Below are 230,686 nucleotides of genomic sequence, written 5' to 3' on the forward strand. Positions count from 1 at the left end.
TTATTTTCGGAGCCTTAAATAAAGGAATAGGTTGGGGATTTGCTCCAATATCATTAGCATTTTCAATCTTTATTTATTTTATAGAAATATTGGTGGCATTTATACAGGCGTTTATTTTCACTAATTTAACCGCTGTGTTTATCGGCCAGGCTATGGAGGGTTCTCATGATTTTCACAATGAAGAACATATTGACCCGGTTATGGTTTAAGTTTTTAAAAAGAGTTTTTTTTAAACAGTATAAAATACAATTATGGATTTAGTTACAATTTTGAGTACAACACCATGGGCAAATGCCGGTGGAGCTATTGGCGCAGGTCTTGCGGCAGTGGGAGCTGGTATTGGTATCGGGCAAGTTGGTAAAGGTGCAGTTGAAGCAATTGCCCGCCAGCCGGAAGCAGTTAACGATATCAGGTCTAACATGATTCTTGCAGCAGCCCTTATTGAAGGTGTTGCGTTGTTTGGAGTTATTGCCGGTATCCTGGCCATGTTTGTGTAAACGAACCAGGCTGCATTCGAAGCACAGGGCGGGGAATGCAGCTTTATTTTTATTTTAATAATTAATTATATATGGATTTACTTACTCCTTCATTTGGGCTTATCATCTGGACGCTTATCGCTTTCCTGGTTGTATTTTTCATTTTAAAAAAATATGCCTGGAAGCCTATCTTAAATTCTCTTGGCGAAAGAGAAAAGAATATTTCGGATGCCATTTTATCTACTGAAAAAATTAAGAAAGAAATGGAATCTCTGAAAAGTGAAAATGAAATTTTGCTCAGCAAAGCACGGGAGGAAAGGTCTATTATGATGCGTGAGGCTAAAGAAACCCGTGATAAAATTATCAGCGACGCTAAAGAACAGGCAAGGCTGGAGATGAATAAAATTATTGCCGATGCGCAAGCTGTCATTCATCAGCAAAAAATGGCTTCTATAACAGACCTTAAAAACCAGGTGGGTAATTTGGTAATTGAGGTAAGTGAAAAAGTTCTTCGCAGGGAGTTAAGTAATAAAGAAGAACAGGAAAAATATATAAATCAACTTGCAGCAAAAGTTGAGCTGAATTAATATTTTGCAGCAATGCAAATGAAAAATAAAGATTGACAATGCAGAACCCACGGTTAGCAGAAAGATACGCAAAAAGCCTTATAGACCTGTCACTGGAACTTCAGCAATTAGACGCTGTTCACCAGGACATGGATTTGCTCCATTCGATATGTAAACAAAGCCGCGAATTCGTTCTATTGCTTAACAGTCCAATTATTAGTGCAGATAAGAAACATAAAATTATCAATTCGATAACCGACGGAAAAATTTCAAAAATTACGCAAACATTTATACAACTACTGTGCAGCAAAAACAGGGAATCTAACCTTCCCGGGATCGTTACTTCATTTATTGAGCTGTTTAATATAATTAAAGGCATACACAAAGTAAAACTTACTACTGCTACTCCTGTTTCGGAAGCAATAAAAAATTCTTTTGTTGAAAAAATTAAGGCTTCAACAAACATAGAAATTATTGAAATAGAAACAAAGGTGAATGAAAATCTTATAGGTGGCTTTACATTAGAAATGGATGGAAAACTTATTGATGCCAGCATTCAAAGAGACCTCAATGATGTAAAAAAACAGTTTGCCAACAATGACTACATTCATAAATTAAGATAAAATCCAAAATAAATTCCCCGGTTATGATCTTAGTAAATTCCTTCTCAGTAGATTTTATCTACTGAGAAGGAATAGAATTTAACTCCACCTGTTTTTTTATCTTTTGCAAAATCTTTTTTCCGTTATAGGTTCCCTCTAACAATATTTCATTCTGTAAAATTTTTGCTGGTAATGAAATTTTACTGTCTGACGGAATTAATCGAAGCTGCCATAGTTTATTCCCCGGGGAAGCGTGAATAATCATCTTTTCATTGGTATTTTTATCAGTACCTGCATCAATAAAATTTGTGTCGGCCACATGCGAAAGAATCGAATAAGTTTTATCATTTTTCCATGCCTCATTCCATTGTATTGGCCCGCTTGAAGTTTCAACATACACAACATTCAGCGTATCTCTCGAAGGTATTTCGTTACCATTTTGGTCAACGGCTATATTGCCCGGCAAATGCACTTCATAGACAGCGTAAATATTTTTAATTGAATATTTCGATTGGGCGCATGCGTATAAACTAACCGTTAGTAAAGAATAAGAAAGTAAATATTTTATATTAATCATTCTGTATAATTAAATATTTTCGGCAATATAATATCTAAAATAAAAAGAGGCTGCTGGGAAATAAGCAGCCTCTTTTTTTAATAAAACGTACTTATAGTTTTAAAAGTTTGTTCGTATAAATTTTTCCATCCACGGTAGTACGCAATATGTAAACGCCCGATGCCATATTCAACTTTGAAACATCTACATTGAGGAAATTAGTACTGCCAACTTCCTTGAAATAAACCCTGGCACCGCTTTCATCCATTAGCTCAACTTTTATGCTTCGCTGAGGAATTTTAGCAAGATGAATATTTATTATATCGCGGAACGGATTATTACCCACCCAAAGATGCTGGGTAACATTTAAATTTTTTATAAGAACAGTAGAACTGTAGGTAAACTTACCATCTATGTCTGCCATTTTTAAACGATAATAATTATATTCATCAATTTGCCTGTCCGTATAATTATAATTCCTTCCGGAAGAACTATTGCCGGCAGCATTTACCTTTCCTATAGTGGTGAAATTTGTTCCATTGCCGGACTTCTCAATATCGAAATATTTAGAGCCATGTTCTGAACTTGTTTTCCAGTTTAAAAGAATGGCCTGGTTACTAAGATTTCCATTGAATGTAAGCAAAGTAACAGGTAACACTACTCCCGGATTTACAAGGAAAAATTGAGAGAGGCCGGTAAATGATGCGGTAAACAAATAACCATTTGCATAAGTAACATAGGTGGTAGAGCCTATAATTGTATTGGCTGCTGTTGCTGCTCCAATAGTGGCTGCATCAGTTTTAGCAATTTGTACTGTGGCAGGATCAAAACCCGCAAGTTCGGCTATTGTAAAGTATAAGCCGATAGTGTAGGACGCACCTGAATTTGTAGTTGGTGAAATAGTAAATACTTTTTCCGATCTCATACCTCCATAAAATGGTTGCCATGTATTACCCGTTCCGGTTAATACTGAACTCACGCAACCCAAATTAGCCGATGCGGTGGTAATACTATTTAATATATAGTTACCATTATAAAAATAAAAAGGGCCGTTACTGCCAATGTATTCAGAACGGGAACCGGAAGTATCAATTAAATTCCCGAATACCGTAACACCTAATTGTATTTGGGGCTTGGTACCGAAGCCGAAATAATTAACATTTGTAAATGACGAACTGCAATTAACACTATCCTGCCACAAAAGATTTCCCTGCAATGCCGTGCTTCCATCATTATAGCCAATAGTTTTATCAGCAAAGTCAGTGGTATCTCCTGTTCCATTATCATAACAAACCTCAATAGCTATATTACTAATACCATCCCAAATAAAGGGTACATCAAGTGTAAATGTATTATACCCATTTACTGTTGAATAGGAAGCGAGCGTTTTTACAGTTGATGTAGAAATAATATTCACAGCAGTATCATCAACAAGGTTTGAAACCGAGGTAGTTCCCATTTTAATCTGGAGATTTTGATAAGGGCGAATACTTGCTTTTGTCATATTAAATGCAACACTTGTAATAGTCCCCGCCGTAATACCTGCTGCATTTAATTCGCTGGCCCTGTATAACATTTGATTTCGTTTGCTGGGTAATTTTGCATCAAATGGCTCCCCTCCTGATCCATTGGTTAAATAATAAGCTGATGTTCCTATGGTAAAGACATTTGATGCACCATTAGCTACCGGTGCAAAATCATTATCAGTAATATAGAAAGTATATGTTTTACTACTGGGCGCTGCCACTGCATTTGTTGTTCCACTTACCACATAATTTAAGGTAAACGACTCTCTGCTTTCTACTTCAGCGTCATCATAAATGCGAAGGGTTATAAACTGGGGTGTTGACGATCCGCTGGCAAAAGTTAATGTACTGGAAGGAGATGTAAAATCTCCATTAGTAGTAAAATCATAATCGACTCCCCGGGTGGCAGTACCACCAACAGCAATGCCGAGTGTTACAGTTGCATTACCTGTTGGGGGTAAATCAATATTCATACTTAGTGTATAGTCTTTATAATTACGACAGCCGCTGGTAGCCGCTGTTGTTTCAACCTGGTCATTAAGAGGCGCTGCAAACCTGATGTATGGAGTAGTAAAAGGTATATTAGCCGTCCATAAGCCACGGCCATGAGTAGCTGCAGCAACTGTACCATCACTTTTTCGATACTTCAGCATATCGGTGCGTACAATTGGGAAGCTGGGATCCTGCGTCCAAACTGTTGAAGATCCATTAATAGATGATGTTTCATATACTCCCATTTCTGTTGCAATGATAGCTTTGGTATTATCATCAGGATAAAAAATTGCCCAGCGCACGGGTATATCTGGAAAATTGCCAGTGATATTTGTCCATCCTCCGCTTCCTCCGCCACTTGTGCTAGCCCAGATATGATTAACAGCTCCATAGTTGGAATAAGTGGCTATCAGATTATTATCATCTGTACCAACAGCTACACATGAAACGTTGGTGCTGGGCATGCCAACACCGGTTACATCAGTAGCGTTAGGAGAAGAAGCATTTGCGTCGTCCACTTTCACTATTTTACCGCTTGATGTTCCAAAAAATACACGGTTGGAAGTATAAGGAGAAATAGAAACATTTCTTACTGCACCGGAAAAAGCGCTAATGGTTATGGGTGTAAATGTGTTTCCCGTCTGCGGGTTTTCCCATCTTATATATTGGTTGCTACCTCCGCCGGCATACAATTTATTATTTACATTATCATAATCTGTTGGATTTATAAATTGTCCAATAGAATTTGAATAATTTACAGAACTCCATGTGTTTCCTCCATCAGTACTTCGTTTATACTGATTATATACATAAGAACCAAATTGGTACTGCGGTTCATCCTGGTCAATTTGCACAAAAGCCCCATCACCTCCCGTAACTTCTGTCGCACCCCCAAGTCCGGCATTTGTTAATTGATCTACTCCATTATCCTGTGCACCGGCAAGAAAATAATTCGTTGATGTAGGATGCATAGCACATGAATAATACTGTTTTAGCCGTAACCCCACGTTCCTGTCGGTAAATGTTCCCCCGCCATCTGATGAATAAAAAATACCTCCATCACTTCCTACCAATACCTGGTTACCATTCCAAACAGCGGTTTGTTGATCAGCATGAATGTAAGTCAGAGAAGAGCCAACCCATGTGGAGATTTGTGTCCATGTAGCTCCACCATCAGTTGACCTATAACAATTTAAGCCACCGGCAATAACATTTTGATCATTTGCCGGGTCAACTGCTAAAGCCATATTATACCACGCCTGGCCACTGCTCAGGTCATTATTACCACCTGCCGCGGGTGGAGAAGTACTTGTTGCTGTCCAGTTATCCCCTCCATCAGTTGATTTATAAATTTGAGGGGTCTGGTATGATGAGTTAGCATTTAAAACATATAAAGTATTACCGTTCACTGCTAATTCGCAACTGTATTGAACGTTTGGAAACACGGTAGTAGCAGATGTCCATGTGCTTGCAGTTACTGTTGATGGATTGTCTGTAAAGCGATAGCCTGCATTAGCGCCATTTCGATAGCCACAAACGATATGCATTCTGCCGGTATTGCTTAGTTCCATATCTGTAACACTGGTATTCAACCCGGTCGGAGTAATATTTGTCCAAGTACTTCCTCCATCTGTAGAGCGTTGAATTCCTTTACTATTTCCTATGGTAGATAGATAAATGTTGCCCGCGGCATCGCATACAATTTTTGAAGCATTCCAAAAACCCGTAGTACTTGACAGCAGATTCCATGTAACACCATGATCCACACTTTTCCAAACACCTCCTCCCCTCACTGCATCAGCATTAGCCGTCTTTTCTCCTGTACCAAAATACATAGTATCTTTTGTTCCAAGCGGATCCTGGCAAATGCTGCCAATTGCTAAATTTCCAAAAAAATCATTCACTGGTACCCATGAAGCAGGTGAAGCAGATATATTTGTTGTTTTCCAAATACCACCATCAATACCACCCGCCCATACCGTATGATTAGTTGCGTCCGAAAGATCTACCCAAATTGCTCTCATACGGCCACTGGTAACCCCATTACCTGCACGGGTATTTCCATCACTTGGTCCTACCACATCTGAATTGGGGCCACGTTCGGTCCAGGTAAGCGCAGAAACGCTGATTGGTGTATTGGGACTAAATTTTTTTTTGGTCAATAAGTTTTCATACGCCTTAACCAGCCTGTCTTTCGGAATATATCCTAATGAAACATCCTTCGTTAGTTCGAATTCCATTTTCTGGGCTTCGGCTATTCCATCTTCCCTGGCTTCGTCTTCCTCTTCGTGAATTTTTATAGGATACGCATTGATTCTTTTAGCAGTTATCTTTTTTAAAGATTTAATATGAGCCGAATTAAATATTAAGAAAAAGCAGGCTACCACCGAAACTAAAACTAATATAAGTTTTCTCATGGGTTAATTTTGAAAATTAAATGTAAGATTTTTATATATAAAACCTATTGAATAATCTATGTTTTACGTTGAAACGACTATTTTGAAATATAAATTATGCTGAAAAAAATTATTAAAAAAATCACTAAAAAAAAGAGGATTTTGAGGTAAGCATTTTTGTTACTCCACTTATCTTACTCTACCTTTGCACCTCGAAAAAAAATTTATTTTATGGTGGATATTAAACCAGATGAAATATCGGCGATTCTCAGAAGCCAGCTTACCAACTTTAATGTTGAAGCAAACCTAGAAGAGGTAGGAACAGTATTGCAAATTGGTGATGGAATTGCACGTGTTTACGGATTGAATAACGTAAGTTCCGGCGAGCTGGTTGAATTTGAAAACGGTATTAAAGCGATTGCTTTAAACCTGGAAGAAGACAATGTGGGTGTGGTACTTATGGGCGATAGCGGCGATATTAAAGAAGGCGGCACGGTAAGACGTACCGGCAAAATTGCTTCCATAAAAGTTGGAGATGGCCTGGCGGGACGTGTTATCAATACCCTGGGGGAACCAATAGATGGCAAAGGACCAATTAGTGGCAACCTCTATGAAATGCCACTGGAACGTAAGGCACCTGGTGTAATTTTTCGCGAACCTGTAAAGCAGCCATTACAAACAGGCATTAAGGCTATTGATGCAATGATACCTATCGGCCGTGGCCAAAGAGAATTGGTAATTGGCGACAGGCAAACAGGTAAGAGTGCCATTTGCATCGATACGATTATTAATCAAAAAGAATTTTATAAAGCGGGTAATCCGGTTTACTGTATATATGTTGCTATTGGGCAAAAGGCTTCTACAATTGCCAACGTGATGAAAGTACTGGAAGATAATGGTGCAATGGAATACACTACAATTGTGGCTGCTTCTGCATCAGATCCAGCACCTCAACAATTTTATGCACCTTTTGCCGGGGCAGCTATTGGTGAGTTTTTCCGCGATACCGGCCGTTCTGCATTAATAATTTATGATGATTTAAGTAAACAGGCTGTGGCCTATCGTGAAGTATCTCTTTTATTAAGAAGACCTCCCGGACGTGAAGCTTATCCCGGGGATGTATTTTACTTACATAGTCGTCTTTTAGAGAGAGCCGCAAAAATTATTTCTAAAAATGAGATTGCTCAAAAGATGAACGATCTTCCTGAAAATATCAGGCACCTGGTAAAAGGAGGTGGCTCTTTAACTGCTTTACCTATTATCGAAACACAAGCTGGTGACGTTTCGGCTTATATTCCTACCAACGTTATTTCGATTACCGACGGACAAATATTCCTGGAAGGTAACTTGTTTAATGCAGGCATTCGTCCAGCGATTAACGTAGGGATTTCAGTGAGTCGTGTGGGTGGTAATGCCCAAATTAAATCAATGAAAAAAGTAGCAGGTACTTTAAAATTGGACCAGGCACTTTACCGTGAAATGGAAGCATTTTCAAAGTTTGGAGGTGACCTTGACGCTGCTACAAAATCAGTATTGGATAAAGGAGCAAGAAATGTTGAAGTCTTGAAACAACCCCAGTTTACTCCTTATTCAGTTGAAAAACAAGTTGCCATAATTTATTTAGGTACTAATGGATTAATGAGCAGTGTGCCGGTAAAAAATATCCATGAATTTGAAGAACAGTTTTTACTGGAAATGGAAAATAAACTCCCGGAAGTGTTGGCCGAATTTAAAAAAGGCAATTTACCAGAAGATGGAATTAAAAAAATGACGGAGCTGGCCAGGGAAATTATGCACCAGTTTAAACAATAACATTCAAATTACTTTTATTTAATAAGGGAGATTTTTTTCTCCCTTTTTTATTTGCTGGTCGTCTGGGTTAATACTTAAGGTTTAAATACATATTTGTAAATTTGTTTTATAAATAGTAAGTAATGCCTTTAGGGATAATATTCATTTCTATTTTATTTATGGTGGTGGGTATGATAGTCCAGCAGAGGCTTAAAAGTAAATTCTCAACTTATAGTAAAATACCTACCGGCAGCGGGCTAAGTGGAAAAGAAGTTGCAGAAAAGATGCTGCATGATAATGGAATTTTTGATGTAACAGTTACCTCGGTACCCGGCTTCTTAAGTGATCATTATGATCCAACAAAAAAAACTGTAAACCTTAGCCCTGATGTATATGAAGGCAGAAACATTTCTGCTGCCGCAGTTGCCGCCCATGAATGCGGACATGCGGTTCAACATGCAACTGCCTACTCAATGCTTACACTCAGAAGCATGCTCGTGCCTGTGGTACAAATAAGCAGTAACCTGGCACAATGGATTATTTTAATAGGGCTGGGTCTCTTTAGTTTCGGTGGTGGTAATCAAACAGTGCTACTAATAGGAATTATCTTATTTGCTGCGTCTACGCTATTTTCAGTCATTACTTTACCGGTAGAATTTGATGCCTCTGCCAGGGCGCTCAAGTGGCTGGGAGCATCACACATAACTGCATCGCAGGAATATGAAAAAGCCAGGGATGCTTTAAAATGGGCGGCACTCACTTACGTGGTTGCAGCACTGGCTTCTATTGCAATGCTCGTCCAGTATATTTTAATTTACCAGGGAAGAAATAGGAATTAGAATTAAAAATAAAATACCCATATTATACATGTATAAATCTTACTGCTACCTTACCCTTTTTTGTTGTATAGCTTTCAACAGCTTTTCCCAATCTAAATCAATCCCCTATTCTGATAAACACATTTCTTATGAAGGGAGAATTCCTTTCGCAAGTGATGCAGCTGCATTAACATGGCCCGGCACATCCGTTAGAATAAATTTTAAAGGAACGGGAATTTCAGGAACGTTTAAAGACCAGGATACAGCCAACTATTACAATGTAATTATCGACAACGATAGTATTTATAAAATTCAATTTGATACTGCTAAAAAAACAGTTGTTATTGCTTCGGGGCTTTCTTATGGCAAACATTCCCTTCAATTGTTCAAACGGACAGAATGGGATAAAGGCAAAACTTTTTTCTATGGTTTTGAATTTAACGGAAAAAATAAAATCTTAAAGCCAACGAAACTTCCCAAAAGAAAAATTGAATTTTTTGGAAATTCCATCACCTGTGGATATGCTATAATTGATAATATGCATGACTCACCTAACGGTTATTTTGAAAACAATTATGACGCTTACGCTGCTATAACTGCCCGGCATTACCAAGCTCAGTATCATTGTACTTCCAAAAGTGGCATTGGTATCATGGTAAGCTGGTTTCCGTTAATAATGCCTGAAATGTATAACAGGCTTGATCCCACAGATTCAACCAGCAAATGGGATTTTTCAAAATACATTCCTGATGTTGTTGTCATTAATTTATTGCAAAACGATTCCTGGATTGTGAACATGCCCGACAATCAACAATTTAAAAACAGGTTTGGAACAAAAGCGCCCGACAGCAGTTTTATAATAAATGCTTATGAAAATTTTGTTCAAAAAATAAGAGCGACTTACCCGAAAGCACAAATTATTTGCATGCTGGGCAATATGGATATCACCCGGAAAGGATCCCCATGGCCCGGCTATGTTCAACAAGCAGTTGAGCAGTTAAATGATAAAAAAATATTTACATACTTTTCTCCCTATAAAGAAACACCTGGGCATCCGAAAGTTAAAGAACAGCAAATGCTTGCTGATGGCTTAATCCAGTTCATCGATCAACATATTAAATGGTAAATATTTATTTCAATGGAAATGAAAGCTTATTTAATAGAAATTTTTGAATATAACAGTTCAACGAATAAAAAGCTGTTAGAAAAAATTGAGCTTCTGCCTGACCGTGAAGAAAGCATAAAACTTTTCAGCCATTTAATTAATTGCCAATATAAATGGTTCGCAAGAATTCTTAAAACTCCGGGTTATGAAAAGATGGATTGGTGGATACCGGTGTATGACTTTAATAAACTTGAAGAGGAATGGAATAACAGTGTACAGAACTGGTTCGATTATCTCAACACAAAGACTGAAGACCAACTTGCAGCAGAAACTAATTTTATTGGCTACGACGGCTCACTATGGGCCGCTACGCCCAAAGACATTGCTTTACAATTAAACTATCATTCCATACATCACAGGGCGCAAATACAAACCCTTATTCGTCAACAGGGGGTTGAACCGGACTTTGTAGATTATATCGGAACAAAATACAGACGGCTTGGATGAGCCCTTAATTTACTCTTTCCATAAGTAAGACACAACCGATTTTTCAATTGCATGTACAATAAAATCGTCAAAAGTGTTTGACGTTCTTGATGACCATTTCTTTAAATTTTTAACGACGGTGCCTCTTAATATTTTTATTATTGCAAAGGCCAATACAATAATTCCGAGGGCCAGTCTCTACTAAAGAATTTCCAAAATACATCCTGTTCCATGAATTCATAACGCTATTTATTTACGAGTGTACCCCGCAGATTTGCAGGCGGTAAGTGAAAAAATTATTGAGGCAAAAGCCTTGCCAGTATTATGCGGTAATTATCTTACCAGAAGCTTTAATGTATGCACTTTTATTTTTAAATTCCTCATTTTTTACTATTTTATAACATTCTGTTTCAATCCAGGTTTTTGTTTTTCACTTGCAAGCCTCACAACATTATTTATTTTTAAATCTTTTATACTGAATATTTCTATATTTATATGACGGCTTGATAATGGACCTCACCTTTCCAATCACCTGTTTATTTATAAAACAATTACAATGAATTCACGCAGAAAATTTTTACAAAACTCCACCGCCCTTCTTGGCGGTAGCATGTTGGTATCAGCAATCGACAACAACGCTTTTGCTATTTTTAAAAATCGTATAGCTCCCAGCGATCAATTAAACATTGGCGCCATAGGCGTTAATGGCATGGGTTGGGCCGATGTTACGGCAGCTTTAAAAATTCCGGGAGTAAATCTTGTAGCCATTTGCGACATAGATAAAAATGTAATCGAAAGGAGATTGAAAGATCTTACTAAAATGGGTAAAGATGCATCAAAGGTAAAAACTTATGGAGATTATCGCCAGCTCCTCGATAATAAAGACGTAGACACAGTTGTAATAGGCACTCCCGATCACTGGCATGCAATGATAATGATGCATGCATGCGAAGCAGGCAAAGATGTATATTGCGAAAAACCTGTTGGCAACTCCATTGGAGAATGCCGCGCTATGGTGGCCGCACAACAACGATACAGCAAAGCCGTTCAATGCGGGCAATGGCAGCGCAGTCAGCAACATTTTAAAGATGCTGTAGATTATGTACAAAGCGGTGTGTTAGGAAATATAAGAACCGTAAAGGTCTGGTGTTACCAGGGATGGATGAAGCCAGGCCCGGTTGTTCCGGATACAGCACCACCTAACGGTGTAGACTATACGATGTGGCTGGGGCCGGCGCCAATAAGACCTTTTAACGCAAGCCGTTTTCATTTTAATTTTCGCTGGTTCTGGGATTATGCGGGCGGATTAATGACCGATTGGGGTGTGCACTTATTAGATTACGGATTGCTCGGAATGAAGTCACCTACGCCTAAATCTGTTTCTGCATTAGGCGGACGCTTCGCTTACCCGGAGTTATATGAAGAAACGCCCGATACGCTCACCACCTTATATGAATTTGATGGTTTCAACATGGTATGGGATTCGGCAATGGGCATTGATAACGGCTCTTATAACCGCGATCATGGTATTGCTTACATTGGTAACAACGGCACGTTGATTCTAAACCGTGGTGGCTGGGAAGTGATAGAAGAAAAAGGAAGTAAGAATAAAGTGAACAAGCCCTTTGCACCTTCTACAGATAACGGGGTTGATAAGCATTGGGTCAATTTTGTTGACGTTGTTAAGTCAAGAAAATTCAACGAGTTGCATTGCCCTATACAGGCTGGCGCTCATGTGGCTACCGTTGCACAGATGGGAAACATCGCTTACCGCAGTGGTAAAAAATTAGAATGGGATGCCGCTAAAGAACAGTTTACGGATGCCGCGGTAAATAAAGAATATTTCATGAAGGAATATCATAACGGTTATAAATTGCCTAAGGCGTAATTAAGAAAAGAGCAATCCAACGATCGTGGAAATGATAAATACATCTCAAGGAATTGCCAACTCACTGTTCTCTATCATAATTTAGCGAAGAGGTTTTGACGTAACGTAGGGAGGGCTTCGCAAATGCTATAAATCGTGAAAACCATTAAACAATCCTTTACTGTCCGGTAAAATATCTTTCCCATTGTTTGGAAACTGTATTATTAAACAACTATCGTGAAATCCTGACTCAGAATGGATTTCAAATAAGCAGTGAGCCATGATTTTTTTACTCATAGCTATTTTATGAGTTTGATTTATTCCAAAATCAATACCTTGGCGAAAATTTTGTTGAAGACGTTAATATTAATTAATGTTAAAAACACTCTTATTTATTAATTCAAAATCTTTAAACGTGAAAATTAATTTTAGTTTAATTGCGATGGTAACAGCGATGGTATGCGTTACGGGTTGTACAAGTACGAAAAAGTTTAATGCGCTGTATGCAAACTATAACAAATTGCAAGACAGGAACAGCGAACTCACCAGGGAAGGTGAGGAATGTAAAAGCAATTTAGACAGGGCTACTGTTCAAATTTCGGGGCTCCGGGATCAGCTAAATGCAGAACGTGAACATGTAAAATCGCTGCAGTCGGCTTTAGACAAATGCCTTACCTCCGCCAGCCAGGGTAATGTAAATGTTTCGAAATTGGTGGATGAAATCAATTCTTCCAATAAGTATATACAGGAACTGATTGCGTCAAAAAACAAAAGTGATTCATTGAACATGGTGCTTACCAATAACCTTACAAGGTCGTTAAGCAAAGACGAAATGCAGGATGTGGATGTGCAGGTTTTGAAAGGCGTGGTATATATTTCTCTTTCAGATAATATGCTCTACAAATCCGGCAGCTATGAAATTTCAGACAAGGCAGGAGCTACGTTAGCAAAAATAGCAAAAATTATTACCGACTATAAAGATTACGACGTATTGATAGAAGGCAATACAGATAATGTACCTATCTCAAAGCCTAACATTCGGAACAACTGGGATCTTAGCGCACTCAGGGCCTCTTCGGTAGTGCAGGCACTGCAAAATAATTATGGTGTAGATCCGCAACGCCTTACAGCCGGCGGCCGTGGCGAATACAATCCGGTTGACAGCAATGATACACCGGAAGGCAAAACAAGGAACAGGCGTACGCAAATCATCATTACACCCAAGCTTAACCAGTTTATGGATTTAATCGGTAAAGGCGCATCAACAGATTCTACTGGTACTCACTAATAAGTGTAAATATTGTGTATGAGTTTTCTATATACTCGTGAAGGATAGAATCGATAAAAAATTAATAAGCGAATTGTAAGTCTCGCTGCAGGGTTGCCAGTCTTCGAAAGATTGGCAACCTTTTTTCATTTACGAAATATTACAACGCCAGCAACCTTGTTTCGCCGCTTTTCAAAACATGCTCCTTCCCTTTCCATACAAAAACACCGTTCGTTCCTTTGGGAATAGAAACAACTGCCTCTAACTTCCCGCGTTGATTGAGATTATAGCTCACTTTAATTTCTCCGTTAGGATGTGGCATAAATCCAGATACTTTTTTGAGTTCGCCAAGGTGTGGTTCTATTTTTATTTTAGTAAAGCCCGGTGCATCGGTATCAATACCTAACACCGTTCTGAAGAATTCAATGTTAGGACTGGCACCCCACGCATGGCAATCGGAACGTGCCGCATTTATATCACTTATCTCTGCCCATGTTGTAAGGCCCATTGCAAGATTATCTTTCCAAATTTGCAAACGGTTTAAATATAAATCTCCAAATCCTGTTTTCCGCAAAGCCTGGTTTACGTAGTATTGAAAATAAATAGTCGCCTGCGTTAACGAAGTATCGGTAATCATTTTTTTTGCCAACTGTTTTGCCTGTTCGCCTTTAATCGTATTCGTTAATATTGCCAGCGTATTCGTATGCTGCGAGAAATAATTTTTTTCTTTTGTATCAGCAAATAATTGCTTCGTGTTATCCCAATATTTTCGTTTAACCGTTTCCGTAAGTATTGCCGCCCTCTTTTTATATTCATTGGCAGATACCTTCATACCCAAACTATCCTCAAGCCTTGCAGCCACCTCGTAGGCCCAAAGCAATTGCAGATCAAGCGCCGCCGAACTTCCGTCTGATCCAAGCGGCGGCATGCCGCTTTGCCAACCTTTGCCGTTCGCCCAGTCAGTGAATTCCCAGTAAGGTGCATTTTTTAAACTTCCATCTGGCTGCTGGTACTTGCTAAAAAATTGTAACACCTGCCTTTCGCCTGGTAAAAATTGTTTCACAAACGAAGGATCATTTCTGTACATGTAATAATCATTCAACATTCCGATCCACCACAAAGAAAACGTTGGTATCTCCTGTGCATTGGCAGTTGGAAAGCGGCTCAGCGTAATGCCTTCAGCCATTCTCGAATAATCGATTTGAGTAATGGCGTTGCGCATTAGCTGGTCATCGCCTGTATTGTATAACGACACCATCGCCTGTATACGTGTATCTCCAACATATTGCAATTGCTCATAGTATGGGCAATCCATATAAGTCTCCACTGCATCCAATCGTGCTGTTCGCCATCCTGTTTCAAATATTTTTTCAAGTGTATCATTATTCGACGTAAACTTTGCTTTTAATTCAAATGGATAGCCGGTAAAAATTCCATAGAGATCGTCAATGATTAAAGGTTCATCCTTGGTTTTTACTTCAAGTTGCATATAACGATAAGTTCGCCATGCCAGCGATGTAAATGTGTGATCATATCCATCTGCAATGAATTCATCTTTTACTCCCACAAATCTTTTGCCTTCAACTTCGTTACGGTTACCCTTTTTATTCTGTGCTTTCCAATCTTTGTTACTGCCCTCATCTATATATAACGCTTCGGCATAGCCCAGGGTAATACCTGCATCTTTTCCTTTGCTAAATTGTAAAACAGGATAAGCATTCGTAAGAACGCCATTGTCCAGCAAAATTTTTACACTTGTGTTTGCGGGTACAGTAAATGAACTTTTAGCTGAAGGAAATGAAGTTGGCAAGTTAATCCCTGTAACTGAACGTGCTTTTTGCAAACGTTGGGTTGTTAACTCAACCTGCGGAATCGATCTTGGGATTAGCATCCAGCTCAGGTCAGATTGAAAAACACCCTTGGGTAATCCAATTACAATTTGTTTTGCCTGCGTCCACGCCTCGTCGTTATATTGATTGTTTTCCCATACACCGGGATATTTTGCATAATCAATTTTTTCTCCCGGTCCGGCTACATAATAACTATAAATTAAATCTGGCTGTAAAGGGCCATAGCTGCTATCTTTTATACACTTCCATGAAGAATTGGTATTCACTACTTTTTCTTCTTCGGTATCTCCCTGTAATATAAAACCCGTACGGAAAGATATTTGATGTTCGGGTTTGTAATCACCATAGTTCCATACAACCGCCGATATAACGTTATCGCCTACCTGTAAATATCCGGCAATATCAACTGTTTCATAATTCCAATGATAAACATCAGCACGGGCTGACCCTAAAGAAACCATAGTGCCATTTACAAATAGTTTATACCGGTTATCAGCAGAAACATGTATCGAAAAGGAGGAAGGTTTTACAGTTAACACAAATGTTTTTCTGAAATGATACACACCATAATCTTTCGGTGATGTACCAGGAACCGTTATCCAATATGCATCCCATCTTTTAGTGAGAATGTCTTTTGAAATAGTTTGCGATAAACATTTTAAGCAGCCTGCCGCGAGAACGAAAAAAAGCAAGTTCCTTTTCATACCAACAATAAATTTATTAATGTGAATATAACTTAAAAAAATATTTATGGGACCATTGGTTTGCCGCAAAAATTATTTGAGCCCATATACAACAACCTGGTTTGAAAACGTGGCTAAATACACATGTCCGTTTGCAATAGTTGGAGAAGAAAATTTTGCATAATTACCAGGATAATCGTTTGTATTTAAAGAACTATTCCATAATTCTTTGGTTATGTCGTTTGCATCAAAAGCCCTTAATATCCCGGGGCATACTGATTGATTCGCATTGCCGCCGGAAGCATACGAAGCCCATACTATACCTGTTCCCTCTGCCGTTCCATTCGAGGAGACGGAGAGTAGTGCGCCGTTCCATCCCAGCGGACCTGGAACCGGAGAGGTAACAACGTTGGACACATCCAGCAAATTAGAAACGCGGTTGAAACGGTACGCTCGCAAATTATCTTTGTCAGACCATAAGTAGACCCATTCATTCTTTGCACCTTTATAATAAGAAGGCTGGCAATGTAAACCCGCGGTTGACAGTTTTATATTTTGCTGTACACTGTTAGCGGACGTAGAAAAACCACCCATCTTATCTTTATTCAACAAATAGATATTGCCGTCTTTTGCTCCAGTAAAATAATAATTGGAATTGGGGATAAGGAATGCGCCTAAAGATCCATAATCCAAATCAAAACTATCAAGCTTTGTATAATTCCAGGGTGTAAAATAGCTGCTGACTTTAAGGGTCGAAGCGGTGGGGGTAAGCTTTAATGCACTTTCTCCCCGGTTAGTTAAAACTGTCGGATCGTTGTTAGCACCTACGGTCCCATTTCCCACCACACAATAAAGATTACCCTTGTTATCCGCAGCCATGCCGGTTCCACTTTCCCATATGCCACCAGCAGATCCTCCTGGTGTAGTGTTATAGACAACCTGCTGATGAAGCGTGGCCGCATTATATCCTAATATCCATCCATGGTATGGCCCCCAGTCACAATGCGATGAATAGCTTATGTATACTATGCCGTTAAGCAGGGTTAGGCCCATGCGCTGATTCTGTTTCTGAGAATTGAAGATTACGTTATTAGTGGTTCCATTCGCATTATAGATGGCAGCTATTTTTACGGGACTACCGGGCATTTCACCTCCGTTCATAATATTTACAGCATGCAAATACTGAAAATAATTAATGCCGTCAGTACTCCTCGTAACAAAATACATAATGTTGGCAAGTGAATCAATAACAGGAGTACCCACTATACCTATGTTCCCACTGAAATCTTTATAGTTGCCGCCGCATGCGCCTGTCATATCAGCATTCTTAGGCGGCCGCATCCCGGCAGCAGTGTAATTCTTTTGCCAATACAAATCGCCGTTATCTCCATCATAAGCATATATTGTGTTGTTTACCGTTGCAATAAAAACAACATTACGTTTAGCCCCTGATAAAATAAGGTCAGCTACAATTAAAGGTTGCGCATATACCTGGTCATCAACATTAAGAGAAAAGAGTTTACCAAATTGTTGTTGATTCACGTTAGCCGTTGTTAAGGTTATTTCTTTATCGTTTAATCCGGACCTTGTATTATTGTTATGCTGCGTGAGAACAGATACATATTGGCTGCCGCCGGTATCCCGTACCGGAGAATCACTCTTCCAGCATGAAATTCCATAAAGAACTACAAACGGAAGTAATAATCTTTTGTTTAACATAAGCTTATACATCAATGGGCCCTAATACAATACCCAAATTTTTTATGCATCTGTTTAAGAAAATAAAAAATATTAGGTAGTAATTTAAGTAAACTTAATGAGAAATTATAATAGGTGCGAAATACATTATAATAAAATCATTTTCCATATTTCTTCAACAGTTTGTTGAACATAAAAACTTTTCTTAGCGGCTTCGCGTTTAAAGTTTATAATTGACCGGCACCTGGATACAGTTGTATCAGGGAAAATAGTTTCTATAATACTGGTGTTGATCAATAATTCGACATCATCTTTTTGCTTTACTTTGATGAACTGCGCCATGGATTACCATTTTTACATAATAGTGTGAAATGTTTTTATCATCGCCTAAACAAATGTACGTCTTTACAGCAACGAATAAACAGTTACATAAAATGGCCGGATGAAGGCTAACAGATATTCAAAAAAAATAAAAAAGATGGCTTAAAAAGGGCAGGCGTTACCGTTAGTAGATGAAAATACAGGATTGGATCATCAAATCCAATCCGCCATTTTTTTAAAAAAGCTGAAATTATCGAGGCCGTATTATTCGAATATGAAATTGTTGCAGTAAAAATTATTACAGGTATTTTGATACAGGTTAAAATCAAAATTAATAATGGATATTCGGATGGTATCTAAAACGAAATATCCCGAATAATCAAGCTGGCGAAGATATTTGAAGGTTTCCATACCATTGGTTGCTCCGGCCAGCCTTTCCCCGCATTTTAAAAGTATTTTAGGCTTATCGGCTTTTAGTGTATTAAGCTGAAACGAGCGTTGGGTGCGTCATTTAAAAAAATGTTAATCACTTATTAATCTTACAATTCATTTGTTCCTTTATGTACGGAAAATTTTACCCAACCATTTTATCAATTACTGCATCACATTCTAAAGCGGCATATTATTGGAACAATTGGAACAGCTTATAGAGGGTTGTGTTAATGGACACAGACAGTCGCAGAATCGCTTATATGCTATTCTTATGCCCAAAATGTTTGGAGTATGCCTTCGATATTCCAAAAACCGCGAAGAGGCTGAGGAAATTTTACAGGAAGGTTTTATAAGAGTTTTTGAATATATACATCAATATAATTTTTCAGGCTCTTTTGAAGGTTGGGTAAGGAAAATTATGGTTAACTGTGCTTTACAGAAATACAGGAGTAAAAGACAAATGCATGCTGTAATAAATATTGAAGATGCTACCGTCGAACCGGCAAGTAACGAAGAAATTTTATCGAAGTTAGGAACAAAGGAATTGCTTGAAATGGTGCAACAATTATCACCCGCGTACCGTATGGTTTTTAACCTGTATGTTTTTGAAGGGATGAAGCATCGTGAAATTGCCGAACACCTGGGCATTTCAGAAGGCACTTCAAAATCTAATCTATCAGATGCACGGGCATTTTTGCAGAAGGCAGTCCATAAAAGCATTCAATCAGCAAAACAAAACCTAAGTGAAGTATGAGTGAAGATTTACACAACATAGATGATTTATTCAGGAAGGCTTTGGAACAGAACCAGGAATTACCGGCTGCGTCGGTATGGGATAATATTGATAAAACCTTAGATAAAAAGAAGGTAGTTTCTATTTCCAAAAAATATAATAAACTAAAATGGGCAGCCGCAGTACTTCTTTTATTTTCCATTGGCATGGCGATGTACACGCTACATATCAGGCAACAAAATAAGGCGCTTGTACAACAAAATAAAGTAATTAGAAATACAGGCAAACAAAAAATAGATAATGAAATAACCAGTAAAGATTCCTCAACTGCAAGTACTACAAACCAGGCACCGCTCTTTCGTAACAAATTAGAAAATCATAAAAAGAATAATGATTCCACTTTTAAAAATACTAATATAGAGGTTACGGTCAATAGCGGTGTTGCAAATAAAACTGTTAATGAGCAGCAAAACCCAATTACTAAAAACCAGCATAAGACTGAACAACCTGAAACGGAAACTGAAGATGTAGTAATGAAAAATCAAATAGATCCCAGTCTAAAAAATTCCGCTGGTTTTAAAATGAAGGTTGAAAAAGAGATAAGTGATTCTCCAGATAATATAACTAATAAGGATACACGTAACTTACTATCCGATAAAAATAGTTTTGCCCAAACCGAAGTAAAAAATAATTCCGTTTATCATAATGTTACTAATAGACAAAAAAATATCGAAACACCAGAACTGGCGCCAGAGATAAAAAATGATTTTCCATTATCAACTCAAAAGCCAGAGACTGAAATCGATAAAATATTGCAACAGCAATCAATCGCATTAGAAAATAAAAAAATATCCTCTGCAAAGAGGAGTAAGATAAATTCTTCGGCCAGGTCTCCATTTTCAATAACCGGGTTCTTTTCACCTGATATTGTTTCAACGTCTTTGAAAGATGAACACCCGCGTTTCAGAGAAGAAGAAAGAAATGCAATAGAAAAAGATGAACAAATTAAATTCTCTTCCACTTTTGGTGTTCTGTTAGATTATACTATTGGTAAAAAATGGAAGCTTGAATCAGGCATTACTTATTCAACAAGAAAAACTGCTATACAACCCAAGACTATTTATGCCCGTCCTGATAATGATGGAAATATAAATTATCGGTTTAATTGCTCAGCCGGTTATTCTTATGTTACTGTAGAATCTTCCCCACCACCCACTTCTGGTGACAGCATAAATGCCCTTGCTTCAACCAATAACCTGCAATACATCGGGTTACCACTTTACGCTAAATATATTTTTACTACAGGAAGATTCAGCATACTTCCGGGTGCAGGCATTTCATTTAATTTTTTAACCAAAGGAAAAATTGAAACAACTATCGCAACTTCCACCGGTACAAAAAATCCATCAATCAACAATATCGAGGGTTTGAAACCAATGTACCTGAATGGTGCGGCTGGCATTAGGGTTCAATATAAATTAAATAAAACAATTTCTCTTTCTTTTGAACCGGCTTTCCGTTTTGCATTATCTCCTATTAATAAAGATGCTTCTGTAAAAACCAATTTAAATTCACTTGGATTAAGCACTGGCCTAGTGTTTAAATTATGATCGTCGTTTTAAAACATACTTGTTTACTAACGTAACAAAAATAAAATCTTTCCGTTCGATATTGACGCATGCATTTATTGGAATTAAAAGGTGTATTTGCTTAAATATTTTTTATCTTCAATTATAATGAATGCAGCCTATTTAATAAATCAGTTACAATTGCAGCCGCACCCTGAAGGTGGTTATTTTAAAGAAACATATCGCAGTAATGAAAGCATTCCTTATGAAGCCATACCAAAAAGATTTACAGGTGAACGAAATTTTTCAACCGCGATATATTATCTTTTAAGAAAAGACGACCGGTCAGTTTTCCATAAAATAAAAAGCGATGAATGCTGCACTTCTATGAAGGAGGAGCATTATTAATTCATATAATTGAAAATAATGGAAATTATTATTGCATTAAGTTAGGAAAAGATTTAGCCGCCGGCGAAACCTTCCAGTGTGTGGTTCAGGCAAATACATGGTTTGCCTCAGAACCCGCGCCAGGTAACATTTATACCCTGGCGGGCTGCACGGTTGCACCCGGTTTTGATTTTGCTGATTTTGAAACTGCAGATAAAGAATTCTTGTTATCATCTTTCCCTCAAAACGCCGAAATTATTAATCGCCTCTGCAAATAAGCATTACTCGCCCCACGCAGTAATCACAAGATTTCTTCTTCCTCCATAATTGCGATGCTCACATAAATAAATTCCTTGCCACATACCTAATGCAAGCCTTCCATTCGAAACGGGGATCGTTACGGAACTGCCCAGTAAGGCTGCTTTCAAATGTGCCGGCATATCGTCACTTCCTTCAGTATCGTGTATATAGTCAGGGTCATTTTCCGGAACGGCTTTATTAAAATACATTTCAAAATCTCTCCTCACCGTTGCGTCAGCATTTTCATTAATGCACAATGAAGCAGACGTGTGTTGAATAAACACATGGCAAACTCCTGCCCGGATTTCGTGTAACCCTTGCAGTGAGTTAATTACTTCTTTTGTTATAAGATGAAATCCTCTTTTCTTCTCCGGAAGTGTTATCGTTTGTTGGTGTATTTTCATCATGTCTTATTAAATAAATATTAAAAATTATATCGTGAGTACAAAAGCATTTGCAAATAAATTACTCAAAGTTAAAACTCCGCAAGTTTCGGGTTGTTATAAGTAAGTGGCATTTTTACTTTTGTGTAATAAAATAATATCGAATGAAAGGAACTGAAAACACCAATTTCAGCCGGATTGAAGAGGCTATTGGCTATATAAATAACAATTTCAAAACGCAACCGTCACTTGAAGAGATAGCGAAAAATATACACCTGAGCTCTTATCATTTCCAGCGACTTTTTACTGAATGGGCGGGCATAAGTCCAAAGAAATTTTTACAATACATAAGTGTTGAACATGCAAAAAATATGTTGAAAAAAAATCAATCCACCTTATCCGATGTAGCTTTTGAAACAGGCCTTTCCGGTACAGGACGACTGCATGATCTCTTCATCAATATTGAAGGGATGACACCGGGCGAATATAAAAATGGCGGTGAAAATCTTTGCATTAATTATAGTTATGCAGAAAGCCCTTTCGGAAATATTTTGGTTGCTTCCACTTTAAAAGGCATCTGTTATATGGCTTTTGCAGATGATGAACGAGAAGCACTGAAAGCTTTAGAAAAAAAATTTCCCCATGCCGTGTATAAACAAATGGTTGATCTTATTCAGCAAAATGCTTTGTACATTTTCACGCATGATTGGAAAAAACTGAATACTATAAAATTACATTTGAAAGGAACCTCCTTTCAAATAAAGGTTTGGGAAACGTTATTGAAAATTCCTATGGGGCAATTATCAACTTATGGTGAAATTGCAGAAAGTATACAGAGTCCCAACGCGTCACGGGCAGTAGGTTCTGCAATAGGCGATAATCCCGTTGCATTTTTAATTCCGTGTCACCGTGTTATCCAGTCGACAGGAAACTTTGGACAATATCATTGGGGAAGCAATCGCAAAACGGCAATGATAGGATGGGAAGCGGCCAAAGTTCTATGACTGAATAAGTCAACCAATTTAAAGTGAAGCCTCTATGATAACCAATTTAAAAAAATGGAAGGATGAACCTTTTCAATAACGATATAGCTGCCAATTTATTACCAGCTGATGGAATAGTAAATTATTATGGAAAAGTATTAAATCAGCAACAGTCGCACCATTATCTCGATAAATTGCTGAACACGATTGAGTGGAAAAATGATGAAGCGATAATTTTTGGCAGGCATATTATTACCAAACGAAAAGTGGCATGGTACGCTAATACAGGTTATGAATACACTTATTCCCACAGGACAAAAATTGCTTTGCCGTGGACCAAGGAATTACTTGAGTTAAAAAAATTAGTTGATGAGATTACCGGAACCTCTTTCAATTCATGCTTACTTAATTTATATCATAGCGGCGATGAAGGAATGGCGTGGCATAGTGATGATGAAAAGACGCTGGAAAAAGATTCGCCGATTGCCTCTTTAAGCTTTGGGGCAGAAAGAAGCTTTTCATTAAAACACAAACAAACCAAACAAACTATATCACTTCTGTTAGAAAATGGAAGTTTACTGGAGATGAAAGGAACCACTCAAAAATATTGGCTTCATTGTTTGCCCAAATCAAAAAAAGTAATTGAACCAAGAGTGAATCTCACTTTCAGGATCATGGAAAGTAAATAAACAATTGACTTAATTTAGCAACTTAATTAAATTAAGGATGCCGAGGCCCGTCGTAAACACACTTCCCAAACCAACACTCAAAGAAAAATTTGCCGCACTCGGTAACTTGCCGAGGTTTTTTAAACTCGTTTGGGAAACCAATCACTGGTACGCAATCCTGGACGCAATTTTGAGGTTAATTCGTTCAGCCATCCCCGTTAGTATTTTATATATTGGTAAGCTTATCATAGACGAAGTTATCTTGCTAAGCAAAGGCTTAGCCGCCGATCATACTTATCTATGGGAACTTGTTGCAGCGGAATTCGCACTCGCTATCATATCCGATGCATTGACCAGGGCAACTATTTTAGTCGATAGCCTGTTGGGCGACCTATTCTCAAATTACACTTCCATAAAAATTATGGAACATGCAGCAACACTTGATCTTGACCAATTTGAAGATTCTGCGTTTTATGATAAGCTGGAGCGTGCACGGCAGCAGACCGTTGGGCGTACAATTTTGTTATCGCAAATACTTACACAGGTCCAGGACATTATCACCATGGCTTTTCTAATGGTGGGATTAATGGCGTTCAATCCCTGGTTGATTCTACTATTACTCATAGCAATTGTACCGGCCTTTTTAGGAGAATCTTATTTTAACGATCGCAGTTATGCATTAACACGTGGGCAAACACCCGAACGTCGTGAACTTGATTATATGCGTTACCTGGGCGCAAGTGATGAAACTGCCAAAGAAGTAAAGCTGTTTAATCTTTCCGGCTTTTTAATTGATCGGTTTAAAACATTGAGCAATAAATTTTATGATGATAAGAAAAAGCTTTCTATTAAACGTGCATCGTGGGGAATTTTCTTTGCATTGCTTGGAAGCGGCGGATATTATACAGCCTATATTGTTATGATACTAAAAACGGTTGAAGGTGCACTTACTATTGGTACACTCACATTTCTTGCAGGATCATTCAGGCAACTGAGAAGCTTACTCGAAAATATTTTATCACGTTTCACTACCGTTTCGCAGGGCGCAATTTACCTGCGCGACTTTTTTGAATTTTTTGAGATAGAACCAAAAATAGCCATTGCAAAAAAGCCAGTTTCTTTTCCAAATCCGATTAAACAAGGCTTTACATTTGAAAACGTTGGGTTTCGCTATCATAACAGTGATAAATGGGCAAACCGTCATTTAAGTTTTACACTTCATGCCTGTGAAAAGCTTGCGCTCGTTGGAGAAAATGGTGCAGGCAAAACAACCCTTGTGAAATTGCTGGCACGTTTATACGATCCGACAGAGGGCCGCATACTGCTTGATGGCGTTGATTTGCGTGAGTATGACATTATGGACCTTCGCCGCAATACGGGCATTATTTTCCAAGATTTTCTTCGCTATCAAATGAGCTTTGCACAAAATATTGCAGTAGGTAATATTGATGAACAACACAATCGTCCGTTAATAGAACAATCTGCGGAAAAGAGTTTAGCAAATCTCCTTGCCAATAAATTAGCGGATCAATATGACCAGGCACTTGGCCGGCGCTTTAATAATGGCGTAGAGCTTAGCGGTGGCGAATGGCAAAAGATTGCGCTGGCCCGTGCTTATATGAAGGATGCGCAATTACTTATTCTTGATGAACCAACCAGCGCACTCGATGCACGGGCAGAGTACGAAGTCTTTTTGCGTTTTGCGGAACTCACGAAAGGGAAATCTGCCGTACTTATCTCACATCGATTCTCAACCGTACGTATGGCAGACCGTATACTGGTACTTGATAAAGGCGAACTGATTCAAATTGGCAGTCATGAAGAATTATTGCAACAGAAAGGACGATATGCTGAATTATTCCATTTGCAAGCGCAGGGATACAGGTAAAAAATTAGCTACGGGTATTCGTCACAGTTAGGTATAAATATATTTTCTTCCTTTTGAATAATCATTTAGAAATTCCACCAGTTTTTATCCGGATAGACTTCGTCTAAAATAACAGGTTCACCAATCATGGGCGTAGTTACTTTTAAATTGTTTGAAGCTGCTTCCTTTAAAACTCTTTGTACCGGCTCGTTCCAGGGATGCAGTGCCAGTGAAAATTTACTCCAGTGAACCGGTAATAATACCTTAGCGTTTAAATCCAACGCAGCCTGAACTGTTTGTTCCGGCATCATGTGTATTAAAGGCCACGCTGTATTATATTGACCTGATTCAAGAATGGCAACATCGAATGGTCCATATTTTTCGCCAATTTCTTTGAAGTGTTTATCATAACCCGAATCGCCACCAAGGTATAAATTATGAGAAGCAGTTTTCAAAATAAATGAAGACCATAGAGTTTTATAACGTTTTAAACCACGTCCTGAAAAATGCCTTGCCGGGGCAGCAGTTAAAGTCATTTCACCAGTTAATTTATTGGTTTGCCACCAATCCATTTCAGTAATAATATTTTCATGAAAGCCCCAATAGATAAGATGCGATGTAAGTCCCAAAGAACAATATATTTCTTTGACTTTTATTTTTAATTCTTTGATGGTTTTATAATCAAGGTGGTCATAATGATCGTGGGTAAGAATTAAAAAATCAATCTCCGGAAATTCATCAGTCGTATAAACATCACTCCCTTCAAAAGCCTTTACCATAAAAGAAACAGGAGAAGCATTGCCACTAAAAACAGGATCAACCAAAATATTTTTATTATTAATTCTTATAAAATAAGAAGAATGCCCAAACCATACAATTATCGGTTGGCTTGTTTCAATATTTTTCAAATCAGTTTTAACAGAAGGTAGTTTGGCAGCAGGTTTTACGTCAGGATTTTTTCTCAATGTTTTTTTTATCAGCTCATAGTAAGAAGTATCCCGCAACATCATTGGCGTTTCAGATAAATTTTCAAAACCTTCTTTTTTATAATTTGGGGATTGTTTAATTTTTTCGAGATGCCTGCCCGATGGGTTTTTGCCTGTGACCTTTAACGACATAATGTTTTAATAATTAATTAAACAGACGAATGAAGCTGTAAGATATTTTAAAACAGTAAGAAGATGCGGGATAAATAGCACACGAAAGATTAATTTTAGACTATTATTAAAATGATAAGAATAGAGAAATTTGATCAATTCAATTCTGAGATACTAATTTCCTGGATTAATACTGCAGAAACTCTTATGCAATTTGCCGAACCTTCATTCTTGTTCCCGCTTACAAAAGACCAATTAGATAAATCTCCAAGTGATAAAAACAGGTATGCATTGCAGGCTATAGAGTTAAACACTCAAACTATGATTGGATACGGAGAGATTTATCTCACAAAACAATCGGCTCATTTGGGAAGAATAATCATCGGCGAAGCAAAGGAAAGAGGCAAAGGTTATGGGCAAGCCATCGTTAAGTTTCTTTTAGATTATGCTTTTAAAAATTTACACCCCTCAAAAGTTGAGCTCACGTTTTTGAGTGGAATACTGTTGCGATAAACTGTTATAAAAAAATGGGGTTTGTTTTTAATCCGGAAAATAATTCAATAAGAATCGAAAATGGAAAAACATGGGTCGCTTTGAATATGATTTTAGAGAATAGTTACAATTCATCAATCAATATTTGATAATGACTTTATTTTTTATAAACCCCTACGGTAATTCTTCCAAAATAAAAATGCTTTTAACAAACAAAAGCTGCTTCAAAATTTTGAAACAGCTTTCAACTTTTTAACTGATACCTTAATTAAACTTAGCAGCAATGTATGCGGCAAGATTCTTATCACTCATTTTATTGGCAGTACTTTCCTGCGTAACCGTATTTTTAAACTGGGGTGTTTCTGCCATATAATGTATTAACTGTTCCTGTGAAGTGCCGGTACCGGTAAGGTGCACTTCTTCCGCGTTTTGCATGAAAGTGAGTATTTCTTTAAAAAATTTTTGCTGCAATGTTTTTTCCTCATTGTGTGCATTTTTTTCACTGGTATTAAATTCTGCTCCGGCATTTTCAACATGACCGATTATTGTAAAATCAGTTGTATCCGCGTTCTCTCTTCCTACAACAGTAGCATGATGCGTATCCATCCATACACCAAATTGTTTCTTGTTCTTTTGAGTCATAATATTAATTTTAAGTTGAGTAGCTAAAACCGTACCCGGAATAGATAAGGCACCCAGGATTTGTTGAGTTTAGTAAAACCTTTCTTATTACGCAGCACTAATTTGAAAAGTAAGTATAACCAACGAGCTAAATCTAAGTGAAGTATGTCAAATATTGAAGATGTATTTTAATAATCTTAACACTACGGATGCACGATAAGGTAAATTGCAAATCTTTTCAGGAGGTGCTTAAATAAAAAAATTTATAATCTTGATAAACTTCTAATGAAATCATCTTTGCGGCGGGTAGAAACTTCAATCTCAGTTCCGTCGTTTAATATTACTGAGCCACCCTTTCCCCTGTTATAGCTTTTAATAAAAGCAAGATTAATAAGGTGAGAATTATGCACGCGGAAAAAAGAATGGCCGCTTAACATCTCTTCAAATTCCTTTAGTGTTTTGGCAACTACCAGTTTCCGTTTATTCTTTAAATATATAGTGGTATAATTTATGTCGCTCTGGCATCTTATAATTTCAGCTATATCAATAAACTCGAAACCGCTTACCGTAGGCACAATTATTTTTTTCGGAGTATTGTTATTGCTTTGCGTATTCTGAAGAAGGATATCAATTTTTTGGGCAGTTATTTTTTGCGAACGCTCATTCACAAATTTCAATAACGCCACATTTAAATCTGCAGCATCAATTGGCTTTAACAGATAATCTATTGCACTGAATTTAATTGCCTGTATCGCAAACTTATCATAAGCCGTGGCAAATATAATTGCAAAGTCAATTTCAGGTATTGTTCTTAAAAGATCGAAGCCGGTCTTATCATTGATCTGTACGTCCAGGAAAATAAGATCGGGTTTTAATAATGTGATTTTTTCAATTCCTTCTTCCACTGTTAATGCTGTTCCGGTAATTTCAAGAAGGTTATTATGTGATGGAATCAACAATTTAGTGAGCCTGTCAATACAATGTTGTTCATCATCTATAATTAAGACTTTAATCATAAATTAGAAAGCTAGTTCTTCAGGTAATTTTATTTCTATTTTAGTACCCTGTTCAAGATTTGATGTCGTTATCGCTGCATTTGATTTTTTTATCTTATTTATAATATCAATTCTTGCTTTTGTAATTTTCATTCCAAAAGACTATTTTTAATAGCACTTCTTTTTCCGTTTCTGCATTTGAAGATTCCAGTATTCCAATACCATTATCTTCCACCACACAGTTAATCATGTTTCCTTCTTTATGAATAGATACCAATATTTTTCCGGCGCCTTGTTTCTTTGATATTCCGTGCCAGATACTGTTTTCAACAAATGGTTGTAATATTAATGGAGGAATTAAAGTATTCTCCCGGTCTATATCTTCATCAACTTTTATTTCATAACTGAATTTATTTTGCATACGCATGCTTTCCAGTTGCATGTATAATTCCAAGGCATTTAAATCATCAGCAAGCCGCACTTCTTTTTGTTCTGAGTTCTCCAGTATCATACGCATCAACTTTGCAAACTTAGTGGTATATAAAGTTGCCATTTCGGTATCATGCTTATCAATATAATCATTAATTGAATTGAGTGAATTATAAATAAAGTGAGGATTCATTTGCGCACGAAGTGCTTTCAGTTCCGTATAGGCAACTTGCGTATTAAATTCAGCTTCTTTCTTTTTTTCTAAAGTATCGTTTCTTCTTTTATATAAAATAATTCCTGCAACAGCCACTAACATTAATATAAATCCTATTGCCAGCGAAGCATTCTTAAGTATTTTTTGTCTGTTAATTTCAGCAGCGGCAAGCGCTTGCCTTTTATCATTGGCGGCATTAATCTCTGCTTCTTTTTTATCAAAATTATATTGCATTTCAAGGCGGGTAATGTCCTGCTTTTTTTTATCGCTCAACGTGCTGTCTTTTAAAACAACCGCCTGCTGATAGGTATAAAACGCATTAGCAAAATCTTTTTGTTCCTCATATGTTTTGCTCAAAGTTTCAAGCGCATTTGCCTGCCATGAGATATCGCCTAATTCTTTGGATAATTGCAATGAGCGATTACTAAAATCTTCGGCCTGTTTATATTTTTTTTGATGTAAATAAATTTCACCCAGCCCGTTTAATGCAGTGGCTTTTGCATTCATATTCCTGGTTTCCTCAGCAAGGCTTAAGCTTTTTTCAAAATTAGAAAGAGCCATTTCATAATTGTTATGCTTAATAAATATTTCTCCCAGGTTATTAAGAATAGCAGCACCTATTCTTTTGTTTCCTGTTTCATTTGCAATTAAAAGCGCCTTATTAAAATAAGCAAGGCCCAGTGGCAAACTATTCTGCTCAGTATAAATATCTCCTATATTAATAAAGGCATTCATTTCATCGGTTTTGCTTTTAACCTGTTGCGCAATTGATAAATATTTAGAATAATAATCCAAAGCCTTTTTATAGTTTTTAAGATCAGCATAAATATTTGCAATATTGTTATAGATGGTTGCATTAAAAAAATTATTGTTTATGGATTGCCCGGCTTTCAAGGCCTTAAGGTAATAATCCATTGCCCGGAATTTATCGGTTAATATATAATACACATAGCCCATTTGGCGAAACGAAAGTGCAATACCCTTTTGCCATTTTATTTGTTGTGAGAGTTCCATGGCTTCATCAGTATATTTCATTGATGAATCCGGATTGTTGTATATAAGAATATTGGCAATATTTAATAATGTTTTTACTCGGCTGGAATCGCCGCTTTTATTTTGAGTCAAAACATTCACCAGCGAATCGAAGTCCTTTGCATTTTGTGCATTGGCTATTTGGACCGATATGCTAAATGAAATAAGGAAAAAGATCTTAGTCATACAACAGCATTTTGTAAATGAAATAGAAATTGATTTTTATCTCACCGATAATAAAAGGTAAACATTCTGTACGGTTTTTCCTTCAACGGCTACGAAAAATAAATGAACGCAGTCAAAAAATAAATACGGATTGACACCGGTAGAACGGTGGATTAAATTTATATAGAAATCAATCATCGTTTATCAGCCGTCGATTACCGCACACATAATGCAAATTTATATTTATTAGCTGCGGTTTCAGAAGTTGGTTCCATTTTTTGCATGAATTGTATTTCCATATTTATCAAAAAACTAAAAGCATCCGCAAAGAAGAATATCAACAACTAAAATCAAAATTAATTTAATCATCAATAAAAATTATTGTATGAAAAAATCACAATTATTCATGATCATTATTATGATTATTTTTTTTGTCGGGCAAGCGAAAGCAGCTATCTGGCGGGTGAACAATAAATCAAACTATAATGGCTCCACTTTATACGGAGAAAATTTTGGTGGCTCTGCCGCCTATCCTGTTTTTGCACAAATTAACCAGGCAGTTGCTTTTGGAATTGTAAACAGTGGCGATACGCTTCATGTGGAAGGCTCTACAACTATTTATGATTTTTCAACCATTACAAAAAGACTGGCTATTATTGGAACAGGTTATTTGTTAACTGAAAACCAAAATACATCTAACACAACTTTAGAAACCAAACTAAGTAGAATAGTTTTTAATGCAGGTGCTGAATCCTCACAATTAGTTGGCGTGAGTGTGGTAAGTGGAGGAAATGTTGCAGATGCAACTGTATATGTAAATGTAAATGGCGTCACCGTTAAACGATGCAGAATTGATAACGGAATTGAATTTGGATCAGGCTTGGTGGACATTTATATTTTACAAAATTATTTTTCAAATACTATTGTTTCAAATGCTCTTTTTACGAATGGGAATGTATCTTTTATACCGCCCACAGAAATAACGTTCAATAATAATATCTGTCGTAAAACATTGGTATGGGGAACACCCGCAACAAACCCGACAACTTTTTGGCCAATATTACAATGCAATAACAATGTATTTGATGGCCCGGATAACCTAGCAACGACAAACCTTGCATTTTCCACAGGAGAATTTAAAAACAATATTCTTATGCCTGTAAATGCAAAAGTAAATATATCAGCTTCGGCAGGAGTAATTGCATACAATATAGGAACGCTTTCAACACAATTCGGTACCGCGGATAATAATGTTGTTGTTCCCGCAATAACTTCTCTATTTATTACTTCAACTTCTACAGATGGAGCATATCAAATTGCAAACGGAAGCCAGGCAAATAACACTGGTTCTGATGGTACAGACCGTGGTGCGTTTGGCGGAGCAGCAGTTATTAATCGTTATACACTTTCCGGTTTAGCAGCAATACCAGCTATTTATCAAATTACTACAACAGGCGCAACATCTACCAACTTACCGGTAACTATTAGTGCAAGAACGATAAAATAATTTTTTATGAAAAATTTTATACTGCTGCTGCTTTGCACTTGTGTAAGCATTGTTTCATTATCACAAAATGTTGTTCAGGGTGAATATTTTATTGACACCGATTTAGGCTTTGGAAATAATACACGGGTCAACTTTACACCTTCCCCGGATAATAGTTTTCCCGTTAACATAGATGTCAGCAGCTATCAGCCAGGTTATCACAAATTATATTTCCGTACAAAAGATAGCGATGGCAAATGGAGCATTACTTCAAGAAGGAATATCGAAATTCCTACATCAGATGCGAAAACTTCAATTGCAAATGGCGAATATTTTATTGATGCTGATCCGGGTTTTGGTTTGGGAACACCTATAATAATCACCTCGCCGGATTCAATTATACTTCAAAATTTTTCTGCTGTTACAACAGGTTTACCGGAAGGCTACCACAAATTATATGGGCGCTTTAAAGATAATTTAGGAAAGTGGAGCCTTACGTTAAGGCGGAATATAGAAGTGTATAAAAGCGATACCAACAAAGTTCTGAACGGAGAATATTTTTTCAAGACAGACGAGGGCTTTGGCAGTTGTGATGCTGTATCATTTGCTGCACCTGCTGCAGATGGATCATTTATAATTAATATTGGCCGTAATACTATCCCCTTAGGTGCAGATACATTATTTATAAGAGTGCGTGATGATATAGAAAACCGGTGGTCGCTTACGCATATCCTGAATAACGTTAATGCTGCATTACCACTTACATTGCTGAACCTAACTGCTACAAGACAAGATAACATTGCACAGATAAACTGGCAAACTACTAATGAAATAAACACTTCTTATTTTATTATACAAAGGAGCATAGACAAAGTAACTTTTGCACCAGTCGGAAAAGTAAATTCAACCAGCAACCCTCGCTTGCAAAATAATTATTCGTATCCTGATAATATAGCAAATTTAAAAGAGGGCAAAGTGTTTTATTGCCTGCAAATGGTGGACAATGACGGGCAGGTTACTTACAGTAAAATAGTTTACATAACTATAGATGCAAATGGTTTGCAAATCAACGTTCACCCAAATCCTGCGCATAATTATTTCATCATTAAAAACTATAGCCAGGCAGGTATTAATGCAACTTTGCTCGTAAGAGATATGTCAGGGCGGACACTCATTAACCAAAAATTCAGCAATGCATCGGAGCAAAGAATAAATATTTCGCAGTTATCCAAAGGCATGTATATCATCAATATTGTTACTAACGGCAACATGCAAACGCAAAAATTAATGGTGGAATAATTTATTATGAAATAAAAAATAAGTGAAGTGCTTCAAAAAATAAATGCGGATTGATAAAAAGTTTTGTCATAAATAGATTTTGACCCATCAAATTTTCTTAAACATTTTAAAACATACAAAATCATGAACGAACAACAAAGCAATGAATCGTCTCCAAAACCAGTGATTACCGGGAATATAGATGGAGCGCAACAAATTTCAATACCTGTAACAAACGCTTCTGGTGCTCAATCGCAGGCGGGGACCAATGTTTATATTGATGAGGTAAAATCATTCTTTTCAAAAAGTCTTTTACAAATTATTAAAAACATATTCTCCCAGCCTATAAAAGGAACACTCGGCATATTTACTAATTCAGGTGGCGAGGCATACCAGCAAGGGCTTATATTAATTGTAACCACTACAATATTTTACATCCTGGTGCCATACATTGTGGCAGGAAGCGAAATACGCTCTGCAATTGGCTTTGGTGCATTTTTTAAAATGGGGCTTAGTGCGGGTCTCATACTGGTGATCATATCGGTTCTCACATTTGTTGTAAAAGCAGTTTCAGGAAAACCAGATTTAAAAAAAGAATTACTTACCGGCGGAATTTGTGGTATTCCGTTAATGTTGATATTGTTAACTATAGCATTTTTTATGATGTTTAATAAAGATAGCATGAGCCTTTTAAATCCTGAATCACTTATACAACAGGGAGTAGTTTCCGGTATTATCTTATTATACCTGCTCCTCATGCTATTTAATATAGTTCAGCAATCTTTTAAAGCGTCAGGTACTAACGATGCACTTAGCTGGTACCTATCACCGTTAGTTATATGTATAGGATTTTATATTGGCTTTAAAATCGCGTCGTCTTTATTTATGCCATCAATGGGAGGTTATGGAAATGGCTTTGGTTATTAAAGATGTTTGCATTTACATACCATGCATTTTCATAAGTGCCGGAAAAATTTTCAGGTAAATTTCAAATGCCATGGGATTTTTTCCGTAAAGAGAATTTAACCTGCTATCGGCATTATAATATGTAAACTGGCTACCAGCAGAAATATTGGTTTGGCCAATATGAAGTAGATTATAATTAACGCCAAGTGTCAATGCATTCACGGGGAACAGTGCATCCGGGCCATAAACGTTTTCACCAAGAGATAATTCTTCAACAGATTTTTCTACGTACTCATATTTTGAATAAACGGCGAAGTTTTTTATTTTCCATGAAGCTTCCAGCAAAAAACTATTTTCACCACTGTGGCCTTTTATTTTATTTAAACCATAAACAGATGAAACATTAATCCATCCATCATTTTTTAATGGCAAACTATAAATTGCAGAAGCTGTTGTTCTATTAATATTTTCATCAGGGTGTAATTCTTCAGGGCTTTTTATAAAACCGCGAGAAACCTGCAGCGCCCAATTCTTAGAAGGATTGTACGATAATCTTCCACTATATGAATCGAACCTTGGCTTATCGAAATCGTAACGCCTATCGTTAGGCTCTCGTCCTGTAAATAAGGAGCCGTCAAGTTTTACATTACCAACTCTTACACCTAATGTTGCTACGCCAAAAGTAATGTGTGTAGCATCGCTCCAATGATGAGAAAGCGGAGCATCCGGATTATATAAAGCAGAAGGACGATGCATAAACGCAACGGGGCCTAATGCCGGCTCGCCGGGATAACCAACGTAAACAAATGCATCAGCTTTTTTCGAAAACGTATGAGAATAACTTACTGATAATTCTGAAAAAAGATCATGGGGATGTTGCCGGTCCATCAATGCTTTTCCCTTATATGTCTCTCCTGATTGAAATAATAACGGGTACCCGTACCCGCCAACAAGTAAAGGATCTAAAGAAAACATACTACTGAAATGAAAGAGGTTTTTTTCGCCAACTTTTCGTTGCCCCATAAACATAAACCAACTTGGGGCATCAAATTTATCGCCGCCTCTTGAACCTTTATGAGAAAAATCCTGGTTATTGTATCGAATAAAAAGGTTACCATGCAACATGTACATCCATTTGGCGGAATGAAACATATAGCCACTCATTGGGGATGCGTCCGGCAGCCAGCCGGTTCCTGAGCCATGCCGTTCCATAGGAAGATTTAACGAAAATGCATCACTCATATTATGCATGTTCATTGAATTACCAGATGATCCTTCTTTCTGCATGTCCATGTTCATATCATCCATATTATGGTGTGATGGTTTTGTTGTATCCATCTTCATGTTCATCATGTCCATCCCTTTCATATCATTACTCATCTTCATAGTATCATTTCCTTTATGCATATGCATCATCGCATGGTTCATTGCCCTGGCCGTATCTTTTTTTATTTCTTTTGAAGCAGGCATGGTATCCTTTTTCATGTTCATTCCTTTCATATCCATTTGGGCAAATGATGTGTTTGTGAGGCTTACCATTATAATAGCAGTAAAAATTATTTTTAATCTCATTCTCATTTCCTGAGTTTATTTATTTTTCAATTATATCTTTTTGACTTAATAATCCTATCAATCTTCAAACCAAGATTATACTTATAACTTTAATTTTCTAAGCCTGAGTGAATTTAATATTACTGATACTGAACTAAAACTCATAGCTACCGCGGCAATCATCGGCGATAACAAAATGCCAAAAAAGGGATACAAAATGCCTGCCGCTACAGGTACTCCCAAAGTATTATAAATAAAAGCAAACAATAAATTCTGATGAATATTTTTCATCACTCCTTTACTTAATTTTTTAGCTTTTACAATGCCGTGAAGATCTCCTTTAACCAAAGTAATTTCGGCGCTTTCAATAGCCGCATCAGAACCGGTACCCATTGCTATACCAATATCCGCCTGTGCCAATGCAGGAGAATCATTAATGCCATCCCCAGCCATTGCCACCTTTTTACCCGCATCCTGTAATCTTTTTATTTCTTTCATTTTATCTCCAGGCAAAACTTCAGCTTTGAAACCGGTTAAGCGTAATTCATCAGCAACTGCTTTGGCAGTTTGCTTATTATCGCCGGTAAGCATAAAAACGCTTATACCTTCTTCCAGCAAAATTGAAATGGCTTTTTTACTTGTATCTTTTATTTTGTCAGTGATGGTTACATAGCCTATTGCTGCTTCATCAATGGAAATATACGATACGGTTTTACCGGATTTTTGTTCTTCGCTTACTTTTTCTTCAAGCTGTTCAGGAATTACTGAATGAATTTCTTTCATTAATTTTTTATTGCCTGATGCTACTCTTTTACCATCGATAGTGCCCATTACACCTTTGCCTGCAATGGCTTTAAACTCTTTAACGTTAGAGAAAGATATGTTCTTGGCCTTGCCATATTTGACGATGGCGCCAGCTAAAGGATGCTCACTATATTTATTGAGCGAAGCAATTTTTTGCAACGCATTTTCGGCACTATATTCACCAACAGTGATTAGCTTTTCTACCGAAGGTTTTCCTTCAGTAATTGTTCCTGTTTTGTCAATTATTAACGTATCTATTTTATTCATCTTTTCAAGTGCTTCCGCATTTTTTATCAAAACACCTGACTGTGCCCCTTTTCCAACACCAACCATAACCGACATTGGTGTTGCTAAGCCTAACGCACACGGACAAGCGATAATTAAAACCGCAATTGAGTTTACAAATGCGTAAGTATATTTTGGTTCAGGACCATAAATTACCCATGCAATAAAAGTGATTACAGAAACCGCAACAACAACGGGCACAAAATACCGAGATATTTTATCGGTTAAATTTTGGATAGGCGCCTTAGAGCGGCTTGCGTCATTTACCATTTTAATAATGTGCGATAATAATGTTTCAGCACCAACTTTTTCCGCCACCATTATAAATGAACCCGATGTATTGATAGTCCCGGAAGTAATTTCATCATTCACATTTTTATCTACGGGAATAGGTTCCCCCGTAATCATCGATTCATCAATGCTGCTCTCTCCTTCAATTACTTTTCCATCAACAGGAATTTTTTCTCCGGGCTTTACACGAAGTTTATCGCCTTCTTTTATATCATCAATGGGAATAATTTTTTCTTCTCCGTTAATTATTAAGGTTGCTTCAGAAGGAACGAGTTTTAATAATTCCCTTATAGCACCGTTTGTACGGGTATGTGCTTTCGCTTCTAAAAGCTGGCCTAATAAAACCAAAGTAATGATAACGGTTGCCGCTTCAAAATAAACGAACACACTTCCATTCATCGTTTTAAATTGAGCAGGAAAAATACCGGGAAACAACATGGCAATAACGCTGAATAAAAAAGCAACACCTGTACCGGTACCAATGAGCGTAAACATGTTCAGGTTCCATGTTATAACGGAGCGCCATGCACGCTGAAAGAACATCCAGCCTGCGTAAGATATAACAGGAATGGCCAATGCAAACTGTACCCAATTCCATTTTTCCTGGCTCATTATCTTCATAAGAGGATTGTTGGAAACCATGTCGGACATGGCAATAATTAACACGGGAAAAGTAAATAACGCCGAAATCTTAAACTTCTTCAAAAGATCTTTGTATGTTTTATTTTCATCATCGTCCGCAGGTTCCTTAGGTACTAAATCCATTCCGCAAATGGGGCAGGAACCGGGTGCATTCCTGATAATTTCAGGGTGCATAGGACAGGTATATTGTTTCTTTCTTACAGAAACAGTATGCTCTTTTTCGAGGTTCATTCCACAAACAGGACAACTACCAGGCTTATCATAAGTCTTACTGCCTTCACAATGCATGGGACAATAATATATGCCGTCGCCATGATTGTGAATATGGTTTACAGCAAGAGGTTTAATTTTATTTTGCGTGTGTTGGTTACCGTTAGCTGAGCTATTTTTTTCTTCCAATTGGTATTTCGGGTAGTCTTTTAAAGCCGACTTTAATGCCGCCGTTGGAATATGTGTTTTCATCTCAATTATGGCTTCGCCACCGGGCAAATCAACCGAAACTTTCTCTACTCCATCGACTGCTGATAATAATTGCTGAACTTTTGCCTGGCAGCCGGAACAGCTCATTCCTGTAACGCTATATTTATGTGTCATTATTATTTATTGTTGACACAAAGTTAGATTAACTGAAAAGTGTTACTGTTACGGAATTTTGTAATACAATTATAACATTTACAGGTCTTCTAAACCTCTTCTTTTGATTTGTTTTAAAGATTTATAAAAACTAGGTGTAAGGCCTGTTTGTTTTTTGAATTGGTTTGATAAATAAGCTACACTGCTATATCCCAGGCGATCAGCGATTTCGGAAAGCGAAAGTTCATCATATTTTAAAAGTTCTTTCACCTTTTCAATTTTTTGGGCAATAAAATATTTTTCAATGGTTGTTCCTTCCACTTCAGAAAAAAGATTGCTTAAATAATTATAATCGTGATGAAGCTTTCTGCTGATATATTCTGAAAATGTAGTATTTATTTGTTCCTCGGAATAATGTACTAAATCAACAATGCTATTTTTTACTTTCTCTATGAGCCTGCTTTTTTTATCGTCAATTAATTCAAACCCGAATGATTGTAAAATTATATTGAGCTGATTTTTGTTTTCATCGTTTAGGTCCTCTTCAACTTCAACTTCTCCTAATTCTATATTTTTTGGATGAAGACCAAACTTAATAAGCTCATCTTTTACAACCATTTTGCAACGGCTGCATACCATATTTTTAATGTATAGCATCATCTATGCAAGATAATACACATTCCATTTTTTATGCCGGGAAAATATGTAAGCTAAGTCTACAGAAACTTTACTCGTTTTTGATTATTGGATTTAAGTCTTACAGCTTTATCTCCTCATCACTTTTGTCGTAAAAATGAAACTCAGTAAGATGATAATTACTATTAGATTTTATAGTAATCTGTTGCTTGTATTTCCATCTCCATCTCAAGCGTATGGAAGGAAAGCCTTTGGTAAGGTAAGCATGTAATATAGGATGCACTTCTATGGAAAGCCCGGTATGCTTTTGCATAATAAGATAGCTGAGATTCTTTTCAATCTCATCTTCTAATATAAGTGTGGAAGAAATTTTGCCAGTTCCATCGCAACTTGGGCATACTTCAGAAGTATTGATGTTCATCTCCGGCTTCATACGCTGCCGGGTTATTTGCATCAGACCAAATTTGCTGATAGGTAACACTGCATGCTTTGCCCTGTCGGCACGCATAAAAACTTCCATTTGATCAGCAAGTCTTTTCTTATTCTCCATCAACTTCATATCTATGAAGTCAACCACTATAATACCTCCAATATCACGAAGCCTTAATTGCCTTGCAATTTCAGCAGCCGCTTCAAGGTTTGTCTCAAAAGCATTTTGTTCCTGATTATTACTTACACTTTTATAACCGCTGTTTACATCAATTACATGAAGCGCTTCTGTATGTTCAATTATAAGATAGGCGCCGCTTGGAAGGTTTACCGTTTTTCCAAAAGCTGCTTTTACCTGTCGTGTTATTCCATAACTGTCAAACACAGGTGAACCATTATTGTGAAAAGAAAGTATTTCAGTTTTTTCAGGCGCTATCCTTTGTAAATATGTTTTTGTATCGTTGAAAATATTTTTATCATTCACAACAATTTTATTAAAATCTTCATTTAGTAAATCACGAAGTATGCTGTTTGTCTTTCCTTCTTCACTCATAATTTTACAGGGAGCAACTGCACCACTTAAGTTTTTTTGAATATTTTTCCAGGTAGTTATTAACGATATTAAATCTTCATGCAATTCTGACGTATGTTTCCCCTCAGCGGCTGTACGAACAATTACCCCAAAATTTTTAGGTTTAAACGCTTCTATTATTTTTTGTAGCCGTTTTCTTTCCTCAGATGAATGAATTTTACGTGATACTGCAATAATATCATTGAAGGGTGTAAGCACAACAAATCTTCCTGGCAGGGACAACTCACAGCTAAGGCGAGGCCCTTTAGCCGCAATAGGTTCTTTTAATATTTGTACAAGAATATGTGGCTTGCCATTTAGTACTTCAGAAATTTTGCCCGTCTTTATAATTTCCGGTTCTACACTAAATGAAGGAAAATCAAAGCCGGGTTCAGCTTTGTCATTAATAGCCATTCTTGTAAATTTCAGAATGGACCGAACATAAGGGCTAAGATCGGTATAATGGAGAAAGGCATCTTTTTCAAACCCGACATCAACAAAAGCGGCATTAAGGCCCGGGATTAATTTTTTTACTTTACCTAAATACAAATCACCCACTGCAAAACTTGCGTTTGCATTTTCATTGTGCAATTCTACAAGCTTCTTATCCTCAAGTAAGGCTATTTCTACTGCCTGTGGGGCAGCATTTATAATAAGTTCCTTATTCAACTCAAAATCTTTTAATTAATTTCTTAATTACACAGAGGGGGTATCAGGCAAAATCCGGGACGCAGGCCGGTGCGCAAAGTAAATGTACAGTTTTACTTCTTCTTATGACGATTTTTTCTTAAACGCTTTTTACGCTTATGAGTTGCGATTTTATGACGTTTTCTCTTTTTACCACAAGGCATAACTGAGTATTTTTAAATAATTTATAAATAAAGACAAATTAAAAGCACGTTGTTTTTAAACTGTCAACGTTGCAATATTGTATGCCCTACAATTAAGGACCTGTATTTAATGCTTTAATTCTTTCATCCACCTCTCTGCTAAATGCAGGATTGTTTACCAGTCGTTTACTTTGCTCGTACCACTTAACTGCATTTTTTTTATCACCTTCTCCTGCATAAGCATCTGCAAGCCACGATACAGCTTCAAGATTATTTGGGTCGAATGCCACAACTTTGTTAAGCCTTTCAACTGCTTTATCAAATTGACGGGAAATAACTGCCCCGATTCCTAAAACCATTTGAGCCTGCATGTTATTGGAATCTTTGTGAACTACTTCCAGTAACTGCTGTATACCTCTCATCGTCTGTTGTGGATCCCCAATCATCCCCTGGCCATAAACATAGCAGCTTCCGAGACCAACTTTTAAATCAGCATTTTCGGGATCAAGCTTTAAAGCCCTTTCAAATAGAGACGCAGCGGTCTCTGCTTCCCACGATTTCAGTGCCACACTGTCTTCCCTCCTCATGTTCTCTAAAATCAAACGGGCAGCAAAGGTGAGGTTTTTTTCCGAATTATCCAACTTGGCTGCTTCACTTAAGTAATAAGCGTATGGAGGAAATAATTTAACTGAATCTTTCCAGAAATCAGCGAGCTGGTATAATTGATTTTGAGACTGATTTTTTACGTCTCCCCTGCTGATACTATTTTCAATTTTAGAAATATGGATAAGTTGGGTCGGGGTTAATTGTTGCTTCTCTTTTGCAATAAATGCAGAGATATCAAAAACCGGTAAGGTTTGTTCTGGCTGCGGAAGATTAGGTTTAGTTGTAGTAGTTTTTCCGAAAAGAAAAAGTACCAACAAAAATGCCAGGCCTGCTGATGCAAGAATAATTCTTTTAATCAATGTAAATAAAGAGGAGATTTTTTTGTCCCCGCACAAAGGTACAATTATTGTGGATTGCGTTTTTGGTTACGCGCCTTTATCTCCTGTACAAATTCTTTTGCCGGCTTAAAGGCAGGAATATAATGTTCCGGTATCTCTACAGCAACATTTTTTTTAATATTCCTGCCGATTTTTGCAGCTCTCTTTTTGGTAATAAAACTGCCAAACCCTCTTATGTAAATATTCTCACCCTGGGCCAGCGATTCTTTTACTTCTTTAAATAAGGTTTCCAATGTTACCAAAACATCTACCTTGGGAATCCCCGTTTTTTCTGAAATTTGATTAATGATATCAGCTTTTCTCATTTTTGTTACGTTGAATTGGGTTAATGATTTAAATTCCAAACAAAAAAAAATTTTACCATAGGTTAGCACAAATGAATATATTTCTTTTAAAATCCATTTCGAATAATATTAAAGAAGCATCTTTATATGAATTATTCATTATAAATTCTTTACGCATTTAATATTTAATGAAAAATAAGAAATTTTTTTTTGAAATTTTAATAAAATGGAATAGAAATGAAAATAAAAGAGAAATGCCGTGGAAGGGGGAAAAAGATCCTTATAAAATTTGGATAAGTGAAATTATCCTGCAACAAACACGCGTACAACAAGGCTTAAATTATTATAACCGTTTTATTAAAAAATGGCCTACTGTTAACGATCTTGCAAATGCACCTGAACAAGAAATCTATAAACTATGGGAAGGATTAGGGTATTACAGTCGTTGTAGAAATTTAATTACCTCCGCCAAATATATTACCGATACGTTGAACGGGAAATTTCCTGAAAAATACGCAGACATTTTATCACTTAAAGGAATCGGGGATTATACCGCTGCAGCCATAGCGTCTTTTGCTTTTAACCAGCCGTATGCCGTGGTGGACGGAAATGTTTTTAGAGTGTTGGCGAGGGTTTTCGGAATAGAAACACCCGTGGATTCCACGGAAGGAAAAAAACTATTTAAAGAGCTGGCAAACGAACTGCTTGACAAAAACAATCCTGCAGAATATAACCAGGCTATTATGGACTTTGGAGCTGTTATTTGTAAGCCGGCCGTACCGCTTTGTGCCGAATGCCCATTCCACGAAAGATGTATCGCCTATCAAAAGAGAACTGTGGAAGTTTTACCGGTAAAAGAAAAAAAAATCAAGCAACGAACCCGCTTCTTTAATTACCTGTTGGTTGAGCAGGACGGCAACATTTACATAAACCAAAGAACTGATAAAGATATCTGGCAAAATTTATACGAGTTTATCCTGGTGGAAACCGGGAGTCTTGTTGCCGAGAAAGAATTTTTGCACTCTTCAGCCTTCACATCCTTACTTGGAAAGAATAATTTTAAGGTCAATAGAATCTCAAAAATATATATTCAAAAACTTACGCATCAAACTATTAACGGGAGGTTTATCCACATCAAAATAAAAAATTCAAAAGCCAACTTAAAAAAATACAAATTGATTCCCGTTAGGGATCTTAAAAACCTTGCTTTTCCCAAATTTATCGCATCATATTTGCAAGATTAAAATGTATCTTTAAATTTGTTTTCATTAAATCGTTAACTGAAGAAAATAAGATTTTTATGAGAGGAGTAAACAGAGTTGTGCTAATTGGCAACCTGGGAAAAGACCCTGAAATACAATACCTGGAGGGCAATATTCCTGTGGCAAAATTTCCATTGGCAACAACAGAAAATTATAAAGACAAGACAGGAAAATTAATTTCTCAAACTGAATGGCACAATGTTGTATTGTGGCGGGGCCTTGCAGAGCTTGCTCAAAAATACCTTCATAAAAGCAGCCTTGTTTATATTGAAGGACGCTTAAAAACGAGGCATTGGGAAGACCGGGATCATAATAAAAAAGTGGCCACTGAAATAATAGCAGATAACCTGATCATGCTGGATAAAAGGGCAGAAAGCGGACAACCGGGAGTAGAGGGAAGTCATGAGAATATACCGCCAAATGAAATACCACCAATTGAGGAGGGCTCCGAAAAGCTCCCTTTTTAAAAGGATGAATTTATATTCTCATCCGCATCTTTAATTAAAATTATTTATTTTGGATTATCATTCGTCTATTCCTTACTGTTATGCTTCGCTTAATTTTCTTGTAATAACTCCTGCTGCAACAACCATACTTTTTTTTATCGTTATCATTCTTTTTTTATTATCATTTTTAGTTGCCGGTTCTGAAGTAGCTTTTTTTTCGCTTACGGTAAAGGACATAAATATGCTCAAAACACGACAACAGCCATCATATAAAAGAATAGTGACGCTCTTGGAAAACCCGAAGACATTGCTTGCTTCAATGCTAATTGCAAACAGCCTGGTAAATATTGGAATTATACTAATATTAAATACATTAATGAACACCTGGATTGACAGCCTGCACCTCCAGTTTATACTTGAGTTTATAATTAAAGTGATCGTGGTAACTGCACTCCTGGTTATGTTTTGTGAAGTGCTGCCAAAGGTATGGGCAACACATCACAAAATATGGTTTGCTGCTACGTCTTCGCTGATTATAGAAATATTTCACAGCATTTTTTTTCGCGTAAGCGGACGCCTTGTAAAACTCAGCGATTCAATTGAAAAAGGCTTTCACCCAGGTTCTTCCCGCATGGATGATAAACAATTAGATTATGCTATTGATTTACTTCCTGAGCATGAAGCATCAAGAGAAGAAAAGCAAATTTTAAAAGGAATCAGGAAATTTGGTAATACAACGGTAAAGCAAACGATGCGTACACGGTTAGACGTTAGTGGTATAGAATACGACACCTCTTTCCACGATGTAAAAAATAAAGTGGAGGAAATGCATTACTCCCGCTTACCTGTTTATAAAAACAATCTTGATGAAATTGCAGGTATCCTGCACACTAAAGATTTATTACCACACCTTGATGAAGAAATATATGACTGGCATTCCCTGATGAGGCCCGTGTTTTATGTTCATGAACAAAAACTAATTGAAGATCTTTTACAGGATTTTAGAAATAAACGCATTCACTTTGCAGTGGTTGTGGATGAGTTTGGCGGCACATCTGGTATTGTAACCCTTGAAGATGTGATGGAAGAAATTATAGGCGATATACAAGATGAATTTGACGACGAACAAAGCGCTAATAAAAAATTAGATGACTATAACTATATATTTGAAGGGAAAACAATGATTAATGATGTGTGTAAAGCACTTCATATTCCCATAGATACTTTCGATAAAATCCGTGGAGACAGCGATTCTCTTGCAGGCCTTGTACTTGAAATTGCCGGCGAGTTTCCACAAATAAATGAAAATATTGTTGCAGGCGATTTTACATTTATACCCCTTGCAATAAATAAAAACCGTATTGAAAAAGTGAAACTCACATTGAAAAAAAATGAAAATGAACAAACTGCCTGATGTGAACAACAATCTCTCAATACCATCAATTTTATTTCTTCTCTCGTTCTTATTTTTTATTAGTTGTAATTCAACTTACACTTCGAAAAAACAGGGTTATTACAAAATCGATTTCCCCAAAAGGGAATATGTAAAATTTGATAAACAAGGGTTTCCCTATTCTTTCGAATACCCTGCTTATGCAGTAATAGAACAGGATTCAGATTATTCAAATCAAAAAGGAAATGATCCTTATTCAATAAATGTTGATTTCCCTGCTTTAAATGGAAAAATTTACATTACTTATAAAGTTATAGGCGAAACATCTGTTTACCAGGTAAAGAATGCGGGCGGAGGTTACAGGGATTCTATTGGCAAAAATATATTTCAAAACCTGGTTAATGACTGCTATAATCTTACTTATAAAAATGACGTGAAAGCCAATTCAATAGAAGATAGCATAATGCATACGCCTAATAACATTACCGGCATTTTTTTCCGTCTTTCCGGAAGCGTGGCTACGGCAAAACAATTTTTTTTAAGCGACACAACCCATAATTTTTTAAGAGGTGCTTTGTATTTTGATGCTACTCCTAATGAAGATTCCCTTCGACCCGTAAATGATTTTTTACAGGAAGATATGAAGCACATTATTAATACACTTCAATGGAAATAATTTGATTGTTGCATTGTTTGAATTGCCAAGAATCTAAACTAAATAACAATTAAACAATTTATCAATTGAACAATAACCCTTCCACATAGTATCTTTGCCGAATGATAAGTATTGACAATGTTTTAATAAGTGACCAGGTCGTTGAAGAACAATTTGTATGCGATCTTATTAAATGCAAAGGTGGATGCTGTGTAGATGGAGATGCAGGTGCGCCTCTTGAAAATAATGAACTGGAAGAACTAAATGCTGCTTACAAATTTGTTGCGCCTTATCTCACAAAAGAGTCTTTAAAAGAAGTTGAAAGGCAAGGTAAATACACCTTCGACAAAGAATTTGGCTGGGTGACTCCTACTATAAATTCCGGTATGTGTGTTTACGGAATTGTGGATGCTAAGGGCATTGTGAAATGCGGTATAGAGCAGGCTTATAACGATGGGAAAATAAGTTGGAAAAAACCAATTAGCTGTCACCTCTTTCCTTTAAGAATAAAAAAAAGCAAAAAAAATAAAACAGACCTGGTTAACTACGAGCCGCGTGAAGATCTCTGTCAGGCCGCATGCAGCCTGGGTAAAAAATTAAAAGTTCCTGTTTACATTTTTCTTAAAGATGCATTAATAAGAAAATATGGAAATGATTTTTATGAAGCTTTGTGCGCAACAGCAGAGCATTATGTAACTAAATAATAATTATAAAATCGACCAATCCTGATTTCTCATTTATGAAAAAAACTTTCCTGTTTTTATCCGTTACACTTCTTACTATTATTTCTTCCTGCTCAGTTAATAAAGCCAAAATAGACAATGATTTGAAAAAATATTTTGACTCTTCACATGTTGATGGATGCTTTTCTTTATTAGATAATGCATCTGGTGAAATAACGATTTATAACATGAAGCTAGATACGCAGAGGGCTTTACCAGCATCAACATTTAAAATTGTGAATTCTCTTATTGGGCTTGAAACTGGTAAAATTACAGATGAAAAAATGGTGATAAAATGGGATGGAATAAAAAGATGGAATGATGACTGGAATAAAGATCTTACAATGGAAGAAGCATTTAAAGTTTCAGCGGTTCCCTATTACCAGGAAGTTGCCCGAAGAATAGGAAGAGATACTATGCAACGTTGGATTGATTCGCTGCATTATGGGAATATGAATATTAGCGGACCGATAGATTCTTTTTGGCTAAATAATACTTTAAAAATTTCGCCTGACGAACAGCTTGGACTTGTTTACCAATTATATTTCGATAAACTTCCATTTACCAAACGTTCCCAACAAATTGTACGTGATGTAATGCTGCAGGAAAATGATACGCTTTATAAATTAAGCTATAAGACGGGTTGGGGATTTGATGAAAAAAATAATGCAATCGGCTGGGTGGTTGGCTGGATAGAAGAAAACCGGCATGTTTACTTTTTTGTAACACAGGTAAAATCTCCAGACCGAAACATCGATATGCCGACAGTGAGGATGAAAATCTTTAAAGGAATATTAAGTGAACTGGGATTTTTTAAAGGAGAAAAATAATGGCATTACCCCGGCATTCTCGAAATATATTTTTCCATTTGCTTCACCTGGTCAACAATTTGAGGCGTTGTCGGTTTTAAAGCCTTAACCTTTCTAAAATATTCTTTGGCAGCACGAAATTCACGTTTATTGATCATGATGGAAGAAAGCTGTAAATAAGCAGCAGCCTCATTTTCCTTATCAGGAAGCCCTGAGCGAATTGCCTGGCGAATGTAATTTTCTGCTTCGCGGATATTACCTTTTTGCATAGCCAGCATTCCCAACTGTAACTTGTTGGCACCTTCAGCTTCCTTCATAGGCATACCGAGACTTAAACTTTTTTTCATGTGTGCTTCGGCATTTTCGTAGTCCTCATTTACCATAGCAAGGTTGCCCTTTAAGGTAAAGTAAACAGAACGTACCGGCTTAATAAGTAAACCTGGAAACCATATGGAATCAATAACTTTTTGTGCACCTGCCATATCTCCACTCTCCATGTATCCTTGAATTAATCGCATAGGTCCGAAAAGAAAATGACCAACAATTAAAACCAATGCAATTAAATATAAAATAAAAGACGGCCAGAAACCTGTAAGAACATTGACGACAATAGCAAGCGCAAGAAAAAAAATCCCCAACGGCAATCTATATTTTATTATTACATTCAAAAACTTCATAAATATTATTTTTAATTATCTTCTTATATATTTAAATATTAATTTTTTGTAGGGGTGTATCAAACGGATTTAATGCATGGCAAAAACTGCATCTTTAAGGATAAGTAAATACTTTTTTAAAAGCAGGCAAATATAGTATTAATTCAATTTACAAAAAGCCTAACAGCCCTTCGCAAAAACATAACAGGAAAAAAGTCTTCGTTTTTTTCCAGAAATATTTAGTATAAAATTTTTAATAGTTGCTCTACATTAAAATATTTTTTTAAATACCAAGATAAAAGTGAATTGGGCAATGTATACTTAATGGTTGATGGTAAACGTAAAATTCGGTTTAAGGATAAAATTGACACCGGCACCAAGAGTTAAACTTCTTACATTGGGACTTGAATTTACTATTACCTTTCCGGCATTTATTATTACATCTGTATTTGCATCCGGTAATTTTCCACAGCTCCAGTTAGCGGGATTTTCCCATGAACTATCAACATTGCCAGTCCATGTATTTGAAAATTTAAGAACAACTGACTTGCAATGTCCACTATCAACGAGGCAACGATATTTATAACCATACCATTTAGACGGTACACTATCTAATACAAGATTAGAACTATTTATGCCATTGTAATTTATGGTATCTGTAATGTCTGCAAATCCGCTACCTGTATTTACCTGCCATTTATAAGATGAGCCTGATAGATCAGAAGTGATTACCGTACTCCCTCCCGGGCAAACTTCTCCAGCGGTAGTTGGGCATGCCAAAGTGGAAAATTGCGTTGCAGATGAATAATTTCCTGTATCAGCTACATCACAAATAGCTTGAACCCTGAACGAATAAACCGAGTCGCAAAATAACCCGGAAAGATTAATGAAATTAGTATCTGCCTGCAAAGTCATCCAGCTCGAATCGCCTATCGTTTTATATTGAACATTAAATTTATTAGCGCCATTGCCATCCCAATGCAGCGTTGCTATGTTGCTATAAATATCCGAAACTGCCAGGTTAGACGGAATAGCACATGGAACCCGATGTAACTGACCATACACCTGAAATTCCCATATTGAATAACCGTAACTAGTTCCGCTTGCAATTCCGTACACTCTTACATACCTGCCGCTTCCCTGGAGGGGTAAATAATTATCATGACTCACGTTCCCGGTTATATAATCTATTGTCGTCCAGTTCACGGCATCTCCGGAAACCTGGATTTTGAAATCTCTTGCCAACGCTGTTTCCCATTTTATTACAACCTCGCATAAATCATAAGTGGCACCAAGATCAACATAAATCCATTGTGGATCTGAGTAATTACTACCCCACCGGGTACACATGCTACTGTCACATGCCGCTGAAGCAGGCAAACCAGAAACCTGTGAAGAAGCAACAACAGGCTTATGCAAAGCAATATTCACGGAAGGACAGGTATCTGTCAATTTTCTTAAACCATAAACCATTAGTTTATTAGAAAAAGTAGCAAGGTACACTTTACCATTAGCTACGGTGGGACAATTAAATTTTGCATAGTTTCCAGGATCGTCTGTGGGAAATTGTTCAGAGTTCCACAATTCGTTTGTAACATTTGTCGCGCTAAAAGCCCTTAAAACGCCATGACGCACGACCTGATTCGCATTAGCCCCGTTTGCAGCCTGGTTTACCCATAAAATTGCTGTAGAATCTACCGACCCGTTTGATGATACTGAGGAAAAAGAACCATTCCCGCCTTGCGGACCCTGCACACAACTTATAATTGCATTTTTCACATCAAGCGTATCGGCCGTCCTGTCATAAGGAAATGCATATAAAGGAGCCTTCTCGCTCCATGAATAAACAAATTCTTTTTGTTCCCCTTTATAATAAGAAAGAGAAGAACGAAGAATCCAAACGTTGGTACCAAGCGTTATTGTTTGAGCTACATGATTAGCTGTTGAATCATATCCTCCCATATTGTTTCGATCCAATAGATAAAGATTTCCATCTTTAGACCCGGTTAAAACCCTATTGGTATTAGGAATAAGTAGCATGCCTGCAACTCCAAAATCTTTGTCGTATGCCTCCAGTGTTTTATAATTTTTGGGTGTAAAAAAAGTTTTTACCGTTAATGAGTCACCTGATGGTGTCAACTTTAATGCACTTTCAGACCGATTAACCAAATTGGAAGGATCATTATATGTTCCGACAGAACCATTTGATGTTGCTAGATAAACATTCCCCGAATCGTCGGCTGAAGGGGCCGCCCCACTCATCCATATTCCACCTTCATTGCCATTAGGCGTATCATTATATACAATTTTTTGTTGCAAAGAAGTTTTATCGTAGCCTAAAACCCATCCATGATAAGGGCCCCAGTCGCAATGGGAAGCCCATGTTATATAAACTATACCATTTAACAACAAAAGTCCCGCCCTTTGGTTTTGTTTTCGAGAATTGAAGGTGATAATTCCTCCGGAGTTGTCGGATCCGGTACCTGCCACTTGTGCTGTAATTAAAAGAGGGCTGTTAGGCCGTTCCAGGCCCGTGGTTAAATCCAACGCATGAAAGTACTGTTGAAATGTACTGTCGGGCCCGATCGTCACGCTTCTCGCAACCAAATAAATTGTATTGGTAACGGAGTCGATAACTGGGGTGCCTACAATTCCGATATTGCCACTAAAATCTTTGTAGTTACCACTACATGCGCCGGTCATATCTCCATTGTTTATTACTCTCGACCCCGATGGCGTCAAATTACTTTGCCAATAGGGAGAACTCACATTGGCAGAATCGGCATCAAATGCATACAAAGTATTATTAACGGTGGCTACTATTACAATATTTTTAGACCCCTTCCCGGATATATTTACGTTTGATACTACAAGAGGTTGGGCATAAATCTGGTCGTCCACATTACGGGAAAATATTTCACCAAAAGAATTTTTATTTACGTTCTTTTCATTTAAGACCGTTTCTTTATTATTCCATCCCGTTCTATATAAATCATTGTGCTGAGTAAGCACGGAAGTCTGGGAGTAAGCTGTAAGAACTCCTAATACAAAAATAAAATAAAAATGTAAGGGTAGGTGTTTATAAATAGTCATGGGAATCAAAGGGTAAAACTACTATAACGGCAAATATAATTCCATATTGCGACTTGTTACAATAAGTAAAAATAACTTAAGCAAAATGTGGTAAACTTTTTTGATATCGATTAAGACGATATCTGTAAAGCTTAAATCGGCTAAAACTTACAACCGGGGCGTCCAACTGAGGAAATGTTATTTAATATTACGTTTAATCTTTACTGTTATAATTTTAAATGAAAGATAACGACCTGTCATTAGTCAATATCTTATTTGAGAAAATAGCAGCGTTAATAATTTTTTTTTTGAGATAGCACCTATATTTTAAAAGGCTTTTTAAAGATTACCTGTGTAAAAAACTATACCAAAGGTCAAAAGCCCCAAAAGCAACAAGCATTACACCGAAAATTTTTTCGAGTATGTCATTCTTCATTTGTAAAGCCACCCTTGCTCCTATATAGGAAAAGGGAATTGAGCTTATCGATAACCATAAAACAATTGTCCAGTTAATATGGCCCAGGTACCAGTGAACAATTGTTCCAGGTACAGCCAGCCCCGCCGCGACCAGGAGGCTACATGCTAACGCTTGTTTAGTCGGTAATTTTAAGAATCTTATAAATAGAGGTCCAAATAAAACCCCGCCGCTATTTGCAAGAAGGCCGGATAAAAACCCAACTGAAATGGCTACTATTGAAATTTTCCAGGTAGGAACAACAATAGCTGCTACAACCGTTTCGGAAAAAGAAGAAAAGAATAAAAATGAAATTCCAAGCGCTAAAACAAATATTGCAGTTAAAATCATGAGTATACTTCCTCCAAGCCAATCGCTAAAATAAGAACCAATAATTGTTGCAGGTATGCCTATCAAAATAGAAAAGATTACTACTTTTCTATTAATTAAATTATTCTTACTGTAGGCAAAAGATGCAGATAAAGTAGTAGGAAGAGCAGCGGGCAAAGGAGATGCAAGCGCAGCAAAAGGGTTTACCTGGGCAAATATCTGTAATGCAGGTGTAGTAATGGCACTTCCTCCTTTACCCAATAAACCTGAAAGAAAGCCCACAACGGCACCGATTAATATTATTATACCGTCCTCTCTAAACCTTGCCAGCCACGAGAATAATCTTATAAGAAATATAGAATGAATTAAAAACATTATCCGAAAGCAAATATAATTAAACCAGAATAGACGAAAATTATGGTTGTATTAAATTTTATCTTTAGCGTTAATCAACTTGCATTTTTAAATAAAATATTGATGAAATGGAATATTGTGATGCCCCTTTGCCTTGTTTTCTTATTTTACAGCTGTAACAAAGCTGTGGATGACGCAAGCGCTATTAAAAAACTTCTTGAGAAAGAATCTGCAACATGGCGGTCCGGCGATGTTGCCGCGCATGCAGCTTGCTGGAAGATTGAACCCTATAGCAGAATTTTAGTCTCGACCACCGATGGAAATACTTTTGATGTACCACCCGAACAAATGGTTCATCCCTTACCAAATAGTTTAGGGAAAGGTGGTTCCTCAATTAATACTAATTACAAGATGAGCATTCATGGCGATAATGCATGGGTGAGCCATAATGAAGAATCTACGGCAAAAGACGGAAAAAAAAGTTATTCCTACGAAATAAGATTACTCGAAAAAACAGATGGACAATGGAAACTGGTAGGTCAATCAATTCATTTATATAATCCAAAATTAAAATGAATCTAGGGTATTGTTACCACAAAGAGTTAGTTTTTAAAAAGTCCATTCACAATCTGTCTTCCGAAGAAGTATCCGCAAATGGCTCCTATTAAACCTCCCGTTAAAAGCCATACATAATTGTTGTCAGCAGCAAAAAAAGCAATGCCGGCGCCAAATAATGAAAAGAAAATAATTGCTACTGCAATAACACGGTATTTTTTAATATCCTTTTTAATCTGTGGAACCGGGGGGTGTTCGGGATGTTTCTTTTTTTTAGTATGAGACATATTCTTGATAGTTCAATATTTTTTAAAATGAAAAGTAATTTAAAATTTATTGTTGGGAATAAATATAATATTATTTCGTATCCCTATATTATTGTTGATAACTATGAAGAAAGCTCAACAAAATAGTATATATCAATGTGATCCTATAACACTGAATGTTCGAGATGTACCGACACAATTACTCACAAAGATGAATGGTATTTGCTGTTTGCGTGCTAAACTGTATCTTATCTACTTTAGATGCGTTGTTATAGTACAATATTAATACGCCATAAGCGGTTTGAAAAGCATCCCACGTTACATCTTTTATTTGTGGCGTTCCTAACCATTTGAATAAACTATTTCTTGATGCCCCCAGCAAAGGAATGCTAAGTTTACCTTTAAAAGCGGGGCCTATTTCAATATAGTCACGGGTTGTATAAAAATAAATATCCTTGTCTTTATAAAAAACACCGGCGCCGCATTTGGCTGAAGTGCCTTCTTCTTCGAAGCTGGTGAAGCATGGCAGATTAAGTTTAATCTGCCCGACTGTAGAAGTCGGAAGTATAACCTGATTTACAATTCCATGCAGTATATCAATATCGAATGAAGGGCATTTTGGCGTTGTTTTTAATTGAGCCGATGCCATAACAGACAAAAGCAAGGAAGCAAGGCATACAATAATCGTTTTCATATTGATCGTTCTATTTAATGATATATTTAAAAAGGATCATCTTTATTAAGCAAAATCCTTGCTAAACTTTTATCGACATGCGAGAGTTGCTGTTTGCGCAATTGTTTGCTACTTCAAAACCCGTTTGTAAAATCGCATTTTCGGAAGCAGTTAGATTTTATAAATGTTACTATCATTAATTTCTGTCGCCTTCAATTTTGTAACAAATCTGTATTAACATTTAGTTGGTAATCTTACTGGCTAAAGTATCGTCTTAAAAATATTCAATAACAATTTAAAAAACAGAATCATGAAAAAAATTATAACATTATTATTTTTCGCAGGTTGTTTAACCGCTTCTTTTGCGCAGTCTGGCAGCCGCAGGCAAAATAATAATCGACCTAACGGCAACGGTTACCAGCAATCGCAAAATTCAGGAAACAATCACGATCAATATTCTCAAAATTCCCGTAGCGAAAATAACAATTACCAAAATAGTCAGAATAACCGAAGTAATGACTATGGTTATCAAAAAGACAGAGGCAATAGAAATGATAGATGGAGTGAAGGCCGGCACAATTATTCACGCCACAACCAAGGAAGGTATGAAGAACATTCCTATGGTAACAGGCATCGGAACCGGTTTTTTCATAACAGGTTTAACAGGCACGACAGAGATTAATAATGCAGCCGCCAGCTTAAACTAAAAGTTCGGTACATCACCAATAAGCCTGCATCATGCGGGTTTTATATTTTAAACCCAGGGAGTATATTTTACAAAAGATAAATTGAATATTTTCTCCTGGATAATTAAGTGAAACCTTTTTTAATTGATCTGATTAATGCGCACTTTAATATGCCTTATTTACAAGAGATTTTAAATCGCTCTTCCCAAATTTAAAACATACTATTCAAACCGGCATTTAGTAGAACTCTCACTTACTGAATTAAAGAAGGAATTATAGTATTTATTGAAATCCATGCCTGAAAATTTATTAGATTTGGATTGGAAATAAAGTGATACACCATTTATAATTCTTGAATAATGATTGCTTTCCTGAATATATTTTCAACCCTTTATGATGAACTTATTGGGTTCCTTGGCATTGGTTCGTTGATTGAAATGTATAAGTCGGGAAATTATAGTTCATTGCACACACTGCAAGGTATAGAAAGTGCGATTGGACCTGTAATTCCCTTTTTGCTCATCATTGAAATTATACGAGCCGCGTTTTATAGAAGATTCCGGGTAATTCACTATAAGGTGCAGTTCTTAACTTATGTGTTCAACAGTTTTATCGGGCGTTTTATTTCAATTGCTGCTGTGGCTTTTTGTATCGGTCTTTTCGAAAAATATTCCATCATTAAAACATCTTTCACCTGGTACTGGCTCATTTATGGCTATGTTGCATGGGAACTATCACACTTCGTTTATCATTATCTCGCCCATAAAGTGAGATTGCTATGGTGTTTACACTCTACACATCATGCGCCGCAAACGATGAATCTTTCTGTCACCTATGCCCATTTTTTTCTTGAAGCGCCTTATGCAGATGTTGTACGCACTTCAATCTGCATTTTACTGGGAGTAAATCCTGCGCTTTTATTTTTTATAATGTTTATCGATGGTACATGGGGCGCATTTATTCATGTGGGAGAAAATATTTTAAAGGATGGACATCTTGGATTTTTAAATCGACTGATCTTAACACCTTCCCATCATCGTGTTCACCATGCACGAAACCCTTATTACATGGACACTAATTTTTGTAACCTGCTAAACGTATGGGATAAAGTTTTTGGAACCTATGTAGATGAAAAAAAAGCAATTCCTATTGAATACGGCATCACCAGGAAAATGAATCCCAATAATTTTCCGGATGTATATTTTGGAGAATTTGCAGCCTTGTTTCGGGATATGAAAAATGCTCCGGGATTAAAAAATAAATTGATGTACCTGGTAATGCCTCCGGGCTGGAGCCATACCGGCGAACATAAAACTGCCGGAATAGTAAGAAAACAATTTTTAGAAAATCATGTTACAGAACAGGTTCCCATAACGTCAGAAGCATAAAATACAACCGGACTTTATATAACCAATAAAAAAACCCGCGTTACTGCGGATTTAATAATTTTAATTCCAGGGGTTGATTATTTCACAAGGATAAATTGGATACAGTTTTATTGGATTATTTTCTCTGGTATCAACTGGTTATTTACAAGTATTGGATAAAGAAAAAAAAGAAGTTGACTGATATCAGATTTTATGATTTTCTATTGGATAATTGGATAAAGACCTTTTCAATGGATTTGGATATTTTGATTAATGTTTCTTAACATCAATCAACTTCTGGTACAAAGATAGCTTCCATTTAACCCTGCACAAGAGCAGTATCGCTCAATTATTATCGTTCTGAATTTACTGTACAAATCGTATTAATACGTAAATGATAAATGAATAAATACCTTCCCTCTGTATAGTTTCCGCTTAATAAAAGGTGGTAGTCCGGCAGAATTTATCCTAAATATTCATTAAAGGAAGGTATTCAGATACTTGTACCTATAGATTAGTTCTTTTATTAGCTTACCTTGTATAAATGGAAACAGATAAAAGAGTGCAGTTTGTATGTTTTGAAACAACCCTTAATAAAGAGCAGTTTATTAAGCGATGGGAACAATACAGACATTCTTTAAATAGCAATATGGATGTCATTTTGCATCAATTCGAAAAAAATGGTGTGTTCAGTTATATTGCTCAACATCGTTTCGCATCCGGTGAATTAGAATTTAAATTTACTAATGAAGGAAGGAACTCCCGCATTGTGCAAGTGCCAATTAAAACAATGCTGGCAGGAGGTTATTCAATTTTAGAGGCAAATAGATTGCATAATGCAAACAGTAATGAAAGCAAGATTTTTGTTTTTCTAACTGACCCGAGGGCTGATCTTAATATTTACAAACAACTATTTGGGAAAGCTAATTTAAATATTTACCAGGCCTATTATCAAAATTGCAAGTATGCTTATATTTTAGAATATTATACAAAAACCAGAGATGGCGCCGCTCTACTGGAGCAATTGAAAAATTATGATACTGCTGATGTTGGAATTTATAAAGAGTATGCCCATATTAAAAACCCGGGTAACGAAAAAGAGAAAGAAATTTATGTGTGGCCAACAAATTAAAGGTCACGGCGCATTATAACTTCTCCAGGTCCCTGATAGATAAAAAATTAACCCCCTGGCATATTGGTTTTGAAAAGCAAACCGGTAACTTAGCAGGCAAAAATAATCCTTCTAAAGTGGCCAGTAATGCGCAACGGAAAGTTTCAATTTATATTGCATTCATTTATGAAATAATTCAGGCTTTGGAAAAATTCAATATTTTAGGAAATTTTATGCTGTTATTCCGAGATTTGTTTAACGGGTACAGCCTCGGCTACTAAATTTATTTCAACATACTAGCCCTTTTTTTAGAAAACTAAATATCAAAACCAGACAGTAATTTTACGGTCTTGCATGTTAACAAAATCTAATCTATGTTTGTTCTCGAAATAGAAAGTTCGCTTTACCTCTAGCTTTCTTCTTCTCTCAAACCCTCCAATCTTTAGAATTACCTACCTCTCCATTCTTTTTGAAATTCCTTAAAAGATTTACGCAGTCAACTGCTAAAACAATTTAAGAAACCTCAAAACCCAGGAAAATGAATAAAAATTCTACATTAGTAGGTAAGTATGTAATTATTCTTACCAGCTTAATCTTTCTTTCTTCTTTAACTAACGCTCAAATTACTCCAAAACTGAAATTTAAAAATCCGGTTTTAGTATCAGGTACTGCCGGGCAAATCGGGGCGACTTACAAATTTTCAAATGTTTTCAATAATATTGATGCATATATCAAAATTGAAAATATTGTAAATGGTGCAGTACTAAAAAACATTGACGAAAGCTCTTTGGGATATGCTGATGCCTGGCAGCCCACTGTTGGAGGGCCGGGCACCTACGGATCTTCTTATATTAAATGGGATGTAAAATTCGACAGCGCCGGCACTCCCCATACATTTTCAAAGCTCGACGCTTCGGCCATTGATGTTGATGGAGATAATGTAAGAGTAAGGGAGTTTATATCCGTAAATGGTCAATCAGACTACAGCATTCCAACGCAGATTCCTAGTTTGCTCACACTTAGTACAACCAAAGATATTGATAACACCCTGGGAACTGATGCAAATGATTCCAACTTAAATGCACTGGGCCCTGTTATCAACCGAAATGGAATTGATACATTATCTCAGGACGTAAGAATTAACTTCAACTTTACTAATAAATCTGAGTTTAAAATTTATACAGGTTCACAAGTGGATAATAACGGGAATACCGGAGCCATCGCCACAGACCGTTACCACTGTATTTATTTCGCAGATATCACAGGCATTTACGGAGTTCTGCCGGTTACTTACGAAAGTTTTAACGCCGTGCTTAATAATAATGCAGTTAAGTTAAACTGGACCACGAGTTCAGATATTAATAATGATCATTTCGAAATAGAAAAAAGTTTCGATCAGTCTGAATTTTCAACAACCGGATTTGTTTTGGGCTCACAATCTGACAATAATGGCGTAGCGCAGTACAGTTTTGAAGATAAGGACAAAGAAATTTTAACTCACACCATCGTATACTACAGGCTAAAACAGGTAGACATTAACGGCCATGTTAGTTACAGCGTTGTAAAGATGGTTCGTATTAATAATATAGCCGATCAAAAAATTACAGTGCAGGTTATGCCAAATCCTTATATGGATAAACTAAATGTAAATTTTGAAAGCAAGATTAGTGGCAATGCCGAAATAAGAATGATAAGTGCATCTGGAACCTTAGTTAAAAAAATACAATCCAGCATTAATAAAGGTAGCAATAGCCTTCAGTTCCAGGATTTATCTTCTCAAATTCCGGGAATGTATGTGATCGTTATAGCAGTAAATGGTCAATCCATAGGTATCCAAAAAGTTATAAAAAACTAATTCACTCATAATTTTTCCATTAAGCATTATCGAAAGAGACAGGTAACTGTCTCTTTTTTTATCTATTGATTTTCTCCTACCAACCCGTCGAAAAACAGTCTAAAGAATTCTGTTTGTTGTTTGAACATATTTTTACGGAAAAAATGGCGTACTATTTGATTAGCTGTAATTAATCATAACCAAAAAATTATAACCATGAAAAAAATCACCACCCTTTTATTAGTAAGTATAATGGCACTTACACAGGCCTGCAACAACAGCAGTGACAAAGACAGTGTAGATAAAGCCAATGACATAAACGATAAAAAAGACACAACCTCCATGTCGGATAGTAAAAAAGATACCGTTGCAAACGCTATGTCAGTTAACGATGATGTTGCTACATTCGCCGTTAAAGCTGCCAATGGCGGTATGATGGAAGTAGCGCTTGGTAAAATTGCCGCGCAAAAAGCCGGCAATAAAAAAATCAAAGACTTTGGCGAAATGATGGTTAAAGATCACAGTAAAGCCAATGATGAACTAAAACAACTTGCAGCGGATAAAAATATCACGTTACCTGCCGCCATAAGCGATGATAATCAAAAACATATTGATGATCTGAACAAAGAAAGCGGGAAAGATTTTGATAAAGATTATATAGATATGATGGTAAAAGATCACAAAGATGATATTGATCTTTTTGAAGACGCGGCTAAGAATTCAAAAGATTCTGCATTTAAAAGTTTTGCGGTTAAAACCTTGCCCACTTTATACAAACACCTGGGTGCTGCAAAAGCCATTCAAAAAAGCATGCCGTAGTTAAATAATCACATTGCTTTGACAGCCGGCCATGTTGTACATGGCCGGCTGTTTTTTTTACCTGCCACATTTTTTTCCTTTGTCTATCTAATACAAAATGTGGAACATTTTCCCATCACTATTATCTCTTTTTATAGTTCCAATTTTGTAAACATTCATTTACCTGTTCCTTTTGTCGGATAGGCAACATATCCACCACTTTTCGTTCGTCCTCCAATAACGTCATTCCGAAAGTTTTTACCCGCGTTGGCGGTAATATTTCCCGGCCATGCGGTAAATGGTTTTCCCTGGTAAATTTCAGTATTAATATCACAATCAATAATATTTAAACCAGGGCAGTTAACCCGTTTCGCCGGCCTTTTTTTATAGGTATTATTTTCAATTTTTTTATTCATATAATGTTTTCAAAGTAAGTATCGAATTATGATCACGCACCCTTACAGACGGCTTTTATTTAAAATTAAGGGCACATGTAAATGATTACAAAATAATTTTGCCGTAACTGATGAATCTCAAGCCTGCAAACATCCTGTTAAAACCATCTACTGTCAAGGATCCTGGCTGCAAATAGTACTGACGTCCAAAATAAAAAAGGGATGGTTAAAAAGGGATGGAAAATATTGCATTGCAATTGAGTCAAAGACCTGCCAATAACAGCATGCATAGTTTGGCGCTCCTGAAAAGTAAAAATCTTAACTTCATAGACGAAATACAGGCAACCTTAATTTTTTAAAAGCCGTTATAAATTTATATGCGGATTTACCATTTTCAATTATACGTAATATTGGCTTTGGTTTTTTGCTCCGGGTATTTTTTTGCAAACGCACAAACCTGTCCTCCTAATATTGATTTTGAAACCGGAACTTTTAATGGGTGGAAATGTTATATCGGCACTGCAGATACAGTTAATGGCACCAATGTTATTGATTTATCTGAAACAGCCGGGCCGGTTTTTGACCGTCAAACAATGTATACTGCGAATTCGGGCGAGGGCGTAGATCCATACGGTGGCTTCCCGGTAAATTGCCCTAACGGTAGTGGACACTCGATAAGGTTAGGCAATAATTCTGCCGGCACACAAGCCGAGGGAATATCTTATGAATTTACCATTCCTAAGGGACAGGATATTTACTCACTGATATACCATTATGCAGTAGTTTTCCAGGATCCCAATCATAAGGAATATCAACAGCCGCGATTGGTTATTGAAATTACCAACGTTACCGATAATAAACGAATAGATTGTTCGTCATTTACTTTTATTCCCTATGGCTCTATTTTACCGGGTTTTTTTGAATCACCCAATCCTGGCGGAGAAACACCTGTGTGGTGTAAAGGTTGGTCAGCGGTTTCCGTTAACCTTGATGGGAATGCAGGGAAAACTATTCGTCTTTTTTTTAAAACAGCAGATTGCACTTTTAAAAAACATTTTGGCTATGCCTATATTGATGTTAATTCAGAGTGTTCCAGCAATTTCGTAGGAAGCACGTATTGTAAAGATGATACGGCAGTAAATTTAACCGCGCCATTCGGGTATCAAAATTACACCTGGTATAATAACACATTTACCAAAGTGCTCGGCACGCAACAAACTATTACGTTTCAACCACCACCAGCCCCCGGTTCAACATTTGCTGTAACCGTGGTGCCATATAACGGTTATGGTTGTGTAGATACATTGTACGCAAGACTCGAAGACTCTTTATCTATAAAAGCATATGCGGGCAGAGATACACTATCCTGTAATCGCAATCCTGTACCAATTGGTGGTAACTCTAAGCCCGGCCTCGTATACACGTGGAGCCCGACTGAAGGCTTATCCGATCCACATAGTTCTAATCCATTGGCCGGTCCGGATGCAACTACCAGTTATATTCTTAAAACTAATCACGATGGTGGTGGTTGTATTAATTATGATACAGTGATAGTAACCGCATCCGTTATTGATAGTTCGTTACGCTTAACCGGCGATGCAATGTTTTGTTCCGATAGTGGCGACAGTGCTGTACTGCATGTTACACCCACAAAGAACATTCAATGGTATAATGAAAAAGGATTTCTAAATGGAGCAAACCGGCCAAATTATAGGGTCAGCGAAACAGGCTCCTATTATGCATTGCTCGTTAATAACGAAGGCTGCAGCTTAGCTACCAGGAACCAGGATGTTGTTATTGACAATCCTACACCCGGTATCAGTTACCCGGTGGAATATGCTGTAATAAATTTGCCATTCAATTTAAATGCAAGGAAATTTGGTAAAGAAGCTCTATGGAGTCCCGGTACATTTTTAAATACCCGGACAAGTTATTCGCCCGTTTTTAATGGACCATCTGAACAGTTATATACTATACAAATAAAAACCCTTGGCGGATGTATAACCGTGGATACGCAATTGGTAAAAACCGTTGAAAAAGCTGATATATTAGTGCCAACTGCATTTAGTCCTAACGGCGATGGGATAAACGATATTTTACGCCCCGTTTTATTTGGCATTAAACAACTTAATTATTTTAGAATATATAACAGGATCGGCCAGCAATTGTATGAAACAACAACCGCCCGATTGGGGTGGAACGGAACATTCAAAGGTATTCCTCAATTATCGCAGGTAATTGTTTGGATCGCCGAGGGCATTGGATCGGATAATAAAATTTACACACGAAAAGGAACAAGCTTGCTCATACGGTAAGATCATTCGGCAATTCTTCTGGTTAAGGAGAAAAACCAACAGCCCGAGATTTTATTTTTTACTCTACATTCCATCCACTCACAATAACCTTTGCACTTTGTTGTCCCAGATCCGCCGTATGACACAAAACAGAAACTGTTCGTTCTTCCCCGGGTAATAGTGTAAAATAATTTTGCTCCCAAAAAACGGGAACTACTGATTCATTGCTTCGAGCTTTTTTTAAATCCAGGTTTACCATAAAGGCAAGATGATCTGAAGGATTTTTCACTTTCACTTGCATTATAGTATTACCTTCTTTTACTGTAGTAGTATGAGTAGTTTCTAACTTTACATTGGGCAACTGTTCTAATAAACTGAGATTGGCATATTGCGATTGAGGAGTTACATACCATGTGCTCTTCTTTTCATCGAGGCTATCTTTTTGCGTTGAGAGCACATAAAAATTATCAGTCATCTCTTTGTGTCTTTTATCAAATAGGCGAAGATCAAGAAACCATGTTTTACTCACATCCATGTTATGAGGTAATGTAAATACCGGGCGTGTTTCCTGGCTTGCAAGATTTGCTATTGATAAAGTTTTCTGTAAAACTATTTTCATATTAAAATCGTACACATTTATTTCCCCGAAAAGTTCATTTGCTGGTTCGGCAGTATTATTTATTGCATCTATTTCCCGGGTTGCATAGTTAAAAGAAATATGCAAAGACTCATTTGCTTTTCTTGCACCATAAAATGCGCCGGTAGGCATCAGGTAATAATCGTATAATTGCCACCAAAGCTTCGGCCATGAAGCATTGTACATCCATTGGATTATCCCGGTAGCTTTAAACCGGTTCACTTCAAATGCTTCAAACATAGCCCGCATTCCTTCATAATTAAGGTATTGCGCTTTTCGCAAATAATCTTCCAAATCGTTCGCCTTACCCAATCTTTCCGCCATTGCGTTATTATATGCATCAAGGTTATGAAATTTTCCGCGTGCTGCGTGATATAGCCATGCACTCCCGATTGGCCAGAGAGAATCCTTTGGTATCATCTTCTTCAAACTTTCGAGTACAGGTATTTGTGGTCCCGGACCGGTTTCAGTATTAAAACCAAAAGCCCCACCCAACGACGTATCGGCATACCAGTAAAGAGGAGGAACATAATCGTAAGGCCCACGCATTTTCATTCCTGTAGGGCCTGTAATTTCACTGGTCCATTCTTTGGCTGATTGAGCATAAGGTCTTGTAGTATCTTCATTCTTTAAAATGTTGAGATATTTCAATTCCAATTCGGGCCTCGGCCATTTGTCGCTGCCATACAACCAAAGAAAAATACTCGGATGATTTCTTAACCACACAACCTGGTCGTTCCACGATTTTGCAGCCATATCAATTTGTTCGTCGGTCTTTATTCCACCATATTTATCATCGGGTGTTCCAAAAATTCCTTTCCATTCCCATTGACAGCTAAACCCTACCATTATTAAAATTCCGCGCTCATCACATAGATCATAGATGTGTTGATTTTGTCCCCAAAAACCTTCCATGCGAATAGCATTTAGATTCATGTGAACCGCATAATCAATTCCTGCTGTTTCATACGAAGGTGTCGCATTCAGCAACATCGGATCGGACCATCCGCCCCCTTTTATCAATATTTTTTTACCGTTAAGCCGATAAGCTCTGAATCCTTTATCGGTCATATAACCAGACACCGAACGGATACCGAATTTTATTTTTTTACGATCAGAAACCGAAGTATTTATTATATAATTTAAATCAAGCGTGTAAAGATTTGGTTTTCCCAAATCGTGCGTCCACCAAAGCTTTGGATGATCAATGCTTAATGCTGCATCCTCGGCAGGAGTAAGAATTATTTCTTTTGATTCGTGTGGCATCAAAGAAACAGGCTTTGAAATATGCATGTCCTTTGCAATGGATGTTTGTAAAATTCCATTAATGCTTTTACCGGAATGATTATGCAACATTACTTTAATTGTGATGTTTGCATGATCCAGGGTAGCAGTATCAATGTCAGTAACAACAAAAGGTTTTTCTATTGATACCGGCCCGGATCCTAACAAATGTACATCACGCCAGATGCCCATGTGATTATCCGCCGGTTCAGGGTTCCAGTCAACAAATCCAATATTTAATTCGCCCGGGCCTGCCTGCGTAACTTTTAGCGCAAGTACATTTTCACCATGTTTAATCAACGAACTTATATTAAAAATAAACTGCCGGAAACTCCCTTTTACTGTATCAGCCGAAGCAATCTTTTTCCCATTAAGCCACACATCGCCGCGGTAACTTATTCCATTAAAACGCAGGCAATAAACCTGGCCGTCATTTACTTTTTCAATTTTAAAAGTTCGCCGGTACCACCAAGATGCATCAAACAAACTGTCGGGCACTTTTTCAAGATTCCGGTTAAAAAAAATATTTTTAAAAAGGCCATCCGCCACCAAAGAACCCAATGTACTGTTGGGAACTTTTGCTGCATACCAGTTTTGTGGTTTAAATTTTATTGAAGATATTTCTTCTCCATTGGCTAAAACTTTCGAAGATGATTGGATTTGCCAATCGTTGTGTAATTCTTCATCTGTTACTTTACACTTACTATTTTGTGCATAGCTTGATGCGGGAATCAAAAAGATTATCAGCGCCGCCAACCGAACAAATTTGTCTATTATTTGCATGAAATAATTTTTATAGAACAAATAAAAATCTATTCTTATTGCCTTTCAGTTATACGAAATGATGATCTAAAACCAATTTAACCGGGCTTAAACAATCTATACAAATTACAAAAAAATAACCTGCAATTGATTTTAAAAAAATAAAATAATACTATAATATCAAAAGCGTACTGACATTAAAACAGATTAAAAAATAACATTTATTAATAACGGATTTTCATCTCTTTCTGCACAATTTATTTATTTGTTGAATCGTTGAATAATGTGCCAATTATCAACTAGCGGGCTGGCATACACGAAAAGCTTTTTACTTCTTTTTAAAATATAGTTGTTATAAAAAAGATTGCCTATAAAGTAGCCTCGACAGGAATCGAACCTGTATCTGGAGCTTCGGAAACTCTTATACTATCCGTTGTACGACGAGGCCAGTAATTTATTTAAAACGCTCGGTCAAAAAGATCTTCCATCAATATTTATTTGCCAAATTGTGCAAGGTTACTGCTAAATATTTTAACCGCAATAGCCAGCAAAATAACGCCAAAAAATTTTCTTACAACAATCAATCCATTTGGGCCAAGTGCCTTCTCAATCCATTTCAAAGATTTTAATACTACAAAGATCACTACGCAATTAATAAGTATGCCAATAAATATATTGATATCATGATAGTTTGCCTTTAGCGACATAATGGTTGTAAGTGTTCCTGAGCCTGCAATCAGCGGAAAAGCTATGGGTACCACACTTCCGCTTTTGGGATTATTGTCCGGTTTAAAAAATTCCATGCCCAACACCATTTCCAGTCCGATAATAAAAATTACAATACTTCCGGCAACCGCAAAAGATTGAATGTCTAATCCTAAAATGTTTAAAAGTTGCTGTCCAACGAATAAAAAAATAATCATCAATGCGCCAGAAGCCATGGTTGCCTGTGTGGAGCGGATGTGTCCTCCCATTTTATCTTTCAAAGAAATCAGCACCGGTATAGAACCTAATATATCAATTACGGCAAACAGCGTAAACGAAACGGTAACCAATTCTTTTTGTGATATGTTGCCGATGGCAGGCATCGTTTATTTTTTTGCAAATGTAGTGTAGATAAAAAACAAGTGGGAAAAACTCCACCCCAAAAATGATTATAATCTTATCTGCACTCCACCATTTACATTAAAACCCTTTGTAGTAAAACCTCTTGTTACAAAATATTTTTGATCCGTTATGTTTTGTAAATCGGCAAAAAGGCTGTACTTGTTATTGAATTTAAAACGGCCAAAAAAATCCAACGTATAATAAGCATTCAATTGATAAGGAGCAGCCATATATTGAGGTTCGTAGGCTGTACTTACGGTTTTTAGGTGAGTTGATAAATAAAGGCTTTTTGTAACGCTATAATTTAAAAAAAGATTTAAAATATTTTTTGGCCGCTTGTATAAATTGAAAAATGAGGTGTCTTTGCCGGGAAATTCTTTTGTGGTTATTTTCCCATCTACATATGTGTAATTAAGTGCAACAGAAAAAGCTTTGGTAAAATGAATGGTAGCTTCTGTTTCAATTCCATAATCATGCTGCACATCACCATTAATATACCTGCTGGCAAAAGTGGTTGGATCAGTATAAAACAGGAATATATCTTTTCCATTTCTTATAAAAGCGGTTGCCCTTGCGTTAATATTTCCGGTATAATATTGAACACCTGCTTCATAGCTCGTCGTTAGTTCAGGCTTCAAATCTTTATTTCCAAATTCTGAATATAACTGGTATAAAGAAGGCACACGATAACCCGAAGAAACGTTAGCATAAATTTTATAATGATTATTAATTACAAAAAATGGGTTGACTGAATAAGTAAGATTATTTCCGTAAATGTTATGTTGATTCCACCTTCCTCCAAAATCAAGATTGAATCCATTGGCTGATTTTAAAAATAAAGACGCATACCCACTGATTTGATTGGTATGAGCGCTGTCTCCGGATATTGGCAACGATGGAAAACCATAATCAGGCAGGTAAATATATAACTGGTCTGTTTTATTTTCCCTGTAATCCACGCCGGCAAGCAATTCGATATGTTTGGTCAAATTAAGATTTGCATATGCCTCTGCAAAATTAGACGTGCCGTTATATCTTCCATTTTGATAAGTCGAAAATCCACCAACGTCAGTCGAATCATCAATAAAATTTCTGTTGAAACGATTATAACTGTATTGCAACTTAATAAAGCCAGTTTTTATTTTATAATCAACAGAAGCTCCTGCAATTGTATTGCTATTATGATAGGTATAGTCTTTATCATCTGCGAAAGCACCTGCATCAATATCTGCGTGGTTATTATTGTATTTACCAAAAAGCCGCACTGACGTATTTTTAATTGGCTTAAAAGTATAATTAACTTGAATCACATCCTGGTTAAATCCATCCTTATCAAAATTCCGTTTCCCCGTCGAATCATAGGCAGACGAAAACCCTTTGCTATAGATTTTGTTGTAGGAAATAAAATACGTTTGACCCTTACTGTTAGTACCGCTTATTGAAAGGCCCCCTTTATAAGTATTATAACTTCCTGCAGAAAGATCCGTATTCAGGTTGAAAGGCTTTTTTTCTCCCTTTTTACTGATGATATTTATGACTCCGGCAACTGCATCTGAACCATATAAAGTAGATTGTGAGCCCTTTAAAATTTCTATTCTTTCAATATTATCCAAAGCAAAATTATTCAGGTCAAATTCATTCGATATTCCTGAAGCATCGTACAAGGGTACACCATCCAGCATAATTAATGTATTGGCAGAAGAAGCACCACGGGTATAAACTGTTTGATTGGTTCCTAAATTATTATCCGCGCCATTAATATTTAACCCGGGTTGTTGATTTAAAACTTCGCCAAGCGATTTGCCATAACTCTTTTGCAATTGATCTTGTGTAATAATGGTAACTACTTTTCCTGTTTCACTTACCTTTTGTGGAAACTTGTTAGCAGTTACAATTACCTCATCAAGTGTTTTAGATGTTGTGTCTTTTTGCGCATGCAGCTGATTGCTGAAAATTACAGCAGCCGCAATAAAAATTCCTTTTTTCATTTTGTAGAAAATTTTTTTGTGACTGCTTTCGAAATAAAAAAAGAAAGAAATATAAATGCCTTACAGCTTTTACACTCCATGCCTTTCACCCGAAAGCTTTGAATGATTTTAATTGAACTGGCAGGTCTTCTGGCTTACCTGGGTTTTGGACACCTTCCCATTCGCCAAACGCAAACAGTGGTTTGTAGATTCCAAAACGAATGCAAATCTTCTTGCATCAGGTTTACAGCTACGGGGATAGCTCCGGAATTTAACCGGATTCCCTATTAACCCCGATTTGAAATCGGGGACCAATTACAGCGGCAAATGTAGCTGCATGTTTTGAATTTCAAAAACTAATTTATTTATAAAAGGTATCCGGATAGGAATGCAGGTAATTATTTTTTATTGAAGTTAAATGATATACCAGCGTAATAATTTCTTTTGGGTGCTGCATTGTAATAGCGGCCTGCTGCGGCATTAATATCATTGCCAAGGCTGTATTTTGTATCAAAAAGATTATCAGCTCCTACAAAGATTTCAGCATTAATTTTTCTATTGAAATCTTTTTTGTAACCCAGTCTTGTCCCTAAAAGATTGTAAGAAGAGGCATAAGCTGAATTAGCATCATTGAGTGCGATCTTATCTACATAATTATAGGTAATATTAATATAACAGCCTGCTTTGGATGTTATGTCAAGCCCTGCCACCACCACGTTTGGCGCTGCACCCGGTAATTTATTTTTTGAAAAATCACTGTTCACCTGTTTAAAATTTCCGTAATGGAAATCATGCCACGCATAACTGCTCCATACTTTTGCTGAATTGATAAAATGATGCGGCGCATCAACCAGCTGATAAGAAGCATAAGTTTCTATACCATTCTGTTTAGTGGAGCCTGCGTTCACATAATAATAAACGCCATTGGTATCTATGCGCTGTACAATTGTATTTTTCAGATCAAAGAAAAATCCGCTGATATCGAAATATAGTTTGTTATGCAGCACTGTTCCTTTAATTCCGGCTTCATAATCTATTCCATCTTCCGGCTGGAGATTGGTTCCGAATAACCCATCGGAACGAAGTACCTCTGAAACAGTTGGTGGAGAGAATCCCCGAGCAACGCTTGCATACACCGATACATTTTTATTAATCTTTTTAAGAACCGCAATGTGTGGAGGAAGTTTGTTTTTGAAAACTTTTGTTTGCGTAGTTGATAGCCTGGAAGAAAGATGAATGAGCTGAAGAGATAATTTATTCAAACTTACTCCACCCGTAACCGTCCAGCCATGAGGTAGTTTTAAATCTGCCTGCGCAAAGACCATGTATTGCCAGATGTTTAAATTATCATCCGATTGTAATGAGTCAGCAACCCCGAGTTTATTGCCATAATCTCTCGTATTAAAAAAACCTTTCTGCGCTTCTGTTCCAAAGTTAAGTTGTAAGCTGGAGCCGCCTATTTGCTTTTTATATTCAAAGACGCTTCTGCCGCCAAAATGAGGTTCCTTCCTAAGTTCATAAACTCTTATGCCAGGGTTAGTGAAATCGGTATAAGAGCCATATAAAGAAGTTGTATTATGCCAGTGATCATTAAACCCGTACTCATTGCTGAACCCGGCAAGAAAGGTTTTTTGATAAATAGCAGCTTTGTTTTGTACAGCTCCGGGTTGCGAACCCGAACCAGGCCTTGCTTGTTTTGCATCAGCATTATATTGGGCCAGGGTTAACCCCCCGGGTGTTTGATAATAAAGATCACTATAAGACATATATGCATGCAAGGTTTGTTTATTATTTACTCTTAGCAAACTTTCCCATGAGGCAATGTCCCTGTGCATCTTTGCCTGCTGGCGATAGCCATTGCTTGTTTGATGAGAGTAATTGAAATTATTTTGATAATCTGAATTGCCTGTTTTTACATTGGCATTAATATTATTTGTATTAAAACTGCCGGTTGTGTAATCAAGTGAAATGCCTTTGTTCCATTTTGCAGGTAAGGTATGTATGAGCATAGCGCCGCCAATGCCCGCTCCATATAAACTACTTGCCGGTCCTTTGATTATTTCAATAGAATTAAAATTATAAAAGCTAAGTTGGTTTAAATAAGTATTTCCGCTTGGGTCTGTAAGAGGTATTTCATTCAGGTAGATCTTAACATCGCGTACGCCAAAAGGTGAGCGCAAAGAACTCCCGCGGATGTTAAGCCGGTAACTGCCCGGCGAACGTTCTTCCATACTAACACCGGGAGTAATATTTAAAGCGGGCAATATGCTCATGTTACCGAAGCGGTTTAATTGTGCCTGTCCGGTAACACTTATGGGAGCTGCCACATCAACCAGGCTGCGGTTTTGTTCATAAGCTTTTACTATTACCTCAGACAGGCTTTTTACAGAATCTACTGATCCAACTTGCGACAAACAAAATAGCGGAATGCAAAAGCTGGTGAATAGGGTAAATAAATTTTTCTTCATAAACATCGGCTACGATTAAGTCGTAAAGGTAGAATCTTTTCTTACTATCTACATTACCATCAAACATGCATGTCGTTAGGATGAATAACAAAACGCATATGTAACCATAGATATTTTTTATCTTCCCAAAATGAAACCAGCAAGGCAACTAACGCTTTTTGATTTTACCGTTATTATGGTAAGCTTAGTAATAGGGATGGGTATTTTCAGAACCCCGGTAAACGTTGCAAAAGCTGTCAGCAGCCCTTTTATTTTTTTCAGTGCTTGGATTGCAGGAGGCCTTATTGCTTTTTGCGGTGCACTCACTTACGCTGAGATTGGAAGCAGGCTTCCCGTTACAGGTGGTTACTATAAAGTTTTTGCCTATGCCTATCATCCTTCCATTGCCTTTGCTATAAACTGCATTATTCTTGTTTCTAATGCCGCCTCTCTTGCAGCAGTAGCGTTAGTTGGCGCTGAATATATTACAGGAGTTCTTCTTCCTCTTTCTCAAAATCCTCAATGGATGCAGGTTGCAGATAATGCACATCACATTCAAACTATACAAATTGCAATTGCAATTTCTGCTATTATTATTTTTTTTGGAGTGAATCTATTAGGATTGAAAATGAGTGCACGTACCCAAAATGTATTAACTGTTATTAAAGTAACGATGGTTATTTTATTAATTAGCCCGTTGTTTTTTGCAGCGGGCAATTCCGGGGCAGTTGCATTGCCAACCTCGCAACATACACCTCTGTTAACTGAATATGTAAAATCATTTGGAGTGGGCCTCGTGGCTGTAAGCTTTACCTACGGCGGCTATCAACAGACTATGAATTTTGGTGAGGAAATAAAAAATCCAAAGAAGACTTTTCCGAAAGGAATATTTTTAGGTATTGCAATTATTATTATTTTATACCTGATCATTAACTATGCTTATGTAAGGGTGATCGGTTTTGAAGAATTAAAAACCAGCAAGAATATTGCTGCAATAATGGCTTCAAAAGTATTTGGCGTAAACGCAGAACGTATTTTATCCGTCTTGCTTTTTTTAAGCGTATTGGGGTATGTAAACGTTTTACTGTTAAGTAATCCAAGAGTGATGGCTGCAATGAGTGAAGATAAAATTTTACCGCCTTCGTTTAAAAGAAGAAATATAAAAACAGAAGCACTTACCACTTCGCTGAGTATTTTTTCAGCCCTATGTATTTTAATAATTTTTTGGGCCAAACAGTTTGATACCATTTTAAGCTTTACCATTTTCCTGGATTGCTTCGGTATGGTTTTTTCAGCGGGAAGCATTTTTATTATTCGCAAAAAAACATCTCACCTTAATAACAGCGGCATTTTTATGATGAAGTTATACCCTCTTCTACCTATTATATTTATTGCAGCTTATACTTTTGTGGGAATAAGTATAGCCGCAGATTATAAAAATAATAATTACGCTGCGCTTACCGGCTTATCAGTATTGGCCGGTTTTATGGTAATTTATTTTATAGTAAAAGCTATTGCAAAAAAAGAAATCAAAGAATAACATAATGAACCTTTCGTATATTTTAAATGAATTAGGAGAAAATCGTGAAGACTATTTTAATGCGGTTGCACCGCCTATCATTCAAACCAGCAATTTTGCTTTTAAAAAAGTAGATGATTTAAGAAAGGCTTTTGAAGATGAAGCTTCTGCTTATTTATACAGGCGCGGTAATAATCCTACTTTAAAAATATTATCTCAAAAGCTTGCAGCTCTTGATGGTGCTGAAGATGGCCTGGTTTTTAACAGCGGTGCCGGCGCAATTTACGCGGCAGTTGTTGCCAATGTAAAAAGCGGGGATCATATTATATCTGTTGATAAGCCTTATTCGTGGGCACAAAAATTATTCAACGAAATTTTACCGCGTTTTAATGTTACCACAACTTATGTGGATGGAAGGGAAATTGAAAATTTTAAGAATGCTATTCAACCTAATACAACCGTTATATATTTAGAAACTCCCAATAGCTGGAGCTTTTATTTGCAAGATTTGAGAGAAGTTGCGAAGCTTGCCAAAGAAAAAAACATTTTAACCATCTGTGATAACAGCTATTGCTCTCCGTTATATCAAAGGCCTGTTGAATATGGGATCGACCTTGTATTGCAAAGCGCAACAAAATATATAAGTGGACACAGCGATGTAGTAGCCGGAGTGTTATGCGGAACTGCAAAAATGATGAACAAGATTTTTAATGCCGAATACATGAATATAGGAATAGGCACAACACCCTTTAATGCCTGGTTGCTCATTCGGGGTTTAAGAACGATTAAAATAAGGTTGGAAAAAATTTCTGAGACAACACCAAAAATTGTTAATTATTTAAAACTACATGAAAAAGTAGAGTCTGTCATCTTTCCTTTTGATAAAGATTTTCCTCAATCCAAATTAGCAAAAGAACAAATGCAAGGCGCTTGTGGATTATTTTCTTTTATCATTAGAGCGGAAAAAGTTGACGAGATTGAAAACTTTTGCCAGGGTTTAAAGCACATACTTATGGCCGTTAGTTGGGGAGGACATGAATCTTTAATTATTCCTGGCTGTGCTTCTATAAGTTCTAATGAGTTTAGTCCCGCTAACATGGCTCACAGAACAATGAGAATGTATGTGGGACTTGAAGAGGCGGAATATTTGATTGAGGATTTGGAAAGAGGATTTAAGACGATGGAATAGGCTATCACATTACAAGTTCAATTACAAGGCTTGCTTGAATAAAACAGGAAGAACAAATAATTATTCAATTCATTAAAGAGGTTTTACGCCCGATTTAATTAATCTTGCAATAACAAAATTGCCAAGGCTATGGCCTTCCGTTTCTCCTTTATCAATTGAATCCCTGAAATGAATTCCTCCATACAATCTTGAAATGGCTGCTTCTTTGGCTGCCTGCATAAATGAGGTAAAATTTCGTGGCTTCATGCCGAATAATTCTTCTGAATTATCAGAAAAAGAAAAATTATTGCCGAGTAAATATTCCAGCACGGTGGCAGCGGCAACTGATATTACGGCATGGCCGCTCGTATATTCGGGAAAGGGCGGAGTTTGCAACAATGGCTGCCATTTAGGATCGATATACCGGTTGATGTATGTTTCGGGCCTTATACGGTTACTTCGGTATTTTTCATCCCAGCAGCTAATGAAAGCGTCCATTAATGTAAGCGAAACAATTGTTTGTGCTTCTACATATTTATTAAAATCAAGTTTTCGCTTTTCAGCAGCGATGCTTACAATATTTACCCAGTGGCCACCCGGAGTAATTTTTTTAAAGCCAATCATCATGTGGCCTTCCGTGCTTACAGCGAAAGGATTACAATCCCAAAATGATGCAATAGCCAGTTGTTCTTTTGGAGGATTGATAGAAACATCATGCACCTCTTTAGCCAAAGAATAAAATGCAGTGCCGCTGTCTTTGCTAAAATTTGTTGGCCGAATAGGCTTAAACTGGTTGCAGGAGTCAATAAGCATAATAACGCGCAGCTCCGGACGGGCTTACAACATCATGTATCATAGCCATTGGTGGACGAGCAACGGATTTGCCGTACTCTTCAGTCAACATTTAACATAAAAAAAGACAAGACCAAACGTGGCCTTGCCTTTATCTTTAATACCTAAAAACTGGATATATTAAATTATTTATCCCAATACATTTTAGCGGTATAATTGTCAACGCACATGTTAGTAACGTTGGCATTATATTTTGCCCTGTTAACGGTTGGTACAGATGACGGATAAATAAAAAGCATATTAGAAATTTGAAGGATTACCAGTATCCCACCAAAGACGGGTTGCGATATCATCTTTTGCACCTGCGCCCATTTTTGAGACGGCATCTGCGACACCTGCAGCGTTACTTACTCTCTCATTATTTGGATAAGGCATCCGTTTAATCCATTGATCAGCCGGTATTACACCCCAATCGGGGCTACTATCATTTTTGGCAACATGGGGAATTTTTGGATAACCAGTTCTCCTGAAATCCACCCATGACTCCAGTGTATTGGTGAAATTATTAATCCATTTCTGAGTTATGATTTTCTCTAATTTCAGTTCATTATTGTCGGCATCATTCCAGGCAACTGTAACTGTAGAACGTGACGTAAAATTATTACGGTGGTCAACGGGATCCACATAATCTAGAGGTTTGCTTGTATTGTCCGCCAGGTAAGCATCCACGCCTCCGGCCCCCCAATCCGCAAACGATAACCTTACTCCATTTTCATAATTAGTTTTCGGATCGCCCGCGCCAGCCCAGCCTCTCAGCCCAGCCTCCGCCTTAAGAAATGCCACTTCTGCAGCAGTAAAATCTCGCCTGGTAGTGGTTGTTCCGCCATTTGGTGGATCATTGAAATTTGAATTAACTTTTGAGAAAGGAATATGGTCAGCTTTTGTATTAATATAAGCGCCATTGCGAATTCCTTTATATGGAAAGGCAGGGTGATCAACATACAAAGCCGCATCAGATACGGGTGCAAAATAAGACGAAACACGAGGATCTTTTAAACCTCCAAGAAAGGACTCCATCACTGCACTCATACGGGTGTCGTCCCATTGGTAACAAATCTGGGCCACCGGCATAATATTCCCCAATAAAGAATTTGTAAAATTATCGGAATTGGCGGTAATCAATCCGGCAGGATCACTTAATGCTTTTTCGCCCTGAGTCTTCGCCAGTACCGGGTCAACTTTAGACAAACGCATAGCTAATCTTAATCTAATAGAATTTACCAATTTCATCCATTCAGGAATGCTACCATGATAACTGGGATCAAACTTGGTAAAACCTTTATAGGTTGTATTTGCCGCAAAAGCTGTTTGAATAGAATCTAGCTGCTTAAAGAACAGGTTGTATAAGTCTGATTCTTTATCGTAATGAATGGTAGGGGCGGTGCTGCCATATTCGGAGTAGATAACAGGCCCATGAACGGCTGTTAATTTAGACATAGACAAAATCTTAATAAACTTGGCCCATGTAGCAAACAAAGGTAAGTTATTGGCCTCAGCCAATTGGATAACTTGCTTTGCCGGCGACATCACACTTCCATATTCTCGGCCCCAATAGGCGTTCCAGCGAATATAATAGGTAGTGTTATTAACATTCCCTACAAAATCGGTCCCTGTACTCATAAAACCCATCCAAGAATCTTGGCATAAATCTTCTTCAATCTGATGTCCATTGAGATTGAATAGCATACCCGAAATAGGAGACCCTACCAGGTTAAAATCCTGCTTTAGTAACGCGTCGGAAATTTGATTTGGATTCTGGTTAGTGCTAACAAAATCTTTGGTACAGGATCCAAAAATTGTGACGATGAATAATGCAAATATTATTTGTCTCATACTAATTGATTTTAAAAATTTAAAAAGTGAACTTCACATTAAATCCAATTGACCTTGTTGATGGCATGGAAAACACATCGTTGGACTGCATAGAATTGTTGGTGCTCATCGCCTGTTCAGGATCAAATGGCGCTTTTTTGTAAAAGAAGAATAAATTTCTTCCTATCAAGGAAACTGAAGCATCTTTGAAAACAGGATTTGCTTTTTGGGATCTGAATGTATAGCCGAAAACTAATTGGGCCAGTCGTACATTTGTCCGGGAAAACACATAAGGTTCCATAATTCTATTTCTGTCACCAACAGTCTGATAATAGGTATATGGATCTATAGATGTTACAGCAGTTGTGCCCATAATAGCGTTAATGGGAATAGAACCTTTATCCCTTGCATCGGCAGTTCTTTGACTTACACCATAAGAATCCAAAAATGCTTCTGTTTTGGAGAAAGCAACTCCTCCGAACTTTGAATCGACCAACACGCTGGCAAAGAAATTTTTATAAGTAAAATTGTTGTTCCACCCCAATAAAAAATTTGGATTAACATTGCCCACCTTTGTCTCATCTTGTGCTTTAGTTGGGAGTGCAGTGTTAGGATCTAATATAATTTGCCCGGCATTATTTCTGGCAAATTTATAAATCCATAAATCATTAAAAGAACCGCCAGCCATAATTCGAGAATCAAATCCTTCGTCCTGGCCACCGACTACATATTTAGGGTTGGAAGCGATGAGTTCCACAATCTTATTTTTATTTCTGGAGCCATTAAAGGCTGTGTTCCAAATCAAATTACTGTTTCTAACCACGTCAGCATCTACAGTAAATTCAAATCCATTGTTTACTATTTTTCCGGCATTTACATAATAAAAGGTATACCCAGAACCGGATGGGGCGCTTAAGGTAAGGAATTGGTTAGTGCTAACATCTTTATAAACTGTAAAGTTTAGGCCAATTCTCCCGTTGAGGAATCTTAAGTCCGTTCCATATTCACTAGCTACAATCTTTTCCGGCTTTAGGTTGGTAAAAGGTACCTGGGTATTTCTGTTAATAGTTCCACCACTACCAATCGAGTTTTGCGGGGCAACTACATTGAATGGTACTTCGTTGGCAGTTTGAGTAAGCGATGCCCTTACCTTAAAATATGAAATTACTTCTGGCAATTTCACCATTTGGCTAATGATAGCTGACAGTCCGGCTGAAGGGTACAAATACGATTGATTGCCGGTTAGTGCAAGGGTGGAAGCCCAGTCATTCCGAGCTGATACATCTAAAAATAAAAATTCTTTAAATCCAAATGTCAAGTCACCAAAAGCACCTTGTTTAAGGCTGCGATTAAGAGTTTTATTGAAGATCACATTTGAGGGCATGTTTGAGAAACTGAAGAAATTAGGATATCGCAAAGAAGTGGTTCCATTGCCGACATTCATGCCGTCATTAAAGTTATTTTTCTGGTAGCTTACGCCAGCCAGCCCCGTTAGGCTAAAATTCCCAAATGTATTGTCATAAGTTAAGATGCCGTCTGCATACAAAGCCTTATCCGTGTAACTTGTATAAGACCAGGTGCCGTTTGGGCTTACACTAACTGAATTTCCATCTGCTGCATAACGATTATCTAATATTACGTCATTGTAATCTATATTGCCTCTTACCTGAAAATTAAAGTTCTTAGCAATTTCATAAGAAATTTTTACATCCGCAATAACCCGATTGGAGGTTTGCAATTTGGAATCACTGTTTAGCTCCCAGAAAGGATTGTTTTGTTTTTCTTCTGTAGAATACCAGTTCATCTTCGGCATGTTTCTGGCAGTGTCAAATATGGAATAGTTTTGTTTATACTTGTTAAAATCCCGGTCCCTGGAAAACAAGTATAGACCCGTAAGCGGGTTATTATAATAACCGGCTCCCGGACGGTTATGAGATTTTTCCGAAGAAAACATAATATTCGAACTCACAACTATTTTATCGTTTAATAGCTTGGTAGATTGGTTAAACGAAAATTGATTTCTGCCATAAGTATTTGTTGGCATTACACCAGTTGATGAGGTATTTGCATAGGAGAAATAAGCGGTTGTTTTTTCTCCGCCACCTGAAATAGATACAGAATTGGTAGCAGTTACTCCTGTCCGGAAAAAGTCCTTAATATAACCTTTTTGATAATTGTCGGATTTAATATTGGCAATAGGTGACTTGGCATTAACCAGAGCAGTGCCGGGTGTACCTGATGGCGGCGGTGTCCAACTGTAGTCGCCACCTACTGAGCCATATTTATATTGAAAATCGGGAAGGCCAGATACCTGGTCGAAGACTGTGCTGGAATTAATGCTCACCGTTGCTTTCCCAGGTTTGCCCTTTTTTGTTGTAATAAGAATTACACCATTGGCGCCCTGGCTGCCGTAAAGAATGGAAGCACTGGCTCCTCTTAACACACTGATACTTTCAATATCTCCGGGATTAATGGCAGAAAGGCCATCACCGGCATCAGTTCCACCGTAAGAACCCGGCTGGGAACCTTTGTTATTAACCAATGGAACTCCATCAATCACATATAGTGCCTCACTGGTACCGGTTAAAGATTTGCTTCCTCTTAATACAGCTTTCGTAGATCCACCCGCGCCAGAGTTGCTGGTTGCAATATTAACGCCGGCGACTTTACCGCTGAGGGCGTTCATAAAATTGCTATTGGCGGCTTTTGTCAATTCATCACCCCCAACCTGTTGGGTAGCGTAAGTCAATGATTTTTTTTCTCTTTTGATACCCAAAGCGGTAACAACCACTTCACTCAAAGCTGTGGAAGTACTAGTCATCATAACGGAAACACTGTTATCCGTTGTGGCTACAGCAACTTCCTTTGGCTCAAATCCAATCGAAGAAATTTCTAAAACAATATTTCCCGCCGGCACAGATAATGTAAATTTCCCATCGGCACTGGTAAGGCCTTGGATTTTACTACCTTTTACTTTTACAGTAGCTGAGGGAACGCCCTTATTGGAAGCGTCAGTTACAAGCCCATTTAACTGGCGGGTTTGGGCTGACACAACATTAGCTATCAACATGAATAGCAGAAATACCTTAAATCTAGTCATAAGTTTTAAGTTTGGTTTTTGATTAATTAACGGTTTAACAAGCATATTTATGAAAATAAATTTATTAGTCTTTTGGTTTGATTATTTAGCCAGAATATAATTGCTAACTCCGCTATTTCATACAAACAGCAAAATGCATAAGCATAAAAAAAGTAAAATTTTTACGTTACTATTAATAAATATCTTTCTTTTGTCAAATTAAAATATTTTTACAATGTTCGGCTAATTAATAAAAAAATTGTTAAATTCTTCCTCATAATAGAATATTTTTTACTATCTCCATAGAATCTTTTATGAAATACTCCATTTTTAGACATCTTAAGGGCGAAAAATTATCCGGAACTGCTTATAAATTGCAGGGGCAAAGAAAAAATATTATATCGAAACTAAGCATCCATAAAGATTCAACAATTCCCGAATTATCAGGTTGTTTAAATATAAGCATTCCTAAAATGAATTATTTAATGATGGGTCTTGTAGAAGAAGGCCTGGTAATTGGAGGAGGACACACAACCGAAGGCGTTGGGCGTAAGGCAACTACCTATAAACTAAATCCGAATTGCTGCTATTTTTTAGGAATCGAAATAAAAAAATACAAAATAAATATTGGTTTAATGGGTTTTGACAAATCCATCATTGAATCTACCGGTAATATTCCATTCCCATTCCTTGATCCTCACGAATCATTAAACGCTATCATAAAAGAGATAAATGCTTTTTTAAACAACTCGCGTATCCCGAAAGATAAAATTATGGGTGTTGGATTAAGTATTGCCGGTAGAATAAATGTTAAGAAAGGTGAGATACTTACCCTTTACCATTTCGAAGATGCTCCCGTTAAGGTAATATTAGAAGAAGCAATTCAGCTTCCGGTATATATAGATAATGACAGCCGTACCATAGCCTATGGCGAATATTACTTTGGCAAAAGAATAAATGCGGGAAATGTTATTGTGGTAAATCTCGATTATGGTATAGGTTCGGGCATTTTAATTGATGGGAAACCTCTATACGGTGCATCCGGATATGCCGGAGAAATTGGACATATTCCGCTCTTTAATAACGAAAAAATTTGTCTGTGTGGTAAGAAGGGATGTCTGCAAACAGAAGCTTCCGGGTTTGCACTGATTGAATTTATTACAAATAAAATGAATGAAGGCAGCAATAGTCGCTTAAATGTTGTCATTAAGAAAAAGGGATTTCTTGAATTGGAAGATATTATCAAAGCTGTTCAACTTGGAGATAACCTGGCTATAGAAGGCATTTCGAGGATAGGACATAGCCTGGGAAAAGGCTTGTCGGTTGCCATAAATATGTTTAACCCTAATGTTATTATTATTGGTGGCACACTCTCGGCATTGGGAAATGCGCTTCTTTTACCCGTAGTTCAATCGTCCATTTTTCAACATTCATTAAGTATTGTAAATAACGATACTCAAATTATGGTTTCAAAACTGGGTGATAGTGCAGGCCTGGTGGGCTGCTGCTTGTTAGTACGGGACAAAACGCTTGGATTAATATAAACATATAACGACTTCTTAATTTTCATTATGAAAGCATTGCGAACAGAGATGTCCTCTCTTTTACAGACATATATTGGAGTGGTTGAAAGAGACGAGCCTTATTTTAAGTCGCCCTTTCATTATCACCCGGAACTGGAACTTGTGTATGTAAAACAAGGCCAGGGAAAAAGAATTATTGGAGACAAATTAGATACTTTTTCGCCGGGAGACATGGTGTTTATTGGTTCCAATCTGCCACATGTATGGCTAAATGATGAACCATATTATAAAGGGATTAATGACCTCAAAGCACAAGCAACTGTTGTTTATTTTAATAAAGAATTGTTTTCTAAAAACTTTTATGAATTAAGAGAAAGTAATCAAATTAATGATTTGTTTGAACGGGCGTCCCGCGGAATAAAAATTAGCGGGATTACGAAAAGCAAAATTGCGGTAAAGATGGAAAAGCTCGCACAAAAGAAAAATTTTGATAAAATAATCTGTCTTCTGGAATTAATCAATATAATGGCCACGTCAAAAGATATCGAATATATTACTAATGAAGGATACACCGGCACTACAGTGCGTTCCAAAACTGACAGGCTCTCGGAGGTATACAAATATATTACCACCAATTATCACAATGATATCTCTCTTGATGAAATATCAAAAATTGCGAATATTTCGGCTAACTCATTTTGCAGATTATTTAAGAAACGAACTAACAGGCATTTTGTAGAATATCTTAATGAAGTAAGAATCTCCAATGCCTGCAAGTTTTTATTGGAAACCAACCTTAATGTATCGGAAATTGCTTTTCAATGTGGTTATAAAACGTTATCTAATTTCAATAAGATATTTAAGAAGACGATTGCCCTCTCTCCAAATGAATACAGGCAAAACTGCAATAATATAAATTTGTACAATTAATTAAATAATCAACTCAATATTTTAACTGCCTTCCCTATGCAATCCTACAATCTTTAGTTCCTAATATCTAAAAAATAATACTAAACATGGTATCTTAGAATTAAAATCAAAGAGGCCAAGAATTTGACAGATAAATATCAAGCCTAAGCCGCAAAATTAAATTTAAGGAGTTTTGGTTATTATTTATCTTTCGCTATTTCTCAATACCTTCCAATTACTATTTTTGCCAGATGTATAGAAAACTAAAACTGCTAATATCATTTTGCTTATGCGGAATAATGGCCCAGGCTCAGCAAAAATGGAACCTCCAGAGATGCGTGCAATATGCTTTGGATAGTAATATTTCTATAAAGCAAAATGAAATACAGGCACAACTTGCAGGAATTACCTATAAGGAAAGCAAGCTTTCCCAAATACCAACTGTCAATTTCAGTAATAATGAAGGATACAGGTTTGGTAAATCGCAAAACCCTTCAACAGGTATTTTAGAAAATCGAAATTTTTTCCAGGTTGGATTGAATCTTCAATCAAGTGTTACCATCTTCAACTGGTATTCCAGGAAGAATACCATACTTGCTAATGAATGGTCTTTACAAGCTTCTAAAGCCGCTACCGATAAACTTAGAAACGATATTGCATTAACAGTGGCTAATTCTTACTTACAGGTATTGCTCGCCAGGCAACAAGAACAAATAGCAGACGTACAGGTAAAGCAATCCATCTCGCAACTGGATATTGTGAATAAGCAGGTTAATGCAGGGGCATTGCCGGAACTAAACGCAGTAGAATTACAAGCCCAGCTTGCTAATGACAGCGCTAATTTAATTTCTGCCAAAGGCAATGTTACCCAGGCTAAATATGTTTTAAAAGCAAACATGAACCTGGACGCTGCAACGCCTTTCGAAATTGAAGAACCAGCCGCAGACCAGATTCCTTTGGAACCGATTGCCGACCTGCAACCTGAAAACGTTTATGCTTTGGCGTTAGCAAACCAGCCCCAGCAAAAAGTGAATGATTACAATTTAAAAGCTGCGCAAAAAAATTCACTTGCCGCGAAAGCCGCCTTATATCCTTCTATTGGAGCTTATGGAGGCTTAAGCACTAATTATGGATATTTCAGATCGCCTACTTATACGCAAATTCCTAATGGCTATGCGCCAAGCGGGCTTGTTGTAAGCGACGGCAGCGGCGGTTTTATTGATGTGCAGAAACCATTATTTACTAATGGTGGTAAAAACGGGTACATTACTTCGGATCCTTTAGGCACCCAATTCAGTAATAATTTCGGGCAATCCATAGGCATCAGTCTTTCTGTTCCTATTTTCAATGGGTGGCAGTCAAAAGCAAATTATCAGCGGTCAAAACTTAATATTAAAACATTAGAATACCAGGTTCAGTTAGATAATCAGACATTAAAGCAGGATATCTTCCAAGCTTATAACGCTGCAATTGTTGCATTGGAAAAATTTAATTCATCGCTGGCACAGGTGGATGCAGCCCAAAAAAGTTATGACTTTGCTACCAAGAGATACAATATTGGTATGTTAAGTACACTTGAACTGGTAACAGATCAAAATAATTTATTCCGTGCAAAATTGCAATATGTGTCAAACCAGTTTGACTATATTTTTAAAATGAAAATCCTGGAATTTTATAAAGGCATGGGAGTGAAATTATAACTTTTATGAGGGTGCTCAGTAGTTGGCTAACGTTGCACATACACGATGAAATACACAGATTGATGAGAAGTACAATTTTTAAAAAAATAAAAACTGCAAAACCACCTTCACATGAAGGGGTTTAGAGGAGACTCAATATTATGAATAAGACTTTAAAATGGATAATCATTTCTCTGGTGGTTCTAATTGTTCTCCTGTTGGTTCTTAAGAAAACAGGAGTTATAGGAAAAGACCAGGGAATAAAAGTTACTGCAGAAAAAGCGGTAAAGCGTACCATTGTGGAAACAGTAAATGCGAGCGGAAAAATTTATCCCGAAATAGAAGTAAAGATGAGCCCCGATATTTCCGGAGAAATTGTAAAACTAAATGTTGCCGAAGGGGATAGTGTAAAAAAAGGGCAGGTTCTTGCGCAGATATATGGCGATATATATGCCACTCAAAGAGACCAGGCAGCTGCCATAGTAAACCAACAGCAGGCACAGCTTGCCAATACAACTGCAGCAATTGGGGCGATGCAGGCACAACTTGACCAGGCAAAAAAAACATACGATATGCAAAAGCAATTGTATGATGAAAAGGTTATTTCGGCAAATGAATTTAATACTGCAGACGCTGCATACAAATCGGCACTGGCAAATTTTAATGCAGCAAAGCAAGGCATTAATGCAAGTTCTGCAGGAGTGGCCAGCGCTAAAGCTGCGTTAGCAAAAGCTAACAAAGATATAAGCCTTGCCACTTTGGTTTCTCCTATGGACGGTGTTGTGGATTTATTAAATGTAAAAAAAGGAGAAAGAGTAGTCGGAAGTTCCATGATGGCGGGGACAGAAATGATGCGCATCGCAGATTTGAGTAAAATTGAAATAAGAGTTGATGTAGGAGAAAATGATATTCCTAAAGTTCATTTGGGAGATAGTGCTGTTATTGAAGTAGATGCTTACAACGACAGGAAATTTAACGGGATAGTAACCCAAATTGCCGCCAGTAATAATGGAGCTGCAACACAAACTGCCAGTTCCTCATCAAGCACCACAGATGTCACTAATTACAAAGTCTATATAAGATTATCACCTGATTCTTACAAAGATTTAATTGATCCTTCAAGACCAAAAAGTTTTCCCTTCAGGCCAGGAATGAGCGCCAGCGCCGATATACAAACAAAAACAAAAACAAATGTTCTATCTATTCCTATAAATGCAGTTACTACCCGTGAAAAAAATGATTCTACCGGTAACGGCAAAACGCAGATGGCAAGCAATACAAATGCTAACCCTGCGGATGTAGCAAATACTGATGCCGCCAGTAATGATTTAGACGAAGTAGTCTTTATTTTACAGCCCGATGGCACAGTGAAAAAGCAAATTGTGAAAACAGGAATCCAGGATATTAATAATATAGAAGTAACGGATGGATTAAAAGAAGGCGATGAAGTAATTACCGGACCTTACGATGTGGTTTCAAAAACATTAAAGCCGAATGATAAAGTGAAAGTAGTTCCTAAAAGTGAATTGTTTAATACAAAGAAATAGAGTAAAAATTGCTTGATAGTTGTATGGCTGAATGTTAGTTATGCAGGATAAAAATATGAACCAGGATTAAATAAATAATTCTTCCGCCTTTGCAATGCTTTCCGGTTTGCCTACATCAATAAATTTTGTATTGCTATGGTCAAATGCTCCAATGGCGTATGTTTTAGCAATTTCCAGGTAAACATCCACCATCGAAAATTTACCTTCCATTTTAATCATCGAAAATATTTTGGGCGAAATAACATGAATGCCGCTAAACGCTTTTGGATAAAACTTCGTGGCTTCGCGGCTTACTTTTTGTTCGCCTGTTTTTTCATTTCTCCATCCGCATAGGTTAGGCATTTCATCAAATAAAAAATAGCGGGAAGTATGTCTTGTGGTTACAGCCAATGTGGCAACAGGTTGTAAATTTTTATGCTCCTCAATCATTACTTTTAAATCCATATCAGTAAGCACATCTACATTCATTACAACAAAAGGCTCATCACTATCATTAAAAAACCATTCGGCTTTTTTTAATCCGCCACCGGTTTCAAGTACTTCATCGCTTTCATCAGAGATGGTTACTTTACTTCCGAAACCATTATTCTTTTCAAGTATTTCTTTTATCTGTTCAGGAAAATGATGAACATTTATAATAACATCTTTAATACCAAAACTTGCCAGGTATTCAATATTTCTTTGCAATAAAGTTTTACCATTTACTTTCACCAGCGCTTTAGGATGTTTATCAGTGAAAGGCTTCAGGCGTGTGCCAAGCCCGGCTGCCAGTATCATTGCTTTCATAGTAAGAGTTTTTAGAATCCTTTTTGCTCATGAATATTTTGTTCAATATGATGTAGATCTATTTTCACTTGAAATTTATTTCTAAGATGCCTGGTAAGCGCATCCGCTGCGTATACGCTTCTGTGTTGGCCACCAGTGCAACCAAAATTTATCATTAACGATGAAAAGCCACGGTTAATATAATCTTCCACTGCAATATCAACCAGGTTATAAACGCTGTTTAAAAAATCAGGCATTTTTGTTTGTTGCTCCAAAAAATCGATTACGGGTTTATCCCTTCCTGTTACCTGTTTAAATTCTTCGAAGCGGCCGGGATTCATTAAACCCCTGCAATCAAAAACAAAGCCACCGCCGTTATCACTTACGTCTTTAGGATATCCCGTTTTTAAATAAGAGAAACTATTGATTGTTACAATCAGCGGAGTTGCTTCATTTGCCTGCACCGGCCTGAATTTATCAACAATATCATCCTGAACAATTAATTGTAAAACCCTTTCAAATTCAGGCAAAGCAATACCCGTTTCTTTATTTTCTAAAAACCATTTCAAATTAGTGAGGGCAAGTGGTATGCTTATTAAAAAATGAGCTTTTCTTTCAAACAAGCCGCGGAACCCATATGCACCCAATACCTGCAAAAGCCGTATCAACACATACCCGTTATATTGGCTTATAAATCTTACCCGGTCCAATGACTTATTTAAAATTTTACTTACGCAATCCATGTAATATTCAAGCAACGAATTTTTCCAATCATCTGGCAGATTAGCCTTTGCCTGCCAGAGTAAAGAAGCAACATCGTATTGCAAAGCGCCTTTCATTCCGCCCTGGTAATCGATAAAGTGCACTTCGTCATTCTTAATAAATATATTCCGGCTTTGAAAATCGCGGAACATAAAATATTTATTTTTTACATGATCGAGATAAGTGCTCAACGCTTCAAAATCATCGATCAGCTTTTCCTTATCGTATGCAATTTTAAGCGGATCGAGAAAGTAATATTTAAAATACAAAAGATCGCTCATGATGGCCTGCCTGCCAAATTCTTTTGAAGTGATGCAAAAATTATAATTAATACTTTTATCTCCTTTAATCTGCAGCCACGCAAGTTCTTTCAGGCTTTTCTTGAAAAGATTGTACACATATTCGTTCAATCCATTTTCTTCGAGTTTATCTAGTAAAGAACTGTTTCCAAAATCTTCCTGCAAATACATCTGTTTATCGGGATGAACAACATAAATCTCCGGAAGAGGAGCTTTTATTTTTCTTAACCTGTTGGTGAATTCCAGGAAGGCAGTATTCTCCTTAATATTTTCATTATAGGTAGCGATGTAAGACTTATCATCAGTTATAATGCGGAAATAAATTCTGTCCCCTCCCGATTTGGGAAGCGTCTCAAAATTTTTTATTTCGCTAGAACTATAAGATTTGAAAAATGATTTGATATTCTCGGCTACAATCGGCATATAACATTTTAAAGGGGAGTAAAAATAGAATATTTATCGGAGGGTTTAAAATGGCATAAAAATTTGTGAAGTTAGCACTGGCTATCAATCTTACGATCCTAAAATACCCTTCGGCAGTCTAAACGTATTGCAACGCAAAAAGGCCTCGACATTTGGATCGATTGAAATCAAGTACGCTCACAACTGTGTTTATCCCTTGTAGTAATCAACTAGGAAAAAATAAAAGCCTTTGCATTGACTGCGAAGGCTTTCAAAGAAAATATTTTTTTCTCAAAACTTTCTTTCAACCTTGTTATCGATTGGCGGCACTGTTCTTAGGTAGGCGTAAATAGCGCTTAACTCTTCATCTGTCAAGCCCACATAAGGTTGCATGGGATTGCGTAAAGATGGCGGTCCGGTCGGCACTGTTCCAGATTTCACTGCGTCAATAAATTGTGCCTCCGTCCAGTTTCCAATCCCGGTGTTCTTATCAGGAGTAATGTTTAAACTGTAGATTTCTTTACCGTCCACATCATACATCTGGTTTCCGCCGCCAAAGAAGCCCGGCGATTTTTCCGGCTCATCATAATTATTTTTCGCGAAAGATTTCGAATGACAGCTATAGCACTCCATTTGATAAAGAGCAATGTATCTTCCCCACGCAATCTTATTCGTTGTGTCCGGGCCGGGAATAACGTGAGAGGGAAAATCGAATGGTTTTGCAGCGCCGATTGTTACTAAAAACTTGGTAAGAAATCCTGGCTTCGAAGCAGGCATGTGCTCCGGATTTGCTTTCAACCACGGATCATCAGACCGGAGAAATGAGATAATAGAATACAAATCTTCATCAGAAATATGTATGAGTTTCGGCATGTAAGGCGGAACATATTGCCCGTCTGGTTTTATACCCGTTCTTATAAAAGATATGAGATCGCCATCACTCCATTTGCCGATACCAATTGTTGTGTCGTGTGTAATGTTAGCGCTGTAGATCTTTCCAAACTGAGGCGCTTCAGTTAATTCACGTCCTGTGAATTCGTCCGTTTTCGGATTATAATGACAACTACGACAAAGCATAGACGCAAGCTTTCGTCCCTGCGTAACTCTCGCTGGTGTTGACTCTACTTTAATGTCAATCTTGTGCACGGCATATTTTGGAATGGATCTTTTTGAAATATAAAAAGCCATTCCGCCCACCGCCACGATGATAATTATAATGATAACCAGGAGCGCTTTAAAGAACTTTCTCATAGCAAAATGTTTTATTGTTTTTTGATTTTATAAAAATATTTTAAAAATATCAATATAAAAACAAAGTTTAATAAATGGCAACAGCCATAATAATTGTCTTTTAATTTTTTCAGTATTTACAATGCCGTTTAATAAACATGATGCTTCTCATCCAATCTCTTCTCTAATACATCTTTAGGCACATTGATTTGTTCACCAATCGGTTTGCCGTCACGGTAGGTAATCGCATTCAAGTAAGTTGCGCCAACAGGAAACTGAATTGGCTTGCCGTCAAACTTTGGAGAGAACTCATCAGGATTTGTGTTATCAAACGTGTAATAAATATCAAGGCCCTTTACTTCACTTGCAAGTGTTACACCAAAGTCACTGTTTTTAATACGTGCCGGTTCAAATATTACATTATACATACTCTTTGAATACTTAACATTAGCTGCGTCTAAACGGGGAAATTGTTTTTCCAATCTCGTTATGAAATTAGTCCAGTTCTTATTGGCTCTCGAACTCCAGTAAACTTCAGCCAGCGCTATCGCTCTTGGCCACGTCATGTATTCTGCATGCCTGAACGTTGGAACAGATTCTGTCCATAAATTTCCTTGTCCGCCTAAAATAAATTTTTCGTCTATGCTGTCCGGTACGGGTTCATAATTATATGAATCTGAAAGGCGGCATAAACCATAAGTTGGTGGTTCGCCAGAAGGTTCACCCTGGTACAAGTCAAGATAACAATAATCCCATGGCGTCATCACCACTTGATGATTCATCTTGGCTGCTGCAATACCACCACTCATACCACGCCAGCTCATAACGGTTGCATTCGGGGCTAATCCACCTTCTAAAATCTCATCCCAGCCAATTAATTTTTTCCCTTTCGATTCCACAATCTTCTCTACTCTTTTTACAAAATAACTCTGCAATTCATCTACATTTTTCAAATGTTCATCAGCCATGCGCTTTTGACATTTCGGGCATTCGTCCCAAAAACCTTTATACGCTTCATCACCCCCAATGTGTATATATGGATTTGGAAACAGCGTTGCTATTTCAGTAAAAATTTTATCCAACATGCTAAATGTTGAATCATTACCAATGCACAAAACATTATCATTTCGTTCATACCCTTTGCCACCGGCGTTAACAGAATACGGCAATTGCGTACAACTAAGATTTGGATAAGATGCAATTAGCGCAAGACTATGCGCAGGCACATCGATTTCAGGAAGGATAGTAATGAAACGATCCTGTGCATACTTAATAATTTCCTTCATGTCTTCCTGCGTGTAAAAGCCGCCATCCGTTGCGGGCTCACCAGCGAAAGCAGCCATAAAAGTTCCCCAGCGGCCTGTACGTTTCACACGCCATGCTCCTACTTTGGTAAGCTCGGGAAGACTTTTTATTTCGATGCGCCAGCCCTGGTCATCAGCAAGGTGCAGGTGCAAAGTATTGTATTTATAGCGTGCCATCTGGTCGATATATTCTTCAACTTCCTGTTTGGTGAAAAAGTGGCGACTGACATCCAACATTAACCCGCGCCATCCGAAACGCGGCACATCCTTTATATCAACGCAAGGCATGGTCCATTTTACATTTTGCACATCAGTTACACTTTCGATAGATGGAGGCAGTAATTGCAATACAGTTTGCAATCCATAAAAAAGTCCGGCAGGTTTATTGGCCGTTATCGTTATCATTGAAGATGTAACTTTTAGCGTATAGCCTTCACCGTGTAAAGAAGTATCTGCATATTTGTTTAATATTAAGCTGATCGCGTTTTTAGATTTTTTTGTTGAAAGATGATAACCAGTTGATGTGGCAATCTTATTAATAAACCATTGAATACTCTCTTTAACATCAGCGTCGGAAGAGGTTGATGTAACAGTAGTTGAATTGGTAAGTACAAAATGACCATCGTGAACCTGCATAGCCAATGGCTTTGGAATGATGGCAATGGAATCGGCTGCTTTTGCTTGTAAAGTGGTTAGTGATAAAAAAGCGATAAAATAGTTGATAATAATTAATGATCGATTAAGTAAGGTAATTTTTTTGCAAACAATCTTTTTCATTCAAGTGGATTTTGTTTTGTAAGAGACTAAGGTAAAACATCGCGATAACTTTCTAGAAATTTTATGCATTGATTTGACTCTTGTACTTGTCTTTGAGAGATTATTAAAATCCCTCTCCAAGTCGAAAAGAATCAATATCCTTTTTAAGGTCTCGTTCGATCAACAAATAAATAGTATGAAGAAGTCACTAATACACCAGTTCAGGCACTTCATTATAAACCGCCCTTTCATGAGGCCGTGCCTTTTTCAAAAAATCTTTATCCAGCGGTGTGGCAATCATATCGGCCGAGGCAACCTGGTAATTCGCGATATCTAAAATTTCCTGGTCTGTAAGATCATTATACAGCCAGGCTTCCGACAAATCCCCGGCAAGAATTGTAGGCATTCTTTCTTTACTGTTATGAATTTGCTTCATTAAAGAATTGGCCGTAGTTGTTACGATTGCAAAGGTGTTCGTTGTTATTTTAGATTCTGTATCAAACCAGGGTTGCCAAATTCCTGCGAGATAAAACTCTTCCTTATTACGCATGCTGATTACGTAAGGAAATTTTTCCGGCGTTTTTAAAAGCTTACCGCTTTTACCTACTACCGTTACATGCATCCATTCATAAAAAAAATTTACTGGGACCAAACATCTTCTTTTAAGTGCAGCGTCTTTATACATTTTGCTTAGCAATTCTTCACTGGTTGCATTCAATGTCGTGTAAGGCTTATTATATTTGCCGGTATCATCTTTATAGCCAAACCTGAATCGTTTTACGTCATCCCTGGTTTTTAAATACGGCGGTAAAAAGCCCCATTGCATTTTTACAATATCGGTTTCCGTTTTGCCATTTTGTGCTCTGATAACAGGATAGGTATTATAATCGAACCCTTTGTAAATAGCAAGTTCATCACTCAAAAATCCCATGCGCTCAGCCAGTTCCATCAGCTCCTGGAATTCTGTGTTTGAAATTTTTCTACCAGTTAGATAACACATATCTTATAGCTTTAATTCTAAATTATCATAGCAACAATTTCATAGAATTGCCTCTACGCTAATTTAAAATATATAATCAAAACAACTTCCCCTGTTCCCCCGGCCTCCAGAAAATATTGGTATCCAGTTCCCACCGGTCTTCATTCATTCCATACAACTTGCCATATTTTTTATATTGCTGACGAACCATTTCTGCAATGCTTCCTTCGCCACGCATACGAACACCCCAGCGGGTATCATTCACCTGGCCATTATGACTATCTTCGATTAAATGCCACACTTTATCTGCACGATCAGGAAAATTTTTATACAGCCAGTCATGAAATAATAACTTAATCGCGCCATTCAAGCGGATAAAAGTATAAGCGGTAAATGTAGCACCTGCATCGCGGGCTTCTTTCATTATCCTTTGCATTTCATGTTCATTCAATCCGGGTATCATTGGTCCCATCATAACGCCCATGCGTACACCGGCGTTGCTTAACTCTTCAATTACTTTTAACCGTTGCGTTGCAGTCGTTGTTCGCGGCTCCATCACTCTTCGCAGTTCATCATTGAATGATGTAATTGAAACCATAGCAGTTACTAAATTCTTTTTAGCCATTTCCTGTAATACATCTTTATCTTTTATAATCCACGAATTCTTGGTGAGTATGCCAATCGGCTGGTTGAACTCATTGCAAACTTCGAGTAGCCCTCGCGTTAGCCTGTACTTTTGTTCAGCAGGCTGGTAGCAATCAGTATTTCCGCTTAGCATAATCGGGGTTGGTTCATATTTTTTATTCATTAAAAATTTGCGAAGCATTTCAGCAGCGTTCATTTTTACAATGATCTTTCTTTCAAAATCAAGTCCTGCGCTGTAGCCCCAGTATTCATGCACATTGCGGGCATAGCAATAAATACATCCGTGCTCGCAACCGGCATAAGGATTCATGCTGTACATCATACCGAGGTCGGGGCTTTCTACTTTGTTTACAATACTTTTTACCTGTTGCTCTAAATATTGGGTGCCTGCATTGGCCACCTCCCAATCATCAATACCTTCTATATGTTCTTTAGTTTGCTGGTTTTTTAAAAATTTATTTTTAGTATTGAATTGAGCACCACGTCCGGCTAAGTATTGGTCGCTTTCTTCTTTTTGCTGAGCAGCAACTTTAAAATGGTCCTGCTGTAATTGATCAGACATGATAAAAATTTTTGTGAATTATAAATGATAAAAATTCAATCGTACATTTTTTAAAATAAAGATCCTATAGCATGCATCGATGCATTAAATACATAACCATACATTATTTGTTACGTAAATAATTCGCCTTGTTTGGTTATAACGGGTAAGTTCATAAATTCAAAACGCTGTACAATCTGGTATGCCTTTTCTCCAACCTTTCGCTTAATCAGCAACATGCCATCAGCAATAAAACGACCAGTGAAATGCTTATGGCTGTACTCCAGCCATCCCTTATCATATTGCCATGGCAATAATTTTCTTGCAATAGTTATATGTGGGTCATCAAAAAAATGCGGTTTATTTTCTTTGTTTAACGTCATCAGGCGTTGTGCAGGCTTTAATTCCTTTATTAAGTTTTGTACCTGTTGCTTACTTTCTATATTAATGAATATCGTATGGCTGGGGAAACTGCCGAAATTTTTTAATTCAGCTTTAAACGGCGTATAGCCCATTCCGATAGTTTTTAAACGGCTTACCAGCCTTTCTTCCATCATTTCAAATTGAACAAAATTTACCAGTGTAATATGCGTCTTACCCCACAAAGCATTTTCAGCCTTATACTTTTCATGAAAATCTTTTTTTATCTGTATAATTTTATTGCGCAATTCTTCGTGCGGATTTAAGATCAGCAGGTATTCGTTATAGTTATACCCGGGAATCTGTATTAATGATTTTGTATCCATAGGTGACAATTTTTAAAAATTATTAATTAACTAAATCCTCAACAAACGGCGGCAATGCAAACACAATAATTGGCTTCGGCGCATCGTACCCGTCTCTTCTTTTTAGTAACAGCAATTCATTTACCAGGAATGACTCATGAAATGATTTATGTGCATATTGTGTTAATGCTTTAAAAAAAATTTCTTCAGAAAGATTACTGGCGACACTTACATGCGGCTTTGGGGTTAGCAGCATTGGAGGACATGAACTGGCATTTATGTATGCGTTTACAACACTTAATTCCTTTGCCAATTGACGCAATGGCGCTTCATTTTGAATACGGAGGTAAATTGTATTAGGAGGAAAGCCACCATAATTATTTAACATAACTACAAAGCTTTTTTGCTTACTGCAAATTCTTTGCATCCAACGTATAATGGTATTTTCCATGCCTTCTTTTGCAACAAACCTGGCAACAATAATATAAGGCTTCGTGGAGATAGCCCCTTTTTCTTTGTAATCATCATAAAACATTTGTTTTTCAGCCATCAGTTTTTCATTTACTTCCTTCCCTGGATTTATTACGAGTAGATATTCATAACATTCGTGGGAGGAGTCATTAAGATAATTTTTGGTTTTCATGATAATTAAATTTTTCTGTCACTAATTTTAGTATAAATTTACTAAATAATTTAGTAACCTACCAAAATATTTATATGGATAGTGATAAAATTTTTTCTTCTAAATATAACGGCAGTAAAGGGATGACCCAGTTTGATATTCACTCCGCAAATGCAACAGGGTTTGGTGCCGCAGCTGATGATTATATGGAGAGAGGCATTGATCTTAACGAGGAACTGGTCCGCAACAAGCCCGCAACTTTTTTTATGAGAGTGAGCAGCGATGCTATGAAAGAAGCGGGAATTTATAAAGGCGATGTAGCCATTGTTGACCGCTCAATAAAAGCAACTAACGGTAAAGTAATTATTGCCATTTTAAATGGTGATATGCTGATCAGGCGTTTTGAAAAGACAAAAGACAGTATCAGGTTGCTGACTGACTCCAATAAATTATCCCCGATACAGATTGATAATACCTGTGAAGATTTTGCAATCTGGGGAGTGGTAACATATGTGATTCATACACCATAGATGCAGTTACCTCAAACCCTCTCTGAAGGAAAGGGAATATCATTAGAGCGCAAATTTAGATGTATAGTAAATCCTACTTTGGCAATATTATCTTTTACAAAAAAAGGGAGACATGAAAGCAATTGTTGATTGCAATAGTTTTTATTGTTCATGCGAAAGGGTTTTTCGGCCTGACCTGAAAAACAAGCCCGTGGTTGTTTTAAGCAACAATGATGGCTGTATTATTTCGCGAAGTGACGAGGCAAAACTTTTAGGAGTTGAAATGACAGGTCCTTATTTTAAAGCAAAGAATTTAATTGAACAGCATAATGTAGCAACGTTTTCGTCTAATTACAATTTATATGGCGATATGAGCAGGCGGGTAATGGATACTTTGAAAATACTGGTGGGCGAAAATAATGTGGAAGTATATTCTGTTGATGAATCATTTTTAGATGTAAGTATGATTGAAGAAAATTCTCTCGATAGTTATGCTTTGCAGATGAGGGAAATTGTTGAGCAATGGACAGGTGTTTCAGTTTCTGTAGGAATTGCTCCAACTAAAACGCTTGCAAAAATTGCCAATCATCTTGCAAAAAAAAATAAGGCCGCAACAAAATGTGTAGCAACAATTATTAAAGAAGATAATATAAGAGAAATATTAAAAAAAACAAGTGTAAGTGGAATATGGGGTGTAGGAAGAGCCTATGCCGATAAGCTTATTAACTGGGGAATTACTACCGCATGGGATCTTTGCAATATGCCTGAAGAATGGATTTATAAACATTTGGGCGGAGTAGTGGGAGCAAGGCTTGTAAAAGAATTAAAAGGAATACCCTGCATTGAAATGAAAGATGAATTGAAAGTAAAAAAAATGATAGCTACTACCCGCATGTTTGGTAAAAATGTTACTGATCTAAATGATATTAAGGAAGCCATTGCTACCTATACTGCAAGAGCCGGCGAAAAATTAAGAAGGCAAAAATGTGTTGCTTCTGTATTGAGTGTTTTTATTGTAGCGAAAGAAGAAAGCCATTCTGCCAATTTTAGTCGTGGCGCTACTTTGAGTACACATACCATTTTACCTGCTGCTACATCTGTCACCAATGAATTGATTGCACCTGCTATGCGGCTGGCAGAACAAATTTTTAAGCCAGGCGGGGAATATAAAAAAGCCGGTGTAATGTTAAGCGGCATTGTTCCCGACACATCTGTTCAGAGTAATTTATTTGAACCTATAACGGAGAACAACAAACGCATTTTAATGGATGCTCTTGATAATCTCAACTTCAGCATGAGAGATGACATCGTGAAATTTGCTTCCTCAGGCCTTACGCGTGACTGGAAAATGAGAAAAGAATTCCGCTCGCCAAGATATACGTCAAGATGGAATGAATTAAGAGAAGTAGTATAGCCTCTGAGACCACGTATCACGTATAAAAATGCAAATACGTATAACTAACGCCAATGCCTACCTGTAATTCCCAATACTTTTTAATTGTTCTTTTTAGATAGGGCTATTTCCGCAGCCTTAACAATGTCCAGCGTGTCCAGCCCATATTTTTTGAGAAGATCTGCTGGTTTCCCGCTTTCTCCAAATGTGTCTTTCGTGCCAATATATTCAATAGGTACAGGGAAGTTTCTAACTGAAACATGAGCTACGGCATCTCCCATTCCACCTAAAATATTGTGCTCTTCAGCAGTAACCGCACATTTTGTTTTTTGTATTGATTGAATAATTGCCGCTTCGTCTAATGGTTTAATGGTATGAAGGTTTATCAATTCTACACTGATGCCTTTTTCTTCCAGAATTTTTGCAGCTTCAACCGCTTTCCATACAAGATGGCCACATGCAAAAATGGTGATATCATTTCCTTCCGCAAGAACCTGTGCTTTGCCTATTTCAAAATGCTGGCCTTCCTCTGTAAAGTTCGGCCATTTTGGCCTTCCGAATCTTAAATAAACGGGGCCTTCATAGTCAGCAATGGCGAGCGTTGCCGCTTTAGTTTGATTAAAATCACAAGGCACAACAACTGTCATTCCGGGTAGCATGCGCATCAATCCAATGTCTTCCAGTATCTGGTGCGTAGCGCCATCTTCGCCTAAAGTAAGTCCTGCATGTGAGGCGCAGATTTTTACATTTTTATTTGAATAGGCGATCGATTGTCTTATCTGGTCGTACACTCTTCCCGTAGAAAAATTGGCAAAGGTTGTTGTATAGGGAATTTTTCCTCCAATGGTTAAACCCGCTGCAATGCCCATCATATTTGCCTCTGCAATGCCGCATTGAAAATATCTTTCGGGAAAATCTTTTATAAAAGGATGCAGCTTTAATGAACCCGCAAGATCGGCCGTGAGCACCACTACGTTTTCATTTTTCTTACCAAGTTCATAAATGCCTTCGCCAAAACCACCGCGGGTTTCTTTTTCATTTTTTGCGACTATATCTTTAATCATAAACTATACTTCTTTTTTAGTATTGAGGAAAAGCAATGGCTGCAAATTAGCAATAAGCTGTTAAGGATAAAAATAATAATGGAGAGAAAGAGATTTAATTCATTTGAAAATTTGGATTATTATGAAGTTGTTCATCGGCTTTTAATTTCAATTCCCATTTCCATGCTGAAGACATCATTTCATCCAAAGAATATTTTGGATTCCAGTTTAATTTTTCTTTTGCCAGAGAATTGTTTGCATAAATAGCCATAATATCACCGGGCCTTCTCGGGCCAATGGCATAATTTAATTTCACGCCACTTACTTTTTCAAATGAATGGATGGCTTCCAGCACGGTTACGCCGTTCCCGGTTCCAAGGTTAAATATTTCGCAAGGCGATGAATTTTTTTTATTTATTAAATATTGTAGAGCCAGTGTATGAGCATGAGCTATATCGCAAACATGAATATAATCTCTTACACAAGAGCCATCTCTTGTTTCATAATCATCACCATGTACTATAAGTTGCTTTAATTTCCCAATAGCGGTTTGGGTAATTGCAGGAACCAGGTTTTGTGGTTTGCCAACCGGTAATTCGCCAATAAGCGCGGAAGGATGTGCTCCCACCGGGTTAAAATATCTTAATAAAATGCTACTTGTTTCACTAGAACGGGTTACTTCTTTTACGATTTCTTCACCCATTTGTTTGGTAGCGCCATAAGGCGATTCTGCCGGCTTCAACGGCGATCGCTCTGTTACGGGAATTTCATCAGGACTTCCATAAACGGTACATGAAGAAGAAAAAATGAAATTAGAAATATTGAACTCTTTGGCACATTTTAAAACATTGATAAGAGAAGTCAAATTATTTTCAAAATATAATAATGGGTTTTCAACAGATTCTCCCACGGCTTTATAAGCAGCAAAATGTATGATACCTTCTATATCGGTATTCTCTTGAAAAACAGCATAGGTATCATCAAAATTGCAGAGATCTACTTTGTAGTTTTTTACCGCTTTGCCGGTAATATCTTTTATCCCCTGCAGCAATGCCGTGGTTGATCTTGAATTATTATCAATACAAACAGGATCGAAATTATTTTCTATTAAATCAAGTATGGTGTGGGCGCCGATATACCCGCATCCACCTGTTACTAATATTTTCTTCATACTACAAAGAAAGGAAAAACATCAATAGGCCGCTATTAAGAAATAAATTATCACCCTATAAAATGTATAATATAATAAATGCATCCTGCAACAAGAGCACTTACAGGAATGGTTAGTATCCATGCCCAGATGAGGTTGAACGTGACACCCCACCTTACTGCAGAAAGGCGTTTTGTAGCACCCACTCCTACTATGGAACCGGTGAGTGTGTGAGTGGTACTAACGGGAATTCCAAAAACTATGGTTAAAAAAATGGTAATTGCACCCGCGGTTTCTGCGCATACTCCTTCCAGCGGATTTACTTTGGTAATGCGTGTTCCCATTGTTTTGACAATACGCCATCCGCCAGACATGGTGCCAAGAGCAATGGCAGAATAACAGGCAAGAGGTAACCAACCTGGCATTGCCATGTCATGTACCGACATAGTATTTCCATGCACAGTTTTATGGTAAAACCAGATTGCAGTGAGGATTAAACCCATGGTTTTTTGAGAGTCGCCTCCCCCGTGTGCCAGGCTTAATGCGCCCGACGAAACTAATTGCAGTCGCTTAAACCATTTTTCTGCTTTAGCCGGCCTGGAGTTTCGGGCAAGGTTAACCGTTATAAGCGTCATTAAAAATCCAAATATGAGACCAATAATGGGGGAAAGCACCATAAAAATAACAGCAATAAAAATAGGATGTGTGTTTACGCCATGTAGGCCGCCGGCGGCGATGGCTGCACCGGCAAGGCCGCCAATAAGTGTATGTGACGAACTGGATGGAATACCATAATACCAGGTTAAAAGATTCCAGCTTATAGCGGCGATGGTTGCTGATAGCAGCACTTTAAAACTGATAACATTTTCTGAAATAATATTGGCAATAGTACCGGCAACTTTATGTTCTTTAAAAACAAAGAAAGCTATAAAATTAAAAGCCGCCGCCCATAAAACAGCCTGGAATGGCGTGAGTACTTTAGTTGAAACAATGGTGGCTATTGAATTGGCAGCATCGTGAAAGCCATTTATAAAATCGAAAATAAGCGCAAGTATAACAATGATAATAAGAAAGGCGAGCATATAAAACTTTTAAGATGGATACTTATTCCGTAATCTTATTACGCATATTTAATTATAATTGATTCAATCACGTTAGCGGCGTCTTCGCATTTATCTGTTACAATTTCCATTATCTGGTAAATCTCTCTTTTCTTAATTACTTCTTTAGCGTCCGGTTCGGTTTCAAAAAGTTTTTCAATGCTCATGTCAAAAATATCATCGGCCTGGTTTTCAATGCTGTTTATTAAAACCATGGCGTCCGTAATTTTCCTCAGGTTTTTCATATCTCTTAATTCAGCAACCGCTTTTTGTACTTCATTGCAGCTGCTTAAAATAAGTTCGGCCATTTTTTGAAATCCACTATCATCAGGGTTTACTTTATAAAAATTAATTTTTTTTGCTGAGGCATAAATGTAATCGCAAATATCGTCGAGAGAGGTAGCGAGGTAGTGGATATCTTCGCGGTCGAAAGGTGTTATAAAATTTCTTCCCAGTTCTGTAAATATCCGGTGCGTATAATCGTCATTTACATGTTCAAGGTCTTCAATTTCCTTTATGAGGATTGCTCTTTTATCAAAATCTTTTTCATGCACCACGTCTTTAAGCCTGGCTCCCATTATGGAAACAGTTTCTCCAACATTTTCAAAAAGTTGAAAAAATATTTTATCCTTCGGTAAAAAGAATTTTAAAATAGAGTTTAAAGCCATGTAAATAAATTTTCGCAAAAATATACTATCGGATTTTAATCAAAAGATTTCTTCGCTTTTTAAAATAATAAACTGAAAATGGCTTAAATATTGGAAACTAATACTTTATTTTTTTATTATTTTCAATCTGCTTAAAAATGGGCTTTTTATTGTAGATGGCTTAAACTTTTTAGAAATGAACAAACCCAGAGATGTTCGTCGCTGGTTAATGTTAACCCTAAGGTAATAATGGCTTAACAATTTGGTAACATAACAAAGATTCCTTTGCACAAAAATTACAGAATACTATGTTTACTAAAAAAATTTTATTTCTAACTGTATTATCGGCCAGCGTACTATTTAGCAATAATATAAAGGCGCAGTTTGTTTCAAACTCTGACTCCGCCTTCAATGCGGGGCGACCTAATTCCGGCAAATTATGGGGTTATATGTTTGGTGATTATTATGTAAAAGCACAAGCAGACTCACTAAACCGGGGCAGCGGTAGCCAGTACTCAGGTGTACCTAAAAACAGGAATGCCTTCCAGATCAGGAGACTTTATCTCGGTTACAACTATAACATTACCAAAAAATTTGCCGCCGAAGTATTACTTGAAGCGGCGCCAGGCGAAGCACTAACAGATAATAAACTCGCATTTTATGTAAAACTTGCAAACCTTCGCATTAAAGATCTTTGGAAAGGAACTGACCTGATCCTTGGCCAGGTGTCAACTCCCGGTTTCTCCATGTCTTCCGAACCAATATGGGGTTATCGCTCTGTTGAAAAGACCATCATCGATGTTCGTGGAACACCATCTTATGATTTGGGAGCTTCATTACAAGGGAAGTTTGACCCTAAGAAGGGTAATTTTGGTTACGATTTAATGGTAGGCAACGGAACTGGTGCTAAACCGGAGGGAGACAACTACAAATGGCTATACGGCGATATTTGGGGGAAATTCCTTGATAAAAAACTCTATGTAAATTTATACGTGGATTATAACGGTATGTCCCCGGTTGCCGGTATGAAGCATTCAAGAAGCATGATTAAAGGTTTTGTGGCCTATACTGTACCAACATTTACAATTGGAGTAGAAGCATATAACAATCATTTGAAAAACGACAACCAGGCTACAGAAATCTCTACCGGTAATGTAGATGTTTTGTCTGTGGATGCTTCCGGTCTTTCAATATTCGTGAGAGGGACACTGGTTAAGGATAAATTAAATTTCTTCGCTCGCACCGACTTTTTCAACCCCGACAATAAAATTGATAACAATAGGTATAACAAATACGTAGGAAATACGGGCGGATATAGCGACCCTTCAACTAAAGAAAATTTTATAACAGCGGGCCTTGATTTTACACCTATGAAAAATGTTCATCTTATGCCAAATCTTTGGCTAAATCATTACAAGAACCAAGGCTTTGCAACAAAATACGACGTAAGCGATGTTGTTGCTCGCCTTACTTTTTATTATGTATTTGGTAAATAGTCAGCTTTTATAAATAAGAAATTTCTACTAATATTAAATTAACAATCATGAAAATAATAACAACAATTAAAAATGTTTTTTTTGCCGCCTTGTTATTAGGCGTAACCGGAAGTATAACGCCGGGCTGTAATGGTAACTCCGGAAAAGAAAGCGGAAGTGATTCTACATCCACAGCATCATCAGGCACTAACGATGACAAGACACTGTTAGGAGCCGGAAGCACATTTGTATATCCTTTATTCTCCAAACAATTTTCGGAATATAATAAGCTTACTGGTTTAAAAATTAATTACCAGTCAATCGGGTCAGGCGGAGGTATTTTGCAATTGACCAATAAAACAGTTGACTTTGGCGATTCAGATGCTCCGTTAACTGAAGAACAAGCTCAGAAAATGGGCGTACCTGTATTACACATTCCTATGTGTTCAGGAGCAGTTGTTATAAGTTATAATTTACCGGAAGTAAAAGATACTTTGAAAATAAGCCCTGAAGTGCTTGCAGAAATTTATCTTGGTAAAATTACCAAATGGAATGATGCAAAAATTGCAGCAATTAACGCGGGTGTAAAATTACCAGCTACTCCAATTGTAATAGCACATCGTTCTGACGGAAGTGGTACCACAAACATTTTTACTGATTATTTATGTAAAGTAAACGACGAGTGGAAAACAAAAGTTGGTAAAGGCACATCAGTAAACTGGCCACAAGGAATTGGTGGAAAAGGTAATGAAGGTGTTGCAGGCCTTATTAAACAAACACCCGGCGGAATAGGTTACATTGAATTGGCTTATGCAGTTCAAAATAAAATGGCTTATGCCAAAGTTCAGAACAAATCAGGTAATTATATTACTCCAAACATAGCCTCAACGAGCGCCGCAAGTAACGTGCAGTTACCTGCAGATTCAAAAATATTTTTGGGTAATACAGATGCTGCCGACGGTTATCCTATCAGCGGATTTACCTGGGCATTAATTTACCAGGAACAAAATTACAATAACCGTTCACAGGAAAGAGCTCAAAACGTGGTAAAATTATTATGGTGGACTATTCATGATGGCCAGCAGTTTTGCCAGGGCTTAAATTATGCACCTTTATCCCCAGCCGCTGTTACCGTTGCCGAAAATATTTTAAAATCAGCTACTTTTAACGCGAAACCATTAATGTAAAAATTCATTTTATAATATTGTTTTGAAATTATCATTTACAAAATCAGGGAGTTCCCGCAGTAATTCATTGCTGCGGGAAATTTCGTCTATAACCCATATGATGAATGTGTGGAAGAACGTTAAAATAAAACGTGCCTTCCACCAGATACGCATGGAAAAGTTTTTTAAAACTTCTCTTGTGCTTATCGCATTAAGTATTCTCATCCTCGTAATCTCATTTTTACTTACGCTTGTCGTTCAATCGATGCCGTCAATAAAAGCATTAGGCTTTGGCTTTTTGGTGGGTAAAACATGGGATCCTGTGGCAAATGTTTATGGCACTTACCCGTTCCTGTTGGGCACTTTGTTAACTTCATTTTTAGCTTTATTAATATCAATACCTTTTTCATTTGCCATTGCTATTTTTTTAGGCGAATATTTCCCACGTGGATGGTTCTCTGAATTTTTAAAAAATTCAATAGAACTTATCGCAGCGGTTCCTTCTGTTATTTATGGCTTTTGGGGGTTATTTGTATTGGTACCGTTAGTAAGGAGCTTAGAAATAAAACTGGGAGTAACGCCTTATGGAATCGGCATCTTTACTTCTTCTGTTATTTTAGCCATCATGATTATTCCTTATGCCGCTTCGTTGGGCAGGGAAATGATTCGCATGGTTCCTTCCTCATTAAAAGAAGCGGCTTATTCCCTGGGTGCAACAAGGTATGAGGTAATTCGTGCCGTAATTTTACCTTATGCCAAATCGGGTTTAATGGCCGGTGTTCTTTTATCCCTTGGACGAGCACTGGGAGAAACGATGGCCGTAACTATGGTGATAGGTAACACGAGTCTAATACCTAAAAGCATCTTCGATCCCGGCAATACAATGGCAAGCGTAATAGCCAATGAATTTACCGAAGCGGCCAGCAGCCTTTATCTTTCTTCATTAATTGAACTCGGTTTAGTTTTATTTCTCGTAACGGTGGTCATTAATTTAATTGGTAAAAGAATTATTAAAAGATTTACAACAGAATAAAATATGAAGCCTCATATTAAATACAGGTTAGGTAAAAGCAAATTTTTTAAAGCGATAGTAATTCTGCTTTCCACACTTTGTACCGTGCCGCTGTTTCTAATACTTTTTTATATTTTGAGAGAAGGGATAACAAGAATCAACTGGCACTTTCTTGTAAACCTTCCGAAGCCTGTTGGTGAGGCCGGTGGCGGAATCGCCAATGCTTTAGTAGGTAGTTTACTTATAGTATTTTTTGCTGCGTTAATGGCCATTCCGGTGGGCGTAATGGGCGGTATTTATTTAAGCGAAAATAAAAAAAGCCGGTTAGCAAATCTTACCCGCCTTGCTGTAGATGTTTTGCAAGGCACTCCTTCCATAGTAGTTGGTATTGTAATTTATTTCTGGATCGTAAAACCTTTGAGTACATTTTCAGCATTGTCGGGAAGTGTGGCGCTGGCAATTATGATGCTTCCAATAGTTGTTAGATCAACCGAAGAAACATTAAAGCTTTTACCCGCTTCATTAAAAGAGGCCGGGCTTGCATTAGGGTTGCCCTATCAAAGGGTGATTTTAAGAATCGTTTTGCCCTGCGGGTTTAGCGGTGTTATCTCAGGAATTATTTTAGCAGTTGCGAGGATTGCCGGCGAAACAGCACCGTTATTATTTACGGCTTTTGGAAATCCATTTTTTTCCACCAACATTTTTAAGCCCATGCAAAGCCTTCCGTTATTAATTTTTAATTATGCAACCAGCCCTTATGACGAATGGCATGATCTTGCATGGGGTGCTGCACTTATTTTACTTTTGTGGGTATTATTATTGAATATTATTACTAAGATTACAACAAGACGATGGAAAATACAATTTTAAAATCAGTGGATTTTGACGCATACTTCGGGGAAAATCATGTTGTAAAAAAAGTAAATATTGAAATTCCAAAAAACAATGTAGTTGCGGTAATGGGCCCGTCCGGCTGTGGCAAAACAACTTTTCTCCGGTGCATTAACCGGATGCACGAATTGATAGAAGGTGCTTCTACCAAAGGAAAGATGTTATTGAATAATGAAGATGTTTACGAAATGCATCCAATATTTGTTCGGCATAAAATAGGAATGGTTTTTCAACGGCCCAACCCTTTTCCTAATTTAAGCATTTATGATAACGTTATTGCCGGCTATAAGCTAAATGGAATGAAAATGAATAAAGCAGACAAGGATGTAATTGTTGAACAATCTTTACAAAAGGCTGCGCTATGGAATGAGGTAAAAGATTCCCTACATAAGAAAGGAACTTTTCTTTCGGGCGGCCAGCAACAGCGTTTATGCATCGCCAGAGCGATAGCCATGGAGCCGGAAGTTCTGTTACTCGATGAACCTACTTCGGCCCTGGACCCAATTTCTACTTCAAGCATTGAAGTATTATTACAGGAGTTAAAGAAAAATTATACACTTATTGTGGTAACACATAATATGCAACAGGCTGCAAGGGTAAGTGATAAAACTGCTTTTTTTTACCTGGGAGAATTAATTGAATATGACGACACAAAAAATATGTTCACCAATCCCCAGGATAAAAGAACTCAAAATTATATAACCGGAAGGTTTAGCTAATAAAAATTGAAAATAATGACCCAGTTTGAAACAGAAATGCAGGACGTAAAATCCGAATTAATAAATATGTGGGACCTGGTTTTATTGCAGCTTTCCAAAGCCAAAGAATCAATGCTGAATTTTGATAAAGATCTGGCCAGGGAAGTTGTCTTAAAAGAAAAAAGAGTAAATGCGCTTGAAATAAAAATAGACAGGGATTGCGAAAATATTTTTGCGCTTTATTGCCCCGTGGCAATTGATTTACGTTTTTTATTAGCAGTTCTTAAAATAAATAATAACCTCGAGAGAATTGGCGACATAGCAGAAGGCATTGCAAAATACATTGTAGACTCACCTGTTAAATACAATATGGAAATACTGGAAGCCGCAGGGGTGATTAAGATGTTTGAAGATTCTATAAGTATTTTTACCGATACCCGTGTAGCATTTGAATTTGAAAATACACTTCTTGCCCGCACCATTTTTTCTAGAGATGATATTTTGGATGAAATTAATAAAAAGGCAGACGATAATATTTTAAAGTTTATTATAAAAGATCCCGGCGTTATCAAGCAGTCATTATATATTCTTTCGATAATCAGGAAACTGGAAAGAGTGGGTGATCAATCGAAAAATATTGCAGAAGAAATTATATTTTATGTAGAAGCAAAAGTGCTGAAACACCAATAGTCAATTTAATAAAACAAGATATTTATTTAAAAATTTCCGTAAGCAAAACAGGTTTATCTCAATGCTTTACCACCTTTCAATCGTGTTGGGTGGTTTTTTATTAAAAGCATTTCATGACTGGTTGTTTTCAATTCATTCCCGGATGTTTTACCATGCTGTTTTATAATTGTCTTATCATCAACAGTTCTGTAATGAGTATTCATTTGATTATTTTTGAAAAATTAATTTAAACCGAATGACGCTTACCCGATTATATAAAGAGAACCGCCTTTTTTTTATTGGATGTATTGTATTGATAATTATCGCTTCACTCATACTCTTGTTTTATTCCAAGGCAGATGGCTTTTATTTATTTAATCCCTATCATTCTGGCTTTTTCGATTTTATTTTTATTTACCTCACCAATTTGGGAGATGGATTTTTTGTGGTTGCTGTTGGATTGTTACTATATTTTTTTAAAAAGAAATTTTTATCGCTAATGGTGTTAAGCAGCTATGTTGTTTCGGGTATTATAGCTCAGGTTTTAAAATATTTTATACTGGAGGCGAGGCCGGCAGTTTTTTTAAAAGATAGTTCTTATAAATATTTTATTGATGGCGTAACGCTGCACAATTTTCACGCTTTTCCTTCAGGACATACAACCTCCGCATTTGCATTGGCTGCCGTACTTAGCTTTTCCTTGAAAGATAAAAAGTATTCAATGATCTTTCTGGCGGCTGCCACGCTGGTTGGGTATAGCCGCATTTATCTTGCCCAGCATTTTATGGACGATGTGTTGGCCGGAGCAATCATCGGGTTGCTATCTGCTATAATTTGCTGGATCTTTTTGGAGAAATTATTTAATAGATTATTGTATAAAAGAAAAACTAATTAGTTTTTGCTGAGGCCAGCGTGAAGCCAAATGTAGTGCCCACATCTGTTTTACTTCTTACATGAATTGTTTCATCATGTGCTTCTATAATATGTTTGGCAATAGATAGCCCCAGGCCGCTTCCTCCAACCTTACGGTTTCTTGCAAGATCGGTGCGATAAAATCTCTCAAAGATTCTTGGCAGGTGTTCTTCCGAAATTCCATTGCCATCATCACTTATTTCTACCAATATTTTTTTGCCATCTATTTTGTAGGCACTCCCTTCAATTGTTCCATTATTCTTTCCATATTTTATGGCGTTGTCAATAAGATTAATGAGTACCTGTCTTATTTTTTCTTTGTCAGCATAAACCGTAAGCGGTACCTCGCATCCTTTTTTAATAAAACATTTTATTTTCTTTTCATCAGCTTTTATTGAAAGAGATTCAAAAACCTCTTTAATAACATCCTGGATTACAAAATTCTGTTTGTACAATAATTGTTCGCCGCTCTCCAGCTTGGTAATTTCATCAAGGTCATCTACCAGGTTTACCAGCCGGTCAACATTTTTTGAAGCATTGGTCAAAAATTTTATATTCACTTCCGGGTTATCTAATGCTCCGTTCAGCAGCGTATCTACATAACCCTGAATCGCAAAAATCGGGGTCTTCAATTCATGAGAAAGATTGAGTAAAAATTCCTTTCTAAAAATTTCATTTCTTCTTAATATTTCAATTTCTTCTTTGCGCTGTACTGCCCATTGTTCCACATCATCACTTACTTCCTCAATAGATTTTTGGGGTAAAATATTTTTATAATAAAATTCTTCTCTCTTATTTGCTTTTGTTTGATAAATGAGTTTATAAATGAGTTTTATTTTTCTATACACAAAACGTTTTACTGTATCATAAATAATAAAGTAAGCGACTAATGTTATGGTAATAAAAAATAGTAAGGCCGGTAGCCATAATTCATTATAAACAAATAAAGCCAGGCCCGCCGATATGCCTATTGGAATGGAGGTAAGTAATGCAACCTGCTGCGGAGAAAAATTTTTTTTAGCTATCAACTATTTAAAATTAACACAACAATTAATAATTCCATTATTACATTTTAAAAATTCACAACCTCATTTTTTTAAGAGAGATTAAGATACGTTACCAGTCCAATACCCATGCAAATATTAAAGGCGCAACAATTGTTGCATCACTTTCAACAATAAATTTTGGTGTATGAATATCTAACTTACCCCACGTAATTTTTTCATTGGGTACGGCGCCTGAATAAGATCCATAAGAAGTGGTCGAATCAGATACCTGGCAGAAATAACTCCAAAAAGGAACATCATGCCATTCCAGGTCCTGGTACATCATAGGCACAACACAAATAGGAAAATCCCCCGCAATGCCACCACCGATTTGAAAAAATCCAACTCCTTTACCCGAAGAATTTTTTCTATACCAATCGCTCAATTCTACCATGTATTCAATACCACTTTTCATGGTGGAAGCCTTCAATTCTTTCTTGATAACATACGATGCAAAAATATTTCCCATCGTACTATCCTCCCATCCGGGAACCACTATAGGAATATTTTTTTGCGCTGCAGCAAGCATCCAGCTATTCTTTGGATCAATTTCATAATACTGTTCCAGCACACCACTCAATAACATTTTATACATATACTCGTGTGGAAAAAATCTTTCGTCTTTATCATCAGCATCTTTCCATATTTTAAATATATGTTGTTGCAATCTCCTGAACGCTTCTTCTTCCGGGATACACGTGTCCGTTACCCTGTTGTAATGATTTTCCAATAAATCCCATTCTTCCTGCGGACTTAGATCGCGATAGTTAGGAACTCTTTTGTAATGACTGTGTGCCACCAGGTTCATAATGTCCTCTTCAAGATTAGCCCCTGTACAACTTATAATGGATACCTTATCCTGCCGTATCATTTCAGCAAAAGAAATTCCCAGTTCGGCTGTACTCATAGCACCTGCAAGCGTTACCATCATTCTACCGCCCTCGTCCAGGTGAGTTACATAACCTTTGGCAGCATCCATTAATGCTGCCGCATTAAAATGTCGGTAATGGTGTTCTATAAATGTAGAAACGGGTCCTTTGTTCATTACGTAAAATTTATTTTATTCTCCTGAGCTTGTCGAAGGGCAAAAATAAATTTTTTTGGGGAGCAAGCCTTGTTTTAATGTAGTGGCTTATTATGATACTATTAATTTATTAAGTTATCGAATGCAGATGGAATGTATTATGCAATCCCTATTATGATAGGTACCTTTTTATTCTGCCCGCTATAAAACAAACCATTTTGTTAACATTTGGTTATAGTAGCCATTATAATTAAACTGCGACATCAATGGCATATCTAATTAACAAAGCCATTGCAGGATGATACTAAAAATGGCATCTTATTAGTTATGTAAAGTTAAATTGTTTATTATGAAAAAATTTCTTCTTATATCGGTAATTGCGTTGAGTGCGTTCACTTACGATGCAAAATCACAGGTTAGTGTCAACATTAATATTGGCCGTCAGCCGGTGTGGGGACCTGTAGGTTATGATTATGTCGATTATTATTACTTGCCTGACTACGATGTTTATTATGATGTTCCAAGAGGGATGTTTGTTTACTTTGATTTTGGACGTTGGAACTTTGCAGAAACCTTACCGCCAAGGTATGGCCGTTATGATTTGTACCATTCATATAAAGTAGTAATTAATGCCCGGGATCCATGGTTGAGAGAATCTTATTATCGTTCTCACTATGCACGCTATCGCGGACATTATCAGCCAGTAATCAGAGACAGCCGCGACGGCAGATATTACGAGGCCCGGGAACGTTATGAACATGAGAGATATAATGACAGAAGAGAAGACAGGGGAAATTATGGAAGGGATAACGGACGTGGAAACGGCGGCTGGAATAATGGCAGAGGAAATGGTGGAGAACATGGAAGAGGCCGCGGCAATGGTGGTGATCATGGGAATGGACATGGAAGAGGCAATCATGGGGATCATGATTAAAGAATAAAAAGATATTTTTAGAAGGCCGTTTCGAAAATAGAGACGGCTTTTTTATGGGCTAATTGCAGGAATTCCTGAAAAAATATTTGGGTATATTTATTAGATGAAAAAAATATGCCTGCTCATCATCTTATTTTCTGCAAATAAAATTTTTGCACAAATCATCATCAATCGCGATCCGGAGATTTCGCAGATGGTTAATGAAATTTCTAAAGATTCCCTGCAATCTTATATTGCAAATTTAGTTGCCTTCGGCACAAGAAATACATTAAGTACACAAAACAATTCTAAAAGAGGTATCGGCGCGGCAAGAAACTGGGTATTGAAAAAATTTAATGAATTTGCTAAAAGTTCATCAGGAAGATTAACTGCGTTTATAGATACCGTTACTCTTCATCCTAATGGTAAACGTATAGACAGGCCTATCCTTTTAGGAAACGTAATGGCAACATTAAAGGGCACTGATCCAAATGATAGCAGAATTTTTGTTATAAGCGGCCACCTCGATAATATGCGTACTAACGTAATGGACAGTACCAAAGATGCGCCCGGCGCAGATGACGACGGCAGCGGAACATCGGCCGTGCTGGAGTGTGCAAGAATCATGGGTACACATTCATTTCCGGCAACGCTAATTTTCGTAGCGGTAAGTGGTGAGGAACAGGGATTGTTCGGGTCAACCTATATGGCTGAAAAAGCAAAGAAAGAAAACTGGAATATAGAAGCCGTGTTAAATAATGATATTATGGGCAGCAATAACAGCAATGAAACCAATATTGTAGACAATACAAAAGTCCGTGTTTTTAGCGAAGGAATACCTCATTATAAAACAGAAGAACAGCTAAAGCGAATCATGGCTTTGGGGCTGGAGAATGACAGCAAATCGCGACAACTGGCACGTTATGTAAAAGAAACAGCTGAACGTTATGTTGACCATTTAAATGTTGTAATGATCTACAGAACTGATCGTTTTTTAAGAGGTGGTGATCATTTGCCTTATTTACAAAATGGATTTACTGCTGTAAGAATAACCGAGATGAATGAAAATTTTACAAGGCAGCACCAGGATGTTCGTATGGAAAATGGTATTCATTATGGTGACCTCCCGCAACATATTGATTATACCTACCTGGCTAAAAACACAGCAATGAACTTAGCAAACCTTGCTAATCTTGCCAAAGCACCACCTGTTCCCGAAGAAGTAAAGATCGAAATAACAAGATTAACCAATACAACCTCGCTATCCTGGCTTCCTCCAAAAACCGGTAACACAAAAGGATATTTTGTTTTGTTAAGAGAGACTACAAGCCCTGTTTGGCAAAAGAAAATTTTTACCGCGGATGACCACATAATTATTCCTTATTCGAAAGACAATTATTTTTTTGCAGTGCAATCTGTTAACAGTACAGGAAACGAAAGCTTACCCGTAGTGCCGGATGTAGGCAGATGACAATAGAAAATATCGATTAATATAATTCTCTCTTGATTTTATTAAGAATGTTAATTTGCGTTTAGGGTATAACTTGTGTTATATGTTAGATCTTAATGTGAATTATGTTTTGGTATTTAAATTTTTATATTTAAAGAAATAATAAAATGGAATACCGTAAAAGAACCGGAGAAAATTTTATTTTATTATCTCGTAAACGCTGCGATTAAATTAATCCATTCTATTCATCTTTCGGTAGAGTTAAATCCCGCTTCAGCATTGAATTACGGTTGGCTATATTCCACGCGGTTAAAAAAATGAACCGGGCTCTTTTTTCCATCAAATCAAAATTTATTTTGTCGACCGTATCGGTGGGCTTATGATAGTCTTTATGAATACCGTCAAAATAAAAAACAATAGGAACTCCCCTTTTTGCAAAATTATAATGATCACTACGGAAGTAAATTCTTTCAGGGTCGTCTGCTGCATTGAATTTATAATCCAGTTCAAGGTTGGTGTATTTTTTATTCATCGAAGTAGTTATGGGATCTAAATCGGTACTTAATTTATCATTGCCAATTACATAAATGTAATTCATGCTATCGCCATAATTTCTTCCGGGATCTATCCGCCCTATCATATCAGTATTCAAATCAACAGTTGTGCTGTCTAAGGGAAAAACCGGGTGATCAGAATAGTATGCTGAACCCCACAGGCCTTCTTCCTCCCCACTAGCGGTCATGAATACAAGCGTTCTTCTTGGTCCATATCCTTGTTCCTTTGCTCTTGCAAAAGCCTGTGCCATTACAATCACACTTGCAGTTCCGCTTCCATCATCATCAGCTCCATAATAAATTTCATTGCCTTTTATACCAAGATGATCGTAATGTGCAGTTAAAAAAACATATTCATTTTTTAAATCACTTCCCTCAATATAACCTATAACATTAGACGCAGAAGTTAATTCCCTTTTTCTTTTATAAACTAATTTTGATTTTTCTTTTTTTTCTGCAATAAAATCTTTCAGGGGAATACCTGCTTCCGCGTAAGCGATCAATTCGGTTGCCCTTCGTCCAAAAATATTTTTAATAACATACGGGGCAACAGTAATAACAGGCACTTTGTCGGCGGTGCTATTTTTTATTTGAGGCAGAGATAAATTCGATGTTTTTAAAATTGCATTAGCAATGTTATCTATTTTAAGATTGACTACTAATAACGCTTTTGCGCCTTTTTGCTTGGCCACAATTGCTTTTTTACTAAGACTAAACCCCCATACAGAACGCTTCGTACTTCCATTAACTAAAAAAGTTTCGCCGATCTGTGGCTCGCCGGTAAAAATAACAACCACCTTTCCCTTCACATCTTTCCCGTCATAATCGTTATAATTTATATCGGCAATTCCGTAGCCTGCAAAAATTATGTCATTGGCATTAAACTCACTCGTTTCATCTGTGCCCGGTGTTACCATATAATCCGTTCCAAAATCATATCTTCTCTTGCCAATCCTTAGCGTTTTAGGAATTAATGTATCTTTTAATAAAGGATAAGACTGCTGAAAACCAGGCAAGGATGCAGGTGATGTAAGGCCTGCTTTTTTAAACTGGCTTTCGATATAGGCTGCGGCTTTTCTTTGTCCTTCTGTGCCAGTTTCCCTACCTTCCATACCGGCAGAAGCTATAATGCTTAACTGTTCTTTTAACCCTGATTGAGTAATGGTTTCAGCATATTTCCATGCAGAGTCAGTTTGTGAAAAAGAATAATTAGTAAAAAAAATAAAAATGATAAGGAGCAGCGAATAGTTTTTCATTAAGGAAAATTTGCAAAAAATTGCATGGCAAGAAACACAAAGAATACGTTAACATTTATTATCTTAAGCAGACTGGTAAGCAGCGCAAGCTATTTTATCTACCCGTGTTTTATGACGTCCACCCTCGAAATCAGTATGCATAAATCTTTCTATCATTTCTTCAACAAGGCCTTCCCGTACAAACCTTGCAGGAATGCAGATAACATTAGCATTATTATGTTTGCGGGCCAGCTCTGCAATTTCATCTTCCCAACAAACAGCAGCACGAATTCCTTGGTGTTTATTTGCGGTTATGGCAACACCGTTAGCGCTGCCGCAAATTAATATCCCAAAGCTTGCTTCGCCATTTTCAACAGCATGGGCCACGGGGTGTGCAAAATCAGGATAATCAACCGAATCTGCAGAGAACGTTCCGAAATCTTTCCAGGTAACGCTTTTGCCGTCAAGAAAAGAAATTACATCTTCTTTATATTCGAAGCCTGCGTGGTCGCTGCCAACAGCTACAGGCAATGTTAAATTAAAAGTGCAGGACATAGAATAGATTTTTGTTGAAATAAAGGTAAACAAATCCTCTTAAGCGCTTGCGTCAGTTTCGAATTTTTTATGAATATTGACAATATTTGAAGACATCGTAATTAAATAGAAAACCAATATCATGTTGCATCTATCAGTCTATAGCATCAAAAACTAATCCTGCCACAACTGCATAAACCGTATGATGTAAAATATCTATTGCAATATCTTTCGGCGCCCATTCCGAAAGTGGGGGAGCGATATCAAGTTTGGGTTGAATAGTTGCGGCTGTTCCCCAAATGGAAGCTAAATGCAACGAGGTTGCCGCGAAGCCATTTATCCCCGCTATGGATAATAATCCACGCATAACCCCCCAGGAGGTTCCATATACCCAGTGCACTTCATTAGAAAAATCTTCTTTATTGCCCGGGGTTGCTTCAATGTGTAACGTTTTTTTAACGGCATTCGCAGGTGCATTGCTGGCTTTTCTTTTTGTAATTTTCATTTCAATCATTTGCGAAATGGTTATAGCCATAGTGCCCGCCAAACCTGCAATTAAGCCTTTACCGATCGCCGCACCTAATTCTCCCAATACAGTAGATTCGTGTGAAGTACTTTTCATAATACTATTATATTTTATTGTGTTGATATAAAATTATACACAGCAATTGTTACGCCCAAATCGACTGCAATTCTAAAATATTACTTTACCAAGATGAAAGCAGCCCGGTATTTGATATATATTACATCTTTCATAATTCAAGCCTAATCATGAGATTGTTAAGTTTTCTTTTAATTCTTTCTTTTCCTGTTTTATTTAGTTGCAAAAACAATAATAAAAACCACAAAGACCCGGTAATTGTTTATCTCCCGCAAAAAAATTCAACGGATTCTTCTTCAAAAAATAATGCAACTAATTTTAAGTACGATTTAAAAAATCCTGGGCATACCTGGAAGCTGCCAGCCCAGCTGGTGGAAGTTTCGGGAAATACGTGGATTGATGCAGAACATTTAATCCTTATTGAAGACCTGCATCCTGTCTTATACTATATAAAAATTGACGATAAAAAAGCCACGCTTGAAAAAACGATTCCCTTTGCCACAGAAGATAAAGAAAAATTTGACATTGAAGATGTAACTTATGTAAACAATACAGTATACGCATTATGGAGCCACGGCGTTTTATTTAAAATAACCGACTGGCAAACGAAACCAGTAATAGATAAAATTAAAACCGGTCTAAAAAAAGAAAATAATACAGAAGGATTATGCTACGATCCCGTCACAAAAAATTTGTTCATCGCCTGTAAAGATGATCCCGGAGTTCCGGATGCAAAGAAATCGACAAAAGCGGTTTACCAGTTTGATATGGAAAATAGCAAATTAAATGAAAAACCTTTTTTATTAATTAATAAGAAAGATTTTGAGAGCGTAGCCAACGAAAAAATCAGCTTCAATCCGTCTGCCATCGCTGTTCACCCGGTTACTCATGATATTTATTTGCTAACCACGCGGGACAATAAGGGCATGGCCGTCTACTCACACGATGGCGTTCTTAAATCTTATCAAACAATTGATAAAGACTTAATGCCGCAGCCAGAAGGCATTTGCTTTTCGCCTGATGGTAAATTATATATAAGTTCCGAAGGCAAAAAAGGAGAAGCTGGCAACTTATTTGAATTTGATCCTTCTGGTAATTAGATGCTTTCTAATATTTATAATTTTATTTTTTATATCTTCTGAAAATCCTTTGCATTTTTGTATAAAGAAGATTTAGCACCCGGAATTCGCGGAAAATTATTTTGGAGCCTATTCCTGTTTTCAGCGAATCTTCGATGAAAAAATAAAATATTAATTATGATGAGAAAAATAAATTATGAACGCTTTTTCTTTCCTACCTAACTAATGTCAAATTAACACTTAAATATTTTCATAATTTATCAAATCAATAAATCAATCTCCGGTGAAAAAATTATTTATACTTTCTGTTCTAATACTATGTGTTGGTAAACTTGTAGCTCAGTCCCAGGAGCCACCCGTTTTTTGGGAAAACGAATTGATAAATGAACAGAACCGTGAACCTATGCACGCCACTTACTTTGCTTATGAAAATAAAGAGCTGGCAATGCATAACGATATGCAACACTCGAAATATTTTCAATCCCTAAATGGCAACTGGAAATTTAATTGGGTGGATAAACCTGCTGATCGTCCTTTAGGCTTTTGGAAAACAAATTATGATGATAGCCATTGGGTAAATTTTAAAGTTCCTGCAACATGGGAAGTAAATGGATATGGAATTCCTATTTACACGAATATCCGTTACGACTTTGATTACCTTATCAAACCGAATCCACCTCATGTGCCTGAGCAATATAATCCTGTAGGTTCCTATCGTAAAGAAATAACCATCGATAAAAGCTGGAAAGGAAAAGATATATACATTCAGTTTGGCGCGGTGCGTTCATGTTTTTACTTATGGGTAAATGGTCAGTGGGTTGGCTACAGTGAAGACAGTAAGTTACCCGCAGAATTTAATATTACTAAGTATATAAAAGCCGGGCAAGAAAATGTAATTGCTTTCCAGGTGTATCGTTGGAGTGACGGCACTTATATTGAAGACCAGGATATGTGGAGGCTTGCGGGAGTAAATCGTGATGTATACATGTATGCCCGTAACCCTGTTCATATTCGCGATGTGCAAATCATTCCCGATTTAACTAACGATTACAAAAATGGGCAATTAAATATAAGCCTCGATTTTTTAAATAATAATAATCGCGACTTAAAAAATTATAAAGCCTCTTTTGAATTATTGGATTCATCAGGAGAAACGATCAGCAAAATTGCCGTTCCGCTGACAGATTCGGCAACTTTTAAAAATGTCGTTATCAAGCTGGATGATCCCAAAAAATGGTCGGCTGAAATGCCCTATTTATATACGGTACTTACTACCTTAACTAATAAGAGTGGCAAAGTAATAGAAGTGATTCCGCAAAAAACCGGTTTTAGAAAAGTAGAAATAAAAGATGGCGAATTATATGTAAATGGTAAAGCAATTTTAATAAAAGGAGTTAATCGTCATGAAATGGATCCTTTTACAGGCCAGTTTATCAGTAAAGAACGCATGGAGCAGGATGTAAGAATTATGAAGGAAAATAATATTAATGCGGTTCGTACTTCTCATTACCCTAACGATCCTTACTGGTACGAGTTATGTGACAAATATGGTTTATATGTAGTAGATGAAGCCAATCTTGAATCGCACGGAATGGGTTTCGGCGCTAATTCTTTATCAAAAAAACCTGATTGGTTCTTACAACATTTTCAACGCGATTCACGTGCAGTTGAAAGAGATAAAAATCGTGTATGCGTTACCATTTGGTCTATGGGTAATGAGGCTGGCATGGGTGTAAATTTTGAAAAATGTTATGAATGGATCAAGCATCGTGATCCTTCAAGACCCGTAGAATATGAGCCAGCAAGTTCAACAAACTATTCTGATATTTTTTGCCCGATGTATCCATCGCCGGAGGGTATGGTGAATCGTGTAATGTATGACAGCGCCAGCAATCACAAGCCATTTATATTAGTTGAATATGCACATGCCATGGGAAATACGGATGGTAATTTTAATGATTATTGGGATACGATTCGTAAATATTATCCGCACATGCAGGGCGGATATATTTGGGATTTTGTAGACCAGGGATTTCAAAAAATAACTGATAAGGGTGACACCATTTGGTCTTATGGGGGAGACTACGGAGTAAATTTGCCCAGCGACCAGAATTTCAATGATAACGGCCTTGTGGCGCCGGATCGTAGCCTGCATCCTCATATGCTGGAAGTAAAAAAAGAATACCAAAATATATTTACCTATCCTGAAGATGTGATGACGGGAAAAATAAAAATATACAATGAGAATTTCTTTAAAGGCGTGGAAAATGTTTCTCTTGAATGGGAATTAATAGCAGACGGGAATGTTATAAAAAATGGCAAATACGAATCATTAAATGTACCACCACACGATACCGCTTTGGTTGATTTACATTATAGTCTGCCTCGTGTGGGTTATAAAGAAATTTTTCTGAATGTTTTTTATAAAACAAAAGTTGCTGAAGGGCTCATACCGGCAGGCTGGCAAATAGCCAAAGATCAATTGGTGCTTTACAGCCACTTAAATAATACCCTTGCATTACCTGCATCAGATAATTTACGTGTACGGGTTACCGATAGTTTGATAACAGTTGGCAACAGCAAAGCCAAGTTCGTTTTTAGTCACAATGATGGATTACTACATCAATATATTGTTGATGGCGATGATTTTATTAAACAAGGATTCGATTTAAAACCAAATTTCTGGCGGGCTCCCACAGATAATGATTTTGGAGCAGGGTTGCAGGAAAAATTACTAAACTGGAAAAGAGCTACGCATAATTATGTTTTGCTTGGCTTTAATATTGATTCTTCAGATATTAAAAATATACGATTAAACATGCATTATTCACTTCCTGATGTGTATGCATATCTCGATATTAATTATGAGTTGAATGGAGATGGCATCATTAAAGTAAAGGAATCCATGAATGCAGATAGTTCAAAGAAAGTTCCCATGATGTTTAAATTTGGCATGCAAATGATGTTGCCGAAAGTGTATAACCAAATGGAATGGTATGGCCGCGGTCCTTCCGAAAATTATTGGGATCGTAAAGACGATGCTTTTGTAGGCATTTACAAAATGAATGTGCATGATCAGTTTCATCCTTATTTGAGGCCACAGGAAACCGGTAACAAAACTGACGTGCGCTGGGTAAAATTAACCGACGAAAGCGGAAAGGGTTTACTAATTGCCGGTGATACTGTTTTGAATATTTCCGCCAGGCATTACCTTGATGAAGACCTTGATGATGGCCTAGAAAAACATAACCGGCATTTTGGTGAACTTAAGGAAAGAGACATGACTGTATTGAATATTGACCTGGAGCAAACGGGGGTTGGAGGCGTTAACTCATGGGGAACCTGGCCCTTGAAACAATATCGTATGGAGTACAAAGATTATAGTTATTCTTTTATAATAACTCCGGTAAAATAATTTCTATTAAAAAAAAATCAGGCAGATAGCCCTATAAACGCAGCAGCAATAATCTGGCACATGATGCCAAAAAACAATCCTGTATAAATATCTAATAGGTGATGGTCGCTTACAATCAATCTTGATGTAGATACCAGGCCTGAAATTAAAAATACCAACATTGCTGCTAAAAATACATTATAAGGAGAGCCCGAAAAAATTATTATTAATAATAACCCTGATAATGTGCCCATGCCTAATGCATGCATACTTATTTTAAAATAAGTATTGGCAAATAAACCAACGGATGAGGAAAGAAAGATTCCAAAAATAAATGTAGTAAGCACGGAAGGAACTTCGGGCTGGTTCCTGAAAACGAGATACATCCAAAAATAAAAAAGATTGGCTGCCACATAAGGAATGATTCTTTCTCTTTGTGTTTTTAAAAAAATGCTCTTAATAAACCCGACTGCCTTTAGCAGTAGAACTGTTACGCCCGGAAAAATAATTGTATTAACGGCTACCTTTATAACAATAAAAATCTTATCATGCGGCGTAATGCCTATAAAATAACCCTGATGGATAAACGCCAAATACCAGGTTGCAATTACAGGTATAAAAAGCGGGTGAAAAACATACGAAAATAATTGCGCGGGAATTTTCCAAGCGGCAGAAAACTTTGCTTCGCCTAATTTATTGGCGTCGCTCGTTGGTTTAATAAAATGCTTTTCCATTAGAGTTCCTTTCTTAACCTAGCTACCGGAATATTAAGTTGCTCGCGGTATTTGGCAACGGTGCGGCGGGCGATATTATAACCTTTTTCCTGTAACAGCTCTGTTAGCTTTTCATCGCTAAGCGGGTGTTGTTTACTTTCATCATCAATTAAATTATTCAATATCTTTTTTACCTCGCGGGTACTTACCTCTTCGCCGCTATCTGTAACGAGGCTTTCGCTAAAGAAAAATTTCAGGCGGTAAGTACCAAACTCCGTTTGTACAAACTTACTGTTGGCCACGCGGCTTACTGTAGAAATATCTAATGAAGTTCTTTCCGCAATATCTTTCAAAATCATCGGCCTTAAATCAGTTTCATCTCCTGTTAAAAAGAACTCCTTCTGATATTCCATAATAGTTTCCATGGTACTTAATAAAGTATGCTGTCTTTGTTTTATGGCATCTATAAACCATTTAGCTGAGTCTATCTTTTGCTTAATAAAAAGCACCGCCTCTTTCTGGCGCTTATCTTTTTTTGCGCCTCTGTCGTAATCTCTCAGCATATCCCTGTAACCCTCACTAATCCTAAGATCCGGGGCATTTTTTGAATTAAGGGTTACTTCGAGTTTTCCCATATTATTCAAGATAAAAAAATCAGGAATTACATAACTCTGTAACTTATTTGTTTCCCCAACCTGGCCACCGGGTTTTGGGTTAAGCTTAATAATTTGATTGATTACATCTTTGATTCCATCTTCGTCGAGATTTAACCCACGCTGTATTTTCTCATAATGCTTTTTAGTAAACTCGTCGAAATAATTTTCTATGACATCAATAGCTGTTTGCACAGCCTTTCCATTTCTTTCCTTTCTTTTTAATTGCAGTAACAAACATTCACGTAAATCTCTTGCAGCAACGCCAGGCGGGTCAAACTGCTGAATAAGTTGTATAATTCTTTCGATCTCTTTTTCAGTTGCACTAATATTCTGCCTGAAGGCAAGATCATCAGCAATAGCGGTTAACTCCCGGCGCAGGTAGCCATCATCATCGATGCTTCCAATAATTTGTTCGGCAATTTTTTGCTGGCGTTCATCAAGATTCAACATGAGCAGTTGTGTCTTGAGCGTATCGTAAAAAGAAGTTTCCACTCTATGTGGAATTACTTTAGTTTCTTCAGGGTCACCATAATTATCATCCCGCAATTTATAATCGCCCACTTCATCATCACCATCGCTCACGTATTCACTAATATCAATTTTATCGTAATCATCTTCACTTCCGTCATTTTCAAAATCCTCTTCATTGGTTTCGAATTCATCTTTTACGGCATCAAAATTATCATCATGTCCATCCTCTCCTCCTTCCAATGCAGGATTCTCTTCCAATTCTTCCTTTATCCGCTCTTCGAGGTGTGCCGTAGGAACCTGCAGCAATTTCATAAGCTGAATTTGCTGGGGTGATAATTTCTGTAATAACTTTTGTTGTAAGCGTTGGCTTAAAGACATTAACTTTTTTCTTTTTAAAGTGTGTAAATTTACATACACAAAAGTAAGAATATGATTTTTTGGAATAAAATTTGTGGAATCATTTTGTTTTTATTATTTTCCTTCCTTTTTTCAAGTGGACAAAATATCATCTCTAACGATTTGAATGATAACACTTTTTATCTTAAAAATAAATTAAAGGCCGACACATCCATCCATTTTGTTTCTGCCTCTTCTTCATTTGCAGATATTGAAAATGTAATGTCATCGGTTTCAGCAAATTTTTCTACCTGTAATTATGGATTTTTTTGCAGGGAAGAACTTAAACTGGAAAAAACAATTAAACTTCCGTTTCGTTTTAGGCTGGGTTCGCTGGAGCAATGCAATTATTATGAAGGAAAAAAACGATAAACTTTTTACAAAAGGATTTCCAAGTTTTATAAAAGATTTAAAACTTAGTTTCTATATTTTTGCCACCATGCTGAAATACCCTCCAAGTAAAAGATGCCTCCAGTATTTATTGCTGTCCTCTTTTTTTATTTCCCCCCTTGTTGTTTCGAGCCAGGTAGTTACCGATAGTACTGAAATAAGAGTAAAGGCTGACAGCAATTTTGTAAAAAAGGAGGATACCGTTTTACGTATCAAAAATTTCACTCCGTATTTTACTCTGCACGTTGATTCCACGCTGGATTATCATTTTGAAATAAACAGGGATCCTCAGCAGTATTATTGGTATCTTAAAAATTCGCCGGTTGGCCTCAGAATTAACAAAGACAATGGTACATTACATTTTAAGGCCGAAAAATCTTATTTCTTAAGTGGTAAACTCAAGTATGATAATGAATACAAAGTACGCATGGGTATTCAAAATCTTAACGACCCAAACGATAAGGTAGATACCGTTTTTACCCTGGTATTTTACAACACAGAAATTATACCTTCCCGGATTAAACCAACGGTAAGCGGTGACCTTATTATTGAGGAAGGTGATACACTTGATTTCAAACTTCAATGCGATGATGGAAGTTTCCCGATTGAATCGATAACCTATTTTAGTAGTTCACCCATTCATTCAATTACACCCATTGCTCATTGTGGCGATGATTTTACATGGGAAGTACCTTATGATTTTATTAAGGATGATGAAAAGATTGACCAAAAATTGCTGGTGTTAAATTTTATTGGAACTGATAAATTTTTTAATCATGATACGGCAACGGTAAAAATTACGGTAAAGCAAACTATTAATTATCCGTTCCGGTTAATCCAATACAATAAAATTTCTAAAGACATTGAATCATATATTCTTCAATTAAAAAGTACTTTTAGAATATTAGACCAGAAAGTGCGGCATACAAAAAATACAAGAACTACTTTCGACCTTACGTCTGCATCTACCGCGCTGGGTGGAACTATTTTTTCGTCACTACCACATCCAAGTGAACAGACTACTGGTAAAATATTACCGAGTGTAGGAGTTGCACTGGTGCCGGTAAAGGAAGCGGTGGCCCCTTCTAAAACTTACGAGCAAAACTCTGCGTCACTTGTGAGAAGTGATATCAAAAGATTGCAATACCTGCTTTCTGACAATATGTTGATTGGTGAAAAAGATCCCGACATCGTAAAGAAAACGCAAAAGCTACGAGACGAATTAACACAGGTACAGTTGCAATTAATTGATGTGCCTATAGTGGAAGATAATACTAATAGTAAAGAACTTGATAAGTATTTCAATAATCCTAAAGTAAGTAAGAAGTACCGTTTAAAAGGGAAATAAATTATTTATGTAAAAATTTCTCAATCACTGGGAATAGTTTTCCCGGCTCTTCCACCTGTGGATTATGACCTGATTTTTCAAACAACATAAACTGTGCCTGCGGGCAATATTTTTTATATTTTATCATCATTTCGGGGACAGCAACACGATCATAACGGCCACCATAAATTAGTACAGGCATGGTAAGATTTTTTAAATCCTTCCGGTAATCGAAAGTGCCAATATCGCTGCCGACAATAAAGTCGCCATCTTTTCCAACCATCTGGTAATATAATTTTGAATTGAAAGAATTTGGATAAGGCTTGCCACCGCGCCCTAAAAAATTATTGGGATTATAAGCATATAAAAAACCATAGGGAACTTTGCCATACAATTCCTGGTGGCGTGGATCACTTGAAACGGCACCTGCTTCTCGTATCTTCATTAACGAATCCCATACTTCCGGATAATTGGTTTTTATTTCATGATTGCTGTTATCATCATTCTTCTGCCACATAACAAAACTGTGGAATGTATTAGCAAGAATAAGATGCTTTACATGTGAAGGATATTTTAATGCATAACCTTGCGCAACCAGCCCGCCATATGAATGGCCCAATACATTCAGTTTATCAAAATGCAAAGCGAGGCGGAGGCCTTCAATATCTTCAATATCTCTTGCCAGCGAATATTCATTCACATCTTTTGCAGTATCACTTTTGCCTCTGCCAAAAGCATCAAAATAAATTATCTCGTTATCGTTTGCCAGCGAATCAAACACCCTGTATCCTAGATGAGCACTGCCGGGTCCACCGGGTATTATAATTAATGGATCTCCTTTGCCCACTAAAACTACCCAAAGCTTTGCCCCGTTAACCGTCACATATTTTCCATCGGTAAAGCTGTCTGGTAATTTTTGTGCATGCACTGAACATTGAAATAAAACAAGAACGATTATTAATATTTTTTTCATTCTCTTAAAATTTAAAATTAATAATTGAAGATAAATCGAATGATTGATTTGAAAATGTTCCAATAAAAAATCCCCGCTTAGCAGGGATTAAAAAATACTATAACTTTCACAATGGTTTGGAAATATGTAACCGATAATTATTCAGCCATCGCACCGGGTGAATCTTCTTTGTGCACGCTCCAACGCGAACGGCCACACCGATTCTTCCACTCAGCTTTGAATTTTTCTCTCTCCTCCGGCGTCATGGTAGCCAATTTTTCTGCCATCTTATCTCGCCATGCATTATGTTTTTCGCTGCGCCAGCCACCTCTCCGGCCGAAGCCGCCGAATAATATTTTACTTAATAGCAGTATGCCCAATGCCTGCATAAATGTGATTGTTTTTACACCAATTACCGCGGGTAATATTGCATTCCACAATCCCATAACTACTCCGCCAAATAATAATACTGCTGCAATAAAAAATATCACAAACATGAATATTTTTTTAAACCCAAATGTTTTCATTTTTATTTTTTTAATAATGATTTTAAAATTGTTTTCTTTTTTGTTTATATACCTTTCCGGCCTGGGGCCTATCGAAAGCCTAATAATTCAATAATTCATTTTTCAATACCTGTAATCTTTCTCTTAAATGCAATACTGCGTAGCGCTTGCGGCTGATGAGCGTGGCCAAGCTGACTCCCGTCTGTGCCGCAATGTCTTTGAAAGCGATTCCATCAATTTCATTTTGCACAAATACATCTCTTTGTTCTGCCGGTAACTCATCAAGAGCTAACTGCAACTCCTCCCAAAATAAATTGCGTAAATAATCTGTCTCAGGATTGGCATCGGCAGCCAGAAACATTTCCTTCCAGTCAAAACTTTCATCATCGGTTTCTGACGTACCAAATACGTCATCAGCCAATGGCAATTTATGTTTTCGATACTTGTCGGTAATTTTATTCCTGGCCACTGTAAACAGCCAGCTCCCTGCCTGTTCTATTGGTTCCGTGCTTCCCGCAAACTGATAAAAAACATCCTGCAGAATGTCTTCGGCATCTTCGTTCCCCGATACCCGTTGTCTTATAAAACCAAGTAGCCGCCTGCTGTATGCTTTAATTACTTGTGTAATATTATTTGTTCTCTCAGCGGCCATTTGTGTTGCTATGTTAAATGCATCTTCCATGTATACAGGTAGACGAACAATTTATCACTATGTTTTAAAGATGAGAAGAAAGTTATGAAATATGAATGATGAAATACAAAACCAGGTTTATTGATTGCCAATCATTATTATTTTATGTTGAAATAAAACATTTTGCGCCCTTATCCGTCTATCTCAATAATATTCACTTAAAAAATAAAAACATGTACTACAATCAGTCGTGTGCCGCAAAAGGCAATTACGGAGGCAGGCAACAGCACCTGTCTGTCCGCTCTATGCAACGAGCCGCTGTAAACATTTTCAAAACTGAAAACAGCTATGAAATGCTGGTATTTGCGCCCGGGCGCATCCGCGAACATTTTAAACTGGATGTAAAGGGCAGTGAGTTGATTATTTCCTACACGCCACCGGAAGGTTTTCCTAAGCAGGAATGGATCAGGCGGGAGTACAGCCGCGGCGGATTTGAAAGAACTTTTACGCTGGACGAAACCATTGATGCAGGAAATATTTCTGCCAAGTATGTTGATGGTGTTCTGCAGGTAACCCTTCCCGTTATACCAGGGAAAGAGTCAGCGAGCCACGAAATAGAAATCAGCTAAGTTTTACCACAGAGCTTAAGGTGATGATCATTCGACCATCACCTTTTTATTTTATAAAATTTAGCAAAATCATTTCAACAGCATACTCTAACTTTAGAATATGAAAACGCTGGCTGTTGTTTTATGCATAATATGCGTTGCTTTAAGAACACATGCGCAGTATGAAAACGACTATGCGGAGGCAGATAGAATAGCGCTGAACATTCCCGCTTCACAAACCAATTCTACCGCTGATATTGCTGCCTACATCAACAAAAATTTTGATACAGATAATAAGAAAGTCCGGGCCATTTACACCTGGGTTATCTCTCACATAAGATACAGCAACGACAGCATCCACCGGGTTATTTTAAATGAGGACCGTGATCAGTTGGTAACTTTTGCACTTAGAAGAAGAAAAGGCGTTTGCGAAAATTTTGCGGCTATTTTTGACGACATTTGTAAAAAATGCGGGCTCAGATCTTTTGCGGTTGAAGGCTATACAAAACAAAATAGTTCCGTCGACCGAACATCTCATGCCTGGAATATTGTTTATATTGATAAGAAATGGTCAGCATACGATCCCACCTGGGATGCAGGGCAATCATCAACGTTTTATCAGCCTGTAAGAACCAATTATTTTATGATTGCTCCGCCTGTTTTTATACAAACCCATATGCCATTCGATCCTATGTTCCAGTTACTGGATTACCCGCTTACTTATAAGGAATTTAATAACGGAAGTATAAGAGCTAAAAACGTCGCGAAGTATTTTAATTATAACGATTCGATTAATAAATATGAGAAAGATGAGCCACTGGAAAGGTACATAGGTGCCACTGAGAGAATCCAAAATAACGGCGCTGCTAATAATATGATAAGTACCAAGCTAAGCCAACTACGGCTGGAAATAGAGCTTATTTACCAGGTTAAAGACTCGGTATTATATAATGATGCTATTGCAGATTACAATTTTGCAACCAATGAGTTTAATAATTTTATTGCCTACCGGAATAACCAGTTTAAGCCAGAGAAAACCGATGCCCAAATACAATTGCTGTTTGACGAGGTTCGCAAGAGCATAGCGGCTGCAAGAAAGAAATTGAAAGAGGTAAACCAATCAAAAGCCAAATTAACGTTAGATACCGGTGATGTAGAATATGCAATAAACAAGCTTGATAACCATATGAAGGAACAGGAAGTGTTTTTTAAAAATTACAAAGCGCCAGCTAATAATAAACAATAACCATGTTAAATAAAAATCGTGTAATCCTAAACGTTAGGGGTATTAGATCTTATGACCCCTTAATCATCATCCATCTCAATAAATTTGCTCGTCATAAGGTAACGGTGGGTTAGACGAAGTTTGCCGGTTACGTATAAATGGATTGCGCCACGCGGTATAAGCAGATAATACCCCCATTAGAATTAATAATGACAGGCCTTTTGAAAGATTTGATTTTTCAGCAATAAAACCGATAACAGAAGGGCCGGTCAAAAAACCAATCAACCCACCGGTGGTAACCATAGCATAGCCTTCAACAGTGCTTACACCCGGAATGTTAGCAGAAGCTCTAAATAAAACAGGCACTATGCAACAGCTTCCAAAGCCAATCATAACATATCCAACAATGGCAATAATTACCGACGGTGTCGTAACGACAACCAAAAAGCCAGCCGCGGCTAATAACGCTCCTGCAACTACCACATTTTTACTACCCAGTTTTGAAATCAACATGTCTCCATTTAACCTGCCAAGCGTCATAGCCACTGAAAATCCTGCATAGCCTAAACTGATCAATGCTTTGGGGGACAACAAAACTTCTTTAAAATAAATAGCACTCCAATCCGCAACGCAACCTTCAGCCATAAAACTAATCATGCATATAAACGAAATTCCCAAAATTGGTAAGGAGGGTAGTTTAAATGCTGACCGGCTGTGAATAATATCAGTATTGGCTAATAAATAATTTTTATTGGAGAGAATAATCATAACGATAATAAATGCAACCATTACAATTTGCCAGCCCGAAGGGATATGAACCGTAAACAATAAAGCAGCAATTCCTGAACTCAATGCGCCACCCATGCTGTACATTCCATGGCAGGTGGCCATAAAAAGCTTATTGTGTTTTTTTTCCATTAGGTTTACTGTTGCATTGGCAGAAACACCATTCAGGAAACTCATTCCCCCGAAACAGTAAAGGCATGACCAAAACATAACACGATTAACGGAATTAATCTGTAAGATCATAATACCGCAAATAATTATATAGCCGGTTAACATCCATCGGCCTACAGAGACCTTACTGAACACGCGGGAAGATAATATCATTCCTGTAATTGCACCCAATGGCGAAAGCAATAATGAAAAGCCGAGAGTACCGTCAGAAAAACCAAGCCTTGCCTTTATGCCAGGAATAGATGCTACCCAAATGCCGAATAACAGGCTTGATGTGGCAAACAAAAACCCTACTGAAAATGCAGACCTGTTTTTTACAAAAGAAGTAAAATTTTTAACCATATTGAGTGAAGAAGAGAAGATGCGAACCTACGGAAAAGTTGAGTAGCGTTATGTATTTTAATCTGCCGGGAATTGGAGGAACTCTTTTCATTAATGACATAGAGTTCTTTTGCTCTCGTACAAATTATCTACCTTTCTTAATCAATTTATTACCATGACCAACCGCAAAAAATTTATACAGCAAATTACTTTAATGGCCGGCGCTTTTTCTGCCAATAGTTTATTTAACCAGGTACATGCAGAAGAAATTTCAATAGCCAATAAGAAAGTGCAGCATCTTTCTCCAACGGATATAGCTGCAGATGAAGATTACTGGAGTACTATCCAGCAGGCCTTTACCGTAAGTCCGAATATTATCAACCTAAATAATGGTGGCGTTAGTCCATCTCCACGAGTTGTGCAGGAAGCATTGGACCGTTATAATAAGTTAACCAATGAAGGCCCTTCTTATTTTATGTGGCGGATTCTTGACCAGGGGAGAGAGCCTTTGCGTGAAAACCTGGCGAACCTTGCCGGGTGCAATAAAGAAGAAATAGCAATTAACAGGAATGCAACCGAAGCGCTGAATACTGTAATATATGGATTGGATCTAAAGCCGGGTGATGAAGTTATTGGTACCAAACAAGATTATCCAAATATGATTAATGCCTGGAAACAGCGTGCATTAAGGGATGGCATTGTTTATAAACAGACTAGCTTTGATTTCCCGATTGAGAATGATGAAATTATTGTGAAGGCTTACGCAAATGCCATCACATCAAAAACAAAAATTATTCATGTAACACATATCATAAATTGGGTAGGTCAAATTATGCCGGTGCGAAAAATATGCGATATGGCACATCGCCATGGCATAGAAGTAATCTGCGATGGAGCGCATTCTTTTGCGTTATTGGATTTTACTATTCCGGATCTTGATTGTGATTATCTCGGCACATCACTGCATAAATTTTTGAGTGCACCTATTGGCAGCGGCATGATGTTTATTAAAAAGGAAAAGATTGAAAAAATATATCCACTTGTTTGCAGTGATCATCCCAAGAGTGGCGATATACGAAAGTTTGAGACACTTGGCACACGAAGCTTTCCGATTGAACAGGCGATAGGTGAAGCCATTAATTTTCAAACTGCCATTGGTAATAAAAGAAAAGAAGAACGTATCAGGTATTTAAAAAATTACTGGGCAGAAAAAGTTAAGGATATTCCTAAAGTAAAACTTCATACCTCATTACAGTCAAAATATTCGTGTGCAATTTGCGGCGTTAGTATCGATGGAATAACGCCCGGTGAATTAGACAGCACTTTATTTAATAATTATAAAATTCATACGGTTGGTATTGTTTGGGAAAATATTAGTTGCGTTCGAATTACTCCGCATGTTTATACGCGCCTGCAGGATTTAGATAAATTAGTTAACGCAATCAGTGAGATTGCTGCAAAGAAATAATTCATCGATATTTTTTAACTGAAGGATTGATTTACGAATCATTAGCCGAAAAAATCGGAATGCCAAAATGCGGTGAAGTCTTATTGAATCAGCTTAGCTATTTGCTGCAATGGCAATGTATTTGCCCAGGTCATTACTTGTGTGTCTGTTGTATTCTTAGCGGTAAAAGTTATTAAAGAACTACCAATGGGTAATTGAATAGTATAATTCGTTTGACCATTGCTGTTAGTATCCCTGGTTAACTGGCCTTTGTATCCCTGTACTTTTATTATTTTGTTATCTCCGTTCTTACTCATCATTCCGCCAAGCAGGGGTGTATTTAAAAAAGCATTTAGGGTAGCTACCATTGGCGAATTACTAATAATAGAAAGATCTACATCATCCGCATTGCCATAACTGCGGTGTATTGTGGTGCCAATAAAACCTACGGTAGAAGTTACATTATCATCTTTAATGTTGGCATTAAAAGCATCCATTTTCTGAGGTAACTGCTTCAACACTTCTTTACCTATTATCATATCAATTTCCTGCATAGCCTGTTGCAAAGCGAAATGCGCATCCTCAAGCTTTCCCGCTGCATAAGATGACTTTGCATTGGTAATATCTGCAGTAAAGTTTTGGCCAACGCCTTTCGATCCAATAAATATTAATATAACTATAAATATTTTTTTCATATAATATTTTTTAAGAAAATAATTATTGCTCTCCGAGCATTTTTTTGATTCCGTCAATATCAAAAACATTAGCTGCACTCATTACCTCGGCCTCTGTGCCAAAATTGATGCACTCCCAAACTATGAGGGAACTTTGTCCTATTGGAACCATCAATGTATATCCCTTCGAGTCATCATATGTTATCAACGCTTTATAACCTTTAACCTTCGTTTGCTTCACATTCTGCTTGTCTCCATTTTCGCTGGTTTGCTGGTAAGCGCTGTTGAAATACATATTCACAAAACCTGAGTAGACTCCATTGTTGCCGATAGTTACAGTCATTTGCTTATCATCTTTTTTATATACACTTTGAATCGTCATATTATTCCATCCCCACCGTGTACTCATTACTTTGTTCTGCATTGTATCTTTTTGAAGACCACTTACGGATTCAGGCAACGACAATAAAATCTGTTTGCCTATTTGCAATTCAATGCCCATTAACGCCTGCTGTATTGAATATCTTGCATCGCTGTAATTACCGGAGGCCTGTGCCTGCGTTGCATCGGCTATTTGTTGATTTACGTCCGGTGGTGTGGTATTGGTTAAACCTCCGCCTTTAGTATTGGTTGGCTTACCGTTGGAGGCATTACCGTTAGGAACCTGGCTGCTGTTGGAGTTGGAATTATTGTTGATATTTTTATTGACAGCATTGTTAACCTTTTCTTTCAGCTTCTTTAGAAACTGAGCCTGCAACCCGGTATTTATCATGCCGGCAGCCAAAATAACCATCATTATCTTTTTAGGCAATTGCATAGTGTTGTTGTTTTAATTTGCGTAACTAAATTTATAAATTCAAATGAACACTTGCAAAAAAATCTTTTGAGGGCATTTTGCAACTTGCAATGTTGCTATGACGCTTCGTGGGAAATCTATCCGGTTATTTCGTTTATAAATTTTAGTTTTAAGAAATAATCATAACCAGGCGCTTGTGTTAACCTTATGCCTTGTAACAATTAGCAATTATTTCAATTAATTAATTTAATATTTTATTCATGCATTTAAATTGGATTTTAATTTCCGCTGTATATATAATCATTGTAATTGCGGTTTGCCTACGCATCGTTTATGATACAAGAAGCTCCACCAAAACTATTGCTTACCTGCTGCTTAGCATTCTTGTGCCCGTAGCAGGGATTCTTTTTTACCTGGTGTTTGGCGTTAACTACTGGAAGCTGAAATTATATAATAAAAAGTCTGCTGAAGGCAAAAAGATACTCGACAAACTGGAAAAGGAGTGGGAAATACCAACCGCCGAATTTTTAAAAAAATCAGGCTATGTACTAGAAGGTAATTATGAACTGGCGGCTATGTTATTGAAGGAATTGCACACTCCGCTTAGCGGCGGAAATAAAGTTAAGATACTGGTGAACGGAGAAGAAAAATTTCCTGAAGTTTTGACGGCTCTAAAAGAAGCAAAACATCATATTCATCTTGAATATTATATTTATGAAAATGATAGTATTGGAAAGGAGATTGAAAATATTCTTATCGCAAAAGCGAAAGAAGGAATTCAGGTAAAGTTTATTTATGACGATTTTGGAAGCCCTTCCATTAATAAAAAAATGGAGATAAGATTAAAAGAAGCAGGCGTAGAAGTTTATCCGTTTCAAAAGGTGCTGTTTTATCTCCTTGCCAACAGGCTTAATTATCGCAACCACCGTAAAATAATTGTTATTGACGGGCAAACGGCTTTTACAGGTGGCATCAATGTTTCAGACAAATATATTAATAACAAACCAGGAAGGCTTTATTGGCGTGATACTCATATTCGCATAGACGGACCCGGCGTGTTTTACCTGCAATATCTTTTTTTCACAGACTGGAACTTTTGCTGCGGCAAAAAAATTAAACCTTCTTTTGAACATTTTGTGGCAGGTAAAACATTTCCGGAAAATACTTTTTTGCAGGTTGTGGCCAGTGGACCTGATGCAGACCAGCCCGCAATTCTTTTTTCGATATTACAGGCTATCAATCTTGCCACCAAAGAAATATTGATCACTTCTCCTTATTTAATTCCCGGAGACACAATTTTAGATGCTTTAAAGGTCGCTGCTCTAAGCGGCCTTTCGGTTAAACTTTTAGTTCCCGGCATCAGTGATTCAAAATTGGTAAATGCTGCCTCCAGATCTTATTATGGTGAGTTATTGTTTGCCGGGATAGATATCTATTTATATAATAAAGGATTTGTGCATGCAAAAACTATGGTAACAGACGGCAAGTTTTCCGTTATAGGAACTGCTAATATGGATATGCGTAGTTTCGAATTAAATTTTGAAGTGAATGTATTATTATACGATGAAAAAATCTCAAAGAAACTTCGTTCTATATTTTTTGAAGACCTGAAGGATGCAAAAAAAATTGACGCAAAAAAATGGAATAAGCGGCCGGTTTATAAACAATTACCGGAAAAGCTTGCCCGGTTATTTTCACCTGTAATGTAAAACGAGTTAATTATTTAATAGCGGAAATAGATATAACGGTAACGGTTAAACGTTACAAAGGAAAAATATTTACTTAACAACAGCCCTGGTATTCTTTACTTCTGCAGCTGTTATTGCAGATGCTTTATTTTTAGAATTATCCCGGATGCAGGTAGAACATCTGCAACCTCCTATCTTTCTTCGTCTGCGCCCATTAAAAGAAAAGCAGGTGCTTACAACAGTAATAATGTCTTTATTCCTTAATGAGATGTTTGTTAAAACCTGCCGCAACTAATTTTTCATAAGCCTCGTATACCTGCGGCGGTATTTCCTGGAAAATTTGAAATCCTCTTTCAGGATAAATTATAATTCGCTGAAGATCGCCCGTCATTATATTAATAACTTTTTCAATTAAAATATCAGCAGTATGATATTTGTCAAAAGGTATTTGCGGCGAGGTGATCAATAATTTTTTTTCGGGCCAATGCATCTTAAACGTAGCGTATGACCTGCGTTCCATGTAAGGCTTTTGTACCACAATAAAACTTGAAGGATGAATATTTTTTTGCGCAAGAAGTTTTTGTGTAAATAAAATATTTTCACCGGTGTTTGTTGATTTGTTTTCAATTAAAATATGTTGCTCCGGAACGCCCTTTTGTATGGCAATAGCCGCAAACTGATCTGCTTCAGGTTCAGTCCAAGTTTCCTTTGTAAAATTTCCCAAGCCACCCGACATGATAATAAACGGAGCCCATCCTTCGAGATATAATTCTGCAGCCCTTTCTGCAACTCTGAGGTCGTGACTTCCTAACGCAAGTATGCAATCACTCTTTTCCAGCTGGTGATTCATGTGATGATAATCCCAGAGAATTTGTGCCAATGAAAATGTTTCAGAAGTGATCATAGATTAATTTCAACGGGTGAATTATAAAGATATTCGTGTAGCCGTACCGTTATAATGCAGGAAGGCATATTATTTTATTTTTTTAATAAAAGGAGCATTACTTATAAAAAGGTAGAAATTATCTGGATGTTGAATGATATCGTTATGTGCATGGGAAGTATGAATAAAAATAACTTTATTTTCTCTCATAATTTCCGGAGATACATCCTGTTCCTCCAACGAATCTGGAGGAATCTTCAAATCATTTACCTGGCGCATCATCTCTTTTGAATTATCAAAAGTACCGCCGCTATCCGTATAAAGATCTATAAAACGATGGTCCTTGCCCGATGTAATCCATTTCAAGAATTTATCGGTATCAGCATACAATGCATCAAATAAAATAACTTCGTCTACAGGCACGTTACCATTTTGCAAAATGTTAGCCATCACCCTGTAGGCACCACTGTGGCCGGCGAGAACAACATGGCCCGTATTACAGCGCGGAGTAATAACTTTTTCATTCTTTAGCTTTTGAAGCACATCTCCAACGAGGCCCTTAAATACATTTTCCTGTTCTAACTTGCCCCCGTAACTGTCAGGCGCATCCTTTGCAGTTTCTGCCAACACTAATACAGCATTGGTTCTGGATTCATCGAATTGTCTTGATAATCCATATCTTACCAAAGCGCTGTCTATGTTATTGCCCCACCCGTGAAACCAAAAAATCATATCAATTTTTTTCTTTAGATGAAAATTTTTTGGTGCAATAATTATCACCGAACTATCAGAATAATGTTCAGCAGCGCTATATAAAACATTATTGTAAACATGCCCTTTGCTTCTGCCTGTATCAGGAAAAGAAGTATGCGAAGAAGTTATGGTGAAGTAATTAAGATTTGACTGGCCCTCGCCAACAATGTAAAGGTTTAATAAAACAGCCAGAGCTAAAATTCTTTGTAACATATCCTTAAATTATGACGGCTAAATATAAGAAACGAAGTTGTTTAAATTTTTTTTATAATTAGATGATAGTTTAGTAACCTGAAAAGAAAAACCTTTCAATGTTACAGCCTGAAAAAATATCTATACTGTTGATTCGCAAAAAAGAATATGGAAACATTACTGTATTCTTGATAGCTTTTTAAAATCGTTGGTAATCCTTGCATTTACGATGCCGGTTGTATCCCTGTTATTAAAACCATGGAACTCGCAGAAGTAAACATTCTTAACCGCATCAGGATAGTAGCTCACGTCTTTTATATTAATTTGTACTCCCGGCTTTAGTGTTTTATGCAAGTAATCATCCATATTTTCTATCAGCTTATTTTGCAAAGCGGTTCCCGATAGCACCTTAGGCTTACACCCAACAGTAAGAAAGAATAATAGAATAAAAGTGAAAAAATATTTCGTAAAATTTTAAAAATAAAATAAATAATTAGAAGAAATTTTATTGAAGGCGTTGAATTACTACTAAATATTCTTATTTCCGGAATCATCATATTTATTAAGTTATTGTAATTTCATCAGCCATGATAAAACGTATTATACCAACATCCGGCGAAGAACTCCCGGTTATAGGGCTCGGTACCTGGAAATCATTTGATGTTTCCATTGATAAATATCCCGAACTCAAAAATGTGCTTAAAGAATTGCATATTGGGGGAGCCAGACTAATAAATAGTTCGCCTATGTATGGAAAATCGGAACAGGTGATTGGAGATATAACTGCCGGGATAGACGCAGTTGATAATTTTTTTTATGCTACCAAAGTATGGACTACCGGTTTACAGGAAGGCGTCATGCAAATGGAAACTTCCATGGCTAAGATGAAAAGAAAGAAAATGGATCTTATTCAAATCCATAATCTCATTGATTGGAAAACTCATTTACCGCAATTGCGCCGCTGGAAAGAAGAAGGCAAAATTCGGTATATTGGTATCACACATTATACTGATGCCTATCATGAAGAACTGGAGCGCATTATGAGAGCAGAAAAGCCTGACTTCGTACAGTTTAATTATTCTATTATGGCCCGCAATGCAGAAAGGCGTTTACTGGATGCCGCTGCCAGCCTGGGTATAGACACACTGATCAACCGACCCTTCGGCGAAGGGAGCCTGTTCGCCAAAGTAAGAAATAAGCCTTTACCTAAATGGGCATCTGAATATAATATGAAAAACTGGAGCACTTATTTTTTAAAATACATTATTGCAAATCCGGCTGTTACATGCGTAATACCGGCTACTGCCAATCCGCAATATGCACATGATAATGTAATGGCTGCTACCGGGAACCTTCCGGATATGTCGGTTAAAAAGAAAATGGTAGATTATTTACATGATTTGTGACAGGGCGGTTAATGAATTACGCCATATCAGTCCTCTGTATGATTAAACTCATAAAATTCTTTATCCTGATTGCCGATTTTCATATCGATAAAAAAATGACTGCATGATGGATTTGGCTGAACATGCGAAGAAGATGCGCTTAATTGTATATAAGCATATGCTTAATACTAGAGGTTGGAAATACAAGGCTTTTTTACGATACCTGCGATTTTTCAAATACATATCTTTTGCAAAGCGAAGAGGAGAATTCCTGGAGTCTTATTATACACTAATGCGCTACCTTGATGATATTGTTGATGGAGATGCTCCATTACCGAAAGATTATGCAAATGGCGTTGATTATATTATTGATAAAATCAAATTCTCTAAGAAGCCCGTTGATCCTATTGACGAAGTCGATTACCTGATGCTTCATTGTTTTAATGTGGCAAATAGTTTTGGAGAAGATTTTACTTCAGAAACGGAAGATATTCTTAATTCACTTCTTTTCGATGCACACCGAAAGGACAAATGGATTGTTTTCCCGGAAAAAGAACTCCAATCACATTTTCATCTCATGGATATAAGAGGTACTATTAAGGCCACTTTAAAAATTTTTAAAGAAGACCCGGATAAATATCATTTCCTGGAACCCCTGGGTACAGCCAGCCGTTATCAGTATGACCTGGAAGATTTTGAAGATGATATAAAAGCAGGCTATGTAAATATTTCAGCGGAGGATTGCAGCTTGTTTGGTATTAGTCCGGATGAATTATATGATAAAGATTCTGAAGCTGTAAAAGAATGGTTGCGTTATCACGCACAAAAAGGATTGGATTTACTGGAAGAGCACCACTGCTTGCTACCTCAGGCAAAATTTTCCTGGCTGGCAAGAGCAACTTTCCCCCTGGTTTATGAATTACCGGCAAAGAAATGTTTTCAAAAAATACTGGCGGAAATAAAAATATCAGGGATAAAAAATAATGCATGTATTCAGCCTGTGATGGAATAAAATACTGAAATATTTTTTGCTGAGAAATGGGTCAGGGAAGGCTTATAAATTTTTTATGCACAAAAATCCGATAGCATAAAAGTAAACTCCTCTGCTAGGTTAAATTCTTATTAAGATGAAAAAAGAAGAACTATCCGGCAAAATTCTTTATGCAATATTATTTCTTGCCTTTATTCCATTGCTGCAATTGTGGTGGGCCCAATCTCTTGAAAATATTGTTCGTTTTCCAGCCATTGAATCCCAGGCTGGCGGAATGATCATTGGTATTTCAGGATTACTCCTGATGGGATGGGCTATGTTTTCACTCAAAAAATTTGGTAAGGGCTTGCCCATGAATGCTTACCCCCCTGTCCATTTTGTAAAAAAGGGACCCTATCATTTTTTACGCCACCCCATTTACTGGGGTTATTGTATGCTAATGACAGGCGTGTTTATTTCTATAGGTTCAGCCGGTGGGCTTTGGATTGTAACCCCCATATCTTTATTGGCCATTATTGCTTTGGTGCTGGGTTATGAAAAGATTGATTTGAAAGACCGGTTCAGAGATGCCGATATGTCTGTACTACTGGATATTCCTTCATCTGCTGATTCATTCCCGTCTTTAGTAAAAAGAATAGTTTCAGTTTTTTGGGTTATAGCACTTTTAATAACTTCAAACTATGTCGTTTGGTTTTTAACTCATGGTTCCACTTCGATATTGCCTGATTCAAGAGGCTTAAAATATTTTAACAGGCTCAATGGTATTCAATTCCTGGCAGTTCCATTCATTTTGTTGGTGCCTCTTATCGTAAAAAGCAATATCCTTCTTCATCGTTGGGTGATTTCGGTTTTATCCGGAATTGCATTGTGTGTTTATATTTCATTACTGTGGCCATCAGTTGGGGCCCAATATTTTTATGCAGGAAACCAGCAAGCGGGTAGTAATGAATCATCGATTCTTTTAAGTGTTCCCGTTTTTCTTACACTTCTTTCCGCCGCTACCTATAGCCGGCAATTCAAGAAATGGACGTTACCCGTTATGGGTTTCTCAATTATTATTATTTTTCTGCAATTAACCAATACCCGCTCTTTTACAGTTAATTTAATTGTGTCTGTTTTTATTTCCCTTGTAACAGCTAATTCTTCCGCTATTTGGTTGTTTATCCGTAAGACTGCAGAAACAATTGCCAACTCATGGAAAGAATGGATATTCGGTCATGTCAGAATAATCAATCACGGCATTTATGTGGGCCTGGGAAGTTTTGCCGGTATTCTTTTTTGCGGCTTATTAGTAGGCCAGGCATATGCATGGGGTATTTTGATATTTGCTTTTGTAGTAACTGTTTTTGCAGCATTATGGGCGCAGCTCATTGAAGGGTCTGATAAATTGAAAAGACCATTTGGTTATTACGGAGCTTTAGTTGGAATCTTCTTTGCCAGTGCAATACTTTGGTGGATGGGTTACAATGGGTGGGTGGTTATCGGAGTTATTTCCGTTGTTATGCCATGGGTTCAGGCGACCGGTCGTTTGCGTTGCCTGGTAAATGGTTGTTGCCATGGTAAACCAACCAGCAATACTAATCTCGGCATCCGTTATTTTCATTCCCGTTCACGGGTTTGCAATATTTCCGGGTTAAAAGGAGAATATCTTCATCCTACACAGGTATATTCAATTCTTTGGCTGTTTGTTGTGGGCTTTTTATTACTGGCTTTATGGCTGAATAAATTTTCTTATTCATTTATTTTTGGGATGTATCTTATTCTCACCAGTACAGGCCGGTTTGTAGAAGAGGCGTACAGGGGTGAAGTGCAAACTCCTGTTTGGAAAGGATTGCGTTTATATCAATGGGCCGCTATTTTTTCGGTTATAACAGGAATCGTTTTCACTACAATCAATGTTCAACTGGCAGAACTTCACCCGGGATATGGGTGGGAGATATGGGTGGCAGCACTCCTTGGCGGATTTTTTATCCTCTTTGCAATGGGAGTAGATTTCCCCCGCTCCAACGCCCGGTTTTCAAGACTGGTATAAGTTGAAAAAGAGTTTCAATTTACTCTATTGAAACCCTTTATAATTCCGGTCGAGTGGATTTATTTTAAACTGTGTTCAATAACCCCTTTCAATTTGAAGCCTCGTTCATATGTGCAGCTAAAGACTGCCATTGCTCCATTTCCTGGTACTTCTCTCTTGAAAATCGATCAAATTCGCCTGGTTTTTTAAACTCTTTTAACCTCGATACATTCGCTTTTACAGGATACGTTTTTTGCATATGGTAATATCCACTTGAAGCAAGAAAATAAGAAATAGTATTATTTTCCAACTTTTCCGGAACCTGGAACCCAAGGCCAATGCTTTCATCATTATTCAACACAGCATAATTCTTATCTATTTTGGCCACCTGTTCTTTCTGGTCTCCCCTTTGAATATTATAGGCTGAAGAAGGATCCATGGTAAAGGTCTTGAGTGACTCTGCCGGAGAGTAATCTATTGCTGCATAATCCAGGTCCCAGAACCGGTAAACTGTTTCAAGTTTGATACGAAAATGGGTGCTCTTATTCTCAGGTAATTTAATTTCCATAACCATATCCCGGTAGCCTTCGGTTCCACTTAAAGGAAAGTATCCCGCATAATCCCATTTTCCCTCATTCTCTACATAAACTTTTATCGGAAGCCCATGCTTTAATAAAAATGCTTTCATCTTCTCAGCGCTTGTGTTTTCCCAATAATCGCGGTGGCGTGAATATTTTTCTCCAAATAATAAAGTATACTCATCATTTATCGCAGCAGCCCAATTACTATTTTTTGCACGGATCAGTAATCTTGCTTTCCCATTTTCTAATGGTTTTTTGAAAGTCAGGTATGCTTTTGAAAATTCTTCTTTAGGGTTGTATGTATTGAACGCAAACGTATTCCCATCCGCCCTGCTTAAAGTCTCCTTTAAATCCCGGCCGTCAGGCACCGTCACTGCCTCTGGAAGCTCTGGATGGCTTATTGCATAAAATTTACCATTTCCATCAACGGTTATCTGTGAACCTGGCCTGTGGTATACACCAATGAGTTGGGCTGAATTGAGGAATTGAATTTCGTTGTCATGGCCGGATATACGCAAACGGATGTCAGAATTTTCAGGTTGTAAATCTCCAAGCGGAAGATAGTCAATCCGCTCAAGGTTGGCATACACAGCACCGCTGAAAATACCATTCTGAAAATCAAAATTCCCTTTTTGTTCTACATATACCTGTGGGCAGCCGCATTCACCATTCGTTGTGGAACTAGGTGGAGGAGATGATACACCACCACCTCCTGATCCTGCCGCAAGAACCACAACAACCAGTGCAACGCCAGCTGCTATCCCAACAATACTCAACACGATGCTCGAGTTGGTCTTTTTTTTGTTAAATTCATAAACATCCATCCTATATATATCCGAAAAAGGGATTTTTACCGCTGGATATTCTGTACTAGCCGACTTCTTATAATTAACATAGAGATGCACTTCTGACAACAGGGAAGCTTCATTTTTATTTTTGAGAGGAAGGGCTTCATTACTCTCTGGATACAATCGGGTGGTATGTTCTTTCAGCAATGGTCCGCTTTTTCCTTCAATTGCATTGTTGTTAATGGAGACATTTGAAAGTGCCAAAAGGGAGTCTTGATAGTGTATAATAAAATATTTATTGGCGTTCTTCAGTTTTTCAATTGTGGTTGAATCAGCAGAAGTGGTTGTTCCGGTAGAATAAAATTTTTTAAAACATCCTGCAAGAATAAGCATCCCTAAAACCAGTAAAATGTACAATTTTCCTCTCCACCTTACAACAAGTAGCAATGGAAAGAAAAATAAGGTAGTGTAGCGTGACAAGCGGGGAATAATCGGTTTCATATATCAATATTTTTAAAAGTGATTAATCTTATTTTAGTCAAGAGTTCAGTTGTAAGCACATAGGCCAAATGGCAGATCATTTTTGTAAAAAGAAGATTCAGAAAAGATTTCTCCGATCCCGGGCCTATCGGTGGAGCTGAAGTGTTTTAGCTGAATCTTTGGATTTGGAAGTAAATTCGATCATGGAACAACCGGTTTCTCTTAAGGAACGAATGTTTTTTTCCAGGATGGTGGAGGATGCCGGGAATAACTTTTTTTTATTGAATGGGCAAGCATGTACAAACCCATCGGCATCAATATAAACAAAATGAAGTCCGCTTGCGGGGCACCCGTTATGCCTTTTTATCATGGCCGGATAACTGGCAATCGGGTATCCGGAATAAGAAGCATCGAAATTTAAGCGGTAAAAAAAATGTTCCAGGAGTTCTTTGTTCTTTTTATTGAGAGCTACATTCTTTTGCCGGTAATGCCCCACCGCTTCTGGTTCCAGGAATTGAATGAATGATGCTCCTGCTTCCCGGCAAACACTGGCGTAAGACTCCAGGTTATTCATCGATATGAATTCATTAGTTGCGCAGCAGGAAAATGCAAGTAACAACCCGCTGTCAACAACATGTTGTGCGGACTGCAAGGCTCTTTGGTAAGAACCCCGAATACCCCTGAATTGATCATGTCTTTCCTGCTCATGATGATCAAGACTGATAATGACGCCTGTCATTCCATGTTCTTTTAATCGTGCAGCCTTTTCAGCAGATAAATTATACCCGTTGGTAAATACCCAAAAGTCAATTCCTTCAGGAACAGAATCGAGTATAAAAAGAATATCGTCCAGTCTGTTCAGTGGTTCTCCACCACTGAGATGTACCTGCGAAATGCCCATATGATGAAAACGCCTTATGATTGTAACAAGGTCATAAGCAGATAAGCTATCCTTCCTGTTCAGATTTTCCCATTCAACGCAATGTTCACATTGAAACCCACATTTATTCGTAATTGCAAAAACAACTGAAAACAATGAAATGTCCGGGCTTTGGGAAACTAAATTAAATGAATGATGTATGCCGCGGTTGAAAGCCTTCGAAGGCCAACCCGGGGTATGTAAATTCATATAATATTTATTAGCCCTTTTGGCAATTTTTGGATGTGTAGTTTTAAACTGGTCCCTTGTATTAATAACTTTCGCTGCGAGATGAAAGGCCCTCCATGGATTTTTGTATCGCAATAGTGCAAGCCATACAACGTTCATCCCTATTAGCAGGCTTGCAAGTCGGTATTCCAACCCGGCTACAATTTTATTGTTCTTAGTTTTGTTAGAAGAAAATTTGTTAGAAGCATTCTTATTTACGCCCGGCTTTTTCATCTTGAAAGTTTTGCAACGAAAATTCATCACACATCATTCAACCTAAGCTGGTGGTCAATATTACCATCCCACCTATCCGCTTTAACCGCCCGCAATTTTGTGCAATTTTGTGATATTTTTTTTATGTTTCAATGACCAAATCACTATAAAAAGATGATACAAGTCATATTAATGGTTACATTCTCTGTTGAAACCGGGAACTGCTGGAAGAGAAATGTGAAGTAGAAGAATTGAAAATGTCCAACCGGAATCATCAGATGCACTCACATTTGTCAGTAATGATAAAAAGTTTTTTTAGCGTCTTTGAGAAATTAACTTCTTTATATACCAATTTCATTCCTTTGAATTACTGCAAATTTAAATTTCAAAAAAAATTAATATGCAGAAGAACTGGTACGCAGTATATACGAAACCTCACTGCGAAAAGAAAGTCTCACTTTTACTGGTAAAAAGAGGAATTGAAAATTTTTACCCTGTTAATTAACATAAGTCTCATACTTTTTATACGAAGATTCTACATGAACCTTTATTTAAATCTTATGTCTTTGTAAGAACTACCAGGCATGATATTATCAATCTGAGTAAAAAAACAGACTGTATTTTAAGCCTTCTTTATTTTATGAATGAGCCTGCAATAATCGATGGGGATGAAATAAATGAATTAAAGGATTCTCAAAAAATCACAGGGAACTTAAGCTCGAAAAACTATATATGAACTTAAAAGGTGTTCAAAATAGTAGTGATGCTGTCACATATAGGATGGATGGGAAAAATTTGATTATAAAAAACAGGGTAATCAAAGTTAACTTGCCATCCATTGGTTATACTATGGTTGCAAAAACTGAAGACAAAATATTATGGGTAGAGAAATATTCTTTAGCAATAAGGAGTTTCTGGTACAATCATAAATTGAATTATTCGGAACTTTGTATCCCCATCGGGCTTCCAACAATAATATGCAAATATCACTGAATCGTTTTACCAAAAGGCATTAAAGAAATTTCTACCAGCGTAAAATGCTGGCGTGCAAATGGGATACTGCTAATGGTAATAAATAAAATAATACCGAAGAAAATATGAACCAGCGCAGGGCAACCCGCAGCACGACGGCCAGATGGTACTGCAGAATAAATTAAGGCAGTTACTAATTTGAGCCGCGTATTTCCGGATCTAAATCATTTCTCTTTTCTACTTATCTTACATACCCTTTCTCCTCTAAAGCTCTGCTCATGAAAAAAAATATCTTCTTTTGTTCGTTGCTGATACTGCTATCTTTTTTCTTTTGTTCATTTTTACAGGCCCAGGACAGGCTTACAGGAAAATCTTTTGCCACCCGTTCGGTTGTTATGGCGCAACACGGCATGGCCTGTACCAGTCAGCCACTTGCAACGGCAGCTGCCATTGATGTTTTAAAAAAAGGCGGAAACGCAATTGATGCTGCTGTTGCTGCGAATGCTGTGCTGGGCGTTACGGATCCTGAAATGAACGGAATTGGCGGTGATCTTTTTGCAATTGTATATGATGCCAAAACAAAAAAATTATATGGGTTAAATGCTTCGGGCCGATCACCCTATAATCTTACGCTTGACATATTAAAGCAAAACGGAAAACAATTTATTCCCTTCAGCGGACCATTGCCTGTATCTGTTCCCGGCTGCGTGGATGGCTGGTTTCAGTTGCATGGGAAGTTTGGAAAATTACCAATGACAGATATTCTTTCTTACGCAATCAATTATGCCCGCAACGGTTTTCCTGTTGCAGATGAAGCAGCTTTCGAGTACGCCCACCTGAAAGATTTGTATGGAAAAAATCCGAATGTGCAACGGGTATTTATGCCAAATGGTGCTGCACCAAAACGCGGAGAAGTTTTTAAAAATCCACAACTGGCCAATTCACTTGAAAAAATTGCCATTGGCGGAAGAGATGTTTTTTACAAAGGCAATATTGCTAAAACAATTGATGGGTTTATGAAGAAGAATGGTGGATATCTTTCCTATAAAGATCTTGCTGATCATAAATCAGAATGGTTAGATCCTGTATCAACAACCTATCGCGGCTACCGTGTTTGGGAACTACCTCCAAATGGGCAGGGCATTACAGTATTGCAGATGCTGAACATCCTGGAAAATTTCGATTTCAGTAAAGTACCTTTTGGAAGCGCTGAACATATTCATCTTTTTACAGAAGCAAAAAGACTGGCATATGAGGACCGTGCAAAGTATTATGCCGATCCGGCTTTTGCAAAAATTCCTGTTGATGAACTTATTTCAAAAAGTTATGGCATCGAAAGAGCCAAACTGATAAATATGCAAAAGGCATCACCCTATTTTACCGCCGGGGATGATAAAGCTTTGAAAGGCGGTGAAACAGTTTATTTAACTGTTGCAGATGATGAAGGAAATATGGTATCACTCATTCAAAGCAACTTTGCTGCATTTGGTTCGGGTATGGTACCCGACAGTCTTGGTTTCTTTTTACAAAATCGCGGGTATTTGTTTTCATTGCAGGAAGGGCAGAATAATACTTATGCGCCACATAAACGTCCTTTCCATACCATCATTCCCGCATTCGTTACAAAAGATAATCAGCCCTATATGAGCTTTGGTGTTATGGGTGGCGGCTTTCAGCCGGAAGGGCAGGTGCAGGTGCTAATGAACATTATCGATTTTGGGATGACCATACAAGAGGCAGGGGATGCCCCAAGAATAGAACATGAAGGTTCTTCAGAGCCGACAGGAAAAGCCAGTGAAGGTGTCGGTACTATTTATCTTGAGTCAGGCTTTTCTCCCGAATCAATCCGGTCTTTATTGCAAATGGGATATAAAGTTGCAGCAGGAACCCCCGGAGAATTTGGTGGATACCAATGCATAAAATTCGATGCAAAACAACATGTATATCATGGTGCATCAGATCCCCGCAAAGATGGGATGGCTGCAGGATATTAATTAAACCGGTCGAGTCCTGTTATTTTTTTATATGGTGTTCTGAAAAAATTATTTACCACGTCGTTAAATTGGTTTTTATAGTCAATAGTTATTGAATTTCCGGCACCGGGTACAATCCATAAATATGAGTTAGGAATAGCTTCCGATATGAGTAATGTATGCTTTGTGAGAACGATATCATTATCCCCACCGATAACCAATACAGGACACTGAATTTTTTTTAACTGCTCAGTAGTTATATGAGGGGCATATGATAATAAATGTGCCACCTTATGCCTGTTTTTATTTTCTGGTGTCTGCTTAAGCTTACTGAATGATTCGTTATACTGTAATGCCCAATCATGTGCAGTCGCGTCTATGGCGCTGGTATCCGAAGATAAGCGTGCACCACACACTGCAAGCTTTTTCACTTTACCCGGATGCCGCATCGCCAGCAATAGACCATTTATTGCACCGTCATTCCATCCAATAATATAACATGACTGGAGGTGTAGAGTATCCAAAAGGGAATTAAAGTCGTCGGCCATCATTTCATAACTTAACGAATCACCCATATCTATAGATTTTCCCTGCGCCCTGCTATCTGCAACAATCACTTTATAATTTTTAGCAAAGAAGGGCACCTGGTACATGAAGTTACTTATAGAGCCTCCATTACCATGAATTAAAAGCAACGGTTCCCCTACCCCATAAACTTCATAGTACATATTGAAGCCTCTTATTTTGATATATCGTCCTGCTTTTTCATTATCCCCTATTTTTGAAGTATCTATTGAAGCGTATTGCGCAGAAACAAAGACAACATCCAGGGTGGCGATTAATAGAAGAAGTAATGCTTTCGTGGTTTTCATGCTGCAAATAAACATAAGAATTCGCTAATGCTGTGTATAAATATTAAATTTATGAATGACCAATTATTGATATCATTTTGTCTATAATCCGCCCACAATTGTTACGGCGCTTCCCCTGCCCCGTGTAAACTATTTATTCAAGATAACTAACGCAACAGCATACCCGTAAAAAGATCGTCGTATTGCCAGCATACAAATAAAAACATTACGACAGCGACAGGTTATCTGCCGCTGCCTTAATTTTGCGGGATGGAATTAGGTATCAGCACTTTTGTAGAATTAACCCCCGATCCTTTAACAGGCAAAACTATCAGTCCTTATCAACGTATTAAAAACCTGATGGAGGAGGTGGAACTTGCGGACCAGTTGGGGCTGGATGTATTCGCTATCGGAGAGCATCACCGCCCGGATTTTCTCGTTTCATCACCTGCAACTTTACTAGCGGCAGCGGCAGTTAAAACAAAGAATATTCGATTGTCCAGCGCCGTTAGTGTGTTAAGCTCAGATGACCCGGTAAGGGTCTTTCAGCAATTTGCAATGGTTGACCTGCTTTCGGGCGGAAGAGCCGAAATCATGGCTGGCCGCGGATCTTTTATCGAATCATTCCCACTTTTTGGATACGATCTAGAAGATTATGACACTCTTTTTGATGAAAAGCTGAAACTATTGCTTGCCATTAATGAAAATGAAAAAGTAACCTGGAAGGGAAAACACCGTGCGCCGCTTCATGAACTCGGCGTCTATCCAAGGCCGTATCAACAGCATTTACCCGTTTGGGTTGCCATAGGTGGTACGCCTTCCTCTGTATTGCGTGCAGCCTCGCTGGGATTGCCGCTTACTATTGCCATTATTGGCGGAATGCCGCGGCAATTTGTTGAGCTCACCAAGTATTATCAAAATGAATATATAAAAGCCGGGCACGACATAACCAGGCTTCAACTCTGCATCAACTCGCATGCATATATTGCAGATGACAGCCAGCAGGCGGCCAATGAATTTTTCCCGGTGTATGCCGCTGTAATGAGTAAAATAGGCCGCGAACGTGGCTGGCCGCCGACCACCCGCGAGCAGTTTGAATTTATGAGAAATCCTGAAGGGGCTTTACTCGTTGGAAGCCCGCAGCAGGTGATTGATAAAATATTATATGAACATGAATTGTTTGGCAACACACGCTTTATGGTTCAGTTCAGCGTGGGCACACTGCCCCATAATCAAATGATGCATGCTATAGAGTTATTTGGAAATGTAGTGGCGCCGGCTGTACGTAAACATTTGGGCAAATGAAGGCAGCGATTATAAAATAAATACTCTAATCGAATGTAACGGAAAAGATTAAACGCGTTTACATTTTATTTTGCCCTTACTACATTACTGTTAATAATGTCTTCGATAAAATGCACTTAATGTTTGGGGGCTGAAAGCATTTTCGCGTTAAACTCTTTGGAATTCCCTTTCGGTACGGAAAGCGAGGTCCAATTATTACAAATCATTTTTCCAATAAAAACTATTTGACCAACGTGGTAAGGATAATGTGCCAGTTGCCTGTTTATTGCTTCCAGTACGGTGTGGCCTTGGTTGCGGATATAAATTTCTTTTTGTAAATCGGCTGCCGATATAGAATTTAGGGCGTCAAATAAACAACTCCAGCCTTCATTCCATTTTTCAAGAAGTTCGCTGCGGGTTGTAATATCATTTTCAAATTCAGCATCGCGGTTTCTTGATTCTTTTCCCCGTCTGTAGTTAAAAAATTAGTCCAGCGGCTAAGCATGTTTCCCCATAGGTGTTTTACAATTGTAGCAATGCTATTACTTTCTTCATTAAATTTCCAGAAAAGTTTTTCATCGGGAACCTGCGCAAAAGTTTTCTCTCCGAGCATTTTATAATCCTCAAATCGCTTTTTAACGTCGGCTAAATACTCATTAGTCATTGCCTGATTTTATTTAACTACAAAGATAAATGAGTACAGGAAAATGGGTTGGGTATAAACTTACGTGTTTGCCTGCAATATTTGCATTCCGGAAATGTATTTAACTGCGGTGGTATCATAATCAATTATCGCCTTCTTGGGGAACAATCAACTCTTCAACCCTTTCTTCATTATACTCCACAATAAAATTATTGACACCTTCGCCCATAATTATAGAAAAATATTTTTGCTGAATAAGTTCCAGCATATTGAGGAAAAGAAAAATTGCGTGTATGCGATTTTCTGAGATATCAAATATTTTTTCAAAAGAAATAGTTCGCTCTTTCTTAACCAGCTCAAGCATATATTTTCTGCTGCCTTCCATGGTATAATCGTATTGCACAACTGTATGCACCGGCTGATGCCGCTTATCGTGCAGGCGACTGGCAACTCTCTCAAAAGCTTTCATTAGCTTAAACAAAGAAACGGCTTGTATTTCTGTTCCCTCGCCAGCTTCTTCGCCAATTTTAGAAAGCTCTTCCTGGATGTTTCCTCGTTTCACCATTAGCAAACGCAATGCTTCCAGCTCGCTCATTTTAACTGCTGCCTCTTTAAACCTTTTATATTCAAGAATTTTATCTACCAGTTCTTGTCTAGGATCTATTTCATTTCCTTCAGCGTCAAGCTCTTTTCTAGGTAAAAGCATCTTTGCTTTGATACGCATCAGCGTACTTATAAATAAAATAAATTCACTGCTCAACTCAATATTAAGCGATTCGCTTTTATGGATGTAAACCAAAAATTCGTTGGTGATTTTTGTAATGGGAATATTGTAAATATCCAGTTCATCTCTTTCAATAAAAAAAAGCAGCAGGTCGAACGGGCCTTCAAACTGTGGCAGTTTTATCTGGTATATTTCAGTATTCATTTAAATCAATTAATTATTAATACTAGTTATTTATAAATAAAAAAAATCCCGTAGAAAGCCAAGCGGGATCACAAAAATACTTTAAAATTAATTATGGGTTTGGCCGTGTGTACTTCATCCCATATTATCTTTCTTTACTTACAAGTTTACTTTAGCTCAAACATCTAATCCGGATGTTTGTGTTCACCCTAAAAAAAATTGTTTGAAGGCACATCAATAAAGAAGTAAAAAAAACCAGGCAAGAGACTACCTGGTTTAAGTTTAAAGAAACTAAACTAACGCTTATTTATTTTTTAGTTCATCTCTTATTTCCATTAATAATTTATCAGTAGAAGACGGGCCAGCCGGTTGCGCTTCTTCCTTCTTTTGCATAGAAGCTATTGCCTTGATGAGTAAAAAGATAACGAATGCAATTACCACAAAATTAATAACCGCAGCTAAAAATTTTCCGTAAGTGACTGCACCCCATTTAAGTTCGGCAATATCCTTAAGTCCTGCCTTATCCAGCACTGGTGTTAGTACCAGGGGTGTAATAATATCTGTAACCAATGACGATACAATAGCTCCAAATGCAGCGCCAATAATTACTGCAACGGCGAGGTCCATAACATTGCCTTTCATTGCAAAGGCTTTGAAATCTTTAATAAAGCTCATAATGTTTGTTTTTAATGATAATATAATATCGATACTATTTTTTAAGGCCGGGATATTGCATATTTAACCCTAGCAATGTGTCCCGGAGTGTAGATGCAATAATATATTCTTTGTACCAGTTTTGGTCGCTGGGAACAATAGTCCATGGTATGTCATTACAATTTTCAAAACAATCCTCGTACATCTGCATATAAACATCCCAAAGTTTAGCTTCTTCAAAATCATTAGCATTGTACTTCCACATTTTCCCGGGATCTTTTATTCTTTCTTTAAGTCTTTCCTGTTGCTCTTCATAAGAAACATGCAAATAAAATTTCAGAATATTTGTATTATTATGTTTTGATATTATATCCTCCCATTCATTAATTGCTTTCATTCTTTGGCGGGCAGTTTTATCATCACACCATTTATGAACTCTTGTTACAATTATATCTTCATAATGACTACGGTTAAAAATTTGTATCATTCTCTTGGCAGGTGCCTGGGCATGAATACGCCACAAGAAATCGTGGCTTAATTCTTCCGGAGTGGGCGCCTTAAAACTCTTTACATTTACCCCTTGTGGATTCATCGACGTAAAAACATTTCTTATAACGCCGTCTTTTCCACTGGCATCCATTCCTTGTATTACAACCAATATCGAATGTTGATTTTCTGCAAACAACAGGTTTTGTAATTCATCTAATTCTACTAGAATTTTTACAAGTTTATCTTTTGTTTCCTGTTTGTCAATTTCTTTTCCTGCTCTTGTATTTATTTCTTTGAGGTTAATACGGCTCATTATAATTTTTTAAACAAGAAGGAAGATGGTGAAATAATAATTTAAAATAAGAAAATTTCCACATACAAAATATTATTTCAATTTTACAACAATTAAAAATCAATATTTTTTATTTGAAAGGAATTGCATTTTTCTTAGAAAAAAGCAATTCCTTTCTTAATTGTTTTGCAGTCTTGGTGCTTCCGTCGTGGCTCCAGCCGGGAGGCATGAAGAGATATTTTATTTTAATGGCGAGAGGTAATTTTTTCCTTAGATCGGTTCCAATGTTTTGCCATTCGTGGAAAATTATTTTTGTGAGATGATGTGGATTTTCCAATTGTTTGGTGAGGCCATATCTTACAGGATCTTCTTTTACTTCATCCTGGAATGTTCCAAAAAAACGGTCCCATATTATTAATACCATTCCCATATTTCTATCTAAATAACGAACATTACTTGCATGATGAACCCTGTGATGAGACGGACTAACAAAGACGGTCTCAAACCAACGGGGCATTTTATTGATGTATTGTGTATGCACCAATATTCCATATATCTGCGTTAGCGAGTACATAAATACAATATCAATTGGTTTAAAGCCAAGCAATACTAACGGTAAAAAATAAACGAAGCGGTATAATGGTTGTAATACAGAAGAACGGAAACCCGTAGTTAAATTAAATTCTTCTGAAGAATGATGAGTAACATGCACTGCCCAAAAAATACGGCAAAAATGATCAACCCGATGTTCTATGTAAAAAGCAAGATCTTCGAAAATAAAAAGTAACGGCCAATATAAAAAAGGAGAATAAGAAAAATCTACAAAATGGAACTGGTAAATTGAAAGGAGAATAAAAATATAAACAGCCCTGAATAAAAGATCTATCCCGCCATTAAGAATACACAAGTAAATATTAATAAACGTTTCCTTAACTGTATAGTACTTTTTTAAATGAAGATTACTAAATATCATCTCCAGACCAATTACAATAAGATATAGTGGAGTAGTTATTAATATGAGTAATTGCTCTTTCAAAATTTAATGCTCAAATTATACCGCCATAATTTCTTTCTCTTTTGCTTCAAGATGTTTTTCTATCAAAGAAATATAATTGTTTGTGAGTTCCTGCATATCACTTTCGCCATCTTTTGCAGCATCTTCACTTAGGCCATCTTTTTGTAATTTCTTAATTTGTTCAATAGCATCTCTACGAATATTGCGCACAGCAATTCTTGCATGTTCTCCTTCAACATTGCTTCTCTTCACCAGTTCTTTTCTTCTTTCTTCAGTAAGCGGTGGCAGAAATAAACGAATCATATTTCCGTCATTTTGTGGATTAATTCCGATGTTAGCAGCAATTATTGCCCGCTCAATTGGCTGAAGCATGTTTTTTTCCCAGGGCTGAATGGTAAGCGTTCTTGCATCCATCACACTTAAATTACCAACCTGGCCTATCGGTGTAGGGTTGCCATAATAATCAACTACAATACCATCCAGCATCGTTGGAGTTGCTTTACCAGCACGTATTTTTGTAAGTTCCGATTCGAAATGATCGATTGCTTTTTTCATGGATAACCTGCTATCGTCTAATATTCCTGCTAAATCGTCTGCCATTTATTTATGGTTTAAAATAAAAATGTTGCCCAGAAACGTAGGGCCTAAAAAAGTGCACAAATTTAATAAAATCGGGTTGATAAAAAAGTTAATACGGTTTAATTCTGCTCAACTGCATCACCAGCCAAAGTGAATATTTTGTGGGATTTGATAATAATTTCCTTTTGATCAAGTTCGGGCAGGCTAATAGATTTAATCTTTGTTTTGGGACGGCTATAATATACAACACTTACAATCGCTAATGATACACCCGAAAGTGCAAGTATATCCATAGTGGTACCTGAGAAGCGAAGAAGATACGCAAGGCTGATAAAAGCAATATTTCCGGCAATACAGGTCAATGCAATTCTGCGATGACTATATCCAAGATCCAGCAAAAAATGATGAATATGATTTCTATCTGGGCTAAAAGGCGATCTGCGGGTAAGAATGCGAATTGTTACAACTCTCAGCGTATCGAATAAGGGAACAATTAAAATAGCAAAACCAATAGCCGGCGCAGATTGTAGAGGCATTCCAAGAGCAGGGTCTGCGGCTATTGCAATAAATTTTATAACAAAAACCGAATTTAAAATACCGATGAGCAATGAGCCTGTATCGCCCATAAATATTTTTGCCGGAGAAAAGTTATAAATAAGAAAAGCGACGAGGCTTCCCACAAGTGAAAAGGCCATGACGGCATACATTAGTTGATGTGTAGCAAGAAAATATACTCCAAAAATTGAAGAGGTTAATAATCCAAGGCTACCTGCAAGGCCATCAACGCCATCGATGAGATTAAAGGAATTGGTGATAACAACAATTGTAAACAAAGTAAGTAAAATACTTGCGCTATGCGGAATTGCATGTAAGCCTAAAAAGCCATGCATATCATTTATTTGAATTCCTCCAAACTTAATAATGATACCCGCAGCAACCAGTTGACCTATAAATTTTTTAGAAGCAGAAAGTATTAAAATATCGTCTTTTATACCAAGAAAAAATATCACCATTATAGCGGCAACAAAATACTGGAAAACAGGTGGCACAGAAGAAGGAACGCCCAATAAAGAAGCAACGATAAAACCGGCAAAAATTCCAAGTCCACCTAAAGTAGGTATCACAGCCTTATGGACTTTTCTTTCATCAGGTTCATCGAAGAGCTTTTTATCCTTGGCAACTTCAATTATTACAGGTATAGAAAAAAACGTAATTAAAAACGCTAATCCCCCGCTGAGTAAGATGTTATCCATACCGTAATATTAAATAGCATTCTGTTACAAAAGTATAATTTAGTTTGAAGTAAACTATATTACTCTAAAATTTCTTCATACCTAATCTTTAATATTATACTTCTGTAAGAAAACAAGTTTAAAAATTTATTATTATCCTTTCAATCGTTTGGCGAATAATTTTATAACGCTATAACTGCCTACTTATTACATGGAGGTATCAATAAAATAAGAAGGTTATTCACTTATTTTTTCATCAACTGCGCCTGCAACTACGTTGGCACTCATTCTGGTTAGGGGATTTTTACGGTTTTCTTCATACAGTTTTTGGTTATTTATTATGTCAATACTGCTAAATATCGCAGCCCGGAATGAAGAGGGATCTGCTTTATTTTTTCCTGCAATATCAAAGGCTGTTCCATGGTCAGGACTAGTGCGGATTCCTGGCAAGCCTGCTGTAAAATTAACTCCTTCTCCAAACGCAAGAGATTTGAATGGAATTAATCCCTGGTCGTGATACATTGCCAATACAGCATCAAATTTATTATATTGACCCCTGGCAAAAAAAGCATCTGCACTAAAAGGACCTACTACCAGTAAATTACGCTGCTTTGCCTCTTTAATAGCCGGCCTTATAATTTCTTCTTCTTCCGTGCCTATTAATCCTTCATCGCCAGCATGCGGGTTTAAAGCCAATACTGCAATTTTTGGCTTTTCGATATTGAAATCTTTTCTTAAAGAAGCGTTTAATATTAATAGCTTACTTATAATATTCTCTTTGGTAATGTGAGCCGCAATTTCTTTCACCGGCAAATGTTCGGTAACTAACCCGATTTTCAAATTTTCAGCTGTGAGCAACATTAGCACATCATTCACACCAAAAAAATCTTTAAAAAAAGGAGTGTGGCCAGTGTATGAAAAATCTGCACTTTGAACATTTTTTTTGTGAAGCGGTGCAGTAACTAAGGCATCTATTTTGCCATCTTTTAAAGCAGTGGTAGCTGCTTGCAAGCTTTTTATAGCATACTGCCCACCCGTATCATTTAAGGTGCCCGGGTTAATAGCAACTTCTTCTTCCCAGCAGTTAAAAATATTTACCTGGCGGGCATTTAATTTGTAAAAATCTTTAATGCTGGCAAAGCTGAAATTAAGATCGCCAATACTTTTCCTGTAAAAATTAATAGCCTTATTGCTGGCAAACACAACGGGCGTGCAAAAATCAAGAAAGCGGTTATCTGAAAGTGATTTTAAAATAAGTTCTATACCAATGCCATTAAGGTCGCCACAGGTAAATCCTATTACTGGCTTATTTTCTAACGGGATACTCAAATTAATAAAATTGAAATGTTGAAATGCAAGTTAGTTAATTAAAATTTTCTTTGCAAGGGCGTGTTTATTCCTGGTAATTAGCTGTGTACGGTTTATAATCTGCCACAATTTAAAATTTATTTCCCACATAATTCTCAACAGGCATACGGTTGGAAATGCTGCGGGCCAATGTCATTTCATCCGCATATTCCAGCTCGCCGCCAAAAGCAATGCCACGGGCGATGGTAGTAATTCTTATAGCTTTCGCTTTTAATTTCTTACTAATATAAAAAATAGTGGTATCGCCCTGGATATTGGGACTTAGCGCAAAAATCAGTTCTTCTACTTTTTCTTCATCGACTCTTTTAATAAGCGAATCAATTTGTAATTGATCTGGCCCAATACCATCCAGCGGAGAAATGACGCCACCTAAAATATGGTAGAGGCCGTTGTATTGTTGTGTGCTTTCTATAGCAATCACATCACGAATACTTTCGACAACGCAAATCATTTGCTGCCTGCGAGCCCTGTCGGCACAAATATTACATAACTGTTTATCAGAAATATTATAACAGCGGGTACAAAAATTAATTTCTTCTCTCATTTTTAAAATCGCTTCACTAAAATCTTTTACATCATCTGTATTTTTTTTTAACAAATGAAGCACAAGCCGTAAAGCCGTTTTTTTACCAATGCCCGGCAACTTAGCAAATTCATTAACGGCATTTTCTAAAAGAGTGGAAGAAAAAATCATTCGGCAAAGATAATGTACGATTACGATGTGCGATGTTTGGACAAGTACAATGTACGATGTTTGATGTGCAATGTCGATTGCCTGTCCTGTCTATTACTTATTGCCCCATTAGCAAATTATAAAATAATATCTCTTTCATTATCCCAATCCTCGCGAATATTTATTTTTTGTTTGATAGCAAAAGCTTTTTCAGGCTGTTTCTTTAAATGATAATTTCCAGGATCCCAAATGCCGTTCTTATTATCATCTTCCAGGATTCTTATTTCGTAATCACCAGGGTTAAAAAGTTTCTGATTCCATTTTGATGAAGTTAAAGGATAGGAATTTACCACTTCGTTATTGGATACAAATTGCAAAACAGGATTTTTGAATTTTTCGAGATTTTTAAAACTAAGGGAGATGCTTCCATACTCTCCTTCTTTTTTTGTTTTAAAATGAAAAGTATCAGATTTTAGTAATGTGACTCCCAGTGTATCTGTAGCAAAATCCTTTGGAATTATCAGCCTGTAGTCTGCGTTATCCAGCCACTTATTTGAAATGGTTATTTTCTTTCCGGTTGTATCAATAGTTGCAACTGCCGTTTTATAGGGATTATAAAGTGTATCCGTTAGCTGGATTTTCATGCTATCAAAATTCTTAAGCTTGCGATTAAATTCAATGGTAAGCGGGGTTAATAAATCCTGCTTGCCACTTCCAACTGAGGTCGTATATTTTAATTCTTTTTTTGAGGAAGCTCCACTTGTTGAAGTTGTTTTAGGCTTCGATTTTTCTTGCTGGTAAGCAAATAATTTTACAGGCTTTGTGCTATCACTTATTGTAACTGTGGTATCAAGAAATGCAAATAACTCATCCGGGTTGTTATACATTTTTTGCCCACCCTCATCCTTTAAAGCAAACACATTATATATGCCTCCCGGTAAATTATGAAATGCAAAATTACCTGAGCTATCCAGCCTCGTAATATATTTTGGTTTTTGTTTAAATACGGCCGAATCATCAAGATCTTTGTATAAAAAAACCAACAAGGTAGAATCTGTTTTGCCAGTTTCTGCCAATTGAACGTTTCCTGAAAACCCGAGAGAATCAATATAAGCGCCTGTAGAAAATATGTATGAATAATTTCTGACCGGGTTGCCTTCATTTATATCCTGTATAGAGTTTCCAAAATCGAAGCGATAGGTGGTGTTTGGTTCCAGTGTATCACGAATTTTTATTGTAACCGTTCTTAATTTATAATCTACATTAGGGATAATTTTAGGCGTGGGCGAAACCAATAAATTCTCCTGTAATTTTTGAAGCTGAACATATTCATCGTAACTAAGTGTAATACGATTGCCTTTAAAATTTACCGTGCCGTTTGGTGGGTTGGCGTTTAAAAGCTTTGGTGGAATTGAATCTCTCGGCCCACCAGTAGGAACGCCTATTTGTGCACAACTGCTACCCAGAATTGAAACCGCATAAAGAGCGCAGCCTATTGCTATAAAAAATAGAAAGTTCTTAAAATTCATCTTGGAAAAAAAGCAAACATAATTGCTTTCGGCTTATAAAGCCTTTTCGCGTTCCTAAAATAATTCTAAATCTCTTCTTCGGGTTCTTCAGTTACTTCATGCAAAGCAATCGCCATGTTGTTGGTTTTTACAAACTCGCACCAATGGCAATCAGGTTTGCCGCAACCCGTATAAAAATCATGTTGCTGAACTTTATCCCAAACCATTTTTATTTGTTGTGTAACGGTGGTAATATCTTCCGGGTTGATATAAATTTTTTCTTTGCGGTAATTCTTTTTTTTATCGGGTTCAATAAAATCAAATTCACTGCTTACAGCTATCCAATCGCGGTTATGGTGGTCGAGTAATATTTTATAGAAAACGGCTTGCCGCCAGTAGTCACCACCGTTAGGAATCTTTTCCTGTGGTGGTTTTAGTTTATCTTTTGCTTTATCAACATCGCCGGTTTTATAATCTACTACATTCACCTCTTTACCGTTGAATTCCAGTTTATCTAATTTGCCTTTTAACGGAACGCCATTTACAACCACGTTTTTGATACTTCTTTCCAGCGCAACTATCTTGTTCCAGCTAAGCAAATATTTATCATAATAGCTGGATAAAACTTCATCGCCATATTCCAGCCGTCTGTCAAACTGTTCTTTGGTAAAGCTTTCGCGGTGGCGATGCATGTACCAGTTAAAGTCTTTTATAAAATCTTCTTTAGGCGGAAAAACATTTCTATTCTCCTGCATTTTTTTAAACAATTGTTCCAAAGCATAATGAACAGATGAGCCAAATTCCGTCGCTTCATTCTTAGGTGAAGGAATACGAATAAGATTTTTAAAATAAAACTCCAGCGGACATTTCAAATAGTTGTTCAGCGCAGTTACATTCATCACAAATCTTTCCAGCAAACTATTGATATATTCTGTTTCTATTTTCTCAATTTCAGGTTGATGATCATTTTGCAATTGCAAAATTTGAAAAGCCGATTGCGTGGTCACATCAATAAATATTTTTTCTGTTTGTAATTCGTGATTGTCTAAAATCTCCGCAATGAACATAGATGGCTCTAACTCTTTTCCATCATCTTTAAAGCAACAATAAGAAATATATAAATTTTGTTCAGCACGGGTGAGAGCAACATAAAAAAGCCTGCGCAATTCTTCATCTGCGGCACCATCGTTTGTTGTGACAGAGTTAAAAATGTTATCTGGAAATTTATAACCACCGGAAGGTTTTCGTTTCTTTTCCCAAAAACTTGCATTACATCCTGCAAAGAAAACGTATTCAAACTCCAGGCCTTTTGAACCGTGAGCAGTTAATAAATTCACGCCTTTGTCGTTACCGCTTACCTCAACTAACGGAAGCGATAAACCTTCGCTTTGCATCAGGTCAAACACTTTCATCAATTGTTTAAGATCGAGATTGGGATTGCGATGCGTTTCTGTTTTTATAAAATCAAAAAGGCCGGTAAGGACCTGCAACAACCATATTTTGTCATCGCTTTTCATGATGTAGCTCAACACGCCGGCTTCGCGAACTATACATTCAAACAATCCCTGCAAGGTTACATTCGTCACAGTAGCAATAAGGCGTTCCATTGACTCACTCGCTTTTTTCAAACCTTCATTCATCCCTTGTGTAAACAAATCACGAACCGGTTGCCTGCTTCTTTCGTGCAATAATTTCCTGATGGAAGTTTTATCCTTCGTGAATTGTTTGTCTGCCACTTCAATGCTTACTCTTGCAATTTCAATCGGTGGAATGTTGAACCAGTCATAATGTAAAATCTCAAATAGCAATTCGTCGCCACTGTAAGGAATATCATGTTCAAATGAAAGATATCTTAAAATGGAAATAATTTTTCTTGCAAAAGGAATGTTGAGAATATTTAAACTTCGTTTACTGTAGTACGGTATTTTTTTTAGTTTGAAATATTGCGCCAATTCTTCGCCATATTTATTCTCTTTATAAATGATCCCGATCTTTTTCGGTTCAATGCCTTCAGCTAAAATTTTCTCAACCTGCTGTGTAATGCCAATCATTTCATGCCGCTGCGTTTCATAATTATGAACGAGGGGTTTATGAGTAAGATGTTTTATTTTTTCGTTAGACGAAAGCAACTCTTTAGTTAACCCATCCATTTGGTTTATTAACCGGTCGTTATTTTTATCAATAATAGTTTTGGAAATATCGAGTATAGATTGTACCGAACGATAATTACTTGTAAGCACCACCGTTAGTAAATCATTTTTATAACTATTGGCAAAGCCCAGCATGTTTTCCACGTTAGCGCCCTGGAAACGGTAGATGCTTTGATCGTCGTCCCCAACAACAAATACATTCGGCTTGTCCCAATAATTAATGAGCAGTTCAACAAGCCGGTTTTGTGTTCCGCTCGTATCCTGGTATTCATCCACCAAAATGTAAAGAAACTGTTCCTGGTAACGCAATAACAAATTAGGATTTTCTTCAAACGCTTTTATCACCCAGTTGATCATATCATCAAAATCATACAAATTGTTTTTGCGCATGAGCTGCTGAAAATTAGTAAACTCATTTACCGCAGCACTCAATCTTTCCATCTTTTCAATCTCTTCTTCAATCTTATCAATGCGTACATCTCCTTTCTTAAAATCTTTCGTGGCACGTTTGGCAATGTATTCCTCACGGTCACGCAAAGACGAAACGTAAGCATCAATTCTTTCATTAATAAATTCTGGCGACCAGCCTTCCCGCTTCATAGTGCTGAATAAAGACTGCAGGTTATTGATCTCGTAATAGACATCGCCGCGATACCGTTTCAGCGGATGATTTTTTGGGAATGAATCAATGAGTTGTTTGAAAAGATCAATGCGCTGCAAATCAGAAACGGGATCAAGCGCTGTCTTTTCAAACAGGTTGAGATTATCCTGTATCACATCATTACAAAAAGCATGAAAAGTATAAATGTTTACTTTGTAAGCATCCGCGCCGATGAACTCCAAAATGCGTTTGCGCATGGCAATAACACCCGCATCCGTATAAGTTAAGCATAAAATATTTTGTGGCTGTGTATCCGTATCCAGCAATATTTTTCCAATGCGTGCAGAAAGGATTTGCGTCTTCCCCGTGCCCGGACCGGCAATAACCATTACCGGCCCTTCAATGGTATCTACCGCTTTCTTTTGCTGAGGATTCAGGCGGTTATATTCTTTGTTGAATTTTTCTAATTGATAATTGTTGCGGGGCATGGTGTAAAGATAGTATAAGAAGGAAATTCAATTATTGGAAGAAAGAAATCATTGAGTCAAGTAACTAACGAATTCATAAATGTAATGAAATACGTTTTTCATATATGTGACAATTTTGTTAGATCTAGAAAAATCTTTCATTCTGCAATTGCTCTTCTATTATTTCTTAATATTTTATGGGTAACAAGAATCGCAACCGTGATGCTCGTTCCCGTCGAACGTTTTGTGCTAAACGGGTTCTATAAAAATATCTTTTTCGTCATATTCAACATCCATTAAGGTAGAAAATTTATTAACGAATGTGCATAATTCGAAATGCCCATTTTTGCTGGTTTATATAATTTTATATTAGTTCTTTGATTTGTTCTAAACCTCCTTTTTCATTTCGATTACAATGTTAAAGTGCAGCATATTGCATATTTCAGTAACGCCGGCCTTGCGTTGGCCGCGTAATTTAAAAAAATAAGACCAAGGTTGAAATTCTCTAAATGAGCTTATGTAATTGATAGTTTTTGTTGCGTGCGGCAGGAAGATTCCTGCCGGTTAAACACAATTAAAAATTAAGTTATGAAAAAGATTAATCAAAAAAGATTAAGAAAAGGCATTAGGAACATTCAATCGAAGTTCTATTGCTCTTTTTCGGAGAAGGAACATGAAATTTTAAGTATGGTAATGACCGCGCTTAAGAGTAAAAAGCCCAAAAATAAGTGGCTAAAAACAATGCAAAAGATTTTAAGAAGCATGGTTTTAATTTTTTCACAGATGTTCTAAACCTTGGTTTTTTTAATGATACGGAGTCTTTATCAATTATATTCAGAACTTGGTGTAAATAAGCGCCTTCTTATAGAGATAACTACTAACCCACAAAAATTATATTATAAAAAAATTAGACCTAAAAGGAAATTTGGTACCTACCAGGAAGGTGAGAATGGTAGCATAAGACTTAGGCATCTTATGCCACCCGTTCATTCACTTAAAATTATTCAAGGCAAAATTCGCGATCACCTTCAGCGAATTGAATTACCTGATTGCATGTATGGTTCTGTCCAGGGAAAGAATAATATTATAAATGCGTTGCAACATGTAGACAATATATTCTTTTTGAAAATAGACTTAAAAAAATATTTCACTAATATCTCAAACAAGCAGGTACATCGCGTACTTTTGGAAAATAAATTTTCCTGGGAAGTAGCGAGAATAATCACAAAACTCACAACCTATCAGTGTTCTTTGCCACAAGGTGCACCCTCATCGCCTGCTATTGCAAACCTTACCTTTTCTGCGACTGCACGAAATTTACAAGAATTTGTAAAAGGCCGTGGCATAACTTTTACTATCTTTCTTGATGACATTGTTTTTTCGTCTAAAAAAGATTTCAAAAACCTTGTTCCAGGAATTCTCAATATGATAAGAAAAAACGGATTTTTTCCACATAATAAAAAAATAAACTATAGAAAATACAATTGTGATGTGACGGGCTTGGTAGTTGGTAGTGGGAAACTTAAGATAGTTCCCAAAATGAAACAAGCGGCACTTACCAATGCAAGAGTGCGTGGGTATATTAATTTTGTAAACCGTTATTATCAAGCCTACCTGTTAAAAAAATCTACTGCTAGCTTTTGAGTCCCGGCTTCATAAACCTTTTAGCTTGTTTAAAGTTCAAGTACCCGAGTTGTCAAATAACCTCGAACTCCGACTTTTTATTCTATATTGAAGGGTTATAAAGTATCTTAACTAAATCTTTATTTCTTTGTTATACCTCAAATGAGCAAAGTTTACCAATTCAAAAAAGTACAGGTTATTCCGGCGTCGATCGAAAAAGTCTGGGAATTTTTTTCATCCCCGGAAAATTTAAAAACCATAACCCCGTCGCATCTTGGCTTTCAGATATTGTCTGAAAAATATGGTGATACCATGTATGCCGGTGAATTAATAGAATATACAGTAAAGCCTTTATTAGGAATTCCTTTGTATTGGATGACCGAAATAACGCAGGTTGTGCCCATGAAATATTTTATTGACGAACAACGTTATGGCCCTTATTCATTCTGGCATCATCAACATCATTTTAAAGAAGTGGATGGCGGAGTAGAAATGACCGACATCGTTCACTACAAAATTCCTTTCTGGTTTCTGGGTGATATCGCCAATTCTCTAATTGTAAAATCGCAATTGGAAAAAATATTCGAGTTCAGGAAAGAAGTAACAGATAAAACTTTTGGGAAGTAAAGGAAATGTTAACTAACCAGTTGAAGTTGTAATAAGTCTAGTTTCCTCTCCTCGGAGAGGGTTGGAGTGAGGATTCGCCAGGGTGAGGCTACCTTCCAAACATCTTATCCAACTCATCTTTTTTAAATTCCAAAAACACGGGCTTACCGTTAGGAGTTGTGTTGCAAATTTCACAGGCAAACAATTCTTCAACCAAAGAAGTAATTTCTTTTTTGTCCAGAAATGTTCCCGCCTTTACTGATTGCTGCCATGCCATCGAACGCAATAATTTTTCTCTTTTACTGAAACTAACGTCCATGCTAAAGTGCTTATATTGTTCCAGCATTTTTTCCAAAGCAACTTTTTCATTACCGTCGGTTACATCGGCAGGCGAACCTTGTATTACAAAAGTATTTTTGCCAAACGCTTCTACCTGGAAACCCAATACATTCAGGTCGGGAAGCAATTCATTTATTAAAATGGCATCTGCAGGAGTAACTTCCAGTGTTACAGGAAAAAGGTTTCTTTGAATGGCGATAGGCTTACCTTTCATGGCATATACGAAGCGCTCATACAAAATACGTTCATGTGCATTTTGCTGGTGAATTACGATAAATCCATTTTCGTTCTCCGCAATAATAAAAGCTTTATGCACCTGCACATACTCTTCAGCAGAAGGCTTTTTATTAGGCTTAACAGCATCTGCATGCCTGTTAAAAGTAGAAAAGGTATCAGCAGGTTTACTCTTTTCGGAAGACGGTATTGGTGGAAAGCCGTGTTGCTTCGTTAATATTTGTTCAACATTTTTCGGTGTGTCCCATTGCTCCAGGTCACTTTTACTATTGATAAAATGTGCCTGGTTTTTTTGGGTAAACGTTTTATATAACGATGAGCCTGCAATTGAATTTTGTTTTTCAGAAGTGAAAGGCTGACTAACGGCCTCAGTGTGCTGGATAGACGAATCTAATTCAAAATCCAAAGTGGGTGTTACGCTGTACTGCGCCAGCGCATGCTTTACGGCAGATTGCACAAATGCATAAATAATTTTTTCGTCTTCAAATTTTATCTCCTGCTTGGTGGGATGTACATTAATATCAAGCCTTGAAGGATCCAGGTCAATAAACAAAGTGTACATCGGGAAACTGTCTTTCGCAATCATATCGCTGAAGGCATTCATCACCGCATGATTAAGGTAAGCGCTTTTTATAAAACGATTATTTACAAAAAAATACTGATCACCTCTTGTTTTCTTTGCAGTTTCAGGTTTGCCCACAAAACCATAAATATTTAAGTAATCCGTTTCTTCTTTTACACTTACCAGGTTCGCATTATAGTTACTTCCCAATATTTGAATAATTCTTTGTTTTAAAGATCCTCTCTCCAGGTGAAAAATTTCCTGTCCGTTAGAGGTAAGCGAAAAGAAAATGTTAGGGAAAGCCATCGCCACACGAATAAATTCATCTACAATATGTCTTAATTCAGAAGCATTGCTTTTTAAAAAATTTCTTCTTGCAGGCACATTAAAGAATAAATTTTTCATCGCAATATTGGTTCCTTCAGGAGTAGCTACCGGTTCCTGGGTAATCACCACACTGTTTTCTATTTCGATAAAAGTGCCTATAGTTTCCCCGGGCTTTTTAGTTTTTAATTCAACTTGCGCTACACCGGCAATGCTTGCAAGCGCTTCGCCGCGAAACCCCATTGTCTTTATATGAAAGAGGTCGTCGATATTTTTTATTTTGGAAGTTGCATGCCGCTCAAAGCTCATCCTGGCATCAGTTTCGCTCATTCCTTTTCCGTTATCAATAACCTGAATCAAAGCCTTACCTGCGTCGTTTACAAAAAGTTTTATTTCAGTTGCACCAGCGTCCACAGCATTTTCCAGCAATTCTTTCACAGCACTGGCAGGCCGCTGAATTACCTCGCCGGCGGCTATTTGGTTAGCAATATTTTCAGGTAATAAATTAATAATATCAGCCAAAATTTTATTCTTTTTTAATCGGTAAAATTAAGGATTATCTGTGGGTGTTTAATTTAAGTTTTGAATTGTTTAACGGCAAATTTACCATCCGGAAATATAAATGTCTTGTGTAGCACCGGTCAAAAACCATAATTGTTTAACTTGTGCCCTACTTAAAAAAATATATACCTCCTGATGACAAAATTTCTTCTTAGCAGCTTGTTTCTTATTTCAATTTCTACCACAACATTTTCACAAGTACAAAAAAACATGCATGCTCAACATTGGGCCGATAGTGTGTTTAATACTTTGAACGACGACCAGAGAATTGCACAACTGATGGTATTGCGGGAGAGCAGCTATACTAAAGATGGGCCTGTGTACTACGATTCTTTAATTACAGATGCCATTACAAAATATGATATTGGCGGAATTTGCCTGTTCCAGGGCGGTCCGGTACAACAGGCTAATTTCATCAACTATTTTCAAAGCATTGCAAAAACGCCCCTGATGGTTTGTATTGACGGCGAATGGGGATTAGGAATGCGGCAGGATAGTGTTATTCCATTGAATCATCAAATGATGTTAGGTGCCGTTAATGACACTTCTATCGTGGCTGCTTATGGTAAAGTTGTAGCTGAACAATGCAAACGGGAAGGCATACACGTAAATTTTGCACCAGTAGTTGACATCAATAATAATCCTGATAATCCCGTAATCAATGACAGGTCTTTTGGCGAAAATAAGTATAAGGTTGCCCAATATGGCGTTACTTATATGAAAGCTATGCAAAACGAAGGTGTGCTGGCATGTGCCAAACATTTTCCCGGCCACGGCGATGTTTCCGTTGATTCTCACCTGGATCTTCCTGTGATAAATAAAAGTATGAAGCAATTGGATTCATTAGAATTATATCCATTTGAACAGATGTTTAAAGCAGGAGTTGGAAGTGTAATGATTGCACATTTATACATTCCTGCAATTGATTCAACGCCCAATACAGCAACTTCTTTATCTAAAAATAATGTTACAGGTTTATTGAGAAATAAACTGCATTTTAACGGTCTCACTTTTACCGATGCTTTGGGAATGAAGGGTGTTGCGAAGTTCTTTCCTGGTGGCCAGATTGCAGCGCAGTCGCTGATTGCCGGCAATGATATGCTTTGCCTGCCTGAAGATGTTGCAACATCTATTGCAAAAATCAGGGAAGCAATTGACAGCAATAAATTAAGCTGGAACGATATATATGCAAAGTGTAAAAAAGTTTTGGAATATAAATATTTGTATGGAGTTGCGCACACAAAACCTATTGACACCACTAATCTTGTAAAAGACCTGAACTCTGGGGTGGATGATGTAAGGAAATTAGTGGCCGATAATGCAATCACCTTGTTAAAAAATAAGGATAAACGCTTTTTTCCTCTATCACCTTTTAACACGGACAGGGACATTGCTTATGTAGGAATTGGGATTGACAGCGCCAATGCATTTGCACAAAGAATGAAGGATGATTATAATGCAGATCTCTTTTATTTTAATTATAAAGAAGACAGCACAAGAATTTTATCTACTGTGGAACTTATAAAAAAGCGCTATAAATCGGTGGTAATTGGTGTTCACAATTATGCACGCTACCCACGGAATAATTTTGGCATTAGCGGATATGCATTGAGTTTAATAAATAAGATACTGGAAAACAATAAGGCAATCATTTTCGACTTTGGAAATCCTTATGCACTTAAAAACTTTTGTGATGCAGATAATCTCGTTGCATGTTATGAGGATGATTCAATTACGCAAAATGCAGCAGCGGATATTCTTGAAGGAAAAATACTTGCCAAAGGAACCCTGCCCGTTACCGTTTGTTCAACATATAAATACGGAAGCGGAATTTTGCCAAAAAGCATCATGCCGTTTGCAACACCTGGGCAAGAAGGTTTAAACGGTTTGCAAATGACACGCAATATTGATTCAATTGCTTTAGCAGGAATTGAAGGACATGCATACCCGGGCTGCGTGGTTTTGATTGCCCGCCATGGAAAAATTGTTTTTGAAAAAGCGTATGGTAAATACAATTACGATACACCGGAACCTGTCAATCTGAATTCAATTTATGATATGGCATCGGTAACAAAAATTTGCGCTACTACCCTGGGCGTTATGAAATTGTATGACGAGGGCAAATTACGACTGGATAAAACATTGGGGACCTATCTGCCATGGGTAAGAAAAAGTGACAAAAAAAATCTAAATATAAAAAAGATATTACTTCACCAGGCAGGCCTTGTTGCTGATGTTGTTTTTTATAAGAAAACGGTTGATCCGGTTACGGGCAAGCCCCTGCCTCAATATTTCCGTCCCGACTCATCAGCTAAATTTAATGTGAGAGTTGCAGAGCATTTGTATTTACGAAGAGATTATGCGGATTCGATGAACCAAAGCATTGTTGACAGCAAACTTCTTCCTGGTAATGAATATGTTTACAGCGACAATGATTTCATTTTGATGGCGGATGTTGTCAAGGCTATTTCCGGGTTGAGAATAAATAAGTATGTCGATAAATATTTCTACAAACCGATGGGGCTTCATTCCATAGGGTTTAATCCCAGGAACAGGTTTGATACCAATTTGGTAGCTCCCACAGAAGTGGATCAATATTTCAGATACCAACATTTGCATGCAGATGTTCATGATGAGGGAAGCGCCATGTTTGGCGGAGATGCAGGCCACGCAGGCTTATTCAGCAATGCAGAAGATATAGGAGCCATCCTGCAAATGTTTTTAGATGGCGGGCGCTTTAATGGCAAACAATACATTAAGCCTTCAACATTAAAATTATTTACTGCTTATAATTCAAGTATCAGCAGGCGTGGCATTGCATTCGATAAACCAGAAAAAGATAATTACACCACAACAGATCCTCATCCTTATCCTTCAAGGTTTGCATCACCACTTACTTTTGGGCATACAGGTTATACGGGTACCTGTATTTGGGTCGATCCGAAATATGATTTGGTTTACGTATTTTTAAGTAATCGTGTGAATCCAACAAGAAGTACAGATTTATATAGATTAAATATAAGAGGATCTATTGAAGATGCCGTTTACAAAGCGATGGTTCCGGCTATTCCCGAAGTGTTGAAAAGAGAAGAATTAGAAAAGCAGGAATTGGAAAAAGTAGGATTTGGGAATTCGGAGTAAACAAACGGATATTTTATTTTGTTCCATCAACTTTTAATTAACGTTTTAACTTATAAACCAATTAAATATTAACCTTAAAACATTTCAATCATGGAATATCCTTATCAGATAAAAACATTTGAAGAATACCAAAAAAACTATAAGGAAAGTGTTGAAAATCCTGAAAAGTTCTGGGGCGATGTTGCCGATAATTTTTTCTGGCGTAAGAAATGGGATAAAGTTCTTGAATGGAATTTTAAAGAACCAAAGATTGAATGGTTCAAGGGCGCTAAGTTGAACATTACTGAAAACTGTATCGACCGACATCTTGAAACGATGGGCGAAAAACCAGCTATCATCTGGGAACCTAACAACCCGGAAGAAAGAACGAGGGTTGTTACGTATTCAAGATTGCATAAAAGAGTTTGCCAGTTTGCGCAAGTGTTGCTGAACAATGGTGTAAAAAAGGGAGATCGTGTTTGCATCTATATGGGCATGGTTCCCGAGCTGGCTTACGCGGTTTTAGGCTGCGCAAGAATAGGTGCAATTCACAGTGTAATCTTCGGCGGATTTTCTGCACAAAGTATTGCAGACCGCTTGTACGATGCCAATGCAGAATTTATTGTAACCTGCGATGGCGCTTATCGGGGAGGCAAAGCTATTCCTTTAAAGAGTATTATTGATGATGCGTTAATTGGTAACCGGACCGTAAAAAAAGTAATCGTTTATACGAGAACAAGAACGCCGGTTTCGATGCTGAAAGGTCGGGATATTTGGTGGGAAGATGAAATGGAGTATGCAGAAGCGCAAATTGAGAAGGACAACGTGATAACAATGCCTGCGACAGAAATGGATGCAGAAGATCCACTTTTTATTTTGTATACATCAGGATCAACGGGTAAACCTAAAGGAGTAGTTCATACTTGTGGAGGTTATATGGTATGGACAGGCTACACATTTGTAAATGTTTTTCAATATAAACCCGGCGAAGTACATTTTTGTACAGCAGACATCGGCTGGATAACGGGCCATAGTTATATTTTATATGGTCCGCTAAGTGCCGGTGCTACTAGTGTGATGTTTGAAGGAATTCCTACGTATCCTGATGCAGGAAGGTTCTGGGATATTGTAGATAAATACAAAGTAAATATTTTGTACACCGCGCCAACTGCCATTAGAAGTTTAATGAGTTATGGAATGGATCCGTTAAAAGGAAAAGATCTTTCATCTTTAAAAGTATTGGGTACTGTTGGTGAGCCTATCAATGAAGAAGCATGGCATTGGTATGATGAAAATATTGGAAAACATAATTGTCCTGTGGTAGATACCTGGTGGCAAACCGAAACCGGTGGCATTTTAATTTCCAACCTGGCTGGGGTTACTCCATCTAAACCAAGCTGGGCGACCTTACCTATGCCTGGCGTGCAACCCGTACTGGTAGATGAACGTGGAAAAGAAATAACAGAACCTGATGAGCATGGTTTATTAAAAGGTAATCTTTGCATTAAAGCTCCCTGGCCCGGCATTTTAAGAACTACTTATGGCGATCATGAACGCTGCCGCACCAACTATTTTGCTTCTTATGAAAATTTGTACTTCACAGGTGATGGTGCATTAAAAGATAAAGACGGAAACTATAGGATAACGGGAAGGGTAGACGACGTTTTGAATGTAAGCGGCCACCGCATAGGAACCGCCGAAGTTGAGAACGCTATTAACATGCATACGAATGTTGTTGAAAGCGCTGTTGTAGGTTTTCCTCACAATATAAAAGGGCAAGGCATTTATGCTTTTGTTATTACAGAAAAAAATACTCACGAAGATGAACGTGCAAAGAACGATATTCTCGAAACTGTAGCAAGAATAATCGGACCTATTGCTAAACCAGATAAAATTCAATTTGTAAATGGTTTACCAAAAACAAGAAGTGGAAAAATAATGCGTCGCATTCTCAGGAAAATTGCTGAAGGAGAAACGGAAAATCTTGGCGATACTACAACGCTGCTTGATCCGGGAATTGTAGATGAAATAAAACAGAATAAAGTGTAACAGCTGATAGTTTCTTTTATGAAAAGATTTTTCAAAATATTTCTCTGGATACTTTTAATTTTTTTTATACTGATTAATTTCATCAGTGCAACCAACGCATATAAGTTTACCCATTTTTATAATCCGGGAGAGGTTGTTATAAAACCCGGAAACAAAAAAAATACCTGGGATGATGTTAAAGACATTTTTCTCGGAAAAGATTATATCAAGAAAAAAAACATTCCTATTCCTGATCATTTTTCAAAGGTTATCATTACCACAAAAGACAATATAAAATTAGAAGGCTGGTATACTGACGCTAAAAATCCCGCAGGCTCTGTTGCTTTGTTTCATGGTTATGGAGAAAACAAAAGCGATATACTGGAGGAGGGAAAAGCGTTTTTAAATATGGGCTATAACGTGCTGCTGATGGACTTTCGAGGACAGGGAAGCAGCGGTGGCAACACTTGCACCATTGGTTACAAGGAAGCGGAAGATGTAAACCTTGCTTATAATTTTCTAAAAAATAAGGGCGAAAAAAATATTGTTCTTTGGGGCATTTCAATGGGCGCTGCAGCAGTTGCGCACGCCATAGATGAATATCATCTTCAACCTGATAAAGTGATTTTAGAAATGCCTTTTGCAACCATGGAAAATGCGGTGGAAGGCCAGGTGAGATTAATGCATTTACCGGAAGAGCCTTTGTCAATACTATTAACTTTTTGGGGTGGAATTGAACATGGGTTCTGGGCATTTAAAGTTAACCCATATGAATATGTAAAAGAGATTCATTGCCCCGTGTTAATGCAGGTTGGCTTAAATGATGTAAGGGTTACTCCGGCAGAAAGAAAAGAAGTTTTTGAAAATCTTCGGCAGCCAAAACAACTGGTAATTTATAATAACAGCGGTCATGAATCTCTTTGTAAAAAAGAACCTTTGAAATGGCTGGCAAGCGTGTCTGCATTTCTTAACAGTTAATGCATGCATCCAAAAGATATCTCCATAAACGACTACGATTATGTTTTGCCGGAAGAAAAAATTGCCTTCTTCCCATTAGAAGGAAGAGATCAATCCAAATTATTGATCTATAAAAATGATGAGATTAAAGAAGATATTTATCTCAATGTTGCCAATTATTTACCTGCAAAAAGTTTTCTTGTGTTTAATGATACAAAAGTTATTAATGCAAGAATTTTATTTACAAAACTAACGGGAGGTGTAATCGAAATTTTTTGCCTCGAACCTTATGAAGCAGTAAATGATTATACCATTGTTCTTCAGAAAAAAAAATCGGTAAGGTGGAAATGCATGATTGGGGGCGCAGGAAAATGGAAACAAAAATATCTTGAAAAAAAAATTATAATTGATAATGATGAAGTAATACTAAAGGCCCAACTCGTTGAAAAATTAAGTGATGCTTATGTTGTTGAGTTAAGTTGGGAACCCGGTGAATATTCATTTGCAGAAATAATAGAACGTGCAGGAACAACTCCCCTACCTCCTTATATCAAAAGAGAGGCTGGTGAAAGTGATGCAGAAAGATACCAAACCGTTTATTCAAAATATGAAGGCTCAGTTGCTGCGCCAACTGCGGGATTACACTTTACCCAAAAAATATTTTCTTCTTTAAAAGAAAAAAATATTGATACAGGTTTTGTTACACTTCATGTAGGTGCAGGAACTTTTAAGCCTGTGAAGAGTGAAACAATGGAAGGCCACGAGATGCATGCAGAATGGATTGATGTTTCAGCAACTTTTATTGAGCAGCTTATACAAAATATACATCACGGTATATTTTGCGTTGGAACCACTTCCGTAAGAACCGTTGAAAGCCTTTACTGGATGGGTGTTAAAGCAATGCTTTATCCAAACGCAACTATGGAAGAACTTGAAATAAAACAATGGGAAGTTTATGAAAATGATATGGTGAATAATTCTTGTAGTGCCAAAGAAGCATTAAAATCTTTGCTGACCTTTCTTCGTAAAAAAAAACAGGAAGACTTTTTACAAGAACACAAATAATTATAGCTCCCGGTTATCAATTTAAAATTGTAAAAGGAATGATAACCAATTTTCATCAACCTAAATCAACTTTATTATTATTGGTGGCTGCTATGGCCGGGGAAAAATGGAAATCAATTTATGAATATGCGCTCAATAATAATTTCCGATTTTTAAGCTACGGAGATGGGTGTTTGATTTATGGATAATTTGTTGAAATAAATATTATACTATTTATTGAACGATAATATTGTGAACTGGAAGTTATTTAGAGTGATCTATTCAGGCAACAGTGAAGCTAATTATTAGTTGAAGATAAGCTTTGACTCTATGATCAAATTCTTACCAGGAATTATCTTAAACATTGCACCGTTCGAGACCGTATAAGGAACGTTCACGATACATTGACCACCAAATTGTGGATCAACAATTATTTCATTTCCTGGCAAAAGTATGTTAGGAGGCATTATACCGTCCTGCCAGTTAGAGGAAATATCCCAATTTCCATTGCCAATAAATGTGTAGGTGACAGGAGTAATTGTTTGCCAGACTTTTTTAATTGCGGATGAATCCGCACTAGCCCCTGCATAAGAAAGACTATAGAATTCCTCAATAGTTCTCAGGACATTGTAATGAGTGACCATTTGCCCATACCTCCCGCCAACAATATGCTCCCCTGTAAAAAAAGTCAGAATATGATTATTTGATAACGAATTGTCCTCATCAAAAGTTAAAATAAATAAACTATTGTTTGTCAAACAGTATTCAATATATCCATCAAGATTGGTCTTTAGCCATTCATCACCTGTAGAAATAGATCCATCATGCATATCATTATAAAGAGTAGGAATTACAAAAGAAACGGTTGGAAGATAACTATAGTTTACCGGAAAATCGGTAAATGCCCTGTTTGAAGTTGCAGGAATTCCATTGATAGAGCTCCCTTGCCAGTTTGCCCATGGATTATGTTTTCTTGCATAGCCATTGAAAACAGAATCGGTGGAACCAGTATAAGGCAGATTTTCGGAATAACCAATAAAACTGTATGAATTATTGATTAATTCTGCACCAATATTTGGAGCCGTAAAAGGCAAATTATCTGGAATGTTATCGTCTGTAGCTCCCTGGCTGGAACCGGAAAATAAACTTATATAATTTGGCTGGCTTGGATGAGTTAGTGAGTAGGATTGTATTAATGAAGCAGTCCGCGAATTATTTAAAAGACTATTTATGTATGGGGCAGCCGGATTACCTACTATAGAGTCAACACTTTGGTTTTCGAATATTACAATTACTATATGCGTTGGAGGAATTTGTGCGGGAATATTTTGGGGGGCAATAACTAGTAATATCCGGAATAAATGTTTCATTCCCGAAGCTTTTTTGATAATACAATTATGCTAGTGGAAGTTAATTAAAATTTCTGATCGTTAATTACAGTGATTCATGTTTAAAATATCCGGTCTCAACAAAGCAGGGCTTAAGGATAATTAAGTGCGTTTTAAGTTTTAAAATGCTTATTGCAAAATAAAAAGGGTGTCCCACGCTTATAAACTATTCATTAATAGTAACAGGAGTTCCAACAGGTATATAGCTATATAAATCTTTGGCTTCAGTATATTTTAAAGAGACGCAGCCATCAGTCCAGTTTTGATAATAATCAACCGTCCATTCTTCCTGTGGCCTTGTTGCGTGAATGGCAATACCGCCGCCGATTTTAGCATTGCGGGGAATAATTCCTTCAGCTTTTCTTTCTTTAAATTTCTCAATACTTTGTTCATTAGGATAATCCAGTAAAAGTTCATATCCCCACTGCGGGTGAATTTTTTTTAAAACCACTTTAAATTTCCCGTCAGGCGTCCTTTTATCTCCTTCCATATATTTATCACGGAGATCGTTGCTACCGAAAACACACGGATAAGTTGCATACCACCCCTGGTCATCATACACTTTCAATTCATAATCTTTTTTGGAAATGATTATGTAATAAGGATTTTCTATATAATTTTTCCGGGTAGTTTTTTTTATAGAAATTGCTGAAGTATTGTTCCTGGATTCAATTCTTTTATGTGGGGTAAAAGAAATAAATAGAAATGAAATTATTATAGCGGAAAACAGAAAGGGTTTACGGTTGTTCATTTTACGGAAAGCTTGCTGCAATTTATTTCAAACGGCAGGCCATGCAAAATTATTTTGCGCACAATTGAATGATTTAACTTTTTCTTCAACCGGTTAAACCCGAATGCGTATTAATCCCACTGTGCTTCTTCTTTTATCCGTTGTTTATCTACTCGCTTACTGATAAAAATACTTATCTCATATAGTATAATTAACGGTACTGCTACTATAGTCTGACTGGTCCAGTCGGGAGAAGGAGTAATAACTGCAGCAACAATTAAAATAATCACATAAGCATATTTGCGATATTGTTTTAAAAAAGATGGTGTTATGATTCCCAGCTTCGAAAGTACATATGCTAATACAGGCAACTCAAAAGCAATTCCACAGCCTAATATTATATCGGTAAGCGTTTCAATAAAATCGTCTAATGTTGGAAGATACTTGTAAACACCCCCGGTGCCCAATTGAAAATTGGCCAGGAAATTAAAAGTAAAAGGAGCAAGCAAATAATATCCGAAGGCCGCACCGGCAAAAAAGCACAAAGAAACCCAGCCAATACTTCCCCTTGCATATTGTAATTCTTTGGTTGACAAGGCAGGCTTTACAAAGCGCCAAAGTTCCCAAAACAAGTAAGGAAAAGCAACAATTATTGCCCCCATAAATGAAATGGAAATTGCAGACATAAACGGCCCGCTTACGGTACTTCCTAATAACGGTATATCTACTGGTGGCATGCAAAGGGCATCGCCCAAATGGAGCCTGTGGCCAAGGTTACAAAGTCCTGAGTAGGTTATAAAATCTTTGCTGGCGGGCGCATAAATAATATGATCAAATACCCAGTCAATTTTAAAAAAAATAACAACAGCTACAACTACTAATACTATCGCCGACCGTACAATATGCCAGCGTAAAACTTCAAGATGATCCAAAAAGCTCATCTCCGCCTCGGGAGTATCAGTACCTCTGAATTTTTTGAAAAAAGCTTTTCTTTCTGAAATGGTATTACTCAACTCAATTTTGAATTATGAAATGCAAATATAGATGATGGCAATGATTGAATGTTTTCTTTATAAAAAGTTTAAAGGTTTGGTTAATGCATCGCCTCGGCCATATTTACTTTTTTCTTCCTGTTTCCTTTTACTAATAACACAAAAGGAACGCATATTAAGAATAATACTCCAAGATAGAGGAATACGTCCATGTAAGATAATACCGCAGCTTGTTTAGTTACACTGTAATCCAGCGCTTTATAAGCACTCTGCAGGGCTACATCATGTGTCATTCCTTTTGACATGAATCCTTTTGTCATCATAGAAATTCTTTGTTGCACTACAGGATTATTTTTATCCAGGTGGCTTACAATATTCATGCGGTGAGACATGTTTTGGGTTGAAAGAAATGTAGTAATGATAGCAACGCCAAATGATCCCCCTAATTGTCTCATCATTCCCGTAAATGCAGCTCCCTGGCCAATTTGCTGGCCATATAAGGTAGACAAAGCCAATGTTGTAATGGGTATAAATAACAATCCAAGCCCCATTCCTCTTACAATAAGTAACCAGAAAAATGCATCTGCACCTGTATCCGGCGTTAAGATTTTATAAGCCCATAAACTATAGAGAAAAAAAGTGATAAGCCCGCCGGCAACAAGATATTGTTGCTTTACACCACCCTGCAACAGCTTACCGATGAGTGGCATCATAAATGCTGTGGCAATACCCGAGGGTATCAGCAACATCCCGGACTCCTGCGCAGTCCATCCCAGTGTAGATTGAGTATATAACGGAATAATGAAAGTTGAGCCATATAATCCAAATCCTAATAAAAATGACATAATAGTGCCAACCCTCAGATTACCATTTTTTAAAACCCTTAATTCTACTATTGGATTTTTATACGTGAGTTCCCGCCATATAAAAAAGAAAAATCCAAGAATGGCGGTAACCGTTAGTATTATTATGATATTATCATTAAACCAGTCATCATCATGTCCTTTTTCGAGAACGTATTGCAAAGAGCCAACTGCGATTGCCAGCAAAGCAATTCCTAAAAAGTCGATATGCTTTCTTAAAGTTTTTGCATAAAATTTTGGACTTCGTACAAACTGCAACGTTAGTAACGTGGCTGCTATGCCAATGGGGATGTTAATGTAAAATATGTATGGCCAGCTAAAATGATCGACAATATAACCACCTAATGGCGGGCCCAATGTTGGCCCGATAATTACACCCAATCCATAAATTGCCTGCGCCATGCCGCGTTTTTCAATAGGATAGCTTTCTGTTATAATTGTTTGAGATGTTACCAATAAAGCGCCACCGCCAACACCCTGCAAAAAACGAAAAATTACCAATTCCCAAATGCCCGTCGCGTTGCCACATAAAAAAGAAAAAACAGTAAAAATCATTATAGAAGCAGCGAAGTAATTTCTGCGTCCAAACTGTTGAGAAAGCCAGCTCGTCATTGGCACGATGATTACATTACCGATCGCATAAGCTGTAATAACCCAACCTATTTCTGTAAGCGTTGACCCAAGGTTTCCCTTCATATCAGTTAATGCCACGTTTACGATAGTCGTATCAACTATTTCGAGCAATGCACAAAGAATTGCCGTAATAGTAACAATAACACGCCTCGCGCCATATTCTACTAAAGAATTTTCTGGTTGCATGTATAGAAATCTCTCTTTTTAAATAAATTAATTCAGATGAACATCAACACTAACATTCATACCCGCTTTTAGCCTGTTTAACAAAGTGTCACCTTTGTTTACAAACTCAATTTTTACAGGAAGACGTTGCACAACTTTCACAAAATTTCCGCTTGCATTGTCCGGGGGTAATAAAGCAAATTCAGCTCCCGTTGCAGGGGAGAATGAAGAAAGCGTTGCTTCAAAATCGTGTTTTGGAAACGCGTCAACGTGTACGGTTACCCGTTGTCCTACTTGCATTTTCTTATATTGCGTTTCTTTAAAATTGGCAACCACCCATATACTGGTATTATGAACAATGCTGAATACAGGCTGACCGGCTTGCAGAAACTGGCCTTCCTGCACATTCACTTTTGACACTTTTCCATCTTCGGCTGCGGTAATAATTGTATAAGATAAATTGAGTTTGGCATCTTCAACTTCCACTTCACGCTGCTTAACGGTAGATTGTGCAACGCCAATTTGTTCTGCTGTTGCATTACTTTGCGAAGCAACAACACTGGTTTGCGTAGATGCCTGTTTTTTCTGCTGTTGCAAAATTTGTAATTGCTTTTCTGCAGTTTCTTTAGCGGCAAGCGCCTGCTCGTATTGTTGCTGGGTTATAGAATGATCCTGTATAAGATTGGCATACCGGTTAAAATCCTGTGTGGTCCTCGTAACAGCTATTTCCGCTGCAGCAATTTGAGCATCAACCGTAGAAACACCAGCCCTTGAACTTGCAATACCCGAACGGGCCGCATTGGTATTGGCGCGTGCTGCATCTACATTGCTTTTCGCTGTAGCCAGCGCCGCCTCTGCTTTATCTAAGTCTAATTTATAATCGCGGTCATCGAGTATTAGCAGCGTGTCGCCCTTGTGAACGTCCTGGTTATCTTTCACCCTTACTTCCTTTACATATCCCGCAACACGGGGTATTACAGGGCTTATATCTGCCTGCACCTGTGCGTCATCTGTTTCTTCGTGATGCATAGCATAGGTATATTTTGATATTCCAAACCATCCCCCGCCCAGTATCATTACAATAAGGATGATCAGGAAAACTTTGCTTTTTTTCTTAGGCTCGGCTTTACCATTCGGTTCGTCCGTTAATGAATCTGCCGGGATTATTTTCTCGTTGTCTTTCGATTCCATAAAAAATTTATTTATACGCTTGTTTTATTTATTATTAATTAAACCTGATGTTTCCAATAACTTGTCATAAGCTAATAACACATCTGCTTTAGCAACGGCAAGGCTTATTTCCGATTGCAAGAGCGATACGTTCGCGTCCAGCAAATCAGAAGTATTTACAAGGTTATTATCATATTTATTTTTGGTGATTCTATAATTCTCCGTTGCCTGCGCAACTGCCTTTTGATATACTTCTGTTTTTTTCTGGCTCAAAAGAATGTTTTCGTAATCCTTGTTTACCTGCAATCTTACATCATCATCAAGTTGGGCCTGCCCCGCAGAAATCTCTTTTTCCCGTGCCTGAGCCTGAACAATTTTAGCTTTCGTTTTCCATAACGATCCCAAATCATACTTAACCCCCACGCCAAAAGTTATTGCATTGGTGATGGTTATAAAATGCGGGATATCCGCAGCAACATAACCACCGGTTAACGCAATGGATGGATACATTTCTGCTTTAGCCGCTGCAATGCCCGTTGATGCTGCCTTTTCACGAAACGACAAAGCAAGAATATCTTTCCTGTTTTGGAGAGCAAGTTGCTCATACTCTTCTAAATTTTTAAGGGAAACAGGCTTTTCGAAACTTGACGAATCAATAACTATTTGGGTTTGCTCCGGAAGACCAAGCATGAGATTCATATTCACATTGGCAATCTTCTGGTTATTTTCGGCATCTAAAACGGACAGTTCTATGTTGGAAGATTGTAACTGAGCTTTTAATAGGTCGTTACGTGCAAGCAGGCCATTTTGCTCCAGCCTGGATAAAACAGAATCACGATGTAGAGATTGAAGCAAATTTTGTTTAACCACATTTACTGTAACACTTGCTTTATAAAGATTGGTATAAGCATTAATAGTATTTAATATAACGGCTTCTTTATTACCTTCCCCATCCAACGTAACGGCTTCCTGCAGGTATTTCGCGGATTCAATTCCATAACGTATTCTTCCTCCGGCATAAATTGGAAGTGAAACATTGAACATGCCATACATTGCTTGGCTTATTTTTGAAGAAGAACCACCGCCTGTACTGTCGGATCCGCCGCCAAAAGCTTTCGTTTTAAGTGAAACTGTTGGAGTAGTTAACCGTAAATAAGAACCACTTACACTTGCACTGGGAAGTTTATTATCCTCAGCTTCTCTCACAGCGCCTGTGGCCTCTTCTATGCGGGCTTCAGAACTCTTTAATTGTTTACTGTTTTTTATACTTAAGTCTATCGCCTCCTGTAAAGAAAGATATTTGGCATTCGTTGTATCCTGTGCATGCGACAACACCGGGATTAAAAATGCCAATAAAAAAATAGAGCCGGTTAAAAAAATTTTTAATTGTTTCACGAAAAAAATATTTTAAAATTCCTGTTTAAATTGTTTGATTATTTTTTCTCAAGACGTGTGAGCGCATTAATTGTTTTAAATGCTCACTTATTCTTTCTTTCAATTTTTTACTTTGGTAAGGATTAAAGTCCTTATTTTTTTGAAGAATTTTCCTGCACATTATTTCAGATGAAAGTAAATGATTGATAGTGCCGATAATACTTGCTATAGTAAGTTCCGGATCGATCGTATTGAACTCTCCGGATTCAATACCCTCCTGGATAATTTTTCTAACGGAAACAAAATTTCTCAGCAAAATTTCACTTATAGCATTCTTCATTTGAGGCCGGCGCTCCAGGGAAAGTTCGCGGTGAAGCAAATGATGAAACTGCGGGCTCTGGAACATTTTATCTACATAATTGTCAATAACAATAAATAATTTTTCCAATTGAGTAAGCGACCTGTTGTTCACCAATTCTGCAAAAACTCCTTTTAAAAAAGCAGCTTTATGTTCCACCAGTTTTTCAAAAAGTTTTTCTTTTGATCCAAAATAGTAGCTGATCATCGCGGGGTTTACATCCGCATCCGCGGCAATTTCCCTTACCGAGGTTCCTTCGAAACCCTTTTGACCAAAGAGTTTCATTGCCGTTGATAATATAGCTTCCTTCTTGTCCATTTTTAAAAAAGAGGGCGAAGTTAAACACTTGTTTGAAATTAAACAAACGTTTAATTAATTTTTTTTCCAGCATTGTAAATAAACTGGACCGCAACTATAAATTTTTATAAAAAAAAGGTATTGCTGGATACCAGGCAATACCGTACAATAAATGATTGTTTTAAAATGGTCAGCTAAGCGTAGCTTCCATAGAAATTTCAATATTTGAATTCAGTGATTTTGAAATAGGACAATTTTCTTTTGCATCTTTTGCACACTCGTCAAATTTTTCCTTACTGATTCCGGGAATTTTTGCTTTTACCGTCAGGTGCGATTTTGTAATTGCTCCATCTCCTAATGTAATATCGCATTTTGTTTCAATTGTATCAGCCGTAAAACCTGCTGCATTTAATACAAAACTTAATTTCATAGAGAAGCAGCCAGCGTGCGCTGCGGCTATTAACTCTTCGGGATTTGTTCCGTCTTTCGCCTCACCAAACCTTGTTGCATAGGTAAAAGGAACATCATTTAGAAACTTTGTTTCTGTAGATATTTTCCCATTTCCATCTTTACCTGTTCCATGCCATTCGGCGTTTGCATATTTACTCATAATTTGATTTTTTTGATGATATATAATTATTGGGTTTACATTTTATTGATGATCGATTTTATTATTAACTTTTTTTACTTCGCCAACATAAAATACTTAATGGGAATCCTCTTTTTCCGGTCTCGTACATTCCACAAAATATTTTTACTAAAACAGCTTAAATCCAGGTTGGTTTAAAGGGTCACAAAAATTATTCCGGGAACTCGGCGGAGCTTACTCTGACTCTGCCCCTGCCATTAATGATATGCCAGCTTTTAAAATCCTGGGGGGCATCAAGTCCATCTCCATCTATAATCTGCGAGGGAGTGCGTATCCTCACAGGTTTATCTGTATAAAATTCCTTTCCCGTTTTTGACCTATCCCAATATAATTCATTGCAATAAAGTGTATCGCCTTTTGTATTAAAAACTACTACACTGTCTCTTAAATAAACTTTGCTTTCTGTTTCCATATATCTGCCATAATGCGCATCCAGCTTGCTTTCTATACGTAAACTATCATCATAAAAATCCGCATGTAAAGTTTTTGTAAATTCTATGTAAGGAACGGCTTCCTCGTGCCGCAGCATATAAGGAGCCACCAATTTTGCTTTGGTTTTATTGCCCAGGCTGTAGATAATATTAACCTGTTTAGCTTCTTCAACACCAATTTTTTTTTCGGTAAACTGGTTTAATTCCTTTAATGAATTTTCGCAGGAAACAATAAAAAAGCAGCTCATTATAAAAGCTGCCGTTTTTAAAAATTTATGGTGAATGCTATAATTCATTTTTCATTTTACGAAAAATTATTGGTATTTCTCCCTGGTAAACCAAATATCACTCAATGAAAAACCTACGCCAACTCTAAAAGTATTTTCTTTAATTATATTACTGTTGTTGCCACGCTTTCCGTATTCCAGCGAAAGATTCATAAAGCTATATTGGTGATCATAGAAGCTATGTCTCAACTTAAGAGGGAAAGTACCTCCAAGGCTTATGGTATAAATTGGCATTGAATTATCAACATCTATATAATCATTTCCAAAAGAAAAGCCAGCCCTGTATCGTACATTATTAAAATATTTGGAGGAACCAGTTGGCGAAGGAAAATACTGAATTCCGAACTTGCCAAGCCAACTGTTTTTAACGAAATCTTTTTCTCCAAAAAACCGGTAGGCGTCCCAGTTAGTAGATTCAAAATCTGCTCCTAATAAGACATGCGGCTTTTCTATTGTGAATCCTGCGCCAATCGTAGAAGGCAAAACCACCTTTCCTTTTTGCCCGGCATTTTCAAAAATGCTGTCAATTTTCACAATTGCTCCTGATGTGGAGTTATAGGAAAAGGTTTCCCTTAAATCATCTTTGGTGGCATTGTATTGCCGTTTAAGATTTCCATAAGCTCCAAGGCGAATAAATCCTTCTTTTATTTTTATAGCATATTGCATCCCTGCATCTAGAAAAACACCGCCAAAATGTGTGGTGGTTTGGTAATTAGAGGAATAAAAATAATCGGCCGAATCATTAGCAAGTGAAAGCTTAGTATTATAATCTTTGGATCCAAAAAGATAGCCAGAATTAAAACCCACACTAAAATTTTTAATCTTAAGAGCCGTACCAATAAAAGCTTCGTTTACGCCACCGTTACCTTCATAAATAGTATTGGTAGTATCGTTTGAAATTGATCCGAGATTGCTTACTTTGTAATTGATCCTGCTTATGGGCTTTAAGCCAAAAGTTAGGCCCCAGCCCGTCTGGTTTTTTATCGCTTTTTTATTCCCGTATAATAATGGAAAGCCAACCTGCAAATAGGAAATTATACCATTATTAGACTTAAAGTTTCCTACCGGATTAGTACTATTTATAGTTCGTCCGTCATATTCAATACCTATATCTAATGTGGTTAAAACAAGGTTACCGTAAGTTGCGGGATTAACTGTATTAATTGTAGCGGGATCTGTAACACCCGCTGAAATTCCCCCCATACTGCGATTGGCGATGTTTCCGGCCGGTAAAATATTACCCACGCCATATCTTGAATACGGTGAGTTCTCCTGCGAGAAACAAAACATTGGCAACACGGCAAACAATAAAAAAGTAAGTTTATGTTTTGGTATAATTTGTTTCACTAATTGCATACAGTCCTTTAAATATTAAGTCGGGGTCGGCAAATATCTTGTTTTTAATAAGATGGGCAAAATAGAGGGTGTCTCCACCGGTTAAAAGGACGTTAAAGTTATTGAATTTATCCCTGTATTTATCGATTATTCCATCGATTTCAACTGCGAGGCCCATCAAAATACCGCTTAAAATATTTGTTCGGGTATCGTAACCAATTAATGGAAAATTCCAATCGGGTTTTATAAGAGGAAGTTTGGCAGTGTAAGAATTTAAAGATTTAAAGCGCATCTCCATGCCCGGAGAAATACTTCCTCCTATGAAACTATTGTAGTTATTTATGAAATTATAAGTAACGCAGGATCCAAGTCCGATTACAAGATTGTTTTTGCCCGGGTGGAAATACACAGCCGCAGCCGCAAGCGCCAGCCTGTCTGCACCGATGGTTTCAGGTTTACCTACAGGCGTTGTAAACGGTAAAATTGATTGTGAACTTAATTTATGAAATGATGATTTTTCTGCAAGAATTCTCTCCATCTCAATATTATGATCAATAACTGACGAAAGAATTGTTTTTTCAGGAAAATATTTTTTTAATAATTCTTCAATAGTTGAATTGTTGCTATCAGCCAAAGAAAATACTTCAGCTAGTTGATCATTTTTAAATACACCACATTTAAGGCGTGTATTTCCAAAATCAAAACATAAAGTTGTATTCAAATAATTTTTTTTAAGTAACCGAAGTGAATTTATAAAATCGTCTATTCGCGTTTATAATTAGCAAAATAAGTTTAAGAAATATTAAAGCCGCTTATGTTTTTAAAATGGCCATTCAATTTTATTTTTTCTTTCAACAATTCCATTTCAGCAACGACCGGTAATACTTTGGCAAGATGCCGTTTTAAATATTCCTGGCGCTGCAATTCATTTGTAAGAGAGAGAAATTCATATTCTTCTTCCAGTGTAAGACCTGCATGATGTGCTACATCATAGCTGCTCAATTGATCTTCCTCTTTATGAAAAGGTTTATTTACTTTAAGCAGCTTGTGTAATTCTTTGATAGCTGCAACTACTTTATTCATCAGCAATTTTTTTCCATGATCGGAGTTTGCGGGATAACTTACAATGGCCCCGCTGTACAATTTATCGGGTACCTCATTAATTATTTCCAAAACCCTGAAAACTTTTTGACCTTTGGTTTTTATATCCATTTCACCGTTATCGTACAATTTTGAAATCTCTACAATATCAACAAGCGTACCCAGTTCATTCACTTTATTATTAATTACAACGGGCATTCCAAAAGGCTTTTTTTGATCAAAACATTCTTTAATCAGCTGCTTATATTTTGGTTCAAAAATATGTAGGTTTAAATCTTCTCCGGGATACACAACAATAGATAAAGGAAATATGGGAACGAAATTGGTCATCTAAATAATTTTTGAGAACTGCAAATTTACGAATGCATCAATAAACCGAAAACTAATTATGATTCATAAAAATATTCAGGTAATTTTTAATCTTTACATTTGAAACAACCAAACGTTACAATATGTTTATTAGTGGATTTAGCATGGTAAGAAATGCCACTAAATTATATTATCCTGTAAGAGCTTCTATCGAATCTATCTTGCCAATTGTTGATGAATTTGTAATTGCATTAGGTAGTGGTGATGCAGATGATCACACTTTGGAAGAGATACAAAATATTCAATCAGGTAAAATTAAAATTATACATACGGAATGGGATCTCAAAAAATATCCCGGCGGCGGTGAATATGCCCATCAAACAGATATTGCTAAAGAACATTGTAAAGGAGATTGGTTATTTTATTTGCAAAGTGACGAAGTGATACACGAAAAATATTTGCCTGCAATTAAAAAGAGATGCGATGAACTCTTAACTAATAGAGAAGTGGAGGGATTATTATTTAACTATAAACATTTCTGGGGCGATTATTCTCATTACATCGTTTCTCATGCATGGTATCCGAAAGAAATAAGAATTATTCGTAACAACCCGGAAATACATTCGTGGCGGGATGCACAGTCGTTTCGTCGTATTCCTGCTTTTAATGGAGTTAATTATTTTCAGAAAGACAATACCTATAAACTTAAAGTGGCAGAGGTAGATGCCTGCGTGTATCATTACGGATGGGTGAGGCCGCCGGAAATGATGCAGAAGAAAAGAGTTTCTTTTGAAACACATATGCAGGGAAACGAAAAAGCTGTTTCAATTTTTAAAGAGGAGCCTGATGTCTTTGATTATGGAGATATAAGTAAGCTTTGTATTTTTAACGAAACGCACCCGGAAGTGATGAGAGATTTTATAAAAAAATTTAACTGGCAAAACCAGTTATATCCTCACAACAGCCAATTAAAAAAACATAAGCACGATAAATTTAAGTATCGATTGTTAAGTTTTATTGAACAAAAATTTTTAAAGGGAAATCAAATCGCAGGATTTAAAAATTATGAATTGATTCATCCAAAACCAGCTAACCAATAACGTCTTTATACAACGCTTCCGTTTTATCACCCCATTTTTCTTTTATTGAAATAATATTTTTTTGATCTGCAAATGGGATAACATTTTTTGAACGAAGTGTTAAACGCTGGAAGTGATGAATGTAAACTCCCAATGCTAATTGCAAAGGCTTTATATCATGATATTGGACAGCCCTTTCTTTTGTTCGAAAAAAAAGATCAAAGTCTGCAACCTGCAAACGTTCATCCCATATTCCTATTTTTTCAAAAGCCGATTTTTTAATTAGAATACATGAGCCGCTAAATCCTTCAACTACGGCATCTTTAAAGGTTTCATATCGTGCATTACAAAATTTATCGAAGTCGCCATACATCCATTTTACCATCCGTTTAAGGCTTCTCACATTGATGCCTGAAAGTGCTCGTATAAAGTATTTAATCCGCTTCCATTTTTTATGCATCTTCTTTTGCACTATCTTATTTTCAAGGTGATCATTGGTTGCAAAAGAGATTACTTCAATTGCCTTATCATTCATTATTTGCAAAATTTTTTTATCCCATTCTTTTGAGACAAGAATATCATTATTAAAAAAAGCGAGGTAGTGATATTTGGCAACTGCAATTCCCTGGTTCTGGCAATGTGGGTAAGAATAATTTTCCTCATTAGGTATAAACACATCTGCTTTATCTTTAAAAAATTCTTTGCTTCCATCAGTGGAATTATTATCAATAACAATCAATTCAAAAGGCAATGAGGAATTCTTTTGTAAAGTTTCATAAAACAATTTATTCATGTTGAGTTGGTTATGAACAGATGTTATAATACTTATCATAATTGAATAAATTGATATGCAGCAAAAATAAAGTAGTTTAGTTTTTTTAAATTGGTTGGTTATATATTAACTGTTTTTCTTTTGCATAAATTATAATCTTGTACTTATAAAATAAAATATAATAGATAGAGTTACGCTCATTCGATTGTTAGTAGAACAATGCCAGTAATCGAAACTGTGGTGCAGCGTTATTTAATCTTTTAGCATATGAATTCAATTACCAATATTGAAGATCTAAAACAGGGCGATTTTAAAACCATTTCCCGCACTATTTCTTTAGTTGAAAATGAAGTGCCCGGCTATGAAGATATTCTTAAACAACTGCAATCAACTCCAACAAAAATTATTGGTATTACAGGAGCGCCTGGTGCCGGTAAAAGTTCTTTGGTTGATGCATTAATTGCCCAAATAATTAAAGATCAAAAAAAAGTAGCCGTACTTTGTGTAGATCCATCTTCACCCTTTAATAAAGGTGCATTGCTTGGCGATAGAATCAGGATGAGTGAATGGTACAATCATCCAAATGTATTTATCCGTTCATTGGCGAGTAAAGGATCACTGGGCGGCTTGCACCCAAAAATTATAGAGATTACTGATGTATTGAAAGGAGCAGATTTTGATTATATCATTATAGAAACTGTTGGCGTTGGCCAGAGCGAAGTAGATATTGCCGCACTCGCAGATATTACAATTGTTGTGTTGGTCCCTGAAGGAGGAGATGTAATTCAAACCATGAAAGCAGGGTTAATGGAAGTCGCAGATGTTTTTGTAGTTAATAAATACGATAGGCCGGATGCGGCTATATTTTATAATAATTTAAAGCAAATGCTGGCACCGGCATTTCATCATTCAGCGAAAGAAATTCCCGTTTTAAAAACAATTGCCTCTCAAAAAGAAGGCGTGAAAGAATTGTATACCATAATTTCCGGATGGGAATATGATAAAGATAAAAAGCAACAGCTTGAATTAATAACTGAAAAAGTATGGTCAATAATTCAGAATAAAAAAATGAAAGAAATTAATAAAGATGAACTAAAAAAAGAATTATCAGCGGTTGCTTCAATGCCGGAATTCAACATGTATCAATTTGCGGCAAAATATTATTGAACCCGCAAAGATTAACGGTTACCCTTCCACCACCTATAACCAATAATACCAATAGCTGCATAGGGGATCATCATTAAATAAATAATTCCTGAATTAAAACCTTCCGCAGGTTTGGTACCCATTTGCTGAACAGACTTAGCGCAGATGGAACACTGCGCCATCAAATGGTTACTCACGAGGAATGAAAGAAAGATTGTGGCGAAAAATATAATAAAAAATTTCTTCATAAACATTTACAAAGTTACTTTGAATTTTTAACATCAACTCACCTGTTCCACCTGAGCCTTTTGTACTTTTTTCCTGTCGTCTTCATTCAAAATCACTTTCCGCATACGAATAACTTTTGGAGTTACTTCAATACATTCATCATGTTGAATATATTCCATACATTCTTCAAGGCTCATCTGGGTTTTAGGAGCAATACGTGAGGCATCATCACTGCCGCTGGCACGGTGGTTGGTTAATTTTTTAGGTTCTGTCGCATTTACGACAAGATCTCCTGGCTTAATATGTTCTGCTATTATTTGACCGGTGTAAACTTCTTCTCCCGGATCAACAAAGAATCTTCCGCGATCCTGCAATTTATCAATAGAATACCCGGTGGTTTTTTCCTGGTTCTTTGAAATTAATACGCCGTTATTTCTTCCGGGAATATACCCTTTCCATGGTTTGTATTCAAGAAATCTGTGTGCCATCACCGCTTCGCCTGCAGTATTGGTAAGCATATTGGAACGCAGGCCAATTAAGCCTCTCGAAGGAATCTCAAATTCAAGATGCTGCATTTCACCTTTGCTTTCCATAATGAGCATTTCACCTTTACGTTGTGTAACAAGGTCTATTACACGACCACTATATTCACCAGGCACATCTACTACAAGATTTTCGTAAGGCTCACATTTTTTACCATCAATTATTTTTGTAATTACCTGTGGTTGCCCTACAGTTATTTCATAACCTTCACGGCGCATGGTTTCTACGAGGATACTTAAATGCAATATTCCGCGTCCGTATACCATAAAACTTTCAGCACTATCGGTGGGGCTTACACGAAGAGCAAGATTTTTTTCCAGTTCTTTTTCAAGCCTGTCTTTCAAATGGCGGGAGGTTACAAATTTGCCGTCTCTGCCATAAAAGGGCGAATTATTAATGCTGAACTGCATGTTCATCGTAGGCTCATCAACACTTATTACCGGCAAGGCTTCGGGATTTTCAAAATCGGCAAGTGTTTCACCGATATTAAACCCTTCAATTCCTACCACTGCACAGATATCACCCGCGCTCACTTCACTTACTTTCTTTTTACCCAGTCCTTCAAAAACATACAATTCCTTTACCCTGCTTTTTTGAACGCTTCCATCGAGCTTCATTAATGAAAGTGGCTGGTTATCTTTTATAACTCCTCTCGCAACTTTACCTACTGCAATTCTTCCCAAAAAAGAAGAATAATCCAATGAAGTGATTTGCATTTGGAGATTTCCCTCCGGCGTTAATGGAGCCGGAACTTTTTCGAGTATAATATCTAATAAAGGAAAAATATTGTCCGTTGGTTCGAGCGTTGTATTCATCCAGCCTTGCTTGCTGGAACCATAGATTGTTGGAAAATCGAGTTGTTCTTCTGTTGCATCCAGGTTAAAAAATAATTCAAACACCGCATCATGAACTTCGTCCGGACGGCAATTGGGTTTATCTACTTTATTAATTACCACAATCGGATGCAATCCCAATTGCAAAGCCTTTTGTAAAACAAAACGGGTTTGAGGCATTGGCCCTTCAAAAGCATCAACTAACAAAAGAACACCATCGGCCATCTTTAAAACACGCTCCACTTCACCGCCAAAATCACTGTGACCAGGAGTATCAATAACATTTATTTTAACACCTTTATAAGTAACTGAAACATTTTTACTGAAGATGGTAATGCCACGTTCTCTCTCAAGATCGTTGCTATCCATAATTAATTCGCCGGTTTCCTGGTTATCGCGAAAAATATTTGTTGTGTGCAAAATCTTATCAACTAATGTGGTTTTTCCGTGATCAACGTGCGCTATTATCGCTATATTCCTTATTTCCATAATTAAATTTTATCCTAAAAATTCAAAATGACAATATTCTGAATTTTTTAAGTGTGCGAAGGTACGCTAATTCAGTTTCATGGCAAGCATAAAAGCGGAGTTAACGCAAAATTTAACCGCTCCTTAAGTAGCGAAAACTGTCAAAAATTTTTTTGGAGTTTAATTTGATAATAGTTACAGTACAAATTTTAGGAATGAAAAGAAAACTTCCCTCACTTAAAGTATGTGTTCTTTTGGACATTATTGGGTGTTTAAGTTATGTTATGCTTCCTTTTGGCCCAATTTGGGCTGTTCTTTCGGGCATTATATTTTATGTTCTTTTTGGAAGAAAATTTGGAATGCTTGGCGGTATTTTTTCGTCCCTCGAAGAGTTATTCCCCGGAATAGATTTAATACCAACATTCACTCTTGCATGGCTTATAAGAAAATATGAGATTGAACAATTGCGTTTGAAACAATATCCATAGCCAATCTCATTGCGCTTTTGTGGAAACCATTTATATAAACAGGGTTGCAGTTTAATACAACAATTAGTGAATTCATTTCTTATTGGATGCCTATTGCATTTATAATCCCCGTTTACTGCTCAACTAATTAAGTGGAATTATGTTTCGATAAAATCATTAGTTTTAAACCTAAACAGACTTCAATGAGAAAATTATTGTTTTTTTCCTTTCTTATTTCCAATATTTGTTTTGCCCAGGATAGTATTACGATTCCGGACATTGCATCTGCAGAAAAAATCATTAGCATGCATTTTACACAAGCCAAAGAGGATTCTCTTTTAAGTGCAGTACAGGCCAAGGCGAAAGAATATGATAAAATGCATCTTTATTCGTTGGACAATTCAATTCCTATGACGATGGCAGAAAGTCCTTTGCTTCCTTATATGGATTTAAATAAAAGACAGCAGCCTGTTAACTTTTCTATTCCTAAAGGAATAGAAATGCCTGCCAATAAAAATGATCTTGCTTTTTATTCCATTCCGCAATTAGCTTCCTTAATTAAAAATAAAAAAATAAGCTCTGTTGAGCTCACTAAATTTTTCATTGACAGATTAAAAAAATATGGAGATACGCTTCAATGCGTAATTTCACTAACTGAAGATATTGCTATGAAGCAGGCCGCAGAAGCCGATAAAGAAATCGCAGCGGGAAAATATCGTGGATTATTACACGGCATCCCTTACGGGTTAAAAGACCTTTTTGCTGTGAAAGGAACAAAAACTACGTGGGGGGCAGAGCCATATAAAGACCAGGTTATAAATACTGACAGTTACGTGTACACGAAATTAAAACAAGCGGGTGCAGTACTTATTGCCAAATTAACTTTAGGTGCCTTAGCTATGGATGATTACTGGTTTGGTGGCAGAACAAAAAATCCATGGAACATGCTGGAAGGTTCCAGTGGCTCTTCTGCAGGTTCAGCAGCGGCAACCGTTGCAGGGCTTGTTCCTTTTGCAATCGGAACAGAAACTTATGGTTCAATTATATCACCATCTACGGTTTGCGGCGCAACAGGATTGCGGCCTACATTTGGTTCCGTAAGCAGGAGTGGCGCAATGACACTATGCTGGAGTCTGGATAAAGCCGGGCCTATTTGCAGAAGCGCAGAAGACGCGGCAATTGTTTTTAATTATTTGCACGGAACCGATAAATTGGACGCTGCTGCCGTAAACATGCCGTTTAATTATACGGCCAAAGCTGATTTATCGAAACTGAAAATTGCTTATGCAAAAAATTATTTTGGCAAAAAAGATACGCTCGGAAATGAAGATGCAGTTTTAGATGTATTCAGGAAAGCTGGTGCACAACTGATTCCAGTTGAGTTTCCTGATTCCGGCATTTATAATTTTGATATCATTGGTATTGTTATAGGTTCAGAAAGTGCTGCAGCTTTTGATGGTTTTACAAGAACCGGTTTGGACGATAAAATGACAAGACAGGGAAAAGGCGAATGGCCGAATTATTTCAGGGCCGCAAGGTTTATTCCTGCTGTGGAATACGTCAATGCTAACAGGCACCGCTACCAGCTAATGCAAAAAGTAAATGATGTTATAGAAAAATATGATGTAATCATTTGCCCCACATGGGTAGGAAACCAGGCTGCTATAACTAATTTAACCGGCCATCCTGCTATTAGCATCCCAACTGGATTTAATAAAGAACACACGCCTACCAGCATTACACTTGTCGGTAAGTTGTTTGATGAGGCAACACTACTTGCCATTGCGAAGGTTTACCAGGATGCAACTCAATGGAACAAAATGCATCCACCATTTTTTAAATAAGTACAGAGAGTGAATAAAAAACCAAGAAGTTTATCAAAGTGAATTTTATACTAGCATTTGTAGAAACCTTCCTGGTTTGCCACCTTTATTTTTATAAATTGAAACTATCTTAGCCTGAACCTAAAAAAATTAAATTACCATACATGAAGAAAATTCTTTTACCTCTTTTATTACTTTTTATCATTCAAATTTCATTTAGCCAAACAAAACAAATCACCGGCTTCTATGAAAAAAATGTAGATAGGCAATTAAATCTTGAATCTTCTTTTGATAAAAATTTAAGCAGGGAAAATATCGGTGAAACTATTAAAAAGCTATCTGCAGTTCCTCACCACATTAGCTCTCCGGGAAGTAAGGCAAATGCGGAATACATTTTAAGTCTTTATAAAAAGTGGGGATGGGATGCTCAAATAGAAACCTTCCATGTACTGTTCCCAACACCCAAAACAAGAATATTAGAGATGACTTCTCCTACATCTTATAAAACCATATTAAAAGAACCTTCCCTAAAAGAAGACGCCACGAGTGGACAATCAGGGCAATTACCTACCTATAATGCATATAGTGCGGATGGTGATGTAACAGGCGATCTTGTTTTTGTAAACTATGGTTTGCCACAGGATTATGAGGTGCTGGATAAAATGGGTATTGATGTAAGAGGAAAAATTGTAATTGCAAAATATGGCAATAGCTGGAGAGGAACCAAGCCTAAAATAGCCCAGGAACACGGTGCAATAGGTTGCATCATTTATAGCGACCCGATGGATGATGGATACTTTCACGGTGACGTGTACCCGAAAGGCGCTTTCAAAAATGAATATGGAGTGCAAAGAGGTTCTGTAATGGATATAGTTATTTATCCCGGCGATCCTTTAACTCCGGGTATTGGTGCAACTGAAGATTCAAAAAGATTAGACAGGTTGCAGGCACCTAATCTTTTAAAAATACCTGTATTGCCAATAAGTTATCACGATGCAACGCCTTTACTTGAAGCGTTGGAGGGACCTGTAGCTCCTGATAATTGGCATGGTGGTTTGCCCTTTGCTTACCATATTGGTCCTGGTAAAACAAAAGTTCACTTGAAAGTTGCATTCAATTGGGATATTGTTCCATGCTATGATGTTATTGCAAAAATTCAGGGATCTAAATTTCCGGATGAATGGGTGATACGTGGTAATCACCAGGATGCGTGGGTAAATGGAGCAACCGATCCAATTAGCGGGCAGGCTGCACTGTTAGAAGAAGCAAAATCAATTGGTGATCTTTTAAAAACAGGATGGAAACCAGATCGCACTTTAGTGTATTGCGCATGGGATGGCGAAGAGCCTGGCTTATTGGGTTCTACAGAATGGCTGGAAGAACATGAAAAAGAACTGCAAAAAAAAGCTGTTGTGTATATTAATACCGACGATTATGAGCGTGGCTTTTTATTCGTTGAAGGCTCTCATGCACTGGAACCTTTAATGGATGAGATTTCGAAAACAGTTGTTGATCCCGAAACTAACGTAAGCGTATTCGAAAGAAGAAAGGACCACGATGCAATATCGGCTGGAAGCGCTGATGCAACGAAAAAAATATTAGATGAAAAAGAATTGAAATTAGGGGCGATGGGTTCTGGCTCTGATTATTCTTCTTTTATTCAACATGCAGGAATACCTGCACTGAACCTGGGATATGGTGGCGAAGGAGGTGGTGGAGAATATCATTCTATCTATGATTCTTATTATGATTTTACAAAGTTTAAAGATCCTGGTTTTCAATATGGAGTTGCATTGGCAGAAACCGCCGGGCACGCAGTTCTAAGGATCGCCAATGCAGATGTATTGCCTTTTGATTTTACTCATCTATATAAAACAATTTCGGGTTATTCTGATGAATTAATGGCACTCCTAAAAACCACGAGGGAATCCACAGAGATAGAAAATCAACTAATTAATTCCGGCGATTATAAAGTAGGAGAAGATCCTACAAAGAAGTATAACATTCCTGTTGCAAAGTCAGAAGTTCCATTTCTTGATTTTTCGCCATTGCAAAATGCATTGACACAATTGAAAAAAAATACTGATATTTTGGAGGCAGCTTATCAGGATAAAATAAAAACGAATAATGTTAGCGAATCTTTTAATCAATCACTTTACCGGGCGGAACAACAATTATTAACGGAAACAGGGTTACCGCGAAGAGCATGGTACAAACACACCATATATGCTCCGGGATTTTACACGGGTTACGGCGTAAAAACTATGCCCGGTATTCGTGAAGCCATTGAGCAAAGAAACTGGAAAGAAGCTCAGGAACAAATTGAAGTATATGCTAAAGCTATTATGAGACTTGCAGAATATTTGAATGATGTTGCAATGGCAAATAAGTAATTGTCGTTGAGAAATACCCGGTTACGGAAAATGGAAACACATTCTTTAATAGCGATCCAGTCTTTGTTTTCATAACATTTATTTTCATATTTCAGTTGTAAATTGCATATCCCTATGCCTTTTCAACTTAATTCATCATATCAGCCGGCAGGCGATCAGCCACAGGCAATTGAACAATTAACACGTGGCTTGTTAGAAGGAGAAAAATACCAGACGTTGTTAGGTGTAACCGGTAGTGGTAAAACTTTTACCATGGCCAATGTAATTCAAAATGTACAAAAGCCGACTCTTGTGCTTACACATAATAAAACATTGGTAGCACAGTTATATGGCGAGTTCCGGCAATTCTTCCCTGATAATTCTGTAGGATATTTTGTTTCTTATTATGATTATTATCAGCCTGAAGCGTATATGCCTGTCAGTGATACTTACATTGAAAAAGACCTGAGCATAAACGAAGAACTTGATAAATTAAGACTTGCGGCAACATCGCAATTATTAACCGGCAGAAGAGATATCATTGTTGTGGCGAGTGTAAGCTGTATTTATGGTATTGGTAACCCGAAAGATTTTGCTGAAGGTGTTGTACGAATCAAAGAAGGACAAACAATAAGCCGACAGGGGTTTTTACATTCATTGGTTAATGGATTGTATTCACGCACGCAAGGTGATTTTGCAAGGGGCACATTCAGGGTGAAAGGTGATACAGTTGATATCAATCTTCCGTACATGGATAATGGTTATCGCATTACTTTTTTTGGGGATGAAATTGAAAGTATTGAAACGCTCGAACTCAGTACCGGTAAAAGGATTTCGAAAGTTGATGATGCGGCCATATTTCCGGCAAATTTATATATAGCGCCAAAAGATAAACTGCAACAGATACTTGCAGAAATACAAGATGAGGCTGCAAGGCAAACGGAATATTTTAAAAGTACAGGAAAGTATATTGAAGCACAAAGAATTTCAGAACGGGTGAATTATGATATTGAAATGATCCGTGAATTGGGATATTGTAACGGCGTTGAAAACTATTCAAGATTTTTTGACAGGAGAGAGCCAGGTACAAGGCCTTTCTGTTTGCTGGATTATTTTCCACCCGACTTTTTATGTGTAATTGATGAGAGCCACCAAACTATTCCACAGGTCAGTGGTATGTACGGCGGTGACCGGTCACGAAAATTAATTTTAGTAGATTATGGTTTTCGTCTACCCTCTGCGTTAGATAACCGCCCGTTAAACTTTAATGAGTTTGAAAGTATGCTCAACCAAACTATTTATGTAAGTGCAACTCCTGGGGATTATGAATTGGAAAAAACTGGAGGTATAGTGGTAGAGCAGGTTGTGCGGCCAACGGGTTTATTAGATCCGCCGATAGAAATCCGTCCTTCCGTAAACCAGATTGATGATTTGCTGGATGAAATTGATAAACGGGTTACTAAAGGTGATCGTGTCCTCGTAACAACATTAACCAAGCGTATGGCCGAAGAGATGGATAAATATTTACACCGTATCAACATTAAATCAAAATATATCCATAGTGAAGTTGATACGCTGGAGAGAATCGAAATTCTGCGCCAGCTAAGGCTCGGGGAAATTGATGTATTGGTAGGCGTAAACCTTTTGCGTGAAGGACTAGACCTTCCAGAAGTTTCATTAGTAGCCATTTTGGATGCCGATAAAGAAGGCTTTCTTCGTAACGAAAGATCACTTACTCAAACTGCTGGTAGGGCTGCCCGTAATATTGATGGGTTGGTAATTTTTTATGCAGATACTATCACAGAAAGCATGCAAAAAACGATTGATGAAACTACTCGCAGAAGAGAAAAACAGATTCAATATAATATTGAACACGGCATAACCCCGAAGACGATTAAGAAATCGATTGACCAAATAATGGGACAAACCTCTGTGTTGGATATCAAAGGAACAACTGCCTCACCTTATGCAGCCGACGATCTTATAACTATTGCAGCAGAAGAACAGGTTGAGTACAAAACAATTCCTCAACTGGAGAAAGCAGTAACTAACATAAAGCGCCAAATGGAGAAAGCCGCACGGGACCTGGATTTCATGGAAGCCGCAAGATTAAGGGATGAGATGTTTAGAATGCAGAAAGAGTTGGAGGAAATGAAAAACTAAATTATTTCTTCAAAAACGCTGGCTTCGCCTTCATCACTTTTTTATAAACAGCACAACTCTCAACATGTGCCCCTGGCAAATAACCAGTGCTCATTAAAAATTCATTTACAATTTCACCTCCTGTAAACCTGAAAGTGGTTTTAAATATTTTCACCCATTCATCTTTTGTTTTTGGATGATGATGATCGATCCAATTTTTGAAAGAACCAAATTCTTTTTGAATATTTAAAAGCGTTTTTGCATTTTCAATTGCTGCATTTATTTTTAAACGGTTACGGATTATTCCTGCATCATTCATTAATCTTTCAAAATCTTTTTCTTTAAAGGCAGCTACTTTTTTAATATTGAAATTTTTGTACGCCTTTCTAAAATTTTCCTGTTTGTTTAAGATAGTTGACCAACTTAAACCTGCCTGGTTTATTTCAAGAATAAGCCTTCCAAATAATTCATCGTCGTTATCTATTGGAAATCCATAAGCGGTATCATGATAAATTTTGTGTACGTTATTTTTGTCCATTGTGCTAACTGCATCGCAATAAGTTGTGGCCATATCAATTGAATTGTTTTAGAAGTAGTTTAAAAGAATTATAAAATATGTTGTTTGTAGGGTTTTAAAATTAAAAAAAATTATAACGACGCCTGTATCTTTAATTTCAATAATAAAAATAGAATAGTATGCTGGAACAATTTGATTGCACTAAAGAATATGTCCTTGAAGATGATCGGGCAATACTTCGTCCTTTACAGCAGGAAGATAAAATTCACCTGCTGCCATTTTCCTTAAATGAACCTTACTTGTGGAAATATTCTTTGGCGGGCGCAGAAGGCGAAGAAGGTTTGCAGAATTATATGAACATTACTTTTAGAGCGAGAGCTGAAGGAAAAGAATATCCCTTCATCGTATTTGATAAACTAACCAATGAATATGCAGGCAGCACAAGATTTTATGATATTCAAAATGAGTTAGAAACGGTACAATTAGGCTACACATGGTATGGAACAAAGTTCCAGGGAACGGGATTGAATAAGCATTGCAAATACCTTCTTTTATCATTTGCTTTTGAACGTATGGGCTTTGAGCGATTTGAATTGAGAGCGGATAATAACAATGTAAGAAGTATTGCCGCAATGAAATCGCTTGGATGTAAGGTTGATGGTATTCTTCGCAAAAATATGCCCACACGCGAAACTGGGATAAGAAGAGACAGCATTGTTTTAAGTATTTTAAGAGATGAATGGTTTGGGGGAGTGAAAGAAAATCTTTTTATGAGATTGACCTGATTTCAAAAAATGTTGCATAGAAGTGGTTCAAATTATAATAACTGATCAATAACTCCCCACATTATTTTCCTCTTATTGTTCTTGTTTGCCAACCTTGGGCCGAAAGGTAATAGGCAAGCCAAATCGTAAAAGAAGAGCTTGTGCCCTTAGCGAAAATGATTTTTTAAAAGATCCATTTTACATCGACTTTTCCATTGGTTAGATTAATCATCTGTTGACTTTTATTTTGTAATTCAAGGTCAAATCTTCCAATTATTCTGCATGTCTTGTAACTAAACGGTCCGAAAAGCCAGTCGGTACCACTGACAGTTTTGCAATCTGTTCTTCTCAAATCAAGGTTGCCAGACTTGTAGAAGTAAACTCTTTCTGAATCTATTGCCTGGTAATTCCCGGCTGTGTCTGTTGCCACCAGGTTACAACCCGCTTGTTCATTAATAAATAAATATTGATATTCTGGTACCAGGTAAGCACAGCCAGTGCGTGGGAATGAGATATTTCCGCCGAAAACATCTGGCATGAAAATAACCAAACCAGGATCACCGGTGGCGGGACCGGTTAAATTTGCCAGAAATAAATCGCCCATATTTGAATAGAATGTGCCGTTATATTCGAAAGTAACCAGGTTAGGGGAATCGGAATTGGAATTGTCGTGATGATCTTTTTTACAGGCCGTAAGCGCAACAATTAATATCGTAATCGGAAGAAGATTTTTTTTTTATTTTCATAATGAAGTAATTTTTTAAGTTATGCTTTAACGGGGTTAATTCTTTTATTCATCATTCTAAACCACAATGGCGGAACAAGGGCAAGCAATATCATAAAAGAATATCCTGCCGGATGTGACGGTGACTCTTCATGTTGTGAAAGCTTGTCAAATGAACGGTTGGGGTGCATGTGGTGATCCGCATGACTTTCCAGTTGAAAAAGGTTAATCAATCTGTTATAGCGGCCGGTGTTCCACGCATGATGTGCATTCAGTCTTTCGTAACCACCTGCGTTCAATTTTCTCATTAAGCCATAATGCTGCAGGTAATTTATAATGTGCAGTAATGCTATAGCCCCGATGTTTTGCAATAAAAAAAATAAAAGTGAAATTGCTCCAAGTGTAAAAAATATTATCAGCATCATTCCAACCTGCAGGAATCCAAACAATAACATACGGCTACGCATAATCGAAAATTTACCGGAAGCACGGCCGGATTTTTTTGTATCTATATTCCATGCATTTTTATACGTGCCTTTTACTGCCCGGAATAAATAAAAATATAAGGGCTCGCTAATGCGTGCCGTATGCGGATCTTCGGGCGTGCAGGTATATACGTGATGTCCCCAAACGTGCTCGATACCATAATGCATATAGTTATTTTGCAACAGCAATAAATAACCAGCTACCTGTTCCGTTCTTGTAAAGCGATGGATAAACTCATGCGCAAGTGTGAAACCCAATACTCCATTTACAATGCCAACCGATAGTGCGAGTCCGATAAATGAAACCGTTGTAATTGTTGCTGTGCCTGCAACATACACGGCCCATGCGGTTAAAACAATAAGCACCGGAACAAAAATTAGGGCAACATATTTATATGCTGATGAAGAATAATGACATTCTCTTTCTGTATTATTTTTTAAAGCAGGCCATAAAAAAAAGTTACTTAGCGGGTAAACAACAAAACAACATAAGGGAACAAGAAAATTCCACCAACTACCAAGCAGGTAGCCAGCTATGACCAAAGCGGGAATAAACAGGAAGATCAAATAGTTTACCGGTTTCATTGCTCTACATTTTTACATGAATTGATAAAAGCACTACAGCCTCCCTTAAGCATATTGGTTAAGTTTTCTTCAATCGGATCATGCAAGGCAGAAAACAACTTGTGCCTGCAAAACGTACAATTGTGCACATCTCCGTCTGTGTCTACATACAAAAAATATTTCCCCCCGCCAGCGCACCCTGTCCGACGGCTGTAAAATCCGTGGTAAAGAACAGAAGGATAGTTGACATAATCTTTATTGTAGTTGTAGGTAATATAGAAATCTTCCGGAACTGCAATTTGCCGTTCACTTAAGTGCACATCTTTTTCGGCGTAATGTCCTACTGCTCTCGGTTCAAGTACTTGGATAAACGAAATGCCCCGACCCTTTGCTAATTCAGCATATCGTGATAAATTTTTCCTGCTGATAAATTCCTTTGTTGCGCATAATGACAAACATGCCACGAGATTGTTTTTTCTTGCATTGGCAACCGCCTTTTCGGCCCATTCAAAGGCATTCATCATACCGCGAAACTTATTATGCAATTCGGGCATCCAATGATCGAGACTTACTATAATGCCAGTAAGGCCATGTCTTTTTAGTAAGGTTGCCCGTTCTTCTGTGAGGTGATAGCCGGAGGTGTACAGCCAAACTTTTGTTTCCTTTTTTATATTTTTTAATAGATAAATAATATCATCCAGTCGGTTCAATGGTTCGCCCCCACTCAACTGCAACTGGGTAATTCCTGCTTCCTCGAAAGAATGGACGATCGATAAAAGATTTTCCCTGCTCAGCGTTTCAGGTTTGTTTAAAGCATCCCATTCAAAACAGTGCTCGCATTGATAACCGCATTTTTTTGTAACGCCAAAAACTATTGTATCTAAAGTTAAGGGCCCAGATAAAGGGTCCAGCTTCTTTATGTTATTTACTATGTATTTAGAAAAAGCCTTTGACGGCCAGCCGGGTGCATTGAGACTGTAATAATATTTGTTATCAACTTTTGCATATTTCAAAATAGAATGACCTTCCCTGGAATTATCTCTTAATTGTTTTAATTTTTTCATAGCCCTTACAGCCTTTATCGGATTCTCTGTAATCTGTAAGGCGCATAGGAAAATATTTACCCAGATACATACTTTAATAATTTTCTTATGCAATCCATAAATCATAGGTGTTGGTAATGCTTCTGTCTTATCTGTATTAAGAGATCTTTTGACGGGTAAAGCAGTGCTCAAATTTTTGACTGCTGTAATTGTTTGCATAAAAAGATTTTGTATTAAAAATTTATGTCTGCTTTGATTTTCATCTTAGTTTTTAACTAATGCCTGCAGGGTAGTAGCGCTGAATTTTTTATACATGTCGAGACTATAGGAAGGAAATCCTCCTGGTTTTTTTAATTTTTTTAAAAACGCAATTTTTGGTGAACCTTTTAAATCCCTTACATGCGTATAGTATCCTTTTGTATGTAAGATGTAGGTCTGTGCGGTATTTGGGCGCTGTGGTAAACATTTGTATTCGAGAGTGACACAATTGCCCGGAACCGGTTGCTCCAGGTAAATGCCATCCCTTTTATTTAGTTCAGGCAAAATATCTTTTCCTGTTTCATCAGTAGCAATAAACGGGGAAATCGTTTCAACGCTAAAATTGTTATTCTCAGAAAAATCAATTGCTGCATAATCAATTTCCCAAAACATAAAGCCACTGCTTAACCTGACTTCAACCGATGAGTCTTCTACATTCTTTAAATCAAGTGGAACTACAATATCTCTTGTTGCAAGCGGACCAATAGTTGTTAAGTCAGTTACTTTTTGCCACCCTGTTTTTGTTTTTACTGATACCTCCAATGGAATTTTTTGGTCTTTTGACCATTGTAATAATTCAGAAGCTGGTCTCCTATTTTGTCTTTTTACGTAGGTATTGTAATAGCTTCCAAAACTTTTGGCCATTTCTCCATAGAGGTAATCGAGCCAATAAGAATTTTTGATGGCTAAAACCAATTTACCATTTTGTGTTCCGACTGGTTTATTGAATTTTGCAACCACAAAATTCGTGGCATCTATCGCAAGTGTATCATCAAAATGCAACAAGGAATTATCATCCTTTTTGAGCAGGGGAGCTAACGCATCTTTATTATTTCCTGTCCACGCTTCAACCGGTGGTCGCGGATCAGTGATTTCAAATAAATTCCCTTTTTCATCCACAAGGACTTTTGTGTTTTCTGAATGCGTTACAACCTCAAGGTCCGCAAAATCGGTGTATTGTTGTTCCTGTAATTCATTACTTATCTTTAATTGAAGCATATTGTTTGTGGTTGGCGTCATTCTTAGCGGCATATAATCATCCCTGGCCAGTTGCGGATAAATGGCGCCTCCGTAGGTTTCCCCCTGCAGCACGAATTCATTATTCGAGTAAGCGCTTATAAAGGGGCATGAACTTTTAGTAGCAGCAACAATAATTGCCACAACAGCAATTGCTCCTATTGTATAGCCGAGCGCTCCAATAACGTAACTATTAGTAGTTCTTTTTTTATCTTTTTCAATAACTTCAATTTTTTGTATTTGATCAAGCGTCAAAGTATAACTGCCTTTATTTAATGCGCTGTCATTACCAATATACATGTGCACTTCATTAAGAACAAACGGCTCCTTATAGCGCAAATTCCCTTTGCCTTTGTACAGATAATCCTGGTGCTCGATGGGTATATCGTCCAGCGTACATGTAATTTTTTTTCTGTCCTCGCTTAAAATTATATTTCGCATGAAGTATGCCTGGCTTGGCGTACGTAAAATGAAATACCTATTTTGATTTTTTAATGAGTCAACGCTCTTATCGGGATTAGCTTTTACTTTAGTTATAACTGCTTTATAATAGCGATTACACCCTGCAAAGACAAAAAATATTGCGAGGATGAAAACCCAACCATGATAGTCTTTTAATTTTTGTAACATTGATTTTTGATTAAAGAATGAACGTTTTAATTTTGATTACACAGGTAAGGCGAAAAATATCTTAAAAGTTATAACCAACGCTAATCCCTAAATAACGGGTTGAAATCTTCGTTGCTATATCCTTGTTCTTACTGACATTATTTAAACCATAACAATAATTTACATTGAATGAAAATCCGATAGAAAATTCATAGCCGATTATTCCATTTAATCCTACGTCGGTTTTTAACGTATAACCGTAATAGGGCTGGAAAGGAATACCAAGTACAGGCCCACCTCCCGCAATTAAATGGCCATGGCTGGAATTGCTCTTATAGAGAATATTTAACGGAATATCCAGATAAGTAAATCGCGGAGGATAATAATAATACCTGCTATTTCCACTCGATCCTTTAGATACAATTTCAGCTCCGGGCCTAAGGACTACTTCATTTACTAAAGGAATGTCGAGGTATACGCCACCTAATATTCCAACACCGTTAAAACTTGAACCGGAGTTAGGCTCTGTTGTGTTTTCATCAATGGTGGAATGAGATACCGCAACCCCGAGTTTTAAACCAAATGTCGGTTTTTGTGCAAAAGAAGAGTTGGTTATAAATAAAGCGATTAACAAAAAAATAATCACATAGTATTTTTTAGGGCAGTTCATCTGAAATTATTAAACGTGATAAATTTTTTAAAGGAAACAGTATCTGTAACAGAAACACCGTTTCCTTTTTTTCTTATTAATTGCAGGCTGGTAACGGATAAGGATACTCGCTGGAATGTATATTATTCTTCCAGCAATTATTGGTTCCATTGCCGTCCCACAAAAGGTCAACACCGGGTAACGGTAATCCCACTGGCGGGGCGCTTCCATTATTTACGAGTGTGTTATTGATAATTTTTGCGCCATCAACAGTGGGCTCAATATCAGCAAAAGCTTCCGGTGGGATACCTCCCAAAGCTCCTAATATAACCGTACTAACGGTGGCAATACCCGTAAAGTTATTATTGCTGATTTTATTTTTTTCTATGGTAACGTTGTCAACTCCTACCAGGAGAATTCCTGCACCACTGGGAACTAATCCTTCGAATCCTGCACCCGGCTCAGCAAAATTTAGATGATTATTATTCTCAATATTGTTATCTTTTATTTCAACATTTGAAGAAGATTTAACTATAAGTCCGGGTAATAAAACAATCAGGATGCCTGAAACATTATCGTAAGAATGGTTTTTAAATGCAATGATATTCGAGCAGTTTTCAATTTCAATTCCATTTACGTTTCCATAAGCAGTATTGTATTGCATGGCAACATTTTCTGATTGGCCCACATAAATACCCGTATCGGCACTTCCTGTTGCTGAGCAATATTCAATTACACCATGTGTGCAATGCACCGGATACAGTCCATATTCTTTGCAGTTAACTGCAGTTATATTTGACAATAAAAAGTTATCGACATACTCCAGGTAAACTCCGTTTTCCGAAAAATCGCGGACGGTGACATTTTTTAATACGAATCCATCTCCACCCTTGTGCACCATAATTCCGCAGTCTTCATCTCCCGCATTTTGAATAATTACTTTTTCAAATGCGAAACAGGTCTTACCGATTAGTTGAATGTTCGCTTTATTAATCTCTATTTCTCCATTATACGTTCCGGGCTCGATAAGTATGACGGTGCCTGGAGCAGCGGCGTCGATGGCCGCCTGGATGGAACCACCCTGGTGGACCGTAATCGTATTATTTTTCCCCTTTGTAAAATCATCATCTTTACACGAAGGGGAATAAACCTTTTTACAACTTGTAAATAGTGCAGCTGTAATTAAAACGATAACAGCGAATGCAGTGAATTTGCTTGTTAATAGTTTTTGAAAATTGAATGGTAATACCTTTTTCATAATAACCTCCTTTTTAATTATTAAATAAAAAACCATGTTGCATTTTAATTGTGATTATTTAGGTAAACGAAAGATATTTTTTTATAGCGCAGGATTTGTTCCGCCAGGACTTAATGTTTAAATACCGGTTGTAAAATACTATCAGCGTAAGTCCTGTTCTAAATGGATTAATACTAAATCATTTTTATTCTTAGGGCTTTTTAAAAAAGATTCAAAACGCCGTTTAGTCAAATGAGGATAATTTGCCAATTGTCCTTATGAAATATAAAGTGTTAATAATATTTACTAAAAGAAATGATAGGTGTATTAGTTTTTACTGAAGTTTTTTCCAGTCGATATATTTTAAAGCTTTTATTAAAAATATTTAGTCGTACTACCATTTCATTGTAAAAAAGCGACAACTATTTATTTGTTGTTAGTTGCTCTTTTAAATGGTAGTTTTTGTGATTATTCGGTAAACCGACGAGGAATGCTTTGAAATAATTGGTGTGTTTATTATATTTATTAAGCAAACCAAAATTTGCATTTTACCCTTCAGCCTTTGAATTCATATTGATAAGTAAAGTCCCATTTCCTCAGGCACTTTTTTTAAATTCTTACTTCCACTAATTTATATAATGGAAAATTTACGGTTTATACTTATCAGATAAAGCCGGCGCCTATACTGCGGCCATTTATACATCGTTATTCGCTGCGTATTTTTAATACAGGAGTATCGGTTATGCCTCAACCCCTGCACGCGATTTACGAGTATTATCTAACTTTTTTTTTGAAAGATAAATTTTGCACTGTAAGGGATAGTTCAGGAAAGGAAGAAACCAAAACAAGTAGTCTTGTTACTTTTTTTACAGAATCCCAGGGATGTGTTTATTATCAAGGGAGTTATGTTTTGTTTTGTGTGCAGTTTAAATCTAATGGCTTGTTTGCAATATTTGGAATTCCTCAAAAAATGCTAATCAATTCGATCATTCCTATCGCAGATATCTTAGGAAATGGCTACCGGTTACTGAATGAACAGTTAGGTACATCGAAAGATATCTTCGAAATGAGTAAGCATATGGATAAATATTTGGTTCAAAGGCTTTTGAGCCAAAACCATAATAGACATACTGCCAACATTGCAAATTGTTCTAATCTAATTTTAAGCAAGAAGGGAAACATTTCACTTGATAATCTTGCTTATAATGCAAACATGAGCTGTCGGAATTTCGAAAGAAGATTCATAGACGAGATTGGTATGTCTCCAAAATTATATTCAAGAATCGTTCGCTTTTATAACGCCATTGAAAATAAAATGCTTCATCCCGAAAAAGCCTGGACAGATATCACCTATGAAGGCGGATATTACGACCAGGCTCATTTCATAAAAGAAGTCAAAATGTTCGCCGCAAAATCTCCTCAAGAGCTTTTTATGAATACGCCTCCTCCCAAAGAAGAATTTATAGAAAAGTAAGAATCTTTGTCCGTTACGTGCGCTGTTTTACTTACTATAAATAACTGCATACACTTAACCCGAGATTCCCCTTAGATTCCTTTATTTTGTGCTATTAATTAAATCTTTTATGAAGAGAGAACTTACTTCCTGGTATAGCCCTTCCCTGGATAAAGAAATGCCGGTTGCCCTGTATGGTGACTATGGATTTGCTCTTTTGCTTGTTCCCACTGCGGCGGCCGATTATCTCGAGTATGAGCGTTTTCAATTAATTGATAGCCTTGCTCCTCATATTGATGCCGGCAAAGTAAAAGTTTTTTCTATCAATAGCATTAACACGGAAAGCTGGATGCATAATGAAATGTTAGGAGAACATAAAGCAATCCGGCATAACCAGTTTAACCAATATGTTTTTGAAGAGGTGATACCTTTCATAAAAAATAGCACCTCGCCGGAAACACCTGTTATAGTTAGCGGCGCAAGCTTTGGTGCCTTACATAGTATGAATTTATTTTTGAAACGGCCTGATATTATTAATGGAGTTATTGCCATGAGCGGTGTATATAACTTGCACGAATACACGAAAGGCTTTCATGATGAGCAGGTTTATTTTAACTCCCCAATGCATTACATGCCGGAGCTCACCGACGATTGGTATTTGAGTAATATCAGGAAGAGCAATCATATCCATATACTTTCCGGCAGCGGAGATTACGAAGACCCGGGAGCCGCGGGGCAGTTCGCAAAAGTATTATACGATAAAGGGATTAATTATGAACTGGATATTTGGGGAGAAGATATGAAACATGACTGGCCTACCTGGAGAGCCATGCTTCCTCATTATATTGAATCAAGATTTTAAATTTTATCAGGCTAACGGATCTCAAGCTCCCCTAAAGTTTACACCTGTCATATATCTCTTCCAACAATAAATTTGCACCGATCGATTCTAAACTCAGTCGGTCATTTTGATTAGAATATTCTTTTAATTGCCAAAGACCTTCTTTATTAATGGCGAATTGTTCTACGTGAATGGATTCAGCTTCTACTAAAATATATTCTTTTAATGTTGGGATAGCACGGTACAACATAAACTTTACTCCACGATCGTAGTTGCGGGTGGAAGGAGAAAGTATTTCAATAATTACCGTTGGGTTCGTAGCTGAATTTTCGTCTTCACCTGGATTTATTATATCACCGCAAATAATTGAAATATCCGGGTAAGTAAACAAAGTGTTTTCTGGGATGTGAATTCTCATATCGCTGCCGTACGGTTGGCAACTTTTACCTCTTAGAAAATTATAGAGTGATCCGATTATATTTATTGCAATAATATTATGCCTGTTGCCTGCACCCGACATGGCGAAAATTTCACCTTTGTAATATTCATGCTTTTCTAGTGCCTCATTTTCCATTTGTAGGTATTCCTCAATGGAAAAAAACTTTTTGTTATAAGCGCGAGCTGGTTCTTTTATTTCCATATTTAAAGTTACAAAAGTTATTTGCATTCGTTATCCCGGGTAATTGTTATAAAGTTCAAGTGCCTTTTGCAACAACCATGCTTTGTTTTACATTTGCCCAATGGATAAAAAACTTTTTCTTCTTGATGCAATGGCGCTTATTTATCGTGCATACTATGCGCTTATCCGCAGCCCGATAATCACCACCAAAGGAAAAAACACCAATGCACAATTTGGTTTTACCAATACGTTATTTGATTTGTTAAGTAAAGAAAAACCTACACACCTCGCTGTAGCTTTTGATACATGGGCGCCCACAGAACGGCACACTGATTTTGAAGCATACAAAGCCAACAGGCAGGAAGCGCCCGAAGATTTACTGGCTTCTATCCCTGATATAAAAAAAATAATTGAAGGTTTTAATTTGCCCGTGGTTGAATGTGATGGCTATGAAGCTGATGATATAATTGGAGCATTGGCACAGCAAGCCGAAAGGGAAGGCTATGAAGTCTTTATGGTAACACCGGACAAAGATTTCGGGCAATTGGTTACTGATAAAATAAAAATTTATAGGCCCGGCTACCAGGGAGGAAAGGTGGAAATTATGGGCACCAAAGAGGTTTGCGAAAAATGGGGTATAAAAAACGTAAACCAGGTTATCGATATCCTTGGTTTGATGGGAGATGCTGCCGATAACATTCCCGGTATTGCAGGTATAGGTGAAAAGACCGCTGCAAAATTGTTGGCGCAATATGAAACGGTTGAGAATGTTTTAGCCGATGCTGAAAATATAAAAGGCGCCTTGGGTGAAAAGATAAGAGCAGGTAAAGAAGCTGCTATCATGAGTAAGAAACTGGCAACAATTATCACAGAAGTTCCCTGCCAGTTTCATGAAGAAGACTTTAGAGTGAAAGCTTATAATACAGAAGTTTTGAGAGAGCTGTTTGCAGAGTTTGAATTTAAGACCTTAGGAAAAAGAATTTTAGGAGATGAATACAATGTGTTTGTTGTTGAAAAACAGGTAATACAAACTGATTTATTTGGCAATGCAATGGAAGTGCCTATTCCAAAACCTGAAGAAGAAAAAATTATTAATGAAGAAAAGCCGGGACTTACAGCAGAAAAGAATATTAATAATACACCACACAATTACTATTTAGTTGAAGGTGATGATGCCATAAATGAATTAGTAAAGAAATTAAAGGAACAAAAAGAAATCTCGTTTGATACAGAAACAAATCATATCGATGCCAATGAAGCCGAATTGGTGGGCTTAAGTTTTTCTTTTAAAGATTGCGAAGGATATTATGTTCCATGCCCTGCTGACGAACAGACGGTTATTCACATTCTTAATCAATTTAAAGAATTGTTTAATGATGAGTCAAAAATATGGATCGGCCAAAATATCAAATACGACTTGCTTGTTTTGAAGTGGTATGGCTTTGAGCTAAAAGGAAAACTATTTGATACCATGCTTGCGCATTATGTTATTGAAAGCGAAGGTAGACGCAATATGGATTTGCTCAGCGCACAATACCTGGGATATCTTCCTGTTTCCATTACTGAGCTCATCGGGAAAAAAGGGAAGCAACAAATTACCATGCGTGATGTGGAGATGGAAAAAGTAAAGGAATATGCAGCTGAGGATGCTGATATCACCCGCCAGTTAAAAAATGTGTTTTTACCTTACTTAAAAGAGAAACAGGTTGAAAAAGTTTTTAATGAAGTGGAAACGCCTTTGGTGAAAGTTTTGACGGATATGGAATATGAAGGTGTCAAAGTGGACATGAATTTTCTGAATGTATACTCCGAAGAGTTGGAGAAAGAAGCCGCGAAATGTGAACAGAGTGTATACGAGCAGGCTGGTATAAAATTTAATCTTGCTTCTCCAAAACAACTGGGAGAAGTTTTATTTGAGAAACTGCAATTAAATAAAGGAAAGAAAACAAAAGGCGGCCAGCATTCAACCGGTGAAGATGTTCTGTTGAAGCTTGCCAAAGAAAATCCGATCGTAGAAGATATCTTAAACTTTCGGGAGCTTACCAAGTTAAAGTCAACCTATGTTGATGCATTACCCCAGATAGTTAATAAAAGAACGCAAAGGGTTCATACCTGTTATGGACAGGCAATAGCAGTTACGGGCAGGCTAAGCAGTAACAATCCTAATCTGCAAAATATTCCTATCAGAACAGAAAGAGGCCGTGAGATTCGCAAAGCGTTTGTTCCGAGAGATAGCGATCACTTAATTATATCTGCAGACTACTCCCAGATTGAGTTACGCATTGTAGCAGGAATAAGCGGCGACCCTGCTATGTGTGAAGCTTTTAAATCAGGAAAAGACATACATACTGCAACAGCAGCAAAAGTTTTTAATGTTGATGAAGATGACGTAACCAAGGAAATGCGTTACAAAGCCAAGAGCGTAAACTTCGGAATCATCTATGGACAGGGCGCTTTCGGGCTCGCAGAAAATCTGGGCATATCACGTACCGAAGCGAAAGAGATTATTGATAATTATAAAAAACAATTTGCTAATATTCAGAAATATATGGATGAGACCATACAGTTTTGCAAAGCTAACGGTTACGTGGAAACGCTGATGGGGCGAAAAAGATGGTTGAAAGATATTAACTCTTCCAACTTCACCGTTCGCGGATACGCTGAGCGTAACGCGATTAATTCTCCGATACAAGGAACTGCTGCCGATATGATAAAACTGGCCATGATTAAAATTCATAATGAATTTAAGAAACAGAATTTTAAATCAAAAATGATTATGCAGGTGCATGATGAATTGGTTTTTGATGCTTATAAAAGTGAAATAGAAACCATAAAGCCAATTATTATTGAATGTATGCAAAATGCCCTTCCGCTACCTAACGGTGTACCTACAGACGCAGAAATAGGCGTAGGAGAAAACTGGCTGGAGGCGCATTAATTTAAACAGTAAATTATGACATGGCCTAACTATTTAAAAGCTGCTAATAAAATAGAATTGAAACAACATAATGACATTTTCAAAAAAGATTCTTTCATTTTTTAAAAGCCTGCATTTACACGCTGATCTGCCTCCCGGCGTTGAAGTATTGAATCCCTTTAAGGATAAAACCACATTCAATCTGTGCGATAATTTTTATAGTAAATACTACAACGATAGCAATTCAAGATATTTAATATTAGGAATTAATCCTGGAAGATTTGGCGGCGGTATTACTGGGATCCCTTTTACCGACCCCATAAGATTGCAAACAATTTGCGGCATTGAAAATAACTTTCAAAAGAAGCAGGAATTAAGTTCTGTATTTGTTTATGAAATGATCCATGCCTTTGGAGGCCCTGAATTTTTTTACAACAACTTTTATATTTCGTCTATCTCACCGTTAGGTTTTACAAAAGATAATAAGAATTTAAATTATTACGACGACAGGAAACTTGAGAACAGTATAAAAGATTTTGTAATTGAGTGCTTAAAACAGCAACTCAGGTTCGGGTTAAAAACTGATATTGTTTTTTGTTTCGGCGAAGGGAAAAATCTTGCTTATCTCACACGACTCAATAACGAAATGAAATTTTTTGATAAAATTGTTGCCTTGCCACATCCCAGATTCATTATGCAGTACAAGCTTAAAAAGAAAGATGAATATATTGATCAGTATCTTCGTGAACTGTCGGTTGTAACCAGTAATAGACTATAATTAATTTACAGGAAATGACTCCAACATTAATATATTGCTATGATGCTTATTGTGGATGGTGCTATGGATTTAGTGAAGTAATAAAAAAAGTATACTCGGAATATAAGAACAAACTGGAGTTTGAAGTGCTTTCCGGTGGCATGATATTGCCGGAAGAACCTGTGGCAATAGTCGTTACAGCAAAATATATAGAGAGTGCATATAAACGGGTAGAAGAACTCTCGGGGGCAAAATTTGGTGAAGATTATTTGTGGCACATCAGGCATCCTGATCAAAGTGACTGGTTTCCCAATTCGGAAAAACCGGCAATTGCTTTGTGTGTTTTTAAAGAATATGTACCAAACCAACAGGTAAGCTTTGCGGCAGATATGCAATATGCATTGCACTTTGAAGGCCGCGACCTTACGGATGATGAAGCTTACTTGCTTCTACTTGAAAAATATAATATTCCCGCCGAAGAATTTTATGAAAAACTCCATGATGAAGAATATAAAGAACAGGCTTACTATGAATTCGCTTTGTGCAAGCAACTAAATGTAACCGGCTTTCCCGCGGTATTTATTCAAACCGGTGAAACAAAATTCCATCATATAGCGCAGGGGTACACGCCATTTGATAGTTTGAACGAAAGAATAGAAAATGTTCTAAAGGAAAAGCAGTGATATCCGTATTACAATATTCAATCAACTTTCTTCTCGGCTTTTTCACCGTTCTCAACAATATCACCAGGCTTGGAAATAACAGCATTTATAATTTTTCGCCAATCGCTTTTTTGCCTTAATAAAAATTCAAGGTCCATGCTGAAGTGTTTAAATTCTTCTTTCTGTGCATTGATCATTATTGCTTTTGCATCTTTGTCTTTTTCAACGCTTATTCGTTGCTCATACCAGTTTATTGCATCGGCTTCTTCAATAAGGCCTGTTATCATTCTTGCAAACGTCCTGGTTTCTTTTGATAGCTCGCTGGCGGGTTCGTGGTATTGTTCTGTAGGCATTTTAATAATTTAAATTTGGTTAAAAATTATTTCAGGTGCTACAAATACAGAACCACTTTTAAAAAAAGGCAAGGAAAGATAAAATAAACTGCTTTTGCAGTTATAAATACAATTAAAGCTTGAGTTTTTTGATTCTTGGCTGAATAAAAAGTATGAGATGAGCAGCAATAAGAAGCTCGCATACTATTTCTTTAACGATCATAGGATAGGTTTTTTTAATAAATACTGATTATACAAACGTGATTAAGAACGATTTATTATGCAAAAACCTAAAATTTAAAAGGAAAGTAAGGCAAGGCAAATCCTTTTATTTGCTGTTTAAAGATGCCTCTATGCCGGTTGAAATGTTGCTAGCGGAGACAATCAGAAGATCACACTGCGCATTTCTCATGGTAATTGATCAACTCAATTACTGATCTTTCAAATTCATGCCCTTTGTATTTATCAACAATTTCATCGAGCACTTCAATAATTTCATCAGCTTCTTTTAAGGTGACTAATTTTAAACGGTACTCTTTAATGTTAGGCATTCCTTTTAAATAATTAGTATAGTGCCTGCGCATTTCATTAATGCCAACAATAGGGCCTTTCCATTCATAAGATTTTATTAAATGCTTTTTGCAAACATTTACTCTCTCTTCAACCGTCGGCGATGGCAGTATTTCCCCTGTTTTTACATAATGGGAAATCTCGTTAAAAATCCATGGATAGCCAATAGCAGCACGGCCAATCATGATGCCGTCAACACCATAACGGTTTTTATACTCCAGTGCTTTTTGTGGTGAGTCAATATCACCATTACCAAAAATGGGAATTTTAATCCTTGGGTTTTCCTTCACTTTAGCGATCAAAGTCCAGTCTGCTTCTCCTTTATACATTTGCGTGCGGGTGCGGCCATGAATGGCTAACGCCTGTATCCCTACATCCTGCAAACGTTCAGCAACATCTTCAATATTTTTAGTATTATCATCCCAGCCTAATCTCGTTTTTACAGTTACCGGCAATGAAGTACTTCTTACCACGGCATCGGTTAGACGCACCATTAACGGAACATCTTTTAATACCCCAGCTCCTGCACCGCGGCACGCAACTTTTTTTACAGGGCAACCAAAGTTTATATCCAACAGATCGGGGTTGGTTGCATCCACAATTTTAGCAGCAAGAGAAAGGCTTTCTTCATCGCCACCAAAAATTTGAATACCCACCGGCTTTTCATAATCGTATATATCCAGTTTTTTCCGGCTTTTAATTGCATCTCTTATTAACCCTTCACTGCTTATAAATTCAGTGTACATTAAATGTGCGCCATTATCTTTACAAACTGCACGAAATGGTGGATCGCTTACATCTTCCATTGGCGCGAGCAATAAAGGAAATTCCGGAAGTTCTATGTTACCTATTTTTATCAAACTTTCTTTTATTAATTTAATGGAAGAGCTTTTCTAAACTCAAAAAAATTGGCTGTAAATTTACGCACTAAAAATTTTAGATGATCATAACAGATAGAAATTCAAAAAACTTTAGCTATCTCTCTCAACTCGGAATATTAATCGCATTAATCGGTGCAGGAATGGTAATCGGTTCAATCGTTTCAGTAATTATCTGGATTATGATGACAGGCAGGCCAATTCTTGCGATGGCAGATGATATGCTAAAACCCCAATACTATAATGCTGTTATGGCCATACAGGTGGTCTCCACTTTCTTTTTGTTTTTTTTACCAGTATATGTTTTAGCCCTTATCTGTTATCGCAAGCCCGCAAAGTTTATTGGGTTCAATACCAATATTAATTATAAACAGGTATTTATAATGCTGGGAATTCTGATTCTCACTTTCCCTCTTTCGGGTGCTTTGGCAGAATTGAATAAGGTTATTCCCATACCCACAGCCTGGGCTACAAAGTTTAAAATAATGGAGAATTCCCGTGCAGCACAGGAAGCGGCACTCATCAATATTAATTCATTCCCGAGATATATTATTTCTCTAATTGTAATTGGATTGTTACCTGGGCTTTTTGAAGAAATATGTTTCAGGGCGGGAATTCAAAATATTTTTACCCGCTGGTTTAAAGGACCCTGGATTGCCATTATTATCACTTCCATTGTTTTTAGTTTAGTCCACATTTCGTACTATGGATTTTTAGTGCGTTTTGCCTTAGGCGTTATACTTGGCCTGGTTTTTTATTATAGCGATAATATTTGGCTGTCCGCTCTTTTCCATTTTTTATACAACGGCCTGCAGGTTACTGCGCTATATGCATTCACAATATCAGGAGCAAAAGATCAAAAAGATATTGAAGAAAACTTTCCTTTGTGGGCCGGTGTGGCAGCGCTTGTATTAATTATTTATCTTTTTATTCAATTCAAAAAAACATCTTTATTGCAACGGGCAAAAGTTAAGGGCGATGATTTTCCTGAAGATGATTTTGATTTTCATAAATGGCCCACTGCACAATCATAATTTCAATTAATGGCGCTCGATTCAAAAGCTTTTAAAACAAGAACATTAACTGCAATAGTTTTTGTTATTATAATGCTCACCGGTTTATTATGGAATCAATCGAGTTTTATCGTTCTGTTTACTATTATTCATTTTGGCTGTTGGTACGAGTTTGTAAAGCTTGTAAAAAAAATAAATCCCGGGTCGTATAAATTAATATCTTTTGCCGGATTAGTCTATATAACGTTACCGATTGGGTTATTATTATACATGAGAACCGGAAATAGCGTTACCTATGATAATAATTTTTTAAAAGTAATTCCATGCGGAATAATCTTTTCTATCTGGATTAATGACACGATGGCCTATATAGTTGGATCGCTAATTGGCAAAACTCCTTTAACTAAAATATCACCTAAAAAAACATGGGAAGGCACTATTGGCGGTGCATTACTTTGCATTGTTACCATCACTTTAATCGGTTATGCAACAGGATTTTATAATTATATAAACTGGATAGTAATTGCAACTTGTTGTGCTATTTTTGGAACGTTAGGAGATTTGCTTGAAAGTAAATTAAAACGTATGGCTCATGTAAAAGACAGCGGAACATTAATGCCTGGCCATGGTGGCTTTTTAGATCGATTTGATTCTTTACTTATTGCTACAACCTTCGTTGCTGCATATTATTTTTTAGTTATGCTATAAACAAATAAATATGCTTTTCTTCTTACCAGTTTTTATATTTGTGGTTAAACTAGTTGCATGAACATTCATAAAGAGGGCTATAAATCAATTGCGCTGGGTGCACTTGTTTTTGGAGCTGTTAATATTATATTCTTTTATTTTTTTAGCGCTTCTATGCCTGTGGTTTCATGGATTGTTTTTGGTGTAAGCTTTATAGTATTGCTTTTTATTATTTCTTTTTTTCGCTCTCCCAAAAGAAATTTTACAATAGCCCATCACCAGGTAATATGCCCGGCTGATGGGAAAGTTGTAGTGATTGAAGAAATTACTGATACTGAGTACTTTCATGACAAGAGAATACAGGTCTCAATATTTATGAGCCCCGCCAACGTGCATCTCAACAGGATACCAATGACCGGAAAAGTTACCTATAGCCAATACCACAAAGGAAAATACCTGGTGGCATGGCATCCCAAATCATCTACAGAAAACGAAAGACATTCGGTTGTAATAAAAAGCGATAATGCGGTGATTTTGGTAAAACAAATTGCGGGAGCCGTTGCAAAACGCATAGTTAATTATTTAAAAGTTGGACAGTTCGTGGAGCAGGGTGCTGAAATGGGCTTTATAAAATTTGGAAGCCGGGTGGATGTGTTGTTACCGATAGGAACTGAACTTAATGTAAAACTTAACCAGGTAGTCAAGGGCGGCATTACCGTTCTTGCAACAATTGATACGCTTGTTCCTGTAGCTGAAGGTGAAGAAGTTGAGCAAGAATATTAAAGCTATTTTTTTACAAAATAAATTCCAGTTCTTTTAAATGATAAACGGTGTGGGTGGGTTTAAAAGAATGGTTTGCTTTGATGTGGTTTACAAAAATTGCGTCCATCCCTGCATTTAAAGCGCCTTGTATATCTGCATTGAGGTTATCACCAATCATAATACATTCCTCAATATTTCCATTTGTTTTTTTTAATGCATATTCAAAAATTTCTTTTTGAGGCTTCATGGAATTTGAAGTTTCGGAAGTAATAACATGTGTAAAATATTTCGCCAGGGCCGAATTATTTAATTTACTCCACTGCGTTTTCTCGAAACCGTTAGTAATAAGATGGATCGAATAATTTTTTTCTGTTAAGTAATCCAATATCTCAAAAGTGTAATCGAACACCCTTTTTTTAGTAGGAAGTATTTCGAGAAATTTTGCACTCATTTCTTTGGCCAGCTTCTCATCACCTATTCTAAAATCCACGAGCGTACGCCACATTCTTTTCCATTTTAATTCTTCACTGGTAATGTAGCCCTTCTCAAACCTGTCCCATAGTATTGCATTGTGCTTTAAATAAGTAGAATAAAAAAACTCGAATGGAGAAACAAATTTCGATTCTAATTCAAAAATATTATAAATCTCGGTAAGAGATTCCTTAGCGTTTGCATCAAAATCCCATAGTGTGTGATCAAGATCGAAAAAAAGATGCCTGTATTTTGTGGGAGCGGGTTTCATAGATTGTTTAGATTTGTTGTCTCTCATATTGATAATTCAACGAAATAAAATTATGAATATTGTAATTACAGGTGGTAGCAAAGGTATTGGAAAAGCACTTGCAGCTAAATATGCTGACAATGGCAACAACGTATTTATCTGTGCAAGAAATGAAAAAGATCTTGCCGATGCAGCATTTGAAATCAACAAAAAAAACAAAAACGAGCTGGTAAAATATATGGTCGCCGATATTAGCCTGAAATCTTCTGCCGATAAATTTGCCGGATGGCTGCAAGAGACCAATGTTGTGCCTGACATATTAATAAATAACGCAGGGCAATTTATACCGGGAAGTATTTACAATGAATTAGAAGGATTACTCGAAAAAATGATAGCTGCAAACTTATATAGCGCTTACTACATAACGCGGGCTCTTCTTCCTCCAATGATGAAAAGAAAATCAGGCCACCTGTTTAATATGTGTTCAATTGCATCTTTATCTGCATACCACAATGGAGGTTCTTATAGCATTAGTAAATATGCTTTAATGGGGTTTAGCAAAAATTTACGCGAAGAGCTTAAGCCTTATGACATAAAAGTGACAGCAGTTTATCCGGGTGCTGTTTATACTTCATCATGGGCAGATAGCGGAGTGGATCCCAAAAGAATTATGGAAATAGGTGATATTACAGAAATGATATATGCCGCGTCGATGCTGTCTCCACAAGCATGTGTAGAAGATATTGTTATCAGGCCGCTCCAGGGAGATCTTCCCTGATTAGTATTTAAAAATTTTTTAACAGCACTTGAATTTTTTAACTTATGTTCAGTTTTATTTAAGAGTAAATTTGTTATTCATCACGATTCGTGGAAAGCATGGTTAGATATTTACAAAAAGGCTTTGCCAAATTCTTATTTTTTTTGGTTGTTCTTATAGCTCTTGAAGCATATAATACTTCCTTTGCGCAGGCAAATTTTACTGCAATCTGCCCTCAAAAAAAAATTGGTAAAAATGATTACCTGCAAGTTCAGTTTAAAGTGGAACACGCGGCAAATGTTGAAAGTATCGATCCGCCTTCATTTAAAAATTTTTCCGTTGTAAGCGGTCCAAACCAGGAAAGCGGTATGACGAGCATCAATGGAAAAGTTGATCAATATGTTTCTATCGGTTATGTATTAAAACCTAATGGACCGGGTAAATTTACAATTGCACCCGCTACGGCAAAGGCCGATGGTAAAGAATTTCAAAGCAATACTTTAAATGTGGAGGTGACCAATTCATCAACTCCATCATCATCTTCTTCTTCAAATAATCCGGCCAATTCATTATCAGCCTTTGGAGGAAACAATCCTTTCGCCAATTTAAATTTTGATTTTCCTACAGAGCCTGTAACACACCAGTTCGACGATTATATATTAAAGAAAGGGGAAAATGTAACTGATAAAATAAAGAAAAATCTCTTTATAAAATTAGATGTAAGCAAAACAAGTTGCTATGTTGGTGAGCCAATAACTGCATCCTTTAAATTATATACAAGGCTTCGTTCAGAATCAACAATCACGGATGCTCCGTCGTTCAATGGCTTTTCGGTGAGTGAAATGGAATTAAATAACAATAATTCATCGGGTGTTGAAAAATATAACGGTCGCGATTATAATGTGTACACGATGAGAAAAGTTCAGTTGTATCCATTACAACCAGGAAAAATAACGCTTGATCCTTTGGTTGCCGATAATAAAGTCACTTTTATAAAAGCCGAATATGCGAGTGCCCAAAGTGGCGATATGTTTTTGGATATGATGCAAAATTTTGCTGATGCAAATGCTCCCCGGGATGCGGTTGTTGAGCAACATGTTACTTTACAAAGCAAGCCGGTCGAAATAACCGTTAAATCATTACCGGATGAAAATAAACCAGCAGATTTTAAAGGTTCTGTTGGAAGTTTTAGCATACAATCTTCTTTACAAAAAAATGATATTACCACAGACGATGCCGGCAATTTGAAAATAATAATTAGCGGCGCTGGAAATATACAGTTAATAAATGCTCCTAAAATTATGTGGCCGCAGGGAATGGATGGTTATGATGCAAAAATCACCGATCACTTGGATAAACTTTCGGTACCGTTGAGAGGAAGTAAAACTTTTACATATCCATTTACTGTTTCAAAAGCGGGAACTTATACAATTCCCGCGGTTTCTTTTAGCTATTTCGATCCTGCTTTGGCAACCTACAAAACGTTACTTACTCAACCGCTAGTTGTTACCATCACCAAGGGCAAAGGCATTCCTAATAATCCATATTTAAAAAATAAAATAGTTGAAACACCAACTACTGTAATAAGTGTTGTAGAAAAATATGCTTTATTTTTTATCATTGGTATTATATCGTTAGCAGGTATTATTTTTTGGATATTCAACAGAAATAATACAAAGAAAAAGCCTTCAATCGTAAAAGCGGAAACGAATGTCCCGGAAAATATTGAAAAAGAAGAATCCGCTTTTGTTATTCCTGAAAGCCCGTTAGAAGAAGCGCATCAGCAATTAGCCGACGGGAACAGCGCAGCTTTTTACAGAGTTCTTGATGCCTCTTTAAAAAAATATTTATCCGCAAAATTTAAGGTACCTGCCGAAGAACTTAACAAAAAAAGAATAAACGAAGAATTGGATAAATGCAATGTTGGCTTAGGAACTTCTTTACGGCTCTCAAGCCTTATGGATAATATCGAACTGAATTTATATGCGCCCGCCTCAAATGTAAATCAACTCAAAGAGGTTTATGAAAAAGCGTCAGAAGTGGTTTCGCTGCTTGATAAGCAAGTATGTTAGTTATAAGTAAATTTATAACCAATACCTCTTATTGAATGAAAGTATTTAGGATTGCGGCTGTCATCTTCAAAATATTTTCTAAAGCTTAAAATGAAATTATCAACCGTCCTGGTAGTGGGATAAACATTGTAACCCCAAACAGCCTGCAAAATTTTCTCACGTGTTACTACTTCGTTTTTGTTCTCAATAAGTAGCTTCAGCAACATAGCTTCCTTTTTAGTAAGGGCAACCGTTTCGCCAACTTTGGTTTTACATTCTAAGGCTTTAAAATTAATATTGTTTTTGCCAAAACTAAATACTTCTGTTATTGGTTCTTTAGAAGAAATAAGCTTGCTTTTACTGATTAATTTTTTAACGCGAAGTAATAATTCTGTAAGGTCGAATGGCTTTGTAAGATAATCATCCGCACCCTTTTGCAGCCCGATCACTCTGTCGGAACTATTGTTTTTTGCACTTAGAATAAGAATAGGAATTTCAGAATTGAAGAGCCGTATATTTTCACACACATTAATCCCGTCAATTTCCGGCAGCATAACATCAAGAATAATCAGATCGAAATATTCATTATGTACAGCTCTTAATGCTTCGGCGCCATCGTAAGCGGAAGTTACCTCGTAGCCTTCCATTTCAAAATTTAAACGCAGGGCGTCTTGTAAATTTTCTTCATCTTCAACCAGTAAAATCGAATGTTTCTTTTGCATTGTATAGGTTTTTTAATTGGAAATTATTTTTGTTCTTTTATTATGATTTCAAAAATGCTACCTCTTAATAGATTATTTTCTATTTTGATAATTCCGTTATGTGCCTGTACAATTTTTTTAGTGAGGTAAAGCCCCAGTCCTGTTCCTTTCGTTTTGCCCTGGCTTCCCCTATAATATTTTTCAAAAATCTTTTCTTTCTCCGCTTCAGAAATACCCGGGCCCTCATCAATAACCTGGAAATGTATTTCTTTATTGCTTTGAAACATTTTAAGCAAAACTATATCCTCTTTGCCGGAATATTTAATAGCATTATCTAAAAGATTGTTAACAGCGAGCTGCAACATCAACAGATCTCCGTTTATAAAAGCCTCGTCTACTAATTCAATTTCGATTTTCCTGGCAGGAAACCGAACAATAAAATCATGGGCGCATTCTTTGACCAGGTTAGAAAAATCTATGCGCTCCTGCATTATCTTATATCCTCCAGCTTCTATCTGCGTGGTAAGAAGCATATTATTGCAAAGGGCGTTCAGCCGATTAGCTTCCTGAATGGTAGAACTGATAAGTTTTTGTCGCTGTTCATTATTAAGCAATCTTTTTTGAAGTGTTTCGAGATTAAGCTTCGTTACAGCAATGGGCGTTTTTAGTTCATGAGTAATGGCCATCATAAAATTTTCCTGTTGCTGCGCTTGTTTAAACTGCCGGTTTATTGCCCTGAAAACAAATATTGCACCGGTACCTATTAAAAAAAGAAAGGTGATGCCTTCCCCAAGATATTGCGCCGCATTTGCGTTTCGTTCTTGCGCAATTTCAATCTGCTTTTCTTCATGCAAAACATCATCTACGTCAATAAGATCTTGCTGATAGTGGCTTAGTTGTAGGTTTTGCCTGTTGAGTACTACAAACCAAAAAACGAGTACGCCTAAAATATAGGTAAGTAAAAACCAATACAAGATGTAAATAGTTAGAGGGCGCTTTATTTTTAACCTGCTCCTAAATACCTCATTGTATGCCATTATTTTTAAAAAAATTATTATTGAAATACAATCTCACAGTTCTATAAAGCCAAATTAAGCACCATCCCTTATAATTATTTTACCTTTTCTATTCTTAACCCAACATTAAGAATATGCTTCAAGGGATTTTCACGCATTATCTGTGAAATAGAAAATGTATACTCACCTGGTTTTTTAAAGGGTACAGGACCTGGCGTTATATTTTTTCGTACTTCAAAAATGTCATCGGTGCCTGTTCCTTCCCAGCCGTTAGCATCTGTTGCAAGAGCAAGGTTGATGTTCTGAAAATGTATTGTATCTCCGGGAGCTTTTGAACCAAGACGAAGCCATATATTATTGTAAGCGTATGCATCAGTATGCCGCAATACAATGTACAGATTATAGCGTGAAGTGGTATCTGTAATCTGGAAGGTAAATGATGGAACGTCATTGTAAAACCACTGCTGCGAGGGAATAGCAGCCTGTTTTTCAAACAAGTCAATGCTGGCACACGAAACAAACGACGTTGCAAGCAATAGTATTATTATAATTTTTTTCAAGTATCTTTTTTACAAAAATAATTTGTTTTGCTGTTGCAGAATTAGCGATATATTAAAGAACATTAAAAATTTGTTCCTTAGCTTTTTCAAGTTCGTCTTTCATAAGCACAACGCATTTTTGAATATCAGAATCATAAGCTTTGGAGCCGGTAGTATTAATCTCGCGACCAATTTCCTGTATTACAAATGCAAGCTTTTTACCTTTGGCTTCTTCATTATCATTCAATATTGTTATAAAATATTCACAATGATTTTTTAAGCGAACCTGTTCTTCCCTTATGTCAATTTTTTCAATATAATATATAAGTTCCTGTTCCATCCTGTTAGCATCATAATTTTCTTTGCCGGCGTTTTCTTCTAATTGCTGAATGAGTTCTGCCTTCATTCGTTGTTTTCTTTTAGGCTCCAGTTTTAGTATTTCCTCTTCCTGGTCGTTTATATTTTTTATGCGCAGCATTAATTCTTTTTCCAGTGACAGTCCTTCGTCCAGCCGGTGAGAGTTGAGTTCTTTTAGTGCTACTTCAATTACTTTTTTTAATTCGGCCCAATCATTTTCTCCTAATACTTCATTACTCGGTGTTACAACCTCAGGCAACCTGAGTAATGCGCTTAAAACAGAATTAGTATCAATTTTTAAATCGCTCGCGAGTTCATCAATTTGTTTGTAATAAGCTTTTATAAGATCAGTATTTATAACAACAGGCTTAGCACTTCCATTTTGTTTTATGGTAATAAAACATTCTATGGTGCCTCTTAATAAACTTTCCTGTAAAAGATTACGAACGTCAAATTCATAGGGCTTCAGTAGTGGTGGTATTTTTAAATTCATCTCAAATTGCTTTCCATTAAGAGATTTTATTTCAACCAAATAAGTTTTGTCATTTACCGTTTGTTCCGCCCTGCCAAAGCCTGTCATTGATTTTAACATAAGGATTATCTTTTTTAATTTGCAGCAAGTTATACAATTCTGTGTGAGATAATATTTTCATTTCTCCGGGTAGTAAATCTGTTATGGTAATTTTTTCTATACGGTAGCGAATTAATCGCAATGTTGGAAAACCAACTTTAGCAGTCATCTTGCGAACCTGCCTGTTTTTACCTTCGGTTAAAATTAACCTAAGCCAGCTCTCCGGGATATTTTTTCTATAACGAATCGGTGGATTTCTTTCATTAATGCCTGCAGGTTGTGAAATCCTTTCAGCAAAACATTGTTTAGTATCATACATTTTTCCATTAATGTTTATTGTAACTCCCTTTATTAATTGATCAATTGCTTCGGATGTAATGTTCCCTTCCACCTGTACCCAATATTCTCTTTCATGTTTGTGCAATGGATTAAGAAGATAGTCATTTAAGAATTTATCATCAGTAAGAATAAGTAACCCTTCACTATCATAATCAAGCCGGCCTACAGGATATACATTTACAGGGACATCAAAAAAATCTTTAAGTGTGTTCTTTCCATCTTGTGTAGTAAACTGCGAAAGAACATTGAAAGGTTTATGAACAACAAAATATTTATACAATAAAATTCATTTAAGAAATGAGATAAAAATTTTCACGTTGATGACTTAACAAAAATAATAAAGCCCGTCATTTCTGCACGGGCCTTGTTATATGGATGGGTTAGTAAGTACCGGAATAAAATTCCTTACACAATATTAAAAATAATTTTTTCTAACAAGAAAAATTTTATTGATTTTTTTATCAACATTTAAAATTGTTCTGTGGATAAGGATAGCCAATTTTTACGTTACAGCTTTATTTTATCAGCTTAAAGATTCATTATGATTACAATTATAAACAATTTATATCTCACGTAAGTAAGTGTTCATCATGCTTTGCAAAGAATCGACAATTTTAATTTTTATATTCTTATCGATAATTATAACGCACGTTTTATTTTTTTATTTCTTTTGTTGCATGAAAATTTCTTTTAACAATTGATTCAAAAAAAATTATTTCTTTTTTCATTTAAGCATTTGAATCACGTAAAACAAGATTTCTCGCAAAATTTACAAACTCTATCTTTGACGATTAAATAGATTTTTATGCAATTTCCTTCACCGGTTTCAGCAAAATGGATAGCGAACTTTATCAATGCAGAAATTGCAGGTAATGAAAATTCTTTCGCAACAGGCATAAACGAAATACATGAAGTAAGCGATGGCGATATTGTTTTTGTTGATCATCCAAAGTACTATGATGCCTGCCTTAATAGCGCTGCAACATTTATAATCATTAATAAAAAAACAGAAGCACCCACAGGTAAAACTTTATTCATAACGGATGAACCCTTTGAGTCGTACTCGAAAATTATCAGGCATTTTCGCCCCTTTATGCCATCCGTTAAAATGATAAGCGATACAGCAGTTACCGGAAAGAATACCATTATAATGCAAAATGTTTTTTTAGGAAATCATGTTGTTATCGGTGATAACTGTATTATTCATCCTAATGTTTCTATTTACGATTATACGGTTATTGGTAACAATGTAGAAATACATTCAGGCACTGTTATAGGAAGTGACGCGTTCTATTTAAACGGTAAAAAAAACCGGCAGGTTTGGTATAAAAAAATGCCATCGTGCGGAAATGTTATAATTGAAGATGATGTGGAAATAGGCGCCAATTGTACCATTGACAGGGGTGTAAGTTCCGAAACAAGAATTGGAACGGGATCAAAGTTTGATAATCTCGTTCATATTGGTCACGAAGTAGTGATTGGTAAAAATTGTATCCTGGCCGCACAAGTTGGTATAGCGGGTGGCACCACTTTAGGTGATGGTGTAACGCTTTGGGGACAGGTGGGTGTAAATAAAACAATTACCATCGGTGATAACGCCGTGGTAATGGGGCAGGCTGGAATTACATCGAGTATTGAAGGAAATAAAACTTATTGGGGAACTCCTATACAGGAATTTTTTAGCAAGAGAAAAGAGCTGGTATTAATAAAACGCCTTCCTGAAATTTGGGAAAAAGTAAAGGGATTGAAATAGTGTACGATGCAGAATAATGTACGGTGTTTGAGGTACGATGTGGAGAAAGATTCCAATTCGTACCTCAAACATCAAACATTACTCCGGAACATAATCATACGGCAACATATCTCCTATTTTTTTAAAACCAAGATAACCGTTAGTGGTTATATCCGTTTGATCATAATAGTATCCATTCTGTTCTATAACGATTGATTCGCCGGGTGCAAAAAGCAACGTTGATAACTGAAAATTCTTTTTAATCGAGGTATCGGATTCAAGATAAGCCCGCTCAGGTTTTGCATTATCATATAGTACGGCCACTTCATTTTGATTAGGAATTATCTCAACTGTGTTAGTACTATCGTCTTTATCATAATTTAATGCGCCATATACATTCCCTAGTTTTATCGGCATTTCCTGGCCATTGTTATTAACTACGAATTGTATTTCAAAACCATCTTCACTCAATGTTTTATTGAATATGCTTCGCATCAGTTGCAACATAGATCCTTTATAAACAGCAGCCCTGTTTTCATTCCACGTTTGATGTTGCTCTGGTGTTCCTTGCATTTCTTCAAAAAGAGGATAGCCAATAAACAAGTTCGTATTGGTATTGTAGTCATTGGTAAATGAATCAATCGCAAATTTTAAATTATATCCCAGGGCGAAATTGTTTACCACCAGTGGTTCTTTAGCCAACACCTTTAAGCGGTTTCTTTTTTTACTAAAATAAAAATGCAATACCTCGGGATTCTTAATAACACATTGCTTTGCAAATTTTGATTGGCCAATAAAATTCTGTGTAAAAAATTCTCCGTATTTTTTCCAGCCGTCTTTAACTTCAGTGCTGATAGCAATAGTTACTTCTTCTAAAGATTTCTCCTTTGGACTCAATTCAAAAGTAAGGCTATCATTTTGCTGAGTGGTATTGCTAATGCGGGCTATGCCGGTTTCATAGCCGGTAAAAGTTACTATAAGCGAATAGCCTCCACTGGGAATTTTAAGGGTGAAATAACCATCAGCATTTGTTGCTTCACCAAAAGTGGTGTTTTGAGCAAATACGGATGCGCCGGGCAAAGGAGCTTTTGTATTCTTATCAATAACTCTTCCTTTCACTACATAATAGGTAATTTGAGAAAAGGCCGAATTACTAATACTAAAAATGCTTGCAATAAAAATAAGCATTGGTAAAAGATGGTTTTTTTTCATAGGATTTTTTTCGGGATTATTAAAGATGGTAAATTTCTTTCAGATTGTTACACGTTCTATTAATAGTATCAGCAACAGGAATAAACTGAAACGCAGGTAAAGCCTTTAAAATTTTTGTATTATCATACTTTACGGTTGACTGGGCAGTGCGTGCTGTTTCTTTAGTAACCAAATGTTTCTTCCCCGTAACAGCACTTTTCATTGCTTCAAGCCTCCACACAATTTCTGCCAGCAAAGGTGTTACATTTTTTTTCGGCGGCTTTTTTCCAAAATATTTTGCCATTAAGAAAAATATTTCTTTGTAAGATAAATTTTCAGCGCTTAAAATAAAACGCTCGCCCGATATTTTACTGTTCATTAACAAAACCATTGCGTTTGCTACATCTCTTACATCAACAAAACCAGTTGTACCTTCTGTATAATATTTAAATTCGTTGTAAGTAGATTTAAATAAAGCCGAAGAGCCATTATCCCAGTTATCTCCACCAAGAATTATAGTTGGGTTTACTATCGCGGCCTGCAATCCTTCTCCAATGCCACGCCATACTTCAAGCTCTCCCAGGTATTTTGATTTGCCATAAACGCTGTTACTTGTCTCTTCAGTCCAGTTCATTTGTTCAGTTACAATTTCCCCGTTTCTTATTCTTCCCAAAGCTGATACAGAACTTACATGTATTAGCTTTTGCACATTAGCGCTAATGCATGCGTTAACCACATTCGCTGTTCCTTCAACATTAATTTTGAAGAGCTTGTTTTTATCTTTTGTTTCAAATGAAACAATTGCGGCACAATGGTAAACATGTGTTGCATCTTCCATAACTTCCTCAAGAGAAGATGTGTCCAATATATCACACTGCTTTATAATTAAATTGGGATGAGATATATTAACAGGGGTTGAATTATAAATTGCGGTTACGCTATATCCTTTATCAAGTAACTGTTTAGTTAATTCATTTCCAACAAGCCCTGCGGCCCCGGTTACTAAGATATTTTTAGTGGTACTTAAATTTTCAAATGAACCTGTTTCGTCTTGCATTAATAAAGTTTGGAGATTCTTTCAACATAAAATTCTTTATAAAATAAATATTATGCTTTTTCAATTGAATAATTATAAAAGCCTTTCCCTGTTTTTTTGCCAAGTTCGCCATTTATTACTTTATCAACCTGGATTGGTGAAGGTTTAAAACGTTCCGCTTTTTCAAATGCATTATATATACTTTGGGAAACTGCCAGGTTAATATCGATTCCAATAAGATCCATTAATTTAAATGGTCCCATTTTAAAACCGGTCGCTTCCAAAATAATATCGGCCTCTTCATAAGATACAATTCCTTCTTCCACCATTTTTAAAGCTTCCAGGTAATATTGGCGTGCAATTCGGTTAACGATAAACCCAGGCGCATCATTGCACAACACAGGTTCTTTGCCCATTTGTTTGCAAACATCATAAATAGTTTTTGCTATTTCATCATTGGTTTGATCGCCCTTTACAATTTCCACCAATTTCATAATGTACGCCGGGTTAAAAAAATGCATTCCGACAACCCGTTGCGGAAAAATTATTTTCTCCTGGATGGAAGAAACCGAAAGTGAAGAAGTATTGGTTGCAAAAATCACTTCTTCATTATTAAATTTTGCAAGCTCATTAAAGAGAGAAATTTTTGCTTCTTTAATTTCGGCAATGGCTTCAATAATAATTTCGCCGGTACAGTCTTCTATATCAGTAGTAAAATAAATCCGGTTATAAATTTTATGTTTTTCAGCAGAAGAAATTTTTTCTTTATCAACTAAATATTGAAGATTTTTTTCGATTGCAGATCTTGCCTTATCAATTGCTGGTATGTTTAAATCAAACAGTATCGTATTAAAACTACTTTTCGCAGCGACCTGTGCTATGCCGCTCCCCATTGTTCCTGCTCCGCAAACGCAAATGGTTATTGTCATGAATTATTTAGAAAAAATATTTTACACAGCACTCGTAAACTGTTTCAAAAACCGTAAATCGTTTTCACTGAAAAGTCTCAAATCTTTTATTTGATATTTAAGCATGGTAATTCTTTCGATACCCATTCCAAAGGCAAAGCCTGAATATTTATTACTATCAATACCACAATTCTCCAGCACTTTTGGATGAACCATACCACAGCCTAAAATTTCAACCCATCCTGTATGCTTGCATACATTGCATCCGGTACCACCACATATAAGACAAGTGATATCCATTTCTGCACTTGGCTCTGTAAACGGAAAATAAGAAGGCCTGAAACGAACTTTAATTGTATTGCCAAACATTTCCTGTACAAAAAAATAAAGTGTTTGTTTGAGATCAGCAAACGAAACATCGCTGGCTATATACAATCCCTCTACCTGGTGAAAAAAACAATGCGCCCTTGCGCTAATGGTTTCATTGCGGTAAACGCGGCCCGGACAAATAATTCTTATGGGCAATTTTCCCTTTTTCATTTCACGTACCTGCACGCTACTGGTGTGGGTACGCAACATCCAGTCAGGATTTTGAGATACATAAAAGGTATCCTGCATATCTCTGGCCGGGTGGTTTTCCGGAAGGTTAAGTGCAGTAAAATTATGCCAGTCATCCTCTATTTCGGGGCCTTCTGCAACGGCAAAGCCTAAACGCTGAAATATTGAAATGATCTTATTCCTGACAATACTTATCGGATGTCGGCTCCCCAAAGGCAAAGCTTCTCCGGGCAAGCTCAAATCAACCTCACTTCCCGTTGTTTCTTGCCCGTTATCAGATGTCTTCTTTAATTCTTCATATTTATTTTCAGCAAATAACTTTAAATCGTTCAATACCTGCCCCATTTCTCTCCGGTTTTCTGCCGGAACATTTTTCATTTCACCCATCAAAGATTTTATCAATCCTTTAGAACCCAGAAACTGGATGCGAAATACTTCAGCCGGATTTTTATCAGTAGTAGAAAAATTATTAATTTCTGCTTTTGAATTTTCAACCTCTTGCAACAAATTATTCATAATTGCAAAAGTAAGCGAATCCATTATTTAAAAGTTTATAGAACCGTGCATCAGAAAAATTCACACTATATTTTATTTGTGCATTTTATCTTTTAGGTTTGCTCAAAATTGGAAAATAAATATGTACGATATCCATGAATTTTTAACACCGATAAATATAGCGGCAATAAATAATGATGAGGGTTACAATGAAAGCCAGCTCGCAGGTTTTATAAAAATTTACGAAAACGAATTTCCGGATTTAACGGGAATTGATATTGTAATAGCCGGCATCAACGAATTTAGAGGCGATGGTTTTATTGCCCAGGAAGATGCAGCAGATGCGGTACGCCGACAATTATACCAATTGTATTCGTGGCACAAAGATATTTCCGTTGCTGACGTAGGAAATATTAAATGCGGTGCAACTTTGGCTGATACTTTTGCTGCGGTAAAAACCGTCGTTGGTGAACTGTTGGAATCAGGCAAAACGGTTATTCTTCTGGGTGGTTCGCATGATAATACGCTGGGACAATATTATGCTTACAGGGATTTGAAAAAAATTATTGAAGCAACCGTTATAGACGCAACAATTGATCTTAAAAGTGAATCCCCCGCAAGAAGCCAGAATTTCTTGATGGAAATGCTTACCAGTGAACCAAATGTAATTAAGCATTATAATCACATTGGCTTTCAAAGTTATTTTGTACATCCGCGTATGCTTGAAACTATGGACAAGCTTCGCTTTGATTGTTACCGCTTAGGCAAAGCAAAGGAGCAGATTGAGGAAATGGAACCGGTGATCAGGAATTCCGATCTTGTAAGCTTTGATATTGCTGCAATAAAGTACAGTGACGCGCCATCTTCGGCTTGCAGTCCAAATGGATTTACCGGCGAAGAAGCATGTACCCTTTGCCGTTATGCTGGTTTAAGCCCCAACCTTTCGTCGCTTGGTATTTATGGGTATAATCCCAATAATGATATAGAAAGTTTTACCGCTTTGCAAATAGCCCAAATGATCTGGTATTTTATCGATGGCAAAAACCGGAGCATCCGGGAAACAGCATTGACTGACAGGCAAAATTTCAATGAATATCATACAGCTTTCGCGGAAGTGGATACTATTTTTATTCAAAGTAAAAAAACAGGAAGATGGTGGATGGAGCTACCCAATAAAAAGCTGATTGCCTGCAGTTATAATGATTACCTTTTTGCAAGTAATAATGAAATACCGGAACGTTGGCTGAGGGCCCAGGAAAGAGAAGCGTAATAACAGAATTAAAAATGAATAATTTCCCCGGCAGCTAGCTGATTTATTTTAACACTTCTCATACACAATCATTAATAATTTAGCAGGCTATAATGATACATTTTCAATATTCAGAATACCTTCTCTCACTTGCGGCAATTCCTGTAATGATATTGCTTTATGTTTTACTGTTGAGATGGAAAAAAAAAGCAGCTAAAAAAATTGGTGACCCCTTTCTCGTTAAACAATTAACCAAAGGTTTTTCTTCAAAAAAATTTAACGGCAAATTTGTTCTTTTTATAATGGCTTTTTCGTTATGCGGCTTTGCGATTGCAGGGCTGGTAAAACCGGATGGCACACAAAAGATAAACCGCAGGGGAATAGATGTTATGATTGCCCTTGATGTTAGTAAGAGTATGCTGGCACAGGATATACAACCTTCAAGGTTGGAGCGTGCAAAGCAAGTGATATCAAAAATTATTGACAATGCGCCGGATGATAAAATAGGGTTAGTGGTTTTTGCAGGACGGGCCTATCTACAAATGCCGATGACGGTTGATCATGAATCTGCGAAAATGTATTTATCAACTGCTTCGCCGGATGATGTTCCTACACAAGGAACTGTTATAAGCCAGGCTTTGAAAATGTGTTATTCGGCTTTTAATCCCAAAGACAAAACTTATAAATCTATAATCTTAATAAGCGATGGCGAAGACCATGATGATGATGCATTAAAGATTGCTAAACAATTGGGCAAAGAGGGTATTATGATAAATACAATTGGCATCGGTTCTCCGCAGGGTGCACCTATTATGGATCCTGAAACAAATAGCTATAAGGTAGATGATAAAGGCAATACGGTTATTACCAAATTAAACCAGGATGAATTAAGCAGCATTGCTAAAAACGGAAACGGCCTGTACCAGTTATATTCAACAACAAACGAGGTAGCGAATAATATTAAAAATCAACTTTCCGGAATTGGCAAAGAAGCAACTATCAGCGACAGCTCTTACGAAGGCTTCAAACAATACTTTCAATATTTTTTAGCAGCGGCATTATTTTTCCTGTTAATTGAATTTTTTATTACAGAAAAAAACAAGTTGAATAAAAAAGTTATAGCAACCCTTGCAATTTTTTTCTTGATAAGTAATGCTTCTTATGCCCAAAATGTAAAGAGTGCAATTATAAAAGGTAATGAAGCGTATAAAAGAAATAACTATGACGCTGCAGAAAATTCATATCGTAATGCGCTGAAGATTGCTGATAACAATACTACTGCGTCTTATAATTTAGGAAATGCTTTATATAGAAAAGATAATACAGATGAAGCGGTAGAAGCTTTTGATAATACCATTAAAAATAGTGTAGACAATGCAACCAAAGAAAATGCTTATTATAATAAGGGAGTTGCTTATCAAAAAGCAAAAAAGCTCCCTGAATGTATTAATGCTTATGAAAATGCGCTGATGCTGAATCCTAATGATGAAGATGCAAGGCAAAACTTACAACGTGCATTGAAGGAGCAAAAAAAGCAACAGCAACAACAGCAAAAACAAAATCAGAAGGATAAAAAACAACAGCCTAAACAAGATCAAAACAAGCAAAAGCAGCAAAACAAACAAGATCAGCAAAAACAAAATAATCAACCTAAACCGCAGCCTTCCAAAATTTCAAAACAGGATGCAGAAGAAAAGCTAAAATCTTTGCTGGAAAATGAAAAAGCCCTGCAGGATAAATTGCATAAAATAAAAGGCGCAGCCGCCCTTGATAAACCTGAAAAAGACTGGTAAATTCAAACTCTCTTTTAATCGTATTTTTGCGTAAAATATATTAATATTTTATGGAGCGCTATGCAGAATCTTTAACTGAATACAAAAGGCTTGCAACACTCGAAGTAAAGGTTGGCGATTTGTTGTTGGGGAATTTTCATCCTATCCGCATTCAAACCATGACCACAACCGATACGATGAATACAAAAGCAACTGTGGAGCAAAGCATTCGCTGTATTGAAGCTGGAGCAGAACTGGTGCGTATTACAGCGCCATCAAAGAATGAAGCAGAGAATTTACTCAATATAAAAAATGAATTAAGAAAACACGGCTACACTACACCGTTAGTTGCTGATATTCATTTCACGCCAAACGCAGCAGAAATAGCTGCACGCGTTGTAGACAAAGTAAGAGTGAACCCGGGCAACTATGTCGATAAGAAAAAATTTGAACTGATAGAATATTCTGACGCTGATTACCAGGAAGAGATTGAGCGCATAAGAAATCGCTTTACACCACTTGTAAAAATTTGTAAAGAATATGGAACTGCCATGCGCATTGGGACCAACCACGGGTCATTAAGCGACAGAATTATGAGCCGGTATGGCGATACGCCTATTGGTATGGTGGAAAGCGCTATGGAATTTTTACGCATTGCTGAAAGCGAAAATTATTACAACATTGTATTAAGTATGAAGAGCAGCAACCCGCAGGTGATGGTACAGGCTTATAGGTTGCTTATTGAAAATATGTATAA

The 230,686-nt window shown here is 37.0% G+C and carries 202 protein-coding genes, 1 tRNA gene, 2 pseudogenes and 1 riboswitch (2 of these 206 cut by a window edge); of the genes and pseudogenes, 95 read left to right on the forward strand and 110 right to left on the reverse strand.

The genetic code is table 11. From position 1 onward, the window contains the following. The 4 genes from atpB to atpH form a co-directional block, all read left to right on the forward strand. Window positions 1-209: the final stretch of a F0F1 ATP synthase subunit A gene (gene atpB / locus FW778_RS11210; protein WP_235906216.1), read on the forward strand. The gene continues 967 nt to the left of window position 1, outside the view; only the last 209 of its 1,176 coding nucleotides appear in the window; the start codon falls outside the window, past its left edge; the stop codon is at window positions 207-209. Between the two features lie 42 nt (window positions 210-251). Continuing rightward, window positions 252-497, forward strand: coding sequence for an ATP synthase F0 subunit C (atpE, locus tag FW778_RS11215; RefSeq protein WP_150414798.1), 246 nt, complete (start codon window positions 252-254; stop codon window positions 495-497). 71 nt (window positions 498-568) lie between these two features. Then, entirely contained in the window at window positions 569-1,063 is a 495-nt protein-coding gene (gene atpF / locus FW778_RS11220; RefSeq protein WP_150414799.1) for a F0F1 ATP synthase subunit B, read from the forward strand. 38 nt (window positions 1,064-1,101) lie between these two features. Next, entirely contained in the window at window positions 1,102-1,665 is a 564-nt protein-coding gene (gene atpH / locus FW778_RS11225) for an ATP synthase F1 subunit delta (protein WP_150414800.1), read from the forward strand. Between the two features lie 58 nt (window positions 1,666-1,723). Here the strand turns inward: atpH and FW778_RS11230 are convergent, their stop codons facing one another. Both FW778_RS11230 and FW778_RS11235 read right to left on the reverse strand, forming a co-directional pair. Next, a complete protein-coding gene (locus FW778_RS11230) occupies window positions 1,724-2,221 on the reverse strand; it encodes a hypothetical protein (protein WP_150414801.1) in 498 nt (165 codons plus the stop codon). A 91-nt stretch (window positions 2,222-2,312) separates the two neighbouring features. Continuing rightward, window positions 2,313-6,635 (reverse strand): T9SS type A sorting domain-containing protein, encoded by a 4,323-nt coding sequence (locus tag FW778_RS11235; protein ID WP_150414802.1) that lies wholly within the window; start codon window positions 6,633-6,635, stop codon window positions 2,313-2,315. Window positions 6,636-6,845: 210 nt separating this feature from the next. Between FW778_RS11235 and atpA the strand changes: the two genes are divergently transcribed. The 6 genes from atpA to FW778_RS11265 all read left to right on the forward strand — a co-directional run bounded on the left by atpA (window position 6,846) and on the right by FW778_RS11265 (window position 13,969). Next, window positions 6,846-8,426 (forward strand): F0F1 ATP synthase subunit alpha, encoded by a 1,581-nt coding sequence (atpA, locus tag FW778_RS11240; RefSeq protein ID WP_150414803.1) that lies wholly within the window; start codon window positions 6,846-6,848, stop codon window positions 8,424-8,426. A gap of 122 nt (window positions 8,427-8,548) precedes the next feature. After that, window positions 8,549-9,244: a zinc metallopeptidase gene (locus FW778_RS11245; protein WP_150414804.1), complete on the forward strand. Its 696-nt coding sequence runs from the start codon at window positions 8,549-8,551 to the stop codon at window positions 9,242-9,244. A gap of 28 nt (window positions 9,245-9,272) precedes the next feature. Then, complete coding sequence (locus FW778_RS11250; protein ID WP_150414805.1) at window positions 9,273-10,349, forward strand: SGNH/GDSL hydrolase family protein; 1,077 nt, start codon at window positions 9,273-9,275, stop codon at window positions 10,347-10,349. 12 nt (window positions 10,350-10,361) lie between these two features. After that, window positions 10,362-10,835: a DinB family protein gene (locus tag FW778_RS11255; protein ID WP_150414806.1), complete on the forward strand. Its 474-nt coding sequence runs from the start codon at window positions 10,362-10,364 to the stop codon at window positions 10,833-10,835. A gap of 535 nt (window positions 10,836-11,370) precedes the next feature. Then, a complete protein-coding gene (locus FW778_RS11260; protein WP_150414807.1) occupies window positions 11,371-12,702 on the forward strand; it encodes a Gfo/Idh/MocA family protein in 1,332 nt (443 codons plus the stop codon). Window positions 12,703-13,096: 394 nt separating this feature from the next. Beyond that, window positions 13,097-13,969, forward strand: a complete 873-nt coding sequence (locus FW778_RS11265) for an OmpA/MotB family protein (protein WP_235906218.1) — start codon at window positions 13,097-13,099, stop codon at window positions 13,967-13,969. A gap of 139 nt (window positions 13,970-14,108) precedes the next feature. Here the strand turns inward: FW778_RS11265 and FW778_RS11270 are convergent, their stop codons facing one another. The 3 genes from FW778_RS11270 to FW778_RS11280 form a co-directional block, all read right to left on the reverse strand. Continuing rightward, window positions 14,109-16,502 carry an alpha-L-rhamnosidase-related protein gene (locus tag FW778_RS11270; RefSeq protein WP_150414809.1) on the reverse strand — a complete coding sequence of 798 codons (2,394 nt, stop codon included), beginning with the start codon at window positions 16,500-16,502 and terminating at the stop codon, window positions 14,109-14,111. Window positions 16,503-16,574: 72 nt separating this feature from the next. Beyond that, complete coding sequence (locus FW778_RS11275; RefSeq protein WP_150414810.1) at window positions 16,575-18,200, reverse strand: hypothetical protein; 1,626 nt, start codon at window positions 18,198-18,200, stop codon at window positions 16,575-16,577. A gap of 126 nt (window positions 18,201-18,326) precedes the next feature. Continuing rightward, on the reverse strand, window positions 18,327-18,521 hold the full coding sequence (locus FW778_RS11280; RefSeq protein WP_150414811.1) for a hypothetical protein: 195 nt from the start codon (window positions 18,519-18,521) through the stop codon (window positions 18,327-18,329). A 604-nt stretch (window positions 18,522-19,125) separates the two neighbouring features. On the opposite strand from FW778_RS11280, the gene FW778_RS11285 reads away from it, so the two are divergent. The 3 genes and pseudogenes from FW778_RS11285 (at window position 19,126) to FW778_RS11295 (ending at window position 21,898) form a co-directional block, all read left to right on the forward strand. Beyond that, window positions 19,126-19,686 (forward strand): RNA polymerase sigma factor, encoded by a 561-nt coding sequence (locus tag FW778_RS11285; protein ID WP_235906219.1) that lies wholly within the window; start codon window positions 19,126-19,128, stop codon window positions 19,684-19,686. Beyond that, window positions 19,683-21,275, forward strand: a complete 1,593-nt coding sequence (locus tag FW778_RS11290; protein WP_150414812.1) for an outer membrane beta-barrel protein — start codon at window positions 19,683-19,685, stop codon at window positions 21,273-21,275. The genes FW778_RS11285 and FW778_RS11290 overlap by 4 nt, the downstream gene beginning before the upstream one ends. A gap of 126 nt (window positions 21,276-21,401) precedes the next feature. After that, window positions 21,402-21,898 (forward strand): annotated as a pseudogene (locus FW778_RS11295) (cupin domain-containing protein). Between the two features lie 3 nt (window positions 21,899-21,901). Here the strand turns inward: FW778_RS11295 and FW778_RS11300 are convergent. Then, on the reverse strand, window positions 21,902-22,327 hold the full coding sequence (locus FW778_RS11300; protein ID WP_235906222.1) for a secondary thiamine-phosphate synthase enzyme YjbQ: 426 nt from the start codon (window positions 22,325-22,327) through the stop codon (window positions 21,902-21,904). A gap of 140 nt (window positions 22,328-22,467) precedes the next feature. Between FW778_RS11300 and FW778_RS11305 the strand changes: the two genes are divergently transcribed. From FW778_RS11305 to FW778_RS11315, 3 genes are all read left to right on the forward strand, one after another. Beyond that, window positions 22,468-23,307 (forward strand): bifunctional helix-turn-helix domain-containing protein/methylated-DNA--[protein]-cysteine S-methyltransferase, encoded by an 840-nt coding sequence (locus FW778_RS11305; protein WP_150414813.1) that lies wholly within the window; start codon window positions 22,468-22,470, stop codon window positions 23,305-23,307. Window positions 23,308-23,369: 62 nt separating this feature from the next. Continuing rightward, window positions 23,370-23,975 carry an alpha-ketoglutarate-dependent dioxygenase AlkB family protein gene (locus tag FW778_RS11310; RefSeq protein ID WP_150414814.1) on the forward strand — a complete coding sequence of 202 codons (606 nt, stop codon included), beginning with the start codon at window positions 23,370-23,372 and terminating at the stop codon, window positions 23,973-23,975. A gap of 37 nt (window positions 23,976-24,012) precedes the next feature. After that, window positions 24,013-25,842, forward strand: coding sequence for an ABC transporter ATP-binding protein (locus FW778_RS11315; RefSeq protein WP_150414815.1), 1,830 nt, complete (start codon window positions 24,013-24,015; stop codon window positions 25,840-25,842). A 65-nt stretch (window positions 25,843-25,907) separates the two neighbouring features. Here FW778_RS11315 and FW778_RS11320 read toward each other — a convergent pair whose 3' ends face one another. Next, on the reverse strand, window positions 25,908-26,939 hold the full coding sequence (locus FW778_RS11320; RefSeq protein ID WP_150414816.1) for an MBL fold metallo-hydrolase: 1,032 nt from the start codon (window positions 26,937-26,939) through the stop codon (window positions 25,908-25,910). 111 nt (window positions 26,940-27,050) lie between these two features. On the opposite strand from FW778_RS11320, the gene FW778_RS11325 reads away from it, so the two are divergent. After that, complete coding sequence (locus FW778_RS11325; RefSeq protein ID WP_150414817.1) at window positions 27,051-27,431, forward strand: GNAT family N-acetyltransferase; 381 nt, start codon at window positions 27,051-27,053, stop codon at window positions 27,429-27,431. 243 nt (window positions 27,432-27,674) lie between these two features. On the opposite strand, the gene FW778_RS11330 is transcribed toward FW778_RS11325, so the two are convergent. The 3 genes from FW778_RS11330 to FW778_RS11340 all read right to left on the reverse strand — a co-directional run bounded on the left by FW778_RS11330 (window position 27,675) and on the right by FW778_RS11340 (window position 30,887). Next, window positions 27,675-28,052, reverse strand: a complete 378-nt coding sequence (locus FW778_RS11330; RefSeq protein WP_150414818.1) for a hypothetical protein — start codon at window positions 28,050-28,052, stop codon at window positions 27,675-27,677. A 242-nt stretch (window positions 28,053-28,294) separates the two neighbouring features. Next, window positions 28,295-29,047 carry a LytR/AlgR family response regulator transcription factor gene (locus tag FW778_RS11335; RefSeq protein ID WP_150414819.1) on the reverse strand — a complete coding sequence of 251 codons (753 nt, stop codon included), beginning with the start codon at window positions 29,045-29,047 and terminating at the stop codon, window positions 28,295-28,297. A 106-nt stretch (window positions 29,048-29,153) separates the two neighbouring features. Continuing rightward, window positions 29,154-30,887, reverse strand: coding sequence for a tetratricopeptide repeat-containing sensor histidine kinase (locus FW778_RS11340; RefSeq protein WP_150414820.1), 1,734 nt, complete (start codon window positions 30,885-30,887; stop codon window positions 29,154-29,156). 364 nt (window positions 30,888-31,251) lie between these two features. Between FW778_RS11340 and FW778_RS11345 the strand changes: the two genes are divergently transcribed. The 3 genes from FW778_RS11345 (at window position 31,252) to FW778_RS11355 (ending at window position 34,557) form a co-directional block, all read left to right on the forward strand. Beyond that, complete coding sequence (locus tag FW778_RS11345) at window positions 31,252-32,373, forward strand: hypothetical protein (protein ID WP_150414821.1); 1,122 nt, start codon at window positions 31,252-31,254, stop codon at window positions 32,371-32,373. Between the two features lie 6 nt (window positions 32,374-32,379). Next, window positions 32,380-33,651 carry a T9SS type A sorting domain-containing protein gene (locus FW778_RS11350; RefSeq protein ID WP_150414822.1) on the forward strand — a complete coding sequence of 424 codons (1,272 nt, stop codon included), beginning with the start codon at window positions 32,380-32,382 and terminating at the stop codon, window positions 33,649-33,651. 123 nt (window positions 33,652-33,774) lie between these two features. Then, on the forward strand, window positions 33,775-34,557 hold the full coding sequence (locus FW778_RS11355) for a hypothetical protein (protein ID WP_150414823.1): 783 nt from the start codon (window positions 33,775-33,777) through the stop codon (window positions 34,555-34,557). Between the two features lie 12 nt (window positions 34,558-34,569). On the opposite strand, the gene FW778_RS11360 is transcribed toward FW778_RS11355, so the two are convergent. The 6 genes from FW778_RS11360 to FW778_RS11385 all read right to left on the reverse strand — a co-directional run bounded on the left by FW778_RS11360 (window position 34,570) and on the right by FW778_RS11385 (window position 42,457). Further along, window positions 34,570-36,114, reverse strand: coding sequence for a hypothetical protein (locus tag FW778_RS11360; protein ID WP_202552192.1), 1,545 nt, complete (start codon window positions 36,112-36,114; stop codon window positions 34,570-34,572). A 75-nt stretch (window positions 36,115-36,189) separates the two neighbouring features. Beyond that, on the reverse strand, window positions 36,190-38,703 hold the full coding sequence (locus FW778_RS11365) for a heavy metal translocating P-type ATPase (protein ID WP_150414824.1): 2,514 nt from the start codon (window positions 38,701-38,703) through the stop codon (window positions 36,190-36,192). Between the two features lie 78 nt (window positions 38,704-38,781). After that, window positions 38,782-39,300, reverse strand: coding sequence for a helix-turn-helix domain-containing protein (locus FW778_RS11370; protein WP_235906223.1), 519 nt, complete (start codon window positions 39,298-39,300; stop codon window positions 38,782-38,784). 139 nt (window positions 39,301-39,439) lie between these two features. Next, the gene (locus FW778_RS11375; protein ID WP_150414826.1) at window positions 39,440-40,987 is read right to left on the reverse strand and encodes an Rne/Rng family ribonuclease; all 1,548 of its coding nucleotides are present in this window, start codon (window positions 40,985-40,987) and stop codon (window positions 39,440-39,442) included. Window positions 40,988-41,261: 274 nt separating this feature from the next. Then, window positions 41,262-42,113 carry a tetratricopeptide repeat protein gene (locus FW778_RS11380; RefSeq protein WP_150414827.1) on the reverse strand — a complete coding sequence of 284 codons (852 nt, stop codon included), beginning with the start codon at window positions 42,111-42,113 and terminating at the stop codon, window positions 41,262-41,264. Window positions 42,114-42,157: 44 nt separating this feature from the next. Then, window positions 42,158-42,457 (reverse strand): HU family DNA-binding protein, encoded by a 300-nt coding sequence (locus FW778_RS11385; RefSeq protein ID WP_150414828.1) that lies wholly within the window; start codon window positions 42,455-42,457, stop codon window positions 42,158-42,160. Between the two features lie 167 nt (window positions 42,458-42,624). Here FW778_RS11385 and mutY point away from each other — a divergent pair, with 167 nt between their 5' ends. From mutY to blaOXA, 6 genes are all read left to right on the forward strand, one after another. Then, window positions 42,625-43,680 (forward strand): A/G-specific adenine glycosylase, encoded by a 1,056-nt coding sequence (gene mutY, locus FW778_RS11390; protein ID WP_150414829.1) that lies wholly within the window; start codon window positions 42,625-42,627, stop codon window positions 43,678-43,680. A gap of 56 nt (window positions 43,681-43,736) precedes the next feature. Next, the gene (locus FW778_RS11395) at window positions 43,737-44,165 is read left to right on the forward strand and encodes a single-stranded DNA-binding protein (protein ID WP_150414830.1); all 429 of its coding nucleotides are present in this window, start codon (window positions 43,737-43,739) and stop codon (window positions 44,163-44,165) included. Between the two features lie 49 nt (window positions 44,166-44,214). After that, window positions 44,215-45,558 carry a gliding motility-associated protein GldE gene (gene gldE / locus FW778_RS11400; protein ID WP_150414831.1) on the forward strand — a complete coding sequence of 448 codons (1,344 nt, stop codon included), beginning with the start codon at window positions 44,215-44,217 and terminating at the stop codon, window positions 45,556-45,558. Continuing rightward, on the forward strand, window positions 45,542-46,213 hold the full coding sequence (gene gldD / locus FW778_RS11405; protein WP_235906224.1) for a gliding motility lipoprotein GldD: 672 nt from the start codon (window positions 45,542-45,544) through the stop codon (window positions 46,211-46,213). The genes gldE and gldD overlap by 17 nt, the downstream gene beginning before the upstream one ends. Before the next feature lie 101 nt (window positions 46,214-46,314). After that, complete coding sequence (locus FW778_RS11410) at window positions 46,315-46,896, forward strand: DUF3109 family protein (protein ID WP_150414832.1); 582 nt, start codon at window positions 46,315-46,317, stop codon at window positions 46,894-46,896. Between the two features lie 35 nt (window positions 46,897-46,931). Then, complete coding sequence (gene blaOXA / locus FW778_RS11415; protein WP_150414833.1) at window positions 46,932-47,744, forward strand: class D beta-lactamase; 813 nt, start codon at window positions 46,932-46,934, stop codon at window positions 47,742-47,744. Between the two features lie 5 nt (window positions 47,745-47,749). Here the strand turns inward: blaOXA and FW778_RS11420 are convergent, their stop codons facing one another. The 3 genes from FW778_RS11420 to FW778_RS11430 form a co-directional block, all read right to left on the reverse strand. Beyond that, the gene (locus FW778_RS11420) at window positions 47,750-48,400 is read right to left on the reverse strand and encodes a tetratricopeptide repeat protein (protein ID WP_150414834.1); all 651 of its coding nucleotides are present in this window, start codon (window positions 48,398-48,400) and stop codon (window positions 47,750-47,752) included. A 300-nt stretch (window positions 48,401-48,700) separates the two neighbouring features. Then, window positions 48,701-51,472 (reverse strand): discoidin domain-containing protein, encoded by a 2,772-nt coding sequence (locus FW778_RS11425; protein ID WP_150414835.1) that lies wholly within the window; start codon window positions 51,470-51,472, stop codon window positions 48,701-48,703. 325 nt (window positions 51,473-51,797) lie between these two features. Further along, window positions 51,798-52,610: a sulfite exporter TauE/SafE family protein gene (locus tag FW778_RS11430; protein ID WP_150414836.1), complete on the reverse strand. Its 813-nt coding sequence runs from the start codon at window positions 52,608-52,610 to the stop codon at window positions 51,798-51,800. Window positions 52,611-52,712: 102 nt separating this feature from the next. Between FW778_RS11430 and FW778_RS11435 the strand changes: the two genes are divergently transcribed. Then, window positions 52,713-53,165, forward strand: a complete 453-nt coding sequence (locus FW778_RS11435; protein ID WP_150414837.1) for a nuclear transport factor 2 family protein — start codon at window positions 52,713-52,715, stop codon at window positions 53,163-53,165. Between the two features lie 26 nt (window positions 53,166-53,191). Here the strand turns inward: FW778_RS11435 and FW778_RS11440 are convergent, their stop codons facing one another. Together FW778_RS11440 and FW778_RS11445 are read right to left on the reverse strand one after the other, a co-directional pair. Beyond that, a complete protein-coding gene (locus tag FW778_RS11440) occupies window positions 53,192-53,431 on the reverse strand; it encodes a hypothetical protein (RefSeq protein WP_150414838.1) in 240 nt (79 codons plus the stop codon). Between the two features lie 178 nt (window positions 53,432-53,609). Further along, window positions 53,610-54,104 (reverse strand): hypothetical protein, encoded by a 495-nt coding sequence (locus FW778_RS11445; RefSeq protein ID WP_150414839.1) that lies wholly within the window; start codon window positions 54,102-54,104, stop codon window positions 53,610-53,612. Window positions 54,105-54,393: 289 nt separating this feature from the next. Between FW778_RS11445 and FW778_RS11450 the strand changes: the two genes are divergently transcribed. The 7 genes from FW778_RS11450 (at window position 54,394) to FW778_RS11475 (ending at window position 59,900) form a co-directional block, all read left to right on the forward strand. Next, the gene (locus FW778_RS11450; protein WP_150414840.1) at window positions 54,394-54,765 is read left to right on the forward strand and encodes a hypothetical protein; all 372 of its coding nucleotides are present in this window, start codon (window positions 54,394-54,396) and stop codon (window positions 54,763-54,765) included. A gap of 199 nt (window positions 54,766-54,964) precedes the next feature. Beyond that, a complete protein-coding gene (gene fbpA / locus FW778_RS23715) occupies window positions 54,965-55,048 on the forward strand; it encodes a Fur-regulated basic protein FbpA (protein WP_394349798.1) in 84 nt (27 codons plus the stop codon). 80 nt (window positions 55,049-55,128) lie between these two features. Then, window positions 55,129-56,157, forward strand: coding sequence for a sterol desaturase family protein (locus FW778_RS11455; RefSeq protein WP_150414841.1), 1,029 nt, complete (start codon window positions 55,129-55,131; stop codon window positions 56,155-56,157). Window positions 56,158-56,680: 523 nt separating this feature from the next. After that, window positions 56,681-57,268: a hypothetical protein gene (locus FW778_RS11460; RefSeq protein ID WP_150414842.1), complete on the forward strand. Its 588-nt coding sequence runs from the start codon at window positions 56,681-56,683 to the stop codon at window positions 57,266-57,268. Continuing rightward, entirely contained in the window at window positions 57,253-57,528 is a 276-nt protein-coding gene (locus tag FW778_RS11465; protein ID WP_150414843.1) for a hypothetical protein, read from the forward strand. The genes FW778_RS11460 and FW778_RS11465 overlap by 16 nt, the downstream gene beginning before the upstream one ends. 257 nt (window positions 57,529-57,785) lie before the next feature. Continuing rightward, window positions 57,786-59,102 carry a T9SS type A sorting domain-containing protein gene (locus FW778_RS11470; RefSeq protein ID WP_150414844.1) on the forward strand — a complete coding sequence of 439 codons (1,317 nt, stop codon included), beginning with the start codon at window positions 57,786-57,788 and terminating at the stop codon, window positions 59,100-59,102. Between the two features lie 195 nt (window positions 59,103-59,297). Continuing rightward, window positions 59,298-59,900 carry a DUF4142 domain-containing protein gene (locus tag FW778_RS11475; RefSeq protein WP_150414845.1) on the forward strand — a complete coding sequence of 201 codons (603 nt, stop codon included), beginning with the start codon at window positions 59,298-59,300 and terminating at the stop codon, window positions 59,898-59,900. A 155-nt stretch (window positions 59,901-60,055) separates the two neighbouring features. Here the strand turns inward: FW778_RS11475 and FW778_RS11480 are convergent, their stop codons facing one another. Further along, the gene (locus FW778_RS11480; RefSeq protein ID WP_150414846.1) at window positions 60,056-60,295 is read right to left on the reverse strand and encodes a hypothetical protein; all 240 of its coding nucleotides are present in this window, start codon (window positions 60,293-60,295) and stop codon (window positions 60,056-60,058) included. A gap of 356 nt (window positions 60,296-60,651) precedes the next feature. Between FW778_RS11480 and FW778_RS11485 the strand changes: the two genes are divergently transcribed. After that, on the forward strand, window positions 60,652-62,589 hold the full coding sequence (locus tag FW778_RS11485; protein ID WP_150414847.1) for a T9SS type B sorting domain-containing protein: 1,938 nt from the start codon (window positions 60,652-60,654) through the stop codon (window positions 62,587-62,589). A gap of 58 nt (window positions 62,590-62,647) precedes the next feature. Here FW778_RS11485 and FW778_RS11490 read toward each other — a convergent pair whose 3' ends face one another. The 5 genes from FW778_RS11490 to FW778_RS11510 all read right to left on the reverse strand — a co-directional run bounded on the left by FW778_RS11490 (window position 62,648) and on the right by FW778_RS11510 (window position 70,793). After that, window positions 62,648-65,272 carry a glycoside hydrolase family 2 protein gene (locus tag FW778_RS11490; protein WP_150414848.1) on the reverse strand — a complete coding sequence of 875 codons (2,625 nt, stop codon included), beginning with the start codon at window positions 65,270-65,272 and terminating at the stop codon, window positions 62,648-62,650. A gap of 355 nt (window positions 65,273-65,627) precedes the next feature. After that, window positions 65,628-65,699, reverse strand: a tRNA-Arg gene (locus FW778_RS11495). Between the two features lie 46 nt (window positions 65,700-65,745). Continuing rightward, window positions 65,746-66,339, reverse strand: coding sequence for a MarC family protein (locus FW778_RS11500; protein ID WP_150414849.1), 594 nt, complete (start codon window positions 66,337-66,339; stop codon window positions 65,746-65,748). Between the two features lie 66 nt (window positions 66,340-66,405). Further along, the gene (locus tag FW778_RS11505) at window positions 66,406-68,346 is read right to left on the reverse strand and encodes a TonB-dependent receptor plug domain-containing protein (RefSeq protein ID WP_150414850.1); all 1,941 of its coding nucleotides are present in this window, start codon (window positions 68,344-68,346) and stop codon (window positions 66,406-66,408) included. A 102-nt stretch (window positions 68,347-68,448) separates the two neighbouring features. Next, a riboswitch (cobalamin riboswitch) is annotated at window positions 68,449-68,656 on the reverse strand. Between the two features lie 67 nt (window positions 68,657-68,723). After that, window positions 68,724-70,793: a TonB-dependent receptor gene (locus FW778_RS11510; protein ID WP_202552193.1), complete on the reverse strand. Its 2,070-nt coding sequence runs from the start codon at window positions 70,791-70,793 to the stop codon at window positions 68,724-68,726. Between the two features lie 130 nt (window positions 70,794-70,923). Between FW778_RS11510 and FW778_RS11515 the strand changes: the two genes are divergently transcribed. After that, the gene (locus tag FW778_RS11515; protein ID WP_150414852.1) at window positions 70,924-72,312 is read left to right on the forward strand and encodes an APC family permease; all 1,389 of its coding nucleotides are present in this window, start codon (window positions 70,924-70,926) and stop codon (window positions 72,310-72,312) included. A gap of 4 nt (window positions 72,313-72,316) precedes the next feature. Next, window positions 72,317-73,480 (forward strand): trans-sulfuration enzyme family protein, encoded by a 1,164-nt coding sequence (locus FW778_RS11520; RefSeq protein WP_150414853.1) that lies wholly within the window; start codon window positions 72,317-72,319, stop codon window positions 73,478-73,480. Window positions 73,481-73,552: 72 nt separating this feature from the next. Here the strand turns inward: FW778_RS11520 and FW778_RS11525 are convergent, their stop codons facing one another. The 3 genes from FW778_RS11525 to FW778_RS11535 form a co-directional block, all read right to left on the reverse strand. After that, a complete protein-coding gene (locus tag FW778_RS11525) occupies window positions 73,553-74,272 on the reverse strand; it encodes a vanadium-dependent haloperoxidase (protein WP_150414854.1) in 720 nt (239 codons plus the stop codon). A gap of 279 nt (window positions 74,273-74,551) precedes the next feature. Continuing rightward, window positions 74,552-76,144: a SusD/RagB family nutrient-binding outer membrane lipoprotein gene (locus FW778_RS11530; protein ID WP_150414855.1), complete on the reverse strand. Its 1,593-nt coding sequence runs from the start codon at window positions 76,142-76,144 to the stop codon at window positions 74,552-74,554. A gap of 19 nt (window positions 76,145-76,163) precedes the next feature. Beyond that, on the reverse strand, window positions 76,164-79,223 hold the full coding sequence (locus tag FW778_RS11535) for a SusC/RagA family TonB-linked outer membrane protein (RefSeq protein ID WP_150414856.1): 3,060 nt from the start codon (window positions 79,221-79,223) through the stop codon (window positions 76,164-76,166). Between the two features lie 293 nt (window positions 79,224-79,516). On the opposite strand from FW778_RS11535, the gene FW778_RS11540 reads away from it, so the two are divergent. The 4 genes from FW778_RS11540 to FW778_RS11555 all read left to right on the forward strand — a co-directional run bounded on the left by FW778_RS11540 (window position 79,517) and on the right by FW778_RS11555 (window position 84,860). Further along, complete coding sequence (locus FW778_RS11540; protein ID WP_150414857.1) at window positions 79,517-80,746, forward strand: ROK family protein; 1,230 nt, start codon at window positions 79,517-79,519, stop codon at window positions 80,744-80,746. A gap of 27 nt (window positions 80,747-80,773) precedes the next feature. Next, on the forward strand, window positions 80,774-81,655 hold the full coding sequence (locus FW778_RS11545; protein WP_150414858.1) for an AraC family transcriptional regulator: 882 nt from the start codon (window positions 80,774-80,776) through the stop codon (window positions 81,653-81,655). A 230-nt stretch (window positions 81,656-81,885) separates the two neighbouring features. Then, complete coding sequence (locus FW778_RS11550; RefSeq protein WP_150414859.1) at window positions 81,886-83,334, forward strand: TolC family protein; 1,449 nt, start codon at window positions 81,886-81,888, stop codon at window positions 83,332-83,334. Between the two features lie 140 nt (window positions 83,335-83,474). Then, window positions 83,475-84,860: an efflux RND transporter periplasmic adaptor subunit gene (locus FW778_RS11555; RefSeq protein WP_150414860.1), complete on the forward strand. Its 1,386-nt coding sequence runs from the start codon at window positions 83,475-83,477 to the stop codon at window positions 84,858-84,860. A gap of 66 nt (window positions 84,861-84,926) precedes the next feature. Here the strand turns inward: FW778_RS11555 and FW778_RS11560 are convergent, their stop codons facing one another. The 8 genes from FW778_RS11560 to FW778_RS11595 form a co-directional block, all read right to left on the reverse strand. Next, window positions 84,927-85,646, reverse strand: a complete 720-nt coding sequence (locus FW778_RS11560; RefSeq protein WP_150414861.1) for a nucleotidyltransferase family protein — start codon at window positions 85,644-85,646, stop codon at window positions 84,927-84,929. Between the two features lie 11 nt (window positions 85,647-85,657). Then, on the reverse strand, window positions 85,658-87,109 hold the full coding sequence (locus tag FW778_RS11565; RefSeq protein WP_150414862.1) for a RapZ C-terminal domain-containing protein: 1,452 nt from the start codon (window positions 87,107-87,109) through the stop codon (window positions 85,658-85,660). A gap of 270 nt (window positions 87,110-87,379) precedes the next feature. Next, window positions 87,380-88,339 carry a c-type cytochrome gene (locus FW778_RS11570; protein ID WP_202552194.1) on the reverse strand — a complete coding sequence of 320 codons (960 nt, stop codon included), beginning with the start codon at window positions 88,337-88,339 and terminating at the stop codon, window positions 87,380-87,382. Window positions 88,340-88,467: 128 nt separating this feature from the next. Beyond that, the gene (locus tag FW778_RS11575; RefSeq protein ID WP_150414863.1) at window positions 88,468-90,399 is read right to left on the reverse strand and encodes a beta-N-acetylhexosaminidase; all 1,932 of its coding nucleotides are present in this window, start codon (window positions 90,397-90,399) and stop codon (window positions 88,468-88,470) included. A gap of 187 nt (window positions 90,400-90,586) precedes the next feature. Beyond that, window positions 90,587-91,378, reverse strand: a complete 792-nt coding sequence (locus tag FW778_RS11580) for an SOS response-associated peptidase (RefSeq protein ID WP_150414864.1) — start codon at window positions 91,376-91,378, stop codon at window positions 90,587-90,589. A gap of 76 nt (window positions 91,379-91,454) precedes the next feature. After that, window positions 91,455-92,564: a PA0069 family radical SAM protein gene (locus FW778_RS11585; RefSeq protein ID WP_150414865.1), complete on the reverse strand. Its 1,110-nt coding sequence runs from the start codon at window positions 92,562-92,564 to the stop codon at window positions 91,455-91,457. Window positions 92,565-92,674: 110 nt separating this feature from the next. Continuing rightward, the gene (locus FW778_RS11590; RefSeq protein WP_150414866.1) at window positions 92,675-93,289 is read right to left on the reverse strand and encodes a 2'-5' RNA ligase family protein; all 615 of its coding nucleotides are present in this window, start codon (window positions 93,287-93,289) and stop codon (window positions 92,675-92,677) included. Window positions 93,290-93,311: 22 nt separating this feature from the next. After that, window positions 93,312-93,911: a 2'-5' RNA ligase family protein gene (locus FW778_RS11595; protein WP_150414867.1), complete on the reverse strand. Its 600-nt coding sequence runs from the start codon at window positions 93,909-93,911 to the stop codon at window positions 93,312-93,314. A gap of 74 nt (window positions 93,912-93,985) precedes the next feature. Here FW778_RS11595 and FW778_RS11600 point away from each other — a divergent pair, with 74 nt between their 5' ends. Next, window positions 93,986-94,420: a LexA family protein gene (locus tag FW778_RS11600; RefSeq protein WP_150414868.1), complete on the forward strand. Its 435-nt coding sequence runs from the start codon at window positions 93,986-93,988 to the stop codon at window positions 94,418-94,420. A gap of 112 nt (window positions 94,421-94,532) precedes the next feature. Next, entirely contained in the window at window positions 94,533-95,813 is a 1,281-nt protein-coding gene (locus FW778_RS11605; protein ID WP_150414869.1) for a Y-family DNA polymerase, read from the forward strand. 80 nt (window positions 95,814-95,893) lie between these two features. On the opposite strand, the gene FW778_RS11610 is transcribed toward FW778_RS11605, so the two are convergent. The 4 genes from FW778_RS11610 to FW778_RS11625 all read right to left on the reverse strand — a co-directional run bounded on the left by FW778_RS11610 (window position 95,894) and on the right by FW778_RS11625 (window position 99,753). Continuing rightward, entirely contained in the window at window positions 95,894-96,856 is a 963-nt protein-coding gene (locus tag FW778_RS11610) for a transketolase family protein (protein WP_150414870.1), read from the reverse strand. Between the two features lie 94 nt (window positions 96,857-96,950). Further along, window positions 96,951-98,006, reverse strand: a complete 1,056-nt coding sequence (gene galE / locus FW778_RS11615; protein ID WP_150414871.1) for a UDP-glucose 4-epimerase GalE — start codon at window positions 98,004-98,006, stop codon at window positions 96,951-96,953. Window positions 98,007-98,056: 50 nt separating this feature from the next. After that, window positions 98,057-99,067: an inorganic phosphate transporter gene (locus FW778_RS11620; RefSeq protein ID WP_150414872.1), complete on the reverse strand. Its 1,011-nt coding sequence runs from the start codon at window positions 99,065-99,067 to the stop codon at window positions 98,057-98,059. A gap of 38 nt (window positions 99,068-99,105) precedes the next feature. Next, window positions 99,106-99,753, reverse strand: coding sequence for a DUF47 domain-containing protein (locus tag FW778_RS11625; RefSeq protein WP_150414873.1), 648 nt, complete (start codon window positions 99,751-99,753; stop codon window positions 99,106-99,108). A gap of 287 nt (window positions 99,754-100,040) precedes the next feature. Here FW778_RS11625 and FW778_RS11630 point away from each other — a divergent pair, with 287 nt between their 5' ends. Genes FW778_RS11630 through phoU form a run of 6 tightly spaced genes read left to right on the forward strand, consistent with a single transcriptional unit; the run spans window position 100,041 to window position 105,664 of the window. Then, complete coding sequence (locus FW778_RS11630) at window positions 100,041-101,228, forward strand: hypothetical protein (RefSeq protein ID WP_150414874.1); 1,188 nt, start codon at window positions 100,041-100,043, stop codon at window positions 101,226-101,228. A 47-nt stretch (window positions 101,229-101,275) separates the two neighbouring features. After that, complete coding sequence (gene pstS, locus FW778_RS11635; protein WP_150414875.1) at window positions 101,276-102,394, forward strand: phosphate ABC transporter substrate-binding protein PstS; 1,119 nt, start codon at window positions 101,276-101,278, stop codon at window positions 102,392-102,394. Between the two features lie 22 nt (window positions 102,395-102,416). After that, window positions 102,417-103,406: a phosphate ABC transporter permease subunit PstC gene (gene pstC, locus FW778_RS11640; RefSeq protein ID WP_235906226.1), complete on the forward strand. Its 990-nt coding sequence runs from the start codon at window positions 102,417-102,419 to the stop codon at window positions 103,404-103,406. Window positions 103,407-103,409: 3 nt separating this feature from the next. After that, window positions 103,410-104,255, forward strand: coding sequence for a phosphate ABC transporter permease PstA (gene pstA, locus FW778_RS11645; protein WP_150414876.1), 846 nt, complete (start codon window positions 103,410-103,412; stop codon window positions 104,253-104,255). Continuing rightward, window positions 104,237-104,995 (forward strand): phosphate ABC transporter ATP-binding protein PstB, encoded by a 759-nt coding sequence (gene pstB / locus FW778_RS11650; protein ID WP_150414877.1) that lies wholly within the window; start codon window positions 104,237-104,239, stop codon window positions 104,993-104,995. Before pstA ends, pstB begins: the two co-directional genes overlap by 19 nt. Before the next feature lie 15 nt (window positions 104,996-105,010). Then, entirely contained in the window at window positions 105,011-105,664 is a 654-nt protein-coding gene (gene phoU, locus FW778_RS11655) for a phosphate signaling complex protein PhoU (protein WP_150414878.1), read from the forward strand. Between the two features lie 53 nt (window positions 105,665-105,717). Here the strand turns inward: phoU and FW778_RS23115 are convergent, their stop codons facing one another. Beyond that, window positions 105,718-105,867: a hypothetical protein gene (locus FW778_RS23115; protein ID WP_202552195.1), complete on the reverse strand. Its 150-nt coding sequence runs from the start codon at window positions 105,865-105,867 to the stop codon at window positions 105,718-105,720. Between the two features lie 32 nt (window positions 105,868-105,899). Here FW778_RS23115 and FW778_RS11660 point away from each other — a divergent pair, with 32 nt between their 5' ends. Further along, complete coding sequence (locus FW778_RS11660) at window positions 105,900-106,538, forward strand: phosphatase PAP2 family protein (RefSeq protein WP_150414879.1); 639 nt, start codon at window positions 105,900-105,902, stop codon at window positions 106,536-106,538. On the opposite strand, the gene FW778_RS11665 is transcribed toward FW778_RS11660, so the two are convergent. Continuing rightward, complete coding sequence (locus FW778_RS11665) at window positions 106,531-107,583, reverse strand: sensor histidine kinase (protein WP_150414880.1); 1,053 nt, start codon at window positions 107,581-107,583, stop codon at window positions 106,531-106,533. The genes FW778_RS11660 and FW778_RS11665 overlap by 8 nt on opposite strands. An 88-nt stretch (window positions 107,584-107,671) precedes the next feature. Further along, window positions 107,672-108,646 carry a deoxyhypusine synthase family protein gene (locus FW778_RS11670; RefSeq protein ID WP_150414881.1) on the reverse strand — a complete coding sequence of 325 codons (975 nt, stop codon included), beginning with the start codon at window positions 108,644-108,646 and terminating at the stop codon, window positions 107,672-107,674. Between the two features lie 328 nt (window positions 108,647-108,974). Between FW778_RS11670 and FW778_RS11675 the strand changes: the two genes are divergently transcribed. Both FW778_RS11675 and FW778_RS11680 read left to right on the forward strand, forming a co-directional pair. After that, complete coding sequence (locus FW778_RS11675; protein WP_150414882.1) at window positions 108,975-109,559, forward strand: hypothetical protein; 585 nt, start codon at window positions 108,975-108,977, stop codon at window positions 109,557-109,559. A 103-nt stretch (window positions 109,560-109,662) separates the two neighbouring features. Continuing rightward, window positions 109,663-111,009, forward strand: coding sequence for a M20/M25/M40 family metallo-hydrolase (locus FW778_RS11680; RefSeq protein ID WP_150414883.1), 1,347 nt, complete (start codon window positions 109,663-109,665; stop codon window positions 111,007-111,009). A 220-nt stretch (window positions 111,010-111,229) separates the two neighbouring features. On the opposite strand, the gene FW778_RS11685 is transcribed toward FW778_RS11680, so the two are convergent. From FW778_RS11685 to FW778_RS11695, 3 genes are all read right to left on the reverse strand, one after another. Further along, complete coding sequence (locus tag FW778_RS11685) at window positions 111,230-112,798, reverse strand: M28 family peptidase (protein WP_150414884.1); 1,569 nt, start codon at window positions 112,796-112,798, stop codon at window positions 111,230-111,232. 63 nt (window positions 112,799-112,861) lie between these two features. Then, window positions 112,862-113,332 carry a ribose 5-phosphate isomerase B gene (gene rpiB / locus FW778_RS11690; RefSeq protein WP_150414885.1) on the reverse strand — a complete coding sequence of 157 codons (471 nt, stop codon included), beginning with the start codon at window positions 113,330-113,332 and terminating at the stop codon, window positions 112,862-112,864. Window positions 113,333-113,465: 133 nt separating this feature from the next. Further along, a complete protein-coding gene (locus FW778_RS11695; protein ID WP_150414886.1) occupies window positions 113,466-113,933 on the reverse strand; it encodes a hypothetical protein in 468 nt (155 codons plus the stop codon). A 149-nt stretch (window positions 113,934-114,082) separates the two neighbouring features. Here FW778_RS11695 and FW778_RS11700 point away from each other — a divergent pair, with 149 nt between their 5' ends. Both FW778_RS11700 and FW778_RS11705 read left to right on the forward strand, forming a co-directional pair. Next, window positions 114,083-115,012, forward strand: a complete 930-nt coding sequence (locus tag FW778_RS11700; RefSeq protein WP_150414887.1) for an SdiA-regulated domain-containing protein — start codon at window positions 114,083-114,085, stop codon at window positions 115,010-115,012. 262 nt (window positions 115,013-115,274) lie between these two features. Continuing rightward, window positions 115,275-118,406, forward strand: a complete 3,132-nt coding sequence (locus FW778_RS11705; protein ID WP_202552196.1) for a glycoside hydrolase family 2 TIM barrel-domain containing protein — start codon at window positions 115,275-115,277, stop codon at window positions 118,404-118,406. Between the two features lie 17 nt (window positions 118,407-118,423). Here FW778_RS11705 and FW778_RS11710 read toward each other — a convergent pair whose 3' ends face one another. Continuing rightward, window positions 118,424-119,119 (reverse strand): hypothetical protein, encoded by a 696-nt coding sequence (locus FW778_RS11710; RefSeq protein WP_150414888.1) that lies wholly within the window; start codon window positions 119,117-119,119, stop codon window positions 118,424-118,426. Next, on the reverse strand, window positions 119,119-120,603 hold the full coding sequence (gene rpoN / locus FW778_RS11715; RefSeq protein WP_150414889.1) for an RNA polymerase factor sigma-54: 1,485 nt from the start codon (window positions 120,601-120,603) through the stop codon (window positions 119,119-119,121). Before rpoN ends, FW778_RS11710 begins: the two co-directional genes overlap by 1 nt. 84 nt (window positions 120,604-120,687) lie before the next feature. Between rpoN and FW778_RS11720 the strand changes: the two genes are divergently transcribed. Next, window positions 120,688-120,993 (forward strand): hypothetical protein, encoded by a 306-nt coding sequence (locus FW778_RS11720; protein WP_150414890.1) that lies wholly within the window; start codon window positions 120,688-120,690, stop codon window positions 120,991-120,993. Then, window positions 120,974-122,359 (forward strand): hypothetical protein, encoded by a 1,386-nt coding sequence (locus FW778_RS11725; RefSeq protein ID WP_150414891.1) that lies wholly within the window; start codon window positions 120,974-120,976, stop codon window positions 122,357-122,359. Before FW778_RS11720 ends, FW778_RS11725 begins: the two co-directional genes overlap by 20 nt. Before the next feature lies 1 nt (window position 122,360). Here the strand turns inward: FW778_RS11725 and FW778_RS11730 are convergent, their stop codons facing one another. The 3 genes from FW778_RS11730 to FW778_RS11740 all read right to left on the reverse strand — a co-directional run bounded on the left by FW778_RS11730 (window position 122,361) and on the right by FW778_RS11740 (window position 124,478). After that, window positions 122,361-123,311, reverse strand: a complete 951-nt coding sequence (locus FW778_RS11730) for an alpha/beta fold hydrolase (RefSeq protein WP_150414892.1) — start codon at window positions 123,309-123,311, stop codon at window positions 122,361-122,363. Window positions 123,312-123,448: 137 nt separating this feature from the next. After that, on the reverse strand, window positions 123,449-123,787 hold the full coding sequence (locus tag FW778_RS11735) for a hypothetical protein (RefSeq protein ID WP_150414893.1): 339 nt from the start codon (window positions 123,785-123,787) through the stop codon (window positions 123,449-123,451). Window positions 123,788-123,896: 109 nt separating this feature from the next. Next, window positions 123,897-124,478 (reverse strand): RNA polymerase sigma factor, encoded by a 582-nt coding sequence (locus FW778_RS11740; RefSeq protein ID WP_150414894.1) that lies wholly within the window; start codon window positions 124,476-124,478, stop codon window positions 123,897-123,899. Window positions 124,479-124,543: 65 nt separating this feature from the next. Between FW778_RS11740 and FW778_RS11745 the strand changes: the two genes are divergently transcribed. After that, window positions 124,544-125,056, forward strand: a complete 513-nt coding sequence (locus tag FW778_RS11745) for an Hsp20/alpha crystallin family protein (protein ID WP_235906229.1) — start codon at window positions 124,544-124,546, stop codon at window positions 125,054-125,056. Window positions 125,057-125,156: 100 nt separating this feature from the next. Beyond that, a complete protein-coding gene (locus FW778_RS11750) occupies window positions 125,157-126,281 on the forward strand; it encodes a transglutaminase domain-containing protein (RefSeq protein ID WP_150414895.1) in 1,125 nt (374 codons plus the stop codon). A gap of 75 nt (window positions 126,282-126,356) precedes the next feature. Here FW778_RS11750 and FW778_RS11755 read toward each other — a convergent pair whose 3' ends face one another. Next, entirely contained in the window at window positions 126,357-127,559 is a 1,203-nt protein-coding gene (locus tag FW778_RS11755; RefSeq protein ID WP_150414896.1) for an MFS transporter, read from the reverse strand. 154 nt (window positions 127,560-127,713) lie between these two features. On the opposite strand from FW778_RS11755, the gene FW778_RS11760 reads away from it, so the two are divergent. Beyond that, on the forward strand, window positions 127,714-129,006 hold the full coding sequence (locus FW778_RS11760) for an aminotransferase class V-fold PLP-dependent enzyme (RefSeq protein WP_150414897.1): 1,293 nt from the start codon (window positions 127,714-127,716) through the stop codon (window positions 129,004-129,006). A gap of 80 nt (window positions 129,007-129,086) precedes the next feature. Here FW778_RS11760 and FW778_RS11765 read toward each other — a convergent pair whose 3' ends face one another. Together FW778_RS11765 and FW778_RS11770 are read right to left on the reverse strand one after the other, a co-directional pair. Further along, complete coding sequence (locus tag FW778_RS11765) at window positions 129,087-129,680, reverse strand: hypothetical protein (RefSeq protein ID WP_150414898.1); 594 nt, start codon at window positions 129,678-129,680, stop codon at window positions 129,087-129,089. A gap of 22 nt (window positions 129,681-129,702) precedes the next feature. Then, a complete protein-coding gene (locus tag FW778_RS11770; protein WP_150414899.1) occupies window positions 129,703-130,476 on the reverse strand; it encodes a hypothetical protein in 774 nt (257 codons plus the stop codon). Window positions 130,477-130,715: 239 nt separating this feature from the next. Between FW778_RS11770 and cls the strand changes: the two genes are divergently transcribed. Beyond that, window positions 130,716-132,164 carry a cardiolipin synthase gene (cls, locus tag FW778_RS11775; protein WP_150414900.1) on the forward strand — a complete coding sequence of 483 codons (1,449 nt, stop codon included), beginning with the start codon at window positions 130,716-130,718 and terminating at the stop codon, window positions 132,162-132,164. 232 nt (window positions 132,165-132,396) lie between these two features. On the opposite strand, the gene FW778_RS11780 is transcribed toward cls, so the two are convergent. The 3 genes from FW778_RS11780 to FW778_RS11790 form a co-directional block, all read right to left on the reverse strand. Then, window positions 132,397-133,047: a YdcF family protein gene (locus FW778_RS11780; RefSeq protein WP_150414901.1), complete on the reverse strand. Its 651-nt coding sequence runs from the start codon at window positions 133,045-133,047 to the stop codon at window positions 132,397-132,399. Between the two features lie 69 nt (window positions 133,048-133,116). Further along, window positions 133,117-133,992, reverse strand: coding sequence for a hypothetical protein (locus FW778_RS11785; protein WP_150414902.1), 876 nt, complete (start codon window positions 133,990-133,992; stop codon window positions 133,117-133,119). A gap of 156 nt (window positions 133,993-134,148) precedes the next feature. Further along, entirely contained in the window at window positions 134,149-134,337 is a 189-nt protein-coding gene (locus FW778_RS11790; protein WP_150414903.1) for a hypothetical protein, read from the reverse strand. Between the two features lie 221 nt (window positions 134,338-134,558). Here FW778_RS11790 and FW778_RS11795 point away from each other — a divergent pair, with 221 nt between their 5' ends. The 3 genes from FW778_RS11795 (at window position 134,559) to FW778_RS11805 (ending at window position 138,379) form a co-directional block, all read left to right on the forward strand. Further along, window positions 134,559-135,377, forward strand: coding sequence for an aldo/keto reductase (locus FW778_RS11795; RefSeq protein ID WP_150414904.1), 819 nt, complete (start codon window positions 134,559-134,561; stop codon window positions 135,375-135,377). A 103-nt stretch (window positions 135,378-135,480) separates the two neighbouring features. Next, on the forward strand, window positions 135,481-136,368 hold the full coding sequence (locus FW778_RS11800) for a hypothetical protein (RefSeq protein WP_150414905.1): 888 nt from the start codon (window positions 135,481-135,483) through the stop codon (window positions 136,366-136,368). 115 nt (window positions 136,369-136,483) lie between these two features. After that, window positions 136,484-138,379: a prolipoprotein diacylglyceryl transferase family protein gene (locus tag FW778_RS11805; RefSeq protein WP_150414906.1), complete on the forward strand. Its 1,896-nt coding sequence runs from the start codon at window positions 136,484-136,486 to the stop codon at window positions 138,377-138,379. Window positions 138,380-138,467: 88 nt separating this feature from the next. Here the strand turns inward: FW778_RS11805 and FW778_RS11810 are convergent, their stop codons facing one another. Continuing rightward, window positions 138,468-140,228: a hypothetical protein gene (locus FW778_RS11810; RefSeq protein WP_150414907.1), complete on the reverse strand. Its 1,761-nt coding sequence runs from the start codon at window positions 140,226-140,228 to the stop codon at window positions 138,468-138,470. A 124-nt stretch (window positions 140,229-140,352) separates the two neighbouring features. Next, complete coding sequence (locus FW778_RS11815) at window positions 140,353-141,588, reverse strand: radical SAM protein (RefSeq protein WP_202552197.1); 1,236 nt, start codon at window positions 141,586-141,588, stop codon at window positions 140,353-140,355. A gap of 379 nt (window positions 141,589-141,967) precedes the next feature. Here FW778_RS11815 and FW778_RS23720 point away from each other — a divergent pair, with 379 nt between their 5' ends. Beyond that, window positions 141,968-142,072, forward strand: a complete 105-nt coding sequence (locus tag FW778_RS23720; protein ID WP_150414909.1) for a transcription termination/antitermination NusG family protein — start codon at window positions 141,968-141,970, stop codon at window positions 142,070-142,072. 481 nt (window positions 142,073-142,553) lie between these two features. On the opposite strand, the gene FW778_RS23725 is transcribed toward FW778_RS23720, so the two are convergent. Next, complete coding sequence (locus FW778_RS23725) at window positions 142,554-142,721, reverse strand: YccF domain-containing protein (RefSeq protein ID WP_150415019.1); 168 nt, start codon at window positions 142,719-142,721, stop codon at window positions 142,554-142,556. Window positions 142,722-142,817: 96 nt separating this feature from the next. Between FW778_RS23725 and ggt the strand changes: the two genes are divergently transcribed. Then, on the forward strand, window positions 142,818-144,533 hold the full coding sequence (gene ggt, locus FW778_RS11830) for a gamma-glutamyltransferase (RefSeq protein WP_150414910.1): 1,716 nt from the start codon (window positions 142,818-142,820) through the stop codon (window positions 144,531-144,533). On the opposite strand, the gene FW778_RS11835 is transcribed toward ggt, so the two are convergent. Continuing rightward, entirely contained in the window at window positions 144,530-145,384 is an 855-nt protein-coding gene (locus FW778_RS11835; RefSeq protein ID WP_150414911.1) for an alpha/beta fold hydrolase, read from the reverse strand. The genes ggt and FW778_RS11835 overlap by 4 nt on opposite strands. A gap of 249 nt (window positions 145,385-145,633) precedes the next feature. Between FW778_RS11835 and FW778_RS11840 the strand changes: the two genes are divergently transcribed. Beyond that, window positions 145,634-146,668, forward strand: coding sequence for an LLM class flavin-dependent oxidoreductase (locus FW778_RS11840; RefSeq protein ID WP_150414912.1), 1,035 nt, complete (start codon window positions 145,634-145,636; stop codon window positions 146,666-146,668). Window positions 146,669-146,784: 116 nt separating this feature from the next. Here FW778_RS11840 and FW778_RS23730 read toward each other — a convergent pair. The 11 genes and pseudogenes from FW778_RS23730 to FW778_RS11895 all read right to left on the reverse strand — a co-directional run bounded on the left by FW778_RS23730 (window position 146,785) and on the right by FW778_RS11895 (window position 159,246). Next, a pseudogene (locus FW778_RS23730) lies at window positions 146,785-147,311 on the reverse strand (DUF1572 domain-containing protein). A 121-nt stretch (window positions 147,312-147,432) separates the two neighbouring features. Next, window positions 147,433-148,218, reverse strand: a complete 786-nt coding sequence (locus tag FW778_RS11850) for a segregation and condensation protein A (RefSeq protein WP_150414913.1) — start codon at window positions 148,216-148,218, stop codon at window positions 147,433-147,435. Window positions 148,219-148,500: 282 nt separating this feature from the next. Next, window positions 148,501-148,872, reverse strand: a complete 372-nt coding sequence (gene mscL, locus FW778_RS11855; protein WP_150414914.1) for a large conductance mechanosensitive channel protein MscL — start codon at window positions 148,870-148,872, stop codon at window positions 148,501-148,503. Window positions 148,873-148,906: 34 nt separating this feature from the next. Further along, complete coding sequence (locus tag FW778_RS11860; protein ID WP_150414915.1) at window positions 148,907-149,653, reverse strand: PPK2 family polyphosphate kinase; 747 nt, start codon at window positions 149,651-149,653, stop codon at window positions 148,907-148,909. 109 nt (window positions 149,654-149,762) lie between these two features. Continuing rightward, the gene (locus tag FW778_RS11865) at window positions 149,763-150,668 is read right to left on the reverse strand and encodes a sterol desaturase family protein (RefSeq protein WP_235906231.1); all 906 of its coding nucleotides are present in this window, start codon (window positions 150,666-150,668) and stop codon (window positions 149,763-149,765) included. A 15-nt stretch (window positions 150,669-150,683) separates the two neighbouring features. Continuing rightward, window positions 150,684-151,247, reverse strand: a complete 564-nt coding sequence (gene frr / locus FW778_RS11870; protein ID WP_150414916.1) for a ribosome recycling factor — start codon at window positions 151,245-151,247, stop codon at window positions 150,684-150,686. Window positions 151,248-151,345: 98 nt separating this feature from the next. Next, window positions 151,346-152,479 carry a glycosyltransferase family 4 protein gene (locus FW778_RS11875; protein ID WP_150414917.1) on the reverse strand — a complete coding sequence of 378 codons (1,134 nt, stop codon included), beginning with the start codon at window positions 152,477-152,479 and terminating at the stop codon, window positions 151,346-151,348. 216 nt (window positions 152,480-152,695) lie between these two features. After that, on the reverse strand, window positions 152,696-153,787 hold the full coding sequence (gene pdxA, locus FW778_RS11880; protein ID WP_150414918.1) for a 4-hydroxythreonine-4-phosphate dehydrogenase PdxA: 1,092 nt from the start codon (window positions 153,785-153,787) through the stop codon (window positions 152,696-152,698). A 109-nt stretch (window positions 153,788-153,896) separates the two neighbouring features. After that, a complete protein-coding gene (recR, locus tag FW778_RS11885) occupies window positions 153,897-154,520 on the reverse strand; it encodes a recombination mediator RecR (RefSeq protein ID WP_150414919.1) in 624 nt (207 codons plus the stop codon). 116 nt (window positions 154,521-154,636) lie between these two features. Further along, entirely contained in the window at window positions 154,637-156,028 is a 1,392-nt protein-coding gene (locus FW778_RS11890; RefSeq protein ID WP_150414920.1) for an Ig-like domain-containing protein, read from the reverse strand. 65 nt (window positions 156,029-156,093) lie between these two features. Beyond that, complete coding sequence (locus FW778_RS11895; RefSeq protein ID WP_150414921.1) at window positions 156,094-159,246, reverse strand: ATP-dependent helicase; 3,153 nt, start codon at window positions 159,244-159,246, stop codon at window positions 156,094-156,096. Between the two features lie 567 nt (window positions 159,247-159,813). On the opposite strand from FW778_RS11895, the gene FW778_RS11900 reads away from it, so the two are divergent. The 3 genes from FW778_RS11900 (at window position 159,814) to FW778_RS11910 (ending at window position 161,475) form a co-directional block, all read left to right on the forward strand. After that, window positions 159,814-160,017, forward strand: a complete 204-nt coding sequence (locus tag FW778_RS11900) for a hypothetical protein (protein WP_150414922.1) — start codon at window positions 159,814-159,816, stop codon at window positions 160,015-160,017. Window positions 160,018-160,032: 15 nt separating this feature from the next. Then, window positions 160,033-160,869: a reverse transcriptase family protein gene (locus tag FW778_RS11905; protein WP_150414923.1), complete on the forward strand. Its 837-nt coding sequence runs from the start codon at window positions 160,033-160,035 to the stop codon at window positions 160,867-160,869. Between the two features lie 141 nt (window positions 160,870-161,010). Continuing rightward, the gene (locus FW778_RS11910; protein ID WP_150414924.1) at window positions 161,011-161,475 is read left to right on the forward strand and encodes an SRPBCC family protein; all 465 of its coding nucleotides are present in this window, start codon (window positions 161,011-161,013) and stop codon (window positions 161,473-161,475) included. Window positions 161,476-161,563: 88 nt separating this feature from the next. Here the strand turns inward: FW778_RS11910 and mutL are convergent, their stop codons facing one another. Beyond that, window positions 161,564-163,435: a DNA mismatch repair endonuclease MutL gene (gene mutL / locus FW778_RS11915; RefSeq protein WP_150414925.1), complete on the reverse strand. Its 1,872-nt coding sequence runs from the start codon at window positions 163,433-163,435 to the stop codon at window positions 161,564-161,566. 174 nt (window positions 163,436-163,609) lie between these two features. Between mutL and FW778_RS11920 the strand changes: the two genes are divergently transcribed. From FW778_RS11920 to FW778_RS11940, 5 genes are all read left to right on the forward strand, one after another. Beyond that, complete coding sequence (locus tag FW778_RS11920) at window positions 163,610-166,615, forward strand: glycoside hydrolase family 3 N-terminal domain-containing protein (protein WP_150414926.1); 3,006 nt, start codon at window positions 163,610-163,612, stop codon at window positions 166,613-166,615. A 90-nt stretch (window positions 166,616-166,705) separates the two neighbouring features. Further along, window positions 166,706-168,643 (forward strand): acetate--CoA ligase, encoded by a 1,938-nt coding sequence (acs, locus tag FW778_RS11925; protein WP_150414927.1) that lies wholly within the window; start codon window positions 166,706-166,708, stop codon window positions 168,641-168,643. A gap of 18 nt (window positions 168,644-168,661) precedes the next feature. Beyond that, window positions 168,662-169,600: an alpha/beta hydrolase gene (locus FW778_RS11930; protein ID WP_150414928.1), complete on the forward strand. Its 939-nt coding sequence runs from the start codon at window positions 168,662-168,664 to the stop codon at window positions 169,598-169,600. Between the two features lie 3 nt (window positions 169,601-169,603). Further along, complete coding sequence (locus FW778_RS11935) at window positions 169,604-170,644, forward strand: S-adenosylmethionine:tRNA ribosyltransferase-isomerase (protein WP_150414929.1); 1,041 nt, start codon at window positions 169,604-169,606, stop codon at window positions 170,642-170,644. Window positions 170,645-170,682: 38 nt separating this feature from the next. Continuing rightward, window positions 170,683-170,832 (forward strand): S-adenosylmethionine:tRNA ribosyltransferase-isomerase, encoded by a 150-nt coding sequence (locus tag FW778_RS11940; protein WP_235906232.1) that lies wholly within the window; start codon window positions 170,683-170,685, stop codon window positions 170,830-170,832. 96 nt (window positions 170,833-170,928) lie between these two features. Here FW778_RS11940 and FW778_RS11945 read toward each other — a convergent pair whose 3' ends face one another. From FW778_RS11945 to FW778_RS12000, 12 genes are all read right to left on the reverse strand, one after another. Then, window positions 170,929-171,993 carry an alkaline phosphatase family protein gene (locus FW778_RS11945; RefSeq protein WP_150414931.1) on the reverse strand — a complete coding sequence of 355 codons (1,065 nt, stop codon included), beginning with the start codon at window positions 171,991-171,993 and terminating at the stop codon, window positions 170,929-170,931. Between the two features lie 184 nt (window positions 171,994-172,177). Beyond that, window positions 172,178-172,762 (reverse strand): L,D-transpeptidase family protein, encoded by a 585-nt coding sequence (locus tag FW778_RS11950; RefSeq protein WP_150414932.1) that lies wholly within the window; start codon window positions 172,760-172,762, stop codon window positions 172,178-172,180. A 110-nt stretch (window positions 172,763-172,872) separates the two neighbouring features. Continuing rightward, complete coding sequence (gene tatC / locus FW778_RS11955) at window positions 172,873-173,754, reverse strand: twin-arginine translocase subunit TatC (RefSeq protein WP_235906233.1); 882 nt, start codon at window positions 173,752-173,754, stop codon at window positions 172,873-172,875. A gap of 80 nt (window positions 173,755-173,834) precedes the next feature. After that, window positions 173,835-175,415, reverse strand: a complete 1,581-nt coding sequence (locus FW778_RS11960) for a DHA2 family efflux MFS transporter permease subunit (RefSeq protein WP_150414933.1) — start codon at window positions 175,413-175,415, stop codon at window positions 173,835-173,837. 27 nt (window positions 175,416-175,442) lie between these two features. Further along, window positions 175,443-176,585, reverse strand: coding sequence for an HlyD family secretion protein (locus FW778_RS11965; protein WP_150414934.1), 1,143 nt, complete (start codon window positions 176,583-176,585; stop codon window positions 175,443-175,445). 24 nt (window positions 176,586-176,609) lie between these two features. Next, complete coding sequence (locus tag FW778_RS11970) at window positions 176,610-177,959, reverse strand: TolC family protein (protein WP_235906234.1); 1,350 nt, start codon at window positions 177,957-177,959, stop codon at window positions 176,610-176,612. 25 nt (window positions 177,960-177,984) lie between these two features. Next, window positions 177,985-178,614, reverse strand: coding sequence for a TetR family transcriptional regulator (locus FW778_RS11975; protein ID WP_150414935.1), 630 nt, complete (start codon window positions 178,612-178,614; stop codon window positions 177,985-177,987). A 169-nt stretch (window positions 178,615-178,783) separates the two neighbouring features. Next, complete coding sequence (locus tag FW778_RS11980) at window positions 178,784-179,203, reverse strand: OsmC family protein (protein ID WP_150414936.1); 420 nt, start codon at window positions 179,201-179,203, stop codon at window positions 178,784-178,786. A gap of 190 nt (window positions 179,204-179,393) precedes the next feature. Continuing rightward, complete coding sequence (gene lptC, locus FW778_RS11985; protein ID WP_150414937.1) at window positions 179,394-179,969, reverse strand: LPS export ABC transporter periplasmic protein LptC; 576 nt, start codon at window positions 179,967-179,969, stop codon at window positions 179,394-179,396. A gap of 18 nt (window positions 179,970-179,987) precedes the next feature. Beyond that, the gene (locus FW778_RS11990; protein WP_150414938.1) at window positions 179,988-181,316 is read right to left on the reverse strand and encodes a hypothetical protein; all 1,329 of its coding nucleotides are present in this window, start codon (window positions 181,314-181,316) and stop codon (window positions 179,988-179,990) included. Further along, window positions 181,282-182,016: a type III pantothenate kinase gene (locus tag FW778_RS11995; protein ID WP_150414939.1), complete on the reverse strand. Its 735-nt coding sequence runs from the start codon at window positions 182,014-182,016 to the stop codon at window positions 181,282-181,284. Before FW778_RS11995 ends, FW778_RS11990 begins: the two co-directional genes overlap by 35 nt. A 71-nt stretch (window positions 182,017-182,087) precedes the next feature. Next, the gene (locus FW778_RS12000) at window positions 182,088-182,726 is read right to left on the reverse strand and encodes an LON peptidase substrate-binding domain-containing protein (RefSeq protein WP_150414940.1); all 639 of its coding nucleotides are present in this window, start codon (window positions 182,724-182,726) and stop codon (window positions 182,088-182,090) included. A gap of 122 nt (window positions 182,727-182,848) precedes the next feature. Here FW778_RS12000 and FW778_RS12005 point away from each other — a divergent pair, with 122 nt between their 5' ends. After that, window positions 182,849-183,805 (forward strand): glycosyltransferase family protein, encoded by a 957-nt coding sequence (locus FW778_RS12005; RefSeq protein WP_150414941.1) that lies wholly within the window; start codon window positions 182,849-182,851, stop codon window positions 183,803-183,805. Here FW778_RS12005 and FW778_RS12010 read toward each other — a convergent pair. Beyond that, window positions 183,795-184,616 (reverse strand): glycosyltransferase, encoded by an 822-nt coding sequence (locus FW778_RS12010; RefSeq protein WP_150414942.1) that lies wholly within the window; start codon window positions 184,614-184,616, stop codon window positions 183,795-183,797. The genes FW778_RS12005 and FW778_RS12010 overlap by 11 nt on opposite strands. A 207-nt stretch (window positions 184,617-184,823) precedes the next feature. Here FW778_RS12010 and meaB point away from each other — a divergent pair, with 207 nt between their 5' ends. After that, window positions 184,824-185,723, forward strand: a complete 900-nt coding sequence (gene meaB / locus FW778_RS12015; protein WP_150414943.1) for a methylmalonyl Co-A mutase-associated GTPase MeaB — start codon at window positions 184,824-184,826, stop codon at window positions 185,721-185,723. An 11-nt stretch (window positions 185,724-185,734) separates the two neighbouring features. Here the strand turns inward: meaB and FW778_RS12020 are convergent, their stop codons facing one another. Both FW778_RS12020 and typA read right to left on the reverse strand, forming a co-directional pair. Then, window positions 185,735-185,950 (reverse strand): hypothetical protein, encoded by a 216-nt coding sequence (locus tag FW778_RS12020; protein WP_150414944.1) that lies wholly within the window; start codon window positions 185,948-185,950, stop codon window positions 185,735-185,737. A 33-nt stretch (window positions 185,951-185,983) separates the two neighbouring features. Further along, a complete protein-coding gene (typA, locus tag FW778_RS12025) occupies window positions 185,984-187,795 on the reverse strand; it encodes a translational GTPase TypA (protein WP_202552198.1) in 1,812 nt (603 codons plus the stop codon). Between the two features lie 194 nt (window positions 187,796-187,989). Between typA and FW778_RS12030 the strand changes: the two genes are divergently transcribed. From FW778_RS12030 to uvrB, 4 genes are all read left to right on the forward strand, one after another. Continuing rightward, window positions 187,990-188,262 (forward strand): hypothetical protein, encoded by a 273-nt coding sequence (locus FW778_RS12030; protein ID WP_150414946.1) that lies wholly within the window; start codon window positions 187,990-187,992, stop codon window positions 188,260-188,262. A 182-nt stretch (window positions 188,263-188,444) separates the two neighbouring features. After that, a complete protein-coding gene (locus tag FW778_RS12035; RefSeq protein ID WP_150414947.1) occupies window positions 188,445-190,085 on the forward strand; it encodes an amidase in 1,641 nt (546 codons plus the stop codon). 143 nt (window positions 190,086-190,228) lie between these two features. Beyond that, the gene (locus tag FW778_RS12040) at window positions 190,229-192,457 is read left to right on the forward strand and encodes a transferrin receptor-like dimerization domain-containing protein (RefSeq protein WP_150414948.1); all 2,229 of its coding nucleotides are present in this window, start codon (window positions 190,229-190,231) and stop codon (window positions 192,455-192,457) included. Between the two features lie 114 nt (window positions 192,458-192,571). Beyond that, window positions 192,572-194,599, forward strand: coding sequence for an excinuclease ABC subunit UvrB (gene uvrB / locus FW778_RS12045; RefSeq protein WP_150414949.1), 2,028 nt, complete (start codon window positions 192,572-192,574; stop codon window positions 194,597-194,599). A gap of 1 nt (window position 194,600) precedes the next feature. On the opposite strand, the gene FW778_RS12050 is transcribed toward uvrB, so the two are convergent. Continuing rightward, the gene (locus FW778_RS12050; protein ID WP_202552199.1) at window positions 194,601-195,149 is read right to left on the reverse strand and encodes a DNA-3-methyladenine glycosylase I; all 549 of its coding nucleotides are present in this window, start codon (window positions 195,147-195,149) and stop codon (window positions 194,601-194,603) included. A gap of 125 nt (window positions 195,150-195,274) precedes the next feature. Here FW778_RS12050 and FW778_RS12055 point away from each other — a divergent pair, with 125 nt between their 5' ends. Further along, window positions 195,275-195,880 (forward strand): GNAT family N-acetyltransferase, encoded by a 606-nt coding sequence (locus FW778_RS12055; RefSeq protein WP_150414951.1) that lies wholly within the window; start codon window positions 195,275-195,277, stop codon window positions 195,878-195,880. Window positions 195,881-196,043: 163 nt separating this feature from the next. Here the strand turns inward: FW778_RS12055 and FW778_RS12060 are convergent, their stop codons facing one another. The 6 genes from FW778_RS12060 to FW778_RS12085 form a co-directional block, all read right to left on the reverse strand. Beyond that, complete coding sequence (locus FW778_RS12060) at window positions 196,044-196,463, reverse strand: hypothetical protein (RefSeq protein WP_150414952.1); 420 nt, start codon at window positions 196,461-196,463, stop codon at window positions 196,044-196,046. A gap of 161 nt (window positions 196,464-196,624) precedes the next feature. Beyond that, window positions 196,625-197,653, reverse strand: a complete 1,029-nt coding sequence (locus FW778_RS12065; RefSeq protein WP_150414953.1) for an alkane 1-monooxygenase — start codon at window positions 197,651-197,653, stop codon at window positions 196,625-196,627. Further along, complete coding sequence (locus FW778_RS12070; protein WP_150414954.1) at window positions 197,650-198,894, reverse strand: radical SAM protein; 1,245 nt, start codon at window positions 198,892-198,894, stop codon at window positions 197,650-197,652. Before FW778_RS12070 ends, FW778_RS12065 begins: the two co-directional genes overlap by 4 nt. A 45-nt stretch (window positions 198,895-198,939) precedes the next feature. Then, a complete protein-coding gene (locus FW778_RS12075; protein ID WP_150414955.1) occupies window positions 198,940-200,580 on the reverse strand; it encodes a hypothetical protein in 1,641 nt (546 codons plus the stop codon). 61 nt (window positions 200,581-200,641) lie between these two features. Then, the gene (locus FW778_RS12080) at window positions 200,642-201,229 is read right to left on the reverse strand and encodes an outer membrane beta-barrel protein (protein ID WP_150414956.1); all 588 of its coding nucleotides are present in this window, start codon (window positions 201,227-201,229) and stop codon (window positions 200,642-200,644) included. 76 nt (window positions 201,230-201,305) lie between these two features. Beyond that, window positions 201,306-202,466 carry a parallel beta-helix domain-containing protein gene (locus FW778_RS12085; protein WP_202552200.1) on the reverse strand — a complete coding sequence of 387 codons (1,161 nt, stop codon included), beginning with the start codon at window positions 202,464-202,466 and terminating at the stop codon, window positions 201,306-201,308. Between the two features lie 769 nt (window positions 202,467-203,235). Here FW778_RS12085 and FW778_RS12090 point away from each other — a divergent pair. Together FW778_RS12090 and FW778_RS12095 are read left to right on the forward strand one after the other, a co-directional pair. Beyond that, window positions 203,236-203,919, forward strand: a complete 684-nt coding sequence (locus FW778_RS12090; protein WP_202552201.1) for a helix-turn-helix domain-containing protein — start codon at window positions 203,236-203,238, stop codon at window positions 203,917-203,919. 109 nt (window positions 203,920-204,028) lie between these two features. After that, on the forward strand, window positions 204,029-204,760 hold the full coding sequence (locus FW778_RS12095; protein WP_150414959.1) for an esterase family protein: 732 nt from the start codon (window positions 204,029-204,031) through the stop codon (window positions 204,758-204,760). Between the two features lie 31 nt (window positions 204,761-204,791). Here the strand turns inward: FW778_RS12095 and FW778_RS12100 are convergent, their stop codons facing one another. Then, entirely contained in the window at window positions 204,792-205,379 is a 588-nt protein-coding gene (locus FW778_RS12100) for a Uma2 family endonuclease (RefSeq protein WP_202552202.1), read from the reverse strand. 100 nt (window positions 205,380-205,479) lie between these two features. Between FW778_RS12100 and polA the strand changes: the two genes are divergently transcribed. The 3 genes from polA (at window position 205,480) to FW778_RS12115 (ending at window position 209,715) form a co-directional block, all read left to right on the forward strand. After that, a complete protein-coding gene (gene polA, locus FW778_RS12105) occupies window positions 205,480-208,296 on the forward strand; it encodes a DNA polymerase I (RefSeq protein WP_150414961.1) in 2,817 nt (938 codons plus the stop codon). Window positions 208,297-208,366: 70 nt separating this feature from the next. Beyond that, entirely contained in the window at window positions 208,367-209,053 is a 687-nt protein-coding gene (locus tag FW778_RS12110; protein WP_150414962.1) for a uracil-DNA glycosylase family protein, read from the forward strand. 14 nt (window positions 209,054-209,067) lie between these two features. Further along, window positions 209,068-209,715 carry a DsbA family protein gene (locus FW778_RS12115; protein ID WP_150414963.1) on the forward strand — a complete coding sequence of 216 codons (648 nt, stop codon included), beginning with the start codon at window positions 209,068-209,070 and terminating at the stop codon, window positions 209,713-209,715. A 17-nt stretch (window positions 209,716-209,732) separates the two neighbouring features. On the opposite strand, the gene FW778_RS12120 is transcribed toward FW778_RS12115, so the two are convergent. Beyond that, the gene (locus FW778_RS12120) at window positions 209,733-210,047 is read right to left on the reverse strand and encodes a ferritin family protein (RefSeq protein ID WP_150414964.1); all 315 of its coding nucleotides are present in this window, start codon (window positions 210,045-210,047) and stop codon (window positions 209,733-209,735) included. Between the two features lie 371 nt (window positions 210,048-210,418). Continuing rightward, the gene (dusB, locus tag FW778_RS12125; RefSeq protein WP_150414965.1) at window positions 210,419-211,456 is read right to left on the reverse strand and encodes a tRNA dihydrouridine synthase DusB; all 1,038 of its coding nucleotides are present in this window, start codon (window positions 211,454-211,456) and stop codon (window positions 210,419-210,421) included. An 80-nt stretch (window positions 211,457-211,536) separates the two neighbouring features. Here dusB and FW778_RS12130 point away from each other — a divergent pair, with 80 nt between their 5' ends. From FW778_RS12130 to FW778_RS12140, 3 genes are read left to right on the forward strand one after another with little or no spacing between them, the layout of a single operon-like run. Next, window positions 211,537-212,508 (forward strand): CPBP family intramembrane glutamic endopeptidase, encoded by a 972-nt coding sequence (locus tag FW778_RS12130; RefSeq protein ID WP_150414966.1) that lies wholly within the window; start codon window positions 211,537-211,539, stop codon window positions 212,506-212,508. 9 nt (window positions 212,509-212,517) lie between these two features. Beyond that, window positions 212,518-213,195: a phosphatidate cytidylyltransferase gene (locus FW778_RS12135; protein WP_150414967.1), complete on the forward strand. Its 678-nt coding sequence runs from the start codon at window positions 212,518-212,520 to the stop codon at window positions 213,193-213,195. A 57-nt stretch (window positions 213,196-213,252) separates the two neighbouring features. Next, complete coding sequence (locus tag FW778_RS12140) at window positions 213,253-213,957, forward strand: phosphatidylserine decarboxylase family protein (protein WP_150414968.1); 705 nt, start codon at window positions 213,253-213,255, stop codon at window positions 213,955-213,957. A 10-nt stretch (window positions 213,958-213,967) separates the two neighbouring features. On the opposite strand, the gene FW778_RS12145 is transcribed toward FW778_RS12140, so the two are convergent. Then, on the reverse strand, window positions 213,968-214,705 hold the full coding sequence (locus FW778_RS12145; protein WP_235906235.1) for a YjjG family noncanonical pyrimidine nucleotidase: 738 nt from the start codon (window positions 214,703-214,705) through the stop codon (window positions 213,968-213,970). Window positions 214,706-214,730: 25 nt separating this feature from the next. Between FW778_RS12145 and FW778_RS12150 the strand changes: the two genes are divergently transcribed. Then, a complete protein-coding gene (locus FW778_RS12150; RefSeq protein ID WP_150414969.1) occupies window positions 214,731-215,435 on the forward strand; it encodes an SDR family oxidoreductase in 705 nt (234 codons plus the stop codon). Between the two features lie 143 nt (window positions 215,436-215,578). After that, window positions 215,579-217,486, forward strand: coding sequence for a BatD family protein (locus tag FW778_RS12155; protein WP_235906236.1), 1,908 nt, complete (start codon window positions 215,579-215,581; stop codon window positions 217,484-217,486). Here FW778_RS12155 and FW778_RS12160 read toward each other — a convergent pair. The 5 genes from FW778_RS12160 to FW778_RS12180 form a co-directional block, all read right to left on the reverse strand. Beyond that, window positions 217,483-218,187 carry a response regulator transcription factor gene (locus tag FW778_RS12160; protein ID WP_150414971.1) on the reverse strand — a complete coding sequence of 235 codons (705 nt, stop codon included), beginning with the start codon at window positions 218,185-218,187 and terminating at the stop codon, window positions 217,483-217,485. The two genes, FW778_RS12155 and FW778_RS12160, sit on opposite strands and share 4 nt — an antisense overlap. A gap of 23 nt (window positions 218,188-218,210) precedes the next feature. Next, on the reverse strand, window positions 218,211-219,203 hold the full coding sequence (locus tag FW778_RS12165) for a sensor histidine kinase (protein WP_150414972.1): 993 nt from the start codon (window positions 219,201-219,203) through the stop codon (window positions 218,211-218,213). Window positions 219,204-219,277: 74 nt separating this feature from the next. After that, complete coding sequence (locus FW778_RS12170) at window positions 219,278-219,742, reverse strand: gliding motility lipoprotein GldH (RefSeq protein WP_150414973.1); 465 nt, start codon at window positions 219,740-219,742, stop codon at window positions 219,278-219,280. Between the two features lie 52 nt (window positions 219,743-219,794). Further along, window positions 219,795-220,670, reverse strand: a complete 876-nt coding sequence (locus FW778_RS12175; protein WP_150414974.1) for a YicC/YloC family endoribonuclease — start codon at window positions 220,668-220,670, stop codon at window positions 219,795-219,797. After that, window positions 220,621-221,268, reverse strand: a complete 648-nt coding sequence (locus tag FW778_RS12180) for a pseudouridine synthase (protein ID WP_202552203.1) — start codon at window positions 221,266-221,268, stop codon at window positions 220,621-220,623. Before FW778_RS12180 ends, FW778_RS12175 begins: the two co-directional genes overlap by 50 nt. Window positions 221,269-221,793: 525 nt before the next feature. On the opposite strand from FW778_RS12180, the gene FW778_RS12185 reads away from it, so the two are divergent. After that, the gene (locus tag FW778_RS12185) at window positions 221,794-222,741 is read left to right on the forward strand and encodes a UDP-3-O-(3-hydroxymyristoyl)glucosamine N-acyltransferase (protein ID WP_150414976.1); all 948 of its coding nucleotides are present in this window, start codon (window positions 221,794-221,796) and stop codon (window positions 222,739-222,741) included. Window positions 222,742-222,819: 78 nt separating this feature from the next. Here the strand turns inward: FW778_RS12185 and FW778_RS12190 are convergent, their stop codons facing one another. From FW778_RS12190 to pheS, 4 genes are read right to left on the reverse strand one after another with little or no spacing between them, the layout of a single operon-like run. Further along, entirely contained in the window at window positions 222,820-223,932 is a 1,113-nt protein-coding gene (locus FW778_RS12190; RefSeq protein ID WP_150414977.1) for a carboxypeptidase-like regulatory domain-containing protein, read from the reverse strand. Window positions 223,933-223,951: 19 nt separating this feature from the next. Beyond that, window positions 223,952-224,968, reverse strand: coding sequence for an NAD-dependent epimerase/dehydratase family protein (locus FW778_RS12195; protein ID WP_150414978.1), 1,017 nt, complete (start codon window positions 224,966-224,968; stop codon window positions 223,952-223,954). 50 nt (window positions 224,969-225,018) lie between these two features. Then, complete coding sequence (locus FW778_RS12200) at window positions 225,019-225,876, reverse strand: 3-hydroxyacyl-CoA dehydrogenase family protein (RefSeq protein WP_150414979.1); 858 nt, start codon at window positions 225,874-225,876, stop codon at window positions 225,019-225,021. Window positions 225,877-225,897: 21 nt separating this feature from the next. Then, the gene (gene pheS, locus FW778_RS12205) at window positions 225,898-226,953 is read right to left on the reverse strand and encodes a phenylalanine--tRNA ligase subunit alpha (protein ID WP_235906237.1); all 1,056 of its coding nucleotides are present in this window, start codon (window positions 226,951-226,953) and stop codon (window positions 225,898-225,900) included. Between the two features lie 97 nt (window positions 226,954-227,050). Here pheS and FW778_RS12210 point away from each other — a divergent pair, with 97 nt between their 5' ends. The 3 genes from FW778_RS12210 to ispG form a co-directional block, all read left to right on the forward strand. Beyond that, window positions 227,051-228,178: a formimidoylglutamase gene (locus FW778_RS12210; RefSeq protein ID WP_150414980.1), complete on the forward strand. Its 1,128-nt coding sequence runs from the start codon at window positions 227,051-227,053 to the stop codon at window positions 228,176-228,178. Between the two features lie 92 nt (window positions 228,179-228,270). Continuing rightward, window positions 228,271-229,950 (forward strand): VWA domain-containing protein, encoded by a 1,680-nt coding sequence (locus FW778_RS12215; RefSeq protein ID WP_150414981.1) that lies wholly within the window; start codon window positions 228,271-228,273, stop codon window positions 229,948-229,950. A gap of 50 nt (window positions 229,951-230,000) precedes the next feature. Continuing rightward, window positions 230,001-230,686 carry the start of a (E)-4-hydroxy-3-methylbut-2-enyl-diphosphate synthase gene (gene ispG, locus FW778_RS12220; RefSeq protein ID WP_150414982.1) on the forward strand. It continues 1,291 nt past the right edge of the window, so 686 of the gene's 1,977 nt are visible here — the first part of the coding sequence; it begins with the start codon at window positions 230,001-230,003; its stop codon lies beyond the right edge, outside the window.

The sequence above is a fragment of the Ginsengibacter hankyongi genome (assembly GCF_008710285.1).
GTDB classification, from domain to species: Bacteria; Bacteroidota; Bacteroidia; order Chitinophagales; family Chitinophagaceae; genus Ginsengibacter; species Ginsengibacter hankyongi.

Excerpts from the sequence above, each read along its gene's own strand:
- atpE (WP_150414798.1), top strand. The coding sequence starts at position 252 with ATGGATTTAGTTACAATTTTGAGTACAACACCATGGGCAAATGCCGGT.
- atpF (WP_150414799.1), top strand. The coding sequence starts at position 569 with ATGGATTTACTTACTCCTTCATTTGGGCTTATCATCTGGACGCTTATC.
- atpH (WP_150414800.1), top strand. The coding sequence starts at position 1,102 with ATGCAGAACCCACGGTTAGCAGAAAGATACGCAAAAAGCCTTATAGAC.
- FW778_RS11230 (WP_150414801.1), bottom strand. The coding sequence starts at position 2,221 with ATGATTAATATAAAATATTTACTTTCTTATTCTTTACTAACGGTTAGT.
- FW778_RS11235 (WP_150414802.1), bottom strand. The coding sequence starts at position 6,635 with ATGAGAAAACTTATATTAGTTTTAGTTTCGGTGGTAGCCTGCTTTTTC.
- atpA (WP_150414803.1), top strand. The coding sequence starts at position 6,846 with ATGGTGGATATTAAACCAGATGAAATATCGGCGATTCTCAGAAGCCAG.
- FW778_RS11245 (WP_150414804.1), top strand. The coding sequence starts at position 8,549 with ATGCCTTTAGGGATAATATTCATTTCTATTTTATTTATGGTGGTGGGT.
- FW778_RS11250 (WP_150414805.1), top strand. The coding sequence starts at position 9,273 with ATGTATAAATCTTACTGCTACCTTACCCTTTTTTGTTGTATAGCTTTC.
- FW778_RS11255 (WP_150414806.1), top strand. The coding sequence starts at position 10,362 with ATGGAAATGAAAGCTTATTTAATAGAAATTTTTGAATATAACAGTTCA.
- FW778_RS11260 (WP_150414807.1), top strand. The coding sequence starts at position 11,371 with ATGAATTCACGCAGAAAATTTTTACAAAACTCCACCGCCCTTCTTGGC.
- FW778_RS11270 (WP_150414809.1), bottom strand. The coding sequence starts at position 16,502 with ATGAAAAGGAACTTGCTTTTTTTCGTTCTCGCGGCAGGCTGCTTAAAA.
- FW778_RS11275 (WP_150414810.1), bottom strand. The coding sequence starts at position 18,200 with ATGTTAAACAAAAGATTATTACTTCCGTTTGTAGTTCTTTATGGAATT.
- FW778_RS11280 (WP_150414811.1), bottom strand. The coding sequence starts at position 18,521 with ATGGCGCAGTTCATCAAAGTAAAGCAAAAAGATGATGTCGAATTATTG.
- FW778_RS11290 (WP_150414812.1), top strand. The coding sequence starts at position 19,683 with ATGAGTGAAGATTTACACAACATAGATGATTTATTCAGGAAGGCTTTG.
- FW778_RS11300 (WP_235906222.1), bottom strand. The coding sequence starts at position 22,327 with ATGATGAAAATACACCAACAAACGATAACACTTCCGGAGAAGAAAAGA.
- FW778_RS11305 (WP_150414813.1), top strand. The coding sequence starts at position 22,468 with ATGAAAGGAACTGAAAACACCAATTTCAGCCGGATTGAAGAGGCTATT.
- FW778_RS11310 (WP_150414814.1), top strand. The coding sequence starts at position 23,370 with ATGAACCTTTTCAATAACGATATAGCTGCCAATTTATTACCAGCTGAT.
- FW778_RS11315 (WP_150414815.1), top strand. The coding sequence starts at position 24,013 with ATGCCGAGGCCCGTCGTAAACACACTTCCCAAACCAACACTCAAAGAA.
- FW778_RS11320 (WP_150414816.1), bottom strand. The coding sequence starts at position 26,939 with ATGTCGTTAAAGGTCACAGGCAAAAACCCATCGGGCAGGCATCTCGAA.
- FW778_RS11325 (WP_150414817.1), top strand. The coding sequence starts at position 27,051 with ATGATAAGAATAGAGAAATTTGATCAATTCAATTCTGAGATACTAATT.
- FW778_RS11330 (WP_150414818.1), bottom strand. The coding sequence starts at position 28,052 with ATGACTCAAAAGAACAAGAAACAATTTGGTGTATGGATGGATACGCAT.
- FW778_RS11335 (WP_150414819.1), bottom strand. The coding sequence starts at position 29,047 with ATGATTAAAGTCTTAATTATAGATGATGAACAACATTGTATTGACAGG.
- FW778_RS11340 (WP_150414820.1), bottom strand. The coding sequence starts at position 30,887 with ATGACTAAGATCTTTTTCCTTATTTCATTTAGCATATCGGTCCAAATA.
- FW778_RS11345 (WP_150414821.1), top strand. The coding sequence starts at position 31,252 with ATGAAAAAATCACAATTATTCATGATCATTATTATGATTATTTTTTTT.
- FW778_RS11350 (WP_150414822.1), top strand. The coding sequence starts at position 32,380 with ATGAAAAATTTTATACTGCTGCTGCTTTGCACTTGTGTAAGCATTGTT.
- FW778_RS11355 (WP_150414823.1), top strand. The coding sequence starts at position 33,775 with ATGAACGAACAACAAAGCAATGAATCGTCTCCAAAACCAGTGATTACC.
- FW778_RS11360 (WP_202552192.1), bottom strand. The coding sequence starts at position 36,114 with ATGAGAATGAGATTAAAAATAATTTTTACTGCTATTATAATGGTAAGC.
- FW778_RS11365 (WP_150414824.1), bottom strand. The coding sequence starts at position 38,703 with ATGACACATAAATATAGCGTTACAGGAATGAGCTGTTCCGGCTGCCAG.
- FW778_RS11370 (WP_235906223.1), bottom strand. The coding sequence starts at position 39,300 with ATGGTTGTAAAAGATGAGCTTATTAAGTTTGGTCTTCATCCAAAAAAT.
- FW778_RS11385 (WP_150414828.1), bottom strand. The coding sequence starts at position 42,457 with ATGAGAAAAGCTGATATCATTAATCAAATTTCAGAAAAAACGGGGATT.
- mutY (WP_150414829.1), top strand. The coding sequence starts at position 42,625 with ATGAAAAATAAGAAATTTTTTTTTGAAATTTTAATAAAATGGAATAGA.
- FW778_RS11395 (WP_150414830.1), top strand. The coding sequence starts at position 43,737 with ATGAGAGGAGTAAACAGAGTTGTGCTAATTGGCAACCTGGGAAAAGAC.
- gldD (WP_235906224.1), top strand. The coding sequence starts at position 45,542 with ATGAACAAACTGCCTGATGTGAACAACAATCTCTCAATACCATCAATT.
- FW778_RS11410 (WP_150414832.1), top strand. The coding sequence starts at position 46,315 with ATGATAAGTATTGACAATGTTTTAATAAGTGACCAGGTCGTTGAAGAA.
- blaOXA (WP_150414833.1), top strand. The coding sequence starts at position 46,932 with ATGAAAAAAACTTTCCTGTTTTTATCCGTTACACTTCTTACTATTATT.
- FW778_RS11420 (WP_150414834.1), bottom strand. The coding sequence starts at position 48,400 with ATGAAGTTTTTGAATGTAATAATAAAATATAGATTGCCGTTGGGGATT.
- FW778_RS11425 (WP_150414835.1), bottom strand. The coding sequence starts at position 51,472 with ATGACTATTTATAAACACCTACCCTTACATTTTTATTTTATTTTTGTA.
- FW778_RS11430 (WP_150414836.1), bottom strand. The coding sequence starts at position 52,610 with ATGTTTTTAATTCATTCTATATTTCTTATAAGATTATTCTCGTGGCTG.
- FW778_RS11435 (WP_150414837.1), top strand. The coding sequence starts at position 52,713 with ATGAAATGGAATATTGTGATGCCCCTTTGCCTTGTTTTCTTATTTTAC.
- FW778_RS11440 (WP_150414838.1), bottom strand. The coding sequence starts at position 53,431 with ATGTCTCATACTAAAAAAAAGAAACATCCCGAACACCCCCCGGTTCCA.
- FW778_RS11445 (WP_150414839.1), bottom strand. The coding sequence starts at position 54,104 with ATGAAAACGATTATTGTATGCCTTGCTTCCTTGCTTTTGTCTGTTATG.
- FW778_RS11450 (WP_150414840.1), top strand. The coding sequence starts at position 54,394 with ATGAAAAAAATTATAACATTATTATTTTTCGCAGGTTGTTTAACCGCT.
- FW778_RS11455 (WP_150414841.1), top strand. The coding sequence starts at position 55,129 with ATGATTGCTTTCCTGAATATATTTTCAACCCTTTATGATGAACTTATT.
- FW778_RS11460 (WP_150414842.1), top strand. The coding sequence starts at position 56,681 with ATGGAAACAGATAAAAGAGTGCAGTTTGTATGTTTTGAAACAACCCTT.
- FW778_RS11470 (WP_150414844.1), top strand. The coding sequence starts at position 57,786 with ATGAATAAAAATTCTACATTAGTAGGTAAGTATGTAATTATTCTTACC.
- FW778_RS11475 (WP_150414845.1), top strand. The coding sequence starts at position 59,298 with ATGAAAAAAATCACCACCCTTTTATTAGTAAGTATAATGGCACTTACA.
- FW778_RS11480 (WP_150414846.1), bottom strand. The coding sequence starts at position 60,295 with ATGAATAAAAAAATTGAAAATAATACCTATAAAAAAAGGCCGGCGAAA.
- FW778_RS11485 (WP_150414847.1), top strand. The coding sequence starts at position 60,652 with ATGCGGATTTACCATTTTCAATTATACGTAATATTGGCTTTGGTTTTT.
- FW778_RS11490 (WP_150414848.1), bottom strand. The coding sequence starts at position 65,272 with ATGCAAATAATAGACAAATTTGTTCGGTTGGCGGCGCTGATAATCTTT.
- FW778_RS11500 (WP_150414849.1), bottom strand. The coding sequence starts at position 66,339 with ATGCCTGCCATCGGCAACATATCACAAAAAGAATTGGTTACCGTTTCG.
- FW778_RS11505 (WP_150414850.1), bottom strand. The coding sequence starts at position 68,346 with ATGAAAAAAGGAATTTTTATTGCGGCTGCTGTAATTTTCAGCAATCAG.
- FW778_RS11510 (WP_202552193.1), bottom strand. The coding sequence starts at position 70,793 with ATGAAGAAAAATTTATTTACCCTATTCACCAGCTTTTGCATTCCGCTA.
- FW778_RS11515 (WP_150414852.1), top strand. The coding sequence starts at position 70,924 with ATGAAACCAGCAAGGCAACTAACGCTTTTTGATTTTACCGTTATTATG.
- FW778_RS11520 (WP_150414853.1), top strand. The coding sequence starts at position 72,317 with ATGAACCTTTCGTATATTTTAAATGAATTAGGAGAAAATCGTGAAGAC.
- FW778_RS11525 (WP_150414854.1), bottom strand. The coding sequence starts at position 74,272 with ATGCTTATTGACTCCTGCAACCAGTTTAAGCCTATTCGGCCAACAAAT.
- FW778_RS11530 (WP_150414855.1), bottom strand. The coding sequence starts at position 76,144 with ATGAGACAAATAATATTTGCATTATTCATCGTCACAATTTTTGGATCC.
- FW778_RS11535 (WP_150414856.1), bottom strand. The coding sequence starts at position 79,223 with ATGACTAGATTTAAGGTATTTCTGCTATTCATGTTGATAGCTAATGTT.
- FW778_RS11540 (WP_150414857.1), top strand. The coding sequence starts at position 79,517 with ATGAAATACTCCATTTTTAGACATCTTAAGGGCGAAAAATTATCCGGA.
- FW778_RS11545 (WP_150414858.1), top strand. The coding sequence starts at position 80,774 with ATGAAAGCATTGCGAACAGAGATGTCCTCTCTTTTACAGACATATATT.
- FW778_RS11550 (WP_150414859.1), top strand. The coding sequence starts at position 81,886 with ATGTATAGAAAACTAAAACTGCTAATATCATTTTGCTTATGCGGAATA.
- FW778_RS11555 (WP_150414860.1), top strand. The coding sequence starts at position 83,475 with ATGAATAAGACTTTAAAATGGATAATCATTTCTCTGGTGGTTCTAATT.
- FW778_RS11560 (WP_150414861.1), bottom strand. The coding sequence starts at position 85,646 with ATGAAAGCAATGATACTGGCAGCCGGGCTTGGCACACGCCTGAAGCCT.
- FW778_RS11565 (WP_150414862.1), bottom strand. The coding sequence starts at position 87,109 with ATGCCGATTGTAGCCGAGAATATCAAATCATTTTTCAAATCTTATAGT.
- FW778_RS11570 (WP_202552194.1), bottom strand. The coding sequence starts at position 88,339 with ATGAGAAAGTTCTTTAAAGCGCTCCTGGTTATCATTATAATTATCATC.
- FW778_RS11575 (WP_150414863.1), bottom strand. The coding sequence starts at position 90,399 with ATGAAAAAGATTGTTTGCAAAAAAATTACCTTACTTAATCGATCATTA.
- FW778_RS11580 (WP_150414864.1), bottom strand. The coding sequence starts at position 91,378 with ATGTGTTATCTAACTGGTAGAAAAATTTCAAACACAGAATTCCAGGAG.
- FW778_RS11585 (WP_150414865.1), bottom strand. The coding sequence starts at position 92,564 with ATGTCTGATCAATTACAGCAGGACCATTTTAAAGTTGCTGCTCAGCAA.
- FW778_RS11590 (WP_150414866.1), bottom strand. The coding sequence starts at position 93,289 with ATGGATACAAAATCATTAATACAGATTCCCGGGTATAACTATAACGAA.
- FW778_RS11595 (WP_150414867.1), bottom strand. The coding sequence starts at position 93,911 with ATGAAAACCAAAAATTATCTTAATGACTCCTCCCACGAATGTTATGAA.
- FW778_RS11600 (WP_150414868.1), top strand. The coding sequence starts at position 93,986 with ATGGATAGTGATAAAATTTTTTCTTCTAAATATAACGGCAGTAAAGGG.
- FW778_RS11605 (WP_150414869.1), top strand. The coding sequence starts at position 94,533 with ATGAAAGCAATTGTTGATTGCAATAGTTTTTATTGTTCATGCGAAAGG.
- FW778_RS11610 (WP_150414870.1), bottom strand. The coding sequence starts at position 96,856 with ATGATTAAAGATATAGTCGCAAAAAATGAAAAAGAAACCCGCGGTGGT.
- galE (WP_150414871.1), bottom strand. The coding sequence starts at position 98,006 with ATGAAGAAAATATTAGTAACAGGTGGATGCGGGTATATCGGCGCCCAC.
- FW778_RS11620 (WP_150414872.1), bottom strand. The coding sequence starts at position 99,067 with ATGCTCGCCTTTCTTATTATCATTGTTATACTTGCGCTTATTTTCGAT.
- FW778_RS11625 (WP_150414873.1), bottom strand. The coding sequence starts at position 99,753 with ATGGCTTTAAACTCTATTTTAAAATTCTTTTTACCGAAGGATAAAATA.
- FW778_RS11630 (WP_150414874.1), top strand. The coding sequence starts at position 100,041 with ATGTTTACTAAAAAAATTTTATTTCTAACTGTATTATCGGCCAGCGTA.
- pstS (WP_150414875.1), top strand. The coding sequence starts at position 101,276 with ATGAAAATAATAACAACAATTAAAAATGTTTTTTTTGCCGCCTTGTTA.
- pstA (WP_150414876.1), top strand. The coding sequence starts at position 103,410 with ATGAAGCCTCATATTAAATACAGGTTAGGTAAAAGCAAATTTTTTAAA.
- pstB (WP_150414877.1), top strand. The coding sequence starts at position 104,237 with ATGGAAAATACAATTTTAAAATCAGTGGATTTTGACGCATACTTCGGG.
- phoU (WP_150414878.1), top strand. The coding sequence starts at position 105,011 with ATGACCCAGTTTGAAACAGAAATGCAGGACGTAAAATCCGAATTAATA.
- FW778_RS23115 (WP_202552195.1), bottom strand. The coding sequence starts at position 105,867 with ATGAATACTCATTACAGAACTGTTGATGATAAGACAATTATAAAACAG.
- FW778_RS11660 (WP_150414879.1), top strand. The coding sequence starts at position 105,900 with ATGACGCTTACCCGATTATATAAAGAGAACCGCCTTTTTTTTATTGGA.
- FW778_RS11670 (WP_150414881.1), bottom strand. The coding sequence starts at position 108,646 with ATGAACAAAGGACCCGTTTCTACATTTATAGAACACCATTACCGACAT.
- FW778_RS11675 (WP_150414882.1), top strand. The coding sequence starts at position 108,975 with ATGAAAAAATTTCTTCTTATATCGGTAATTGCGTTGAGTGCGTTCACT.
- FW778_RS11680 (WP_150414883.1), top strand. The coding sequence starts at position 109,663 with ATGAAAAAAATATGCCTGCTCATCATCTTATTTTCTGCAAATAAAATT.
- FW778_RS11685 (WP_150414884.1), bottom strand. The coding sequence starts at position 112,798 with ATGAAAAACTATTCGCTGCTCCTTATCATTTTTATTTTTTTTACTAAT.
- rpiB (WP_150414885.1), bottom strand. The coding sequence starts at position 113,332 with ATGTCCTGCACTTTTAATTTAACATTGCCTGTAGCTGTTGGCAGCGAC.
- FW778_RS11695 (WP_150414886.1), bottom strand. The coding sequence starts at position 113,933 with ATGAAAAGTACTTCACACGAATCTACTGTATTGGGAGAATTAGGTGCG.
- FW778_RS11700 (WP_150414887.1), top strand. The coding sequence starts at position 114,083 with ATGAGATTGTTAAGTTTTCTTTTAATTCTTTCTTTTCCTGTTTTATTT.
- FW778_RS11710 (WP_150414888.1), bottom strand. The coding sequence starts at position 119,119 with ATGGAAAAGCATTTTATTAAACCAACGAGCGACGCCAATAAATTAGGC.
- rpoN (WP_150414889.1), bottom strand. The coding sequence starts at position 120,603 with ATGTCTTTAAGCCAACGCTTACAACAAAAGTTATTACAGAAATTATCA.
- FW778_RS11725 (WP_150414891.1), top strand. The coding sequence starts at position 120,974 with ATGAAGGAAAAAAACGATAAACTTTTTACAAAAGGATTTCCAAGTTTT.
- FW778_RS11730 (WP_150414892.1), bottom strand. The coding sequence starts at position 123,311 with ATGAAAAAAATATTAATAATCGTTCTTGTTTTATTTCAATGTTCAGTG.
- FW778_RS11735 (WP_150414893.1), bottom strand. The coding sequence starts at position 123,787 with ATGTTTGTGATATTTTTTATTGCAGCAGTATTATTATTTGGCGGAGTA.
- FW778_RS11740 (WP_150414894.1), bottom strand. The coding sequence starts at position 124,478 with ATGGAAGATGCATTTAACATAGCAACACAAATGGCCGCTGAGAGAACA.
- FW778_RS11745 (WP_235906229.1), top strand. The coding sequence starts at position 124,544 with ATGATGAAATACAAAACCAGGTTTATTGATTGCCAATCATTATTATTT.
- FW778_RS11750 (WP_150414895.1), top strand. The coding sequence starts at position 125,157 with ATGAAAACGCTGGCTGTTGTTTTATGCATAATATGCGTTGCTTTAAGA.
- FW778_RS11755 (WP_150414896.1), bottom strand. The coding sequence starts at position 127,559 with ATGGTTAAAAATTTTACTTCTTTTGTAAAAAACAGGTCTGCATTTTCA.
- FW778_RS11760 (WP_150414897.1), top strand. The coding sequence starts at position 127,714 with ATGACCAACCGCAAAAAATTTATACAGCAAATTACTTTAATGGCCGGC.
- FW778_RS11765 (WP_150414898.1), bottom strand. The coding sequence starts at position 129,680 with ATGAAAAAAATATTTATAGTTATATTAATATTTATTGGATCGAAAGGC.
- FW778_RS11770 (WP_150414899.1), bottom strand. The coding sequence starts at position 130,476 with ATGCAATTGCCTAAAAAGATAATGATGGTTATTTTGGCTGCCGGCATG.
- cls (WP_150414900.1), top strand. The coding sequence starts at position 130,716 with ATGCATTTAAATTGGATTTTAATTTCCGCTGTATATATAATCATTGTA.
- FW778_RS11780 (WP_150414901.1), bottom strand. The coding sequence starts at position 133,047 with ATGATCACTTCTGAAACATTTTCATTGGCACAAATTCTCTGGGATTAT.
- FW778_RS11785 (WP_150414902.1), bottom strand. The coding sequence starts at position 133,992 with ATGTTACAAAGAATTTTAGCTCTGGCTGTTTTATTAAACCTTTACATT.
- FW778_RS11790 (WP_150414903.1), bottom strand. The coding sequence starts at position 134,337 with ATGGATGATTACTTGCATAAAACACTAAAGCCGGGAGTACAAATTAAT.
- FW778_RS11795 (WP_150414904.1), top strand. The coding sequence starts at position 134,559 with ATGATAAAACGTATTATACCAACATCCGGCGAAGAACTCCCGGTTATA.
- FW778_RS11800 (WP_150414905.1), top strand. The coding sequence starts at position 135,481 with ATGATGGATTTGGCTGAACATGCGAAGAAGATGCGCTTAATTGTATAT.
- FW778_RS11805 (WP_150414906.1), top strand. The coding sequence starts at position 136,484 with ATGAAAAAAGAAGAACTATCCGGCAAAATTCTTTATGCAATATTATTT.
- FW778_RS11810 (WP_150414907.1), bottom strand. The coding sequence starts at position 140,228 with ATGAAACCGATTATTCCCCGCTTGTCACGCTACACTACCTTATTTTTC.
- FW778_RS11815 (WP_202552197.1), bottom strand. The coding sequence starts at position 141,588 with ATGAAAAAGCCGGGCGTAAATAAGAATGCTTCTAACAAATTTTCTTCT.
- FW778_RS23720 (WP_150414909.1), top strand. The coding sequence starts at position 141,968 with ATGCAGAAGAACTGGTACGCAGTATATACGAAACCTCACTGCGAAAAG.
- ggt (WP_150414910.1), top strand. The coding sequence starts at position 142,818 with ATGAAAAAAAATATCTTCTTTTGTTCGTTGCTGATACTGCTATCTTTT.
- FW778_RS11835 (WP_150414911.1), bottom strand. The coding sequence starts at position 145,384 with ATGAAAACCACGAAAGCATTACTTCTTCTATTAATCGCCACCCTGGAT.
- FW778_RS11840 (WP_150414912.1), top strand. The coding sequence starts at position 145,634 with ATGGAATTAGGTATCAGCACTTTTGTAGAATTAACCCCCGATCCTTTA.
- FW778_RS11850 (WP_150414913.1), bottom strand. The coding sequence starts at position 148,218 with ATGAATACTGAAATATACCAGATAAAACTGCCACAGTTTGAAGGCCCG.
- mscL (WP_150414914.1), bottom strand. The coding sequence starts at position 148,872 with ATGAGCTTTATTAAAGATTTCAAAGCCTTTGCAATGAAAGGCAATGTT.
- FW778_RS11860 (WP_150414915.1), bottom strand. The coding sequence starts at position 149,653 with ATGAGCCGTATTAACCTCAAAGAAATAAATACAAGAGCAGGAAAAGAA.
- frr (WP_150414916.1), bottom strand. The coding sequence starts at position 151,247 with ATGGCAGACGATTTAGCAGGAATATTAGACGATAGCAGGTTATCCATG.
- FW778_RS11875 (WP_150414917.1), bottom strand. The coding sequence starts at position 152,479 with ATGGATAACATCTTACTCAGCGGGGGATTAGCGTTTTTAATTACGTTT.
- recR (WP_150414919.1), bottom strand. The coding sequence starts at position 154,520 with ATGATTTTTTCTTCCACTCTTTTAGAAAATGCCGTTAATGAATTTGCT.
- FW778_RS11890 (WP_150414920.1), bottom strand. The coding sequence starts at position 156,028 with ATGAATTTTAAGAACTTTCTATTTTTTATAGCAATAGGCTGCGCTCTT.
- FW778_RS11895 (WP_150414921.1), bottom strand. The coding sequence starts at position 159,246 with ATGCCCCGCAACAATTATCAATTAGAAAAATTCAACAAAGAATATAAC.
- FW778_RS11900 (WP_150414922.1), top strand. The coding sequence starts at position 159,814 with ATGAAAAAGATTAATCAAAAAAGATTAAGAAAAGGCATTAGGAACATT.
- FW778_RS11905 (WP_150414923.1), top strand. The coding sequence starts at position 160,033 with ATGATACGGAGTCTTTATCAATTATATTCAGAACTTGGTGTAAATAAG.
- FW778_RS11910 (WP_150414924.1), top strand. The coding sequence starts at position 161,011 with ATGAGCAAAGTTTACCAATTCAAAAAAGTACAGGTTATTCCGGCGTCG.
- FW778_RS11920 (WP_150414926.1), top strand. The coding sequence starts at position 163,610 with ATGACAAAATTTCTTCTTAGCAGCTTGTTTCTTATTTCAATTTCTACC.
- acs (WP_150414927.1), top strand. The coding sequence starts at position 166,706 with ATGGAATATCCTTATCAGATAAAAACATTTGAAGAATACCAAAAAAAC.
- FW778_RS11930 (WP_150414928.1), top strand. The coding sequence starts at position 168,662 with ATGAAAAGATTTTTCAAAATATTTCTCTGGATACTTTTAATTTTTTTT.
- FW778_RS11935 (WP_150414929.1), top strand. The coding sequence starts at position 169,604 with ATGCATCCAAAAGATATCTCCATAAACGACTACGATTATGTTTTGCCG.
- FW778_RS11940 (WP_235906232.1), top strand. The coding sequence starts at position 170,683 with ATGATAACCAATTTTCATCAACCTAAATCAACTTTATTATTATTGGTG.
- FW778_RS11945 (WP_150414931.1), bottom strand. The coding sequence starts at position 171,993 with ATGAAACATTTATTCCGGATATTACTAGTTATTGCCCCCCAAAATATT.
- FW778_RS11950 (WP_150414932.1), bottom strand. The coding sequence starts at position 172,762 with ATGAACAACCGTAAACCCTTTCTGTTTTCCGCTATAATAATTTCATTT.
- FW778_RS11960 (WP_150414933.1), bottom strand. The coding sequence starts at position 175,415 with ATGCAACCAGAAAATTCTTTAGTAGAATATGGCGCGAGGCGTGTTATT.
- FW778_RS11965 (WP_150414934.1), bottom strand. The coding sequence starts at position 176,585 with ATGGAATCGAAAGACAACGAGAAAATAATCCCGGCAGATTCATTAACG.
- FW778_RS11975 (WP_150414935.1), bottom strand. The coding sequence starts at position 178,614 with ATGGACAAGAAGGAAGCTATATTATCAACGGCAATGAAACTCTTTGGT.
- FW778_RS11980 (WP_150414936.1), bottom strand. The coding sequence starts at position 179,203 with ATGAGTAAATATGCAAACGCCGAATGGCATGGAACAGGTAAAGATGGA.
- lptC (WP_150414937.1), bottom strand. The coding sequence starts at position 179,969 with ATGAATTATAGCATTCACCATAAATTTTTAAAAACGGCAGCTTTTATA.
- FW778_RS11990 (WP_150414938.1), bottom strand. The coding sequence starts at position 181,316 with ATGCAATTAGTGAAACAAATTATACCAAAACATAAACTTACTTTTTTA.
- FW778_RS12000 (WP_150414940.1), bottom strand. The coding sequence starts at position 182,726 with ATGACCAATTTCGTTCCCATATTTCCTTTATCTATTGTTGTGTATCCC.
- FW778_RS12005 (WP_150414941.1), top strand. The coding sequence starts at position 182,849 with ATGTTTATTAGTGGATTTAGCATGGTAAGAAATGCCACTAAATTATAT.
- FW778_RS12010 (WP_150414942.1), bottom strand. The coding sequence starts at position 184,616 with ATGATAAGTATTATAACATCTGTTCATAACCAACTCAACATGAATAAA.
- meaB (WP_150414943.1), top strand. The coding sequence starts at position 184,824 with ATGAATTCAATTACCAATATTGAAGATCTAAAACAGGGCGATTTTAAA.
- FW778_RS12020 (WP_150414944.1), bottom strand. The coding sequence starts at position 185,950 with ATGAAGAAATTTTTTATTATATTTTTCGCCACAATCTTTCTTTCATTC.
- typA (WP_202552198.1), bottom strand. The coding sequence starts at position 187,795 with ATGGAAATAAGGAATATAGCGATAATAGCGCACGTTGATCACGGAAAA.
- FW778_RS12030 (WP_150414946.1), top strand. The coding sequence starts at position 187,990 with ATGAAAAGAAAACTTCCCTCACTTAAAGTATGTGTTCTTTTGGACATT.
- FW778_RS12035 (WP_150414947.1), top strand. The coding sequence starts at position 188,445 with ATGAGAAAATTATTGTTTTTTTCCTTTCTTATTTCCAATATTTGTTTT.
- FW778_RS12040 (WP_150414948.1), top strand. The coding sequence starts at position 190,229 with ATGAAGAAAATTCTTTTACCTCTTTTATTACTTTTTATCATTCAAATT.
- uvrB (WP_150414949.1), top strand. The coding sequence starts at position 192,572 with ATGCCTTTTCAACTTAATTCATCATATCAGCCGGCAGGCGATCAGCCA.
- FW778_RS12050 (WP_202552199.1), bottom strand. The coding sequence starts at position 195,149 with ATGGCCACAACTTATTGCGATGCAGTTAGCACAATGGACAAAAATAAC.
- FW778_RS12055 (WP_150414951.1), top strand. The coding sequence starts at position 195,275 with ATGCTGGAACAATTTGATTGCACTAAAGAATATGTCCTTGAAGATGAT.
- FW778_RS12060 (WP_150414952.1), bottom strand. The coding sequence starts at position 196,463 with ATGGGCGATTTATTTCTGGCAAATTTAACCGGTCCCGCCACCGGTGAT.
- FW778_RS12065 (WP_150414953.1), bottom strand. The coding sequence starts at position 197,653 with ATGAAACCGGTAAACTATTTGATCTTCCTGTTTATTCCCGCTTTGGTC.
- FW778_RS12070 (WP_150414954.1), bottom strand. The coding sequence starts at position 198,894 with ATGCAAACAATTACAGCAGTCAAAAATTTGAGCACTGCTTTACCCGTC.
- FW778_RS12075 (WP_150414955.1), bottom strand. The coding sequence starts at position 200,580 with ATGTTACAAAAATTAAAAGACTATCATGGTTGGGTTTTCATCCTCGCA.
- FW778_RS12080 (WP_150414956.1), bottom strand. The coding sequence starts at position 201,229 with ATGAACTGCCCTAAAAAATACTATGTGATTATTTTTTTGTTAATCGCT.
- FW778_RS12085 (WP_202552200.1), bottom strand. The coding sequence starts at position 202,466 with ATGAAAAAGGTATTACCATTCAATTTTCAAAAACTATTAACAAGCAAA.
- FW778_RS12095 (WP_150414959.1), top strand. The coding sequence starts at position 204,029 with ATGAAGAGAGAACTTACTTCCTGGTATAGCCCTTCCCTGGATAAAGAA.
- FW778_RS12100 (WP_202552202.1), bottom strand. The coding sequence starts at position 205,379 with ATGGAAATAAAAGAACCAGCTCGCGCTTATAACAAAAAGTTTTTTTCC.
- polA (WP_150414961.1), top strand. The coding sequence starts at position 205,480 with ATGGATAAAAAACTTTTTCTTCTTGATGCAATGGCGCTTATTTATCGT.
- FW778_RS12110 (WP_150414962.1), top strand. The coding sequence starts at position 208,367 with ATGACATTTTCAAAAAAGATTCTTTCATTTTTTAAAAGCCTGCATTTA.
- FW778_RS12115 (WP_150414963.1), top strand. The coding sequence starts at position 209,068 with ATGACTCCAACATTAATATATTGCTATGATGCTTATTGTGGATGGTGC.
- FW778_RS12120 (WP_150414964.1), bottom strand. The coding sequence starts at position 210,047 with ATGCCTACAGAACAATACCACGAACCCGCCAGCGAGCTATCAAAAGAA.
- FW778_RS12130 (WP_150414966.1), top strand. The coding sequence starts at position 211,537 with ATGATCATAACAGATAGAAATTCAAAAAACTTTAGCTATCTCTCTCAA.
- FW778_RS12135 (WP_150414967.1), top strand. The coding sequence starts at position 212,518 with ATGGCGCTCGATTCAAAAGCTTTTAAAACAAGAACATTAACTGCAATA.
- FW778_RS12140 (WP_150414968.1), top strand. The coding sequence starts at position 213,253 with ATGAACATTCATAAAGAGGGCTATAAATCAATTGCGCTGGGTGCACTT.
- FW778_RS12145 (WP_235906235.1), bottom strand. The coding sequence starts at position 214,705 with ATGAGAGACAACAAATCTAAACAATCTATGAAACCCGCTCCCACAAAA.
- FW778_RS12150 (WP_150414969.1), top strand. The coding sequence starts at position 214,731 with ATGAATATTGTAATTACAGGTGGTAGCAAAGGTATTGGAAAAGCACTT.
- FW778_RS12160 (WP_150414971.1), bottom strand. The coding sequence starts at position 218,187 with ATGCAAAAGAAACATTCGATTTTACTGGTTGAAGATGAAGAAAATTTA.
- FW778_RS12165 (WP_150414972.1), bottom strand. The coding sequence starts at position 219,203 with ATGGCATACAATGAGGTATTTAGGAGCAGGTTAAAAATAAAGCGCCCT.
- FW778_RS12175 (WP_150414974.1), bottom strand. The coding sequence starts at position 220,670 with ATGTTAAAATCAATGACAGGCTTTGGCAGGGCGGAACAAACGGTAAAT.
- FW778_RS12185 (WP_150414976.1), top strand. The coding sequence starts at position 221,794 with ATGCAATTTCCTTCACCGGTTTCAGCAAAATGGATAGCGAACTTTATC.
- FW778_RS12190 (WP_150414977.1), bottom strand. The coding sequence starts at position 223,932 with ATGAAAAAAAACCATCTTTTACCAATGCTTATTTTTATTGCAAGCATT.
- FW778_RS12195 (WP_150414978.1), bottom strand. The coding sequence starts at position 224,968 with ATGCAAGACGAAACAGGTTCATTTGAAAATTTAAGTACCACTAAAAAT.
- FW778_RS12200 (WP_150414979.1), bottom strand. The coding sequence starts at position 225,876 with ATGACAATAACCATTTGCGTTTGCGGAGCAGGAACAATGGGGAGCGGC.
- pheS (WP_235906237.1), bottom strand. The coding sequence starts at position 226,953 with ATGGATTCGCTTACTTTTGCAATTATGAATAATTTGTTGCAAGAGGTT.
- FW778_RS12210 (WP_150414980.1), top strand. The coding sequence starts at position 227,051 with ATGTACGATATCCATGAATTTTTAACACCGATAAATATAGCGGCAATA.
- FW778_RS12215 (WP_150414981.1), top strand. The coding sequence starts at position 228,271 with ATGATACATTTTCAATATTCAGAATACCTTCTCTCACTTGCGGCAATT.